This is a genomic window from Klebsiella sp. w6 (assembly GCF_033100215.1).
Taxonomy (GTDB): Bacteria; Pseudomonadota; Gammaproteobacteria; order Enterobacterales; family Enterobacteriaceae; genus Klebsiella; species Klebsiella variicola.
Genome location: NZ_CP136907.1, coordinates 3,523,380 through 3,752,407, shown reverse-complemented (window position 1 = coordinate 3,752,407; position 229,028 = coordinate 3,523,380). Strand labels below are relative to the sequence as shown.

At 57.5% G+C, this 229,028-nt stretch carries 201 protein-coding genes, 3 tRNA genes, 3 other RNA genes and 2 pseudogenes (2 of these 209 cut by a window edge); 115 read left to right on the top strand and 94 right to left on the bottom strand.

What is annotated here, in order from left to right:
* Positions 1-1,910: the 3' portion of an ATP-dependent Clp protease ATP-binding subunit ClpA gene (clpA, locus tag R0140_RS18520; protein ID WP_012542332.1), read on the top strand. It extends 370 nt beyond the left edge of the window; only the last 1,910 of its 2,280 coding nucleotides appear in the window; the start codon falls outside the window, past its left edge; it ends in the stop codon at positions 1,908-1,910.
* Between the two features lie 118 nt (positions 1,911-2,028).
* On the opposite strand, the gene infA is transcribed toward clpA, so the two are convergent.
* From infA to trxB, 5 genes are all read right to left on the bottom strand, one after another.
* Entirely contained in the window at positions 2,029-2,247 is a 219-nt protein-coding gene (infA, locus tag R0140_RS18515) for a translation initiation factor IF-1 (RefSeq protein WP_001040187.1), read from the bottom strand.
* A 351-nt stretch (positions 2,248-2,598) separates the two neighbouring features.
* Positions 2,599-3,303, bottom strand: a complete 705-nt coding sequence (gene aat / locus R0140_RS18510; RefSeq protein ID WP_008805841.1) for a leucyl/phenylalanyl-tRNA--protein transferase — start codon at positions 3,301-3,303, stop codon at positions 2,599-2,601.
* Between the two features lie 39 nt (positions 3,304-3,342).
* Positions 3,343-5,064 carry a heme ABC transporter ATP-binding protein/permease CydC gene (gene cydC / locus R0140_RS18505; RefSeq protein ID WP_032739423.1) on the bottom strand — a complete coding sequence of 574 codons (1,722 nt, stop codon included), beginning with the start codon at positions 5,062-5,064 and terminating at the stop codon, positions 3,343-3,345.
* The gene (gene cydD, locus R0140_RS18500; RefSeq protein WP_032739424.1) at positions 5,065-6,831 is read right to left on the bottom strand and encodes a heme ABC transporter permease/ATP-binding protein CydD; all 1,767 of its coding nucleotides are present in this window, start codon (positions 6,829-6,831) and stop codon (positions 5,065-5,067) included.
* Between the two features lie 114 nt (positions 6,832-6,945).
* On the bottom strand, positions 6,946-7,914 hold the full coding sequence (trxB, locus tag R0140_RS18495; RefSeq protein ID WP_032739426.1) for a thioredoxin-disulfide reductase: 969 nt from the start codon (positions 7,912-7,914) through the stop codon (positions 6,946-6,948).
* 532 nt (positions 7,915-8,446) lie between these two features.
* Here trxB and lrp point away from each other — a divergent pair.
* From lrp to R0140_RS18450, 9 genes are all read left to right on the top strand, one after another.
* Positions 8,447-8,941, top strand: a complete 495-nt coding sequence (gene lrp / locus R0140_RS18490) for a leucine-responsive transcriptional regulator Lrp (protein WP_000228469.1) — start codon at positions 8,447-8,449, stop codon at positions 8,939-8,941.
* Between the two features lie 135 nt (positions 8,942-9,076).
* Positions 9,077-13,315 (top strand): DNA translocase FtsK, encoded by a 4,239-nt coding sequence (ftsK, locus tag R0140_RS18485; protein WP_046878717.1) that lies wholly within the window; start codon positions 9,077-9,079, stop codon positions 13,313-13,315.
* A gap of 122 nt (positions 13,316-13,437) precedes the next feature.
* Positions 13,438-14,049: an outer membrane lipoprotein periplasmic chaperone LolA gene (gene lolA / locus R0140_RS18480; RefSeq protein WP_004201368.1), complete on the top strand. Its 612-nt coding sequence runs from the start codon at positions 13,438-13,440 to the stop codon at positions 14,047-14,049.
* Between the two features lie 8 nt (positions 14,050-14,057).
* Entirely contained in the window at positions 14,058-15,401 is a 1,344-nt protein-coding gene (gene rarA, locus R0140_RS18475) for a replication-associated recombination protein RarA (protein ID WP_012542326.1), read from the top strand.
* A 91-nt stretch (positions 15,402-15,492) separates the two neighbouring features.
* Entirely contained in the window at positions 15,493-16,785 is a 1,293-nt protein-coding gene (gene serS / locus R0140_RS18470; protein WP_032739434.1) for a serine--tRNA ligase, read from the top strand.
* A gap of 200 nt (positions 16,786-16,985) precedes the next feature.
* Complete coding sequence (gene dmsA, locus R0140_RS18465) at positions 16,986-19,424, top strand: dimethylsulfoxide reductase subunit A (protein WP_032739436.1); 2,439 nt, start codon at positions 16,986-16,988, stop codon at positions 19,422-19,424.
* 10 nt (positions 19,425-19,434) lie between these two features.
* The gene (locus tag R0140_RS18460) at positions 19,435-20,052 is read left to right on the top strand and encodes a DMSO/selenate family reductase complex B subunit (protein ID WP_004201375.1); all 618 of its coding nucleotides are present in this window, start codon (positions 19,435-19,437) and stop codon (positions 20,050-20,052) included.
* A 1-nt stretch (position 20,053) separates the two neighbouring features.
* The gene (locus R0140_RS18455; protein WP_012968620.1) at positions 20,054-20,917 is read left to right on the top strand and encodes a dimethyl sulfoxide reductase anchor subunit family protein; all 864 of its coding nucleotides are present in this window, start codon (positions 20,054-20,056) and stop codon (positions 20,915-20,917) included.
* A gap of 275 nt (positions 20,918-21,192) precedes the next feature.
* Complete coding sequence (locus tag R0140_RS18450) at positions 21,193-22,341, top strand: MFS transporter (RefSeq protein ID WP_008805851.1); 1,149 nt, start codon at positions 21,193-21,195, stop codon at positions 22,339-22,341.
* Positions 22,342-22,404: 63 nt separating this feature from the next.
* Here the strand turns inward: R0140_RS18450 and R0140_RS18445 are convergent, their stop codons facing one another.
* The 6 genes from R0140_RS18445 to ycaO all read right to left on the bottom strand — a co-directional run bounded on the left by R0140_RS18445 (position 22,405) and on the right by ycaO (position 30,403).
* Complete coding sequence (locus R0140_RS18445; protein WP_046878719.1) at positions 22,405-23,202, bottom strand: PA3715 family protein; 798 nt, start codon at positions 23,200-23,202, stop codon at positions 22,405-22,407.
* A 67-nt stretch (positions 23,203-23,269) separates the two neighbouring features.
* On the bottom strand, positions 23,270-24,055 hold the full coding sequence (locus tag R0140_RS18440) for a PA3715 family protein (protein ID WP_032739437.1): 786 nt from the start codon (positions 24,053-24,055) through the stop codon (positions 23,270-23,272).
* 79 nt (positions 24,056-24,134) lie between these two features.
* On the bottom strand, positions 24,135-24,875 hold the full coding sequence (pflA, locus tag R0140_RS18435) for a pyruvate formate lyase 1-activating protein (RefSeq protein ID WP_002898145.1): 741 nt from the start codon (positions 24,873-24,875) through the stop codon (positions 24,135-24,137).
* A 191-nt stretch (positions 24,876-25,066) separates the two neighbouring features.
* A complete protein-coding gene (gene pflB / locus R0140_RS18430) occupies positions 25,067-27,349 on the bottom strand; it encodes a formate C-acetyltransferase (protein ID WP_008805852.1) in 2,283 nt (760 codons plus the stop codon).
* Between the two features lie 51 nt (positions 27,350-27,400).
* Entirely contained in the window at positions 27,401-28,258 is an 858-nt protein-coding gene (focA, locus tag R0140_RS18425) for a formate transporter FocA (RefSeq protein ID WP_008805853.1), read from the bottom strand.
* 384 nt (positions 28,259-28,642) lie between these two features.
* Entirely contained in the window at positions 28,643-30,403 is a 1,761-nt protein-coding gene (gene ycaO, locus R0140_RS18420; protein ID WP_022066090.1) for a 30S ribosomal protein S12 methylthiotransferase accessory factor YcaO, read from the bottom strand.
* A 116-nt stretch (positions 30,404-30,519) separates the two neighbouring features.
* On the opposite strand from ycaO, the gene R0140_RS18415 reads away from it, so the two are divergent.
* From R0140_RS18415 to R0140_RS18355, 13 genes are all read left to right on the top strand, one after another.
* Positions 30,520-31,212, top strand: coding sequence for a DUF421 domain-containing protein (locus tag R0140_RS18415; protein ID WP_032739438.1), 693 nt, complete (start codon positions 30,520-30,522; stop codon positions 31,210-31,212).
* Positions 31,213-31,400: 188 nt separating this feature from the next.
* Positions 31,401-32,489: a 3-phosphoserine/phosphohydroxythreonine transaminase gene (gene serC / locus R0140_RS18410; protein ID WP_012542320.1), complete on the top strand. Its 1,089-nt coding sequence runs from the start codon at positions 31,401-31,403 to the stop codon at positions 32,487-32,489.
* Positions 32,490-32,562: 73 nt separating this feature from the next.
* Entirely contained in the window at positions 32,563-33,846 is a 1,284-nt protein-coding gene (gene aroA / locus R0140_RS18405; RefSeq protein ID WP_008805857.1) for a 3-phosphoshikimate 1-carboxyvinyltransferase, read from the top strand.
* Positions 33,847-34,020: 174 nt separating this feature from the next.
* Positions 34,021-34,704 (top strand): (d)CMP kinase, encoded by a 684-nt coding sequence (cmk, locus tag R0140_RS18400; RefSeq protein ID WP_012542319.1) that lies wholly within the window; start codon positions 34,021-34,023, stop codon positions 34,702-34,704.
* A gap of 133 nt (positions 34,705-34,837) precedes the next feature.
* Positions 34,838-36,511 (top strand): 30S ribosomal protein S1, encoded by a 1,674-nt coding sequence (gene rpsA / locus R0140_RS18395; protein ID WP_002898162.1) that lies wholly within the window; start codon positions 34,838-34,840, stop codon positions 36,509-36,511.
* Positions 36,512-36,662: 151 nt separating this feature from the next.
* A complete protein-coding gene (gene ihfB / locus R0140_RS18390) occupies positions 36,663-36,950 on the top strand; it encodes an integration host factor subunit beta (protein ID WP_004100704.1) in 288 nt (95 codons plus the stop codon).
* Positions 36,951-37,155: 205 nt separating this feature from the next.
* Positions 37,156-39,420: a ComEC family protein gene (locus R0140_RS18385; protein ID WP_110184804.1), complete on the top strand. Its 2,265-nt coding sequence runs from the start codon at positions 37,156-37,158 to the stop codon at positions 39,418-39,420.
* 36 nt (positions 39,421-39,456) lie between these two features.
* Positions 39,457-41,205 (top strand): lipid A ABC transporter ATP-binding protein/permease MsbA, encoded by a 1,749-nt coding sequence (gene msbA / locus R0140_RS18380; RefSeq protein WP_004201387.1) that lies wholly within the window; start codon positions 39,457-39,459, stop codon positions 41,203-41,205.
* Entirely contained in the window at positions 41,202-42,182 is a 981-nt protein-coding gene (lpxK, locus tag R0140_RS18375) for a tetraacyldisaccharide 4'-kinase (protein WP_016160566.1), read from the top strand. Before msbA ends, lpxK begins: the two co-directional genes overlap by 4 nt.
* 54 nt (positions 42,183-42,236) lie before the next feature.
* On the top strand, positions 42,237-43,466 hold the full coding sequence (locus tag R0140_RS18370) for a winged helix-turn-helix domain-containing protein (protein ID WP_012542317.1): 1,230 nt from the start codon (positions 42,237-42,239) through the stop codon (positions 43,464-43,466).
* A 63-nt stretch (positions 43,467-43,529) separates the two neighbouring features.
* Complete coding sequence (gene ycaR / locus R0140_RS18365; protein ID WP_012542316.1) at positions 43,530-43,712, top strand: protein YcaR; 183 nt, start codon at positions 43,530-43,532, stop codon at positions 43,710-43,712.
* Positions 43,709-44,455 carry a 3-deoxy-manno-octulosonate cytidylyltransferase gene (kdsB, locus tag R0140_RS18360; RefSeq protein WP_012542315.1) on the top strand — a complete coding sequence of 249 codons (747 nt, stop codon included), beginning with the start codon at positions 43,709-43,711 and terminating at the stop codon, positions 44,453-44,455. The genes ycaR and kdsB overlap by 4 nt, the downstream gene beginning before the upstream one ends.
* Positions 44,456-44,592: 137 nt before the next feature.
* On the top strand, positions 44,593-45,486 hold the full coding sequence (locus R0140_RS18355) for a YcbJ family phosphotransferase (RefSeq protein ID WP_008805863.1): 894 nt from the start codon (positions 44,593-44,595) through the stop codon (positions 45,484-45,486).
* Here R0140_RS18355 and elyC read toward each other — a convergent pair.
* Positions 45,463-46,242, bottom strand: a complete 780-nt coding sequence (gene elyC, locus R0140_RS18350; protein WP_008805864.1) for an envelope biogenesis factor ElyC — start codon at positions 46,240-46,242, stop codon at positions 45,463-45,465. The two genes, R0140_RS18355 and elyC, sit on opposite strands and share 24 nt — an antisense overlap.
* Positions 46,243-46,363: 121 nt before the next feature.
* Between elyC and cmoM the strand changes: the two genes are divergently transcribed.
* The 7 genes from cmoM to R0140_RS18315 all read left to right on the top strand — a co-directional run bounded on the left by cmoM (position 46,364) and on the right by R0140_RS18315 (position 57,123).
* Positions 46,364-47,164: a tRNA uridine 5-oxyacetic acid(34) methyltransferase CmoM gene (gene cmoM, locus R0140_RS18345; protein ID WP_016160569.1), complete on the top strand. Its 801-nt coding sequence runs from the start codon at positions 46,364-46,366 to the stop codon at positions 47,162-47,164.
* A complete protein-coding gene (gene mukF / locus R0140_RS18340; protein WP_008805866.1) occupies positions 47,161-48,483 on the top strand; it encodes a chromosome partition protein MukF in 1,323 nt (440 codons plus the stop codon). Before cmoM ends, mukF begins: the two co-directional genes overlap by 4 nt.
* Positions 48,464-49,168 carry a chromosome partition protein MukE gene (gene mukE / locus R0140_RS18335; protein WP_004150840.1) on the top strand — a complete coding sequence of 235 codons (705 nt, stop codon included), beginning with the start codon at positions 48,464-48,466 and terminating at the stop codon, positions 49,166-49,168. Before mukF ends, mukE begins: the two co-directional genes overlap by 20 nt.
* On the top strand, positions 49,168-53,616 hold the full coding sequence (gene mukB / locus R0140_RS18330; protein WP_012968616.1) for a chromosome partition protein MukB: 4,449 nt from the start codon (positions 49,168-49,170) through the stop codon (positions 53,614-53,616). Before mukE ends, mukB begins: the two co-directional genes overlap by 1 nt.
* 200 nt (positions 53,617-53,816) lie before the next feature.
* Entirely contained in the window at positions 53,817-55,607 is a 1,791-nt protein-coding gene (gene ldtD / locus R0140_RS18325) for a L,D-transpeptidase (protein WP_012542312.1), read from the top strand.
* A gap of 303 nt (positions 55,608-55,910) precedes the next feature.
* Positions 55,911-56,462 carry a YcbK family protein gene (locus tag R0140_RS18320; protein ID WP_032739959.1) on the top strand — a complete coding sequence of 184 codons (552 nt, stop codon included), beginning with the start codon at positions 55,911-55,913 and terminating at the stop codon, positions 56,460-56,462.
* 13 nt (positions 56,463-56,475) lie between these two features.
* Positions 56,476-57,123: an MBL fold metallo-hydrolase gene (locus tag R0140_RS18315; protein WP_008805870.1), complete on the top strand. Its 648-nt coding sequence runs from the start codon at positions 56,476-56,478 to the stop codon at positions 57,121-57,123.
* Between the two features lie 76 nt (positions 57,124-57,199).
* Here the strand turns inward: R0140_RS18315 and R0140_RS18310 are convergent, their stop codons facing one another.
* The 4 genes from R0140_RS18310 to R0140_RS18295 all read right to left on the bottom strand — a co-directional run bounded on the left by R0140_RS18310 (position 57,200) and on the right by R0140_RS18295 (position 62,286).
* Positions 57,200-58,390: an amino acid aminotransferase gene (locus R0140_RS18310; protein ID WP_032739441.1), complete on the bottom strand. Its 1,191-nt coding sequence runs from the start codon at positions 58,388-58,390 to the stop codon at positions 57,200-57,202.
* A gap of 187 nt (positions 58,391-58,577) precedes the next feature.
* Entirely contained in the window at positions 58,578-59,657 is a 1,080-nt protein-coding gene (ompK35, locus tag R0140_RS18305) for a porin OmpK35 (protein ID WP_008805872.1), read from the bottom strand.
* 591 nt (positions 59,658-60,248) lie between these two features.
* A complete protein-coding gene (gene asnS / locus R0140_RS18300) occupies positions 60,249-61,649 on the bottom strand; it encodes an asparagine--tRNA ligase (protein WP_012542310.1) in 1,401 nt (466 codons plus the stop codon).
* A gap of 175 nt (positions 61,650-61,824) precedes the next feature.
* A complete protein-coding gene (locus tag R0140_RS18295; protein ID WP_002898209.1) occupies positions 61,825-62,286 on the bottom strand; it encodes an Lrp/AsnC family transcriptional regulator in 462 nt (153 codons plus the stop codon).
* 371 nt (positions 62,287-62,657) lie between these two features.
* Here R0140_RS18295 and dpaL point away from each other — a divergent pair, with 371 nt between their 5' ends.
* The 4 genes from dpaL (at position 62,658) to R0140_RS18275 (ending at position 67,669) form a co-directional block, all read left to right on the top strand.
* The gene (gene dpaL / locus R0140_RS18290; protein ID WP_032739448.1) at positions 62,658-63,809 is read left to right on the top strand and encodes a diaminopropionate ammonia-lyase; all 1,152 of its coding nucleotides are present in this window, start codon (positions 62,658-62,660) and stop codon (positions 63,807-63,809) included.
* Positions 63,810-63,931: 122 nt separating this feature from the next.
* Positions 63,932-65,221, top strand: coding sequence for an aromatic amino acid transport family protein (locus R0140_RS18285; RefSeq protein ID WP_032739450.1), 1,290 nt, complete (start codon positions 63,932-63,934; stop codon positions 65,219-65,221).
* Positions 65,222-65,245: 24 nt separating this feature from the next.
* Positions 65,246-66,484 (top strand): Zn-dependent hydrolase, encoded by a 1,239-nt coding sequence (locus tag R0140_RS18280; RefSeq protein WP_004191117.1) that lies wholly within the window; start codon positions 65,246-65,248, stop codon positions 66,482-66,484.
* Between the two features lie 18 nt (positions 66,485-66,502).
* Positions 66,503-67,669, top strand: coding sequence for a M20 aminoacylase family protein (locus tag R0140_RS18275; protein ID WP_004179190.1), 1,167 nt, complete (start codon positions 66,503-66,505; stop codon positions 67,667-67,669).
* Between the two features lie 42 nt (positions 67,670-67,711).
* On the opposite strand, the gene pncB is transcribed toward R0140_RS18275, so the two are convergent.
* Positions 67,712-68,914, bottom strand: coding sequence for a nicotinate phosphoribosyltransferase (gene pncB, locus R0140_RS18270; RefSeq protein WP_032739960.1), 1,203 nt, complete (start codon positions 68,912-68,914; stop codon positions 67,712-67,714).
* Between the two features lie 326 nt (positions 68,915-69,240).
* On the opposite strand from pncB, the gene pepN reads away from it, so the two are divergent.
* A complete protein-coding gene (gene pepN / locus R0140_RS18265) occupies positions 69,241-71,856 on the top strand; it encodes an aminopeptidase N (protein ID WP_032739452.1) in 2,616 nt (871 codons plus the stop codon).
* A 97-nt stretch (positions 71,857-71,953) separates the two neighbouring features.
* Here the strand turns inward: pepN and ssuB are convergent, their stop codons facing one another.
* From ssuB to ssuE, 5 genes are read right to left on the bottom strand one after another with little or no spacing between them, the layout of a single operon-like run.
* Complete coding sequence (ssuB, locus tag R0140_RS18260) at positions 71,954-72,727, bottom strand: aliphatic sulfonates ABC transporter ATP-binding protein (protein WP_012542307.1); 774 nt, start codon at positions 72,725-72,727, stop codon at positions 71,954-71,956.
* Positions 72,724-73,515, bottom strand: a complete 792-nt coding sequence (gene ssuC, locus R0140_RS18255; RefSeq protein WP_008805877.1) for an aliphatic sulfonate ABC transporter permease SsuC — start codon at positions 73,513-73,515, stop codon at positions 72,724-72,726. Before ssuC ends, ssuB begins: the two co-directional genes overlap by 4 nt.
* Positions 73,516-73,525: 10 nt before the next feature.
* Positions 73,526-74,671, bottom strand: a complete 1,146-nt coding sequence (gene ssuD / locus R0140_RS18250; protein WP_008805878.1) for an FMNH2-dependent alkanesulfonate monooxygenase — start codon at positions 74,669-74,671, stop codon at positions 73,526-73,528.
* Complete coding sequence (locus tag R0140_RS18245; RefSeq protein WP_023297328.1) at positions 74,668-75,630, bottom strand: sulfonate ABC transporter substrate-binding protein; 963 nt, start codon at positions 75,628-75,630, stop codon at positions 74,668-74,670. Before R0140_RS18245 ends, ssuD begins: the two co-directional genes overlap by 4 nt.
* Complete coding sequence (ssuE, locus tag R0140_RS18240) at positions 75,623-76,198, bottom strand: NADPH-dependent FMN reductase (RefSeq protein ID WP_008805880.1); 576 nt, start codon at positions 76,196-76,198, stop codon at positions 75,623-75,625. The genes R0140_RS18245 and ssuE overlap by 8 nt, the downstream gene beginning before the upstream one ends.
* Before the next feature lie 248 nt (positions 76,199-76,446).
* Between ssuE and pyrD the strand changes: the two genes are divergently transcribed.
* Entirely contained in the window at positions 76,447-77,457 is a 1,011-nt protein-coding gene (pyrD, locus tag R0140_RS18235) for a quinone-dependent dihydroorotate dehydrogenase (protein WP_002898303.1), read from the top strand.
* Between the two features lie 169 nt (positions 77,458-77,626).
* Positions 77,627-78,169, top strand: coding sequence for a cell division protein ZapC (gene zapC / locus R0140_RS18230; RefSeq protein ID WP_012542305.1), 543 nt, complete (start codon positions 77,627-77,629; stop codon positions 78,167-78,169).
* Here zapC and R0140_RS18225 read toward each other — a convergent pair.
* A complete protein-coding gene (locus tag R0140_RS18225; protein ID WP_023339854.1) occupies positions 78,166-79,275 on the bottom strand; it encodes a YcbX family protein in 1,110 nt (369 codons plus the stop codon). The two genes, zapC and R0140_RS18225, sit on opposite strands and share 4 nt — an antisense overlap.
* Positions 79,276-79,374: 99 nt before the next feature.
* Between R0140_RS18225 and rlmKL the strand changes: the two genes are divergently transcribed.
* The 6 genes from rlmKL to rmf all read left to right on the top strand — a co-directional run bounded on the left by rlmKL (position 79,375) and on the right by rmf (position 87,294).
* The gene (gene rlmKL, locus R0140_RS18220) at positions 79,375-81,480 is read left to right on the top strand and encodes a bifunctional 23S rRNA (guanine(2069)-N(7))-methyltransferase RlmK/23S rRNA (guanine(2445)-N(2))-methyltransferase RlmL (protein WP_032739454.1); all 2,106 of its coding nucleotides are present in this window, start codon (positions 79,375-79,377) and stop codon (positions 81,478-81,480) included.
* A gap of 12 nt (positions 81,481-81,492) precedes the next feature.
* Entirely contained in the window at positions 81,493-83,400 is a 1,908-nt protein-coding gene (locus R0140_RS18215) for an ABC transporter ATP-binding protein (protein ID WP_012542303.1), read from the top strand.
* Between the two features lie 14 nt (positions 83,401-83,414).
* Positions 83,415-84,683, top strand: a complete 1,269-nt coding sequence (gene pqiA / locus R0140_RS18210) for a membrane integrity-associated transporter subunit PqiA (protein ID WP_012542302.1) — start codon at positions 83,415-83,417, stop codon at positions 84,681-84,683.
* Positions 84,673-86,310: an intermembrane transport protein PqiB gene (gene pqiB, locus R0140_RS18205; RefSeq protein WP_008805887.1), complete on the top strand. Its 1,638-nt coding sequence runs from the start codon at positions 84,673-84,675 to the stop codon at positions 86,308-86,310. Before pqiA ends, pqiB begins: the two co-directional genes overlap by 11 nt.
* Positions 86,310-86,873 carry a membrane integrity-associated transporter subunit PqiC gene (gene pqiC, locus R0140_RS18200; RefSeq protein WP_008805888.1) on the top strand — a complete coding sequence of 188 codons (564 nt, stop codon included), beginning with the start codon at positions 86,310-86,312 and terminating at the stop codon, positions 86,871-86,873. The genes pqiB and pqiC overlap by 1 nt, the downstream gene beginning before the upstream one ends.
* Before the next feature lie 253 nt (positions 86,874-87,126).
* Positions 87,127-87,294, top strand: coding sequence for a ribosome modulation factor (rmf, locus tag R0140_RS18195; RefSeq protein ID WP_002898396.1), 168 nt, complete (start codon positions 87,127-87,129; stop codon positions 87,292-87,294).
* Positions 87,295-87,362: 68 nt separating this feature from the next.
* On the opposite strand, the gene fabA is transcribed toward rmf, so the two are convergent.
* Positions 87,363-87,881 carry a bifunctional 3-hydroxydecanoyl-ACP dehydratase/trans-2-decenoyl-ACP isomerase gene (fabA, locus tag R0140_RS18190; RefSeq protein ID WP_012542300.1) on the bottom strand — a complete coding sequence of 173 codons (519 nt, stop codon included), beginning with the start codon at positions 87,879-87,881 and terminating at the stop codon, positions 87,363-87,365.
* 69 nt (positions 87,882-87,950) lie between these two features.
* Positions 87,951-89,708: an AAA family ATPase gene (locus R0140_RS18185; protein ID WP_012968609.1), complete on the bottom strand. Its 1,758-nt coding sequence runs from the start codon at positions 89,706-89,708 to the stop codon at positions 87,951-87,953.
* A gap of 185 nt (positions 89,709-89,893) precedes the next feature.
* On the opposite strand from R0140_RS18185, the gene matP reads away from it, so the two are divergent.
* On the top strand, positions 89,894-90,346 hold the full coding sequence (gene matP, locus R0140_RS18180) for a macrodomain Ter protein MatP (protein ID WP_008805891.1): 453 nt from the start codon (positions 89,894-89,896) through the stop codon (positions 90,344-90,346).
* 110 nt (positions 90,347-90,456) lie between these two features.
* On the opposite strand, the gene ompA is transcribed toward matP, so the two are convergent.
* Together ompA and sulA are read right to left on the bottom strand one after the other, a co-directional pair.
* Positions 90,457-91,509 (bottom strand): porin OmpA, encoded by a 1,053-nt coding sequence (gene ompA, locus R0140_RS18175; protein WP_008805892.1) that lies wholly within the window; start codon positions 91,507-91,509, stop codon positions 90,457-90,459.
* A gap of 352 nt (positions 91,510-91,861) precedes the next feature.
* Positions 91,862-92,371: an SOS-induced cell division inhibitor SulA gene (sulA, locus tag R0140_RS18170; RefSeq protein ID WP_008805893.1), complete on the bottom strand. Its 510-nt coding sequence runs from the start codon at positions 92,369-92,371 to the stop codon at positions 91,862-91,864.
* Between the two features lie 350 nt (positions 92,372-92,721).
* Here sulA and R0140_RS18165 point away from each other — a divergent pair, with 350 nt between their 5' ends.
* On the top strand, positions 92,722-93,318 hold the full coding sequence (locus R0140_RS18165) for a TfoX/Sxy family DNA transformation protein (protein WP_012542296.1): 597 nt from the start codon (positions 92,722-92,724) through the stop codon (positions 93,316-93,318).
* Between the two features lie 13 nt (positions 93,319-93,331).
* Here R0140_RS18165 and yccS read toward each other — a convergent pair whose 3' ends face one another.
* Together yccS and R0140_RS18155 are read right to left on the bottom strand one after the other, a co-directional pair.
* A complete protein-coding gene (gene yccS, locus R0140_RS18160) occupies positions 93,332-95,467 on the bottom strand; it encodes a YccS family putative transporter (protein WP_008805895.1) in 2,136 nt (711 codons plus the stop codon).
* Between the two features lie 17 nt (positions 95,468-95,484).
* Positions 95,485-95,931, bottom strand: coding sequence for a YccF domain-containing protein (locus tag R0140_RS18155; RefSeq protein WP_008805896.1), 447 nt, complete (start codon positions 95,929-95,931; stop codon positions 95,485-95,487).
* A 124-nt stretch (positions 95,932-96,055) separates the two neighbouring features.
* On the opposite strand from R0140_RS18155, the gene helD reads away from it, so the two are divergent.
* Entirely contained in the window at positions 96,056-98,110 is a 2,055-nt protein-coding gene (helD, locus tag R0140_RS18150; RefSeq protein ID WP_016160584.1) for a DNA helicase IV, read from the top strand.
* An 11-nt stretch (positions 98,111-98,121) separates the two neighbouring features.
* Here the strand turns inward: helD and mgsA are convergent, their stop codons facing one another.
* Positions 98,122-98,580: a methylglyoxal synthase gene (gene mgsA / locus R0140_RS18145; protein ID WP_008805898.1), complete on the bottom strand. Its 459-nt coding sequence runs from the start codon at positions 98,578-98,580 to the stop codon at positions 98,122-98,124.
* 153 nt (positions 98,581-98,733) lie between these two features.
* On the opposite strand from mgsA, the gene R0140_RS18140 reads away from it, so the two are divergent.
* A complete protein-coding gene (locus R0140_RS18140; protein ID WP_002898434.1) occupies positions 98,734-99,147 on the top strand; it encodes a CoA-binding protein in 414 nt (137 codons plus the stop codon).
* 29 nt (positions 99,148-99,176) lie between these two features.
* On the opposite strand, the gene hspQ is transcribed toward R0140_RS18140, so the two are convergent.
* A complete protein-coding gene (gene hspQ / locus R0140_RS18135) occupies positions 99,177-99,494 on the bottom strand; it encodes a heat shock protein HspQ (protein ID WP_002898441.1) in 318 nt (105 codons plus the stop codon).
* A gap of 59 nt (positions 99,495-99,553) precedes the next feature.
* Positions 99,554-100,756 (bottom strand): 23S rRNA (cytosine(1962)-C(5))-methyltransferase RlmI, encoded by a 1,203-nt coding sequence (gene rlmI, locus R0140_RS18130; protein WP_317703874.1) that lies wholly within the window; start codon positions 100,754-100,756, stop codon positions 99,554-99,556.
* A gap of 190 nt (positions 100,757-100,946) precedes the next feature.
* On the opposite strand from rlmI, the gene R0140_RS18125 reads away from it, so the two are divergent.
* From R0140_RS18125 to yccX, 3 genes are read left to right on the top strand one after another with little or no spacing between them, the layout of a single operon-like run.
* Entirely contained in the window at positions 100,947-101,501 is a 555-nt protein-coding gene (locus tag R0140_RS18125; protein WP_008805901.1) for a YbhB/YbcL family Raf kinase inhibitor-like protein, read from the top strand.
* A gap of 17 nt (positions 101,502-101,518) precedes the next feature.
* The gene (locus R0140_RS18120; RefSeq protein ID WP_064144003.1) at positions 101,519-102,307 is read left to right on the top strand and encodes an AraC family transcriptional regulator; all 789 of its coding nucleotides are present in this window, start codon (positions 101,519-101,521) and stop codon (positions 102,305-102,307) included.
* A gap of 48 nt (positions 102,308-102,355) precedes the next feature.
* Positions 102,356-102,637 (top strand): acylphosphatase, encoded by a 282-nt coding sequence (gene yccX, locus R0140_RS18115; protein ID WP_012542291.1) that lies wholly within the window; start codon positions 102,356-102,358, stop codon positions 102,635-102,637.
* Here yccX and tusE read toward each other — a convergent pair.
* Positions 102,634-102,963, bottom strand: coding sequence for a sulfurtransferase TusE (gene tusE / locus R0140_RS18110; RefSeq protein WP_002898457.1), 330 nt, complete (start codon positions 102,961-102,963; stop codon positions 102,634-102,636). The two genes, yccX and tusE, sit on opposite strands and share 4 nt — an antisense overlap.
* Before the next feature lie 88 nt (positions 102,964-103,051).
* On the bottom strand, positions 103,052-103,711 hold the full coding sequence (yccA, locus tag R0140_RS18105; RefSeq protein ID WP_002898458.1) for an FtsH protease modulator YccA: 660 nt from the start codon (positions 103,709-103,711) through the stop codon (positions 103,052-103,054).
* 268 nt (positions 103,712-103,979) lie between these two features.
* On the opposite strand from yccA, the gene R0140_RS18100 reads away from it, so the two are divergent.
* From R0140_RS18100 to R0140_RS18085, 4 genes are all read left to right on the top strand, one after another.
* Positions 103,980-105,605, top strand: coding sequence for an ABC transporter substrate-binding protein (locus tag R0140_RS18100; protein ID WP_032753966.1), 1,626 nt, complete (start codon positions 103,980-103,982; stop codon positions 105,603-105,605).
* Positions 105,606-105,752: 147 nt separating this feature from the next.
* A tRNA-Ser gene (locus R0140_RS18095) sits at positions 105,753-105,840 on the top strand.
* Between the two features lie 303 nt (positions 105,841-106,143).
* Positions 106,144-108,570, top strand: coding sequence for a glycogen/starch/alpha-glucan phosphorylase (locus tag R0140_RS18090; RefSeq protein WP_099216978.1), 2,427 nt, complete (start codon positions 106,144-106,146; stop codon positions 108,568-108,570).
* Between the two features lie 64 nt (positions 108,571-108,634).
* Entirely contained in the window at positions 108,635-108,973 is a 339-nt protein-coding gene (locus R0140_RS18085) for an STAS domain-containing protein (protein ID WP_012968602.1), read from the top strand.
* 38 nt (positions 108,974-109,011) lie between these two features.
* On the opposite strand, the pseudogene R0140_RS18080 reads toward R0140_RS18085, so the two are convergent.
* A pseudogene (locus R0140_RS18080) lies at positions 109,012-109,725 on the bottom strand (EAL domain-containing protein); the annotation flags it as partial.
* Between the two features lie 216 nt (positions 109,726-109,941).
* Positions 109,942-110,547: pseudogene (locus R0140_RS18075) on the bottom strand (CSS-motif domain-containing protein); the annotation flags it as partial.
* Positions 110,548-110,949: 402 nt separating this feature from the next.
* On the opposite strand from R0140_RS18075, the gene R0140_RS18070 reads away from it, so the two are divergent.
* The 4 genes from R0140_RS18070 (at position 110,950) to R0140_RS18055 (ending at position 115,756) form a co-directional block, all read left to right on the top strand.
* A complete protein-coding gene (locus R0140_RS18070; protein ID WP_004179245.1) occupies positions 110,950-111,966 on the top strand; it encodes an iron ABC transporter substrate-binding protein in 1,017 nt (338 codons plus the stop codon).
* Positions 111,967-111,987: 21 nt separating this feature from the next.
* Positions 111,988-113,562 carry an ABC transporter permease gene (locus R0140_RS18065; RefSeq protein ID WP_008805909.1) on the top strand — a complete coding sequence of 525 codons (1,575 nt, stop codon included), beginning with the start codon at positions 111,988-111,990 and terminating at the stop codon, positions 113,560-113,562.
* 1 nt (position 113,563) lies between these two features.
* Entirely contained in the window at positions 113,564-114,592 is a 1,029-nt protein-coding gene (locus tag R0140_RS18060; protein WP_004179253.1) for an ABC transporter ATP-binding protein, read from the top strand.
* A 243-nt stretch (positions 114,593-114,835) separates the two neighbouring features.
* A complete protein-coding gene (locus R0140_RS18055) occupies positions 114,836-115,756 on the top strand; it encodes a GGDEF domain-containing protein (RefSeq protein WP_008805910.1) in 921 nt (306 codons plus the stop codon).
* On the opposite strand, the gene R0140_RS18050 is transcribed toward R0140_RS18055, so the two are convergent.
* Positions 115,753-116,586 (bottom strand): helix-turn-helix transcriptional regulator, encoded by an 834-nt coding sequence (locus tag R0140_RS18050; protein ID WP_023297344.1) that lies wholly within the window; start codon positions 116,584-116,586, stop codon positions 115,753-115,755. The genes R0140_RS18055 and R0140_RS18050 overlap by 4 nt on opposite strands.
* Positions 116,587-116,847: 261 nt before the next feature.
* On the opposite strand from R0140_RS18050, the gene R0140_RS18045 reads away from it, so the two are divergent.
* The gene (locus R0140_RS18045; protein ID WP_004183607.1) at positions 116,848-117,615 is read left to right on the top strand and encodes a phytanoyl-CoA dioxygenase family protein; all 768 of its coding nucleotides are present in this window, start codon (positions 116,848-116,850) and stop codon (positions 117,613-117,615) included.
* 13 nt (positions 117,616-117,628) lie between these two features.
* Here the strand turns inward: R0140_RS18045 and R0140_RS18040 are convergent, their stop codons facing one another.
* The 5 genes from R0140_RS18040 to R0140_RS18020 are packed head-to-tail and all read right to left on the bottom strand — an operon-like array spanning position 117,629 to position 122,591.
* Positions 117,629-117,970, bottom strand: a complete 342-nt coding sequence (locus tag R0140_RS18040; RefSeq protein WP_004179260.1) for a PTS fructose-like transporter subunit IIB — start codon at positions 117,968-117,970, stop codon at positions 117,629-117,631.
* Between the two features lie 15 nt (positions 117,971-117,985).
* The gene (locus R0140_RS18035; RefSeq protein ID WP_008805914.1) at positions 117,986-118,861 is read right to left on the bottom strand and encodes a [formate-C-acetyltransferase]-activating enzyme; all 876 of its coding nucleotides are present in this window, start codon (positions 118,859-118,861) and stop codon (positions 117,986-117,988) included.
* Complete coding sequence (locus tag R0140_RS18030; protein WP_022065193.1) at positions 118,827-121,124, bottom strand: formate C-acetyltransferase; 2,298 nt, start codon at positions 121,122-121,124, stop codon at positions 118,827-118,829. Before R0140_RS18030 ends, R0140_RS18035 begins: the two co-directional genes overlap by 35 nt.
* Positions 121,125-121,173: 49 nt before the next feature.
* Positions 121,174-121,494 (bottom strand): PTS fructose-like transporter subunit IIB, encoded by a 321-nt coding sequence (locus tag R0140_RS18025; protein ID WP_004179264.1) that lies wholly within the window; start codon positions 121,492-121,494, stop codon positions 121,174-121,176.
* 20 nt (positions 121,495-121,514) lie between these two features.
* Entirely contained in the window at positions 121,515-122,591 is a 1,077-nt protein-coding gene (locus tag R0140_RS18020; protein ID WP_317703873.1) for a PTS fructose transporter subunit EIIC, read from the bottom strand.
* Between the two features lie 310 nt (positions 122,592-122,901).
* Between R0140_RS18020 and ptsP the strand changes: the two genes are divergently transcribed.
* A complete protein-coding gene (gene ptsP, locus R0140_RS18015; protein WP_032753970.1) occupies positions 122,902-125,403 on the top strand; it encodes a phosphoenolpyruvate--protein phosphotransferase in 2,502 nt (833 codons plus the stop codon).
* A 37-nt stretch (positions 125,404-125,440) separates the two neighbouring features.
* On the opposite strand, the gene R0140_RS18010 is transcribed toward ptsP, so the two are convergent.
* From R0140_RS18010 to R0140_RS17990, 5 genes are all read right to left on the bottom strand, one after another.
* Positions 125,441-126,406, bottom strand: coding sequence for a PDR/VanB family oxidoreductase (locus R0140_RS18010; protein WP_032729906.1), 966 nt, complete (start codon positions 126,404-126,406; stop codon positions 125,441-125,443).
* A gap of 56 nt (positions 126,407-126,462) precedes the next feature.
* Positions 126,463-127,911: an NAD-dependent succinate-semialdehyde dehydrogenase gene (locus tag R0140_RS18005; protein ID WP_032753972.1), complete on the bottom strand. Its 1,449-nt coding sequence runs from the start codon at positions 127,909-127,911 to the stop codon at positions 126,463-126,465.
* A gap of 18 nt (positions 127,912-127,929) precedes the next feature.
* On the bottom strand, positions 127,930-129,054 hold the full coding sequence (gene yeaW, locus R0140_RS18000; protein WP_008805921.1) for a carnitine monooxygenase, oxygenase subunit YeaW: 1,125 nt from the start codon (positions 129,052-129,054) through the stop codon (positions 127,930-127,932).
* A gap of 36 nt (positions 129,055-129,090) precedes the next feature.
* Entirely contained in the window at positions 129,091-130,698 is a 1,608-nt protein-coding gene (locus tag R0140_RS17995) for a BCCT family transporter (protein WP_317703872.1), read from the bottom strand.
* A gap of 532 nt (positions 130,699-131,230) precedes the next feature.
* Complete coding sequence (locus R0140_RS17990; protein WP_012542279.1) at positions 131,231-132,316, bottom strand: tartrate dehydrogenase; 1,086 nt, start codon at positions 132,314-132,316, stop codon at positions 131,231-131,233.
* 82 nt (positions 132,317-132,398) lie between these two features.
* On the opposite strand from R0140_RS17990, the gene R0140_RS17985 reads away from it, so the two are divergent.
* Complete coding sequence (locus tag R0140_RS17985; protein WP_008805923.1) at positions 132,399-133,361, top strand: LysR substrate-binding domain-containing protein; 963 nt, start codon at positions 132,399-132,401, stop codon at positions 133,359-133,361.
* On the opposite strand, the gene R0140_RS17980 is transcribed toward R0140_RS17985, so the two are convergent.
* The 4 genes from R0140_RS17980 to puuD all read right to left on the bottom strand — a co-directional run bounded on the left by R0140_RS17980 (position 133,358) and on the right by puuD (position 137,784).
* The gene (locus R0140_RS17980) at positions 133,358-134,638 is read right to left on the bottom strand and encodes an NAD(P)/FAD-dependent oxidoreductase (protein WP_317703871.1); all 1,281 of its coding nucleotides are present in this window, start codon (positions 134,636-134,638) and stop codon (positions 133,358-133,360) included. The two genes, R0140_RS17985 and R0140_RS17980, sit on opposite strands and share 4 nt — an antisense overlap.
* A gap of 2 nt (positions 134,639-134,640) precedes the next feature.
* A complete protein-coding gene (puuC, locus tag R0140_RS17975) occupies positions 134,641-136,128 on the bottom strand; it encodes an aldehyde dehydrogenase PuuC (protein ID WP_110184801.1) in 1,488 nt (495 codons plus the stop codon).
* Between the two features lie 320 nt (positions 136,129-136,448).
* Entirely contained in the window at positions 136,449-137,006 is a 558-nt protein-coding gene (puuR, locus tag R0140_RS17970; protein ID WP_002898590.1) for an HTH-type transcriptional regulator PuuR, read from the bottom strand.
* A 25-nt stretch (positions 137,007-137,031) separates the two neighbouring features.
* The gene (gene puuD, locus R0140_RS17965; protein WP_162494428.1) at positions 137,032-137,784 is read right to left on the bottom strand and encodes a gamma-glutamyl-gamma-aminobutyrate hydrolase; all 753 of its coding nucleotides are present in this window, start codon (positions 137,782-137,784) and stop codon (positions 137,032-137,034) included.
* Between the two features lie 225 nt (positions 137,785-138,009).
* Here puuD and R0140_RS17960 point away from each other — a divergent pair, with 225 nt between their 5' ends.
* Together R0140_RS17960 and R0140_RS17955 are read left to right on the top strand one after the other, a co-directional pair.
* Positions 138,010-139,431 (top strand): glutamine synthetase family protein, encoded by a 1,422-nt coding sequence (locus R0140_RS17960; RefSeq protein WP_008805927.1) that lies wholly within the window; start codon positions 138,010-138,012, stop codon positions 139,429-139,431.
* Between the two features lie 353 nt (positions 139,432-139,784).
* On the top strand, positions 139,785-141,176 hold the full coding sequence (locus tag R0140_RS17955) for an APC family permease (protein WP_008805929.1): 1,392 nt from the start codon (positions 139,785-139,787) through the stop codon (positions 141,174-141,176).
* A gap of 119 nt (positions 141,177-141,295) precedes the next feature.
* Here R0140_RS17955 and R0140_RS17950 read toward each other — a convergent pair whose 3' ends face one another.
* Positions 141,296-141,418, bottom strand: a complete 123-nt coding sequence (locus R0140_RS17950) for a small membrane protein (RefSeq protein WP_002898600.1) — start codon at positions 141,416-141,418, stop codon at positions 141,296-141,298.
* A 256-nt stretch (positions 141,419-141,674) separates the two neighbouring features.
* Here R0140_RS17950 and R0140_RS17945 point away from each other — a divergent pair, with 256 nt between their 5' ends.
* The gene (locus tag R0140_RS17945) at positions 141,675-141,896 is read left to right on the top strand and encodes a hypothetical protein (RefSeq protein ID WP_023297351.1); all 222 of its coding nucleotides are present in this window, start codon (positions 141,675-141,677) and stop codon (positions 141,894-141,896) included.
* Positions 141,897-141,916: 20 nt separating this feature from the next.
* On the opposite strand, the gene R0140_RS17940 is transcribed toward R0140_RS17945, so the two are convergent.
* Both R0140_RS17940 and R0140_RS17935 read right to left on the bottom strand, forming a co-directional pair.
* A complete protein-coding gene (locus tag R0140_RS17940) occupies positions 141,917-142,705 on the bottom strand; it encodes an SDR family NAD(P)-dependent oxidoreductase (protein WP_008805931.1) in 789 nt (262 codons plus the stop codon).
* 115 nt (positions 142,706-142,820) lie between these two features.
* Complete coding sequence (locus tag R0140_RS17935) at positions 142,821-143,270, bottom strand: winged helix-turn-helix transcriptional regulator (protein WP_012542276.1); 450 nt, start codon at positions 143,268-143,270, stop codon at positions 142,821-142,823.
* Positions 143,271-143,422: 152 nt separating this feature from the next.
* Between R0140_RS17935 and agp the strand changes: the two genes are divergently transcribed.
* Positions 143,423-144,670 (top strand): bifunctional glucose-1-phosphatase/inositol phosphatase, encoded by a 1,248-nt coding sequence (agp, locus tag R0140_RS17930; protein ID WP_012968594.1) that lies wholly within the window; start codon positions 143,423-143,425, stop codon positions 144,668-144,670.
* A gap of 67 nt (positions 144,671-144,737) precedes the next feature.
* Here the strand turns inward: agp and R0140_RS17925 are convergent, their stop codons facing one another.
* The 3 genes from R0140_RS17925 to R0140_RS17915 form a co-directional block, all read right to left on the bottom strand.
* A complete protein-coding gene (locus tag R0140_RS17925) occupies positions 144,738-144,965 on the bottom strand; it encodes a YccJ family protein (protein ID WP_008805934.1) in 228 nt (75 codons plus the stop codon).
* Between the two features lie 20 nt (positions 144,966-144,985).
* The gene (gene wrbA, locus R0140_RS17920; protein ID WP_008805935.1) at positions 144,986-145,582 is read right to left on the bottom strand and encodes an NAD(P)H:quinone oxidoreductase; all 597 of its coding nucleotides are present in this window, start codon (positions 145,580-145,582) and stop codon (positions 144,986-144,988) included.
* 217 nt (positions 145,583-145,799) lie between these two features.
* A complete protein-coding gene (locus R0140_RS17915) occupies positions 145,800-145,901 on the bottom strand; it encodes a hypothetical protein (RefSeq protein ID WP_224224868.1) in 102 nt (33 codons plus the stop codon).
* Positions 145,902-146,018: 117 nt separating this feature from the next.
* On the opposite strand from R0140_RS17915, the gene R0140_RS17910 reads away from it, so the two are divergent.
* Positions 146,019-146,192 (top strand): con-10 family general stress protein, encoded by a 174-nt coding sequence (locus R0140_RS17910; RefSeq protein ID WP_002898708.1) that lies wholly within the window; start codon positions 146,019-146,021, stop codon positions 146,190-146,192.
* A gap of 162 nt (positions 146,193-146,354) precedes the next feature.
* Positions 146,355-147,293 carry a DMT family transporter gene (locus R0140_RS17905; protein ID WP_008805936.1) on the top strand — a complete coding sequence of 313 codons (939 nt, stop codon included), beginning with the start codon at positions 146,355-146,357 and terminating at the stop codon, positions 147,291-147,293.
* A gap of 685 nt (positions 147,294-147,978) precedes the next feature.
* Here R0140_RS17905 and rutG read toward each other — a convergent pair.
* Genes rutG through rutA form a run of 7 tightly spaced genes read right to left on the bottom strand, consistent with a single transcriptional unit; the run spans position 147,979 to position 153,401 of the window.
* The gene (rutG, locus tag R0140_RS17900) at positions 147,979-149,301 is read right to left on the bottom strand and encodes a pyrimidine utilization transport protein G (protein WP_008805937.1); all 1,323 of its coding nucleotides are present in this window, start codon (positions 149,299-149,301) and stop codon (positions 147,979-147,981) included.
* Positions 149,302-149,322: 21 nt separating this feature from the next.
* A complete protein-coding gene (gene rutF / locus R0140_RS17895; RefSeq protein ID WP_012968592.1) occupies positions 149,323-149,817 on the bottom strand; it encodes an NADH-dependent FMN reductase RutF in 495 nt (164 codons plus the stop codon).
* A gap of 10 nt (positions 149,818-149,827) precedes the next feature.
* The gene (locus tag R0140_RS17890) at positions 149,828-150,418 is read right to left on the bottom strand and encodes a malonic semialdehyde reductase (protein ID WP_008805939.1); all 591 of its coding nucleotides are present in this window, start codon (positions 150,416-150,418) and stop codon (positions 149,828-149,830) included.
* Positions 150,418-151,218 carry a pyrimidine utilization protein D gene (rutD, locus tag R0140_RS17885; protein ID WP_012968590.1) on the bottom strand — a complete coding sequence of 267 codons (801 nt, stop codon included), beginning with the start codon at positions 151,216-151,218 and terminating at the stop codon, positions 150,418-150,420. Before rutD ends, R0140_RS17890 begins: the two co-directional genes overlap by 1 nt.
* Positions 151,215-151,607 (bottom strand): pyrimidine utilization protein C, encoded by a 393-nt coding sequence (gene rutC / locus R0140_RS17880; protein WP_004204505.1) that lies wholly within the window; start codon positions 151,605-151,607, stop codon positions 151,215-151,217. Before rutC ends, rutD begins: the two co-directional genes overlap by 4 nt.
* Positions 151,600-152,310, bottom strand: a complete 711-nt coding sequence (rutB, locus tag R0140_RS17875) for a pyrimidine utilization protein B (RefSeq protein WP_008805941.1) — start codon at positions 152,308-152,310, stop codon at positions 151,600-151,602. The genes rutC and rutB overlap by 8 nt, the downstream gene beginning before the upstream one ends.
* Positions 152,310-153,401, bottom strand: coding sequence for a pyrimidine utilization protein A (gene rutA, locus R0140_RS17870; RefSeq protein ID WP_004204507.1), 1,092 nt, complete (start codon positions 153,399-153,401; stop codon positions 152,310-152,312). Before rutA ends, rutB begins: the two co-directional genes overlap by 1 nt.
* 285 nt (positions 153,402-153,686) lie before the next feature.
* Between rutA and rutR the strand changes: the two genes are divergently transcribed.
* Positions 153,687-154,325, top strand: a complete 639-nt coding sequence (gene rutR / locus R0140_RS17865) for an HTH-type transcriptional regulator RutR (protein WP_004204508.1) — start codon at positions 153,687-153,689, stop codon at positions 154,323-154,325.
* Here the strand turns inward: rutR and R0140_RS17860 are convergent.
* Positions 154,322-154,717: a lysozyme inhibitor LprI family protein gene (locus R0140_RS17860; protein WP_012968588.1), complete on the bottom strand. Its 396-nt coding sequence runs from the start codon at positions 154,715-154,717 to the stop codon at positions 154,322-154,324. The two genes, rutR and R0140_RS17860, sit on opposite strands and share 4 nt — an antisense overlap.
* A gap of 251 nt (positions 154,718-154,968) precedes the next feature.
* On the bottom strand, positions 154,969-158,931 hold the full coding sequence (putA, locus tag R0140_RS17855) for a trifunctional transcriptional regulator/proline dehydrogenase/L-glutamate gamma-semialdehyde dehydrogenase (protein WP_317703870.1): 3,963 nt from the start codon (positions 158,929-158,931) through the stop codon (positions 154,969-154,971).
* A 421-nt stretch (positions 158,932-159,352) separates the two neighbouring features.
* On the opposite strand from putA, the gene putP reads away from it, so the two are divergent.
* Positions 159,353-160,861 carry a sodium/proline symporter PutP gene (putP, locus tag R0140_RS17850; RefSeq protein ID WP_008805945.1) on the top strand — a complete coding sequence of 503 codons (1,509 nt, stop codon included), beginning with the start codon at positions 159,353-159,355 and terminating at the stop codon, positions 160,859-160,861.
* Between the two features lie 134 nt (positions 160,862-160,995).
* Positions 160,996-161,430 (top strand): DUF3574 domain-containing protein, encoded by a 435-nt coding sequence (locus tag R0140_RS17845; protein WP_008805946.1) that lies wholly within the window; start codon positions 160,996-160,998, stop codon positions 161,428-161,430.
* Positions 161,431-161,461: 31 nt separating this feature from the next.
* On the opposite strand, the gene R0140_RS17840 is transcribed toward R0140_RS17845, so the two are convergent.
* On the bottom strand, positions 161,462-162,646 hold the full coding sequence (locus R0140_RS17840; protein ID WP_012968585.1) for a NupC/NupG family nucleoside CNT transporter: 1,185 nt from the start codon (positions 162,644-162,646) through the stop codon (positions 161,462-161,464).
* A gap of 270 nt (positions 162,647-162,916) precedes the next feature.
* Between R0140_RS17840 and efeU the strand changes: the two genes are divergently transcribed.
* From efeU to phoH, 4 genes are all read left to right on the top strand, one after another.
* Positions 162,917-163,747, top strand: coding sequence for an iron uptake transporter permease EfeU (gene efeU, locus R0140_RS17835; protein ID WP_008805948.1), 831 nt, complete (start codon positions 162,917-162,919; stop codon positions 163,745-163,747).
* A gap of 51 nt (positions 163,748-163,798) precedes the next feature.
* Complete coding sequence (efeO, locus tag R0140_RS17830) at positions 163,799-164,926, top strand: iron uptake system protein EfeO (protein WP_008805949.1); 1,128 nt, start codon at positions 163,799-163,801, stop codon at positions 164,924-164,926.
* A 4-nt stretch (positions 164,927-164,930) separates the two neighbouring features.
* Entirely contained in the window at positions 164,931-166,214 is a 1,284-nt protein-coding gene (gene efeB / locus R0140_RS17825) for an iron uptake transporter deferrochelatase/peroxidase subunit (protein WP_046882482.1), read from the top strand.
* 504 nt (positions 166,215-166,718) lie between these two features.
* Complete coding sequence (gene phoH / locus R0140_RS17820) at positions 166,719-167,507, top strand: phosphate starvation-inducible protein PhoH (RefSeq protein ID WP_002898923.1); 789 nt, start codon at positions 166,719-166,721, stop codon at positions 167,505-167,507.
* A gap of 456 nt (positions 167,508-167,963) precedes the next feature.
* Here phoH and R0140_RS17815 read toward each other — a convergent pair.
* The 3 genes from R0140_RS17815 to R0140_RS17805 all read right to left on the bottom strand — a co-directional run bounded on the left by R0140_RS17815 (position 167,964) and on the right by R0140_RS17805 (position 169,752).
* Positions 167,964-168,051: transfer RNA gene (locus tag R0140_RS17815), tRNA-Ser, on the bottom strand.
* A 144-nt stretch (positions 168,052-168,195) separates the two neighbouring features.
* Complete coding sequence (locus R0140_RS17810) at positions 168,196-168,873, bottom strand: isochorismatase family protein (RefSeq protein WP_086070753.1); 678 nt, start codon at positions 168,871-168,873, stop codon at positions 168,196-168,198.
* 18 nt (positions 168,874-168,891) lie between these two features.
* Entirely contained in the window at positions 168,892-169,752 is an 861-nt protein-coding gene (locus R0140_RS17805; RefSeq protein ID WP_008805952.1) for a pirin family protein, read from the bottom strand.
* A gap of 114 nt (positions 169,753-169,866) precedes the next feature.
* Between R0140_RS17805 and R0140_RS17800 the strand changes: the two genes are divergently transcribed.
* Positions 169,867-170,772, top strand: a complete 906-nt coding sequence (locus R0140_RS17800) for a LysR family transcriptional regulator (protein WP_004141420.1) — start codon at positions 169,867-169,869, stop codon at positions 170,770-170,772.
* 189 nt (positions 170,773-170,961) lie between these two features.
* Here the strand turns inward: R0140_RS17800 and R0140_RS17795 are convergent, their stop codons facing one another.
* The 6 genes from R0140_RS17795 to R0140_RS17770 all read right to left on the bottom strand — a co-directional run bounded on the left by R0140_RS17795 (position 170,962) and on the right by R0140_RS17770 (position 173,833).
* On the bottom strand, positions 170,962-171,534 hold the full coding sequence (locus R0140_RS17795) for a TetR/AcrR family transcriptional regulator (protein ID WP_086070752.1): 573 nt from the start codon (positions 171,532-171,534) through the stop codon (positions 170,962-170,964).
* A 94-nt stretch (positions 171,535-171,628) separates the two neighbouring features.
* Positions 171,629-172,492 (bottom strand): arginase family protein, encoded by an 864-nt coding sequence (locus tag R0140_RS17790; protein ID WP_012542255.1) that lies wholly within the window; start codon positions 172,490-172,492, stop codon positions 171,629-171,631.
* A gap of 707 nt (positions 172,493-173,199) precedes the next feature.
* Positions 173,200-173,338: non-coding RNA, RtT sRNA (locus R0140_RS17785), on the bottom strand.
* Positions 173,339-173,381: 43 nt separating this feature from the next.
* A non-coding RNA gene (locus R0140_RS17780) (RtT sRNA) lies at positions 173,382-173,520 on the bottom strand.
* A gap of 43 nt (positions 173,521-173,563) precedes the next feature.
* Positions 173,564-173,702: non-coding RNA, RtT sRNA (locus R0140_RS17775), on the bottom strand.
* Positions 173,703-173,745: 43 nt separating this feature from the next.
* Positions 173,746-173,833, bottom strand: a tRNA-Ser gene (locus R0140_RS17770).
* Positions 173,834-174,101: 268 nt separating this feature from the next.
* Between R0140_RS17770 and ghrA the strand changes: the two genes are divergently transcribed.
* The 6 genes from ghrA (at position 174,102) to R0140_RS17740 (ending at position 178,369) form a co-directional block, all read left to right on the top strand.
* Positions 174,102-175,040: a glyoxylate/hydroxypyruvate reductase GhrA gene (gene ghrA / locus R0140_RS17765; protein ID WP_008805955.1), complete on the top strand. Its 939-nt coding sequence runs from the start codon at positions 174,102-174,104 to the stop codon at positions 175,038-175,040.
* Between the two features lie 88 nt (positions 175,041-175,128).
* On the top strand, positions 175,129-175,866 hold the full coding sequence (locus tag R0140_RS17760; RefSeq protein WP_008805956.1) for a phosphatase: 738 nt from the start codon (positions 175,129-175,131) through the stop codon (positions 175,864-175,866).
* Positions 175,867-175,888: 22 nt separating this feature from the next.
* Positions 175,889-176,443 carry a TorD/DmsD family molecular chaperone gene (locus tag R0140_RS17755; protein ID WP_008805957.1) on the top strand — a complete coding sequence of 185 codons (555 nt, stop codon included), beginning with the start codon at positions 175,889-175,891 and terminating at the stop codon, positions 176,441-176,443.
* 103 nt (positions 176,444-176,546) lie between these two features.
* Complete coding sequence (locus R0140_RS17750; RefSeq protein ID WP_008805958.1) at positions 176,547-177,029, top strand: DUF1097 domain-containing protein; 483 nt, start codon at positions 176,547-176,549, stop codon at positions 177,027-177,029.
* 152 nt (positions 177,030-177,181) lie between these two features.
* Positions 177,182-177,709: an O-acetyl-ADP-ribose deacetylase gene (gene ymdB, locus R0140_RS17745; RefSeq protein ID WP_008805959.1), complete on the top strand. Its 528-nt coding sequence runs from the start codon at positions 177,182-177,184 to the stop codon at positions 177,707-177,709.
* A gap of 66 nt (positions 177,710-177,775) precedes the next feature.
* Entirely contained in the window at positions 177,776-178,369 is a 594-nt protein-coding gene (locus R0140_RS17740; RefSeq protein WP_008805960.1) for a TetR/AcrR family transcriptional regulator, read from the top strand.
* A 34-nt stretch (positions 178,370-178,403) separates the two neighbouring features.
* On the opposite strand, the gene mdoC is transcribed toward R0140_RS17740, so the two are convergent.
* Positions 178,404-179,564, bottom strand: a complete 1,161-nt coding sequence (gene mdoC, locus R0140_RS17735) for a glucans biosynthesis protein MdoC (RefSeq protein ID WP_012968581.1) — start codon at positions 179,562-179,564, stop codon at positions 178,404-178,406.
* Between the two features lie 251 nt (positions 179,565-179,815).
* Between mdoC and mdoG the strand changes: the two genes are divergently transcribed.
* The 3 genes from mdoG (at position 179,816) to R0140_RS17720 (ending at position 184,184) form a co-directional block, all read left to right on the top strand.
* Positions 179,816-181,369 (top strand): glucans biosynthesis protein MdoG, encoded by a 1,554-nt coding sequence (gene mdoG / locus R0140_RS17730; protein WP_012968580.1) that lies wholly within the window; start codon positions 179,816-179,818, stop codon positions 181,367-181,369.
* On the top strand, positions 181,362-183,890 hold the full coding sequence (gene mdoH / locus R0140_RS17725; protein ID WP_008805963.1) for a glucans biosynthesis glucosyltransferase MdoH: 2,529 nt from the start codon (positions 181,362-181,364) through the stop codon (positions 183,888-183,890). The genes mdoG and mdoH overlap by 8 nt, the downstream gene beginning before the upstream one ends.
* 66 nt (positions 183,891-183,956) lie before the next feature.
* Positions 183,957-184,184 (top strand): YceK/YidQ family lipoprotein, encoded by a 228-nt coding sequence (locus R0140_RS17720; protein ID WP_008805964.1) that lies wholly within the window; start codon positions 183,957-183,959, stop codon positions 184,182-184,184.
* Here the strand turns inward: R0140_RS17720 and R0140_RS17715 are convergent, their stop codons facing one another.
* The 3 genes from R0140_RS17715 to R0140_RS17705 form a co-directional block, all read right to left on the bottom strand.
* Complete coding sequence (locus tag R0140_RS17715) at positions 184,185-184,571, bottom strand: MysB family protein (protein WP_012542251.1); 387 nt, start codon at positions 184,569-184,571, stop codon at positions 184,185-184,187.
* A 91-nt stretch (positions 184,572-184,662) separates the two neighbouring features.
* On the bottom strand, positions 184,663-185,901 hold the full coding sequence (gene mdtG, locus R0140_RS17710; protein ID WP_032753987.1) for a multidrug efflux MFS transporter MdtG: 1,239 nt from the start codon (positions 185,899-185,901) through the stop codon (positions 184,663-184,665).
* A 170-nt stretch (positions 185,902-186,071) separates the two neighbouring features.
* Positions 186,072-186,992 carry a Kdo(2)-lipid IV(A) acyltransferase gene (locus R0140_RS17705; protein WP_022065198.1) on the bottom strand — a complete coding sequence of 307 codons (921 nt, stop codon included), beginning with the start codon at positions 186,990-186,992 and terminating at the stop codon, positions 186,072-186,074.
* A 205-nt stretch (positions 186,993-187,197) separates the two neighbouring features.
* Here R0140_RS17705 and R0140_RS17700 point away from each other — a divergent pair, with 205 nt between their 5' ends.
* Positions 187,198-188,262, top strand: coding sequence for an oxygen-dependent tRNA uridine(34) hydroxylase TrhO (locus tag R0140_RS17700; protein ID WP_008805967.1), 1,065 nt, complete (start codon positions 187,198-187,200; stop codon positions 188,260-188,262).
* Here the strand turns inward: R0140_RS17700 and R0140_RS17695 are convergent.
* From R0140_RS17695 to mdtH, 7 genes are all read right to left on the bottom strand, one after another.
* On the bottom strand, positions 188,248-188,361 hold the full coding sequence (locus R0140_RS17695) for a DUF2770 family protein (protein ID WP_002898988.1): 114 nt from the start codon (positions 188,359-188,361) through the stop codon (positions 188,248-188,250). The two genes, R0140_RS17700 and R0140_RS17695, sit on opposite strands and share 15 nt — an antisense overlap.
* A gap of 72 nt (positions 188,362-188,433) precedes the next feature.
* Positions 188,434-189,552 carry an N-methyl-L-tryptophan oxidase gene (solA, locus tag R0140_RS17690; RefSeq protein WP_008805968.1) on the bottom strand — a complete coding sequence of 373 codons (1,119 nt, stop codon included), beginning with the start codon at positions 189,550-189,552 and terminating at the stop codon, positions 188,434-188,436.
* 126 nt (positions 189,553-189,678) lie between these two features.
* Positions 189,679-189,933 (bottom strand): biofilm formation regulator BssS, encoded by a 255-nt coding sequence (bssS, locus tag R0140_RS17685; protein WP_008805969.1) that lies wholly within the window; start codon positions 189,931-189,933, stop codon positions 189,679-189,681.
* A gap of 304 nt (positions 189,934-190,237) precedes the next feature.
* Positions 190,238-190,489 carry a DNA damage-inducible protein I gene (dinI, locus tag R0140_RS17680; protein ID WP_002898994.1) on the bottom strand — a complete coding sequence of 84 codons (252 nt, stop codon included), beginning with the start codon at positions 190,487-190,489 and terminating at the stop codon, positions 190,238-190,240.
* A 73-nt stretch (positions 190,490-190,562) separates the two neighbouring features.
* Positions 190,563-191,609: a dihydroorotase gene (gene pyrC / locus R0140_RS17675; RefSeq protein ID WP_032753989.1), complete on the bottom strand. Its 1,047-nt coding sequence runs from the start codon at positions 191,607-191,609 to the stop codon at positions 190,563-190,565.
* A gap of 125 nt (positions 191,610-191,734) precedes the next feature.
* Entirely contained in the window at positions 191,735-192,295 is a 561-nt protein-coding gene (locus R0140_RS17670; RefSeq protein ID WP_012542249.1) for a lipoprotein, read from the bottom strand.
* A 115-nt stretch (positions 192,296-192,410) separates the two neighbouring features.
* Positions 192,411-193,619 carry a multidrug efflux MFS transporter MdtH gene (gene mdtH, locus R0140_RS17665; protein WP_012542248.1) on the bottom strand — a complete coding sequence of 403 codons (1,209 nt, stop codon included), beginning with the start codon at positions 193,617-193,619 and terminating at the stop codon, positions 192,411-192,413.
* Between the two features lie 228 nt (positions 193,620-193,847).
* Here mdtH and rimJ point away from each other — a divergent pair, with 228 nt between their 5' ends.
* The 4 genes from rimJ (at position 193,848) to murJ (ending at position 197,668) form a co-directional block, all read left to right on the top strand.
* Entirely contained in the window at positions 193,848-194,432 is a 585-nt protein-coding gene (gene rimJ / locus R0140_RS17660) for a ribosomal protein S5-alanine N-acetyltransferase (RefSeq protein ID WP_008805973.1), read from the top strand.
* 9 nt (positions 194,433-194,441) lie between these two features.
* Positions 194,442-195,095, top strand: coding sequence for a YceH family protein (locus tag R0140_RS17655; RefSeq protein WP_110185296.1), 654 nt, complete (start codon positions 194,442-194,444; stop codon positions 195,093-195,095).
* A gap of 14 nt (positions 195,096-195,109) precedes the next feature.
* Positions 195,110-196,021: a Gfo/Idh/MocA family protein gene (locus R0140_RS17650; protein ID WP_155870612.1), complete on the top strand. Its 912-nt coding sequence runs from the start codon at positions 195,110-195,112 to the stop codon at positions 196,019-196,021.
* Between the two features lie 111 nt (positions 196,022-196,132).
* Positions 196,133-197,668 (top strand): murein biosynthesis integral membrane protein MurJ, encoded by a 1,536-nt coding sequence (gene murJ, locus R0140_RS17645; protein WP_012968575.1) that lies wholly within the window; start codon positions 196,133-196,135, stop codon positions 197,666-197,668.
* Positions 197,669-197,721: 53 nt separating this feature from the next.
* On the opposite strand, the gene R0140_RS17640 is transcribed toward murJ, so the two are convergent.
* Complete coding sequence (locus R0140_RS17640; RefSeq protein ID WP_110185295.1) at positions 197,722-198,936, bottom strand: MFS transporter; 1,215 nt, start codon at positions 198,934-198,936, stop codon at positions 197,722-197,724.
* A 16-nt stretch (positions 198,937-198,952) separates the two neighbouring features.
* Between R0140_RS17640 and R0140_RS17635 the strand changes: the two genes are divergently transcribed.
* Complete coding sequence (locus R0140_RS17635; RefSeq protein ID WP_162499987.1) at positions 198,953-199,981, top strand: LysR family transcriptional regulator; 1,029 nt, start codon at positions 198,953-198,955, stop codon at positions 199,979-199,981.
* Between the two features lie 38 nt (positions 199,982-200,019).
* On the opposite strand, the gene rne is transcribed toward R0140_RS17635, so the two are convergent.
* Positions 200,020-203,283 carry a ribonuclease E gene (rne, locus tag R0140_RS17630; protein ID WP_117122491.1) on the bottom strand — a complete coding sequence of 1,088 codons (3,264 nt, stop codon included), beginning with the start codon at positions 203,281-203,283 and terminating at the stop codon, positions 200,020-200,022.
* Positions 203,284-203,982: 699 nt separating this feature from the next.
* Here rne and rluC point away from each other — a divergent pair.
* A complete protein-coding gene (gene rluC / locus R0140_RS17625) occupies positions 203,983-204,936 on the top strand; it encodes a 23S rRNA pseudouridine(955/2504/2580) synthase RluC (protein ID WP_012542245.1) in 954 nt (317 codons plus the stop codon).
* A gap of 37 nt (positions 204,937-204,973) precedes the next feature.
* On the opposite strand, the gene R0140_RS17620 is transcribed toward rluC, so the two are convergent.
* The gene (locus tag R0140_RS17620; protein ID WP_008805982.1) at positions 204,974-205,558 is read right to left on the bottom strand and encodes a Maf family protein; all 585 of its coding nucleotides are present in this window, start codon (positions 205,556-205,558) and stop codon (positions 204,974-204,976) included.
* Positions 205,559-205,699: 141 nt separating this feature from the next.
* Between R0140_RS17620 and yceD the strand changes: the two genes are divergently transcribed.
* The 22 genes from yceD to R0140_RS17510 all read left to right on the top strand — a co-directional run bounded on the left by yceD (position 205,700) and on the right by R0140_RS17510 (position 224,674).
* Complete coding sequence (gene yceD, locus R0140_RS17615; RefSeq protein ID WP_008805983.1) at positions 205,700-206,221, top strand: 23S rRNA accumulation protein YceD; 522 nt, start codon at positions 205,700-205,702, stop codon at positions 206,219-206,221.
* 16 nt (positions 206,222-206,237) lie between these two features.
* The gene (rpmF, locus tag R0140_RS17610) at positions 206,238-206,411 is read left to right on the top strand and encodes a 50S ribosomal protein L32 (protein WP_000290724.1); all 174 of its coding nucleotides are present in this window, start codon (positions 206,238-206,240) and stop codon (positions 206,409-206,411) included.
* A gap of 203 nt (positions 206,412-206,614) precedes the next feature.
* Positions 206,615-207,712 carry a phosphate acyltransferase PlsX gene (plsX, locus tag R0140_RS17605; RefSeq protein ID WP_012542244.1) on the top strand — a complete coding sequence of 366 codons (1,098 nt, stop codon included), beginning with the start codon at positions 206,615-206,617 and terminating at the stop codon, positions 207,710-207,712.
* 54 nt (positions 207,713-207,766) lie between these two features.
* The gene (locus R0140_RS17600) at positions 207,767-208,720 is read left to right on the top strand and encodes a beta-ketoacyl-ACP synthase III (RefSeq protein ID WP_012968572.1); all 954 of its coding nucleotides are present in this window, start codon (positions 207,767-207,769) and stop codon (positions 208,718-208,720) included.
* 15 nt (positions 208,721-208,735) lie between these two features.
* Positions 208,736-209,665, top strand: a complete 930-nt coding sequence (gene fabD / locus R0140_RS17595; RefSeq protein WP_012542242.1) for an ACP S-malonyltransferase — start codon at positions 208,736-208,738, stop codon at positions 209,663-209,665.
* 12 nt (positions 209,666-209,677) lie between these two features.
* Entirely contained in the window at positions 209,678-210,412 is a 735-nt protein-coding gene (fabG, locus tag R0140_RS17590; RefSeq protein WP_002899294.1) for a 3-oxoacyl-ACP reductase FabG, read from the top strand.
* Positions 210,413-210,622: 210 nt separating this feature from the next.
* Positions 210,623-210,859 carry an acyl carrier protein gene (acpP, locus tag R0140_RS17585; RefSeq protein ID WP_000103754.1) on the top strand — a complete coding sequence of 79 codons (237 nt, stop codon included), beginning with the start codon at positions 210,623-210,625 and terminating at the stop codon, positions 210,857-210,859.
* Positions 210,860-210,948: 89 nt separating this feature from the next.
* Positions 210,949-212,190, top strand: coding sequence for a beta-ketoacyl-ACP synthase II (gene fabF / locus R0140_RS17580; protein WP_012542241.1), 1,242 nt, complete (start codon positions 210,949-210,951; stop codon positions 212,188-212,190).
* A 125-nt stretch (positions 212,191-212,315) separates the two neighbouring features.
* Positions 212,316-213,125 (top strand): aminodeoxychorismate lyase, encoded by an 810-nt coding sequence (pabC, locus tag R0140_RS17575; protein ID WP_096834697.1) that lies wholly within the window; start codon positions 212,316-212,318, stop codon positions 213,123-213,125.
* A 1-nt stretch (position 213,126) separates the two neighbouring features.
* On the top strand, positions 213,127-214,149 hold the full coding sequence (gene yceG / locus R0140_RS17570; protein WP_096834698.1) for a cell division protein YceG: 1,023 nt from the start codon (positions 213,127-213,129) through the stop codon (positions 214,147-214,149).
* On the top strand, positions 214,139-214,780 hold the full coding sequence (gene tmk, locus R0140_RS17565) for a dTMP kinase (protein WP_008805990.1): 642 nt from the start codon (positions 214,139-214,141) through the stop codon (positions 214,778-214,780). Before yceG ends, tmk begins: the two co-directional genes overlap by 11 nt.
* A complete protein-coding gene (holB, locus tag R0140_RS17560) occupies positions 214,777-215,781 on the top strand; it encodes a DNA polymerase III subunit delta' (protein WP_096834699.1) in 1,005 nt (334 codons plus the stop codon). Before tmk ends, holB begins: the two co-directional genes overlap by 4 nt.
* 10 nt (positions 215,782-215,791) lie before the next feature.
* Complete coding sequence (locus R0140_RS17555) at positions 215,792-216,586, top strand: metal-dependent hydrolase (RefSeq protein WP_008805992.1); 795 nt, start codon at positions 215,792-215,794, stop codon at positions 216,584-216,586.
* 296 nt (positions 216,587-216,882) lie between these two features.
* Positions 216,883-218,316, top strand: coding sequence for a PTS glucose transporter subunit IIBC (gene ptsG, locus R0140_RS17550; protein WP_008805993.1), 1,434 nt, complete (start codon positions 216,883-216,885; stop codon positions 218,314-218,316).
* Positions 218,317-218,577: 261 nt separating this feature from the next.
* Positions 218,578-218,934, top strand: coding sequence for a purine nucleoside phosphoramidase (gene hinT, locus R0140_RS17545; protein ID WP_004204571.1), 357 nt, complete (start codon positions 218,578-218,580; stop codon positions 218,932-218,934).
* A gap of 4 nt (positions 218,935-218,938) precedes the next feature.
* A complete protein-coding gene (locus R0140_RS17540) occupies positions 218,939-219,313 on the top strand; it encodes a YcfL family putative periplasmic lipoprotein (RefSeq protein WP_002900683.1) in 375 nt (124 codons plus the stop codon).
* Between the two features lie 21 nt (positions 219,314-219,334).
* Positions 219,335-219,973 carry a penicillin-binding protein activator LpoB gene (gene lpoB, locus R0140_RS17535; protein ID WP_162493324.1) on the top strand — a complete coding sequence of 213 codons (639 nt, stop codon included), beginning with the start codon at positions 219,335-219,337 and terminating at the stop codon, positions 219,971-219,973.
* On the top strand, positions 219,954-220,781 hold the full coding sequence (gene thiK, locus R0140_RS17530; protein WP_022065356.1) for a thiamine kinase: 828 nt from the start codon (positions 219,954-219,956) through the stop codon (positions 220,779-220,781). Before lpoB ends, thiK begins: the two co-directional genes overlap by 20 nt.
* Before the next feature lie 23 nt (positions 220,782-220,804).
* The gene (gene nagZ / locus R0140_RS17525) at positions 220,805-221,815 is read left to right on the top strand and encodes a beta-N-acetylhexosaminidase (RefSeq protein ID WP_162494430.1); all 1,011 of its coding nucleotides are present in this window, start codon (positions 220,805-220,807) and stop codon (positions 221,813-221,815) included.
* Positions 221,816-221,850: 35 nt separating this feature from the next.
* Complete coding sequence (ycfP, locus tag R0140_RS17520) at positions 221,851-222,393, top strand: alpha/beta hydrolase YcfP (RefSeq protein ID WP_002900775.1); 543 nt, start codon at positions 221,851-221,853, stop codon at positions 222,391-222,393.
* Between the two features lie 244 nt (positions 222,394-222,637).
* Positions 222,638-223,942: an NAD(P)/FAD-dependent oxidoreductase gene (locus R0140_RS17515; RefSeq protein ID WP_008805997.1), complete on the top strand. Its 1,305-nt coding sequence runs from the start codon at positions 222,638-222,640 to the stop codon at positions 223,940-223,942.
* A 192-nt stretch (positions 223,943-224,134) separates the two neighbouring features.
* Positions 224,135-224,674, top strand: coding sequence for a glycine zipper 2TM domain-containing protein (locus R0140_RS17510; protein WP_008805999.1), 540 nt, complete (start codon positions 224,135-224,137; stop codon positions 224,672-224,674).
* 57 nt (positions 224,675-224,731) lie between these two features.
* On the opposite strand, the gene R0140_RS17505 is transcribed toward R0140_RS17510, so the two are convergent.
* Positions 224,732-226,921 (bottom strand): TonB-dependent siderophore receptor, encoded by a 2,190-nt coding sequence (locus R0140_RS17505; RefSeq protein ID WP_023297364.1) that lies wholly within the window; start codon positions 226,919-226,921, stop codon positions 224,732-224,734.
* Positions 226,922-226,990: 69 nt separating this feature from the next.
* Between R0140_RS17505 and R0140_RS17500 the strand changes: the two genes are divergently transcribed.
* A complete protein-coding gene (locus tag R0140_RS17500) occupies positions 226,991-227,113 on the top strand; it encodes a hypothetical protein (protein ID WP_004140642.1) in 123 nt (40 codons plus the stop codon).
* Positions 227,114-227,165: 52 nt separating this feature from the next.
* On the opposite strand, the gene R0140_RS17495 is transcribed toward R0140_RS17500, so the two are convergent.
* Positions 227,166-227,801: a TetR/AcrR family transcriptional regulator gene (locus R0140_RS17495; protein ID WP_008806001.1), complete on the bottom strand. Its 636-nt coding sequence runs from the start codon at positions 227,799-227,801 to the stop codon at positions 227,166-227,168.
* On the bottom strand, positions 227,798-227,917 hold the full coding sequence (locus tag R0140_RS17490) for a hypothetical protein (RefSeq protein ID WP_163613555.1): 120 nt from the start codon (positions 227,915-227,917) through the stop codon (positions 227,798-227,800). Before R0140_RS17490 ends, R0140_RS17495 begins: the two co-directional genes overlap by 4 nt.
* A gap of 133 nt (positions 227,918-228,050) precedes the next feature.
* On the opposite strand from R0140_RS17490, the gene bhsA reads away from it, so the two are divergent.
* Positions 228,051-228,308: a multiple stress resistance protein BhsA gene (gene bhsA, locus R0140_RS17485; RefSeq protein WP_002900788.1), complete on the top strand. Its 258-nt coding sequence runs from the start codon at positions 228,051-228,053 to the stop codon at positions 228,306-228,308.
* 128 nt (positions 228,309-228,436) lie between these two features.
* On the opposite strand, the gene R0140_RS17480 is transcribed toward bhsA, so the two are convergent.
* Positions 228,437-229,028: the 3' portion of a L,D-transpeptidase LdtC gene (locus tag R0140_RS17480; protein WP_012542231.1), read on the bottom strand. 368 nt of this gene lie beyond the right edge of the window; the window shows 592 of its 960 coding nt (coding positions 369-960); its start codon lies beyond the right edge, outside the window — the gene reads right to left on this strand; the stop codon is at positions 228,437-228,439.

Genomic DNA, 229,028 nt, shown 5'->3' with positions numbered 1-229,028 from the left:
TGCGTAAACATGAAGTCAGCCGACTCGATGTGGTGAACTTCATTTCTCATGGTACACGCAAAGACGAGCCGAGCCAGTCTTCCGATAACAGCGGAAGCCAGCCTGGCAATGAAGAGCAAGCCGGCGGGGAGGAACGTATGGAAAACTTCACCACCAACCTCAATCAGCTTGCTCGCGTCGGCGGCATTGATCCCCTGATCGGCCGTGAAAAAGAGCTGGAGCGTGCGATTCAGGTCCTGTGCCGTCGCCGTAAAAATAACCCATTGCTGGTGGGTGAATCCGGCGTCGGTAAAACTGCGATCGCCGAAGGCCTTGCCTGGCGCATTGTGCAGGGCGATGTGCCGGAAGTGATGGCCGACTGCACCATCTACTCGCTCGACATTGGCTCTTTGCTGGCAGGGACCAAATATCGTGGCGATTTTGAAAAACGCTTCAAAGCGTTGCTCAAACAGCTGGAGCAGGATACCAACAGCATCCTGTTTATTGATGAAATCCACACCATTATCGGTGCGGGGGCGGCTTCTGGCGGCCAGGTCGATGCGGCTAACCTGATTAAACCGCTGCTTTCCAGCGGCAAGATCCGGGTGATCGGCTCCACCACCTACCAGGAGTTCAGCAACATCTTTGAGAAAGATCGTGCGCTGGCCCGTCGTTTCCAGAAGATCGATATCACCGAACCGTCGGTGGAAGAGACGGTGCAGATTATCAACGGCCTGAAGCCGAAGTACGAAGCGCACCATGACGTGCGTTATACCGCTAAGGCGGTGCGTGCGGCGGTTGAGCTGGCGGTAAAATACATTAACGATCGTCATCTGCCGGATAAGGCAATTGACGTCATTGACGAAGCGGGCGCGCGGGCGCGCTTAATGCCGGTCAGCAAGCGTAAGAAAACGGTCAATGTGGCGGATATCGAGTCAGTGGTGGCGCGGATTGCGCGGATCCCTGAGAAGAGCGTCTCCCAGAGCGATCGCGATACGCTGAAAAACCTTGGCGACCGTCTGAAAATGCTGGTCTTCGGTCAGGATAAAGCCATTGAGGCGCTGACCGAAGCCATCAAAATGGCGCGCGCCGGGCTGGGCCATGAGCACAAGCCGGTTGGGTCATTCCTGTTCGCCGGGCCTACCGGGGTCGGGAAAACCGAAGTGACCGTGCAGCTGGCGAAGGCGCTGGGTATTGAGCTGCTGCGTTTTGACATGTCCGAATATATGGAACGTCATACCGTCAGCCGTTTAATCGGGGCGCCTCCGGGCTACGTTGGCTTCGATCAGGGCGGGCTGCTGACCGATGCGGTGATTAAACATCCGCACGCGGTGCTGCTGCTTGATGAGATCGAAAAAGCGCATCCGGATGTGTTCAACCTGCTGCTGCAGGTGATGGATAACGGTACGCTGACCGATAACAACGGGCGTAAAGCGGACTTCCGCAACGTGGTGCTGGTGATGACCACTAACGCCGGGGTGCGGGAAACTGAGCGTAAATCGATTGGCCTTATTCAGCAGGACAACAGTCCGGATGCAATGGATGAGATCAAGAAGATCTTTACGCCGGAGTTCCGTAACCGCCTCGACAACATTATCTGGTTCGATCATCTCTCTACCACGGTGATCCATCAGGTTGTCGACAAGTTTATCGTCGAGCTGCAGGTCCAGCTGGACCAGAAAGGCGTCTCCCTGGAAGTCAGTCAGGAAGCGCGCGACTGGCTGGCGGAGAAAGGTTACGACCGGGCGATGGGTGCACGTCCAATGGGACGCGTCATTCAGGACAACCTGAAAAAGCCGCTGGCGAACGAGCTGCTGTTCGGCTCGCTGGTCGATGGTGGCCAGGTGACAGTGTCTCTGGACAGCGCGAAGAATGCGCTGACCTACGATTTCCAGAGCGCGCAGAAGCACAAACCGGAAGCCGCCCACTAAAGCGATGTCTTCAACGTAAAAACCGGCCCTGGGCCGGTTTTTTTTTGCCGGCGGCAGATATGAAAAGACCGGGAATTATCCCGGCCTTCAGCATCTGACGCCTTAAGGGCGAAAACAATCAGCGACTACGGAAGACAATGCGGCCTTTGCTCAGGTCGTACGGGGTCAGCTCAACAGTCACTTTGTCGCCCGTCAGAATGCGGATGTAGTTTTTACGCATTTTACCGGAAATATGCGCAGTTACCACGTGACCGTTTTCCAGTTCTACGCGGAACATAGTGTTAGGCAACGTTTCAAGTACGGTGCCCTGCATTTCAATATTGTCTTCTTTGGCCATCTAGTCCTCTGGGGTATCACTACCGTAGTTTTGAACCGGCAAGATAATGCCGAAGTTCATCATGTAAGTAAAGTTTTACGTATCTACCCTGAATCATTCGCCTTGCCGCAAGGTGCGCAGTCAGCACACCGGCAACGGATATATGACGGGTATGAATCGCCGAAGTAGTTTTGGCGCATTGCCCGGAACACACACGGCTATGCCGCGTGACAGGCGCAAACGTAAAGGGGAGTGACAGAACGATGGGCGTTATCTGACTCTTATTATTCCCAAACGGCGGCGGGGCAACAGGCAGAAGCTACTCTACCGCGCAATTATACCATCCTGACGCAAAATGTGCTGAAAACATTTTTATTGCGCGCCCGGAAATAGCACCCGCGGCACCCAAAATAGCTCGGGCAGGCGGTAGCCGCGTAATACTGACAGGTAGTCAAGATAATCGCGGCGGGGAATATCCACCGCGCCTAATGAGGCGGTATGGTTGTTCAGTACCTGGCAGTCGATTAATTTACCACCACTCTGCGTAAAAGCCTGACAGAATACCAGCAGCGCGGTTTTGGAGGCATTTTCTGCCCGGCTGAACATCGATTCGCCGCAAAACAGCGCCCCCTGCGCCACGCCGTACATTCCACCTACCAGCGTATTCTCTTGCCAGACTTCAATGGAATGGGCATGGCCCAGCTCATGGAGTTGGTGATAGGCGCGAACGATACTGCTGGTTATCCAGGTGCCTTCGTCACGATCGCTGGCGCAGCCTTCAATGACCTCACCAAAGGCATGATTCAGCGTGACGCGATAAGGCGAACGCTGATGAAAACGCTTCATGCTGCGGCTGAGATGAAACTGTTCCGGCCAGAGCACCGCCCGGGGATCGGGCGACCACCAGAGGATCGGGTCGCCCGGAGAAAACCATGGAAAGATACCGCGCTGATAGGCCATCAGCAGACGTGCCGGGCTCAGATCGCCGCCGAGCGCCAGCAGGCCGTTAGGTTCACGCAGGGCGCCTTCCGGGGAAGGGAAGGCGATAGAATGCCGGGAGAGCTGAACCAGACGCATTTTAACCTCAATACGCATCAGCAAAAATTAGATAATAGCCTACAGACGCTGTTTAAACTGGAAGTACCGGCCCTGTTTAGCGAGCAGATCCGCGTGACTACCTTGCTCAATTATCTGGCCGTTGTCCATGACTATTATCTGATTAAAACGCGCCAGGCCCCGCAGGCGGTGAGTCACCATCAGCACGGTTTTCTCGCGCATCACTTCCGCCAGAAGATGCAGGATCTGGCTTTCGGTGGCCGCATCCAGGCCTTCTGTCGGCTCATCGAGCAGCATCAGCGGCGCATCGTGGAGCAGTGCGCGGGCAATCGCCAGCCGGCGCAGTTCGCCGCCGGATAGCTGGCGCCCGCCTTCCCCCAGCCAGCTGTTCAGTCCGCCATCTTCCAGCAGTTTTTCCAGCCCCACTTTCTCGAGGGTCGCGCAGAGCGCGGTATCGTCAGCGTCTGGCGCCGCCAGCAGCAGGTTGTCGCGCAGCGTAGCGCTGAACAGGTGCACGCGCTGCGGCACCACGCTCATCGCCTGACGCAGGGTGGCTTCGCTGAGCTGGGACAGCGGCTGGTCGTTGAGCAAAATCTCTCCCTGCGTTGGATCCCAGGCCCGGGTGAGGAGTTGCAACAGCGTCGACTTTCCGCAGCCGGTCCGGCCAAGAATGGCGATGTGCTCTCCGGCGGCAATCTGCAGGGAGATATTCTCCAGGGCGGGGGAGGGTTGGTGCGGGTAGCGGAAGGTAACCTGCCTGAAGGTTAAGGCCACCTGCGCAGGCACGCTGGCTTCACCCTCGACGAAAGTGACCTCCGGCTGCTGGTCGGTGATCTGCGAGATCCGCCGTGCGGAGGCGATCACCTGACCTAAATGCTGGAAAGCGCCAGTGACTGGCGCCAGGGCTTCGAAGGCCGCCAGGGCGCAGAAAACAAACAGCGCGATCAGCGCCCCTGGCTGGCTGTTACCCCCGATGCCGGCGGACGCCAGCCAGAGCATGGCCACCACGGCGATGCCGCCGATTAATAGCATTACTGCCTGCGAAAGCGCGGTCAGCTCGGCCTGACGGCGCTGTGCGTCCTGCCAGCTGAGCTCGGTCTTTTCCATTTGCGCGCGGTAGCGGTCGCTGGCGTTAAACACCATCAGCTCTGCCTGGCCCTGCAGCCAGGCAGTGAGCTGTTGGCGATACTGGCCGCGCAACTGCGTCATACTTTCGCCGGCTGGTTTACCTGCGCGATAGAACAGCGGCGGCATAACCAGCAGGGTGACCAGCATGATGCCGCCGAGCGTCAGCGCAAGGGTAACGTCGAGCAGGCTTAATCCGCAGGTGACCACTACAATCACCACCAGCGCGCCGACCAGCGGTGAAATCACCCGCAGGTAGAGATGATCCAGGGTATCGACATCGGCCACCACCCGGTTGAGCAGTTCACCCTGGCGAAAGCGCGCCAGCCCCGCGGGAGAGAGGGGGAGTAGTTTGCTGAAGGTGAAGACGCGCAGGTGCTGCAGCACGCGGAAGGTCGCGTCATGACTGACCAGACGCTCGAAGTAGCGCCCGGCGGTACGGATAATCGCCGCGCCGCGGACGCCCGCGGCAGGCAGCATATAGTTAAAACTGTAGATCCCGGCGACACCCACCACCGCTGAGGCGGAGAGGAACCAGCCGGAGAGCGTCAGCAGGCCGATGCTGGCCAGCAGAGTCACGATGGCCAGCACGACGCCGAGCAGCAGCATCCATTTATGGCGTTTATAGAGCGCCAGATAGGGTAAAAGTGCGCGCATTTAAATCTCCTCCTGACGATGGGCCAGCAGCGCCGAGAAGACCCCACCGGCACGGGCCAGCGTGGCGTAGTCGCCTTGTTCGATAATCTGTCCGTCCTGCATGACCCAGACGGCATCCCAGTCAGCCAGTCCCTCGAGCTGGTGGGTGACCAGCAGCGTGGTTTGCTCGGTGGAGGCATGGGTCAGGGCCTGCATCACCCGCTGTTCGCTATGGGCGTCGAGGCTGGCGGCGGGTTCATCCAGCAACAGCAGGCGGCAGGGCACCAACAGCGCGCGAGCAACCGCGATACGCTGCGCCTGACCTACCGACAGACGACCCGCCTGATCGCCCACGGCGGTATGGATCCCGTCCGGCAACAGGGCGATAAACTCACTGACCCAGGCCTTGTCCAGCGCCAGTCGAAGCTGGGCATCGCTGGCTTCGGGCCATGCCAGCAGCACATTTTCCCGCAGCGTGGCGGCAGGTAGTTGAGGATTCTGTCCCACCCAGCTTAACAGGCGGCGCCAGCGATCGGCGTCCAGTTCGCGCAGCTCCGCGCCGTTCACCTTCAGCGAGCCCTCGTAGGGCAAGAAGCCAAGCAGTGTGTTCAGCAGTGAACTTTTCCCGGAGCCGCTCTGACCGACCAGCACAACGCGTGCGCCAGCAGGCAGTGAAAAGTTAAGCGGCCCGGCCAGGACTTTACCTTCCGGAGAGGTGATCACCAGATCGCGCGCTTCCACGCCAATCAGATCGTTATCATTTAAGGTTTTTTCGCCGCGCTTCAGCTGGGTCAATGGGGTTTCCATAAACGTTTTCAGGCTGTCTGCGGCGCCCACGGCCTGGGCTTTGGCATGGTAGAAAGTGCCCAGGTCACGTAACGGCTGGAAAAATTCCGGCGCGAGGATCAGCGTCAGGAAGCCTGCCATCAGCGTGACGCCCGCGCCATAGTGGCCGAAGTTCAGCTCACCAAGGTAAGAGAAGCCAAAATAGACCGCCACCAGCGCAATGGAGAGGGAGGTGAAAAACTCCAGCACCCCGGAGGAGAGGAAGGCCAGACGCAGGACTTCCATGGTGCGTTGGCGAAAATCCTGCGAGGCGTCGCGAATATTATCGATTTCTGCCTGACCGCGGTGAAAAATACGCAGGGTTTCCATGCCGCGCAGGCGGTCAAGGAAATGGCCGCTCAGGCGGGCCAGCGCCTGGAAGTTACGCCGGTTGGCATCGGCGGCGCCCATCCCGACCAGCGCCATGAAAAGCGGGATCAGCGGGGCGGTGCCGAGGAGGATCAATGCGGCGGCCCAGTTAATCGGGAAAATAGTGATAACGATCAGCAGCGGCACGCAGGTCGCCAGCGTCATCTGGGGCAGGTAGCGCGCATAATAATCGTGCATATCATCGATCTGCTCAAGGATAAGCGTTGCCCAACTGCCGGCCGGTTTGCCCTGGATCCAGGCGGGGCCCGCCTGCTGGAGGCGGTCGAGAACCTGACGGCGAATTTCATAGCGGATATGCTGTCCGGCCTGAAAACCGACCCGCTCACGCAGCCAGACCACCCAGGCGCGCAGCACAAAGACCAGTACCAGCAGCGTCAGCGGCAGCAGCAGGGCGGTTGCCGGAATATTTTCCATCACCATCCGGTGCAGGATCCGCGCCAGGAACCAGGCCTGCGCGACGATCAGCAGACCGCTTGCCACGCCAAGCAGGCGGGAAATCATCAACCAGCGACGGGAGATAATACTTTGCTGTTTTAACCAGCGGGTTAACTCTTGTTGACGGGTTTTATTCATTGCGCGCTTTGCAGGTATCGTTATGGGAATATTGGGCACGGCAATGTTACATCGCGGCAAAAATAAAGGCGACTTTTCGTCGCCTTCTTTACCTTTGTTACTGACTTGTAAAGATTATTTGCAAGCGTCGGCCAAACCGTCCAGGTAACGCTCGGCGTCCAGCGCCGCCATGCAGCCGGTGCCAGCGGAGGTGATCGCCTGACGATAGATATGGTCCATGACATCGCCAGCGGCAAATACGCCCGGGATACTGGTTTGCGTGGCGTTGCCGTGGATCCCGGACTGCACTTTGATATAGCCGTTTTCCAGTTCCAGCTGACCTTCAAAGATGGCGGTGTTCGGGCTGTGGCCAATGGCAACGAACAAGCCTGCCACTTCCAGAGACTCGACGTTGTCGCTGTTTTTGGTATCGCGCAGGCGCAGGCCGCTGACGCCCATCTGGTCGCCGGTCACCTCTTCGAGGGTGCGGTCGGTATGCAGCACGATGTTGCCGCTCGCCACTTTATCCATCAGACGTTTGATGAGGATTTTTTCCGCGCGGAAGGCGTCGCGACGGTGGATCAGATGCACCTCAGAGGCAATATTGGACAGATACAGAGCCTCTTCAACCGCGGTGTTACCGCCGCCGATCACCGCCACTTTCTGATTGCGATAGAAGAATCCGTCACAGGTGGCGCAAGCTGAAACGCCACGGCCTTTAAACGCCTCTTCCGATGGCAGACCGAGGTAGCGCGCCGATGCGCCGGTGGCAATGATCAGCGCATCACAGGTGTACTCACCGCTATCGCCTGTCAGACGGAACGGACGGTTTTGCAGATCGACGCGGCTGATGTGGTCGAAAATAATTTCCGTTTCAAATTTCGTGGCATGTTCGTGCATGCGCTCCATCAGCAGCGGGCCGGTGAGATCGTTAGGATCGCCCGGCCAGTTTTCCACTTCCGTCGTGGTGGTCAGCTGACCGCCTTTTTCCATCCCGGTGATCAGCACCGGCTGCAGGTTGGCGCGTGCGGCATAGACCGCCGCGGTGTATCCCGCAGGTCCAGAACCAAGGATAAGCAGTTTACTGTGTTTGGCTGTGCCCATGAGATCCCCATAATAATTGGCATACATTGGGCAGAGATTGTAGGGAATTTGTTGTCGTAAAAAAAGAGCGCAGCGATTTTGTTAACGATGTGTGCAATAGAAGCGACCGATGAATTGGCGATTTTACCGGCAAAGAATATAACTATTTCTACTGTCAGCGGGACAATTATAAGACGAAAAAATGAGAATCAACCAGGGGGGATGATGAATATCTGGCATCTTGTACTAAAAATCGATGTTTTGCTTTGACAATCCCCTGTGCTTTTGCGAAAACATTCATGGAAGAAGAAAAGCAGTATTTAGCGTGCGGCGAATTTTCATGCACGCAAATGCCATTTTTATCCGGGTTAACGAAATCTACGCATGGTGTGGACAGACGCCATGCGTGATGTCGGTGACTGCCGTCAGGCAACGGGCTTCTCACGTACCCCTGGGTTACCCATTGTCGTACGGGTAATAACAGGATGGGCTCTGGCAGTGAAGGCACAGAGCCGGAACAGGAGTAGGGAAGGAATACAGAGAGACAATAATAATGGTAGATAGCAAGAAGCGCCCTGGCAAAGATCTCGACCGCATTGATCGTAACATCCTGAATGAATTGCAAAAAGATGGGCGAATTTCTAACGTCGAGCTTTCTAAACGGGTGGGACTTTCTCCGACGCCTTGCCTTGAGCGCGTGCGTCGTCTTGAAAGACAGGGTTTTATTCAGGGCTATACGGCGCTGCTCAACCCGCATTATCTGGATGCATCACTTCTGGTATTTGTTGAGATTACTCTGAATCGTGGCGCACCGGATGTGTTTGAGCAATTTAACGCCGCAGTGCAAAAACTTGAAGAAATTCAAGAGTGTCATCTGGTTTCCGGTGATTTCGACTACCTGTTGAAAACCCGCGTACCGGATATGTCAGCGTATCGTAAATTACTGGGCGAGACCTTGCTGCGCCTGCCGGGCGTAAACGACACCCGTACCTACGTGGTGATGGAAGAAGTCAAGCAAAGTAATCGTCTGGTTATTAAGACGCGCTAACACGGAACAGGTGCAAAATCGACGTAGTTTGATTACACTCCTGTTAATCCATACAGCAACAGTGCCGGGGAGACCCGGCGCTGTTGTCCGTTTTAGCAGCAGGCAGGAAACAGCCTGATACCTGGAGAGCCTTTCTTGAGCCAGGAATACACCGAAGACAAAGAAGTCAAACTAACCAAACTCAGCAGCGGGCGCCGACTCCTTGAGGCGATGCTCATCCTTTGCTCCCTCTTCGCCATCTGGCTGATGGCGGCACTACTGAGCTTTAACCCCTCGGATCCAAGCTGGTCGCAGACGGCGTGGCATGAGCCTATTCATAATTTAGGCGGCGCCCCCGGTGCGTGGCTTGCCGATACCCTCTTTTTCATTTTTGGCGTCATGGCCTACACCATCCCGGTCATCATTATTGGCGGATGCTGGTTTGCCTGGCGGCATCAGGAAAACGACGAATACATTGATTATTTCGCCGTTTCCCTGCGTCTCATTGGCGCGTTAGCCCTGATCCTGACCTCCTGCGGTCTGGCAGCCATTAACGCCGATGATATCTGGTACTTTGCCTCGGGCGGAGTGATCGGCAGCCTGCTGAGCACCACGCTGCAACCGCTGCTGCACAGCAGCGGCGGCACCATCGCCCTGTTATGCATCTGGGCGGCTGGCCTGACGCTGTTCACCGGTTGGTCGTGGGTCAGCATTGCGGAAAAACTGGGCGGCGGGATCCTGTCGGTACTCACCTTTGCCAGCAACCGTACCCGTCGCGATGATACCTGGGTCGATGAAGGCGAATACGAAGACGACGATGAAGAGTACGACGACGAAGAGGCGGCAACCCCTCAGGAGTCGCGTCGTGCCCGTATTTTACGCAGCGCGCTGGCGCGACGTAAGCGTCTGGCCGAGAAGTTTACCAACCCCATGGGGCGTAAAACCGACGCGGCGCTTTTCTCCGGCAAACGGATGGATGACGGTGAAGAGGCGGTGCAATACAGCGCCAGCGGTGCGCCTGTCGCCGCCGACGATGTCCTGTTTTCCGGCGCCAGCGCGGCACGTCCCACAGAGGATGATGTGCTGTTCTCCGGCGCCAGCGCCGCGCGCCCTGGAGATTTCGACCCTTACGATCCGTTGCTGAATGGTCATAGTATCGCTGAGCCCGTGGGCGCAGCGGCGGCGGCCACTGCCGCGCCACAGGCGTGGGCTGAATCCGCGGCTGGCCATCAGGGCGCTGCGCCTGCTTATCAGCCGGAAGCGGGTTACCCGCCGCAGGCGTACCAGCCAGAGCCGGCGCCGTATCAGCAGCCGGTTTACGATCCGCATGCTGGTCAGCCGGCGCCGTATCAGCAGCCGGCTTATGCTTCGCATGCTGCTCAGCCTGCGCCGCAGGCGTATCAGCCAGAGCCGGCGCCGTATCAGCAGCCGACTTACGATCCGTATGCCGCTCAGCCTGCGCCGCAGGCGTACCAGCCAGAGTCGGCGCCGTATCAGCAGCCGGCTTATGCTCCGCATGCCGGTCAGCCGGCGCCGCAGGCGTATCAGCCAGAGCCGGCGCCGTATCAGCAGCCGACTTACGATCCGTATGCCGCTCAGCCTGTGCCGCAAGGGTATCAGCCAGAGCCGGCGCCGTATCAGCAGCCGACTTACGATCCGTATGCCGCTCAGCCTGCGCCGCAAGGGTATCAGCCAGAGCCGGCGCCGTATCAGCAGCCGACTTACGATCCGTATGCCGCTCAGCCTGCGCCGCAAGCGTATCAGCCAGAGCCGGCGCCGTATCAGCAGCCGACTTACGATCCGCATGCCGCTCAGCCTGCGCCGCAGGCGTATCAGCCGCAAAGCGCGCCAGTGCCGTCACCGGAGCCAGAACCAGAGGTTGCGCCGGAAGAGGTGAAACGTCCACCGCTCTATTACTTCGAAGAAGTCGAAGAGAAGCGGGCACGTGAACGCGAGCTGCTGGCCTCCTGGTATCAGCCAATTCCGGAGCCGGAAAGTCCGATTGCCACTAAACCGCTGACGCCGCCAGCCTCCTCGTCCAAACCGCCAGTGGAGACAACCGTGGTCTCTGCGGTCGCGGCAGGGGTGCATCAGGCAACGGCCGCCAGCGGCGGCGCGGCGGCGGCAACCTCGGCGACGGCCGCATCCGCTGCGGCTGCGCCATTGTTCAGCCCGGCATCCAGCGGACCGCGGGTCCAGGTGAAAGAAGGTATTGGTCCAAAACTACCGCGACCAAACCGCGTTCGTGTCCCGACGCGTCGGGAGCTGGCCTCTTACGGCATCAAGCTACCGTCGCAACGGGAGGCGGAACAGCGTGCGCGGCAGGCGGAGCGCGACCCCCATTATGACGATGAGCTGCTCTCGGATGAGGAAGCGGATGCTATGGAGCAGGATGAACTGGCTCGCCAGTTCGCCGCCACCCAGCAGCAGCGCTATGGCCATCGCTGGGAAGACGATAACGCGACTGATGACGATGACGCCGACACCGCGGCGGAAGCGGAGCTGGCGCGCCAGTTTGCCGCCACCCAGCAGCAGCGCTACGCCGCTGAGCAGCCGCCGGGCGCTAATCCGTTCTCGCCGGCGGATTATGAATTCTCGCCGATGAAAACGCTGGTCAATGAGGGTCCGAGCGAGCCGCTGTTTACGCCGACGCCGGAAGTCCAGCCGCAACAACCGGCCCCGCACTATCAACAACCGGCCGCCGCTCCGCAACAGGGTTATCAACCTGCGCAGCACCAGCCGGTACACCCTCAGCCAGTGCCGCCGCAGCCTTACCAGACTGCACCGCAGCCCGTGCAGCAGCAACAGCCGGTTGTCCCGCAGGGGCATCAGCCTGCCGCGCCCGCGCCGCAGGAGAGCCTGATCCACCCGCTGCTGATGCGCAATGGCGATAGCCGTCCGCTGCAAAGACCGACCACGCCGTTGCCGTCGCTGGATCTGTTAACCCCACCACCCAGTGAAGTCGAGCCGGTGGATACCTTTGCTCTCGAGCAGATGGCGCGACTGGTGGAAGCACGTCTGGCCGATTTCCGCATTAAAGCGGATGTGGTGAACTACTCGCCGGGGCCGGTGATCACCCGCTTCGAACTGAATCTGGCGCCTGGCGTCAAAGCGGCTCGAATCTCTAACCTGTCACGCGATCTGGCGCGTTCGCTGTCGACGGTTGCCGTGCGCGTGGTGGAAGTGATCCCGGGTAAACCGTATGTCGGTCTTGAGCTGCCGAATAAAAAGCGTCAGACCGTCTATCTGCGTGAAGTGCTCGACAACGCCAAGTTCCGCGATAACCCATCGCCGCTGACCGTGGTGCTGGGTAAAGATATCGCTGGCGACCCGGTGGTAGCTGACCTGGCGAAAATGCCGCACCTGCTGGTTGCCGGTACTACCGGTTCCGGTAAGTCAGTCGGTGTGAACGCCATGATCCTCAGCATGCTCTACAAAGCGCAGCCGGAAGATGTGCGTTTCATCATGATCGACCCGAAAATGCTCGAGCTGTCGGTCTACGAAGGTATTCCGCATCTGCTGACGGAAGTGGTCACCGACATGAAAGACGCCGCCAATGCGCTGCGCTGGAGCGTCAACGAGATGGAGCGCCGCTACAAGCTGATGTCAGCGCTGGGCGTGCGTAACCTGGCGGGCTATAACGAGAAGATCGCCGAGGCCGCGCGCATGGGGCGTCCGATTCCGGATCCGTACTGGAAGCCGGGCGACAGCATGGATGCCGTACATCCGGTGCTGGAAAAACTGCCGTATATCGTGGTGCTGGTGGACGAGTTCGCCGACCTGATGATGACCGTCGGCAAGAAGGTGGAAGAGCTGATTGCCCGTCTGGCGCAAAAAGCGCGTGCGGCGGGGATCCACCTGGTGCTGGCGACGCAGCGTCCGTCGGTAGATGTTATTACCGGCCTGATTAAGGCCAACATTCCGACGCGCATCGCCTTTACCGTGTCGAGTAAAATTGACTCGCGTACCATTCTCGATCAGGGCGGCGCGGAATCGCTGCTGGGTATGGGGGATATGCTTTACTCCGGACCGAACTCTACCACGCCGGTGCGCGTCCACGGGGCATTTGTACGCGACCAGGAAGTCCACGCTGTGGTTCAGGACTGGAAAGCCCGCGGCCGTCCGCAGTACGTCGATGGCATTACCTCCGACAGCGAAAGCGAAGGCGGCGGCGGTGGTTTCGACGGTGGTGAAGAGCTGGACCCGCTGTTCGATCAAGCGGTCAGTTTTGTGACTGAGAAGCGCAAAGCGTCGATTTCCGGGGTCCAGCGTCAGTTCCGCATTGGCTATAACCGTGCAGCACGCATTATCGAACAGATGGAAGCGCAGGGGATCGTCAGCGAACAGGGCCATAACGGTAACCGCGAAGTGCTGGCGCCGCCGCCCTTTGAATGAGTGCAAAGTTGGGTAAATAAGCGCAAAATCAGCCAATTCTTCTGTTCAGCCGCCGTCGGCGGTCCTACATTAGGGACAGAAGAGGCTCCCGCGTCGGGAGTGACGCACATTAAGGAATAACAATGAAAAAACTCGCAATCACCTGTGCATTACTGTCTGGTATGGTCGTCAGCCAGGTCTGGGCAGATGCGGCCAGTGACTTAAAAAGCCGTCTTGATAAAGTGAGCAGCTTCCATGCCAGCTTCACGCAGAAAGTCACCGACGGCAGCGGTAACGCCGTCCAGGACGGACAGGGCGACCTGTGGGTAAAACGTCCGAACCTGTTTAACTGGCATATGACCCAGCCAGATGAAAGCGTTCTTGTCTCGGATGGCAAAACGCTGTGGTTCTACAACCCGTTCGTTGAGCAGGCTACGGCGACCTGGCTGAAAGATGCTACCAGCAACACGCCGTTTATGCTGATTGCCCGCAACCAGTCCAGTGACTGGCAGCAGTACAATATCAAACAAAACGGCGATGATTTTGTGCTGACGCCGAAAAGCGGCAGCGGTAACCTGAAGCAGTTCACGATCAACGTCGGTCGGGACGGCACCATCCATCAGTTCAGCGCCGTCGAGCAGGATGACCAGCGCAGCAGCTATCAGCTGAAGTCGCAGCAGAACGGCGCCGTCGACGCATCTAAGTTCACCTTTACGCCGCCGAAAGGGGTGACGGTGGACGATCAACGTAAGTAGAGGCGAAAGTGAGCAATCTGTCGCTCGATTTTTCCGACAACGCGTTTCAACCTCTGGCCGCTCGCATGCGGCCAGAAAATTTAGCGCAGTATATTGGCCAGCAGCATCTGCTGGCGCCGGGTAAACCCCTGCCGCGGGCGATTGAAGCCGGGCATCTGCATTCAATGATCCTCTGGGGGCCGCCGGGCACCGGCAAGACCACCCTCGCGGAAGTGATTGCCCGCTACGCCAGCGCCGATGTCGAACGGATCTCGGCGGTGACCTCAGGGGTGAAAGAGATTCGCGAGGCTATTGAGCGCGCGAGGCAAAATCGCAACGCCGGCCGGCGGACCATCCTGTTTGTTGACGAAGTGCATCGCTTTAATAAAAGCCAGCAGGATGCCTTTCTGCCCCATATTGAAGACGGCACCATCACTTTTATTGGCGCGACCACCGAAAACCCCTCCTTTGAGCTTAATTCAGCGCTGCTCTCCCGCGCCCGCGTCTACTTACTGAAATCGCTGACCACCGACGATATCGAGCGGGTGCTTGACCAGGCGATGAACGATAAGTCCCGCGGCTACGGGGGGCAGGATATTATTCTGCCGGAAGAGACCCGCAAGGCCATCGCCGAACTGGTGAACGGCGACGCGAGGCGGGCGCTGAATACCCTGGAAATGATGGCTGATATGGCCGAGAGCGATGACTCGGGCAAGCGGGTGCTGAAGGCGGAACTGCTGACCGAGATCGCTGGCGAGCGCAGCGCGCGCTTTGATAACAAAGGCGACCGGTTCTACGATTTGATTTCTGCTCTGCATAAGTCGGTGCGCGGTAGCGCGCCGGATGCGGCACTTTACTGGTATGCGCGGATCATCACCGCCGGCGGCGATCCGCTGTACGTTGCCCGCCGCTGTCTGGCGATAGCCTCGGAAGATGTCGGCAACGCCGACCCACGGGCGATGCAGGTCGCCATTTCGGCGTGGGATTGCTTTACCCGCGTCGGGCCGGCGGAAGGCGAACGGGCGATTGCCCAGGCCATTGTCTATCTGGCCTGCGCGCCGAAAAGTAACGCCGTCTACACCGCCTTTAAAGCGGCGCTGTCCGACGCGCGGGATCGTCCTGACTACGACGTTCCGGTGCATCTGCGCAATGCGCCGACGAAGCTGATGAAAGAGATGGGTTACGGACAGGAGTATCGTTACGCTCATGACGAACCCAACGCCTACGCCGCCGGCGAGCAGTACTTCCCGCAGGAAATGGCGCAAACGCGCTATTATCACCCGACAAACCGGGGGCTTGAGGGCAAAATTGGCGAAAAGCTCGCCTGGCTCGCTGAACAGGATCAAAATAGCCCGATAAAACGCTACCGCTAATTGAGGCGTTGCGGTAAGGTTATTACTCTATTTCCGTGGTCGTAGTCTGCGGCCACTTTTCTTTATTTAATTCGATAAGCACAGGATAAGCATGCTCGATCCCAATCTGCTGCGTACCGAGCCAGACGCAGTCGCAGAAAAACTGGCACGCCGGGGCTTTAAGCTGGATGTAGATAAACTTCGCGCGCTTGAAGAGCGTCGTAAAGTTCTGCAGGTGCAAACGGAAAACCTGCAGGCGGAGCGTAACTCCCGATCGAAATCCATTGGCCAGGCGAAAGCGCGCGGGGAAGACATCGAGCCATTACGCCTGGAAGTGAACAAACTCGGCGAACAGTTGGATGCTGCAAAGTCCGAGCTGGAAACGCTGCTGGCGGAAATTCGCGATATCGCGCTGGCGATCCCGAATATTCCTCATGATGATGTGCCGGTTGGCCGTGACGAAAACGACAACGTTGAAGTCAGCCGCTGGGGCACGCCGCGCCAGTTCGATTTTGAAGTGCGCGATCACGTGACGCTGGGGGAAATGCACGGGGGGCTGGATTTTGCCGCCGCCGTTAAGCTGACTGGTTCGCGTTTTGTGGTGATGAAAGGCCAGCTGGCCCGTCTGCACCGCGCCCTGGCGCAGTTCATGCTGGATCTGCACACCGAACAGCATGGCTATAGCGAAAACTATGTCCCGTACCTGGTGAACCAGGACACGCTGTATGGCACCGGCCAGTTGCCGAAATTCGCTGGCGACCTGTTCCATACTCGTCCGCTGGAAGAAGAAGCCGACAGCAGCAACTACGCGCTGATCCCGACGGCGGAAGTGCCGCTGACCAACCTGGTACGCGATGAAATCATCGACGAAGACGACCTGCCGATCAAAATGACCGCCCATACGCCGTGCTTCCGCTCTGAAGCCGGTTCCTATGGTCGCGACACCCGCGGTCTGATCCGCATGCACCAGTTCGACAAAGTTGAAATGGTGCAGATCGTGCGTCCGGAAGACTCCATGGCCGCGCTGGAAGAGATGACCGGTCACGCCGAGAAAGTGCTGCAGCTGCTGGCTCTGCCGTACCGTAAGGTCGCGCTGTGCACCGGCGATATGGGCTTCAGCGCCTGCAAAACCTACGACCTGGAAGTGTGGGTTCCGGCGCAGAACACCTACCGTGAAATCTCTTCCTGCTCTAACGTCTGGGATTTCCAGGCGCGTCGTATGCAGGCCCGCTGCCGCAGCAAGTCCGACAAGAAGACTCGCCTCGTTCATACTCTGAATGGTTCTGGTCTGGCGGTAGGTCGTACCCTGGTGGCGCTGATGGAAAACTATCAGCAGGCCGATGGCCGTATTGAGATCCCGGAAATTCTGCGCCCGTATATGCGTGGCCTCGAATATATCGGGTAATTTTTTCTTCCTCTCTTTTAAAAGCGCCTGCGGGCGCTTTTTTTACGCCCTTATTGATACCGGGCAATAATCCATTCTACGAATGCAGTGATACTCCCTTTGGATTAAATCAGCATAAAAAACCAATAATATTTCAAAGCAATATATATATGACTATATAGCGCTTTTCAGTTTATTGTGAGCAACCAAAGCGAGTATCCATGAAAATTAAAGCCCCCGATGCTTTACTGGCTGCTGAGGTAAGCCGCCGTGGTCTGATGAAAACCACGGCAATAGGCGGCCTGGCGCTGGCCAGCAACGCACTAACATTACCCTTTACCCGACTGGCGCATGCCGCCGATACGCCGGCACCCGCCAACGAGAAGGTGGTCTGGAGTGCCTGTACCGTCAACTGCGGCAGCCGCTGCCCGCTGCGCATGCACGTGGTGGACGGCGCGATTAAATACGTCGAAACCGATAATACCGGTGACGATAACTATGACGGTTTGCACCAGGTCCGCGCCTGCCTGCGCGGGCGTTCGATGCGCCGCCGCGTCTATAACCCGGATCGCCTGAAGTACCCGATGAAGCGCGTTGGCAAACGCGGGGAAGGGAAATTCGAGCAAATCAGCTGGGAAGAGGCGTTCGATACTATCGCCAGCAATATGCAGCGGCTGATTAAAGAATACGGCAACGAATCCATCTATCTGAACTACGGCACCGGTACGCTCGGCGGCACGCTGACTCGTTCCTGGCCGCCAGGAAAAACGCTGATTGCCCGTCTGATGAACTGCTGCGGCGGTTATCTGAACCACTATGGCGATTACTCTTCGGCGCAGATTGCCGAGGGCCTCAATTATACCTACGGCGGCTGGGCCGACGGCAATAGTCCATCGGATATTGAAAACAGCCAGCTGGTGGTGCTGTTCGGCAATAACCCCGGCGAAACGCGGATGAGCGGCGGCGGGGTGACGTACTACCTTGAGCAGGCGCGGCAGAAATCCAATGCCCGGATGATCATTATCGATCCACGTTATACCGACACCGGCGCCGGACGCGAAGATGAATGGATCCCGATTCGCCCCGGCACCGATGCGGCGCTGGTATCGGGTCTGGCGTGGGTGATGATCACCGAGAATCTGGTCGATCAGCCGTTCCTCGATAAATACTGCGTGGGATACGACGAGAAAACGCTGCCCGCCGATGCGCCAGCCAATGGTCACTACAAAGCTTACATTCTTGGCCAGGGCACGGACGGTATCGCCAAAACGCCGGAGTGGGCCTCGACGGTTACCGGTATTCCGCGCGAACGCATTGTTAAACTGGCGCGCGAAATTGCCACCGCCAAACCGGCCTATATCAGCCAGGGTTGGGGGCCGCAGCGTCACGCCAACGGCGAAATCGCCACCCGGGCTATCTCGATGCTCGCTATCCTGACGGGTAACGTCGGGATCAACGGCGGCAACAGCGGCGCGCGCGAGGGCTCTTACAGCCTGCCCTTTGAGCGCATGCCGACGCTGGAGAATCCGGTTCAGACCAGTATCTCGATGTTTATGTGGACCGACGCTATCGAGCGTGGTCCGGAAATGACCGCGCTGCGCGACGGCGTTCGTGGCAAAGATAAGCTCGACGTGCCGATCAAAATGATCTGGAACTATGCGGGCAATTGCCTGATTAACCAGCACTCAGAGATCAACCGTACCCACGAGATCCTGCAGGACGACAAGAAGTGCGAGATGATCGTAGTCATCGATTGCCATATGACCTCGTCCGCGAAATACGCCGATATTCTGCTGCCGGACTGCACCGCCTCCGAGCAGATGGATTTCGCGCTGGATGCCTCCTGCGGCAACATGTCCTACGTCATCTTTGCCGATCAGGCCATCAAGCCGCGTTTCGAATGCAAAACTATCTATGAGATGACCACCGAGCTGGCAAAACGCCTCGGTGTGGAGCAGCAGTTTACCGAAGGCCGTACCCAGGAAGGCTGGATGCGCCATCTGTATGAGCAGTCGCAGAAAGCGATTCCCGATCTGCCAGATTTCGACACCTTCCGCCAGCAGGGCATTTATAAGCAGCGCGATCCGCAAGGACACCATGTGGCCTACAAAGCCTTCCGCGAGGATCCGCAGGCCAATCCGCTGACCACGCCGTCGGGCAAGATCGAAATCTACTCGCAGGCGCTGGCGAAAATCGCGGCTACCTGGGAACTCCCGGAAGGGGATGTTATCGATCCACTGCCGATCTACACCCCGGGCTTCGAAAACTACAACGATCCATTGACGGCGAAATACCCGCTACAGCTGACCGGCTTCCACTATAAATCGCGCGTTCACTCAACTTACGGCAACGTCGATGTACTGAAGGCCGCCTGTCGGCAGGAGATGTGGATTAACCCGATCGACGCGAAGCAACGCGGCATTGCCAACGGCGATCGCATTCGCATCTTCAACGACCGCGGAGAAGTGCATATTGAAGCGAAGGTGACGCCGCGCATGATGCCGGGCGTTGTCGCGCTGGGGGAAGGGGCCTGGTATAACCCGGACGCTTCACGGGTGGATCAGGCGGGCAGCATTAACGTGCTGACCACCCAGCGTCCGTCGCCGCTGGCGAAGGGGAACCCGTCGCATACCAACCTCGTCCAGGTTGAGAAGCTGTAAGGAGTAACCGATGACAACTCAGTATGGATTTTTTATTGATTCCGCCCGTTGCACCGGTTGCAAGACCTGCGAACTGGCCTGTAAGGATTACAAGAACCTGACCCCGGAGGTCAGCTTCCGCCGCATCTATGAGTATGCCGGTGGCGACTGGCAGGAGGATAACGGTGTCTGGAATCAGAACGTTTTTGCTTATTACCTCTCCATCGCCTGTAACCACTGCGAAGATCCGGCCTGCACCAAGGTCTGTCCGAGCGGGGCAATGCACAAGCGTGAAGATGGTTTTGTCGTGGTCAACGAAGAGGTGTGCATTGGCTGCCGTTACTGCCATATGGCCTGCCCGTACGGCGCCCCGCAGTACAACGCCGACAAGGGCCACATGACCAAGTGCGACGGTTGCCATGAGCGCGTCGCCGAGGGGAAAAAGCCGATCTGCGTCGAGTCCTGCCCGCTGCGGGCGCTTGATTTCGGGCCGATTGCCGAGCTGCGCGCTAAGCATGGCCAGCTGGCCGCGGTAGCCCCGCTGCCGTCGGCGCACTTTACCAGGCCGAGTATCGTTATTAAACCTAACGCCAATGCCCGGCCGTGTGGCGATACCACCGGTTACCTGGCGAATCCGAAGGAGGTGTGAGATGGGAAACGGATGGCATGAATGGCCGCTGATGATCTTTACTGTCTTCGGCCAGTGCGTCGCGGGCGGGTTTATCGTCATGGCCCTGGCGCTGATGACGGGCAATCTTTCTCGCGAGCAGGAGCAGCGCGTGGTTGGGAGTATGTTTGGCCTGTGGGTATTGATGGGGATCGGGTTTATCGCCTCGACAATGCACCTCGGTTCGCCGCTACGGGCCTTTAACTCGCTGAATCGCGTGGGAGCCTCGTCGCTGAGTAATGAGATAGCCAGCGGGGCGATCTTCTTCGCCGTCGGCGGGATTGGCTGGCTACTGGCCGTGTGTAAAAAACTGCCTGCCGGCCTGCGTAGCCTGTGGCTGATAGTCACCATGGTGCTGGGCGTGATCTTCGTCTGGATGATGGTGCGGGTATACAACACCATCGACACGGTGCCGACCTGGTACACCGTCTGGACGCCGCTGAGCTTCTTCCTGACGCTGTTTATCGGCGGTCCGCTGCTGGGCTACCTGCTGCTGCGCGTGGCAGGCGTTGACGGCTGGGCGCTGCGCTTGCTGCCGGTGGTCACTTTGTTGGCGCTGCTGGCGAGTATTGTCGTGGTCCTGATGCAGGGGAGTGAACTCGCTACTATTCACAGTTCAATCCAGCAGGCCTCCGCTCTGGTGCCGGATTACGGGTTGCTTATGGCCTGGCGTATGGTGCTGCTGGCGCTGGCCCTGGCCTGCTGGTGCGTGCCGCAGATCCGCGGCCGCAAGCCGGCGGTCTCGCTGCTTAGCCTGGCGTTTGTTCTGGTGCTGGCGGGAGAGATGATTGGCCGCGGCGTATTCTATGGTCTGCATATGACCGTGGGGATGGCTATCGCCAGTTAATCGGCGTCATCATGCCGGCGGTCATACGCCGGCATGATGAAAACGTGCTGTCGATAGATGAAATTTTTCAACTGAAATCAACGTCGACATTTATTAATAAATTAAGAAAAACAACAGTGTATTATCTGTTGCCTCACCTTTACCCATTCTGTGGATAAAAAACTTCTATCGTAGCCTTCAAAACCGCATCACGCCTGATTTCAGGTGGATTGACAATGTTTTTAGCGGTGGCATGATGCGCTCGCGATCTGAACATTCCTCACGGTTTTTTACCCATGACCATCTACACCCGGCCAGTGCAAATGCTGCTCTGTGGCCTGCTTTTATTGACCCTGGCGATAGCGGTGCTGAATACGCTCGTCCCGCTCTGGCTCGCCCATGAAAATATGCCAACCTGGCAGGTCGGCATGGTGGGGTCATCCTATTTTACCGGCAACCTGGCCGGTACGTTGCTGGCTGGTTGGGTGATTAAGCGCCTTGGGTTTAACCGCAGCTATTATCTCGCGTCGTTAATTTTCGCCGTCGGCTGCGTAGGGCTGGGGATCACCGTTGGCTTCTGGACGTGGCTGAGCTGGCGGTTTATCGCCGGCGTAGGCTGCGCGATGATTTGGGTGGTGGTGGAAAGCGCGCTGGTCTGCAGCGGGACTTCCCGCAGCCGCGGCCGTCTGCTGGCGGCGTACATGATGGTCTATTATGTCGGTACCGTACTGGGCCAGCTGATGGTCAGTAAGTTACCTACCGATTTAATGAGCGTCCTGCCGTGGGTGACTGGCCTGGCGCTGGCGGCGATCCTGCCGCTGCTGTTCACCCGTATTATGGGACAGGCTGAAGAGCCGCACGAAACGGTACGTATCTGGCCGATGCTGAAGCTGCGCCAGGCGCGCCACGGGGTCAATGGCTGTATTATCTCGGGGATTGTCCTCGGTTCGCTGTATGGCCTGATGCCGCTGTGGCTGAACCATCAGGGTGTGAGCGACGCCGGCATTGGCTTCTGGATGGCGGTGATGGTGAGTGCGGGGATCCTCGGCCAGTGGCCGGTAGGGCGCCTGGCTGACCGCTATGGCCGTCTGCTGGTGCTGCGGGTGCAGGTCTTTGTGGTCATTCTGGGCTGTATGGCGATGCTGAGTCAGGCGGCAATGGCCCCGGCGCTGTTTGTGCTTGGGGCATCCGGTTTCACGCTGTATCCGGTGGCGATGGCCTGGGCCTGCGAAAAAGTCGAACATCACCAACTGGTGGCGATGAATCAGGCGCTGCTGATGAGTTATACCATTGGCAGCCTGCTGGGACCGACCCTGACGGCAATGCTGATGCAGAACTTTTCTGATAACCTGCTGTTTATCATGATCGCCAGCGTATCGTTTATCTACCTGCTGACGCTGCTGCGCAAAGCCGGACATCACCCGACGCCGGTGGCACACGCCTGATACCCTCAGGGCATCGATGGGAGGACCCCATCGATGCGTGCAATCGTGAATATAACAATATGGCTACTGCATTGGGTGTAACTTAGCCGGAACGCGATATTGCTTACCATCGTATTGCAGCGTCCATGTTTTTTGCGTCGGAATATCTTTCGACCTGCACTCGTTATTTTCGTCCAGCCAGGCCGTTGAGGCGACATTCTTTTCGCTGACTTTTATATCGCTAAAGCCGTGATGTTTTGTGGTGCCCATTGCCAGCGTGCGTATGATATTCGTAAATTCCTCGGCGCAGTTGCCATCCAATTCCCCGACGCTATATTTTAGCACCATGCCATCCAGCACTACGCGAAGCTGGCCGCGATCGAGTGTATAAAGCCATAGCGCCTCTTCACTAATGGGATTAACGCGAGAACTTCCGGTTTTCTGTATGCGCAATCCAAACGCAGTTTGCTCTGGCGCTATCTTCCAGCGCGCGGTATCAATAGCAAGATTACTAATATAGATCGCGTCATCGTTCATACGTTCGGGAAGATGTAAACGTTGCTTAACTTCAAGAGTTGCAGTATCAAGTACCAGCAGCTCGAGATCGGCATTATGGTCATGGTCGCGTTGTTCTGGCTCCATTAGCGGAACGGCGGCCAGCGTGAGCTCGGGATGAGCAGGCCAGATGCGACAAATAGCGCTAAAAGGCGAGTCATTTTGTGTTTTGATAAATTGCTCTGCCGGTGTGATGACCCCCTGCTCAGTCGGCTGAGCATCAGGCCAGGCCTTTTTAATGATGGCGCTGATATCACAGCTGCTGGCGGCAAAAATGCACTGCGATGCCAGTAATAATGTTGTTGAAACTAACAGACGTATAGTCATCTTCCGGATGTCCATTTTCAATGCTTCCATGACGAACTAAGAAAAACGTCAGCTCATTTGGGCGACGTTAATCAAGTAGAGGGGCGAGCTTTTTCGGAATAGGGTAGTGTTTGCCATCAAAGTGCAATAACCATGTCTCTTTGCCGATTTTTTCCATATCTTCGCAATCGTTCTCTTTAGAAATGGTTCTGGTGGTATGTACGTTTTTTTCACTCACCCGGATATTGGCATAGCCGCCATTGCCGGATGAGGGAACCATGACCAGAGTTCGCTCAATATGATCGAATTCACCTGCGCACATGCCATCCCATTCACCATGTGTTCTGTTAACCACAAGACCATTAAGTACTGTATGAATCTGATTGTTATCATATGAGTACAGCCACAAAACCTCTTCTCTAAAAGGAGCAACTCTGGAGGGATTCCTCTGAGTGATGCGTAAACCAAAAGCGGTTTGCGTAGGCGTGATTTTCCAACGGGCGGTATCAAGAGCAATATTATCAATACTGATAGAATCATCATTCATACGGTCGACGAGGCGTAACCGCTGTTTCACTTCGAGAGTGGCAGAGTTGAGGATCAGAAGTTCAAGATCGCCAGTATGTTCGTAGTCAGTTTGTTCGTGAGACATCAGCGGAATGGCCGCCAGCGTGAGCTCAGGATGAGCCGGCCAGACGCGGCAAATTGCGCTCTGTGGTGAATAACTATCGCTTTCACCGCGAATAATTATTGATTTACCTTGCGGCACGCCTTCTGGCCAGGCCTTTTTGACGATGGCATTGAGATCACACCCACTAGCAGCAAAGACGCATTGGGCTGATAGCAGGGAAAGAGCGAAGATAAGTAAGCGCATAGATTCCTTTCTAATGCATGGTTACTTGAGTAAATAATAACGGCTGCTTAACGGCAACCGTTATTATGATATAGAGCCGTTAGTACATCACTTTATGACCATATTGCTCAAGGATGCCTTTTACCCGCTCCATGGTCTCTTTCTTCGGCGGATGAACGCCGTCCAGCTTGTACTCTTCGCCCATCGCTACCCATTTGTGTTTGCCCAGCTCATGGTAGGGCAGCAGTTCAATTTTCTCGACGTTGCCCATATCGCGGGTAAATTCGCCCAGGCGGTGCGCGGAGTCATCATCGTCTGACCAGCCCGGAACCACGACGTAGCGGATCCAGACATTGATATTCTTTTTCGCCAGATACTGGGCAAACTCGAGGGTGCGGTGGTTGGAAACGCCGACCAGGTTCTGGTGGATCTCATCGTTCATCTGCTTAAGATCCAGCATGACCAGGTCAGTCACCTCCAGCAGTTCGTCGATAACCGGATCGTAGCGACGGACAAAGCCGTTGGTATCGAGACAGGTATGAATACCTTCCTTTTTACAGGCGCGGAACCAGTCGCGAACAAACTCCGCCTGCAGGATCGCTTCGCCGCCTGATGCCGTGACGCCGCCGCCGGAGGCATTCATAAAGTGACGATAGGTCACTACCTCTTTCATTAACTCTTCAACGGTGATTTCTTTGCCGCCGTGGGTATCCCAGGTGTCACGGTTATGGCAGTACAGGCAGCGCATCAGGCAGCCCTGGAAAAAGGTAATAAAGCGGATGCCCGGGCCATCGACGGTGCCACAGGATTCAAAGGAGTGAATGCGACCAATAACTGACATTGCGGTGTTTTCTCCAGATGTGGCCCATCCGGGGCCGTGTTGGTGCACAGCTCAGCGGCTGCGTCGAGTCTGTTTTGACAGGTACCCAAAGTATAGATAACTGGCAAAGCAGGCTGGGGCGGGGATCACTTGTTAAAAAGGCCCCACTGATGTGGGGCCTTTATTGTACGCTTTTTCAGTCAGACTGGGAATTACATGGTCTGAGTGAAGGTACGGGTAATAACGTCCTGCTGCTGTTCTTTGGTCAGGGAGTTAAAACGTACGGCGTAGCCAGATACGCGGATGGTCAGCTGCGGATATTTTTCCGGGTTTTCCATCGCGTCGAGCAGCATTTCGCGGTTCATGACGTTCACGTTCAGGTGCTGGCCACCTTCGATGGACGCTTCGTGGTGGAAGTAACCATCCATCAGACCGGCCAGGTTGGTCTTACGAACTTCGTCATCTTTACCCAGCGCGTTCGGCACGATAGAGAAGGTGTAAGAGATACCATCTTTCGCGTAAGCAAACGGCAGTTTAGCAACGGAAGTCAGTGAGGCAACAGCACCTTTCTGGTCACGACCGTGCATCGGGTTAGCACCTGGTCCGAACGGCGCGCCAGCGCGACGACCGTCTGGGGTGTTACCGGTTTTCTTACCATATACCACGTTAGAGGTGATGGTCAGAACAGACTGAGTCGGGATAGCGTTGCGGTAGGTGTGCAGTTTCTGAATTTTCTTCATGAAACGTTCAACCAGGTCAACGGCCATGTCATCGACGCGAGCATCGTTGTTACCAAACTGCGGGTATTCGCCTTCGATTTCGAAGTCGATAGCCAGACCGTCTTCGTCACGAATCGGTTTAACTTTCGCATATTTGATAGCAGACAGGGAGTCAGCAGCAACGGACAGACCAGCGATACCACACGCCATGGTGCGGATAACGTCACGGTCGTGCAGCGCCATCAGAGAGGCTTCGTAGCTGTACTTGTCGTGCATGTAGTGGATGATGTTCAGCGCGGTGACATACTGTTTCGCCAGCCAGTCCATGAAGTGATCCATGCGATCCATGACTTCGTCGAAGTTCAGGACGTCGCCTTTGATCGGTTCAGATTTCGGACCTACCTGCATTTTCAGTTTTTCATCCACGCCGCCGTTGATAGCGTACAGCATGGTTTTCGCGAGGTTAGCACGAGCACCGAAGAACTGCATTTGCTTACCAACAACCATCGGGCTTACGCAGCATGCGATAGCGTAGTCGTCGTTGTTGAAGTCCGGACGCATCAGGTCATCGTTCTCATACTGCAGAGAAGAGGTATCGATGGACACTTTAGCCGCGAATTTCTTGAAGCTCAGTGGCAGTTTTTCAGACCACAGGATAGTAATGTTCGGCTCCGGAGACGGCCCCATGGTGTACAGGGTGTTCAGGAAGCGGAAGCTGTTTTTGGTGACCAGAGTACGGCCGTCAACACCCATACCGCCGATGGATTCTGTTGCCCAAATCGGGTCGCCGGAGAACAGTTCATCATATTCCGGGGTACGCAGGAAGCGAACCATACGCAGTTTCATGACCAGGTGGTCAACCATTTCCTGCGCGTCTTGCTCGGTGATTTTACCGGCCTGCAGGTCACGTTCGATGTAGATATCCAGGAAGCTGGAGGTACGACCGAAGGACATTGCTGCGCCGTTCTGAGATTTCACGGCAGCCAGGTAACCGAAGTAGGTCCACTGGATAGCTTCCTGAGCAGTCGTTGCCGGACCGGAGATGTCGTAGCCATATTTAGCCGCCATCTCTTTGATCTGACCCAGTGCACGGTGTTGTTCAGAGATCTCTTCACGCAGACGGATGGTCGCTTCCAGATCTTCGCCGCTTTCCAGTTTTTCTTGCAGAGACTGGAACTGAGCGTATTTGTCTTTCATCAGGAAGTCGATACCGTACAGCGCAACGCGACGGTAGTCACCGATGATACGACCGCGGCCGTAAGCATCCGGCAGACCGGTCAGCACGCCGGATTTACGGCAGTTCAGGATGTCTTTGGTGTAAACATCAAATACGCCCTGGTTGTGGGTTTTACGGTACTCGGTAAAGATTTTTTTCAGCATCGGATCCAGCTCGCGATTGTACGCTTTGCAGGAACCTTCAACCATTTTAATACCACCGAACGGGATGATCGCACGTTTCAGCGGCGCTTCGGTCTGCAGACCAACGATTTTTTCCAGACCTTTCTCGATATAGCCAGCGTCGTGAGAGGTGATGGTGGAAGCCAGGGCAGTGTCAAAATCAACAGGCGCGTGAGTGCGGTTTTCCTGTTTTACACCTTCCATTACGGTGTCCCACAGCTTGGTGGTCGCTTCAGTTGCGCCAGCCAGGAAGGATTCGTCGCCTTCATATGGGGTGTAGTTTTTCTGAATAAAGTCACGGACGTTGACTTCATTCTGCCAGTCACCTTTCGCAAAACCTTCCCAGGCTGTGGCTAACTTTTCATTAAGCTCGGACATGTAACACCTACCTTCTTAAGTGGATTTTTTATTTACTGCCTGAAACAACCCTTAGTGATGGTCGTTGCCACGCAGGTAAATGACCCAGTATGTCAACCCGACCAGCAAACCTCCGCCGATAATGTTCCCGATAGTCACCGGAATCAGGTTATCAGTGATGAAGTTCATAACGGTCAAGTGTGAGAAACTTTCCGGAGTTGAACCGATAGCGGTCCAGAATTCCGGGCTCGCAAAATTGCGGATTACGATACCCATCGGGATCATAAACATGTTGGCGATGCTGTGCTCAAAGCCGCTGGCAACAAACATCGCTACCGGCAGGACCATGATCATCGCTTTATCCATCAGGCTACGACCGGAATAGCTCATCCATACGGCGAGACAAACCATCAGGTTAGCGAGGATACCCAGGCTCACGGCCTCCACAAAAGTATGGTGCAATTTGTGGTCAGCGGTCTGCAGGACGTTTAGCCCCCAACCGCCGTTGGCAGTCATATATTCGCCTGATAACCACATCAGCAGCACAAACAGCAGTGCGCCCACCAGGTTACCAAAATAGACGTTGAGCCAGTTTTTTGCCAGTTGCCCCCAGGTGATTCGACCGCTGGCTTTCGCCACCACGATCAGCACAGTAGAGGTAAAGAGGTCAGCGCCGCAGATAACGCACAGAATCAGACCCAGGGAAAAACAGACCCCACCGATAAGCTTGGCAATCCCAAAAGGCATCGCGGCAGTGCCGGTGGTCGCGGTGATATAGAATACGAAAGCGATGGAGATGAAAACGCCAGCGGTGATCGCCAGATAAAAGGTCTTCATCGGATGCTTCGTTGCTTTATAGACACCTGCTTCTTCGGCGACTTTCGCCATCGCGGCAGGGAGCAAAAGATCAAAAGGGTTGTCAGCTTTCACACTAACTCTCTCTTTATATAAGTTGGCGGTGAGATACTAACAAAGCATTATAGAAGGGAAATTGATATAGATCATATCTCACCGGAACTATATGCCTTTTTAGTGTGTGGTTTTTGCTTGTTTGATGCTTAACTATTTGAATTTTTTATGGAAAATAAATTTTAAAATTTATAAGTTATGTTGAATTTTTTCGTTTTTGCCCCAGTATTTGAGTTAATTAAAATGGAGTATTTTATTTTAAATTAACAATTGGTAAATGATATAAGTGCGATATTTACTATTAATTAACTTTACAACTACAAACTATAGTGGCTCCCTCGCCAGGTTAAAATAACGGAGCCGCATCGGGCTCCGTTGTTGGCAAGCATGTTGGCGTATGGGGGCTTATTTTGCCCAGAACGCCGCTTTCGCCCGCTGCAGCTTTTCATACGCTTTCAGCAGCGACTGATGAGCCGGGAAGGCTTGCAGATCGCTGTCGACAGCCTGAAGGCCATAGAACGGGGCTTCGCCGCTCAGCGCAGCGCTGGCGGCTTCGACCGCATCGGCGCCATACATACGGATGAAGGCGTTCAGATACTGCAGCGGCTGACGCTCCTCTTCCTGGCTCAGCAGCAGCAGGGTCTGCAGGCAGCGATAGTAGTTTGCGCGCTCAGGGCTGAAGACAGAGGCATTGAATTCCATGGTCCATTCGGTCCAGATCAGCGCCTGTTCCAGATCGCCGCCAGCCAGGGCCAGCATCGCTTTCAGCTCGCCGATGCGCAGGGTATACCAGCCGTTGTCTTTCCCGGTGGCAAGGCCCAGCAGTTCGCGAACGCGGGTGAAATCATCCAGGCCTTCGTCATCCATTTGTTCGATGAGCGCCAGATAATCTTCTTTTTCCCACTCGCTGCCCGGCAGCGACAGAATGGTGTCCCGCAGATGGGCGCCCATGCTGTTGTTTGCCAGCCACAGGTCTTCTGCCGGATAAATATCCGACATGCCCGGAACGATGATACGGCAGGCGTAGACGCCCAGATGCTCGTAATCGGCAATGTAAACTTCTTTATCTTCGGCCTTGAAGATGGCCATCAGGGTGGCGAACTCTTCTTCGGTGGTGCCGGAGAAACTCCAGTCAACGAACGGATAGTCGGCATCCTGCTTGAACATATCCCAGGAGATCAGGCCGCTGGAATCGATGAAGTGGGTTTCGAGGTTCGCGTGCTCGGCGACTTCTTCGTCATCAAAGGTCGGCGGCGTAAAGACATCGAGGTCTTTCAGGCTGCGACCCTGCAGCAGTTCTGTGACCGTACGCTCCAGCGCCACGCCGAAGTCCGGGTGGGCGCCAAAGGAAGCGAAGCAGGTGCCGTTAGTCGGGTTAAACAGCACGACGCAGATAACCGGGTATTTGCCGCCCAGCGAACCATCGTAGGCGAAAATCGGGAAGCCTTCGGCTTCAAGTTTTGCGATCGACTCCACGACGCCAGGATAGCGCGCCATGACTTCCGCCGGGATCTCCGGCAGGCTGATGCTCTCTGCGATGATGCGGTTTTTTATGTGACGTTCAAAGACCTCTGACAGGCCCTGCACACGTGCTTCATTCGGGGTATTCCCTGCAGACATACCGTTGGATACGTACAAGTTGCCAACGATATTCATCGGAATATAGACGGTTTCGCCGTCGGACTGGCGGGTAAAGGGCAGGCCGCATACGCCGCGCTCATCGTTCCCCGACTGCAGATCCACCAGCATGCTGGCGGTCAGCTGATCGTCCGGATCGTAGAACGCGAGCAGACGGGCATCCAGCAGACCTTCCGGGACATCGTCGTTTTCGGTCAGCGGGAACCACTTTTCGTTCGGGTAGTGAACAAACGGGCCATTAGCGATAGTGTCGCCTAACCAGAAGTCGGCGAAGAAATAGTTGGTGGACAGGCGCTCGAAATATTCGCCCAGCGCGGAGGCCAGGGCTGCCTTTTTGGTGGCGCCTTTACCATTGGTAAAGCACAGCGCGCATTCTTTATCGCGAATGTGAACGGACCACACGTGCGGCACCGGGTTCAGCCACGAGGCCTCTTCGATATCAAATCCGAGGTCGAGCAATTTTTGCTGGAAGCGAGCGATGGAATCTTCCAGGGCGGCATCTTTGCCGGGAATAAACGTTTGGGTCATGGCGATCACTTTTGTCGTACGGAAAGCGCGCAATGATACGGCTTTTATCTGACAGGTGCTATCTCCATCATCTGGCTATGCTTAGAGGCAACTTATGACCCACAGGGAGATGATAGATGAAAGCCTTTGACTGGCAGCGGATGGCGCTCGATAAAGTGCCGGTGGAGTTTCTTGCCGAGGTGGCGTTGCGCAGCCTCTATACCTTCGTTCTGGTCTTTATTTTCCTCAAGATTACCGGACGGCGCGGCGTGCGGCAGATGTCGCTGTTCGAGGTGTTGATTATTCTGACCCTCGGTTCGGCGGCAGGGGACGTGGCGTTTTATGACGATGTACCGCTACTGCCGGTGCTGGTGGTCTTCATCACGCTGGCGCTGCTGTATCGCGGCATCATGTGGCTGATGGGGCACAGCGAAAAGCTGGAGGATCTCCTGGAAGGTAAACCTATCGTGGTGGTCGAGGAGGGGCAGTTGGCGTGGGAGAAGCTGCATGCGGAAAACATGACCGAATTCGAATTCTTTATGGAGCTGCGGGTCAACAGCGTCGAGCAGCTTGGCCAGGTCCGGCTGGCGATCCTTGAAACCAACGGGCAGATCAGCGTGTTTTATTATCCGGATGAAGAGGTCAGGGCGGGGTTGTCTATCCTGCCTACCCACTGTGCCGCGCGTTACACCACGATTCCGCAGGAGGGGATCTATGCCTGCGTACGCTGCAGCATCGTGATGGCGATGCAGGCGGGAGAAAAGCGAATATGTTCCCGCTGCGCAAATGCAGAATGGTCGAAGGCCAGCCGGGCGAAACGACTCACCTGACAGCAAATATGTCGGTTTTATTACGTCAAGCCGATAGATTCTGTTGTGTGACGGTGGCCGCGTTTTACCGTCGGCGAGTTTTAGCCATTGCGGACCGTGTCACTGAATGATAAAACCGATAGCCACAGGAATAACTTATGCCCGCGGCGGTTCGCGGGCAAAACAACATAGCAACGTGGTGAGGGGAAATGGCTCAGGTCTATAACTTCAGTTCGGGCCCGGCAATGCTGCCGGCGGAAGTACTCAAACTGGCTCAGCAAGAACTGTGCGACTGGCACGGTCTGGGTACGTCGGTCATGGAGATCAGTCACCGTGGTAAGGAGTTTATCCAGGTGGCAGAAGAGGCAGAACAGGACTTCCGCTCTCTGCTGAATATCCCTTCCAACTATAAAGTTTTGTTCTGCCACGGCGGCGGCCGCGGCCAGTTCGCGGGGATCCCGCTGAACATCCTCGGCGATAAAAACGTCGCTGACTATGTGGACGCCGGCTACTGGGCCGCCAGCGCGGTCAAAGAGGCGAAGAAATACTGCGCGCCTAACGTCATCGACGCGAAAATCACTGTCGATGGCAAGCGAGCTGTTACGCCGATGAGCGAGTGGCAGCTGACGCCGGGCGCGGCCTATCTGCATTACTGCCCGAACGAAACCATTGACGGTATCGCGATTGATGATACGCCGAATTTCGGCGACGACGTCATCGTCGCTGCTGATTTCTCCTCCACCATTCTGTCCCGCGAAATTGACGTCAACCGCTTCGGTGTAATCTACGCCGGCGCGCAGAAAAATATTGGCCCGGCAGGGCTGACGCTGGTCATCGTGCGTGAAGATCTGCTGGGCAAAGCCAGCGTGGCCTGTCCGTCGATCCTCGACTATACCGTGTTAAGCGAGAACGACTCGATGTTTAACACGCCGCCGACATTCGCCTGGTATCTGGCTGGTCTGGTGTTTAAGTGGCTGAAACAGCAGGGCGGCGTCGCTGCGATGGATAAAATCAACCAGCAGAAAGCCGAACTGCTTTATGGCGTTATCGATAACAGCGGGTTCTACCGTAACGATGTGGCGCAAGCCAACCGCTCACGCATGAACGTGCCGTTCCAGCTGGCGGACAGCGCACTGGACAAACTGTTCCTCGAAGAGTCGTTTGCCGCCGGGCTGCACGCGCTGAAGGGCCACCGCGTGGTGGGCGGCATGCGCGCCTCCATCTACAATGCGATGCCGCTGGACGGCGTGAAGGCGTTAACCGACTTTATGCTGGACTTCGAACGCCGCCACGGTTAATCGCCTGTTTCTTTCTTCCTCCCCGCGGCCTGTCTGCGGGGTTTTTATTCTGTTTGTTTGAGAGTGAAGTTTGATGGAATCCCTGACGTTACAACCCATCGCACGCGTAGAGGGCACCGTGAACCTGCCAGGTTCGAAAAGCGTCTCCAACCGCGCGCTGCTGCTGGCCGCTCTGGCCCGCGGCACGACGGTGCTGACCAACCTGCTGGACAGCGACGATGTGCGCCATATGCTGAATGCCCTGAGTGCGCTGGGGGTTCAATATACCCTATCTGCCGACCGCACCCGCTGCGAAGTGACCGGCAACGGCGGCCCGCTGCGCGCTGCTGCGGCGCTGGAGCTGTTCCTCGGCAACGCCGGAACCGCGATGCGTCCGCTGGCGGCGGCCCTGTGCCTTGGCAGCAACGATATTGTGCTGACCGGCGAACCGCGGATGAAAGAGCGCCCGATCGGCCATCTGGTGGATGCCCTGCGTCAGGGCGGCGCTCAGATCGACTATCTTGAGCAGGAAAATTATCCACCGCTGCGCCTGCGCGGCGGTTTTCAGGGCGGGAACGTCGAGGTTGACGGCAGCGTCTCCAGTCAGTTCCTGACCGCGCTGCTGATGACCGCGCCGCTGGCGCCGCAGGATACCGTGATCGCCATTAAGGGCGATCTGGTGTCGAAACCCTATATCGACATTACGCTGCACCTGATGAAAACCTTCGGCGTTGAGGTGGACAATCAGTCTTATCAGCGTTTTGTGGTGCGCGGCAAGCAGCAGTATCAGTCGCCAGGGGATTACCTGGTGGAAGGCGATGCTTCCTCGGCCTCGTATTTCCTCGCCGCTGGCGCCATTAAGGGCGGCACGGTAAAAGTCACCGGTATCGGCCGCGGCAGTGTGCAGGGCGATATCCGTTTCGCCGACGTCCTGGAGAAAATGGGCGCTACCGTGACCTGGGGCGACGATTTTATCGCCTGCACCCGCGGCGAGCTCAAGGCTATCGATATGGATATGAACCATATCCCGGACGCGGCGATGACCATCGCCACCGCCGCGCTGTTCGCGCAAGGGACCACTACGCTGCGCAATATCTACAACTGGCGGGTCAAAGAGACGGACCGTCTGTTCGCCATGGCGACCGAGTTGCGTAAAGTAGGCGCCGAGGTGGAAGAGGGTGAAGATTATATTCGCATCACCCCGCCGGCAAAGTTGAAATATGCTGAAATTGGCACCTATAACGACCACCGGATGGCGATGTGCTTCTCGCTGGTGGCGCTGTCTGATACGCCGGTGACCATCCTTGATCCCAAATGTACGGCCAAAACGTTCCCGGACTATTTTGAGCAACTGGCGCGGATCAGTACCCTCGCCTGAGTAAAACTTTGTCATCCCGCGGGCTGATGTCCTGTCAGCCCGCTATAATTGCGCAAAACTTCTGCTTTTCATTTCCTGTAGTCCGTAATTTACAAGCAATGCTCACTTTCCGGCGTATTGATGCGTATAATGCGCGGCGTTTATATTCCATGCGCCTTGCTGAAGGAGAAAAAGATGACGGCGAATATTCCGGTAATCACCATTGATGGGCCTGGCGGTGCGGGTAAAGGTACGTTGTGCAAGGCAATGGCGGAAGCGCTGGGCTGGCATCTGTTAGATTCAGGCGCGATCTACCGCGTTCTGGCGCTGGCGGCGCTGCATCATCATGTTGACGTAGAGTCCGAAGAGGCGCTGGTGCCCCTGGCGGCCCATCTTGACGTGCGCTTTATTTCTACTGACGGCACCCTGGAAGTGGTGCTGGAAGGGGAAGATGTCAGCGGCGAAATTCGCACTCAGGAGGTCGCCAATGCCGCCTCGAAAGTGGCCGCTTTCCCCCGCGTTCGCGAAGCGCTGCTGCGCCGCCAGCGTGCTTTCCGTGAACTGCCGGGGCTCATCGCCGACGGGCGCGATATGGGCACGGTGGTTTTCCCGGACGCGCCGGTGAAAATTTTCCTTGATGCCTCGGCCGATGAGCGGGCGCATCGCCGCATGCGGCAGTTGCAGGAAAAGGGCTTTGATGTTAACTTTGAACGTCTTTTGTCCGAGATAAAAGAGCGTGACGATCGCGACCGAAATCGCGCCGTGGCGCCGCTTGTCCCGGCTGCCGATGCATTAGTTCTCGATTCAACAGAACTAAACATTGAGCAAGTGATTGAAAAAGCGCTACAATATGCGCGCGAAAAATTGGCCGTTGCGTGAGCCTTAACCGGTAGCGCGCCGAAGCCTCCGAATTATAGCAGTACCCCGCGGCAATGGATGGTCAGCGGGTATGTGAAACAACCCCATCCGGCACGGAGCCAGGTGGACGTTAATATTAACCTGAAGATTAAACATGACTGAATCTTTTGCTCAACTGTTTGAAGAATCCTTAAAAGAAATCGAAACCCGCCCGGGTTCCATCGTTCGTGGTGTTGTTGTTGCTATCGACAAAGACGTAGTACTGGTTGACGCCGGTCTGAAATCTGAGTCCGCCATCCCGGCTGAGCAGTTCAAAAACGCCCAGGGCGAGCTGGAAATCCAGGTTGGTGACGAAGTTGACGTTGCTCTGGATGCAGTAGAAGACGGCTTCGGTGAAACTCTGCTGTCCCGTGAGAAAGCTAAACGTCACGAAGCTTGGATCACGCTGGAAAAAGCTTACGAAGACGCTGAAACTGTTACCGGTGTTATCAACGGCAAAGTTAAAGGTGGCTTCACTGTTGAGCTGAACGGTATTCGTGCGTTCCTGCCGGGTTCCCTGGTAGACGTTCGTCCGGTGCGCGACACGCTGCACCTGGAAGGCAAAGAGCTTGAGTTCAAAGTCATCAAGCTGGACCAGAAGCGTAACAACGTTGTTGTTTCTCGTCGTGCCGTTATCGAATCCGAAAACAGCGCAGAGCGCGATCAGCTGCTGGAAAACCTGCAGGAAGGCATGGAAGTCAAAGGTATCGTTAAGAACCTCACTGACTACGGTGCATTCGTTGATCTGGGCGGCGTTGACGGCCTGCTGCACATCACCGATATGGCCTGGAAACGCGTTAAGCATCCGAGCGAAATCGTAAACGTTGGCGACGAAATCACTGTTAAAGTGCTGAAGTTCGACCGCGAGCGTACCCGTGTATCCCTGGGCCTGAAACAGCTGGGCGAAGATCCGTGGGTAGCTATCGCTAAACGTTATCCGGAAGGTACCAAACTGACCGGTCGCGTGACCAACCTGACCGACTACGGCTGCTTCGTTGAAATCGAAGAAGGCGTTGAAGGCCTGGTTCACGTTTCCGAAATGGATTGGACCAACAAAAACATCCACCCGTCCAAAGTTGTTAACGTTGGCGACGTTGTGGAAGTGATGGTTCTGGATATCGACGAAGAGCGTCGTCGTATCTCCCTGGGTCTGAAGCAGTGCAAATCTAACCCATGGCAGCAGTTCGCGGAAACCCACAACAAGGGCGACCGTGTTGAAGGTAAAATCAAGTCTATCACTGACTTCGGTATCTTCATCGGCCTGGACGGCGGCATCGACGGCCTGGTTCACCTGTCTGACATCTCCTGGAACGTTGCAGGCGAAGAAGCAGTTCGTGAATACAAAAAAGGCGACGAAATCGCAGCAGTTGTTCTGCAGGTTGACGCAGAGCGTGAGCGTATCTCCCTGGGCGTTAAACAGCTCGCGGAAGATCCGTTCAACAACTACGTTGCTCTGAACAAGAAAGGCGCTATCGTTGTTGGTAAAGTCACTGCAGTTGACGCTAAAGGCGCAACCGTAGAACTGGCTGACGGCGTAGAAGGTTACCTGCGTGCTTCTGAAGCATCCCGTGACCGCGTTGAAGACGCAACTCTGGTTCTGAGCGTTGGCGACGAAGTTGAAGCGAAATTCACCGGCGTGGATCGTAAGAACCGCGTAGTGAGCCTGTCTGTACGTGCGAAAGACGAAGCGGAAGAAAAAGACGCTATCGCTACCGTGAACAAGCAGGAAGACGCGAACTTCTCCAACAACGCTATGGCTGAAGCGTTCAAAGCAGCGAAAGGCGAGTAATCTTTGTCATTCAGGTAATAACAACCTGAATAGTGACGAGTTTACTTGACAGATTGCAGGATTCGTCCTGTAATCAAGCACAAAGGGCGGCTACGGCCGCCCTTGTTTAAGCTGTTAGCTAATTTTTGCCTTGAAGGAAACCGGAGGAATAATGACCAAGTCAGAATTGATTGAAAGACTTGCCAGCCAGCAATCTCACATTCCGGCGAAAGCGGTAGAAGATGCTGTTAAAGAAATGCTGGAACATATGGCCTCAACGCTTGCTCAAGGTGAGCGCATTGAAATCCGCGGTTTCGGCAGCTTCTCTCTGCACTATCGAGCACCTCGCACCGGACGTAACCCGAAAACTGGTGATAAAGTCGAACTGGAAGGTAAGTACGTTCCGCACTTTAAGCCCGGGAAAGAATTACGTGACCGCGCCAATATTTATGAAGAGTAAGTTGCACGACGTGCAACCTGCCTGATGATAAAAAAAGCACCTGCGGGTGCTTTTTTTGTGTCCGCGATTTACCTCCAGCTTCGCAAAAAAACCGTGCCTGACTGCAACAGATACGATTGTCTGGAAGGCGCTACGCACGCCTGAATTCAGCGGCGGGACGCCACCGTCGCTTTGCGTAACACTGCCTGCTCACAGGGAGGTGTTTATGCGTCTACCATGGCTTGCCGGATGCGGCAGCATCGCGATGCTGCCGCTACTCTGGCTACCCGTCTTGCCGGGCCCGCACGTTCTGGCGAGCGCGTGCCTTGCGGCGCTGTTGCTGACCCGCCTGCGCGGAACGGCCATGGCTTGTGTGACGATGACGCTTCTGCTGATGATCTGGGGAGTATTGAGCGCGCATCAGGCGCTGTGGCCGACGCGGCACCTTACCGGCGCCATCCGGCAGGCGGAAGTGATCCTCAGCGAGACGGATGGCCAGGCCCTGCACCGTGGTCAGATTGTGCGCCTGGCGGGCCGCTACCTGTTTCCCCCGGTGGGCGTGACGCTGTACGGGGAACTTACACCTGCGCCCGCCTGTGCGGGTCAGCACTGGTTGATGACGCTGCGCCTGCGCCCGGTGCACGGGCAGCTCAACCACGGGGGCTTCGACAGCCAGCGTTATGCGCTGGCGCAGCACCGGCCGCTGAGCGGGGGGATTGTTGCAGCTTCCGCGCTGGATCCCCGCTGCAGCCTGCGCGCCCGCTACCTGGCGTCGTTGACCCGGCGTCTGGAGCCTTATCCCTGGCGTGCGGTGATGCTGGGATTAGGGATGGGGGAGCGACTGACCCTGCCGACGGCGATTAAGGTCCTGATGCAGAACACGGGCACCTCCCATCTGATGGCCATCTCTGGTCTCCATATCGCCCTCGCGGCTTCCCTTATCGTGCTCCTGCTGCGCGGCGTGCAGTATATTCTCCCGGGCCGCTGGATCGGCTGGCGGTTGCCGCTGCTGGCCGGGCTGGCCGGCGCCGTCGGCTATGCCTGGCTGACCGGCATGCAGCCGCCGGCGCTGCGCACCTGCGTAGGGTTGGGCGTGTGCTGCGCCTTACGCTTGTCGGGCCAACGCTGGACGGCGTGGCAGGTGTGGCTCTGCTGTCTGGGGGCGATACTCGTTACCGACCCGCTGGCGGTGCTGTCGCAAAGCCTGTGGCTATCCGCTTTCGCCGTGGCGGGGCTGATCTTCTGGTTTCAGTGGGTACCGCTGCCTGCCGGTCGCTGGCGCTGGCCATGGAAGGCACTGTTCGCCCTCGTTCATTTGCAGGCTGGCGTGACGCTGTTGCTGATGCCGCTCCAGCTCCTGCTCTTCCATGGAGTCAGCCTGACGTCCATGGCCGCCAATTTGCTGGCGGTACCCTTAGTGACCCTGCTGGCGGTGCCGCTTATTCTCGGCGCGATGCTGCTGCATCTCACGGGACCGGGGATGGTGGAGTCGCTGCTCTGGCTGGCGGCCGATCGCGTGCTGGCGCTACTGTTCTGGGGATTACGACATTTACCAGACGGCTGGCTGCCTCTTGACGCCCGCTGGCTCTGGATCAGTAGCCTGCCGTGGCTGCTGGTGATGGGCTGGCGTTTTCAGAGCTGGCGGCATTGCCCGGCCCTGTGTCTGAGTGTACTGCTTTTGCTGATGCGGCCCTTCTGGAGGCAAATTCCCGCAGACGAATGGCGGGTGACGATGCTGGATGTCGGGCAGGGGCTGGCGATGGTTATCGAACGTCACGGCAAGGCGCTCCTCTATGATACCGGGCCAGCATGGCCGCAGGGCGACAGCGGTCAGCAGGTGATTATCCCGTGGCTGCGCTGGCATCATCTGCAGCTGCAGGGCATTGTGCTAAGCCACGAGCATCTGGATCATCGCGGCGGCCTTAATTCAGTGCTACAGGCATGGCCGCAGGCGTGGGTGCGCAGCCCTTTAGGCTGGGCGCGTCATCTGCCGTGTCATCGCGGCGAGCGCTGGCAATGGCAGGGACTCAACTTCCAGGCCCTGTGGCCGCTGCCGGGCAGCACGGCAAAGGGTAATAATCACTCCTGCGTGGTGCGCATCGATGATGGTCGCTCCAGCATCCTGCTCACCGGCGATATAGAACGTCAGGCGGAGCAGGCGATGATCAGCCGTTACTGGCAGCATCTGACGTCTACACTTATCCAGGTTCCCCACCACGGTAGCAACACCTCCTCCAGCGAATTGCTGGTCCACCGGGTAGAGGGTGAGGCCGCGCTGGCATCCGCTTCGCGCTACAATGCGTGGCGGATGCCCTCGTACAAGGTGGTTCAGCGCTATCGCCAGCGGGGGTATCGCTGGTTCGCCACGCCGCAGCAGGGACAGATAACGGTGGTTTTTTCCGCAGAAGGGTGGCAAATCCATAGCTTACGGGATCAAGTTTTACCACGTTGGTATCATCAGTGGTTTGGCGCGCCCGCCGATAACGGGTAGAATATGCGGCTATTTCAACACAAGCTGGTTTATTGAATGCAGAACGATAAAGATCTCTCCACGTGGCAGACCTTCCGCCGACTTTGGCCGATTATTGCACCGTTTAAAGCCGGGCTAATCGTCGCGGCGGTGGCGTTAGTGCTTAACGCGGGTAGTGACACCTTCATGTTATCGCTTCTTAAACCGTTATTGGATGATGGTTTTGGTAAAACGGATCGCTCAGTGCTGCTATGGATGCCGCTGGTGGTTATCGGGCTGATGGTGCTGCGTGGGATCACCAGCTACATCTCGAGCTATTGTATCTCCTGGGTTTCCGGCAAAGTCGTGATGACCATGCGTCGTCGCCTGTTCGGCCACATGATGGGCATGCCGGTGGCCTTCTTTGACAAGCAGTCTACCGGGACGCTGCTGTCACGCATTACCTATGATTCTGAGCAGGTCGCCTCATCTTCCTCCAGCGCGCTGATCACCGTGGTCCGCGAAGGGGCATCGATTATCGGCCTGTTCGTGATGATGTTCTATTACAGCTGGCAGCTGTCGCTGATCCTGATCGTACTGGCGCCGATCGTGTCGGTAGCAATCCGCGTGGTCTCCAAGCGTTTTCGTAATATCAGTAAGAATATGCAGAACACGATGGGGCAGGTCACCACCAGCGCTGAGCAGATGCTGAAAGGGCACAAAGAGGTGCTGATGTTTGGTGGCCAGGAGGTGGAAACCAAACGTTTTGATAAGGTCAGCAATAAAATGCGTCTGCAGGGGATGAAGATGGTTTCTGCCTCGTCTATCTCCGACCCGATCATTCAGCTTATCGCGTCGCTGGCGCTGGCCTTTGTCCTGTATGCCGCCAGCTTCCCGAGCGTAATGGACACCCTGACCGCCGGGACCATTACCGTGGTCTTCTCCTCAATGATTGCGCTGATGCGCCCGCTGAAGTCGCTGACCAACGTCAATGCCCAGTTCCAGCGTGGGATGGCGGCGTGCCAGACGCTGTTTGCGATCCTCGATTCCGAGCAGGAAAAAGACGAAGGTACGCGGGTCATTGAGCGGGCCAAAGGCAATCTCAAGTTTGAGAACGTCACGTTCACCTATCCGGGGCGCGAAGTGGCCGCGCTGCGCAATATCAATCTCGATATCCCGGAAGGGAAAACCGTCGCGCTGGTGGGGCGCTCAGGGTCGGGTAAATCGACCATTGCCAGCCTGATCACCCGCTTCTACGATGTTGACGACGGGCAGATCCTGCTGGATGGTCACGACCTGCGCGAGTACAAGCTGAGCTCGCTGCGCGACCAGGTGGCACTCGTTTCACAGAACGTGCATCTGTTCAACGATACTGTCGCCAACAACATCGCCTATGCCCGTACCGAAGAGTACAGCCGCGAGCAGATTGAAGAGGCCGCGCGGATGGCCTATGCCATGGACTTCATCAACAAGATGGACAATGGTCTGGATACGATCATCGGCGAAAATGGCGTGATGCTGTCCGGTGGCCAGCGCCAGCGTATTGCTATCGCCCGTGCGCTGCTGCGTAACAGCCCGATCCTGATCCTTGATGAAGCCACCTCGGCGCTGGATACCGAGTCCGAGCGAGCCATTCAGGCAGCGCTGGATGAGCTGCAGAAAAACCGCACCTCGCTGGTTATCGCCCACCGTCTGTCGACCATTGAGCAGGCTGATGAAATTGTGGTGGTTGAAGATGGGCGGATCGTGGAACGCGGAACGCACCACGATCTGCTGGAGCATAAGGGCGTGTACGCCCAGCTGCATAAGATGCAATTCGGCGAATGATCGCGCGCATTTGGTCCGGGGAATCGCCGCTGTGGCGCCTGCTGCTGCCGCTCTCCTGGCTGTATGGCCTGGTGAGCGCGGTGATTCGCCTCAGCTATCAGCTGGGGTGGCAAAAAGCCTGGCGCGCGCCGGTGCCGGTGGTGGTGGTCGGTAACCTGACCGCCGGCGGCAATGGTAAAACGCCGGTGGTGATCTGGCTGGTGGAGCAGCTGCAGCAGCGCGGTATTCGCGTGGGGGTGGTCTCTCGCGGCTACGGCGGTAAAGCCGACCGCTACCCACTGGTATTAACTGACCGGACCAGTACGGCGCAGGCGGGTGATGAGCCGGTGTTAATTCATCAGCGTACCGGCGCGCCGGTGGCGGTTTCTCCGCTGCGCAGCGACGCGGTGAAAGCGCTGCTCAGCGCGCACGATCTGCAGATTATCGTGACCGACGACGGGTTGCAGCACTATAAGCTGGCGCGGGACAGAGAAATTGTCGTTATCGACGGCGTGCGCCGCTTTGGCAACGGCTGGTGGCTGCCTGCCGGGCCGATGCGCGAGCGGGCGTCGCGCTTGCAAAGCGTTGATGCGGTTATCGTTAACGGCGGCGTGGCGCGTCCGGGGGAGATCCCGATGCAACTGCGTCCAGGGATGGCGGTTAACCTGCTTACCGGCGAACGTCGCGATGTCTCGACTTTCACGAACGTAGTGGCGATGGCCGGCATCGGCCATCCGCCGCGCTTTTTCGCCACCCTTGAAAGCTGTGGCGTCCAGCCGGTCAAAACCGTGGCGCTGGCAGACCATCAGGCGCTGAGCCAGGCCGATGTCGCCGCCCTGGTAACCACCGGGCAGACGCTGCTAATGACCGAGAAAGACGCGGTGAAATGTCGCGATTTCGCCGCCGCAAACTGGTGGTATTTACCGGTCGACGCCATAATGGCCGATGAACGCGCACAGCGGTTGCTTGCGGACTTAGCGACGTTGGCGCAACGTTAACTGACGCGCCGGCTTTGCTCGCCGCTGTGCTGGAATTCCTGACGGAGAACCTGCATGTCGGTATTGCAATTATCGCTTAACGAGGCGCGCCACCTCCATCTCGCGGCGCAGGGGTTGTTAAAGAAGCCCCGACGTCGCGCTCGCCCGAAAGACATTCTTTCCACCATCCAGCAGATGTCGCTGCTGCAAATCGATACCATCAACGTGGTGGCCCGCAGCCCCTATCTGGTGCTGTTCAGCCGCCTCGGCAGCTATCCGCAGCACTGGCTGGATGAGTCGTTGCGCAGCGGCGAGCTAATGGAATACTGGGCGCATGAAGCCTGCTTTCTACCGCGCAGCGATTTCGCCCTGGTGCGCCATCGCATGTTGAATCCCGACAATATGGGCTGGAAATACCATCGCGCGTGGATGGAGGAGCATGCCGGGAGTATTGCAGAGCTGCTGGCGCATATCGGGCAAAACGGCCCGGTTCGCTCGGCGGATTTTATCCACCCGCGCAAAGGCGCCAGCGGCTGGTGGGAGTGGAAACCGCATAAGCGCCATCTGGAAGGGCTGTTTACCGCCGGCGAAGTGATGGTGGTGGAACGACGCAATTTTCACCGCGTGTATGATTTAACCCAGCGGGTGATGCCGGACTGGGATGACGAACGCGACGCGCTGTCCCGCGAAGACGCAGAGGCCATCATGCTGCGCAACAGCGCCCGCAGCCTCGGTATCTTTCGTCCCCAGTGGCTGGCCGATTACTATCGCTTGCGCCAGCCGTCGCTACCGGGTCTGCTGGCTGCCTGGCAGGAAGAGGGCCTGGTGGTGCCGGTTAACGTGGAAGCACTCGGCGAGATGTGGTTGCATCGCGACGCGCTGGCGCAGCTTGAGTCAGCGCCTGGCGGTAAGCTGATCGCCAGCCATAGCGCCGTGCTCTCTCCTTTTGACCCGGTGGTCTGGGATCGGAAACGCGCGGAGCAACTCTTCAACTTCAGCTATCGCCTGGAGTGCTATACCCCAGCGCCGAAGCGGCAGTATGGCTACTTCGTACTGCCCCTGCTGCACCAGGGAAAACTGGTTGGGCGGATGGACAGTAAAATACATCGCAAAAGCCAGGAGCTGGAGATCTTCTCCCTGTGGCTGGAGGAGGGTGTGAAGATCACCCGTGGCCTTGAGCAGGGGCTGCGCCGGGCGATTAACGACTTCGCGCGATGGCAATCGGCGGAGCGGATCCTGTGCCGACGCTTGCCGGAAGGGCTGTTTGTCGGCCAGGAGCAGGGGTGGGAAATCAACGCCGATTGATCCCGGCGCCGACCTTCCTGTGATATGCTGCTGTGAAATCTATCCGGTCCATCAGGAGGAAACATGGATCACCGTTTACTTGAAATCATCGCCTGCCCGGTCTGTAACGGTAAGCTGTATTACAGTCAGGATAAGCAAGAACTTATTTGCAAACTTGATAGTCTGGCGTTTCCGCTGCGCGATGGTATTCCTGTGCTGCTGGAGACAGAGGCCCGAGCGCTGACGGTTGAAGAGAGTCACTCATGAGTTTCGTGGTTATTATTCCTGCGCGTTTCGCCTCTACGCGCCTGCCGGGAAAACCACTGCAGGACATTAACGGCAAACCGATGATTGTCCACGTGCTGGAGCGCGCGCGCGAATCCGGCGCGGATCGCATTATTGTCGCCACCGATCATCCGGACGTGGCCAGCGCCGTTGAAGCGGCGGGTGGTGAAGTGTGCATGACCCGCGCCGATCACCAGTCCGGCACCGAACGGCTGGCGGAAGTGGTGGAGAAGTGCGCGTTCAGCGATGACACTATTATCGTTAATATTCAGGGCGATGAGCCGATGATCCCCCCGGCGATCGTCCGCCAGGTGGCGGAGAATCTGGCGTCCAGCAGCAGTGGAATGGCGACGCTGGCGGTACCGATCCACGATGCGGAAGAGGCGTTTAATCCAAATGCGGTGAAAGTGGTGATGGATGCGCAAGGTTATGCGCTTTATTTCTCCCGTGCCACCATACCCTGGGATCGCGATCGCTTTGCTCACTCCCGCGAGACCATCGGTGATTCCCTGCTGCGTCACATCGGCATTTATGGCTACCGCGCTGGCTTTATTCGCCGCTATGTTAGCTGGGCGCCGAGCCCGCTGGAGCAGATTGAAATGCTCGAGCAGCTGCGGGTGCTGTGGTATGGCGAGAAAATCCATGTTGCCGTGGCGGCAGAAGTGCCCGGCACCGGTGTGGATACCCCGGAAGATCTGGAGCGCGTCCGCGCTGAACTGCGTTAATCCCCTGTCCCCTCCTTGCAGGGGGGGATATCCCCGCCGGTTTTTCGCTTTTTTTGTCCCTTTTTGATCTTATTCGATGACAACCCAGGTGCGGGCGCTCATTATGAAACCAGTAGTGTTCATAGGGGTAATCGACAATGGAACAGTTGCGAACCGAACTCAGTCACCTGCTTGGCGAAAAGCTGAGCCGGGTGGAGTGTGTCAGTGAAAAACCCGCTACGGCGCTGTGGTCCCTGTACGACGCGCAGGGAAACCCGATGCCGCTGCTGGCGCGCAGTTTCACCACGCCCGGTGTGGCGCGGCAACTGGCATGGAAGATCTCCACCCTCGCGCGCAGTGGTACAGTGCGCATGCCGGTGGTTTACGGCGTGATGACGCATGAAGAGCATCCCGGGCCGGATGTGCTGCTGCTTGAGCGCTTGCGCGGCGTTCCGGTGGAGGCCCCCACGCGCACACCAGCGCGTTGGGAGCAACTGCAGGAGCAAATCGTCGAGGCGCTGCTCGCCTGGCATCGTCAGGACAGCGGCGGCTGCGTAGGAATGGTCGATAATACCCAGGACAATCTGTGGTCGAACTGGTACCGCCAGCGGGTAGAGATGCTGTGGAGCACCCTGAACCTGTATCAGGATACCGGCCTGACGATGCAGGATAAGCGTATTTTGTTCCGCTCCCGCGAGTGCCTTCCGGAGCTGTTTCGCGATTTTAATGACAATGCCGTGCTGGTACACGGTAATTTCACCTTGCGCAGTATGCTGAAAGACCCACGCAGCGATCAGCTGCTGGCGATGGTGGGCCCGGGGATGATGCTGTGGGCGCCACGCGAGTATGAACTGTTCCGCCTTGCAGAAGGCGGCCAGGCGGAACAGTTGCTGTGGCGCTACCTGCAGCAGGCGCCAGTTTCCGAGGCCTTTGTCTGGCGGCGCTGGCTCTATCTGCTGTGGGATGAGGTGGATAATCTGGTCAATACCGGGCGCTTTGACCGCGCCCGTTTCGACCTCGCGACAAAATCACTCCTGCCCTGGCTCGCCTGAGCCACCTTTCAGCCATTGCCAGACACGACCGAGGGTTTCATAGCCGACCCGGTCGCTGTGCATCAGCCATACCGGGGAGGGGATGGCTCGTTCCCACGGATTAAGCGGCGAGGTCACCGCTAACTGATTTGCCGGCGCGGGCAGGGGATCCAGACCGGCATGACGAAAGAAAATCATCGCCCGTGGCAGGTGGGACGCCGAAGTGACCAGCAGGAAGGGCGCATCGCCGATGGCGCGCTTCACCGCCTGCGCTTCCTCTTCTGTATCTTTCGGCCGATCGAGCACGATGATATCGCTGCGTGGTACGCCGAGGCTCTCCGCGACTCTCGCCCCGGCCTCCGCCGTGCTGACGGGGTTGGTTTTTGCCGCCGCGCCGGTAAAGATCATTTTCGATCCGGGGTTCGCCTGCCACAGGCGAATGCCCTCCGTCAGGCGCGGCAGGCTGTTATTGATAAGATTAGAGCTTGGCGCCCACTCCGGATTCCAGGTATAGCCGCCGCCCAACACCACCACGTAGCTCACCGGCTGCTCGCCGCGCCAGGTGGGGTAGCTATCTTCAATCGGTTTCAACAGGCTGTCGGCCACCGGTTGCAGGCTCAGCAGCGCCAGCAGCAGCCAGCCGAGGCTCACGCATAGCTTGCCGGTACGTTGAAAGCGGCTGAACCATAACAGCGCGATCCCGATCCCGATCAGCAACAGCAGGGCGGGAAGCGGCAACAGCAGACCGCCGACGATCTTTTTTAGCGTGAAAAGCATGCCAGATGGTTCCTTTTTTAACCATATAACCAAAGTTATGTTCGGATCTTATAACAGATCGCTTCATTCTCGGCGTGGGTATGACAAAATAGCGGTTTTGTGTTGGCTTGTGGAGTCGCCCGTGCAGGATCGCAATTTCGATGACATTGCTGAAAAGTTTTCGCGCAATATTTACGGCACCACAAAAGGTCAGCTGCGCCAGGCGATCCTCTGGCAGGATCTGGAACCGCTGCTGGCGCAGCTGGGGCCGGGACCGCTGAGGGTGCTGGATGCCGGCGGCGGCGAAGGGCAAACAGCCATTAAAGTGGCGCAACTGGGCCATCACGTGACGCTGTGCGATCTCTCCGCTGAAATGGTGGCGCGCGCCCGCCAGGCGGCCGTCGATAAAGGTGTGATCGACAACATGCATTTTGTACAATGCGCGGCTCAGGATATTGCGCAGCATTTGGAAAGCCCGGTTGATCTGGTACTGTTTCATGCGGTGCTGGAGTGGGTGGCGGAGCCCCAGGAGGTGCTGCGTACGCTGTGGTCGACACTGCGTCCTGGCGGTGGGCTGTCGTTGATGTTCTACAATGCTAACGGCCTGCTGATGCACAATATGGTGGCCGGTAATTTCGATTACGTACAATTGGGCATGCCAAAAAAGAAAAAACGCACGCTGTCGCCGGATTATCCGCGTGAGCCGCAGCAGGTTTATCACTGGCTGGAAGAGATTGGCTGGCAGATTGTCAGCAAAACCGGCGTGCGGGTGTTTCATGATTATCTGCGTGAAAAACGCCAACAGCATGACAGCTATGCGGCGCTGCTGGAGCTGGAAACGCGCTACTGTCGTCAGGAGCCGTATCTCAGCCTGGGCCGTTATATTCATGTCACCGCGCTTAAGAGCCAGGCTCATAGCCGCAGATGCAAGGATAAAGTATGAGTGAATTTTCCCAGACAGTCCCCGAACTGGTTGCCTGGGCCAGGAAAAATGATTTTTCTATCTCGCTGCCGGTCGACAGACTCTCTTTTCTGCTGGCGGTCGCCACGCTGAACGGCGAACGGCTGGAAGGGGAAATGAGCGAGGGAGAACTGGTGGATGCGTTCCGCCACGTCAGTGATGCGTTTGAGCAGACCAGCGAAACCATCAGCCAGCGCGCCAATAATGCGATCAACGATTTGGTGCGCCAGCGTCTGCTGAACCGCTTTACCAGCGAAATTACCGAAGGCAATGCGATCTATCGCCTGACGCCGTTGGGGATCGGGATCACCGATTACTATATCCGTCAGCGTGAATTCTCGACGCTGCGTCTCTCGATGCAGCTGTCGATCGTCGCCGGCGAGCTGAAGCGTGCGGCGGATGCGGCAGAAGAGGGCGGGGATGAGTTCCACTGGCATCGCAATGTTTTCGCTCCGCTGAAATATTCCGTGGCGGAAATTTTCGACAGCATCGACCTGACGCAGCGCATTATGGATGAGCAGCAGCAGCTGGTGAAAGACGATATCGCACAGTTGTTAAATAAAGACTGGCGCGCGGCGATTTCCAGCTGTGAACTGTTGCTGTCGGAAACTTCCGGCACCCTGCGCGAACTGCAGGATACGCTGGATGCGGCGGGGGATAAACTGCAGGCGAATCTGCTGCGCATTCAGGATTCGACCATGGCGCGCGACGATTTGCATTTTGTCGACCGGTTGGTATTCGACCTGCAAAGCAAACTCGACCGCATCGTCAGCTGGGGTCAGCAGGCGATTGACCTGTGGATCGGCTACGACCGCCATGTGCACAAGTTTATCCGTACCGCTATCGATATGGATAAGAACCGCGTCTTCGCCCAGCGTCTGCGCCAGTCGGTACAGACCTATTTTGATGAACCGTGGGCGCTGACTTACGCCAACGCCGACCGTCTGCTGGATATGCGCGATGAAGAGATGGCGCTGCGCGATGAAGAGGTCACCGGCGAACTGCCGGCGGATCTCGAATTTGAAGAGTTTAACGAAATTCGCGAGCAGCTGGCGGCGCTGATCGAAGCGCAGCTGGCGGTCTATAAAGAGAAGGGAATACCGCTGGACCTCGGCCTGGTGGCGCGGGAGTTCCTGGCGCAGTATCCGCGCGGACGTCACTTCGACGTGGCGCGGATCGTCGTGGATCAGGCGGTACAGCTGGGCGTCGCCCAGGCAGATTTCACCGGACTGCCGGCAAAATGGCAGCCGATTAATGATTACGGAGCCAAGGTACAGGCGCATGTCATTGACAAATATTGAACAAGTGATGCCGGTTAAGCTGGCGCAGGCGTTGGCCAATCCGTTATTTCCGGCGCTGGACAGCGCCCTGCGCGCGGGCCGTCATATCGGTCTCGACGAGCTGGATAATCACGCATTTTTGATGGATTTCCAGGATTACCTGGAAGAATTTTACGCTCGCTATAACGTCGAGTTGATCCGCGCACCGGAAGGGTTCTTCTATCTGCGCCCGCGCTCCACCACGCTGATTTCGCGCTCGGTGCTGTCGGAGCTGGATATGATGGTGGGCAAAATTCTTTGCTATCTCTATCTCAGCCCGGAGCGCCTGGCAAACGAAGGGATTTTCACCCAGCAGGAGCTCTATGACGAACTGCTGACCCTGGCGGATGAATCCAGGCTGCTGAAGCTGGTGAACAATCGTTCCACCGGTTCGGATCTGGACCGCCAGAAGCTGCAGGAAAAAATGCGCGCGTCGCTAAACCGCCTGCGCCGTCTGGGGATGGTGTGGTTTATGGGCCATGACAGCAGCAAGTTTCGCATTACCGAATCGGTATTCCGCTTTGGCGCCGATGTGCGCGCCGGCGACGACCCGCGCGAGGCGCAGCGCCGCCTGATCCGCGACGGGGAAGCAATGGCTCTGGAAAATCACCTGCAGCTCAATGATGAGAATGAAGAAAACCAGCCGGATAGCGGGGAGGAAGAGTAATGATTGAACGCGGTAAGTTTCGCTCGCTAACGCTGGTTAACTGGAACGGTTTCTTTGCCCGGACCTTTGATCTTGATGAACTGGTGACCACCCTCTCCGGGGGGAACGGCGCGGGTAAGTCCACGACCATGGCGGCTTTCGTCACGGCGCTGATCCCGGATTTAACCCTGCTGCACTTCCGTAACACCACTGAAGCGGGGGCCACCAGCGGCTCACGCGATAAAGGCCTGCATGGTAAGCTGCGCGCCGGGGTGTGTTACTCGGTACTCGATGTGATCAACTCCCGCCACCAGCGCGTGGTGGTCGGCGTGCGCCTACAACAGGTCGCCGGACGCGATCGTAAAGTCGATATTAAGCCGTTCGCCATTCAGGGACTGCCGACCTCTATCCTGCCGACCCAGCTGTTGACCGAAACGCTGAACGATCGTCAGGCGCGCGTGGTCAGTCTCAATGAGCTGAAAGACAAACTCGAGGCGATGGAAGGCGTCCAGTTTAAACAGTTCAACTCGATCACCGAATATCACTCGCTAATGTTCGATCTGGGCGTGGTGGCGCGTCGTCTGCGTTCCGCCTCCGATCGTAGCAAATACTACCGCCTGATTGAGGCCTCGCTGTACGGCGGGATCTCCAGCACCATTACCCGCTCGCTGCGCGACTACCTGCTGCCGGAAAACAGCGGCGTGCGTAAAGCGTTCCAGGATATGGAAGCGGCGCTGCGGGAAAACCGCATGACGCTGGAAGCCATTCGCGTAACCCAGTCTGACCGCGATCTGTTTAAACACCTGATCAGCGAAGCCACCAACTACGTGGCGGCGGACTATATGCGTCACGCCAACGAGCGGCGCATTCACCTGGATAAGGCGCTGGAGTATCGTCGCGATCTCTTTACCTCGCGTTCGCAGTTGGCGGCCGAGCAGTATAAGCACGTCGAGATGGCGCGCGAGCTGCAGGAGCACAACGGCGCGGAGGGCGATCTGGAAGCCGATTACCAGGCCGCCAGCGATCACCTGAACCTGGTGCAGACCGCCCTGCGTCAGCAGGAAAAAATTGAGCGCTACGAAGCGGATCTCGATGAGCTGCAGATCCGTCTGGAAGAGCAGAATGAAGTGGTGGCGGAAGCCACCGACCAGCAGGAAGAGAACGAAGCCCGCGCCGAAGCCGCCGAACTGGAAGTGGATGAGCTGAAAAACCAGCTCGCCGACTATCAGCAGGCGCTCGACGTCCAGCAGACCCGCGCCATTCAGTATAACCAGGCGCTGCAGGCGCTGGAGCGCGCGAAGGCGCTGTGCCATCTGCCGGATCTGACGCCAGAGAGCGCCGACGAGTGGCTGGAAACCTTCCAGGCGAAAGAGCAGGAAGCGACGGAGAAAATGCTGTCGCTGGAACAGAAAATGAGCGTGGCGCAAACCGCGCACAGCCAGTTCGAACAGGCGTACCAGCTGGTGGCGGCGATTAACGGCCCGCTGGCGCGTAATGAAGCCTGGGACGTGGCGCGCGAATTGCTGCGCGACGGCGTTAACCAACGCCATCAGGCCGAGCAGGCGCAGGGGCTGCGCAGCCGTCTCAACGAGCTGGAACAGCGTCTGCGCGAGCAGCAGGACGCCGAGCGTCAGCTGGCTGAGTTCTGCAAACGCCAGGGCAAACGCTACGATATCGACGATCTGGAAACGCTGCATCAGGAGCTGGAAGCGCGCATCGCGTCGCTGGCCGACAGCGTCTCTAACGCTCAGGAACAGCGCATGACCCTGCGTCAGGAGCTGGAGCAACTGCAGTCGCGCACCCAGACGCTGATGCGCCGGGCGCCGATCTGGCTGGCGGCGCAGAACAGTCTCAACCAGCTGTGCGAGCAGAGCGGCGAACAGTTTGAGTCCGGCCAGGAGGTCACCGAATACCTGCAGCAGCTGCTGGAGCGTGAGCGTGAGGCTATCGTTGAACGTGACGAGGTCGGCGCCCGCAAGCGTGCCATCGACGAAGAGATCGAGCGACTCAGTCAGCCGGGCGGCTCTGAAGACCCGCGTCTGAACGCGCTGGCGGAGCGCTTTGGCGGCGTCCTGTTGTCGGAAATTTATGACGACGTTAGCCTCGAAGATGCGCCGTACTTCTCCGCGCTGTATGGCCCATCGCGCCATGCGATCGTGGTGCCGGATCTGTCGCAGGTGGCGGAGCAGCTCGAAGGGCTGGAAGATTGTCCGGAAGACCTGTATCTGATCGAAGGCGATCCGCAGTCCTTCGACGACAGCGTGTTCAGCGTTGACGAGCTGGAAAAAGCGGTGGTGGTGAAGATTGCCGACCGCCAGTGGCGTTATTCACGTTTCCCAACGCTGCCGCTGTTTGGTCGCGCGGCGCGCGAAAATCGCATCGAAACACTGCATGCTGAGCGTGAGAGTCTCTCCGAGCGTTTCGCGACCCTGTCGTTCGACGTGCAGAAAACCCAGCGTCTTCACCAGGCTTTCAGCCGCTTCATTGGCAGCCATCTGGCGGTGGCTTTCGAGGACGATCCGGAAGAAGAGATCCGCAAGCTTAACAGCCGCCGCGGCGAGCTGGAGCGTGCGCTGAACGCCCATGAGAGCGATAACCAACAGAACCGCGTGCAGTATGAGCAGGCGAAAGAGGGCGTGTCGGCGCTCAACCGCCTGCTGCCGCGCCTGAACCTGCTGGCGGATGATACGCTGGCTGACCGCGTGGACGAGATCCAGGAACGTCTGGACGAAGCGCAGGAGGCAGTGCGCTTTATTCAGCAGCATGGCAATCAGCTGGCGAAGCTGGAGCCGATCGTCTCGGTATTGCAGAGCGATCCGGAGCAGTTTGAGCAGCTGAAAGAAGATTACGCCTATGCGCAGCAAACCCAGCGCGATGCGCGTCAGCAGGCCTTTGCGCTGGCGGAAGTCGTGCAGCGCCGGGCCCACTTCAGCTACTCCGATTCGGCGGAGATGCTCAGTGGCAACAGCGATCTCAACGAGAAGCTGCGCCAGCGTCTGCAACAAGCGGAATCTGAGCGTAGCCGCGCGCGCGAAGCGATGCGTAGCCACGTTGCGCAGTTGAACCAGTACAACCAGGTGCTGGCGTCGCTGAAGAGCTCGTATGACACCAAAAAAGAGCTGCTCAACGATCTGTATAAAGAGCTGCAGGATATCGGCGTGCGTGCCGATGCCGGGGCGGAAGAGCGCGCGCGTCAGCGTCGTGACGAGCTGCACACGCAGCTGAGCAACAACCGCTCCCGTCGCAATCAGCTGGAAAAAGCGTTGACCTTCTGCGAAGCGGAAATGGACAACCTGACCCGTAAACTGCGCAAGCTGGAACGCGATTACTGCGAAATGCGTGAGCAGGTTGTCAGCGCCAAGGCGGGCTGGTGCGCGGTGATGCGTCTGGTGAAAGACAATGGCGTCGAACGTCGTCTGCATCGCCGCGAACTGGCCTATCTCTCTGCCGACGAACTGCGTTCGATGTCGGATAAGGCGCTCGGTGCGCTGCGTCTGGCGGTCGCCGATAACGAACATCTGCGCGACGTGCTGCGTATTTCGGAAGATCCGAAACGTCCGGAGCGCAAAATCCAGTTCTTCGTCGCCGTCTATCAGCATCTGCGCGAGCGTATCCGTCAGGATATTATTCGTACCGATGACCCGGTGGAAGCGATCGAGCAGATGGAGATCGAGCTCAGTCGTCTGACCGAAGAGCTGACCAACCGCGAACAGAAGCTGGCGATCAGTTCCCGCAGCGTGGCGAACATTATTCGCAAAACCATTCAGCGTGAGCAGAACCGTATCCGGATGCTCAACCAGGGGCTGCAGAGCGTGTCGTTCGGCCAGGTCAACAGCGTGCGTCTGAACGTCAACGTGCGCGAGACCCACTCGACGCTGCTGGATGTCCTGTCTGAACAGCATGAGCAACATCAGGATCTGTTTAACAGCAATCGCCTGACCTTCTCGGAAGCGCTGGCCAAGCTGTATCAGCGCCTCAACCCGCAGATCGACATGGGGCAGCGCACGCCGCAAACCATCGGCGAAGAGCTACTCGACTACCGCAACTATCTGGAGATGGAAGTGGAAGTTAACCGCGGCTCCGACGGCTGGCTGCGCGCGGAGTCCGGCGCGCTGTCGACCGGGGAAGCGATCGGTACCGGGATGTCGATTCTGGTAATGGTGGTGCAGAGCTGGGAAGATGAGTCTCGTCGCCTGCGCGGCAAGGATATCTCGCCTTGCCGTCTGCTGTTCCTCGATGAAGCGGCGCGTCTCGACGCCCGCTCCATCGCCACGTTGTTCGAGCTGTGCGAACGTCTGGAGATGCAGCTGATTATCGCGGCGCCGGAAAATATCAGCCCGGAAAAAGGCACGACCTATAAACTGGTGCGTAAAGTGTTTAATAATCACGAACACGTACACGTTGTCGGCCTGCGCGGTTTTGCCGCACCGGTACCGGAAGCACTGCCGGGAACGGCCGACGCCTCCTGAGGCTGCGGCTAAATTCTGGCGGCTAAGCGCTGAAAAGGGCAACGTTAAGTTGCCCTTTTTGCTATCCAGCCTGGTATGTCTGGGTGGTATAATCTTTAAGCTTCTTTACATTAGGTAAGGCAAAAGCCTTTTCGTCTTTATATACTGTGATAAAGCCCACTAATTTGTGGGCGGCAATGTGTGACAACAGGGGGCAAGGGATGTTGCTAAAGAAACGGTATGGTCGTCCATTGTCAGCGCTCAGCCTGAGCCTGGCACTGGCATTTGCTCCGCTGTTCAATGTCCAGGCCGCAGAGCCTGAAGTCGTACCCGGTGATAGCTCCGCTACGCCTGGAGAGCTTTCCGTCGCGCTGACGCAAAGCGATGGGCAATCGCCGGCGGTCGCGAAGCTGGCCGGTGAGCAGCCGCTGTCGATGGAGGCGGCCGCAAACAGTCGCGCCCAGATCGAGGCGCTGTTGCCGGCAGGGTACAAACCTGTCTTTATCAATCCGCTGGTGTCGCTGTACGCCGCCAGGGATATGAAACCGATGTGGGAGAACCGCGAGGCGGTGCAGGCGTTCCAGCAGCAGCTGGCGGAGATCGCCATCGCCGGTTTTCAGCCGCAGTTTACCACCTGGGTCAGCCTGCTGACCGATCCCGCCGTCAGCGGCATGGCGCGCGATGTGGTGTTGTCGGATGCCATGATGGGCTATTTGCACTTTATCAGCGGCATCCCCACCCAGGGGACCCGCTGGCTATATAGCTCGACGCCGTACAAGATGGCGACCCCGCCGCTATCGGTGATTAACCAGTGGCAGCTGGCGCTGGACAATGGCTCCCTGCCAGCGTTTATCGCTGGCCTGGCGCCGCATCATCCGCAGTATGAGGCCATGCACCAGTCGTTGTTGGCGCTGGTGGCTGATTCTCGCCCGTGGCCGCAGATGACCGGTAGCGGCTCGCTGCGCCCCGGCGAATGGAGCAATGATATCGGTGCCCTGCGCGAGATCCTCCAGCGTACCGGGATGCTGGACAATACCGCCAATATCGTTCTGCCCGGCGATGTGGTGAGCCCGTCGGCGAAGAAAAAGAGCAAACCCGCGGCGCGCGGCGTGTACGATCGCCAGCTGGTGGAGGGGGTTAAGCGCTTTCAGGCCATGCAGGGGCTGGGTGCGGATGGCGTCATTGGCCAGTCCACCCGCGACTGGCTCAACGTCTCTTCCGCGCAGCGTGCGGGGGTGCTGGCCTTGAATATTCAGCGTTTACGCCTGCTACCGGGCAAACTGTCGACCGGCATTATGGTGAATATTCCCGCTTTCTCGCTGGTCTATTACCAGGATGGCAGCCAGGTGCTGGCCTCGCGGGTGATCGTCGGGCGTCCGGACCGCAAAACGCCAATGATGAGCAGCGCGCTGAACAACGTGGTGGTCAATCCACCGTGGAACGTGCCGCCGACGCTGGCGCGCAAAGATATCCTGCCGAAGGTGCGTAACAATCCAGGCTATCTGGAGCAGCATGGCTACACCGTGATGCGCGGCTGGAACAGTAAAGAGACTATCGATCCTTATCGGGTCGACTGGTCGACCATCACCGAGAATAATTTACCGTTCCGTTTTCAGCAGGCGCCTGGAGCGCGTAACTCACTGGGCCGCTACAAGTTTAATATGCCGAGTTCAGATGCTATTTATCTGCACGATACGCCGAACCATAATCTGTTCCAGAAAGATGTTCGCGCGCTCAGCTCCGGCTGCGTACGCGTCAATAAGGCCTCGGAGCTGGCCAATATGTTGCTGCAGGACGCGGGCTGGAACGACACGCGTATTTCCGATGCCCTGAAGCAAGGGGACACGCGCTATGTCAATATTCGGCAAAATATACCGGTGAATTTATATTACTTAACGGCTTTTGTGGACGCTGATGGACGTACACAATATCGAACAGATATTTACAATTACGATCTCACCGCGCGATCCAGTGCACAAATTCTGACGAAAGCTGAACAATTAATCAGGTAAATGAAGTAGTTCAATGAATTTTGTTGTCCTAGCACTGGGTAAAAAAGGGCGCTGCTCCTCTGCAGCGCCCGATTTTCCTGGGGTGAGGCTGCCTTGACGTTGGCAATAATGCCCGGTAAGGTGCCTTTCGTGCGCCAGAAGTGCATATACATATCATTCCGCTCAATGCGTAGCGCGGTCAGCGCGAACGCTCTCCTTTGCCGGACAGCATCACGGCTGTGGCGAGCGATGGCGAGCTGGCGGTTAGCCTCGCGCGATGCGGAAAAAGTATATAACGATTCATTGACTGTAGACCTGATTATCATGGACAAATTTGACGCTAATCGCCGCAGATTGCTGGCGTTGGGTGGTGTTGCGCTGGGTGCTGCCGCCATTCTCCCTGCGCCGGCATTTGCCACCCTCTCGACCCCCCGTCCGCGTATTTTGACGCTGAATAACCTGCATACCGGTGAATCGCTCAAGGCGGAGTTTTTCGATGGCAGAGGCTATATTCAGGATGAATTAGCAAGACTTAATCATTTTTTCCGTGATTACCGCGCGAATAAAATTAAGTCCATCGATCCAAATCTGTTCGATCATCTTTATCGGTTGCAGGGATTGCTTGGCACCAACAAACCTGTCCAGCTTATTTCTGGTTATCGTTCCCTCGATACCAATGATGAGCTTCGCGCACGAAGCCGTGGTGTGGCAAAACACAGCTATCACACCAAGGGGCAGGCAATGGATTTCCATATTGAAGGTATTTCGTTAAGCAATATTCGCAAAGCGGCGTTATCTATGCGCGCAGGTGGTGTAGGATATTACCCACGTAGTAACTTTGTGCATATTGATACCGGTCCCGTAAGGCACTGGTAACGAAAGGAGCGTCATGAACTATCGTATTATTCCGGTTACCGCGTTCGCGCAGAACTGTTCTCTCATCTGGTGCGAACAAACCCGCCTGGCGGCGCTGGTCGATCCTGGCGGCGATGCTGAACGTATCAAAGCGGTGGTGGCGGAGGCGGGCGTCACGCTGATGCAGATCCTGCTGACGCATGGCCATCTCGATCACGTCGGCGCCGCTGCGGAACTGGCGCAGCATTATGGCGTACCGGTTATTGGTCCGGAAAAAGAAGATGAGTTCTGGCTGGAAGGATTGCCGGCGCAAAGCCGGATGTTCGGCCTGGAGGATTGCCAGCCGCTGCGTCCGGATCGCTGGCTCAATGAAGGCGATGTGGTCAATGTAGGGAATGTGGCGCTGCAGGTACTGCACTGTCCGGGCCATACGCCGGGTCACGTGGTCTTCTTTGATGACGCTTCCCGATTGCTCATTTCCGGAGACGTGATTTTTAAAGGCGGGGTGGGGCGCAGCGATTTTCCACGCGGCGACCATGGACAGTTGATTGCGGCCATTAAGGATAAGCTGTTGCCGCTGGGCGATGACGTGACCTTTATTCCCGGCCATGGTCCGCTGTCGACGCTGGGTGAGGAACGTCGTAACAACCCGTTCCTGCAGGATGAGATGCCGGTCTGGTAACAGACATGACGCGAACACATAAAAAAGGCCGCATTCGCGGCCTTTTTCTTTTATCTCGCTTAGAGCACGCTGTCGCTTACAGTACTGCGACGATGGCTTCGCACAGCGGCGCCATATTGTCAGGCGTCATCCCGGCCACGTTGATACGTCCGGAAGCAACCGCATAGATGGCGAACTCTTCACGCAGGCGCAGCACCTGCTCTTTAGTCAGGCCGCTGAATGAGAACATGCCGTTCTGCTGGCTGATAAAGCTGAAGTCGCGGCTCGCGCCTTTCTCCTGCAGGGTGTTGACGAACAGCAGGCGCATACGCTGGATGCGCTGGCGCATATCGGTCAGCTCCTGCTCCCAGATCGCACGCAGCGCATCGTTGCTCAGAATGGTGGCGACCACGGAGGCGCCATGCGCAGGCGGGTTGGAGTAGTTGGCGCGGATCACCGATTTCATCTGACTGAATGCGCGGTCCACGGCCTCCTGATCGGCGGCGACCAGCGTGCAGGCGCCGACGCGCTCATTGTACAGGCCAAAGTTTTTCGAGTAGGAGCTGGCGACCAGCAGCTCTTTGTGCAGCGCAGCAAAGGCGCGCAGACCTTCAGCATCTTCTTCCAGACCGCGGGCGAAGCCCTGGTAGGCGAAATCAAACAGCGGGAGCCAGCCTTTTTCCACTGACAGCTGAGCCAGCTGCTGCCACTGGTCGAGCGTCGGATCGATACCGGTCGGGTTGTGGCAGCAGCCGTGGAACAGCACCACGTCGCCGGGCTGGGCTTCGTTCAGGCTGGCCAGCAGACCATCAAAGTCCAGCGCATGGTTAGCGGCGTCGTAGTAGGTATATTCGCGCACTTCCAGCCCGGCAGAGGTAAACACGCTCTTGTGGTTCGGCCAGCTTGGGTTGCTCACCCACACGCGTTTCACGTCGGTGTTTTTGGCGAGGAAGTCAGCTGCGACACGCAGAGCGCCAGTACCGCCAGGGGTCTGCGCAGTGCGGGCGCGTTTATCAGCGATAATCGCATTGCCTTTACCGAACAGCAGCTCCTGAGTGCAGCGACCAAATTCAGGAATACCATCGATGCCCAGATAGTTTTTAGTCGTTTCATTTTCCAGCAGGTACTGCTCTGCTTTCTTGACGCTGGTCAGAACGGGTGTTTTACCGGTTTCATCCTTGTAAACACCAATTCCGAGGTTAATTTTTTCAGGGCGGTCATCGGCACGAAACAGATCGGCCAGACCTAAAATCGGGTCGGCTGGGGCGGCGGTAATGTTCTCAAACATGACGAGGTTCCATTGTGATTACTGAAGGGAAATCCGCTATCAGGTTAACGGGAGAATAACGAATTGCCAACCGTTTGCGACAAAAAGCGAGAAGGTTTTCGAAAGATACGATCTTTGCCTCACGAATACAGAAAAGCAGGACCGAAGTCCTGCTTTGAAGGCATATCACGAAGGGGTGTACTGCAGATTAGAACTGGTAAACGATACCCACGGCCGCCTGGTCGTCGGTGGCTACGCCAGCCGCTTTGGTGTAATCGTTGTCGTCCAGCTGGTTGAATTTATACGCAGCGTAGACGTTCATGTTCTTGTTGAAGTAGTACCAGGTACCCACTTCGATGTATTTAACCAGATCCGCATCGCCGCCGGAGAAGCCAGCACGTGACTGCAGGTCTTTACCTTTGGTCTGCACGTAACCGATGGACGGACGCAGGCCGAAGTCGAACTGATACTGTACGACAGCTTCAAAGTTCTGGGTTTTGCCCGCGAAGTGGTTATCTTCTTCCGGAGTCATGTTGTAGGTCTGAGAGTACATGACCGCTGCATAGACGTTGTTGGCGTCATATTTTGCAGAGGTTGCCCAGGCTTCGGCTTTGTCGCCATTGCCGTCAGCTTTCTGATCGACGCTACGGTTGGAGCCGGAGTAGCCTGCAGACAGTGCGATACCGTTGTCGAACGCGTAAGTGGCTGCGGTGCTGAAGCCGTCGCCATTCTGCTTGCGAACCGCACGGTCGTGGTCGTTTTTACCCTGGTACTGCAGCGCGAAGCTCAGGCCGTCAACCAGACCAAAGAAGTCAGAGTTACGGTAGGTTGCCACGCCGTTGGTACGGCCGGTCATGTAGTTGTCGGTGTAGTTCCAGCCGTCGCCGCCCCATTCAACCAGCATATCGGTTGCTGCTTCGACGTCGTAGATCGCGCCGTAGTTACGGCCGTAGTCGAATGAACCGTATTCGCCCGCTTTCAGACCCGCGAACGCCAGACGGGTTTTCGTCGGCTGGGAACCTTCAACATTGGACGCATCCATGTTGTATTCCCACTGGCCGTAACCGGTCAGCTGATCGTTGATCTGAGTTTCGCCTTTCAGGCCGATACGGGCATAGGTGGTATCGTCGCTGCTGGTGTCGCCATTGGTGGTCCAGACGTGCTCGCCGACCATTTTCCCATAGAAGTCCAGTTTGTTGCCGTTTTTGTTATAGATTTCTGCAGCGTTGGCTGCACCGGCTACCAGCAGGGCAGGGATCACCACTGCCAGAATATTGCGCTTCATCATTATTTATTACCCTCATTAATATTTTTTATATGAACACGTGCCACTGCCGTCAATAAGTTCTGTCAATAAAAACTTACAGAACCATTGATGAGAGTTTGGTGTCTGAAGGCATCTTTCCATCCGCGACAACGTTTCGCTAGCCGGAAAATGCTACGAATATCTCATGTGAGTAACAAAACGAAAAATCATGTAACTAAATGTGTATTTTTGGGAACTTTGTGAACTTAATCAAAATTCCGTTCCACCTGATGAGGTAAAACGTCATCGCTTATCTATCTATATGAATTATTTATGATTAATTTGGATAAGCGGCAATTCGTTCATTTTATGTGTTGAATTCGTCTTCTTTTTATTCAGCCTCTGTCTTGGCAAGACGTGCGGCGTGTGGTTAAAAAATGAGCAAATTTATCAGGGGTTTTGCTCTGATATGAACATAAAGTGCGATCTTCATCACCGGTGTGCACCGAAACAGTGCGTAACATAAATGTGATTTCCAGGCCTTGATGTTTAAGTTTGTTGAATTTTGCTAACAGTAATTGACATAAAAAAAGGCCAGCTTGCGCTGGCCTTTCAGGTTTATGTCAGAAAAATTTAGAATGTCGCGTTGCGCGGGGTACGCGGGAACGGAATGACATCGCGGACGTTCTGCACGCCGGTGACGTAAGCGATCAGACGTTCGAAGCCCAGACCGAAGCCGGAGTGCGGTACGGTGCCGTAGCGGCGCAGGTCGCGATACCACCAGTAGTCTTCTTTGTTGAGCCCCATCTCTGCCATACGCGCGTCCAGCACGTCGAGACGCTCCTCACGCTGGGAACCACCGATGATCTCGCCGATGCCCGGCGCCAGCACGTCCATTGCCGCGACGGTTTTACCGTCTTCGTTAAGGCGCATGTAGAAGGCCTTAATGTCTTTCGGATAGTTTTTCACCACGACCGGCGCTTTGAAGTGTTCTTCAGCCAGATAACGCTCGTGCTCGGAGGAGAGATCCACGCCCCAGTAAACCGGGTTCTCAAACTGCTTGCCGCAGTTTTCCAGGATAGTGACGGCATCGGTGTAATCCACCTGAGCAAAATCAGCGGAGACGAAACGCTGCAGACGGTCGATAGCGTCTTTGTCTACGCGCTCGGCGAAGAACTGCATGTCATCCGCACGCTCTTCCAGTACCGCCTTAAAGACGTACTTGAGCATCGCTTCCGCCAGACCAGCAACATCGTTCAGGCTCGCGAAGGCGACTTCCGGCTCCAGCATCCAGAACTCCGCCAGGTGGCGGCTGGTGTTGGAGTTTTCGGCGCGGAAGGTTGGGCCGAAGGTGTAGATTTTCGACAGTGCGCAGGCATAGGTCTCGCCGTTCAGCTGGCCGGATACGGTCAGGAACGACTCTTTACCAAAGAAGTCTTTATCGAAGTCGACTTTGCCCTGATCGTTACGCGGCAGGTTTTCCAGATCCAGCGTCGACACGCGGAACATTTCGCCGGCGCCTTCGGTATCGGAAGCGGTGATCAGCGGGGTGGAAACCCAGAAGAAGCCCTGTTCGTCGAAGAATCGGTGCAGCGCCTGCGCCAGGGTATGACGCACGCGAGCTACCGCGCCAATCAGGTTGGTGCGCGGACGCAGGTGCGCTACTTCACGCAGATACTCGATGCTGTGGCGCTTGGCCGCCATCGGGTAGGTGTCCGGGTCTTCCACCCAGCCGGTGACTTCCACGCTGGTCGCCTGGATCTCAAAGCTTTGACCCTGGCCCTGGGAAGCCACGACTTTACCGGTGACAATCACCGAGCAACCGGTGGTCAGACGCAGCACTTCCTGATTGTAATTGGGCAGAGAATTATTAATAACGGCCTGTACAGGATCAAAGCAGGAACCGTCATAGACGGCGAGGAATGAAAAGCCAGCTTTAGAATCTCGGCGGGTACGCACCCATCCGCGGACCGTGACTTCGCTGTCAACGGCAACGCGGCCCTGGAGTACGTCGGCTACAGGCACAACGCTCATAATAATCTCTCTATGTAGTCCAATAAAAAAGTCTCTTCCCCCTACAGCGGGGGGATATCTATGTTACCTGTCATCTTCCATCAGACAAGTAGATTTCGCACAGGGAAGGGTGGATTTCGGAAATAAATACACCTCCGGGGCGTTCTTTGGCTCCCCATGTCGACTTTTACACGACTTACTCGATAATGACCGTCATTTCCTGCTTCGCATTTTGCATCGACACGATGGTCCGGAAAGACTTGATATTTCCCGAGGCAAAAAAGAGTTCACGGGTTAGCGCTTCGTATTCCGCCATATCACGGACGTTGATCACGAGCAGAAAATCGAAGTCGCCAGTGACATAGTATACCTGCTGCACTTGCGGACAGGTTACGAAACGCTGTTTATCCTCCTCAAGCAGATCGAGACGTTCATTCTCAATGGTCACCTGCACCATAATGGTAATCGGTCTTCCCACTTTACTGGCGTCCACTAAGCTAACACTGCCTTTAATCACTCCTGCATCCTCCAGTGCAGCGATACGCCGATTGACTGCCGAAGGAGACAGGCTGATCCGATCGGCGATCTCCCGTTGCGACAAGCGATTATTACGCTGCAAGAGCGTAAGAATTTTTTTATCCCATGCGTCAAGTTTCATCATATATCTCGTCCTGCAAGCCTGTGATCAACCTCACTAATGCAACGTTGTTGCGTGAGAATGATAAAACAGAGTGAAAATTGCGGCGCGATGGGCAACTTTGCGCCAATTAACCGCCGGGCGCAGTGTACCATCACAGGCAGTGGGAAAGCGGTATATCGCGACAAAAAGCCTCTCACATTCTGACTTAACCAATTTAAAGCGACCGTCCTGTCTCAGGCCGCACGGATCCGTGCACCCGTCGTTTAGGCGGAATGGTCGCAAATAACGTTATCGTCGCAGGACGATATGAAAATAGAGGTGCCTGAATAGTGGACACAATTAAATATCAACTTAACGCCCGGCGGCAGCCCTATGGCCATGGAGCAGACTTGAGTCTGCTGAATGAAAGCGTGGGGAACGAAGTGCTGGCATTCCATCAAAAATTTCCTGATTACCGGGTCACGCCGCTGCGTAAGCTGGAATTTTTAAGCCAGCGGCTAGGGCTGGGATCGATCCATATAAAAGATGAAGCGCAGCGATTCGGTTTGAATGCGTTTAAAGGACTAGGCGGGTCCTATGCGATGGGGAAATATCTCGCCGCTCTGCTTGAGCGAGATATTAATACGTTGAGCTTTGCCGAGCTTAATTCACCAGTGATTAAGGCGCGTATCAAGGACATCGTATTTGTGACTGCTACCGACGGTAACCACGGACGTGGCGTGGCGTGGGCGGCTGAGCAGCTTGGGCTGCGTGCGGTGGTGTATATGCCAAAGGGCTCGTCGCCGGTACGCGCGCAGAATATTCGCCGGCATGGCGCCGAATGCACGATTACTGAACTGAACTACGACGACACAGTTCGGCTGGCGGCCAAAACCGCGCGCGAGCAGGGATGGGTTCTACTCCAGGATACCGCCTGGCAGGGCTACGAGCAGATCCCCACATGGATCATGCAAGGCTATACGACCCTCGCTGTTGAAATCTGGCAGCAACTGGCAGAAAGCGGAGCGCCGATGCCGACGCATCTGTTTTTACAAGCCGGGGTCGGGTCGTTTGCCGGTAGCATCATGGGATATTTCATCGAAAAGATGCAGCAGCAGGCTCCCACCATCATCATCGTTGAGCCGCACAAGGCGAACTGCCTGTATCGCTCGGCAACCATTAATGACGGACTGCCGCACAGCGTCGGCGGGGATATGTCAACTCTGATGGCCGGGCTTGCCTGTGGTGAACCTAACATCACCAGCTGGCCAATGCTCCGCGACCATGCCACCTGTTTTATTTCCGCCGACGATTGTCTGGCCGCCAATGGCATGCGCCTGTTGGCCGCTCCGCGACCAGGTACTGACGAACCTTTTGTCTCCGGGGAATCCGGCGCTATTGGCACAGGAGTGCTTTATGCGCTGATGACTCAACCGGCGTATCGCGAGCTTGCCGAATCGCTGCGCCTGAATGCCGATGCACAGGTTCTGTTAATCAGCACGGAAGGAGATACATCACCCGATGTCTATGAAGACATCGTCTGGTTTGGCCGTAATGGTTGAGCGCTATCGACAATAACAAGGGGGCCATCTTACCTACCCTACAAGCCCTCGGTATGACAAGCGTTCTGACTCATAACGAAAACATACGCGCTTTCGCGTCATGCATAGAGAGAACCTGACCGATGAATACTGAAAATATAATTATCAATAAAGGATATTCCGATCCCGCAAAGTGGCATAGCGAAGATACCGTTTGGGTCCTTGGCCTGTTCGGTACCGCCATTGGCGCCGGGGTGCTGTTTCTGCCGATTAATGCCGGAATTGGCGGCTTCTGGCCGCTGCTGATTGTTTTTGTCCTCGCTTTTCCTATTACTTATCTGGCTCACCGCGGTCTGGCGAGATTCATTTACTCTTCCAATACGCCGGAAAGCAGTATTACCGATGTTATTGGCGAGCATTTTGGCGCGCTGGCGGGAAAAGTATTTACCGTCATCTATTTCTTCGCCGTCTATACCATTCTGATTATGTATGCGGTGGCTATCACCAACACCGCGCAGAGCTTTATCACCCACCAGTTGGCAATGGCCGAGCCTCCCCGGTCGCTGGTGGCCATCGTTCTGATCCTCGGGCTGATGTTTATCGTCCGTTTCGGACAGCGTTTGATAATGCGGGTGATGAGCACCCTGGTTTATCCCTTCATCATCTCGCTTATTTTTATGGCACTTTTTCTCATTCCGCACTGGAACGGCGCAATTTTGCAAACCGTAAACTTCAGCGCCACGGGCGATGGGCAGGGGATCATGTTATCCCTCTGGATGACCTTCCCGGTACTGGTGATGTCGTTTAACCACTATCCCATCATTTCGCCGATGGTGGTGCGCCAGAAGCAGCGTTACGGTCTGGCGCTCGCTGAGGGTAAATGTGCGCAGATCCAGCGCTACGGTATCCTGCTCATGACGGTGGTGGTGCTGTTTTTTGTTCTCAGCTGCGTGTTAAGCCTGTCGCCGCAGCAACTGGCGGAAGCCAAAGCCCAGAATCTGTCGATTTTGTCCTATCTGGCCAATCAGTACGATACACCGATTATTGCCTGGCTATCGCCGATTATCGCCTTTGTCGCTATTACTAAATCATTTCTTGGCCACTACATCGGCGCCTATGAATCGCTGCGCGACCTGATTCTGGAGGCCGCCGCGGCACGCGGTAAAAAACCTGGTATTCGCCTCGTCGACGCGGTCATCCTGGTGTTTATGGTGCTTACCTGCTGGTTCGCCGCGTACAAGAACCCCAGTATCCTCGGTATTATCGAATGCATCAGCGGTCCCACCGGGGCGGCAATTCTGCTGCTGTTGCCTATGTACGCCATTCATAAATTACCGGTGCTTGCCCCCTGGCGCGGTAAAGCGAGCAACGTTTTCGTCACCCTGATTGGGCTTATCACCGTATCTGCCATTTTTTACGGCATGTTCCAATAACCACCATTATTAGCGAGATGTTTTATGAGTCATTATCTGCAGATTAACGGCCAACGGCTTATCGATTCCCTGTATGCACTTGGCGAACATGGTGCGCTGCCAGGCGGCGGCGTATGCCGCCTGGCAGCGACTGCCGAAGATAAAGCCGGCAGGGACTTTGTTGTAGCCCGCATGAAGGCGCTGGGCCTGAGCGTGTCAATTGATGCTATCGGTAATGTCACCGGCGTTTATCACGGCGAGGAGACGTTGCCGATGGTGATGATGGGGTCACATATCGATACCGTCGCCACCGGTGGGTTATACGATGGCAACTACGGCGTTATGGCCGGCCTTGAGGTGATTGCCACCCTCCAGGATGCCGGGATCCGCACCCGACGACCGTTGGCGGTAACCTTCTTTACTAACGAGGAGGGGGTGCGATTTCAGCCCGATATGATGGGCAGCGTGGTGTTTGCCGGCGAGTATCCGTTGGCGCAGGCGCTCGCGGCAAAAGATCTCGACGGTATCACGCTCGATGAAGCGCTGCGTAACATTGGTTATAAAGGCGAACGTCAGCCGGGAGATATGGCGGTAGATAGCTACGTTGAGCTGCATATCGAACAGGGACCAATTCTTGATAAAGAGCAGATTGATATTGGCGTGGTTACCGGCGTGCAGGGTATTTCGTGGCAGGAATTTACCCTGAGAGGCGTATCGAATCATGCGGGTACTACCCCAATGTCCATGAGACGTGATGCCGGGCTGGCGGCTGCGAAAATCGCTGTTTTTGCCCGTGAGCTGGCGCTAAGCCTTGGTGGTGATCAGGTAGCTACCGTTGGACATTTCAGCGTGAAGCCTAATCTAATCAACGTCATTCCCAACCATGTCGTCATGTCAGTGGATCTCCGCAATACCGATAATGCGATCTTATGTCTGGCGGAGCAGCAATTGGCCGAATTTGTCGCGAAAACGTCGCAGGAAGAGGGCGTGGAGATAACCAGCCGCTCACTGGTGCGCTTTAATCCGGTCATTTTTGCCGATGAGATCGTCAATGCGGTGGAAGCCGAGGCGGAGCGTCAGGCGCTCAGTTACCGACGTTTGCCAAGCGGCGCCGGACACGATGCACAATTTATGGCGTCGGTATGTCCCGCCGGGATGATTTTTGTCCCCTGCGTCGATGGCATTAGCCATAACGTCAAAGAACATAGCGCAGCCAAAGATCTGATTGCTGGCGCCAATGTGCTGCTGCAGGTGGTTTTACAGCGCGCCCAGCGTATGGACTAATGTTTACAGGAGCAGAGAATGAATCAGCAACAGCTAAAGCAGCAGCTTATCGCCTGGCGTCACTATTTGCATGCCCATCCGGAAAGCGCCTTCGAGGAGCAGAATACTTCACGGTTTATTGCCGAAAAGCTCGAGGCTATGGGCATTGAGGTGCACCGCGATATTGGCAAAACCGGGGTGGTGGGGAGATTGAAATGCGGCGACGGGAAGGGCGTTATTGCTATTCGTGCCGATATCGATGCCATTCAATTGACCGAACAGGGAGACTGGTCTTACCGCTCCATGACCGCCGAGCGGATGCACGGCTGCGGACATGATGGTCATACCTGCATTGCGCTGGGCGCGGCGCAGTTGCTATTGCAGCGGCAGAATTTTAACGGCACGGTCTGCTTTGTTTTTCAGCCTGCTGAGGAACCTGGCTATGGCGCCAGAGCGATGATGGACGATGGCGTTATTGAACGCTTTGGCATAGAGGAAATCTACGGTCTGCATAATATGCCGGGTATGAAAGCCGGGACTATCGCCACGCGAGTCGGTGGCATTATGGCCAGTGAAGATAACTTTATTATTCGTATTAAAGGGCAGGGAGCGCATGCGGCGCGGCCGCATATGGCGAAAGATCCGCTGGTCATTGCGGCGGAAATCATCCTGGCTTTGCAGACAATTGTTTCGCGAAATGTTGATCCGAACGTGCCAGCGGTGATTTCCTGTACTGAACTGCACACCGATGGCATCCGCAATGCGATTCCGACGCACGTCGAAATCAAAGGGGATACGCGCAGCTTTGCACCGGAGGTGCAGATGCTGCTCGAAGAACGAATGCGTACCATTAGCGAAGCGATTTGCGCGATGCACGGTGCGACGTGCCAGTTCAGCTATACCCATGAATTTGCGCCAACGGTGAACTGGCAGCAATGCGTTGATGTGGCGGTCACCGCTGCGATTAACGTGGTAGGGGCTGAGAAGGTGGACGGCAACGTCGCACAGATGATGATTTCGGAGGATTTTGGCGCTTTTCTGCAAAAAATCCCCGGCTGTTTCATCTTTTTAGGCAACGGCGATAGTTCAGATGCTCAGGGCAATACACCGTTGCATAATGCCTGCTACGACTTTAATGATGAGATATTGCTAACTGGCGCGGAGTATTTTGCCGAGGTCGTCAGAACCCGTCTGCCGCAGGAGTGATATTGATTGGCCCGATAGCAGAATGCCGTCGGGCCATGTTTTTTAGCTCGCCTTTTTAATCGGCGGCAGGTCGAACGCCTCGCGCAGGGCGCGGACGAAGGCCTTATCGTGGCAGATGGTTTTCCCCGGGCTGTCGGAGAGTTTCGCCACCGGTTTGCCGTTACATTCCACCAGCTTAATCACGATATTGAGCGGTTTAACCTGCGGCAGATCGCAGGTTAAACGGGTGCCGATACCAAAGCTCAATTTCACCCGCGAGGCGAAGTGGCGATACAAATCGACCGCTTTGGCGAGATCGAGATTATCGGAGAAGACCAGCACTTTGCTCAGCGGATCGATGCCCAGCTTCTGATAATGGGCGATGGCTTTTTCACCCCATTCCACCGGGTCGCCGGAGTCATGGCGCAAACCCTGATAGCGGGTAGCGAATTCCGGACCAAAATCGCGCAGGAACGCATCCATGGTGATGCAGTCGGTCAGCGCGATGCCCAGCTGGTCGGGATACTCTTCCAGCCAGGCGGCAAGGGCCGCCCGCTGGCTGCTGGCAAGGCTGGGGCTGATCTGCTGGTGGGCCTGGAACCACTCATGGGCCTGGGTACCCATCGGGGTTAAATTCAGACGGCGCGCCAGATCGTAATTGCTGGTGCCGACAAACCATGGTTCCTGCTGCAGACGCCGCACAATACCTTCCTGCACCTCGCGTGAAAAACGACGGCGGGTGCCGAAGTCCATCAGACGGAAGGCGCTCATGTCGAGGTCAGCGGTCATGGTGGCGAAGTCGCCTAGCTTATGTTCCAGCGTGTTGAGCGCCTGATCGACGCCCATCTCTGGTGAACGATAGCGATGGACCAACTCGCTTATCACCGCCAGCAGCGGGACTTCCCACATGATGGCTTCCCGCCATGGGCCGGTAAGGCGAATGTTCAGCTTACCATTGTCATTGCTGACCGTGACCTGGCGCGGGTCATAGCGAAAATCGCGCAGCCAGTCGAGATAATCCTGGCGGAAAAAGGGAAGGGTGGACAACCAGTGATATTCATCATCCCGCAGTCTCAGGTCGCGCATGGACTCCACCTGCTCGCGGATCGCGTCGGCATAAATGCCGAGCAGGTCGTCTCCGCGGCAGCGAAACTCCGCCGCCACATGCACATCGCCGTAGCGGTGGAAGACAGCCTGCTGCATGTGCAGCTTGTAGGCATCCGTATCAAGCAGCGAGTGCAGTACAGGAGAAGTGAATTGTGTCATGGTGCGCAGTAGCATCCTCTCACTGGAGCGTTCCATCCAAACCAACGCGAAAAAAGGAGGCGGAGTATACCTTTATTACCCGGCTCTGTCCCGCGATGGCGAGCGATGGCGACGCTGACGGTCATTTGCGAGGCCTAGTTTAATATATTGAACATGGATCACACCACAAGCTTTGCGTCGGGTCGAGGGCATTTCGTGCCGCGCGTGTTAACAAAATGTAGCGGTTTTCGTGTTTCACATTGAAAAGATGAAGATTCTGCATAGCGCGATTGACACAACGGGAATAGACTGGGACGACACTTTACCCAAGATGCGAAAGGTTTTTTATGACACAACAGCCCCAAGCCAAATACCGCCACGACTATCGTGCGCCGGAGTATCTGATTAGCGATATCGATTTGACCTTTGACCTGGATGCCGCAAAAACCGTCGTTACGGCCGAGAGCAAGGTCTCCCGCCACGCGGCTGCGTCTGATGTGCCATTGCGCCTCGACGGCGAAGATCTGACCCTGATCGCGCTGCAAGTGAACGGCCAGCCGTGGAGTGACTATAAAGAAGAAAACAATCAGCTGGTGATCGGCAGCCTGCCGGAGCATTTCACCCTGACCATCGTCAATGAGATCAGCCCGGCGGCGAACACCGCGCTGGAAGGCCTGTATCAGTCAGGCGAAGCGCTGTGTACTCAGTGCGAAGCGGAAGGTTTCCGCCATATTACCTGGTACCTGGACCGCCCGGACGTGCTGGCGCGGTTTACCACCAAAATCATCGCCGACAAAGCGAAATACCCGTTCCTGCTCTCCAACGGCAACCGCATGGCGCAGGGAGAGCTGGAGAATGGCCGTCACTGGGTACAGTGGCAGGATCCGTTCCCGAAACCGTGCTACCTGTTTGCGCTGGTGGCCGGTGATTTTGACGTCCTGCGTGACACCTTTACCACTCGCTCCGGTCGTGAAGTGGCGCTGGAGCTGTACGTCGATCGCGGCAATCTCGACCGCGCGCCGTGGGCAATGACCTCGCTGAAAAATTCCATGAAATGGGATGAGGAGCGCTTTGGGCTCGAGTACGACCTCGACATCTATATGATTGTCGCCGTCGACTTCTTTAATATGGGCGCGATGGAGAACAAAGGACTCAACGTCTTTAACTCCAAATATGTCCTGGCCCGTACCGATACCGCCACCGATAAAGACTATCTTGATATCGAGCGGGTGATTGGTCATGAGTATTTCCATAACTGGACCGGCAACCGCGTCACCTGCCGCGACTGGTTCCAGCTCAGCCTGAAAGAAGGGCTGACCGTGTTCCGCGATCAGGAGTTCAGCTCCGACCTCGGCTCACGGGCGGTTAACCGCATCAACAATGTGCGCACCATGCGCGGGTTGCAGTTTGCCGAAGACGCCAGCCCGATGGCGCACCCGATCCGCCCGGATATGGTTATCGAAATGAACAACTTCTACACCCTGACGGTTTATGAAAAGGGTGCCGAAGTGATCCGCATGCTGCACACCCTGCTGGGTGAAGAAAACTTCCAGAAAGGGATGCAGCTGTACTTTGAACGCCATGACGGCAGCGCCGCGACCTGCGATGATTTCGTCCAGGCGATGGAGGATGCCTCTAACGTCGATCTGTCACACTTCCGCCGCTGGTACAGCCAGTCCGGTACGCCAATCGTCACCGTGCATGACGACTACAACCCGGAAACCGAGCAGTACACGCTGACCATCAGCCAGCGTACGCCGCCGACCGCTGAGCAGGCCGAGAAACAGCCGTTGCATATCCCGTTTGCCATTGAGCTGTACGATAACGAAGGCAAGGTGATCCCCCTGCAGAAGGGCGGCCATCCGCTGCACCCCGTGCTCAATGTAACTCAGGCCGAGCAGACTTTCGTCTTCGATAACGTCTATTTCCAGCCGGTGCCGGCGCTGCTGTGCGAATTTTCAGCACCAGTGAAACTGGAATATAAGTGGAGCGATCAGCAGCTCACCTTCCTGATGCGCCATGCGCGGAATGATTTCTCGCGCTGGGATGCGGCGCAGAGCCTGCTCGCGACCTACATCAAGCTGAACGTCAACCGTCATCAGCAGGGACAGCCGCTGTCGCTGCCGGTGCATGTGGCGGACGCCTTCCGCGCCATCCTGCTGGACGAGAAGATTGACCCGGCGCTGGCCGCCGAGATCTTAACCCTGCCGTCGGCCAACGAAATCGCCGAGATGTTCGCCATTATCGATCCGATCGCCATCGCCACCGTGCGCGAAGCGCTCACCCGCACTCTGGCGAACGAACTGGCGGACGAATTCCTCGCGGTTTATCACGCCAATAAACTCGACAGCTACCGTGTGGAGCACGCCGATATTGGTAAGCGTGCCCTGCGCAATACCAGCCTGCGCTATCTGGCGTTTGCGGAGCCAACGCTGGGCGATAAGCTGGTGTCGGCGCAGTATCACCAGGCGGATAACATGACCGACGCGCTGGCCGCCCTGTCGGCAGCGGTTGCCGCCGAGCTGCCGAGCCGCGATGCGCTGATGCAGGAGTATGACGATAAATGGCATCAGGACGGTCTGGTGATGGATAAGTGGTTTATCCTGCAGTCCACCAGCCCGGCGGCCAATGTGGTGGAAACAGTGCGTGGTCTGCTGAATCACCGTTCATTCAGCATGAGCAACCCGAACCGTGTGCGGTCGTTAATCGGTGCTTTCGCCAGCAGCAACCCGGCGGCGTTCCATGCTGAAGACGGCAGCGGCTACCAGTTCCTGGTGGAGATGCTGACCGAACTTAACCAGCGCAACCCGCAGGTGGCGTCGCGACTGATTGAGCCGTTGATTCGTCTGAAGCGTTATGATGAGAAGCGACAGGCGCTGATGCGCGCTGCGCTGGAGCAGTTGAAGGGGCTGGAGAATCTCTCCGGCGATCTGTTCGAGAAAATCAGTAAGGCGCTGGCGTAACGGTGGCAAAACCCCCGGTTGCGCTCTCGCTTACCGGGGCTACAGCGCTGTGCGATTTGGTAGCCCGGCCGAGCGAAGCGCGGGCCGGGGACGTTAGTTAGCCATGACTAAACAAACGCGGCGCACGCTCGCTGTCGCCGCGTTTCATCACCCGATCCAGCACCTCTGCCTCCAGCTCGGCCAGCTTCGCCGACCCGGTGCGCCGCGGTCGCGGAATATCCACGTTCAAATCGAGGCCAATTTTCTTCTCTTCAATTAACAGCACCCGGTCGGCCATGGCCACCGCTTCACTGACGTCGTGCGTCACCAGCAGGACCGTAAAACCATGCTCCTGCCACAGAGAGACGATCAGCTCCTGCATCTCCAGACGGGTGAGGGCGTCCAGCGCTCCCAGCGGCTCGTCCAGCAGCAGCAGGCGCGGGCGATGGATCAGCGCGCGGGCCAGCGCAACGCGCTGCTTTTGCCCACCTGACAGCGCCGCCGGCCACTCCTGCGCACGGCTCTCGAGTCCGACGCTGGCCAATGCCTGTAGGGCGGCGTCGCGCCAGGCGCCTTTTAACCCCAGCCCGACGTTATCAATCACCGTTTTCCACGGCAGCAGGCGCGCATCCTGAAACATCATCCGGGTGTCGTCCTGGATCGCCGCCAGGGGTGTCGCGCCCGCCAGCAGCTCGCCAGCGTTCGGTTTTTCCAGACCCGCTAGCAGGCGCAGCAGGGTACTCTTGCCGCCGCCGCTGCGGCCCACCACCGCCACAAACTGGCCGCTGGGAATATGCAGATCCAGCTCGTTAAGAATAGTGTTATCGCCATAGCGTTTCGTCACCCCGTTCAGCAGCAGCGGGATACCTGGGGTCAGACGGGCAGTGTTCATGCGTTAGCCTCCTGAAGATGATACGCCGGGTTCCAGCGCAGCCAGAGCCGTTCCAGCAGCTGGGCGCAGACATCGGCCAGTTTGCCAAGGATGGCGTAAAGAATGATGGCGACCACCACCACGTCGGTTTGTAGAAATTCACGCGCATTCATCGCCAGATAACCGATACCGGCATTCGCCGAGATGGTTTCAGCGACAATAAGCGTCAGCCACATCAGGCCAAGAGCGAAACGCACGCCGACCATAATTGAGGGCAGGGCGCCGGGTAAAATCACGTGACGGAACAGCGCGAAGCCGGATAAACCATAGCTGCGCGCCATCTCTACCAGCCCACGGTCGATATTACGGATCCCATGCCAGGTGTTGATATAGATCGGGAACAGGGTGCCCAGCGACACAAGGAAGATCTTGGCGGTCTCGTCGATGCCGAACCACAGAATTACCAGCGGGATCAGCGCCAGATGCGGGACATTGCGCAGCATCTGGATCGAGGTGTCCAGCAGACGCTCGCCCCAGCGTGACAGGCCGCTGATCAGGCCGAGCACCAGCCCGATGGAGCCGCCGATGGCGAAGCCGACCAGCGCCCGCCACGAGCTGATGGCCAGATGCTGCCACAGCTCACCGCTGGCCGAGAGCGTCCAGAACGCTTTCAATACCCCCTCCGGCGAGGGAAGCACCCGCGTCGAGAGCCAGCCGACGGACGAGGCCAGCTGCCAGACAATGACCGTCCCCACCGGCAGCAGCCAGGGGGCGAGGCGTAACAACAGGGGATGGGTTGATTTTGCCATCAGTGTCTCCTCAGCTTTGCGCCACTTTACGCGGGATAAACTCGTTGGCGACCGCTTCCCCCTGCAGGCGCAGGTTTTGCGGCTGCGGGATAGACGGCACGGCGACGTCGAGCAGGGGGAACAACAGCTCGCCGACCCGATACGCCTCTTCCAGATGCGGATAGCCGGAGAAGATAAAGCTATCAATACCCAGCGCAGCGTATTCATTGATTCGTTCGGCAACGGTGGCGGCATCGCCCACCAGCGCAGTACCGGCGCCGCCGCGCGCTAAGCCGACGCCGGCCCACAGGTTGGGGCTGATCTCGAGCTGATCGCGTCGACCGTTGTGCAGCGCCGCCATTCGCTTTTGACCGACGGAGTCGGTTCTGGCGAAGGCCGCCTGGGCGCGGGCGATCGTTTCATCATCAAGGTGGGAGATAAGGCTGTCCGCCGCCTGCCAGGCTTCCTCGTTGGTTTCCCGCACGATCACGTGCAGACGGATGCCAAAACGCACCCGGCGCCCATGCCGGGCCGCTTTCTCCCGGACCTGAGCAATCTTCTCTGCCACCTGCTTCGGCGGTTCACCCCAGGTGAGATAGAGATCGACCTGCTCGGCGGCCAGATCCTGCGCGACGTCAGACGATCCGCCGAAATAGAGCGGTGGACGGGGCTGCTGGAGCGGCGGGAACAGCAGCTTAGCGTCGCGAACGCGCTGATGCTTGCCGTTAAAGGTGACGGTTTCTCCCTCCATCAGCTTGCGCCAGATGTGGGTAAATTCAGCTGAGGCCTCATAGCGCTCGGTGTGGTCGAGGAAGACGCCGTCGCCGGCCAGCTCGGCGGGATCGCTGCCGGTGACCAGATTGAACAGCGCCCGGCCGTTTGACAGTCGGTCCAGTGTCGCCGCCTGGCGGGCGGCTACCGTCGGCGACACCACGCTAGGCCTGAGGGCGACAAGAAATTTCAGCCGCTGCGTCACCGGGATCATCGAGGCCGCAACCAGCCAGGCATCTTCACATGAGCGTCCGGTCGGGATCAGCACGCCGGTGAACCCCAGCCGATCCGCCGTCTGCGCGATTTGCTGCAGATAGCCGTAATCGACCGGACGGGCGCCCTCTTCGGTGCCCAGATAACGACCATCACCATGGGTCGGTAAAAACCAGAACATATTCAGACTCATGATTTCGCTCCTTGTGCGGCAACGGGCTGCCAGATACGGGCCCGGATATCAACTTTTTTCGGCACCAGCTTGTTCTCATAGAACAGGTCGGCCGTCTGCTGCTGGCGAGCGGCGGTTTCGGCACTCACCGGGGTTACTGAGGTGGGGGGACGATGGTCCAGATAGCTGGCGATCACCGCTTCCGGTAATCCCATCGTTTTCGCCAGCAGCGTAATGCTTTGCGCGCGCTGGCTATGGGTCAGGGCATCGGCCTGAGTAAAGGTATCGAGTACGCCTTCAATGAAAGCGCCATTGCGTTCAGCGTAGGGGCGGGAAGCAAGATAGAACGATCCCGTCTGTTTCAGATCGGTTCCGTCAGTGAGTACCCGGGCGCCGCCCTGCAGCAGCGCGGCGGAGTAGTACGGATCCCAGATGGCCCAGGCGTCGACATTACCCTGCTGGAAGGCGGCGCGCGCATCGGCGGGGGCAAGGTAAACCGGCTGAATATCGCTAAATTTCAGGCCCGCCAGCTGCAGGGCGCGCAGCAGCAGATTGTGGGAGCTGGAACCTTTCTGGAAAGCGACCTTTTTCCCTTTTAATTCGGCAACGTTGTGAATAGGACTGCCTTGCGCCACCAGGATGACTTCCGCTTTCGGCTTGGGCGGCTCCGAACCGATATAGACCAGATCGGCGCCCGCCGCCTGAGCAAAGATAGGCGGAATGTCGCCAGTACTGCCGATGTCAATGCTGCCGACGTTCAGCGCCTCCAGCATCTGCGGACCGGCCGGGAATTCAATCCACGAGATATGGGTGCCCGGATAGCGCTGCTCCAGCAGCTGATGGCTCTTCGCCAGCACCATGCTGACGCTGCCTTTCTGATAACCAATGCGCAGGGCATCGGGCGCCGCCGGGGCGGCGTGGCCCAGCGCGGAGAACAACAGCAGTCCGCCGAGGGTCAGCGCGCGGAGAGGATTAAACATGTTCCACCCCACGCAGAGACGTTAACGACGGGGCGCGGCTGCTGGGACGATGCAGCGCCTGCCAGAAGGTCTCCAGGGACTCATCCAGGCGCCGCTGCAGGTTAGGGGTGAACTGCGGCTTATGCTGGTAATCCGTGACCTGGCTGTCATCGGCGAAGACGCCATGGAGGATCTCCTGGGCCTTCAGGGCATTCAGGACGGGTTTCAGAGCGTAGTCCACCGCCAGCATGTGGGCGATGGTGCCGCCAGTGGCCAGCGGTAGCACGATTTTGCCCTCCAGCGCGCGCTCAGGAAGCAGATCGAGCAGGGTTTTCAGGGCGCCGGAAAACGAGGCTTTATACACCGGCGTGGCGATAATCAGACCGTCGGCCCCGGCCAGTTGCTCATTGAGCGTTTGTAGCGCCGGGTTGTCAAAGCGAGCGTACAGGAGGTCTTCCGGGGCAAAGTTCTGCAGATGCCAGTGGCAGACTTCGATATCGGCGGCGGTGAGCGTCTCTCTGGCATATTCCAGCAGGGCGCTGGAACGGGAAGGGTAACGCGGGCTGCCCGCAAGCGTAATGACGCGCATCTCTCTCTCCTTATAACTAAATGTTTGCATTTATCTATAATTGATAACATTTGCAGTGAGTGTGACAGAGCACCATTATTTCCCTAAATGATTTATCCACCGTTAGATAGCCGAAAAGCGCATAACGGCGCGGGGAGAGGTAATCGTTTGCGCTGATGGGTGATTTTTTGTCGCAGGTCAATTCCCTTTCAGCTGCGGATCGCACATAATACGCCCCCGGTTTGCACACCGGGAATCCAGGAGAGTTCATGTACTACCCCTTCGTTCGTAAAGCCCTTTTTCAGCTCGATCCTGAGCGCGCTCATGAAGTTACCTTTCAACAATTACGCCGTGTCACCGGGACGCCGCTGGAAATGCTGGTTCGCCAGAAGGTACCGGCCAGGCCCGTTACCTGCATGGGGCTGACCTTTAAAAATCCGCTGGGTCTGGCGGCCGGGCTGGATAAAAATGGGGAATGCATTGACGCGCTGGGCGCGATGGGTTTTGGTTCGATTGAGATCGGCACCGTCACCCCGCGTCCGCAGCCGGGCAACGATAAACCGAGGATCTTCCGTCTGGTGGATGCCGAGGGGTTGATCAACCGCATGGGCTTTAATAACCATGGCGTTGATAACCTGGTTGAGAACGTGAAAAAGGCGCATTTTGACGGCGTGCTGGGCATCAATATCGGCAAAAATAAAGATACGCCGGTGGAGCACGGTAAAGATGATTACCTGATTTGTATGGAAAAAGTCTATCCTTACGCCGGGTATATCGCCATTAATATCTCCTCACCGAATACCCCGGGGCTGCGTACGCTGCAATACGGTGAAGCGCTCGATGATTTACTCTCCGGTATTAAAAATAAGCAGCTTGAGCTGCAGCAAAAGCATCAGAAATATGTTCCGGTCGCCGTGAAGATCGCGCCGGATCTTTTACCAGAGGAATTGATCCAGGTTGCCGATAGCCTCGTGCGTCATAATATTGATGGGGTAATTGCAACCAATACCACCCTCGATCGTTCTCTGGTTCAGGGAATGAAACATTGTGATGAGACCGGTGGGCTTAGCGGTCGTCCATTACAATTAAAGAGCACTGAAATTATCCGTATGCTCTCCGCTGAGCTGAATGGTCGTTTGCCTATCATCGGCGTGGGCGGTATTGATTCGGTGATTGCTGCGCGAGAAAAGATAGCCGCCGGAGCATCGTTGGTGCAGATCTATTCCGGATTTATTTTTAAAGGTCCGCCGCTGATTAAAGAAATTGTTACCCACATCTAATCTTTTCCTCCGCTGAAACCCACCCAGGGCTTTATTTCCGGCCCTGGTTGTTTTATATTCCCTCACTGTTGCTTATTTAAACATTTTAGACTTTTCTTAATTTTAGAAAATATTCTGCGGCAAGTCGCAACAACTTTGCAGAGGCGTATGAAAGGGGACAGGGGGAAAAATGCGCATTAAACCTGACGATAACTGGCGTTGGTATTACGATGAAGAGCATGACCGCATGATGCTCGATTTGGCCAATGGCATGTTATTTCGCTCGCGCTTCGCCCGGCGAATGCTGACCCCGGATGCCTTTGCGCCGTCGGGATTCTGCGTCGATGACGCCGCGCTCTATTTCTCCTTTGAAGAAAAATGTCGCGATCTCGAACTGTCGAAAGAACAGCGAGCGGAATTAGTCCTCAATGCGTTAACCGCGATCCGTTTTCTCAAACCGCAGATGCCGAAAAGCTGGCACTTTATCGCTCATCCCCACCAGTGGCAGCCGAGCGGCGGCGACGCCGCCTGCGTCTGGCTGAGCGATACCGGGGAGCAGGTGAATTTGCTGGTGGTGGAGCCGGGAGATAACGCCGCGCTTTGTCTGCTGGCCCAGCCGGGTCTCACCCTTGCCGGGCGCGTGATGCAGTTAGGCGACGTTATTAAAATCATGAACGACAGGCTGCAGCCGGCGCAGAGCGCGGTCAGCTACAGCCTGGGACAGGCGGTTTAAGGCGCCAGGCGCAGCGCCGTTTTCGGTACGCAGCTGCAGGCGAGAATGGTGCCGTCCCCGGCGACCGCATTTTTCTTTAACGCGCTGACTTCGCCCTCTTCCAGCCGAATGCGGCAGCTGCCGCAGATCCCTGCCCGACACGAATAGGGTACGCGAATGCCCTGTTGCTCCAGTTGCTCCAGCAGCACCTGCTGGTTATTCCCGCTAAACTGTTGACCCTGCCATTCGATGGCAACCGTAGCTTGCTGCTGCGCTTCCGGGGCCGGAGTATCGTCGCTCTCGCCGGCGCCGTAGGCTTTCGCCGGGCCGCGGGCGAGGATTTCGACTTCATCACCCACCCGGATCACCCCGCTGTTGCGGGCAATCAGGTTCTGGCCAAAATCGACATCGCCATTGTCCAGCGCAGTACGAAAACGCTTTAAGGTTTCCAGCGGCTCCCCGGTGGGATGCTTCTGCCCGCGCTCTGGACTGACGGTGGTAAAAATGCAGCGGCTGCATGGCTTAGCGACGTCAAACACCACTTCGCCGACGCGGATCACTTTCCAGCTATCTTCATCCCAGGCGGCCGCGCCGGTGACCACGAGGTTAGGACGAAACTGTTCTATGCTTACGCTGGCCGGGCAGCGTTGCTGCAGATCGCGCAGCGAGGCCTCGTTAGCCAGCAGGTACGGGTAGCCGTCGGCGAAGGAGAGCGGTACCGCATCGTGGCGCTTCACCCGGCGGGTTGACTGCGGCCCCAGCCAGCGCAGCTGGACATCGCGCTTGAAAAAGCCGCTGAGCCACTGGTTAACGGCGGCGGGCGCGATAAGGGCGGTGAAATGGTTGCCCCAGACTTCGGTGGGCTCGGCCTGCAGGGCGAAATCGCTAAAACGCACCACGGCGCTGCTGCCGTCCGGCGCGGTCAGGTGAAGGCCATCATGCAGCGGCGCCGGAATAAATTTTACCATTTGCGGAAACTGGCGGGCGGTAATAAAGGTCCCGTCGGTTTCGGTGACCATAAACAGGCGATCGAAGGCCAGGCCGCTGATATCAGCAAAGGCGTGGGTCAGGCCCATGCCGCGCATGGATTTAACGGGATGAATAAAAAGTCGCGAGAGCGTTACCATACGCTGCCTCCGGGTTCCAAAAATAAGCCTATAACTTTATGACATAGGGCACATATTGGCTATAATGCGCACCAATTTTCTTTAAGTAAAAGTGACGATATGAATTCTCTGTTTGCCAGTACGGCTCGTGGGCTGGAAGAGCTGTTAAAAACTGAACTGGAAGGACTTGGCGCGACGGACTGCCAGGTCGTCCAGGGCGGGGTCCATTTTCAGGGGGATACGCGCCTGCTGTATCAAAGCCTGATGTGGAGCCGGCTGGCTTCGCGCATCATGCTGCCGCTGGGCGAGTGTCGCGTATACAGCGATCTGGATCTGTACCTCGGCGTACAGGCCATTCCGTGGACGGAGATGTTTAACCCTGGCGCCACCTTCGCGGTACATTTTAGCGGCCTCAATGACGAGATCCGCAACAGCCAGTATGGCGCATTAAAAGTTAAAGACGCCATCGTCGACAGCTTCACGCGTAAAAACCTGCCGCGCCCGAATGTCGATCGTGAGTCGCCCGATCTGCGGATCAACGTCTGGCTGAACAAAGAGACGGCGCATATCTCCCTGGATCTGAGCGGGGAAGGGTTGCATCTGCGCGGCTACCGCGATGGTACCGGTATGGCGCCGATCAAAGAAAACCTCGCGGCGGCGATCGTCATGCGCTCTGGTTGGGTACCGGGTACGCCACTGCTCGATCCGATGTGCGGCTCCGGTACCCTGCTGATTGAAGCGGCGATGCTGGCGACCGATCGTGCGCCGGGTCTGCACCGCGGCCACTGGGGCTTTGGCGGTTGGGCGCAGCACGATGACACTATCTGGAAAGAGGTGAAGGCGGAAGCGCAAACCCGCGCCCGCCAGGGGCTGGCGGCCTATGGGTCGCGCTTCTATGGCTCTGACGTCGACGAGCGCGTCATTGAGCGCGCGCGCCGCAACGCCCGTCGCGCCGGCATCGGCGAGCTGATCGATTTTGCAGTCAAAGACGTCGCCCAGCTGAATAACCCGCTGCCGAAAGGCCCGTACGGCACCGTGATCAGCAACCCGCCGTACGGCGAGCGCCTGGAAAGCGAACCGGCGCTGATTGCCCTGCACAGCCTGCTGGGCCGGATCATGAAAAGTCAGTTTGGCGGCTGGAACCTGTCGGTGTTCAGCGCCTCGCCGGAACTGCTGAGCTGCCTGCAGCTGCGTGCCGATAAACAGTTCAAAGCGAAGAACGGCCCGCTGGACTGCATACAGAAAAACTATCACCTGGCGGAAAGCGAAGGCGGCAAGCCGGCGATGCTGGCGGAAGATTTTGCCAACCGTCTGCGTAAGAATCTGAAGAAATTTGAAAAGTGGGCCCGTCAGGAAGGCATTGAATGCTATCGCCTGTACGATGCCGATCTGCCGGAATATAACGTGGCGATCGATCGCTACGGTGACTGGGTGGTGGTCCAGGAGTATGCGCCGCCGAAAACCGTCGATGCGCACAAAGCGCGCCAGCGTCTGTTTGATATTATCGCGGCGACCATCGCCGTGCTGGAAATCGCCCCCAACAAGCTGGTGCTGAAGACCCGCGAGCGGCAAAAGGGCAAAAACCAGTATCAGAAGATGGCGGAGAAGGGCGACTTTATCGAGGTGCAGGAGTACAACGCGCGCCTGTGGGTTAACCTCACCGACTACCTCGATACCGGTCTGTTCCTCGACCACCGTATCGCCCGTCGCATGCTGGGCCAGATGAGCAAAGGTAAGGACTTCCTTAACCTGTTCTCCTATACCGGCAGCGCCAGCGTCCACGCCGGTCTGGGTGGCGCGCGCTCTACGACCACGGTGGATATGTCGCGTACCTATCTGGAGTGGGCGGAGCGCAACCTGCGTCTCAATGGCCTGACCGGTCGTGCGCATCGCCTGATGCAGGCTGACGTGCTGGGCTGGCTGCGGGAAAGCACCGAGCAGTTCGATCTGATCTTTATCGATCCGCCGACTTTCTCTAACTCCAAACGGATGGAAGATGCTTTCGACGTGCAGCGCGATCATATTCGCCTGATGACCGATCTAAAACGTCTGCTGCGTAAAGGCGGCACCATTATGTTCTCGAACAACAAACGCGGTTTCCGTATGGATCATGACGGGCTGGCGGCGCTTGGCCTGAAGGCGCAAGAGATTTCGCAAAAAACGCTGTCGCAGGATTTTGCCCGCAACCGTCAGATCCACAACTGCTGGCTGATTACTGCAGCCTGAAAGGAATAAAGAATGTCACTGATTAGTATGCACGGCGCCTGGCTTTCATTCAGCGATGCGCCGCTGCTGGATAATGCTGAACTGCATATCGAAGATAACGAACGCGTCTGTCTGGTTGGGCGCAACGGCGCCGGTAAATCGACCCTGATGAAGATCCTTAACCGTGAACAGGGGCTGGATGACGGGCGTATTATTTATGAACAGGATCTGATCGTCGCGCGTCTGCAGCAGGATCCGCCGCGCAACGTTGCCGGTACGGTGTACGATTTCGTCGCCGAAGGGATCGCCGAACAGGCCGCTTACCTGAAGGCCTACCATGATGTTTCGCATCAGGTGATGACCGACCCGAGCGACAAAAATTTAAATGAACTGGCCCGTCTGCAGGAACAGCTGGATAACCTGGGCCTGTGGCAGCTGGATAGCCGCATCAATGAAGTGATCGAGCAGCTTGGTCTTAACGCCGACGCGCAGCTGGCTTCGCTTTCCGGCGGCTGGTTGCGTAAAGCGGCGCTGGGCCGTGCCCTGGTCAGCGGGCCGCGCGTGCTGTTGCTGGATGAACCGACGAACCACCTCGATATCGAAACTATCGACTGGCTGGAAGGGTTCCTGAAAAGCTTTAAAGGCACCATTATCTTTATTTCGCACGACCGCTCCTTCATCCGCAACATGGCGACGCGCATCGTCGATCTCGATCGCGGCAAGCTGGTGACTTATCCGGGCAATTACGATCAGTATCTGTTGGATAAAGAAGAAGCGCTGCGGGTTGAAGAGCTGCAGAATGCTGAATTCGACCGCAAGCTGGCCCAGGAAGAGGTGTGGATCCGCCAGGGGATTAAAGCGCGTCGTACTCGCAACGAAGGCCGCGTTCGCGCCCTGAAAGCGATGCGTCGCGAGCGCGGCGAGCGCCGGGAAGTGATGGGCAGTGCGAAGATGCAGGTGGAAGAGGCTTCGCGCTCCGGCAAAATCGTTTTCGAAATGGAGAACGTCAACTATCAGGTTGACGGCAAAGTGCTGGTGAAAGATTTCTCCGCGCAAATCCAGCGCGGCGATAAGATTGCCCTGATCGGCCCCAATGGCTGCGGGAAAACCACGCTGCTGAAGCTGATGCTTGGCCAGTTGCAGGCCGACAGCGGGCGGATCCACGTTGGCACCAAGCTGGAAGTCGCCTACTTCGACCAGCACCGTGCAGAGCTGGATCCGGACCGGACGGTGATGGATAACCTCGCCGAAGGTAAGCAAGAGGTGATGGTTAACGGTAAGCCGCGGCACGTGCTGGGCTATCTGCAGGACTTCCTGTTCCATCCGAAACGGGCGATGACGCCAGTACGCGCGCTGTCCGGCGGGGAGCGTAACCGTCTGCTGCTGGCGCGACTGTTCCTGAAACCCAGTAACTTATTGATTCTCGATGAACCGACAAACGACCTTGATGTCGAAACGCTGGAGCTGCTGGAAGAGCTGATCGATGGCTATCAGGGCACCGTGATGCTGGTTAGCCACGATCGTCAGTTTGTCGACAATACCGTGACCGAGTGCTGGATCTTCGAAGGCGGCGGCCATATTGGTCAGTACGTCGGCGGTTATCACGACGCCCGCGGTCAGCAGGCCCAGTCTTTGGCGCAAAAGCAGACGATCGTTAAAAAAACGACGGAAGTCGCTCAGCCAAAAGCAGAAACTGTCAAACGCGGCGGGAACAAACTAAGCTATAACCTGCAGCGCGAGCTGGAGCAACTGCCGCAGAAGCTGGAAACGCTTGAGGCCGAACTGCAAACGCTGCAGGAGCAGGTAGCCGATCCTGACTTCTTTGGCCAATCGCACGATCGTACGCAGCAAGTGCTGGCGCAGCTGGCCGAAGCGGAGCAGGCGCTGGAAGCCGCCTTTGAACGCTGGGAATATCTCGAAGGATTAAAGAACGGCGCCTGAGCCGAGGAGTTGTCATGTGCGATCACCATCATGCTGCGCGACATATTTTATGTCCCCAATGTGATTTGCTGGTGGCTTTGCCGCAGCTTGAGCATCGCCAGAAAGCCGCCTGCCCGCGCTGCGGTACAACGTTAACCACCACGTGGGACGCGCCTCGCCAGCGTCCCACGGCTTACGCGCTGGTCGCGCTGTTTATGCTGCTGCTGGCCAACCTCTTTCCTTTTATCTATATGAAAGTGGGTGGCATCAGCAGCGAAATAGCGCTGCTGGAAATTCCCAACGTGCTGTTTACCGAGGATTACGCCAGCCTCGGCACCTTCTTTTTACTCTTTGTGCAACTGGTACCGGCCTTTTGTCTGGTCACCATTTTGCTGCTGGTCAATCGGGTCAGGATGCCCGCTGGGCTTAAGGCGTTTCTGGCGCGCATTTTGTTTCACCTCAAGACCTGGGGCATGGCGGAGATCTTTCTTGCCGGCGTGCTGGTGAGCTTCGTCAAACTGATGGCCTACGGCGATATCGGCATCGGCCTGAGCTTTATTCCCTGGTGCATGTTTTGCCTGCTGCAGTTACGCACCTTCCAGTGCGTCGACCGCCGCTGGCTATGGGATGATATTGCCCCTATGCCGGCGATTACCCAGCCGCTGAAGGTCGGGGTAGCCGGGATCCGCCAGGGGCTGCGCTCCTGCGGCTGCTGCACGGCGGTGTTACCGGCCGACCAGACCGTCTGCCCGCGCTGTCACAGCAAAGGGACGGCGCGGCGTAAAAATAGCCTGCAGTGGACGCTGGCGCTGCTGGTGACCTCATTTATTCTCTATCTTCCCGCCAATATTATGCCGATCATGATCACCGATCTGCTGGGCGATAAAATGCCGTCGACCATTATGGCCGGGGTGGTGTTACTGTGGAGCGAGGGCTCCTATCCGGTGGCGCTGGTGATCTTTATCGCCAGTATTATGGTGCCGACGCTGAAGATGATCGCTATCGCCTGGCTGTGCTGGAATGCTAACGGCAACGGCGCGCGCGATTCGGAACGCATGCATCTGATTTATGAAGTGGTGGAATTTGTTGGCCGCTGGTCAATGATTGACGTTTTTGTCATCGCCGTGCTCTCTGCGCTGGTGCGCATGGGAGGGTTGATGAATATCTATCCCGCCATCGGCGCGGTCATGTTTGCGCTGGTGGTGGTGATGACCATGTTTTCAGCGATGACGTTTGATCCCCGTTTACTGTGGGATCGTGAGCCAGATTCAAGCCATGAGGAAATACAACAACATGGAAAATAAGAGCGGAGAAGCGAAAGTGCAGAAGGTGAAGAACTGGTCACCGGTGTGGATCTTCCCTATCGTCACTGCGCTGATCGGAGCGTGGATCCTGTTTTATCATTACAGCCATCAGGGACCAGAGGTCACGCTGATCACCACTAACGCGGAAGGCATTGAAGGGGGAAAAACCCGGATCAAGAGCCGCAGCGTGGATGTTGGGGTGGTAGAGAGCGCGACGCTGACCGACGATTTAACCCACGTGGAAATCAAAGCTCGCCTCAATTCCGGCATGCAGAAATTACTGCATAACGATTCCGTCTTCTGGGTGGTGAAACCGCAGGTAGGGCGCGAGGGGATCAGTGGTCTCGGGACATTATTGTCCGGGGCCTATATTGAACTGCAGCCGGGGTCGAAAGGTTCGGTGCCGGCGCAGTATCCGCTGCTGGATTCTCCGCCGCTGGCCTCGCCGGATGCCAAGGGGATCCGGATTTTGCTGGAAAGCAGCAAGGCAGGCCAGCTGTCGCCAGGCGACCCGGTGCTGTTCCGCGGTTATCGCGTGGGGTCGGTGGAAACCAGCACCTTTGATGCGCAGAAACGTCATATCACTTATCAGCTGTTCATCAACGCGCCTAATGACCGCCTGGTGACCACTAACGTTCGCTTCTGGAAGGACAGCGGGATCGCCGTTGATTTGACCGCGGCGGGGATGCGCGTCGAGATGGGCTCGTTGTCGACGCTGTTTGGCGGCGGGGTGAGCTTCGATATTCCGGAAGGACTGGACCTCGGCGAGCCGGTGGCGAACAAAACGGAATATCACCTGTTTGACGATCAGAAGAGCATCCAGGATTCGGTCTTTACCGAGCATATCGATTACGTGATGTTCTTCAAAGACTCGGTTCGTGGCCTGCAGCCCGGCGCGCCGGTGGAGTTCCGCGGCATCCGTCTGGGAACCGTCGGCAAAGTGCCGTTCTTTATTCCTGGGCTGAAGCAGCGTTTGAACGATGACTATCGCATTCCGGTGGAAGTGCGGGTTGAACCGCAGCGTCTGGTCAACCAGCTCGGCGGCGATCCGAATATTCGCGCTCACATTGACGATCTGATCAACCGCGGACTGCGCGGCTCGCTGAAAACCGGTAACCTGGTGACCGGCGCGCTGTATATCGATCTCGACTTCTATCCGAAAGCGCCGCCGCGTGGGAAAATTCAGGAGTTTAACGGCTATCCGATTATCCCGACCATTAGCGGTGGACTGGCGCAGATCCAGCAGCGTCTGATGGATGCGCTGGATAAAATCAATAACCTGCCGCTCAATCCGCTACTGGAACAGGCAACCAGTACGCTGGCGCAAAGCGAGAAGACCATGCAGCATGTACAGACCACGCTGGATAGTCTGAATAAGATCACCTCCAGTCAGTCGATGCAGCAGCTACCTGCCGATATGCAGACGACGCTGCGCGAGCTGAACCGCAGCATGCAGGGCTTCCAGCCGGGCTCCGCGGCCTACAATAAGATGGTGGCCGATATGCAGCGTCTGGATCAGGTGCTGCGTGAGCTGCAGCCGGTCCTGAAAACGCTCAATGATAAGAGCAATGCGCTGGTATTTGAGGCGAAGGATAAAAAAGACCCACAGCCGAAGGGAGCGAAATAATGAAAAAATGGTTACTGGTGGCAGCCGTTTGCGTGATGACGGCGTGCAGTAGCGGCGGTGAGAGCAAAACATATTACCAGTTGCCGGTGGTGCAGGGCGGCGCGCAGAGCGCCGCCAGCCAGGGGGCACGTCTGCTGTGGGTTGAGCAGGTCAGCATCCCGGATTATCTGGCGGGCAATGGAGTGGTCTATCAAACCACCGATGTGCAGTATGTAATCGCCAATAATAATCTGTGGGCCAGCCCGCTGGACCAGCAGCTGCGTACTACGCTGGTGGCAAACCTCAGCCAGCAGTTGCCGGGCTGGGTAGTGTCGTCCCAACCCTTGGGCAGCGAGCAGGATACGCTCAATGTGGCGGTAAATGGCTTTCACGGGCGCTACGACGGGCGGGTTATCGTCAGCGGCGAGTGGCTATTGAAGCATCAGGGACAGTTGATTAAGCGCCCGTTTAACATCGTGCTCAAGCAGCAGCAGGATGGCTATGACGCGATGGTGAAGACCCTGGCCCAGGCGTGGAGCCAGGAGGCGGTGGCCATTGCCGGCGAGCTTAACCGTCTGCCATAAGTAAATTTCATAAAAGTGATATGCCGCGCGGTTCATCTGAGCCGCGCGGCATTTTTTTTGCCAGGTCAGTTCGTTACCGAGCGTTGCGCCGAATGAACAAAAAATGAACTCTTATATAGGTCACAAATATGACACTGGCGTGAATTTTGCGCATTGACGTTGTCTTCATTTCGCGGTATTCGTAACCCGTGGCTGCACAATTTGCGACCACTGTTTTCTTTTCCACCAGATCAAAGAATGAGGGAAACGAGGCATGAAGAGACAAAAACGAGATCGCCTGGAACGGGCACATCAACGTGGATATCAAGCGGGTATCGCGGGGAGATCGAAAGAAATGTGTCCATACCAGAGCTTGAATCAACGCTCATGGTGGCTGGGAGGCTGGCGAGAAGCCATGGAGGACAGGGTACTAACGGCCTGACACTGTCTCTTTAAAAAAGAAGCCTCCGCATAGCGGGGGCTTCGCCTTTTAATCGCTGCCGATAATTATCAGAAAGCGGAAGTATCCTGGAACAGGCCGACTTTCAGATCGTTCGCGGTATAGATCAGACGATCGTCAACCAGCACTTCGCCATCCGCCAGGCCCATAATCAGACGACGGTTAACAATGCGCTTGAAGTGGATGCGGTAGGTGACTTTTTTCGCGGTCGGCAGAACCTGACCGGTGAATTTCACTTCGCCAACGCCCAGCGCACGGCCTTTGCCTTCGCCGCCGAGCCAGCCAAGATAGAACCCGACCAGCTGCCACATCGCATCCAGGCCCAGGCAGCCCGGCATCACCGGATCGCCGATGAAGTGGCAACCGAAGAACCACAGGTCCGGGTTGATGTCGAGTTCCGCCTCAACATAACCTTTGTCATAGTTACCACCGGTTTCGCTCATTTTGATGACGCGGTCCATCATCAGCATGTTTGGCGCTGGCAACTGCGGGCCTTTCGCGCCGAACAGTTCACCACGACCAGAGGCAAGAAGATCTTCTTTTGTATAGGATTCGCGTTTATCTACCATGTTTTCAGTAAGCCTTATTTTAAGTTCGGGACGCAGGATAGCTAACACGTGTAAGCTGAACAAGTCCGATCAGTTAGAACTTGTCCCACCTAACCAGCGTAGCGGCCACGGAAAACGATGGCGAGTCTCTTGCTGGGTCGCCTGCGCTATCCGCTCCTGAATGGTTTGTCGCAGCGTCTGCCCTTCACCGTCCCACATCAGTTGGGTCAGCATCGGCAGCGCTTCGGTAATATCGTCAATGGCCCAGATGGCAAACTGGTTTTCGGCAACGGCCTGACGGAGCTCATGGCTAAGACTGAGATGACGAACGTTGGCCGCAGGGATAATGACGCCCTGTTTACCGGTTAGCCCGCGCTGTTGACAGATAGTGAAGAAACCTTCAATTTTTTCGTTCAGACCGCCGACCGGCTGCACGCGACCAAACTGGTCAACAGAACCGGTAATCGCAATGCTCTGATTAATCGGCACATTGGCCAGCGCGCTGATTAAGGCGCAGAGTTCAGCCATGGAGGCGCTGTCGCCGTCCACTTCACTGTAGGACTGTTCGAAGGTCAGCGAAGCGGAGAACGGAAGCTGCTGCTCCAGCTCCAGCTCGGACATCAGAAAAGCCTGCATGATCATCATGCCTTTCGCATGAATATTGCCGCCGAGCTCGGCTTTGCGTTCGACATCAATAAACTCGCCATCACCAATGTGCACGACGCAGCTGATGCGCGAAGGTTCACCGAATGCGCGCGGATGGCCGGGGAATTCAATCACCGACAGGGCGTTGATCTGCCCGACGCATTCGCCTTCGGTTTCAATCAGGATCTGTTCCTGCAGGATTTCATCCTGCATTCGTTCTGCGAGGTAGCCTTCACGCCACTCCCGGCGTGCCAGCATCGTCTGCATTTCTTCGCCAGTAATCTCCTCGCCTTCGCAGAACGCGGCGGCCTCTCGCAGCTGGCGGGCTATCCATAGCGGACTGAGTGGCAGGGTCTCCTGATCGCCGGTGTAGCGCGTCCCCTCATCGATCAGCAGTGGCCAGGCGTCGGCCGCCGGACCTGGCAGCGTCAGCTGCTGGGCATTTTGCCATACCCACTGGCACCAGGCTTTCAGCGTCTCGGCGTCAGCAAACTGCAAAGTGTCTTCATACTCACTGTAGATCGCCTGAGCGCAAAGCTCTGGTTCCATTTCCTGGAAATCCGCCAGCGATTCGCGTTCGCCGACCAGCATGACTTTCAGGCTCAGCGGCATGGAGGGAATGCTGACCGGCAGCGGGCGCGACTCATCGATGGAGAGCCAGTCAAACCGCTGACGGGTCACCATATTTTTCAGGCGCACCCACAGAAGCGGCTGCGCCAGCAGTGTGCGAAGCGAGATTACCAGCACGCCACCATTGGCCTGATGAACCAGGCCTGGCTGGAGGGTGATGTCGCCGTTAAACTGGCGTACGCAGCCAAACAGCTGTTCCGCCTCTACCCAATCGGCCGCGACGACCGGGGCGGTGCTGGCAAAATTATCCTCAGCCCGTTGCGCCGGGGAGAGCGTCACGCGAGCGCCGTCAACGTCATAGCGGACCCCGTAGAGCGGGGCGGTAGGTTCATGCAGCGTACGGGTTTCTGCCGTCAGCCATTGCAGATACTCCGGTTCTTCGGGGGCTTTCACCAGCATGAAGGAGGAGACTGCCGGCGTGCACAGCAATTGCTCAAGCGCGTAGAACAGACGCGGCTGCAGATCGCCCGAGAGGGAGGGGGCCGGTTGAGAGAGATCAGCTTGGGCAAACAGCGCCTGATAAGGTTCCATATCGGGCGCAAGGTCGGTTCGGGTCAGTTTCGTAATGGTCAAAGTCGCTGTTTTTTAGTTAGATGTAAAGCGCGCAATTATACCTGATGCCGCGACTGAGCACACGGAGGATTATGATTACCCCGATGATTCCCCGGCCATACACATCACGAATAATGATTTATATTCAGCACATCAGGAAAAAACTGATATCCTGAAATGAGTTACACGGTCACATTGAGATCGCAATGAAATATCAACAACTGGAAAATCTTGAAAGCGGCTGGAAATGGAAATATCTGGTAAAGAAGCACCGGGAAGGTGAGCTGATTACCCGCTACATTGAGGCCAGCGCTGCGCAAGCTGCGGTAGATGACTTGCTGACGCTCGAGAATGAACCTGTGCTGGTGCATGCCTGGATTGAGCAGCATATGAATCCGGCGCTGATGAACCGCATGAAGCAGACCATCCGCGCGCGACGGAAACGGCATTTTAACGCGGAGCATCAGCACACGCGCAAGAAGTCTATCGATCTAGAGTTTGTCGTCTGGCAGCGTCTTGCCGGCCTGGCGCAGCGGCGGGGTAAAACCTTGTCCGAAACCATCGTGCAGCTGATTGAGGATGCTGAGCATAAAGAGAAGTACGCCAGCAAAATGTCGAGCCTGAAACACGATCTGCAGGAACTGTTAGGCAAAGAGTAGTCTTTACGGCGGCCTGTCAGAGGCTACTCTGATATGGGGCCCACCACCGCAAAAGCGGGAGAGAAGGCATAAAAAAACCCGCCGAGGCGGGTTTTTTCATCAGTTATAACTTAAGCCGCTGGCTGAGTTACAACTTCTTTGTAGCCTTTAACTTCGATCTCTACACGACGATCCGGGGCCAGGCAGTCGATCAGTGCAGCGCGAGCTTTCACGTTGTCACAGGTGTTGCCAGTAACCGGGTTGGATTTACCCATACCGCGTGCGGAGATTTTGCCAGCCGGGATGCCTTTAGCAACCAGGTAGTCAACAACGGACTGAGCACGTTTCTCAGACAGCTGCTGGTTGTAAGCTTCGGAACCGATACGGTCGGTGAAGCCCATAACAACTGCAGAACCGTCTTTCGGATCCATGTTGCTCAGCTGGGTGTACAGCTGATCCAGAGCCTGCTGACCTTCCGGTTTCAGGGTTGCTTTGTTGAAGTTGAACAGAACGTCAGACTTCAGGGTGAAGTGCTTGGTAGTCACTTCCGGAGCCGGAGCCGGAGCCGGAGCTACAACCGGCGCAGCATCTTCCTGACCGAAACGGTAGGAAACACCCACGCTCAGCATGCCGTTGTCCGGACGAACGCCAACGGTGCCCGCGTCGCCGATGTTGTTAACCCACTGGTATTCCAGACGGGTAGCGATGTCACGAGTCACAGCCCACTCTACGCCGCCAGCAAATACCGGAGATACGCCAGTGTCGTGGTTGTCGCCAGCGATGCTGTTGCTGGAGTCTGCGCGCCATACCATGCCGCCCAGACGGGTGTAGATGTCCAGATCGTCAGTGATCGGGTAACCCAGTTTAGCGGTCAGCTGAACGCCCTGAGCTTTGAATGCGCCATTAACCTGGTCGCCTTTGTACGGCATACGGCCCAGCCAGTCGTAACCCATTTCGAAACCGAGGTACGGGTTAACCTGGTAACCACCGAACGCACCAGCGCCCAGCTGGCTTTCGTGGGTTGGACCATTGTTGTTCAGAGAGCTGTTGTACCAGCCAGTGTCATGGAACTGGGACCAACCCAGTTTACCACCTGCATACCAGGTGTTATCTTTCGGAGCGGCCTGCGCTACGGTAGCGAAGCCAGCCAGTGCCACTGCAATCGCGATAGCTGTCTTTTTCATTTTTTGCGCCTCATTATCATCCAAAATTCGCCATGAAGTTACAAAAGACCTCACGGTTAAATCCTTCACCCGGGGCGTGACTTGTTGTTAACTATGCTGATACATGCAGCGTAAGCCGATCACCCCTGGCGATGTAAAGTCTACAACTTAGTTCGAAACTTACAAGTGTGAACTCTGTCAGGCATATGAAAAAAAAGGGTTGTGTACACAATATTTAACAAATATGGTTGATTTTCGTACGCAGAAAAAAGGCAGAAATCCCCGTGTGACAGGCATTGCGCGAAAAAGTCCCTGAAAAACGCTGTGTCTTTACCATCGGTAAAAAAAATTCCAGGAATAATCCTAATTTCACTCAATGATACAAATTTGAGTGAATTTTTAGCCCGCTGAGTTGTCTGCCGAGCGTGCCTTGATTTCTCACCGGGCGCATGATGAATCCCATCGCGCAACCTTCCTGGGCGGCATTGACCAGACGCTCATGCTCTTCCGCGGTTAGCTCCTCCGTTAGCCAGCAGATAACCACACTATAATTACCGGTGCGCAGCGCGCGGATCATTGAGTCTACGGTATGGCAGGGTGACAGCTGGCTAATTTGCATGACTTTAGACAGCGGTAGACCGGCAGACTGGACCCACTCGCGGCTAAGCTTTTGTTGCGGCGTGAGCCACAGCTGCCAGCGAGACTGTTGACCCAGCTGCTGTAATAAAGGTAGCAGCAGTAACTGTGTCATCATGGGTTGATCTTCACGATAGACAATTTCACTGATCAGCCCATTGGCGGTCTGTTCGCCAGAACGATGAGCGTAGTGGCCTGCAGAAGCAGAAGCCTGTGCTGAACGATTTGCGTGAGCTGAAGTAAACATAGTCTATCCCGCCTGTAGTTACTGTATGCATATACAGTATATCTACCTGGGGAAAAGATCAACCGCAATTTGCCATTTTGCTGGCTGAAATTTAATCATTTCCCGCCGCGTCTGATTTATAGCGATGCGCACCTCTCCTCAACGATATCCTTAATGCCGGCTAATGATTTCTTTCCACCCTGTTGATTGCAGCAACGTCAGTGATTTTCTGAAAGCGTCTCGCAAAACCGCATTCTGGTGGAAAAGTCGGCGAAAATCATCTTGCTGCTGTTCGGGAAGTCCCTTATGTTTTCTCTTAGCGGATCCGTTAACAACTTAAGTTTAATTACATGATTAACAAAGGAATGATCATGAGAAAACTAGTATGTCCGCGGTTCCCGCAATTTCAGGCCTGCGTCTCGCCGCTGGGTCAGTTACATTCTCGTCCGCTTTTTGGCGGCTATAGCCTGGCCATTGATGATACGGTGTTTGCGATGGTGGCAGAGGGCGATATTTACCTGAGGGCCTGCGAGCAGAGCGCCGCGTATCGGGTTGAACATCGCAATCCTTTATTAACGCTGCGCCGACATGGGCGCATCGTGCCGATGAAGTATTATCAAATTGACGACGCATTGTGGCGCGATGAGACTCAGCTTTTTCGGCTGTCGTTGTTGTCGTGGCAGAGTGCGCAGCGTGAAAAGAACCACCGACGGGCGTCGGGCCGTCTGAAGGATTTACCCAATATCAGCTTTCATATGGAATTGCAGCTGATCCACGCGGGCATACCGGATGTCAGGACGCTTCGGGAGGTAGGCGCTCAGCAGGCCTGGCAACGGCTACGAGAAAACAACGCCTCTCTGTCGCTCAACGTCTTGCTGGCGCTGGAGGGGGCGATTGTCGGCGTTCACGCCGCCGCGCTCCCGACGCTGCGGCGTCAGGAGCTGCTCGAATGGGCTGGAGCCCGCTAGCGGACAGCCGCCGTTATTCTGTCTGAGCGTGAACGCGTTGTTGCAGGCGGCAAATTTCAGGCAGCAGCGCGAGCAACAAGCCAATCTGCTGTAATACCAGCGGCTCTTTACTGTCCGCGCGCGGTTCCAGATGCTGGATCCGGCTTTGCAGGCTGGTCAAAGACTTCTGCACCCGATGTTCATCGGCGGGGGTATGGTGCAGGGCGTCATCAACATAACAAACAGCATCATCCAGCAGGGCAAGAATATCGGGGGTGGACAGTTTTTCCCGATGCGCACCGAGAGCGGAGATGTAGCTGGTGAAGGTATGGTTGAGACACAGCAAGCGAAAAGCGGTCTCGCGCTGGGCGCCATCCGCGCGCGGTTCAGTCGACAAATTCGAGACCACGGAGGCCAGTTCGGCATCACGGTTGTAGGCATCACGGCGGGCGACACGATAGGCCAGACGGTTGTCGCGGCCCTGGTGATACTGCTCCAGAATGGCATCCAGATAACGGCAGTTTGCGTTCATCGCCCGGTCCAGGACGCGCGGCAGATTGCGAAATTTCCAGTCCGGCCAGATGAAGCTGACCGCCGCCCAGGCGATGGCGCAGCCGATCAGGGTATCAATAATGCGCGGTAGCGCGACCTCAAAACCTTCGCCAAGCAGGTTAAAGCACAGCAGCACCAGCAGCGTAATAAACATGGTGGCATGGGCGTACTGCACGTTACGAAAGGCAAAGAACAGCACGCCGGTGAGCACGATCAACACCAGTTGCCCTTCAATCGAAGGCACCAGCAGCAGGACGGGCAGGCCGATCGCCACCCCCACCAGCGTGCCGATGATCCTCAGCGCCAGTCGGTGGCGGGTGGCGTTATAGTTCGGCTGACAGACAAACAGGCTGGTCAGCAGGATCCAGTAGCCATGCTGGAGCCCGGTAAACTGGATAAAGGCATAGCCGGCGCAGAGCACCAGCGACATACGTACCGCGTGGCGAAAGAGAGCGGACTCCGGCGACATGTTGCGCCGCAGACGCAGCCAGATGTCGTTCAGCCCGCCGAGTCTGTCGTCGGCCAACAGCGTCTCGGTGTTGCTCCCGGCAGGCGCGGTCGTTTGCACCGATTCAATCGTGGCCAGCTGCGCATCGATAGCGCGCAGGTTATTGAGTAAAAACCCAAGGGCATTGATCTGCTCGTCGGACGCGCCGCTGGCGCGCACACGGTCAAGCGCCGCGTCGAGATGCATAAACGCGCGTTCAAAATGGGCGTCATGTTGGTAGGGTTCGCGCAGTAAAATCGCCCGCGAGAGCTTCTGGCAGGCCTGGGCCTGCATCGAGAGCATGCGCTGGAAACGGAACATCACGTCGCTGTAGCGGAATTGATCGCGCAGAGTCTGATACTGAATATGCGATGAGCTGGCGCGTTCATGAATATCCTGGGCCACAAAGTAGTACTGCAGGGTGCGGCGGGTGCCGCGCTGACCCCGGTCGCCTCGCAGCCGGGTCAACAGTGAGACTTTGGTTTGATTGAGCGTGGCCACCAGCTGGCCGTTGGCGAGGGCCAGATCGTACAGCGGCGCCTGGCTCTCATCCTCCAGGTCAGGATCAAACAGCCGGGATTTGAGCTCCAGATAGCGAGCCAGTTGCTCATAGCTACGCGCCAGGTTGTCCTGCAATGGCCGAATCGGAAAAATCAGGTGCCCGGACAGCGTCAGCAGGTTGTACCACACAGCCCCCGCCAGCAGGAACAACGGCTGTAGATACCAGTGATCGTACAGTGTGACGCCGAGCATGGTGTAGATGGCGATGAGCAGGGCGCCGAAGGCGATGGTGGCATAGCGCTGGCCGAGGCCGCCGAGCAAAATAAAGCCGATGGTAGACACGGTCAGGCCGAGGGCAAACAGCGGCGGCCACGGAAACAGCAGTTCCACGGAGGCGGAGGCGATAAAAAAACAGACCAGGGTAATGGCGAGGTTGCGCAGACGACCGGTCAGCCGGTCGTCGAGGTCGGTCAGGGCCGCGGCAACAACGCCAAGGGTGAGAGGGATGGTCAGTTTGACTTCGCCGATCCACCAGGGAAACAGCGTTGTGCCGCAGAGCGCGATAAAGATCCGTACGTTATAAAGCCAGGCACTGTTCCAGGTATAGCGGCGTAGCAGGGGGCTAATCATGTCCGTGTTCCGTTCGGTTACTGAAAGCGACGACGCGCATTGGCTTCACGTGCGGCACGCGCGGTTTCCACAGAGACGACCCGACGTCCTACCGGCCAAAGGGCAATGGCAGCAATTTTAAAGTTCGCGATCCCCACCGGGATGCCAATAATGGTCAGACATTGAGCTATGCCGCTGAAAATATGCATCAGGCACAACCACCAGCCGAAAAAAATGAACCACAGAATATTCAGCACGGTGCCGCCGGCGTTGAGGAGGCCATTTTTACGGCCCGGCTCCAGCTCATCCACATGAATCGCCTCGTTACCGTATGGAAATAAGGAGAGTCGGGTGATTTCCCAGCAGGAGCGGGTCAGCGGCAGCGTGACGACCAGAACGATGCTAACCAGCGTGGCGAGCAGCCAGCCTAGAGTGGTGGCGAAACCGCCAAGGATAAAGTTCAAAATATTCAGAATGGTACGCATAAAGCCTCGGTTTTGCCCTGTGGATAATAAGACCTGACAATTGTAACGTTTTTTTGCGCTGGAGCACCTGGTCCCGGGCGGTTAAACTGAAAAACAATCCACCCTGATTGAAAATCGACATTATATGGAACTTAAAGCGACAACATTGGGCAAACGCATGGCTCAGCACCCTTATGATCGGGTGCAGTTACTGAACGCCGGCGTAAAGGTTTCCGGCGACCGTCACGAGTATCTTATCCCTTTCAATCAGTTATTGTCAGTGCATTGTAAGCGCGGTCTGGTCTGGGGCGAACTGGAGTTTGTGTTGCCTGACAGCAAAGTCGTGCGTTTGCACGGTACCGAGTGGAGCGAAACGCAGCGCTTCTATCACCATTTACAAACGCTCTGGGAGCAGTGGAGCGCGGAAATGAGCGACATCGCCGCTGGCGTACTGAAGCGGCAGCTGGCGACGATCGAGCGCACCCGTGCGGAAGGCAAATGGTTGACGCGTCAGCAGGTGGCGGATGTGCAGGATAACATTCGCCAGGCGTTGACTGGTTTGCCGATGCCCTCCAGCCGGCTTGAGGCCTTTGACAACTGTCGGGAGCTGTGGCGGGAGTGTCAGCGCTGGTTAGGGGATATTGAAGCGACACGCCTGGCCCATAACCAGGCCTTCACCGAGGCGATGCTTGAGCAGTATCGCGGCTTTTTTGACGGCGTTGAGTCGTCCCCTCTTAATGCCTCACAGGCACGGGCGGTGGTGAACGGCGAGCGTTCCCTGCTGGTGCTGGCGGGCGCGGGCAGCGGCAAAACCTCGGTGCTGGTGGCGCGGGCAGGCTGGCTGCTGGCGCGGGGAGAAGCGGCAGCAGAGCAAATTTTGTTACTGGCATTCGGCCGCCAGGCGGCGCAAGAGATGGATGCGCGGATCCGCGAGCGTCTTGCATCCGACGATATCACCGCGCGTACCTTCCACTCGCTGGCGCTACATATTATTCAGCAGGGCAGCAAAAAAGTCCCCACCATCAGTAAACTGGAAAGCGATAGCGCAGCTCGTCAGGCGCTGCTCGTGAAAAGCTGGCAGCAGCAGTGTCAGGAGAAAAAAGCGCAGGCGAAAGGCTGGCGCCTGTGGCTGGAAGAGGAGATGGGCTGGCAACTGCCGGAAGGCGATTTCTGGCAGGACAAGAAGGTGCAGCGGCGTATGGCCAGCCGGCTCGACCGCTGGGTCAGCCTGATGCGTATGCACGGCGGCTCCCAGGCAGAGATGATTGCCGGGGCGCCGGAGGCGGTACGCGATCAGTTCAGTAAACGGGTGAAACTGATGTCGCCTCTGATGAAAGAGTGGAAGGCGGCGCTGAAGGCCGAGAATGCGGTCGATTTTTCCGGCCTGATCCATCAGGCGGTCAATATTCTCGATAAAGGCCGCTTCGTCAGCCCCTGGAAACACATTCTGGTGGATGAATTTCAGGATATCTCGCCGCAGCGGGCCTCGCTGTTGGCTGCATTACGCCGGCAGAACAGCCAAACCACGCTCTTTGCCGTCGGGGATGACTGGCAGGCGATTTACCGGTTCAGCGGGGCCCAGCTTTCCCTGACCACCGCGTTTAATCATTACTTTGGCGAAGGGGATAGCTGCGCGCTGGATACCACCTATCGCTTTAACGGCCGCATTGGCGAAATCGCCAATGGCTTTATCCAGCAGAATCCGCATCAGTTAAGTAAGCCGCTGAACAGCCTGACGGCGGGCGATAAAAAGGCCGTCACGCTGTTAGCCGACGATAAGCTGGATGATTTACTGGATAAACTGAGCGGCTACGTTAAGCCCGAGCAGCGGATCCTACTGCTTGCCCGTTACCATCATCTGAAGCCCGACGCGCTCAACAAGGCGGCGACGCGCTGGCCGCATCTGCAGCTTGATTTTATGACTATTCATGCCAGCAAGGGCCAGCAGGCGGACTATGTGATTGTGCTGGGACTGCAGGAGGGAGAGGATGCGTTTCCCGCGCCGGCGCGCGAGTCGATCATGGAGCAGGCGCTCCTGCCGCAGCCGGAAGATTTTCCTGATGCGGAGGAGCGTCGACTACTGTACGTGGCGATAACCCGCGCACGTCATCGGGTGTGGTTGTTGTTTAACAAAGCGCAACCTTCGCCGTTTGTCGACATCCTGCAGGCCCTGGATGTGCCGGTGGCCAGGAAACCCTAATCACGTGTGGGTTATTTCAGGCGCTCGGCAAGATAACGCGGATAATCCGGGATCAGAATATCGAGCGGCTGATTAAAGTGCGGTGACTGGATGATAAAGTCAGCGGTGGAGACGTTAGTGGCGACCGGAATGTTCCAGACGGTGGCCAGGCGCAGCAACGCTTTGACGTCCGGGTCGTGAGGCACGGCGTTCAGCGGATCCCAGAAGAAGATCAGCACGTCGATTTTGCCTTCTGAAATAAGCGCGCCAACCTGCTGGTCACCGCCCATCGGGCCGCTCAGCATGGCATTGACCTCCAGTCCGGTAGCCCGCGAGACCAGGTTACCGGTGGTGCCGGTGGCATACAAGACGTGTTGCGCCAGCAACGCCTGATGGCGAGCGACCCATTTCATCAGCATATCTTTACAGTGATCGTGAGCCACCAGCGCGATATGTTTTTGCGCGGACAGGGTACGAGTTGTCAGTTCCATATTTTCATTCCACATTTTGACCTGCAGACAGATTACTGAATGTGGCTGCCGCTGCAAGCATCGGGGTGAAAATTTTGTCGAATCTGTGGGTTAGCCTGGATGGCCGCCTGCTGCGGATTAGCATACACTTAGGTGAAATAGCAGGAGGAACCCATGAAAGAGAACGATATTGCCGGCATCCTGACGTCGACACGGACGATTGCGCTGGTTGGCGCCAGCGATAAACCTGACCGCCCGAGCTACCGGGTCATGAAGTATCTGTTGGATCAGGGGTATCACGTTATCCCGGTTTCGCCGAAGGTGGCGGGCAAGACGCTGCTGGGACAGCAAGGGTATGCGACGCTCGCCGACGTTCCGGAAAAGGTCGACATGGTTGATGTCTTCCGTAATTCAGAAGCGGCGTGGGGCGTGGCGCAGGAGGCGATAGCCATCGGCGCGAAAACGCTGTGGCTGCAGCTGGGGGTGATCAATGAGCAGGCCGCAGTGCTGGCCAGAGAAGCCGGGTTAAACGTGGTGATGGATCGTTGCCCGGCCATTGAGCTACCGCGACTGGGATTAGCAAAATAACAAAAAACCCCGCCTGGCGGGGTTTTGTTTTAGTTGCGAAGGCGCGGAGCCTGCAGCTGCTGACGAATCGTTTTGGCCAGTTCATCGAGGGACGGCTGTTCCGGGTGTTCGTCGCGGGTTTCGCTGCTCAGCTGCGCTTCTGCCAGATAGGTGTGGATCGGCTGACCATCATCATCTTCCATCACCACATGGTACCAGGGCGCCGCACGCAGTTCGTCATTGGCGGCAATCTCATCCTCTTCCGGTTCCGCGAGTGAATACTCGGGATCGACATCGACGATGACACCCAGGTAGCCCAAGAGCGTATGGCGGACCTGTTGGCCGATACCGAATTTGCTGGCTATCATAGGCACCTCCTGGGAAACATGAATACTCCCTATATGAGGCTCATGTTTCGTTTTTCAAGTTACATGACGCGACAGGCAAACCCCTTCAGATACAGCCCTTCCGGGTAGGTTGCGATCAGCGGGTGGTCGGCAGCCTGACGGAACTGTTCTATAAATTGTACATCACGCCCGGCATCAATTGCGGCATCGGCGATGATTTTCTGAAATAAATCGGTGGTCATCAGGCCGGAGCAGGAGAAAGTCAGCAGCACGCCGCCGGGGTTCAGCAGCTGGATCGCCAGCATATTGATATCTTTATAACCGCGGCAGGCGCCCATCAGCTGGCTTTTGTTTTCCACGAATTTCGGCGGATCCATCACGATCACGTCGAATTTCTCTCCCAGATCGCGGTATTTACGCAGCAGTTTGAACACGTCGTCGCGCACAAATTCCGCTTTGGACAGATCCAGTCTGTTGAGCTCGACGTTCTGTCGGGCGACGTCCAGCGCTTCCTGAGAGGTATCCACGCTGGTGACCTGGCGGCAGCCGCCCATCAGCGCTGACACCGCAAAGCCGCCAGTATAAGAGAAGCAGTTCAGCACCCGCTTATCCGCGACATAGCGGCGAGTGGCCAGGCGACTGTCGCGCTGGTCGAGGTAGTAGCCGGTTTTGTGCCCGCCCTGGATATCAACCAATAGTTTCATGCCGTGCTCGGTGATCGGCAGCAGCGCCGGGGGCAGCTCGCCCACCACCGGCCCCTGGGCCAGCTCCAGTCCCTCTTTTTTACGCACGGCGACATCGCTGCGATCGTAAATGGCGCAGTCCGGGAACAGGTTCTGCAGGGCGCTGATGATGGCGGCCCGCTGGTATTCGGCGCCTGCGCTGAGCAACTGCAGCACGAAAAAGTTGCCAAAGCGGTCGATAGTGACGCCCGGCAGCCCATCGGACTCGCCGGCGATCAGACGGTAGCTGTCGAGACCATCGCGCTCGGCCAGCCATGCCCGCCAGGTTTGCGCTTGCTGCAGGCGGCGTTCAAAGAAGGTGCTATCGATGGCTTCATTGCGGTCGAAGGTCCACACGCGGGCGCGGATCTGCGACGACGGCGAGTAAGCGCCGCGGGCCAGCCATTTTCCCTGATGGTCAACAATATCGATGGTTTCACCGCTGCGGGCTTTACCCTCCATGCGGGCGACGCCGCCGGAGAAAATCCACGGATGGCGACGCAGCAGGGATTTCTCGCGTCCTTTGGCTAACACTAAGCGGGGGAATAGGGAATCTGTCATGGAGCTACCTTTAAGCAACGGGAATGTCGGCACCGAAAAATGGCGCGTAGAGTAGCACACCTGGCGCACGCAAGCATCTTTCGCCCGGCAGGCACAGGTGAGCGTTTCGGCACAAAATGCAGGCGCTTCGGCACATTCAGTTTGTGCGGACTCTCATACCCTGTTTTCTCACCCCAACGAGGAGCAGACGATGAAAACAGGTATCCGCATGGCCGTGGCGATGGTCGCGGCAGTGAGTAGTGGCGCGATGGCTGCGCCGTTTAGCGTGAGCAGCGATGATATGCATGACGGGCAGGCGCTGGCCCGGAAGCACTGGTTTGCCGGTTTCGGCTGTACCGGAGGCAATGTCTCTCCGCAGCTGGCATGGAAAAATGCCCCGGCGGGGACGCGAAGCTTCGCGGTCACTGTCAGAGATCCCGATGCGCCTACCGGCAGCGGCTGGTGGCACTGGACGGTGGTCAATATCGCCAGCAGCGTCTTTTCGCTGCCCGCTGGCGCGGGAGATAAAAACAGCGCTACACTGCCGGGCGGAGCGGTACAGGGCCGCAACGATTTTGGCTATGCCGGTTTCGGCGGCGCCTGTCCGCCGGCGGGAGATAAACCGCATCGCTACCGCTTTACGGTATGGGCGCTGGATGTCCCTACGCTGCCGGTGGATGCCGGGGCCAGCGGGGCGCTGGTCGGCTATCTGTTACACAGCCATGCTCTCGCCAGCGTACAGTTGACGGCGATGGCCGGGCGCTAAAATAAAGGGTCGATCCGATGGAGAGTATCCACTTTCAGCATAACGCCTTAACCGCGGCAGAGGTCACCACCCGACGGCTGTGCAGACTGCATCGGGTGCGGCTATTCTCCCCGGCGCTCTGTCGGGTGAAACGCGGCAGCAAAGTGATTGTGCAAGGGGAGAGCCGGGTGCTGGCGACGCCGCAACAGCTGATTGTGTTGCCGGCTGACGTTGAGCTGGAGGTGATTAACCAGCCGGAGAACGGCCTGTTTTGCTCCGATCTGCTGTCGCTGACCCCCGAGCTGCTGACGACGTTTAAGACCCGTTATCTCAGCGAACCACCCCCAGGGCGTCTGACCTCGCTCTGCGCCCCGGTGACGACAGCGCTGGCGTTTATGTGGCAAAGCGTTCTGCAGGCGGTGCGGGAGGGATTATCCACCTCTCTACAGCTCCACCAGACTATGGGCCTGCTGCTGGCCCTGCACGAGGCGGGCTATGCGGGCCCGCTGCTCGTCGAGCGGCAGCAGGATCTGTCGGCGCAGGTTCGACAACTGGTCATGCTGTCGCCGGCGCAGGCATGGAGCGTGTCGCGGGTGGCGAAAATGCTCTTTCTCGGCGAGTCCACGCTGCGCCGTCGGCTGCAGCAGGAATCGCAGAGTTTTCGCCAGATCGTCGAGGAGGTGCGGATGGCTCACGCCCTGGGGCAGCTGCAGACCACCTCGCGGCCAATAGGCGAAATCGCGCAGAACAGCGGATATCAGTCGGGATCGCGCTTTACCGCGCGCTTCCGTCAGCATTATGGTTTACTGCCGAAGCACGTACGCTGAGCGAATTTGCTATCCTCAGCGTAAAGTGTGAGCGAAAAGGAGATGATAATGGCCAGTATCTGCACGATGGCATGGGTTTACGGTTCGGTTCAGGGCGTGGGATTTCGCTATTCAACACAGCGGGAAGCGCTGCAACTGGGGTTGACCGGCTATGCCCGTAATCTGGACGACGGCGGGGTGGAAGTGCTTGCCTGCGGCGAGGCAGAGCAGGTGGAGAAACTCATCGCCTGGCTGAAAGCCGGGGGGCCGCGCAGCGCGCGGGTTGACCGGGTGTTAACCGAACCCCATCAACCCACCCGCAGCTGGGAAAAATTCGCGATTCTCTATTAGATGCACTTCACCGGCTTCGGCAGCCCGGCGATTTTGGTCGCCTGTTTGGCGGGGCCTTTCGGGAACAGGCGATAGAGATAGCGGCTGTTGCCTTTCTCTTCGCCAAACTTGTTGGCCATCGCCTTCACCAGCATGCGGATCGCCGGAGAGGTGTTGAACTCAAGGTAAAACTCGCGCACAAAGCGCACCACTTCCCAGTGTTCAACGGCGAGCGTTATCCCTTCCTGCGCGGCAATGACTTCCGCCATCGCCTCGCTCCACTGGGTGGTATCTTTCAGATAGCCTTCGCTATCCGTTTCAATTTCGTTGCCTTCAAAAATAAACATGATTTTTCACATACCGCCTGAAACTGGCCGCAGTGTAGCAAAAAAAAAGGCCCCGCATAAGCGAGGCCTCGGTGAAGCAGGGGAGCGGTTAGTCCCGGCTGGCGAAGCCCAGGATGCTCAGCAGGCTGACAAAGATGTTGTACAGCGAGACATACAGGCTGACCGTGGCGCGGATGTAGTTGGTTTCACCGCCGCGGATGATGTTGCTGGTCTCGAACAGGATGGCACCCGAAGAGATCAGGATGAACACCGCGCTAATCGCCAGATGAAGCGCCGGCAGCTGCAGGAACAGGTTAGCGACCATACCAATCAGGACGACCACCACGCCCGCCATCAGCATTCCGCCGAGGAAGGACATATCTTTGCGCGTCGTCAGCACGTAGGCCGAGCAGCAGAAGAAGACCAGTGCGGTGCCGCCCAGCGCCAGGCCGATCAAATCGCCCATGCCGGCAGAAAGGTACGCGTTCAGCATCGGCCCAAGGATATAGCCGAGGAACCCAGTGAAAGCGAAGGCGGAAATAATCCCGGTGGGTTTATTCGCCGTTTTGTAGGTCAGGAACATCAGACCGTACATCCCCACGAGGGTTAAAATCAGCCCCGGGGAAGGGAGCATCAGCACCGTGCTGGCGGTGGCGGTGATAGCGGAAAACGCCAGCGTCAGGCTGAGCAGGAAGTAGGTGTTACGCAGAACCTTGTGCGTGCTGAGCAGCGAGGAACGGTCACGCGATGATGTAATTATGCGATCCATGAGTCACTCTCTTATGACAGATGTAATTAGGGATAAAGAATAAGAAAAACAAGCGTGAAGCCCTAATGCTTTTACCCATCTTTACTTAGCTTTTGCCGCTTTTGTCCAGCATAAAATTCTACATGGATTGGGAAAAGCGATATGTTTTCGCGTTTCGCTTCGGTGAGCCGATCGAAATCTTATAGGTTGCTGAAATATATTGCTTTATTGAAATTCTGCGACTAAGTGTGGAAGGGGGAATAACTCCGTACGTTAAAGGCAAAGGGAAATGACATTACACAAAAACAATCACATCACGCGAACGTTCCTGGCAATGAGTCTGATGGTCATAACCGGCGGGGCGCTGGCGGCACAGGTGCCGCCGGGCACCCAGCTGGCGGAAAAGCAGGAGCTGGTCAGAAATAACGGCAGTGAACCTGCCTCACTCGATCCGCATAAAGTCGAGAGCGACATTGAATTCAACATCATTAGCGATCTCTTTGAAGGGCTGGTCAGCGTGACGCCTGCGGGGGCGATCCAGCCCCGGCTGGCGGAGCGCTGGGAAAACAAGGACAACCTGTTATGGACCTTCCATTTACGCCCCGGTCTGACCTGGTCCGACGGCACGGCCATCACGGCGCAGGATATCGTCTGGAGCTGGCAACGGCTGGTCTCGCCGGCCACCGCTTCCCCCTATGCGAGCTATCCCGGCAATATGCATATCGCCAACGCCCGCGAAATTGCCCTGGGGCAACAGGGACCCGAGACGCTGGGGGTGAAAGCGCTGAACGACTCCACGCTGCAGGTCACTCTGAACCAGCCGAATGCCGCTTTCCTGGCGATGCTGGCGCACCCTTCGCTGGTACCGATCGACAAAGTGCTGGTGGAGCGTTTTGCCGATAAATGGACCCGACCAGAGCATATCGTCACCAGCGGCCCGTATAAGCTGACCCAATGGGTGGTGAATGAGCGGCTGGTGGCTGAACGTAATGCGAAGTACTGGGATAATGCGCACACCGTTATTAATAAAGTGACTTACCTGCCCATCTCTTCGGAGGCTGCCGATGTCAACCGCTACAAAGCGGGGGAGATCGATATTGTTTATACGGTGCCGATCAATCAGTTTGCGCAGTTGCAGAAAACCATGGGCGATCAGCTGGACGTTTCGCCGCAGCTGGCTACCTATTACTACGAATTCAATACTACCCGGCCGCCGTTTAACGACGCTCGCGTGCGGCGCGCGCTGAATATGGCGCTTGATAAAGATATCATTGCCGGAAAAGTGCTTGGCCAGGGGCAGCGACCGGCCTGGGTGATCAGCCAGCCGGATATCGGTGGCGTGACGCTGCGCAACCCGGACTACGCCAGCTGGCCGCGCGAGAAGCGGATTGCTGAGGCGAAAAAACTGCTGGTGCAGGCGGGGTATGATGACAGTCACCCATTGGTCTTTACCCTGCTGTATAACACCTATGAGTCGCACCAGCGTATCGCCATCGCCGCCAGCTCTATGTGGAAGAAAAACCTCGGTGTCGAGGTGAAGCTGCAGAACCAGGAGTGGAAGACGATGCTGGATACCATGCATACGCATAACTTTGACGCCGTCCGCTATGCCTGGATCGCCGATTACGACGATGCCGCCACTTTCCTCAATACGTTCCGTACCGGTGATAGCGAGAACACCAGTCAGTACAGCAACCCGGCTTACGATGAGGCCCTGCGCAATGCGGCGAAAGCCTCCGACGTAGCGACCCGGGGCAAATACTATCAGCAGGCGGAAGATCTGCTGGCGCAGGATGTTCCCGCCATTCCGGTCTATCACTATGTGCGTACCCATTTAGTGAAACCCAGGGTGGGCGGTTTCACGCCGGATAAGCTGGGGTATTACTACACCAAAGACATGTACATTAAAAAATAGCCCTCTGGATAGCGGTCATGGGCGCTGATTTTCTGTGCGAACTGCCTGAAATTCAGACGAATAACACAAAATTGTTTGTTTTTAAGGCAGTTGAACAAAATGGTGCTTTACAGCATCCGCCGAGGTGTTTATAGTGCGCCTCACACCGGAAGTGTGGCCGAGCGGTTGAAGGCACCGGTCTTGAAAACCGGCGACCCGAAAGGGTTCCAGAGTTCGAATCTCTGCGCTTCCGCCATATAAAAGAAGGGGTTACCGAAAGGTAACCCCTTCTTGCTTTTACCTGTAGCCGTCCTGACTGCACTTCACCTTCACCTCCCGACTCCGCAAACCCGCCATGTCTGTAGCGTTATCGCTGGCGAAAAGGTGACGATCAATCCATTGCAAATGGTTGTTATTTTAATTATTCAGCCTCTCGTTATAAACGGCAATGGTGCTGAGGAATAAAAACCATTCGGCAAAATATCTTCGTCTATACTTGGAAAAATGATGATTTACCTGCCATGGTTTTTACGCAGATACAGAGACCAGAGAGGTCAGCATGCCTGACATTAACCCGCAAAATATCAAAGAATTACGGGCGTTGGTTGAACAGCAATTACAGTACACATTGTGTGTTAGCTTAAATAAAGCTACGCATGGCGATATTTTTAACGCGGTGGCGCTGGCCATTCGTCATTTTCAACAGGATCATTTTTTGTTGAGCCAGACGCGGCAACGTGAAGAGCGTAAAAAGCGTGTTTACTATCTGTCGATGGAATTTTTACTGGGACAGTCGCTGCGTAATAACCTTTTGAATATGAATTTACTGGCGGAGATGCACCATGTGGTGAATGACCTGGGGTTTGATCTTGACCACCTTCTTGACGAAGAGCCCGACGCCGCGCTGGGTAACGGAGGGTTAGGGCGCTTAGCCGCCTGTTTTATCGATTCGATGGCTACCCTTGATATTGCCGCATCCGGGCATGGCATCAAATACGAATATGGCCTTTTTCGCCAATCCTTTCAAAATGACCAGCAGATCGAGCATCCGGATGACTGGCATTCCATGCACTCCCCGTGGCTGGTCGAACACCATGCTCAGCAAATCCTGATCCCGCTGGGGGGCTATATTGAACACAGCGAAGATATTGATGGCAATTACAATCCAATGTGGCTGGGTTGGAAAACCATCGTCGGTATACCCCATGACTATTTCGTTTCCGGTTACCGGGATACGACGACCAACAAGCTGCGGCTTTATAGCGCGGTGGCCTCTGACTCCTTTAATATCCATATTTTCAATCGCGGTGATTATATCAAGGCGGTGAGTGATAAAATCGCGTCGGAGAATATTTCAAAAATACTCTATCCATCCGATGAGGTGCTGACCGGAAAAGAGCTGCGGCTGACGCAAGAGTATTTTCTGGTGGCCTGTACGCTGCGGGATATATTTCGCGACTATGCCGAGGTTAATGACGATATTACTTTCCTGCCGCAGCATGTGGCGATTCAGCTGAATGACACCCATCCGGCATTAGCGGTGGTGGAGCTGATGCGTATCCTCGTCGATGAATACCGGCTGCCCTGGGAGCAGGCGTGGGAGATAACGCAAAACACCTGTGCCTACACGAATCATACGTTGATGCCGGAAGCGCTGGAGACCTGGCCGGTGACGCTGTTTGAAAAACTGCTGCCGCGTCATTTGCAAATTATATTTGAGATCAACCATCGCTTCCTTGAAGAGGTAGCCCGGCGCTGGCCGGATAAAAATCATCTGTTATCTTCGCTGTCTTTAATCGACGAACATCACGATAAGCAAATCCGTATGGCCAATCTGGCGATTGTCGGTAGCCATCGCGTGAACGGGGTAGCATGGCTGCATTCGGAACTGGTCAAGAAACAACTGGTGCCTGACTTCTATTTTATGACCCCGGAGAAATTTATAAATCAAACCAACGGCGTCACGCCGCGACGCTGGGTGCAGCAGGCTAACCCCGGCCTGGCCGCTTTTTTGCACCAACAGCTGGGGGAAGGGTGGCCAACCGATTTACCCTTGCTGTCCAGTCTGGAAAGACTGGCCGATGATACTGCTGTTATTGATAATATCCGGGCCATTAAATTTGCCAACAAAACCGCGCTCAGCCAGCTGGTCGCTCAACGCTATGGCATCGTCCTCGATCCGCTGGCGATGTATGATTGTCAGGTCAAACGTATTCATGAATATAAGCGTCAGTTACTCAATATTCTTCACGTGATCGCGCTTTATCTGGATATCAAAGAGACAGGGAAAACTATCGCGCCTAAGGTGCATTTGTTTGCGGGTAAAGCGGCGCCGGGCTATCGGATGGCGAAGCTGATTATTCAGTTGATTAATACCGTCGCCCGAAAAATTAACCGCGACCCGCAGGTTGCCGGGCAGCTTAAAGTAGTTTTCCTCGAAGATTATAAAGTTTCGCTGGCGGAAAAAATCATTCCGGCCACAGATCTCTCCGAGCAAATTTCCACCGCCGGGACCGAGGCGTCCGGCACCAGCAATATGAAGTTTGCCATGAACGGCGCGTTAACCATCGGCACCTATGATGGGGCGAATATCGAAATCCGCGAGGCCGTGGGGATCGATAATTTTTATCTGTTTGGCGCCGTGGCGGAAGAGATTGAAGAGAGCCGGCGCCTTGGGCATCACCATGATTTCTATCATCAGAACCCGGCTATGGCGCGTGTTGTCGATACCCTCGTGTCTGGGTTGTTCACCAGCGATCGTGAGCTGTTTGCACCACTTCACCACATGTTGACTGAGGGCGATCATTACTGTCATTTACTGGATTTCGACAGTTATTGTCAGGTCCAGCGGCAGGCGATGGCCGATTTTGAACTGCCGGAACAATGGCACCGTCGGGCCTTACTCAATATTTGTCGGATGGGAGAATTTTCCAGCGACAGAACCATACGTGGCTACGCCCGGGATATTTGGGGTATCACCTGCTAAAGAGAGAAAACGCCGGCCGAAAAAGGGACTCGTCGACGGATATCAGTCACTATTGAGGATGAGCATGAACGTTGAATTACATACCGAGCAGGGCGTAAAAATTATTGTACCTCTTGTGCGCCGACTGGATGCTTCCGTCGTGCAGGCGTTTAAGCAGCAGGTTCTGGAGGCTATCGACCCGGATACCAAAAACGTGCTGCTGGATCTGAGCCACGTCGATTTCATCGACAGTAGCTGTCTTGGCGCGCTGGTATCCATTCTGAAAAGCGTCAACGGTCAGGGCGAGCTGGTGCTGTGTTCGCTCAATGACACGATTAAAAACCTGTTTAAGCTCACCCGTATGGATCGCATCTTTTCTATTAAGGAGACTCGACAGGATGCGCTGAACACGTTCACTCAGTGATGACGTTGGTGCAGACCCGCGGGTGATGGGTCGCTCGCTTATTCTTCGACAATCCGCGCCTTCGGTTTGCTCAGCAGGAGCATCACCAGCGCGACGTAGGGCATCGGCTTCCAGAAATAGTAGCCCTGCAGCAGATGAATATTCTGGCGATTGAGATACTCCAGCTGGACCTGGGTTTCGACACCCTCGGCAATGATGCGCAGTGACAGCGTCCGGGCCATCTCTATCACGCAGTCCAGCAGCTTGCTTGACGGCGCCTCCCCGGTTACCCGGCCGACAAAACTCTGATCGATTTTGATATAGTCGAAAACCAGCTCGTGGAGACAGGAAAGCCCGGAATAGCCGGTGCCAAAGTCGTCCAGCGCGATGGAAAACCCGCGGGAGTGTAACGTATTGAGCTTGTCCACGACCGCGTCGTTGAGCAACAGCGGCTCCTGCTCCGTGATCTCCAGCATCAGCTTCACCGCTTTCCCCTCAAAGCCGCGCTGATAGTGCAGGCAGTCATCGATAAACGACGGGGCGTTAATGTGTGACACGCTGATATTCAGGCCAATATGAAACCCATCCGGCAGCTTACTGAAGATGGGATTCATCTGGGCGGCGACCTGCGCCATCAGGCTGCGGGTCAGCGGGATAATTAAGCCGGTACGTTCGGCCAGTGGAATAAATTCCGCGGGCGAACGCCGCTGTGTGGTAGCATTTTTCCAGCGGGCGAGAATTTCCACACCGTATATCTCCCCCGTTTTCCCATTCACGACGGGCTGGTAGAAGGGAACGATATACCCCTGGGCGATGGCGTAGCGCAGGTTTTCTTCTTCAGAGGTATAGACATTCAGGTATTTGCGCAGCAGGAAATAAAATAATAGCGAGACAGAGAAAATGAAAATCAGCAGACCGAAGCCATTTTGAAATAAGCGACTGGGGCTAAAAAAAGGCGACTCGGGATAGATAATGCGAAACGGGTAGTCCGGTGAGCTAAATATATCCTGATGCGGGCTGGCTTTCAGCGGCCCCACATCGCCATATCTGGCGATCATCTGATGGTTGACCGAGAGCGCCAGTCCGGCGTTATCCTCATCGCTATACAAGGCATCGCGCAAATGGATGTCGCTGATACTGACAATGACTCTCACCTGCGCTGAACGCGTATGATAGATCAGCACCGGCCGCTTGTTAACCATCATCCTGGCGGGCAGCAGCTGCAGCTTCTCATCAGGCAAGGATTCCGGATGGAGCGTCAGGACTCGGTTGCCGGGGAGTGATGAGCACCACACCTGGCCATCTTTTATCAGCAGAATAGTGCGCAGATGAGGCTGCAGGGCGGCCTCCGTTCCGAGCTGAAATTGACCCTGACCAGAGCAACCGCTGCGGCTAACGTTCAGCGCCGTGGCCGTCGCCGCATGGGCCTCATCCAGAATGGCTGCGATCTTTTTCGCCGCCTGACGGGCGGCCGCGACATGAGTCGCCTGGTCCGAATGCCACAGTTGCCAGTTAATGACGAACACGCCAGCAAGAAACACCACCAGCGCCAGGGAAAAGGCAATCCATGCGTTTCGCCGCTTTATCTCTTTCATTTATCGTGCGTGCCAGGGTGAGTGTGCATAAAGTTAATCATCCCTCTGACGGTAAAGGCTTTTTAATGATCGTAGAAGGGGGATATCTTTCGTGATGACGGCGCATATTAAAAACATGATCAGTATCACAATACCCGCCAGCAAAGACCGCAGATAACGTGCAGAGGCGGCTGTTCTGTCACGAAGGTAATAAAAAAATCGCAGCTTAATGTTTTCTTAATCTAAATTTCGGGAGTGGATGGTTTTAAGCATTTTCTAATCCCTAATAACCGACCGGCGCTATTTTTTGCTTTTTTAAGTTTATGATAATTGTTTTCATTATCATTCTTTTTTTGCTGTGATTTAATCCTCTCCGCTCAGGCTATTTACCGTTTATTGCCCTATTTCATTAAGGATGCGTTCATGAAATTTCGCTTATCGCCCCTCCGTACGGCAGCGCTGGTTGCCGCTTCTCTGTTTCTGGCGCCGCAGGGGATGGCGGCTGACGCTCAGAACGGGATTGTGGTTTACAACGCCCAGCACGAAAATCTGGTGAAGTCGTGGGTGGATGGATTCACCAAAGAGACCGGTATTAAGGTCACGCTGCGCAATGGCGATGACAGTGAACTGGGTAATCAGCTGGTTCAGGAAGGCTCCGCGTCGCCGGCCGATGTGTTTCTGACCGAGAACTCGCCGTCGATGGTGCTGGTCGATAATGCCAAACTTTTCGCCCCGCTGGATGCCGCCACCCTGCAGCAGGTTCCGGCGCAGTACCGTCCGCAGCATGGGCGCTGGATCGGCATTGCCGCGCGCAGCACCGTTTTTGTCTACAACCCGGCGAAAATCAGCGAGGCGCAGCTGCCGCATTCCCTGATGGATCTGGCAAAACCGGAGTGGAAAGGGCGCTGGGCGGCTTCGCCATCGGGGGCTGATTTCCAGGCTATCGTCAGCGCGATGCTGGCGCTGAAGGGTGAGCAGGCGACTCTCGACTGGCTGAAGGCGATGAAAACCAACTTTGTCGCCTATAAAGGCAACAGCACGGTGATGAAAGCGGTCAACGCCGGACAGATCGACGGCGGGGTGATCTACCACTACTACCGCTTCGTCGATCAGTCAAAAACCGGCGAAAACAGTAAAAACACCCAACTGTATTACTTCAAACACCAGGATCCGGGCGCCTTCGTCAGCATTTCCGGAGGCGGTGTGCTGGCTTCCAGCAAACATAAGGCGCAGGCGCAGGCCTTTATTAAATGGATCACCGGCAAGCAGGGGCAGGATGCACTGCGCACCAATAACGCCTTCGAATATGCCGTGGGGGTAGATGCGGCCTCTAACCCGAAACTGACCCCGCTGAAAGACCTGGATGCACCGAAGGTAGAACCTTCCTCGCTGAACAGTAAAAAGGTCATTGAGCTGATGACGCAGGCTGGCCTGCTCTGATCCTGAGGAAGTGATGTTGCTATGTCTGTTCTGAGTTTGTCGCTCGGAAAGAAAACAGGACGCCTGCCCGAGCGCAGGCGTCCTGCATTTCCGATGGTGGCGTTAGCGCTGCTGTTTTCATTGCTGGCGCTGTTGCCGTTAGGGTTTGTGGTGGCGGTTGGGTTCGACACCGGCTGGCCGACCATTAAAGCGCTGGTCTTTCGTCCGCGGGTAGGGGAGCTGCTCAGCAATACCCTGTGGCTGACGGTGCTGGCGGTCCCCATCAGCATTGTGCTCGGCGTGACGCTGGCCTGGCTGACGGAACGTACTGCCCTTGCCGGTCGGCAGCTGTGGTCGGCGCTGGCGGTAGCCCCGCTGGCGATCCCGGCCTTTGTCCAGAGCTACGCCTGGGTCAGTGCCGTGCCTTCGCTGCATGGCCTCTCCGCCGGGGTGTTTCTCTCGGTGCTCGCCTACTATCCGTTTATTTATATGCCGGTGGCGGCCGTGCTGCGCCGCCTCGATCCCACCCTTGAAGATGTCGCCGCGTCGCTGGGCACGCCGCCGTGGAAAGTGTTCTTCCGGGTGGTGCTCCCGCAGCTGCGTCTGGCAATCTGCGGCGGTGCGCTGCTGGTGGCCCTGCATCTGCTGGCGGAATATGGCCTGTATGTGATGATCCGCTTCGATACCTTCACGACCGCTATTTACGATCAGTTCCAGTCGACCTTCAGCGGTCCGGCCGCCAATATGCTGGCAGGCGTGCTGGCCTTGTGCTGCCTGGCGATCCTGCTGCTTGAGAGCGCCTCACGCGGTAAAGCGCGTTACGCGCGTATCGGCGCCGGGGCGGCCCGCGAGCAGAAGCGGCTTGTGCTGGGTAAAGGGGCCGCTTTTGGCGCGCAGCTACTGCTTCTGCTGCTGGTGATGCTGGCGATGGGGGTTCCCTTACTGGTCCTGTGCCGCTGGCTATGGCTGGGCGGCATCGACAACTGGCTGCATGCCGATCTCTGGCATTCTCTGCGCCAGACCCTGCTCCTGGGGGCGGGCGGGGCGCTGCTGACAACGGTTTGCGCGATCCCCATTGCGTGGCTCGGCGTGCGCTATCCGCGCCCGCTGTTCCGCCTGCTGGAGGGGTGTAATTACATCACCAGCTCGCTGCCCGGCATCGTCACCGCGCTGGCGCTGGTGACGGTCACCATCCACTACGCCCGTCCGGTGTACCAGACCGAAGTGACGCTGTTTCTGGCCTATCTGTTGATGTTTATGCCGCGTGCGCTGATTAACCTGCGCGCCGGTATCGCGCAGGCGCCGGTGGAGCTGGAAAACGTTGCCCGTAGTCTCGGACGCAGTCCGGCCCGCGCCCTGTGGAGTATCACTATGCGGCTTGCCGCGCCGGGCGCGGCCGCAGGTGCCGCGCTGGTGTTCCTTGGCGTCAGCAATGAGCTCACCGCCACACTACTGCTTTCGCCGTTAGGCACCCGCACCTTGTCGACCGGTTTCTGGGCGTTAACCAGTGAGATCGACTACGTAGCGGCGGCACCGTACGCGCTATTGATGATCGTCATTTCGCTGCCGCTGACCGCGGTTCTTTATATGCAGTCGAAAAAAATGGCAGGGTTGTAACATGCTGGAATTGTCTTCTATTTCGAAATCCTTCGCTGATGCGCTGGTCCTCGATAATCTCAATCTGACCGTAGCGCCGGGGAGCCGGACGGCCATTGTTGGTCCGTCCGGCTCGGGGAAGACCACGTTGCTGCGCATTCTCGCCGGTTTTGAAACGCCCGATCGCGGGCGGATCGTCATGCACGGTAAGTCTCTGTTTGCCGACGGTGTGTTTGTCCCCGCCCACCAGCGACGGATCGGCTATGTTCCGCAGGAAGGGGCGCTGTTTCCTCATCTTAATGTTGCGGACAATATCGCCTGGGGACTCGACGCCAGCCGTGAGGAGAAGCGTCGCCGCGTGGGGGCGCTAATGGAGATGGTCGCCCTCGACGCTGGTCTGGCGAGTCACTGGCCACACGAAATTTCCGGTGGCCAGCAGCAGCGTGTTGCCCTGGCCCGCGCGCTGGCTCAGCAGCCGGCGCTGATGCTGCTGGATGAGCCGTTTTCTGCACTGGATACCGGGCTGCGCGCCAGCACACGCAAAGCGACGGCGGACCTGCTGGCCGAGACGGGGATCGCCTCGATTCTGGTGACTCATGACCAGAACGAGGCGCTGTCGTTCGCTACGCAGGTGGCGGTAATGCGTCAGGGGCGCTTCGCCCAGGTTGGAACCCCGCTGACGGTTTACTCGCAGCCGGTGGATGAAGAGACGGCGTTATTTCTTGGCGATGCCCTGATCCTCCCCGCACGCCTTAGCCCCGGCCGGGCAAGCTGCGCGCTGGGGGACCTGGCGACGGACGCACTGCATCCTGCTGGCGAAGGTAGGGTGATGCTGCGTCCGGAACAGCTGAGCGTCAGTGTGAGCGGGCCGCAGGAAAGTACCGCCATTATCCGCGATGTCGATTTCTCAGGCCAGCTTTCCACGTTGACGCTGTCGATGGCTGGGCACGAGCGGCCGATTGTCCTGCGAACCGTGAGCCAGCCGGCGTGGCAGCCCGGCGCGATGGTGAGACTGACGGTCAGCGGCAAGGCGCGAGTGTTTAGCGGCTAATCCCTGAGCAGGCGGCGCCGGCTATCGACGGCGCCGCACGGAAAGCTAATTAGATGGCGGATGAAGCCGCTAGTATCCGCGCCACTGACCTCGTCGCCATGGAGTGGTAGTACGTTGGAACAATTCCGCGGGGTCAGTCCAGTTCCCGCCATTTTACCGAACCGTCGCTTTTTCATTCGTCCCGCTACGCTTAACTGTTATCCTGTCTCGCGATCGGCCCTGTTGTTACCATGAGACACCGCTATGCCTGAACTCCATACTCCTGCGAATCGCCCCGGCCCGGCCGCTGTGGCCCGGGTGACGCTCCTGCCTGCGCTGCTGGTTATCGTCGCTGTTGCTGTCGGCTGCGCCCTGGTGTCGCCTCCGGTCGGTACACGACACGAGATCCTGACTAACCCCGGCCTCTATATCGATCTGCTGGCGTTGTTGTTTCTGGTGTTTATGCTGTGGAGCTCGGCGAAGGTGCGGATGAGCCACATTGCCGTCAACTGGGTACGCTATGGGCTGCTGTTGTGGATTGCCGGCGGCACCTTTGATGTGATGGATGAGATCGTGGTTCAGCCGCGCTGGATGGGCTACTACTGCGAAGATCTGCTGCGCCTCTCCGGGATGCTGCTGACCGTGGTGGGGGTCTACAAAATTATTGAGCGAATCAATTTGCTGTACGTCGATGCGCGCTCGCAATCCCTGAAGGATGAACTGACCCAGTTACCCAACCGGCGTTTTTTCATTGATACCATTCGCGAGAAGTCCGGGCATGCGCTGGGACTCATGATTCTGGATATCGATTTTTTTAAGAAAATCAACGATAGCTGGGGCCACCTGGTGGGGGATGAAGTGTTATTTTCGCTGGGGAAACAGCTGGCGAAACTAACCAGCGAGCAGGTCCAGCCGGCGCGGATCGGTGGGGAAGAGTTCGCCATTATCGTCGATGGCCTGTCGGAGCCCGAGCTGCACGCTCTGGCGCAGTCGATCCTTGCTAACGCTCGCACCATCCTGATCAATCATCAGACGCCGCTGTCGATCAGCATTGGCGTCGGAACCTGGCGGCCAGGCGAAGCGCAGGAGACGTTTATCCGTAAAGTCGACGAGGCGCTGTACAAGGCCAAGCATAACGGCCGCGGCCGCGTGGAGTGGGCGCCATCTGCCGGTGCGGCAGGTTAGGCCTGCTGCGCGCTACGGCAGTGTCGCCGATACTCCGATGGCGAGCGTTCTGTGTAGCGTTTAAAAACCCGGCAAAAATAGTTGCTGTCGACAAAGCCGCAATTGTGCGCAATCTCTTTCACCTTCAGGTCATAGCCGCGCAATAGCTGCTTCGCCTTTTCCAGACGGACACGGGTCAGATATTCATTAAATCCCACCGAGCCTGATTTCTGAAAAATATGCGAAAGATAGTTGGGCGTGATGTGAAAACGTTTGGCTACCGATTCCCGCGTCAGCGGTAGACTGAGATTTTCCTCGAGGTAGTCCTGGACGGCGAGAAACAGATCCCGGCTGCGGCTGACGCGCATCTCCAGCCCGACCAGCTGTTCACGACAATGACTCAGCAGCGCGGCGATCACCAGTCGCGCGGTCAGCGGATCGGGCTGCAGGCTGACTTCATTCAGGCTCAGCAACAGGTAGGAACCCACGCGCGGCCCAAGCCGGGAAACGCTCTGTTTTTCCGTGTACAGGCTTTTTCCGTCCCAGCGCTGAATACTGAATCCCAGTTTCTGCCGACCAAACAGAATGCTCAGGGTAGTGGCCGGACCGGTCCACTGCGGCAGCGTCCACTTCCCCGCCTGCACGTACAGTACCTGCAGCGTGGTTAACGTCGAGGCCGCCAGCGGCAGTCCCTGTTCATTCAGTTGGCCCTCCAGCACAATTTCCAGACGCGGAAACGGCACGTTGAAGGCGAGGGCAGGCACGGAGATATCCGGCTCAGGAAATCTCACCTGTAAGTGATCTTTTTGACCGATTAACCGATGCAGTATATCCGGCAGATCTTCAATCATTCTTTGCCCTCAGCATGCGCATTATCCTGTTGATGGTAATCTATTTTTTCCTTCCCGGCAGCGTTAGTTTAGCCATTTTGCGCAGCGGATTGCCGGCCAGCTGTAGCGCATGCATCGCCGGAAAAGAGATTATTGATGTCCATCACACTTTGTGGGCTCGCGTACGTATGTCCAGTTTTTTGTAGCGCTCGCCTCGTGTCATGCCGCGGAGGGACCAGTAGAGTTTGTTTGTGTTATCGGAACGTTAAAAAGGAACGTAAAATGAACTCATCATCGGCTAACTTTCTCGATGCGTTAGGCGCCAGCCAGACGCTCAGCGCGCAAATGAAACACGAGCTCGACACCCTCGGCTACACCGTCGTGCATAACGTCGTTGACGCCCAGTGGCTGAGCGAAATGCGCCTGCTCATTGACACCCTGGTTGAACGCGAAGGCGATAATCTGGCGATGGAGCACCATCAGGAGGCGACGGCGACGCGGATCGCTAACCTGATTAATAAGGGGGTTATCTGGGAGAAAGTCTGGTCACACCCGCTGATCCTCTCCGCTTGTCGCTATATCTTCAACGGGGATTTTAAAGTCTCCAGCCTGAACGCCCGCGAGGCGCTGTATAACGGCGGCCACCAGCCGCTGCACGCCGACTGGAAAAAGCCGCGCCCGGATTTTCCCAAAGTCCACCTGGTGAATACCATCTGGGCGATAGACGATTTGAGCGCCGCCAACGGCGCGCCGCGGATCATTCCTGGTACCCACCTCCGCCCCGAGTTACCAGAGGAGGTGCTGGCCGACCCGGAACAGGCCCATCCCGATGAGATTGTGTTTGCCGCGCCGGCTGGCAGCGTGATGATCTACAACGCCCACGCCTGGCACGGCGGCACCCGTAATCGTGAAGGCAGCAGACGACGCGTACTGCATGGGTTATATATCGATCGTGCGGATACGCCGCAGCAGGACCAGCGGCGTTGGCTCACGCCGGAGACGGCAAGCCGCCTGACGCCGGCGCAAAAGTGGCTGCTGGATGTAGAATAAGGTCTGTCGCCGGTCAGGGAAGTTCTACATAGACGACCGGCTTTTTCATGATGCTTTTCACGGCCTCGACGATCTGCTGCGGCTGCAGCAGGAAGCTCTTGATGCTGGTTTTAATCGTCCGCAGGCCGCGAAAGCGATGAGGGTCGTCGATTTCGATATCCGTCACCAGCAGCACCACTTCGGCGCGGGCGATATCTTCCGCGGTGATCCGATTTTCTACGCCGAGCGCCCCCTGGGTTTCCACCTTCAGGTGCCATTTTTCATGATGACCGACCTTTTCCAGTCGTTCGGCGGCCATGTAGGTATGCGCCACCCCGCTGACGCAGGCGGTGACGGCGACAATATTGAAGTCCATAACATCCTCCTGGCGTTAACCGCCGATAGTGACGTGGAAACCGGCCGCTTCGGCCATCACCCGATATGGTTGAATTTCCGCTTCGTCAGGCGCTTTCACGCTGGCCAGCGTCCAGGGTTTGCCCAGCAGACGGTATTTGGGCTCGCCATATTGATGAAACGGCAACAGGTGCATTTCTTTTAGCGCGAAAGGGGCGAGGAACGCCAGAATCTGGCGAAAATTATCGGTATTCAGTGTGTAGCCCGGGATCAGCGGCACCCGCGGGATCAGGTTGATTTTTCTCGCCGCCAGCTGGCGAAAATTGTCCAGCACCCGTGGCTGATTCATTCGCAGCAGCGACCGCGCCCGCTCAGGTTCCATGATTTTAAAATCAAACAGCACTTCATTGCAGGCTTCGGCCACCGGCAGGAAGCGGTCAAAAGCGCCGTCGCCCGCGGTTTCGATGGCGGTGCGGATCCCCCACTGGCGCAGGCGCTGGAGAAAGCGGGCGGCAAACCCGGCCTGCATGAGCACTTCGCCCCCGGAGAGGGTGACGCCGCCGCCGGAGGCGCGAAAGAAGACCTCATCCTTCAGCACCTCCTGCAACAGGTTATCCAGCGTCACATCGCGGCCAATCTGTTCCCACGCACCGGACGGACATTCGGCGACGTCCTGCTGGCAGCGGGTGCAGCGCAGGCATTTGCTCTCCCGGCGCAGGGTCTGAATCCTGGGTGAAATTGATTCGGGATTGGCGCACCACGGGCAGGTATGAGGGCAGCCTTTAAAAAAGACCACCGTGCGGATCCCCTGGCCATCGTTGAGCGAGTAGCGCTGGAGGTTAAAAATACGCGCCCGGTCGGCGCGCGTGTCGATGACCTCACAGCTGATGCGCGGTGCGGCGGATAATGTCATCCTGAATCTCCTTCGACAGCTCAACAAAGAAGGCGCTGTAGCCCGCGACCCGTACCACCAGACCGGCAAAGTCCTGCGGCCGCTGCTGCGCTTCACGCAGGGTGTCGGCATTGACCACGTTGAACTGAATATGCTGCAGCTTGAGCTTGCAGAAGGCCTGTAAAAAATCGGCCAGTTTGTTCAGGCCGCCGTCGCCGGCCAGCGTTGCCGGAGTGAATTTGACGTTCAGCAGCGTACCGTTCGACAGCAGATAGTTATCCAGCTTGCTGACCGATTTCAGCACTGCCGTCGGCCCCTGGGAATCCTGACCGACCATCGGCGACAGGCCGCCGTCCGCCAGCTGTTCGCCGGCCAGTCGCCCGTCCGGGGTGGCGCCCACCACCGAACCCAGCGGCACGTGCGCGGAGACGGTGTAGGAGCCGGGGGTAAAATGGCCGCCGCGCGGGTTCAGATACTGCTCGACTTCTTTGCAGTAAAAACGCAGCAGATCGGCGCTAATATTGTCGACATCGTCGATATCGTTGCCGTATTTGTCAAAATGGTTAATCAGCCGGGCGCGGATTTTTTCCCCTTCTGGCGTCTGGAAATTGGCTTTCAGCACGGCCATCAGTTGGTCAAAGCTGAGACGCTGCTGGTCGAAGACCATACCCTTCAGGGCGTACAGCGAATCGCTCAGGTTAGCGATTCCGATACCCTGAACGCCGGAGAAGTTATAGCGCGCGCCGCCAGCGGTGATATCTTTGCCGTGCTGCACGCAATCTTCAATGAACGAGGAGAGCAGCGGGACCGGCGCCCAGTCGCGGTGGCCGATATCGCAAATGTTGCTGCCCTCGACCATCAGCTTGATGTAATGGCGAATTTTGTCGCGGATCTGGCAGATAAGGCCGTCCCAGCTGACGTCAGGCTGATGTTCATTTTCCTGCAGCACAATTTCCATCACCTTCAGCAGATTAAACATGGCGATATCATGCAGGCCGTAGGTGCGCCCTGGAATAGAGAGCTCCACGCAGCCGACCACCGCGTAATCGCGGGCATCTTCCAGCGACACGCCGCGGTTAAGGAAGGCCGGCACGACCACCTCATCGTTGAAAATCTGCGGGATCCCGGTACCCAGGCGAATGGTCTCAGCGGTTTTACGCAGGAACGGGCGATCAATCAGCTCGTTGACCCGCACGCCCAGATTCGGCTGCGGCAGCTGAACGTTTTGATAGGCGTCGAGGCATAAAAATGACAGCACGTTGACCGCGCTGCGCCCGGTGTCCGTCAGCCCGCCGAGCAGGGCGGTATAGCCGGTGGGAAAACCCGCGAAATAGCGCGCGCTGCTGGAGGAGCGTAGCAGGACGATATCGTTGCATTTCACCCACAGCGACTCCAGCAACTCCTTGAGATACGCGGGATCCTGACCCTGATTCAGCGATGCCTGATAAAACGGCAGCATATACTGGTCAAAACGCCCCAGCGAAATCGAGCTGGCATTGGATTCGTACTGCAGAATGATATTCATATACCAGAACAGCTGGCAGGCCTGGGGGAAGTCCGTTGGCCGGTGCTGCGCGTTGTGGCGCGAAATAGCGGCGATAGTTAACAGCTCCTGCTGACGCTGCGGGTCCTGACAGTGCCCAGCCATCTCCTCGGCCAGCGCGGCGTAGCGCAGAATATGGCGCTGGGAAGCTTCCAGCAGGATCAGTACCGCCTGATAAAAGGGGTTCTCCGGTTGCCGGGCGCAGTGCGTTTTGAGTTCGGCGACCAGGGCGCCAAGGCCATGATTCAGCAGCCGTGGATAGTCGATGATGATATGGCCCTGGCCTTTATCGGTCTGGTTCACGCTGAATATCTGGGTGTTGACGGCGGCCTTGACCTCTTCGGTCATCTGGCCGTTGATGAAATCTTTCATTGAACGCTTTTCCCAGTAGGGGTACAGCGTTTCGCGGTAGATTTGCTTATCTTCTTCGCTTATTGCGAAGCGGTCCTGTGGGCGGGTCGGAAAGGCGTCGAGCTCGTTGAGCAGCCAGTAGGGGTCCATCTCGGGCGACATAATCCCTGCCCGCGGTTTGACGGTGCGGTTGCCGGCGATCAGTTCATCCTCACGAATCGAAATCATCACCTTATCGAGGATCCACGCGGTGGCTTTCGCCCGGCGGATAATCACCGGCTCGCCCTCCGTCTGCCGATGGCTGGCAGTGTAGAGTAATGCGCGCTCAAGGGAGATTTCGCGCGGCTGGGCGAACAGGCTGGCTTTCAGGCGTTGGGTACGATTCGTCATGATAAACTCCATGTTGTGGCGAAGGGCGCGAAGGCGCCCTTTTAAGGCTTCAGGCGCTCTGGGAAAGGTGGCTGTCTATCTTGTTCATGATGGCGTCGGCGCGCTTGACCGCATCGCTGATATTGACGCGCACGATAGTTTTCCCGGCAAAACGCTCTTCGAATTTGATGCCGATATCTTTGGTCAGAATGACCATATCGGCGGCGGCAATCTCCTCCGCCGTCAGTTCGTTTTCAATGCCAATGGAACCCTGCGTTTCAACCTTGACCTGCCAGCCTTTGGCTTTGGCGGCGCTTTCCAGCGATTCAGCGGCCATGTAGGTGTGAGCCACGCCCGACGGGCATGCGGTGACAGCGATAATGTGGGTCATAATCTGTTCCTTCCAGTCTGTTAGTTAATTTCGAAATCAAGGTCTAGTTCATCGTCAGCGGCGACGTCAGTGGGTTTCTTTTTGGCGAAGGCTTTCAGCAGGATGACGCAGGCAGCGCTGACGCAGGCGCCGACCAGCAGCGCGGCAACAAAGCCGAGCTTGCCCTGGACCACCGGCAGCACGATGAGCCCGCCCCAGCCGGCGTAACACTGGGCGCCCATCAGCGCGGCGGTGACGCAGCCGCTGGCGGCGCCAATCATATTGGCCGGAATGACGCGCAGCGGATCCGCGGCGGCAAAGGGAATCGCCCCTTCGGTCACGCCGACACAGCCCATCACCAGCGCGGCTTTGCCGGTTTCCCGCTCTTCGGCGGTGAAATATTTGCGGCCAATCAGCGTCGCCAGCCCCATGCCCAGCGGCGGTACGGCGATACCGACGGCAGCGATAGCCACCACGCTGTAGACGCCCTGCGAAACGCAAATCAGCATGAAGGCGTAGGCTACTTTGTTCACCGGGCCGCCCATATCAAAGGCCAGCATCAGACCCATAATGATGGCCAGCACCACGATGCTGCCCTCGCGTATCCCCTGCAGCCAGCCGGTCAGGTTAGCGGTCAGCGCGCCAACCGGCTCGCCAAGCCCCCACATCATGATCCCGGCGGTGATAAAGGTGCCGACGATGGGAATGATGAAAATCGGCATCACCGAGCGCAGAACTTTATGTACGGGGATTTTTTTCAGGTAATAGACCACCAGGCCGCCAATCATGCCGGCGATCAGCGCGCCGAAGAAACCGGCGCCAAAGCTGTTGCCCACCCAGGCGCCGATGGCGCAGGGGGCCAGCGCGGCGCGGTCAGAAATGGAGTAGCCGATGTAGGCGGCGAGAAAGGGCACCATCAGCGTCAGCCCGGCGACGCCGATATCAAAAAGTTTCTTCAGATTAGGGTCGGTGGCGGCATCGGGTACCGCGCCTTTGCCATACAACATGAAGGAGACCGCCAGCAGGATCCCGCCGGAGACCACGAAGGGGATCATATGTGACACGCCGGTCATCAGATGCTGGCGGGTATTTTTTAGTATTTGCACCAGTTCGTTCATTGCTTGCTCCTGAGCGCTGTAGGGCCCGTGACAGTTATGGATGGCTCAACATTAGAAAAAGGGCGTCGCATAAAACAGTAGAGAAAAAGTGCATTTACTGGATATTTGTAAGGTGAGAAAAGAATTGCGATCCACCTCAAATCTTAGTGATGACAGGAGAGATGAGCGCTAACAGGGTGGAATTGTGATGGCGGGCATAAAAAAATATTGTGTGTACAATAGTCCAGTAATTGCCAGTTTTATCACCTAGTCCCTGGGGCCGTCTTTTATTACTTTTTGAGGAAATAATGGATTGCTCTGGAGGAAGGCGATGGCTCTGGTCATTGAATTTACATGTGATTTGCCCAACGGCGTGCATGCGCGTCCGGCCAGTCTGGTCGAAACGCTGTGTAACCGTTTTTCATCAGCGGTTGAGTGGCGGAACTTGCGCCGCGAGACCGGCGGAAATGCCAAGAGCGCGCTGGCGATTATCGGCAGCAATACCCTGAAGGGCGACGCCTGCCAGCTGCTTATCAGCGGCGAAGATGAAGCTGAAGCATTCGCCGCGTTAACGGCTTTTATGCGCGATGAATTTCCCCACTGTGACGCGCCGCTGCCCGCAGCGCCAACGCTGGATGTCCAGCCGGTGCCAGAGTCGCTTTCGCGGCTGAACCCGACGCTGTTTCATGCCCACCCGGTGTGCGCCGGCAGCGCGGGAGGGACGCTGGTTCATCTCAAATCACGCGATCTGCACGAGCTGGGTGAACTGCCCGTCGCCGCCAGTCCCGAACAGGAGCAGGCGGCGCTGGATAATGGCCTGCGCCTGCTGGTGAAAGATATCGAGCTGCGGCTGCTGGACAATGACGGCACCGCCAGCGCGATCCTGGAAGCTCACCGTTCGCTGGCGACGGATGCCTCGCTGCGCCAGCACCTGCTTGGCGGTATTCTCACCGGGTTGAGCTGCGCCCAGGCGATTGTCGCCACCGGCGACCACTTCTGCGCCCAGTTCCGCGACTCCGGCAACAGCTATCTGCAGGAGCGGGTACTGGATGTACGCGACGTTTGCTTCCAGCTGTTACAGCATATCTACGGCGAAGCCCGTTTCCCGGCGCCGGGCCAGTTGCGGGAAGCGGCCATTTGTCTTGCCGACGAGCTGACCCCCAGCCAGTTTCTGGAACTGGATAAAACGCATCTCAAAGGGCTGCTGCTGCGCAGCGGCGGCACCACCTCGCATACCGTGATTCTGGCACGCTCATTCAATATCCCTACTCTGGTAGGCGTGGATTTAGCCGCGCTGCTGCCGTGGGTGGATACGCAGGTGCAGATTGACGGCAACGCCGGGCTGCTGGTGGTGGATCCGAGTCCGGCGGTAGCGCGCTACTATCAGCAGGAGGCCTGGCTACAGGCGCAAATCCGGCAACAGCAGCAGGTATGGCTGGATAAAGCCGGGCAGACGCAAGACGGTATCCGCGTGGAGATCGCCGCCAATATCGCCCATTCGGTGGAAGCGGTGGCGGCATTCAACCAGGGCGCGCAGTCGGTAGGGTTGTTCCGCACTGAAATGCTGTATATGGATCGCCCGAGCGCGCCGTCGGAAGATGAGCTCTACAACATCTTCTGCCAGGCGCTGGAACCCGCTGCCGGGCGCAGCATTATCGTGCGGACTATGGATATCGGCGGTGATAAGCCGGTGGCCTATCTCAACATCCCTGCGGAAAACAATCCGTTCCTCGGCTACCGCGCGGTGCGCATCTATGAAGAGTATCAGGCGCTGTTTCACACTCAGCTACGGGCGATTTTACGCGCCTCGGCGCACGGCTCGCTGAAGATTATGATCCCGATGATTTCATCAATGGAAGAGATCCTGTGGGTGAAAGAGCGACTGGCGGAGGCCAAACAGTCGCTGCGCGCCGAGCAGATCCCGTTTGATGAAAAGATCCCGCTCGGCATCATGCTGGAAGTGCCGTCGGTGATGTTTATCATCGATCAGTGTTGTGAAGAGGTGGATTTCTTTAGCATCGGCAGCAACGACTTAACGCAGTATCTGCTGGCGGTCGATCGTGATAATGCGAAAGTGACACGCCATTATAACAGCCTGAATCCCGCCTTCCTGCGCGCGCTGGACTATGCGGTACAGGCGGTGCATCGGCAGGGGAAATGGATTGGTCTGTGCGGCGAACTGGGGGCCAAAGGATCGGTGCTTCCGCTGCTGGTAGGCCTCGGTTTAGATGAATTGAGCATGAGCGCGCCGGCGATCCCGGCGACCAAATCGCGCCTGGCCCAGCTGGACAGCCGCGCCTGCCGCCAGCTGCTGAATCAGGCCATGCAGTGCCGTACCTCACTGGAAGTGGAGCATCTGCTGGCCCAGTTCCGCATGCGTCAGCAGGATGTGCCGCTGGTGAGCGCCGAGTGCATTACGCTCAATAGCGACTGGCGCAGCAAGGAGGAGGTGCTGAAAGGGATGACGGATAACCTGCTGCTGGCCGGACGCTGCCGCTATCCGCGAAAGCTGGAGGCTGACCTGTGGGCCCGCGAGGCGGTGTTCTCCACCGGTCTGGGCTTTAGCTTCGCCATTCCGCACAGTAAATCCGAGCATATCGAGCAGTCGACCATCAGCGTCGCGCGGCTGGCGCAGCCGGTGATATGGGGCGATGAAGAGGCGCAGTTTGTGATTATGCTGACGCTGAACAAGCACTCGGCGGGCGATCAGCATATGCGAATCTTCTCGCGGCTGGCGCGGCGCATTATGCACGCGGAGTTCCGTCAATCTCTGGTCTCCGCGGAGAGCAGCGAGGATATTGCCGACCTGCTGCGCCGCGAGCTGGAACTGTGATCTGCACACCGGCCAGCACCGCTGGCCGGTGTGCGCTTTACAAATCCAGCACCAGGCGGCCGCCTTTGGCGCGCGAGCAGCAGATCAGCATACTCTGCTGGCTGGCTTTCTCTTCCTCGCTGTAATACTGATCGCGGTGGTCCGCTTCCCCTTCCAGAATCATCGTTTCGCAGGTGCCGCACACCCCTTCGCGGCACAGGCATTCCACCTTCGCCGCTTTGTTATTCTCAATAACCTGCAAAATGGTCATGTCCTGCGGTACGGTAAATTCGCGTCCGGAACGCGCCAGCACCAGGGTAAACGCCTCTCCGCCTTTATCCTCAACGATAAACTGCTCAAAGTGCAGCTGACTGGCGGGCACCTGATGGCGTTCGGCGGCGGCTTTCACCGCCTCGTTAAGCGCCGCCGGGCCGCAGGTATACACGTGGGTTCCGGGCTCGAGGTCGGCGAACAGGCGCGGCAGGTCGAGACGGCTGCCGAGCGCTGATACATGAACATTGACCCGATCTCGCCACGGCGCGGCGCTGAGCGCATCGACGAAAGCATTATTGTCGGCGTCGTGGAAACAGTAGTGCAGCTGCCAGTCGGCCTGCTGTTGTTCCAGTTCCGGAATATGCGACAAGAATGGCGTAATGCCGATACCGCCGGCGATCAGCAGATGTTTTCGCGCCTGTGGTTCGATGGCGAACAGGTTGTTGGGCGTTGACACCGTCAGGGTATCGCCCGGGCGCACCTGCTGGTGCATAAAGCGCGAGCCGCCTTTGGAAGGCGACTCAAGACGCACCGCAATCTGCCAGCTGGTGGTATCCAGCGGCGAGCTCATCAGCGAATAGGCGTTACTGTAGCGCTGCTCGCCATCCTGCATCTGGACGATAATATGGCTGCCGCCGCTGAATCCCGGCAGCGGGGCGCCGGTCGGCGACACTAGCGTAAAACGCTTCACCTGGGCGGTGATCTGTTCAACATCGCGAACGATCGCCTCAAACATTTGATAATCAGACATCGCTGAACTCCATCAAAAATCCCGGCGTGGCCAGCGCCGCCGCCGGGAGAGGACATTTACAACCCCTGGCAGAGATACTTCATCTCCAGGTAATCTTCGATTCCGTGTTCCGACCCTTCGCGGCCAAGGCCGGACTGCTTCACTCCGCCAAATGGCGCGACTTCGTTGGAAATCAGCCCGGTATTGATGCCGACCATCCCGTATTCCAGCTGCTCGGAGACGCGCCAGATACGGGCGGCATCGTTGCTGTAAAAATAGGAGGCGAGGCCGTAGATAGTGTCATTTGCCTGTTCGATGACCTGCTGCTCATCGTCAAATTTCACCAGTGCGGCCACCGGGCCGAAAATCTCTTCCTGCAGCAGCAGTGACCCCGGCTGTACGTCGCCGATCACCGTAGGGGTGAAGAAATTACCGCCCAGTGGGTGCGCTTTACCGCCGGTTAACAACGTTGCGCCGCGGGTCAGGGCGTCGTCGAGCAGGGACTGGACTTTGCGCCCGGCGTCGGCGTTGATCAGCGGGCCAATCTGTACATCGGACTCGCTGCCATCGCCAACTTTCAGGGCGGCGACGCGGGCCACGAACTTATCGCAGAATTGGTCGTAGATGGCGCGATGAACATAGAAGCGGTTGACGCAGACGCAGGTTTGCCCGGCGTTGCGGAACTTGGCGATCAGCGCTCCCTCGACCGCTTTATCGATATCGGCATCGTCAAAGACGATAAACGGCGCGTTACCGCCGAGCTCTAAAGAGAGCTTTTTGATGGATTCCGCGCACTGGCGCATCAGTACGCGGCCAACTTCGGTCGAGCCGGTAAAGGAGAGTTTACGCACCCGCTCATCGCCGGTGAACACCGCGCCAATTTCGCGCGACTGGCCGGTAACGACGTTAATGACGCCCTGCGGGATCCCGGCCTGATTCGCCAGTTCCGCCATCGCCAGCGCGGTAAACGGCGTTTCGTTAGCCGGCTTAATCACCATCGTGCAGCCAGCGGCCAGCGCCGGGCCGGCCTTACGGGTGATCATCGCCGCCGGGAAGTTCCACGGGGTGATCGCCGCGCAGACGCCCACGCCCTGGCGGATCACCATCAGGCGTTTATCGGCGCCAGGGGAGGGGATTATTTCGCCGTTGGTGCGTTTGCCCTGTTCGGCAAACCACTCGATAAACGAGGCGGCATAGGCGATTTCGCCTTCGGCCTCCGCCAGCGGCTTGCCCTGCTCGGCGGTCATGATCTGCGCCAGCGCGGTTTTGTTTTCGAGGATCAGGCGGTGCCAGTTTTTCAATAGCGTGGCGCGCTGAGCGGCGGTTAATGCGCGCCAGGCCGGCAGCGCGGCCGCGGCGGCATCCACGGCCTGCTGCGCTTCCGCCCGACCCATATTAGGGATCTGGCCGAGCGCCGCGCCGGTGGAAGGATTGCTGACGGCAAGCGTCGTGCCGTCGGCGGCGTCGCGCCAGCTTCCGGCAATCAGCGCCTGCTGGCGAAACAGATCTGAGTGAAACACGGACATAGCAAACTCCTTCAACGATTACGGCTGGAACACCTGGGCCACCAGATTGTGGAAATGGGCGATACCGTGCTCGGAGATACCGCTGCCGCTGTTATCCGCCATAATGCGCCCCTGGCCGCGATAGCCGCGGGACTTCAGCCCCTTCTGCACGCTTTCCACCAGGCGTAAATCTTCCGGGCGGAACACGTCGCGATACCACTCAATCAGCGCTTTCTGATCGTCAGTCAGCTCTTCGTTGGTGAAATAGATGTCGTAATTCTGCAGAGTGGTCTCTTCATCCACCGGGAATTCATAGATCACGGTCATCATGCCCTTGATCGGCGTCACGTTGAACATGGTGCACGGCCACAGCCAGAAACCGTGGAACGCGGCGTCGGTACCTTCTTCGAATTTAAACGACTGCTCGGACGGCTTGGCGAAGCCATACTGCAGCGTCCATTTGCCGTGCATGGTGTGCCAGTAACGGTCAACCTGTACGGAATCCGAGAAGCCCGGGTGCGCCGGGCCGCAGTGGTAACATTCCAGATAGTTATCGACGATATTTTTCCAGTTCGCCGGGGTGAGAGTGGTAAAGCGCGCCGCCAGTTTCAGATCATGCACGTCCGGGCAGGCTTCCAGCACTTTGTCCTGCAGGCCCGGCAGCTGCGTTTCCACGCTCTCCGCTTGCGGGTTCATATTGATAAACACAAAGCCGGCATACTCTTCCAGGCGAACCGGCACCAGCGTTGCCTTTTCGCTATCGAAATTCGCCACGTTTTCGCAGTTGCGGGCGTGGGCGAGATTGCCGTCAAGCTTGAAGGCCCAGGCGTGATAGGGGCAGGTAATCACGTTTTTGGCTTTACCTTCACCGCTCAGCAGCTGGTGGCCGCGGTGCGGGCAGACGTTATAGAAAGCGCGCAGAATGTTGTCGCGGCCGCGGACGATAACGATATTTTCGCCAATGATCTCCCGGGTGATGTAGTCGTTCGGCCGGGCGACCTCGCTGCCGTGGGCGACGCAAATCCAGCTATTGGCGAAGATGCGCTCTTTCTCGTGCTCAAACGCCTGGCTGTCGGTATAAAAACGGGCCGGAATGGTCCAGGCATCCTGCGGATTGGCGCAAAAGTTAATCGGCAGAGTAAAGTCAGGGCTCAAATTGCTCATGTAAGGTCACCTTGTGATTATTGTCAGTAAGAGGTTTTACAGCGACTGGCCGTCGCCTTTGAGTACCGTGCCAACCGGTAGCGTCTCGGCTTTAATCATTGGCTCGGGCGTATGGGTTTCTATCTGATTGACCGGCACGTGGGCGTAGTCCTGTTTTAGCCAGCGCACGAAGCCGCCGGTTTTAATCAGTAAAATGGCCAGGAATGGTAGGGCGGTCAGCACCACGGTGGTTTTCATGGTCTCAAGCGAAGCGCCGGTAAACAGAATCGATAGCGGGATGAGGGTGATCACCACGCACCAGAACAGGCGCATGCCGCGATCCGGATCGTCGCCTTCGCGCAGGTTGCGGGTGCTGGTCGCTGCCATGGTGTAGGCCACCGCATCCATGTGCGAGGCGAGGAAAACAATCATCACAAACAGATAGGCGGCGAGGAACAGCTTACCTGCCGGCAGCGACATCAGGACCTGCTGGACGGCGGTTTCGCCGCCGAGAGTCTGCATCACCTGCGGTACGTTAATCACGCCGTTAACGAACTGGTGCATGGCGTAGCTTTCCATCACCCCAAAGAAGAACCAGCAGCCGGCGGTGCTACCAAGGAGCAGTCCCCATATCACCTCTTTGATTTTGCGCCCGCGGGAGACGCGGGTGACGAACATCGCCACGCCCGGAGTATAGGAGATCCACCACAGCCAGTAGAAGACGGTCCAGTTGCGGGTAAAGGCGCCGTCGCCGAGGGGATCGGTAAACAGACTCATCTGCAGGAAGTTCTGAGTCGTCAGGCCGACGGCGTTAATGATGTTATTGGTGATGAATTCGGTCGGACCAACCAGTAATACCACCAACGGCAGCAGAAACGCCCCCCAGCCGACCATTTTGCTCAGGCGCTGCAGGCCGTTGTTGATGCCAATCCACGAACTCATGCAGAAAATACCGCCGGAGAGCAGGATCACAAACGCCTGCACGGTGAAGTTATCCGGCAGCCCGGTCAGCGCTGACAGGCCGCGGGTGAAGGTGGCGGCAGTGACCACCAGCGAAATGGTTAACGCGCCGACGGTAGCGATCAGGAACATCAGGTCGACCAGACGGCCCCAGAAGCCCTGCGGACTCACTCCGGTGATCGCTGAAATGATCCCGGAGAGGCTGAGGCCTTTATTTTTCCGCACGTGGAAGTGATAGGCCATGATCAGCGAAGCGAGAGTGTAGGTCGCCCAGGCGCTAACCCCCCAGTGGAAGAAAGAATAAGGGATGCTGTATTCCAGCGCTTTCGGCGAGTGCGGAGCAATGTTCAGGCCCGGGGTCTGGTAATAATAAGCCCATTCGGCAACGCCCCAGTACAGCGTGGAGGAGCCGAGCCCGGCGCAGATAAACATAAACAGCCATGAGAGGGTACTGTATTCGACTTTGCCTTCGCCGAGACGGATATTGCCGTATTTGCTGGTGGCCAGATAGAGCACCAGTCCCAGCGCCAGCAGCACCAGTACCTGTACCGTGGAACCCAGCAGCCGGGTCACGCCGTTAAAAATCGAATCAGCCGCCTGCACGGTTTGGTGGGGGAAGAGACTTAATGTAGCGGCGATGAAAACAATGGCCGCCAGGCTGATGGCAATCAGCGGCACATCTTTTTTCTTTACGTTGCTCAACATGGGTGATCTCCTGGGCATGATTGCCCGTCGGTGGCTTTAGCCTGTCGTTGTTATCACGCTGTAGGGTCAAGGTTCGTAGCAAAAGCTATTAACAATCGGATTATTTCTTCGTTACATGAATTAAACAATTGGCCGTTTCGTGAAGCAATAAAACACGGAACGGAAATAATAAAAGGTGAATTGGCGCAGGTTCTGTCCTTTCAGGAATTAATAAAGTTCACCGCTGTGATGCGGTCCACTTGTCAATCGTGGGGGATTCTGCATAGCGAAAAGAGAGGGAAGTTGGAGGACCAGGCGCGCGGGTTTTCCCGGGTAGCGGCTGCGCCTTACCCGGGCTACGGTCCGTGCGGCCTGCCTTTAATGTATTCAGCATTGTTGCTGAAACTGCCAGTGTTGGCGGCCTCAACATCGCTGAGACGTTCCCGGCAGGTCGGGGCAGCCCGCAGGGATGCGGGCTGAGGGCCGTGTTTTTACATTATCGTGCCTTTTGTAGCCCCGGTAAGCGCAGCGCCACCGGGGAGCGGCGGGGTAATTACGCCAAAATGGCTTTGCAGATAGCGTCGCTGACCTGTTGCGTTGACGCGCTGCCTTTCATATCCGGGGTTTTCGGCCCGCTGGCAATCACCTGCTCAATCGCCGCCAGGATGCCGTTGTGCGCGGCGTGATAGCGCTCATCGCCGTTGCCGAGGAAATCGAGCATCATCGCCCCGGCCCATATGGTGGCGATCGGGTTGGCGATATTTTTACCGTAGATATCCGGCGCGGAGCCGTGAACCGGCTCGAACAGCGACGGGAAGGTGCGCTCCGGATTGAGATTGGCCGACGGTGCAATACCGATAGTGCCGGTACAGGCCGGGCCGAGATCGGAGAGAATATCGCCGAACAGGTTGGAGCCGACCACCACGTCAAAACGCTCCGGCTGCAGCACGAAGCGGGCGCACAGGATATCGATATGCTGCTTGTCCCAGCGAATATCCGGATAGTTTTTGGCCATCTCTTCCACCCGCTCATCCCAGTAGGGCATGCTGATCGCCAGACCGTTGGATTTGGTTGCGGAGGTTAGCGTTTTGCGTGGGCGGCTTTGCGCCAGTTCGAAGGCGTAGCGCAGGATCCGGTCCACGCCGCGGCGGGTAAAGACCGACTCCTGAATCACCACTTCATGCTCGGTGCCTTCATTGGCGCGCCCGCCGAGGGCGGAATATTCGCCTTCGGTATTTTCGCGCACCACGTAAAAATCGATATCGCCGGCCTTTTTACCCGCCAGCGGGCAGGGGACGCCGGGGAACAGACGCACCGGACGCAGGTTGACGTATTGGTCAAACTCACGGCGGAACTTCAGCAGCGACCCCCACAGCGAAATGTGGTCGGGAACGGTATCCGGCCAGCCGACGGCGCCGAAGTAGATGGCATCGAAGCCCTGCAGCTGCTCGCGCCAGTCGTCCGGCATCATCTTGCCGTGATGGGCATAATATTCGCAGCTTGCCCACTCCATCTGCTCGAAGCTCAATGACAGATCCCAACGCTGTGCGGCGGCTTGCAGCACACGAATCCCTTCAGGCAGAACTTCTTTGCCAATTCCGTCACCCGGGATGGCGGCAATACGATAGGTTTTTTTCATTCCGGTTCTCACTTTTTAGCGATGATGTTTGACCACCTGCCTATCCTATAATTGACTGGTTCATAATTAATCACGCTAACTGGTGAAACATAAAACACAGATCATGAATAATCTGCCGCTGCTAAATGATTTACGCGTCTTTATGCTGGTCGCTCGCCGGGCCGGGTTCGCCGCCGCCGCCGAAGAGCTTGGCGTATCACCGGCGTTCGTCAGCAAGCGGGTTTCGCTGCTGGAGCAAACCCTGAATGTGGTGTTGCTGCACCGGACCACCCGCCGGGTCACCATTACCGAGGAGGGGGAGCGGATCTACGAATGGGCGCAGCGCATTTTGCAGGATGTCGATGAGATGATGGACGAGCTTTCCGACGTACGCCAGGTGCCGCAGGGAACGCTGCGTATTATCAGTAGCTTCGGCTTTGGTCGCCGGGTGGTGGCCCCGGCGCTGTCGGCGCTGGCCCTTCAGTACCCGCAGCTGGAACTGCGTTTCGATGTCCAGGACCGGCTGGTGGATTTAGTCAATGAAGGGGTGGATCTCGATATTCGCGTGGGCGATGATATCGCGCCGAATCTGATTGCCCGCCAGCTGGCGGCCAACCACCGCGTGCTCTGCGCCTCGCCGCAATTCCTTGCCCGCCATCCACCGCCGAAACAGCTGAGCGATCTGGCCGCCTTACCCTGCCTGGTGATTAAAGAACGCGATCATCCGTTTGGCATCTGGCAGTTGCACAGCAAAGAGGGCCAGCATGCGATCAAGGTGACCGGGCCGCTGTCGTCCAACCATGGTGAAATTGTGCATCAGTGGTGTCTGGACGGGCAGGGGATTGCGTTACGTTCATGGTGGGACGTCCGGGAGAATATCGCCAGCGGCCATCTGGTGCATGTGCTGCCGGAATTCTTTCAGCCTGCCAACGTCTGGGCAGTCTATGTCTCCCGGCTGGCGACGTCGGCTAAAATTCGCACCACCGTGGAGTTTCTGCGCCACTACTTTCAGCAGCACTATCCGCAGCATGAGCCGACGGCCAGCGCCGTCGGCAGAGGCGATTAAACCCCAAGGCGGTCGCGCAGGCTGTAGTAGGCGGCGCCCATGGCGGTAAAAGGAATGCGCAGGCTGCGGCCGCCCGGGAACGGGTAGTGCGGCAGTCTGGCGAAGGCGTCGAAACGCTCGGCGTCGCCGCGCAGCAGCTCTGAAATCAAGCGTCCGGCAAGGTGGGTACAGGTCACGCCGTGGCCGCTGTAGCCCTGCATGTAGTAAATATTGTTATCGAGACGCCCGAACTGCGGCATCCGCGACAGGGTCAGCAGGAAGTTGCCGGTCCAGCGGTAGTCAATTTTCACCCCCTGCAGCTGCGGGAAGGTTTTCAGCAGCTTCGGCATAATCAGCCGCTCCACGTCGTCCGGATCGCGCGCGCCGTAGACCACGCCGCCGCCGTACAGCAGACGGTTGTCGCCGGTCAGACGGTAGTAGTCCAGCAGGTAGTTACAATCTTCCACACAGTAGTTTTTCGGGATCAGCGAGCGGGCGACCTCTTCCGACAGCGGAGCGGTAGTGACCACCTGGGTGCCACACGGCATGCTGCGTTTCGCCAGCTCCGGCTCAAGCTTGTCGCCGAGATAGGCGTTACCGGCGACGATCACGTAGCGCGCGGTGACCTGGCCGCGCGCGGTGCTGACCACCGCCGGGCTGCTGTGCTGGATGCGGGTGACCGGCGACTGCTCATACACCCGGCCGCCGTTCAGGCGAATGGCGTCCGCTTCACCGATGGCGAGGTTCAGCGGGTGAATATGGCCGCCGCTGTGGTCAAGCAGGGCGCCGACGTAGCGGTCGCTGTCCACTTCGCGACGAATGGCCTCTCTGTCCAGCAGCTCCAGTTGGGTGTTGCCGTAGCGCTCCCAGTTGGCTTTCTGCTCTTCCAGGGTTTCCAGCTGTTTATGGTTCATCGCCACGAACAGGCCGCCCGGGCGGTAATCGCACTGGATCTGGTAGCGCTGGATGCGCTCGCGAATAATATCGCCGCCTTCGAACATCATGCTGCCGAGCATTTTGGCCGCATCCGGGCCGTAGTTCTTTTCAATGACGTCGATATCGCGGCTATAGGAGTTGACCAGCTGACCGCCGTTACGGCCGCTGGCGCCGAAGCCGATGCGCGCCCCTTCCAGCACCACCACGTCGTAGCCCATTTCGGCCAGATGCAGAGCTGAGGAGAGGCCGGTGTAGCCGCCGCCGACGACGCAGACGTCACAGTTGATGGATCCCTCCAGCGTCGGGAACGGTTCATACTTATTGGCGCTGGCGGCGTAGTAGCTAGTGGTATGTTCAGTCATGATCAAGACTCCAGGGCAATCCAGATGGTTTTCAGTTCGGTGAATTTTTCCAGCGCGTGCAGCGATTTATCGCGCCCGTTGCCGCTCTGCTTGTAGCCGCCGAACGGAACGGTCATATCACCATCGTTATAGTTGTTGACGAAGACCGAGCCAGCCTTCAGGCGACGGCTCATGCGGTGGGCGCGTGACAGATCGCGGGTCCACACGGCGGCGCCGAGACCGTAGTCACTGTCATTGGCAAGCTGCAGCGCCTCTTCTTCGCTTTTGAAGCGCGTGACCACCAGTACCGGGCCGAAGATCTCTTCCCGGCTGAGGGTCGATGCCGGGTCGACGTCAACGAAAATGGTCGGGCCGACGGCGGCAGGCCACGGATTTTTCCGTCCGTCGAGGAACAGCGTGCTTTTGGCTTCGCCACCGCGGATAAAACTGTGCACGTTGTCGGCATGGGCGTTATCAATCAACATGCCCATGGTGGTGTCCGGATCGAGCGGGTTACCCGGCTGCCAGTGTTGCGCCTGCGCTTTCAGCAATGTCAGAAATTCGTCGGCGATGCTCTCCTCCAGCAGCAGGCGGGTGCCTGCGATACACACCTGGCCCTGGTTATAGAAGATGCCGCCGGCGGTGGCGTTGACCGCTTTTTGCAGATCCGGGCAGTCGGCGAAAACGATGTTGGCGCTCTTGCCGCCCGCTTCCAGCCATACGCGCTTCATATTGCTGTCGCCGGCGTCTTTCAGCAGCTGCTTGCCGGTGCGGGTGGAGCCGGTAAAGGTAATGACTTCAACATCAGGATGCAGGGCCAGCGCCTGCCCGGCCTCGTGACCAAAGCCGCTGACCACGTTCAACACGCCGTCCGGCAGGCCGGCCTCTTTCGCCAGCCCGGCCAGACGCAGGGCGGTGAGCGGCGATTTTTCTGAGGGTTTGAGGATCACGCTGTTGCCCGCCGCCAGCGCTGGACCGAGTTTCCAGCAGGCCAGCAGTAGCGGGAAGTTCCACGGCACCACCGCGGCAATCACGCCAATTGGTTCACGAACGATCATCGCCAGCTCGTTGCCGCCAGTGGGCGCGACTTCGCCATAGACTTTATCCAGCGCCTCGGCGTACCAGCGAATGGCGCGGGCGGCGCCGGGAATATCATCGCGCAGGCTGTGGCGGATCGGTTTGCCGGTATCCAGCGTTTCCAACAGCGCCAGCTCTTCACAATGGGTTTCCATCAGGTCAGCAAAGCGAGTGAGAACCGCTTTACGCCGGGCCGGAGAGGCCTGCGACCAGTCGCCGTTATCAAAAGCCTGGCGCGCGGCCTTCACCGCCCGTTCGACGTCGGCTTTTTTACCGCGGGCGACCTGCGCTAATGTCTGCTGCGCGGCAGGGTCGATAGTTTCAAAGGTGGTATTATCGGCCGCGGCGCAATATTCGCCGTTAATAAATAAGCGCGTTTCAATGGCCAGGTTTTTCGCTTTTTCCTGCCAGTAAGCCAGGTGCTGAAAATTCATCATGACTCCTTAAAAACATTATCGGCACATTAATCAGTTCGGCGTTTTCAGGCTGCACGGGGGCACTGCGCCGGGCGCAGGGCATAATGTATCCCCGGAGTTGAATACCGTTTTATTCCCCTGAATGGCGACAGGTTGTTTACAACCCGAATTATTCAGGAGCGAGTCGCCATTCACTGGCGTTAATTATTTCGGGGCCAACAGGAAATAATATTCCGTACGGCGCAGGCGTAATTACTACGATTTCTTCGCCGCGACGAAAATAGATTTTCCGCCGCGACAGGCCTGAAGAAAGCCTGAACCTCGTTCAGGCTAAATAATCAGAATGTGGTGGGGGTGTGGGCACTGATGATGCGGCAGATGCCTGCCGAGGTGTTGCTGAAGCTGTGCGGGATGCCGGTATTAATGGCATAGCTCTGTCCAGCCACCAGGTGATACGACTGACCGTTAATGGTCAGCACGATCTCACCTTCCAGTATGGTGCCTATCTCCTCACCCTGATGCTTAATTCTCTCCCCGGTCGTGGTTCCAGGCTGGTAAGTTTCAAAAATCATCGCCAGCGTACGGTTCGGATTTCCGTTATGAACCAGCTTCATGGAAACGCCCTGACTTCCCATCTCAATCAGGTCATCCTGATTAATGACCACCTGGGGTTCGTCCGGCTTTTCGGGTTCAGAAAAGAATTCCGAGAGCGACAGCCCATAGACTTTCAGCAGCTTTTGCAGCGTACTGATGGCAGGACTGACTTTGTCCTGCTCTATGGTGCTGATGGCACTATGTGTCAACCCAGACAGTTCGGCGGCACGACGCTGTGAGAGACCCAGCTGTTGGCGGATCTCTGACAGACGTTTCCCTGGCGCCAGTCCGTCATCGCTCATATTTGCATTTCCTTAACGGTAGTGGTCAGCGCCGCCGCTTTTCAGCATGATGGCCCTGACAGGCGGTGATAAAACCATCAAACAACATACGCGACAGGGCGTATTCGCTACTGTTCCATTCAGGATGCCACTGTACGCCCAACGCGAAAGGATGATCGTTCACGCTGACCGCTTCCACCAGTCCATCCGGCGCTCGCGCCTCCACGCGCAGCTGCGGACTCAGGGTTTTTGCCCCTTGCCCATGTAGCGAGTTTACCCAAAACGTGTTGCAGCCCGGTATCAATTGCGACAGCAATCCTCCTTCCTGAACCTCAACCTGATGGGACGGCGCATACTGCTGCTCGACGGGCAGTTCAGGATCTTCACGATGTTCAAGGAGCTCAGGCTGCTCGAACAGACGACGATACAGAGTCCCGCCGGTGGCGACAACCAGTTCCTGCAGTCCACGACAGATGGCGAAAATGGGGATGCGCCTTTCGAGCGCGGCGTTAATCAGCGCCATGCTCAGAAGATCACGCCCGGGGTCGGCGTCAGGCTCATCGCCGTTTTCACCATAAAGGTGCGGCTGCACATTACTGGGGCTGCCTGGCAGGTAAATCCCGTCCAGTTTATCGACTAACGCGTTCAGCAGCTCCGGCTCCGCCAGCGCATGCGGCAGGGCGATCGGCAGTCCGCCGTGGTTAACAATGGCATTCAGGTACTTTTCTTGCAGAGTCTGGGTCTGGTGACCCTTAAGCCTGTTTCTACACATCACGACGCCAATAACTGGCTTGTACATTATATTTTCCATGATCGCCCTCACAAAGTGGACTAAATTATGACCGCTATAGCGGGTTTAACGGCCATATCGTTCAATATTTTCTCAATCTAGCAGTGGAAATAGCCCTTTGCAAACTTAATTTAACATTTGACAAACAATTTATTTGCATACACAGTCGATGGGGTGGACATTATATTTAACGGTCTGAGCACAGGACCGAAACCCAACCAACGGCGGTGAATCATGGAAACCAATATCGTAGAAGTTGAGAACTTTGTTCAGCAGACGGAAGAGAGACGGGTCAGCGCGTTCGCGAAAGAAGTGAAGCGCTACCTCGAAACCTACCCCGATACCCAGTATGTCGATGTCCTCCTTACCGACCTGAACGGCTGCTTCCGCGGCAAGCGCATTCCGGTTGCCGGCCTGAGCAAACTGGAGAAAGGCTGTTATTTCCCGGCCTCGGTGTTTGCAATGGATATTCTTGGCAATGTGGTGGAAGAGGCCGGCCTGGGTCAGGATATGGGCGAACCGGATCGCAGCTGCATTCCGGTACCCGGCACCTTAACGCCTTCGGCGGCTGACCCACAATCGATAGCCCAGGTACAGCTGACCATGGTTGATGAAGATGGCGCTCCCTTTGACGTTGAGCCGCGGAACGTACTCAACCGCCTCTGGCAGCAGTTGCGCCAGCGCGGGCTGTTCCCCGTGGTAGCGGTAGAGCTGGAGTTCTATTTACTGGACCGCAAACGCGACGCCGAAGGCTACCTCCAGCCGCCGTGCGCGCCGGGCACCGACGATCGCAACACCCAAAGCCAGGTCTACTCCGTCGATAACCTGAACCACTTTGCCGACGTGCTTTATGACATCGACGAGCTGGCCAAACTGCAGCTGATCCCCGCCGACGGCGCGGTGGCGGAAGCCTCGCCGGGCCAGTTTGAAATCAACCTTCACCATACCGATAACGTGCTGGATGCCTGCGATGATGCGCTGGCGTTAAAACGTCTCGTGCGTTTAATGGCGGAGAAGCATAAGATGCACGCCACTTTTATGGCGAAGCCTTATGAAGAGCATGCGGGCAGCGGGATGCACATCCACATCAGCATGCTGAACAATAAAGGGGAAAACGTGCTGGTGGACGGCGACGGGGAAGACTCTGTGCTGCTCAAACGCGCGCTGGCCGGGATGATCGATCTGATGCCGGCCTCGATGGCGCTGCTGGCGCCGAACGTGAACTCGTATCGCCGCTTCCAGCCGGGGATGTACGTCCCGACGCAGGCTTCGTGGGGGCATAACAACCGCACCGTGGCCTTGCGTATTCCGTGCGGCGAGCGGCAGAACCACCGCGTGGAGTATCGCGTGGCGGGGGCGGACGCCAACCCGTATCTGGTGATGGCGGCGATTTTTGCCGGCATTCTGCACGGGCTGGATAACCCCCAGCTGCCTTTGCAGGAAGAGGTGGAAGGTAACGGTCTGGAACAAGAGGGCCTGCCGTTCCCGATCCGCCAGAGCGATGCGCTGTGGGAGTTTATGCAGAACGATCATCTGCGCGAGCGCCTCGGTGAGCGTTTCTGCCACGTTTTCCATGCCTGTAAGCATGATGAATTACTGCAGTTTGAGCGTCTTATCACAGAAACCGAAATTGAGTGGATGTTGAAAAACGCCTGATGGTCGCCCCGCGAGGGGCCCATGAGTTTGGTAATCAGTAGCATCATACGGCCTGAGCGGAGCCTGGTCGTCCTTTTTGCTGGGAGCCCAGCCATTTCCCGGATGTCGCGTTAAGGAGCGCAGGCGGCAACGGGGCTTCAGTTAACGACACAGTGTGTGACGAGGAAATGAGATGATGCAGATGTTCAAATATCCGCAGGGAGAGGGAGGCCGCTCAGGCCGCATGGAATGCCAGCCAGCTACCGCTTACCGGTCCGTCTTACCCTTTTATCTATGCCTTACCCCTTTGCTAAGCAGGTTTGTCACGCGGACGTTGGGCCCGCAAACTGTTAACAGCAAGGGGGGAATGGGCGATGGCTATTAATCTTCCTGCGCATAACGCCGCTCAGGCGGGCAGACCACGCCTGCGTAAATCCCTCAAACTCTGGCAAGTGGTGATGATGGGGCTGGCCTATCTGACGCCGATGACGGTGTTTGATACCTTCGGCATCGTCTCCGGCATCAGCAATGGCCACGTACCGGCGTCTTATCTGTTGGCGCTGGCCGGGGTGCTGTTCACCGCCATCAGCTACGGCAAACTGGTGCGTCAGTTCCCGGAAGCCGGTTCCGCCTATACCTACGCGCAAAAATCCATCAGTCCGCACGTCGGTTTTATGGTCGGCTGGTCGTCGCTGCTCGATTATCTGTTTCTGCCGATGATCAACGTCCTGCTGGCGAAGATCTATCTCTCGGCGCTGTTCCCGGAGGTGCCGCCATGGGTGTGGGTGGTCACCTTTGTCGCCATTCTGACCGCCGCGAACCTGAAAAGCGTTAACCTGGTGGCCAACTTCAACACCCTGTTCGTGCTCGTGCAGATTTCGATCATGGTGGTGTTTGTCATTCTGGTGGTGCAGGGGCTGCACAAAGGCGAGGGGGTGGGGACCGTCTGGTCGCTGCAGCCGTTTATCAGCCAGAATGCGCATCTGATCCCGATTATTACCGGCGCGACGATTGTCTGCTTCTCGTTTCTCGGCTTCGACGCGGTGACCACGCTGTCGGAAGAGACCCCTGACGCCGCACGGGTGATCCCGAAAGCGATTTTTCTTACTGCGATGTACGGCGGCATTATTTTCATCGTCGCGTCGTTCTTTATGCAGCTGTTCTTCCCGGATATTCATCGCTTTAAAGACCCCGATGCCGCGCTGCCGGAGATTGCGCTGTACGTGGGCGGCAAGCTGTTCCAGTCGATTTTCCTCTGCACCACCTTTGTTAACACCCTGGCATCGGGCCTGGCCTCGCATGCCAGCGTCTCCCGTCTGCTGTACGTGATGGGCCGCGACAACGTCTTCCCGGAGCGCATTTTTGGCTATGTGCATCCGAAATGGCGTACCCCGGCGCTGAACGTGATTATGGTGGGTATTGTCGCGCTGTCGGCGCTGTTCTTCGACCTGGTGACCGCCACGGCGTTGATCAACTTCGGCGCGCTGGTGGCGTTCACCTTCGTAAATCTGTCGGTGTTCAACCACTTCTGGCGGCGCAAGGGGTATAACAAAACCTGGAAGGATCGGCTGCACTATCTGCTGTTGCCGATGGTCGGCGCGTTGACGGTGGGCGTGCTGTGGATCAACCTCGAGGCCACCTCGCTAACGCTCGGCCTGGTGTGGGCGGCGCTTGGCCTGCTGTACCTGGCTTACCTGACCCGACGCTTCCGTAAACCGCCGCCGCAGTTCGATGCCACCAAAGCGGAGCAGGCCTGGGAGTCATAAACGTTTGATGCTGCGATTGAACCAAGGCAGGCCCACAGGCCTGCCTTGGTTTTTGGTTCGGTAAGGGACAGTACAGGACGGTAAAGAAATCAGCAGAAAACGGCGGGGAACGGAAGGTATTATTTCTTCTTTTTATGGACAGGTAACTGACTGGCGCGCCGCTCTTTGAGGTACGACACCAGGCTGTAGATGGCGACGCCCAGCAGCGCCACCGCGACGATAAAGAGAATAAGACCCGACATAGACCAACCTAATATTCTGTTTAGAAAGGGAAAAAGATACAGGGCTCTGTTTGAAGATAACATCGGGATATGTCTGAAAGATGACGCCTCATCGCGAGAATATCCGGCGGCGGGGTTGTGATAAAATATTTCCCGCAGGAATGTGACCGCCCGGGTTTCACCTGAAAGGATGTAACACTCCGTTAAGTGATTTTACAGAAGTGCGGCGTACAGCGGGTTACGCTGACCGCGAATAAGAACGATCTGAGAGTCAGTCATGTATAAGAAATCCCTCAGCCTGCTGGGCGTGGTGCTGGCGCTGTCTGCCTTTGCCAGCCAGGCTGAAAGTGAACGTCAGGCGAGCCGCGAGCAGATCGTGGAGCAGGTCCTCAAGCCGTGTGAAGGCAAAAAAGCGGGCGATAAGGTGGTGATCATCGATCGCCGCGGCGGCGAGCACGAGGCCATTTGTACCCTGACGGCGGTTCCGCTACCGGAGTAATGCCCGCCGCAAGGTGCCGCTTAGCGATACCGCGGCGCAGGCTGTCCGGTTCGTGCGCTGGTAAACAGCGCCAGTCTGGACTGCTCAAAAGCCTCCCATAGTCCCAGGTCATGAACCGGTGGTAAGGTGACCTGTTCCCCCATCTCCAGCCCCCTGAGAGCGGCGTCCACCAGATCCTCTGTGGTCATCACCGTGCCGGTGGGCAGGGCGTTCAACGCCACGCCGGAGGTCGGCCAGAGATCGGTGGCGGTCGCCGCCGGCAATACCGCCTGAATACGCACGCCGCTGTCGGCAAACTCATCCTGCAGACCGCGGGTGAAGCTCAACACCCAGGCTTTACTGGCGCTGTAGACCGCGCTACCTGGCAGCGTATGTAGCGCGAGGATGGAGGCAATATTAATGAGCGTTCCCCGGCGTCGTGGGATGAAAGCGGCCAGCGCGGCATAGCTCAGGCGCAGCAGCGCCGTGGTATTGAGCGTATGAATCGCCTGGTGCTCCCGCGGCGTACTGGCGAGAAAACCCGCCATTTTCGCGGTGCCGGCGTTGTTAATGAACAGGTCGATGGCGGGATCCTGCTGCAGACGCTGCTCTACGGCGGCAATCCCGTGCTCTTCGCTAAGATCGGCTTTGAGGATGCTGGCCTGGATGGCGTAGCGCGCCTGCAGCTGGTCGGCGAGCGCCAGCAGCCGGTCTTCACGACGGGCGGCGAGGATCAGGTTGTAGCCGCGGGCGGCGAGTCGTTCGGCATAGATCGCGCCGATACCTGAGGACGCGCCAGTGATAAAAGCAGTGTGCGATGGTTGGGTCATGAGAATTGCCTCGTAAAAGGTTGCATTATTAAACCAAATTCAGCATGAGATATTAGGTTTAATAATGCAACCATTTTGTCCGGACTTTTTCATTTTTGCCTGCCGCGGGCAGCGTTTAGTCGTTCAGCGGAATAGCGATGGTGATGTCTGCCGGGGCCAGCTCACGGCCATCCGCCGCCTGCAGGACCAGCTTACGCAGGGGCTGGCGCTGCTGACGGTCAATGAGCCGGGTCGCCGGTTCGTCGGGCTCGAACAGATAGTCGTCTGCCCACTGGGAGAGGGCGACCAGCACCGTCTGCAGGGCACGGCCCTTGTCGGTCAGGACATACTCCTGCCAGGCGCTGCCATCGGAGGCCGGCTGCAGGCGCAGGATGCCTTCATCCACCAGCATTTTCAGCCGCCCGGCGAGCATGTTTTTGGCAATACCGAGGTTTTTCTGGAATTCGCTAAACCGGCGCACCCCGCGTAGAGCATCGCGGACGATCAGCAGCGACCACCAGTCGCCGATAACATCGAGGGAGCGGGCGATAGGGCAACAGCTGTTTTCCAGACGGGTACGTTTCACGAAAGCCTCCAGGTTAATTGTTTCATTATAAAACTCTTTGCCCGGCAGGGGAAATTTTCGGCTACGGTCTAAGTTTGCGAGCGATTACCAGGAAAAATGTCATAAATCCGTCACAATTAACGCGATGATAATAAACGACTAAGGATGAAGGGATGAAAAAACGTCTACTTGCCGCCGCCGTTGCCGGCGCGGTGATGTTATCCGCTGGCGCTCAGGCGCAGGACTCGGCCGCCCCGGAGGGGTATCAGCTGCAGCAGGTGCTGATCATGAGCCGTCACAACCTGCGTGCGCCGCTGGCCAATAACGGCAGCGTGCTCGAGCAGTCCACCGCCAAGGCCTGGCCGCAGTGGGATGTGCCGGGCGGCCAGCTGACCACCAAAGGCGGCGTGCTGGAGGTGTATATGGGCCACTATATGCGCGAATGGCTGGCGCAGCAGAAGCTGGTGACCGGCGGTGAGTGCCCGCCGGAAAACGCGGTTTACGCCTATGCCAACAGCCTGCAGCGCACCGTCGCCACCGCGCAGTTCTTTATCACCGGCGCGTTCCCGGGCTGCGGTATCACGGTGCACCATCAGCCGCAGATGGGCACCATGGACCCGACCTTCAACCCGGTTATTACCGACGACTCCCCCGCGTTTCGCGAGAAAGCGCTGCAGGCGATGGAAAAAGAGCGTCAGGGGATGCAACTGACCGAGAGCTATAAGCTGCTGGAGACGATGATCGATTACCGCAACTCGCCCTCCTGCAAAGAGAAGCAGGTCTGCTCGCTGAGCGAGGGTAAAGATACCTTTAGCGCCGGTTATCAACAGGAGCCGGGGGTTTCCGGTCCGCTGAAGGTGGGCAACTCGCTGGTGGACGCCTTCACCCTGCAATATTATGAAGGTTTCCCGAAAGACCAGGTGGCGTGGGGGGAAATCACCAGCGATAAGCAATGGCAGGTGCTGTCGAAGCTGAAGAACGGCTACCAGGATAGTCTGTTTACCTCGGTAGCGGTGGCACAAAACGTCGCCAAACCGCTGGTTAAATATATCGATAACGCGCTGGTGGGCGAGGAGGCCAACAAGGCGAAAGTCACGCTGCTGGTGGGGCACGACTCGAATATCGCCTCGCTGCTGACGGCCCTGGACTTTAAGCCTTATCAACTACCTGGCCAGTACGAGCGCACGCCCATTGGCGGCAAACTGCTGTTTCAGCGCTGGCATGACAGCGCCGGTAATCGCGATCTGATGAAGATTGAGTATGTCTATCAAAGTACTGAACAGCTGCGTAACGCCGACGCGTTAACCCTGCAGGCCCCGCCGCAGCGGGTCACCCTGGCGCTTAACGGCTGCCCGGTTGACGATCAGGGATTCTGTCCGCTGGAGACCTTTAAAAAGGTGATCAACGAGGCGGCGAAATAATGTAAAAAACCCGGAGCAATCCGGGTTTTTTAGCAGGTTAGGGCGAGACCTGGCGGAAATAAACGTCCTAGACGTTTTTACGCTCAATGGTCTGTTCACCCCAGAACAGCGCATCTTTATCGGTTTTGGCAAAGGCCAGCGCCAGCACTTCGTCGCTGCCTTCCTCCCAGATTTGCTCCGCCAGTTTTTCATCGTAGTGGGCGACTTCGAAAATCGCCTCGGCGATCTCCGGCGAGGTGTTACGTAAACTTGCCCATTCGCCGACGCGATGTGCTTTTGCTTCTTGAGTTGGCATGTTACTCCTCCTGCAGAAGATTAGCCGTGGACTTTAACGGCCAGTTTGGCGACATGTTCGCCCTGATAGCGGGCGATGGCTAACTCTTCCTCGCTCGGCTGACGCGAGCCGTCTCCGCCGGCGATGGTGGTCGCGCCATAAGGGGTACCGCCGCGGACCTGGGAAATATCAAACAGCTCCTGGGCGCCGTAGCCGATCGGGACGATGATCATGCCGTGGTGGGCCAGCGTCGTCCAGGTCGAGGTAATGGTTTGTTCCTGTCCGCCGCCGGTGCCGGTTGAGCTGAATACGCTGGCGATCTTGCCGTACAGGGCGCCGGACGCCCACAGACCGCCGGTTTGATCGAGGAAGGTGCGCATCTGACCGGACATGTTGCCGAAACGAGTTGGGGTACCAAAGATGATGGCGTCATACTCTGCCAGCTCCTGCGGCGTGGCGACGGGCGCGTTTTGCGTTTTCCCGCCTGCTTTGGCAAATGCTTCAGCCTGCATGGTTTCCGGCACGCGCTTCACAACCACCTCAACGCCATCCACCCGGTTTGCCCCATCGGCGACGGCGTGAGCCATGGTTTCAATGTGTCCATACATGGAATAATAAAGCACCAGAATTTTAGCCATTTCCATCACTCCTCGGTTGCGTTATAAGCCAGCCAAATGGCTGGTTACCTTTAAAGATAAAGCCTCCGCCGGAGAGTGCAAATCCAACGGGCATTTATTTGATTTATAACAAAATGACAAAGCATTATTTACTTTTCCTTGCACCGCGCGGCCTGAAAGGGAGAGAAGGAGGAAGCGTTGTGCCTGCTATTTTGGCCGGTGTGGCAAGGGTGTAGCATCAGGATACATTTTTGCCGACTATTTTTTCTCCGCCAGCAGAGCAGGTTAGAACCCGTACGCGCCGCGAGGGGGCTTTTTTCGCCCGGGTTTGTTTCTGGATATTTCATTTGCCGCCGTCAGCGGCAGTCATTCACTAACCTTATAGATACGCGGTAAGACAGCGGCGTCGCCGCTCCCGCGTAATGCACTATGATGTCTAACCTAATGGAGGTCAGTAATGGCAAACCATCGTGGCGGTTCTGGCAACTTTGCTGAAGACCGTGAAAGAGCATCAGAAGCAGGACGTAAAGGTGGCCAGCATAGCGGGGGGAATTTTAAAAATGACCCTCAGCGCGCCTCAGAGGCTGGCAAAAAAGGGGGTAAAAACAGTCACGGTAGTCGTGAAAGTTAACGCGCGACTCGCACTGTTCTCTTTGATGCGGTGTTAATCTCCCCGACCCAACCGCATCGCCCTCGCCGCCGGCATCTGCCGGCGGTTTTTTTATCTGTCGGTGGTTGCGCTCCCGCCGGGCGGATTGCACACTGGTCGCCCGTTAATCGTCATGGCTGTCTTATGTCTTCGTTAAAATTCTCCATTACCCGCCAGGAAGCGCTCCTCATCATGATCACCATGTTCTGGGGAGGGACGTTCCTTGCCGTGCAGTATGCGGTGAGCCTCAGCGGGCCGCTGTTTTTTGTCGGTCTGCGTTTCGCGACCGCCGCGCTGGCGGTGGGCCTGCTCTCGCTGCGCACCCTGCGGGGGCTGACGTGGCTGGAGGTGAAGGCGGGGGTGGCGATTGGCGTGGCGATTGCGCTGGGGTATGGCCTGCAGACCTGGGGACTGCAGTCGATCTCCAGCAGTAAGTCTGCGTTTATCACGGCGATGTATGTGCCGCTGGTACCGCTGCTGCAGTGGCTGTGCCTGGGCCGTATGCCGGGGGTGATGTCCTGCGTGGGGATTGTGCTGGCGTTTATCGGTTTGATCCTGCTGGCCGGGCCGGAAAATAATCTGCTGGCGCTTGGCGTGGGGGAGATGATTACTCTGGCGAGCGCGCTGGCGATCGCGGCGGAGATTATCCTTATCAGCGCCTGGGCCGGGAAAGTCGATGTCCGCCGGGTGACGGTCGTGCAGCTGGCGACCGCGTCGCTGGTGGCTTTCGCCGCCATGAAGCCGGCCGGTGAGGCGGTTCCGCCGTTGACGCCGGCCCTGCTCGGCGTCGCGCTGGGGCTGGGGATTTTCAGCGCGATCATTCAGGTTACCATGAACTGGGCGCAGCGCAGCGTCTCGCCGACGCGGGCCACCCTTATCTATACTGGTGAACCGGTATGGGCCGGTATTTTTGGCCGGCTGGCCGGTGAGCGTCTGCCGCTGCTGGCTCTGCTCGGCTGCGTCTTGATCCTCGCAGGGGTGCTGGTGAGCGAGCTGAAGTGGAAGCGCAAGTCGCCGCCGCAGGTTTCCACAAACGACGATGCGCAGCCGCTCACGGACCTGGCCGATCGCCGCGAGCCATAATTTTACGCTTCTGATCCTACAGCGGCGCTTATCCTGGCTGGCCTACTCGTCCGGCTCTGATTGTCTCCAGGCCCGCGCCAGCGTAGCGCCGCCGGGCGATGGCATCAGGCACGGCGTCGCTTTTATGCCGGGTGGCGGCTGCGCCTTACCCGGCCTACAACCCCAACTCACCGCTGGCGTAGGGGCTGCTGAAACTGCCGTTGTTGGCGGCCTCAAAATCGCTGAGACGTTCCCGGAAGGCCGGGGCAGCCCGCATGGATGCGGGCTGAGGGCCGTGTTTTGCACGGACGCTGCCTCGGCCCGACCCGAAGCCTGCAGGGATAAGTCGAAGGCACCACGCAGTGGCGATTTTGCTGGCCGGAGCCCGGGGGTACAGGGGGCGGCGGCGACTGGCCGCCCCCTGTGCGCTCCCTGCGCCATAAGAGACATAACGCAGAAGACCTATCGGGAGCGCCATCTGCCCGGAAATAACACAGAACAACCGTTTCTCCGGGGCGAAACCGTTGCAAACCGATAACCGTATCAAATTATCCAGCCCTGACGGTCAGTCGGCCCACGCCAGCGCAGCGCCGCCGGGCGGTCAGGCTCCGTACCTGCGGCGGTGCCGGATGGCGGCATAAATGCCTTATCCGGCCTACAGGCTCACACCACCCAGGCCCACGCGCCAACACCGCGCTAATGTGGCTTACACCGGCGTTACCCTGGCCTCCTTCGCCTCGCGCGTCCCGCGATGAAGCAGCGCGTGCAGCAGGATCGCCCCGAAGGTGGCCGTACCAATTCCGCCCAGCGTAAAGCCGCCCAGCGACAGCGCGAAATCGCCGGCGCCCAGCACCAGGGTCACCGACACCATGATCAAATTGCTGTTCTGGCTGAGGTCGACGCGGTTTTGCACCCAGATCCGCGCCCCGGCGACCGCGATCAGGCCAAAGACCACGATCGAGGCGCCGCCGATCACCGGCCCGGGAATGGTGTGGATTAATGCGCCAAACTTCGGCGAGAAGCCGAGCAGCATCGCGATCAGCGCCGCGGCGACAAAGACCAGCGTCGAATAAACCTTGGTCACCGCCATGACGCCAATGTTCTCCGCATAGGTCGTGACCCCGCTGCCGCCCACCGAGCCGGAGAGCATGGTCGCCAGCCCGTCGCCGACGAAGGCGCGCCCCATGTACGGGTCCATATTGCGCCCGGTCATCCCGGCGACGGCCTTCAGGTGCCCGAGGTTCTCGGCCACCAGGATCACCGCGACCGGCGCAATCAACATCATCGCCTGACCGTTAAAGGATGGGGTGGTAAAGTGCGGCAGCCCGAACCACGCCGCCTGGGCGAGGGGGGAGAAGTCCAGCGGTTTGCCAAGGCCAAAGCCGTTAGCCAGCAGGGCGTACAGTGCGCAGGCAACGATCAGGCCGACCAGGATCAGCAGACGCTGCAGCATCCCGCGGGTAAATACCGCGACTATGCCGATGCAGAGCACGGTCAACACCGCCATCCAGCTGTCGAAGGCGCTGGCGGAGACGCTGCGCACGGCAATCGGCGCCAGGTTCAGGCCGATTGCCATCACCACCGCGCCGGTCACCACCGGCGGCATCAGGCGCTCGATCCAGCGGGTGCCGATCTTCATCACCACCAGACCAATCAGGGTGTAAACCAGCCCGCAGGCGATGATCCCGCCAAGGGCGACGCTCAGATGAGGGTTCAGCCCCTGGCCGTTAAAGCCGGTAATGGCGATCACCACCCCGACAAAAGCGGCGCTGGAGCCGAGATAGCTCGGCACCCGTCCGCCGGTGACGACAAAGAACAGCAGAGTGCCGACGCCCGACATCAGAATCGACAGGTTGGGGTCGAGCCCCATCAACAACGGCATCAGCACCGTCGCACCGAACATCGCAACGGCGTGCTGCACGCCCATCACCAGCGTTTGTCCGGCCGATAAGCGTTCATCGGGGGCGACAACGCCGGACTCAGCGGCGGGGGAGGTCAACTTCCAGCGAGGAAAATCGAAGAGTGCCATGATGATATCCCGGGTTAAAGGTTAACAAGCGGGTCGCATAAGCGTGTGATAACCGCGGTCAAACCACATCAGTCCCCGGGGCTCCGGGTGACGGGTAATGGCCACGACGTGACAAAACAGAATGTCGTGCGTCCCGACGCTGACGCGCTGGTCGATGCGGCAGTCAAAGCTGACCAGCGCCGCCTCCAGCCGCGGACAGCCGGTGGCGCCGGTCTGCCAGTCGGCGGCGGCAAAGCGCTCGTCCATTGCCGTTTTACCGCCAAACAGCGTCGACAGGGCCTCCTGTCCGGCCGCCAGGGTATTGACGCACAGCGTGTGGTGTTCGCTGAACACCGGCCACACCGAGGCCGAGCGGTTCAGGCAGACCAGCAGGGTTGGCGGCGTGTCGGTAACGCTGCAGACCGCGCTGGCGGTGAACCCCGCCCGGCCCGCCGGGCCATCGGTGGTAATAATGTTAACCGCGGCGCCGACGTGGGCCATGGCGTCACGAAAACTCGCTTTGTCCGCTAACTCCATCGCCAACTCCTTATGCCAGCAGGCAGGCTTCATCAAAGGACAGACGCGGCAGGCGACCATACAGCTTGCCGGGGTCGCCATAGCCGATGTTCACCAGCAGGTTGCTTTTCCAGCCGTTGTCGGCAAAAAACGCCGCGTCGACTTTTTCCCGGTCAAAACCGGACATCGGCCCGGTGTCGAGGCCCAGCGCGCGGCAGGCGAAAATCAGGTACGCCGCCTGCAGCGAGCTGTTGCGAAACGCGGTCTCTTCCGCCAGCTGCGGGCTGGAGGTAAACCAGCTGCGGGCGTCACCGTGGGGAAACAGGGTCGGCAGCCGGTCGTAGAAGGCGCTATCCCATGCCACGATGGCGGTCACCGGCGCCTGCATGGTTTTCTGCAGATTGCCGCTGGAGAGCGTTGGGCGGAGCTTCTCTTTGCCTTCCGCGCTGCGGACGAACACGATGCGCGCTGGCGAACAGTTGGCGGAGGTGGGCCCCATTTTCATCAGGTCCCAGATGGCCTGCAGTTGCGCGTCGCTCACCGGTTTATCGAGCCAGCCGTTGTGGGTCCGGGCCTGGGTAAACAGCGTCTCGCAGGCCGTGTGGTTTATCGCATCGTTCATTAGATCTCCCTGGCGACCGGCAGCATAGCGGCCAGCCCGTCGCATAAAATGGTATTAAAGGTATCGGCGTCGGTGACGTTACAGGCATGGCCGCCCCACGGCATCTCCACACGCTGGCTGCCGGGGATCGCCGCCTGCAGCACGCGGGAGCAGGAGGCCGGGACCAGCAGGTCGTCAGCGGCGCTGACAATCAGCGTCGGGCAGGCGATGGCCGCCGCACGGCGTGAAAAATCAGCCTGCTTCAGAGCCTGCAGCCGCTTCAGCAGATTCTCTTTGCCCTGAAAATGGCTGATGGCAAGCGCATCTTCCGCTTCGAGGCGCGGCAGGCGCGCGGCCATCCATTCCGCCGGGTAGAGAAACAGCGGTTGCGCTTCAACCCACGCCTGCGCGCCGCCGGCATGCAGTAGACGCTCGCGCACCAGGAAGCAGCGGCGGGTGTGTGGCGACAGCGTCAGCCAGCCGTTGACCAGCACCAGGGCGCTCACCGCCTCGGGGCGATCGAGCGCCAGCTGCAGGCCAATCAGCGCCCCCAGGGCGTGGCCCACCAGCGCAAAGCGGGTGATCCCCGCCGCCTGCAGGGCGCTGAGCAGCTCCTGGGCCATCGTCGCCATGCTGTAGTCGGCGGGCAGCGGGCCGGCGTTTTCCCCGGTCCCGTTATGGTCATAACTCACCAGCTGATACTGTGCCTCCAGCGCCGCGCGCTGCGCCAGCCAGTAGCCGCCGCCGCCGCCCAGACCGGCGCTGAGGACCACCACCGGCGCGCCGGGCCATGGGGCTGGAGCAATATTGAGCCTCATCATGTCGGGGTGCCGATATGGGCGACGCTGGCGATTTCCACCAGCGCATCAGGCTTCACCAGTCCGCACTGAATGCAGAAGCGGGCCGGTTTATCGCCGGGGAAGAACTCGGCGTAGACCTCGTTAATCGCGGCGTAATTTGTCCAGTCGGTGATAAAGATGCTGTTGAAAGTCACATCCGCCATACTCCCGCCCGCCGTTTCGATAACGCTCTTGATGGTCTCCAGCACGTGGCGGGTTTGCGCCTTTGGGTCGCCGATGTGCACCACATTGTTTTGCTTATCAAACGGCAGGGTGCCCGAGACGTAGACCACCCCGTCGGCGAGCGTTCCCGGAACAAAGGGGGCAATCGGCGTGGTGGTGCCTGGCGGAATAATCACCTGTTTAGGCATAACGTTTCTCCTTGGCTAAAGACAGCGGGGTGGCGGGGGACAGCGCGTGGCAGAAGCTCTCGACGTCGCTGACCCAGCCGAAAAAGGTTTCAATATTGAACAGCGCCGCCTGCTGGGCGAAGGCCGGGCCGGCCTGATGGGTGGCATCCTCCAGCACGATGCCGAAGTATTCGAGAAAGAAGCCATCGCGCAGCGTCGATTCGACGCAGACGTTGGTAGCGATCCCGGTGAACACCAGGTGGCGTATGCCGCGGCTGCGTAAAATGCTGTCGAGCGGGGTGTTAAAGAAGCCGCTGTAACGCGGTTTCGGCAACACGATATCGCCTTCCTGCGGCGTCAGCTCATCCACCAGCTGATAATCCCAGCCGCCTTTCGCCAGCAGCTTGCCCTGCAGCTCCGGACGCTGACGCATCGTTTTCAGCGCGTTGGATTTGTGATAGTTCGGCGAGCCCGGGCCGCCAGCTTCAACATACTGGTCATCCCAGCCATTCTGGAACCAGATAATCAGCATGCCCGCGGCGCGGGCGGCGGCGACGGCGGTATTAATATTGTCGATAACCGGCCGGGTGGCGGAGACGTCAAAGCCGGCGAGATCCAGATAACCGCCCTGACTGGCGTAGGCATTCTGCATATCGACCACAATCAGCGCGCTCTGCTGCGGCGCGAAGGTCAGGGATTCCGGGCGAGCGGGAAGGGTAATCATCAGGCCACCTCACGGGTAACAGGAGCAATGTGGTCCCGGCAGCGCATCAGCGGCTGAATGCGTTCGCCAAAGGCGTCGATGCCGGCAAGAAAATCATCAAAGGTCAGCAGCACGCCGTCGGTGCCGGGCACGCTCGCCACTTCATCGAGCATCCGCGCGACGCTGGCATACGATCCGACAAGGGTGCCCATGTTAATGTTGACCGCCGAGGTGGGGTCGGCCATCTGGCGCACGTTGGTATCGCTGCCGGAGCGGGTGTCTTTCTGACTCTGCTCGGTGAGCCACGCCAGCGCCTCTTCATCGGCGCCCGCTTTGTAATGTTCCCATTTGGCGCGCGCCGCCTCGTCGGTTTCGTCGGCGATCACCATAAACAGCACATAGGACCCCACGTCGCGGCCGGTTTTTTCCGCCGCCTGCATCATGCGTGCGGCGGTTGGGGCAAAGGCCGTTGGCGTGTTGACTCCTTTGCCAAAGCAGAAGTTGTAGTCCGCGTGCTGGGCGGAGAAGGCCATACCGGCATCGCTCTGCCCGGCGCAGATCACCTTCATCGGCTGCGAAGGGCGCGGGCTGACCCGGCAGTCGTTCATGGTGAAGTAATCACCTTTGAAATCGCTGCGCCCGGTGCCCCACAGGTCACGGAGCACCTGAACGTATTCGGTGAGATAGTCATAGCGGCTGGCGAAATAGTCATCTCCCGGCCACATGCCCATCTGGTCATATTCCGGTTTTTGCCAGCCGGTCACCAGATTGACGCCAAACCGGCCGCCGGAGATGGAGTCGATAGTGGAGGCCATTCGGGCGACAATCGCCGGCGGCAGCGTCAGGGTGGCGGCGGTGGCGTAGATCTGGATCTTCGAGGTCACCGCGGCCAGGCCGGCCATCAGGGTGAAGGACTCCAGGTTGTGATCCCAGAATTCAGTTTTCCCGCCGAAGCCGCGCAGCTTGATCATGGAGAGCGCGAAGTCGAAATGGTAGTGCTCGGCCTTCTGCACGATAGCCTTATTCAGTTCGAAGGTCGGCATATACTGCGGGGCATGAGTAGAGATCAGCCAGCCGTTGTTGCCAATGGGAACGAAAACACCAATTTTCATACCTACCTCTCTGCAGTCATGGAAGATGGAGTTGCGGTGGTGCGGCATCCTGCCTCTCCCTGGACCACCTCGCAGAAGAGCTAAAGCAAACGCGATGCCAGTTTTATAAATGCTAATGTTATTAATGTGTTACTTTTGAGTTGCTAAAAAGGACGATAAAAAAGTGGACTGGATGGTCAAAATCAGTGCACGAAAAAACGGCAGTCATGCGCAATCAGGGTGCACGGGGTCGTGTCGGCGCGGGGCTTTTGCTATGCTGGTGGCGTCAACTGAAGGAGAGGATGTATGGCACAGGGCGCGGTGAAGAAAAACGGCAAACGTTCACAAGCGGTCAGCGCCAAAAAGGAGGCCATCCTGGCCGCCGCGCTGGAGGCATTTTCGCAATTTGGTATTCACGGTACGCGACTGGAGCAGGTGGCTGAGCGCGCCGGGGTATCGAAAACCAATCTGCTCTATTACTACCCTTCGAAAGAGGCGCTGTATGTGGCTGTCCTGCAGCAGATCCTCGCCATCTGGCTGGCGCCGCTGAAGGCGTTTCGCGAGGATATCAGCCCGCTGGTGGCGATCCGCGAATATATTCGCCTGAAGCTGGAGGTGTCCCGCGATCACCCCCAGGCCTCGAAGCTTTTCTGCCTCGAGATGCTGCAGGGGGCGCCGCTGCTGATGGGCGAACTGACCGGGGACCTGAAAGCGCTGGTTGATGAGAAATCGGCGATTGTCTCCGGCTGGATCGACCGCGGCAAGCTGGCGCCGGTCGATCCGCAGCATTTAATCTTTATGATCTGGGCCACCACCCAGCATTACGCCGACTTCGCCACCCAGGTGGAGGCGGTCACCGGCGCCACGCTGCAGGATGCGGCCTTTTTTGAACAAACGGTCGATAATGTCCAGCGGATGATTATCGAAGGCATTCGCGTCCGTTAATTGGCCGGCGGCAGCGGGCAGCTTTGATCGCCATCCTCGCACTGCAGCAGCGAGGCGAGGAAAGACTCCCGCTCCACGCTCTTATCGGTCATGCACTGGCTTATCAGCATCGGCTGCATGCTGCCGCCTTCGGCGCCGGACGCGAGAAAGGCGCAATCGGCGTCGCGCAGGGCGATCCATGCCTGCTGCGCCTGCTTCAGTAATGTTTGTTGTTTACCCACCGCCCGCTGCAGGGCCTGCTGCCAGGTGTCATTCAGTTTTTTGTCGGCCGCCTGATACTGCGCGGCCGCGCACTGATTCATTTCGGTTTGGGTATTGGCGTTGCTGCACTCGTCCGCCAGCGCCGCGCCGCTGGCCAGCAGGGCCATCACGGCAAATAACGTGCGTTTCATTGTTCTGCTCCCATAAAAAAGGCTCCCGTCCGGGAGCCTTAATTAAACACAGCTGACGTCGGCTGTCATTAGCTGATCACAGCGCCGATTTTCCGGATGGAGGCGCACAGCGCCTTATCCGGGCTACCTCGTTGTATTGTTATGTTGTCGGGTGGCGCTACGCTTACCCGACCTACAATACAGGCCGTCCCCCGTGCCTTTGGCGGTGTTATGTAGCCCCGGTAAGCGCAGCGCCACCGGGGGCGCCTGTTTTAGCCGATGGTCATCAGGCTGGCGTTACCGCCTGCCGCCGCGGTGTTAACGCTCAGCGAGCGCTCAATATACAGCCGCTCCAGCAGCAGGTTGGTTTCGCCGCGGGCGAAGCCCTGCACCGAGACAATCGCCCCGTCGCGCGCCGCCACCTGCTCGCACAGCTCGCGCAGCTGGTCGGAATCGCCGTGGTAGATAACCGCGTCGAAGGCCTGGCCAGGTAACTGCTCCGCTTTGGCAAAGCGAATGCGCTCGCTGACCTCCCGAGGCAGCTTCTTCGCCAGATCGCGCTGCAGGGCGCTGTCCGGCCACAATACTTCACAACCCACCGCCAGCACAGCCGCCAGCTGGATCAGCGCATCCTGTTCGTTATCCGCGACGCACAGCACGCGCTCGCGCGGCATCAGCGTCAGGGTATTGCGCTCGCCGGTTGGCCCCGGCAGCAGGCGTTGGGTGCCGCTTTGCGCCTGCTCGCTGTACTGCTGGCACAGCGCCTGCAGCTCAGGACGGCCCGCCGCCCACTGCTGCAGCGCCTGCAGCGGTTTTTCCAGCAGCGTTTTCAGCTGGGCGTCCAGCGGGCGCTCCGCATCCTGGCGGGCGAAGGTCACGCCAACCGCGTCCTGCGGACGGCTGGAGAGTAGACGGTACAGATACAACGGACCGCCGGCTTTCGGACCGGTACCGGACAACCCTTCGCCGCCGAACGGCTGCACGCCGACCACCGCGCCAACCATATTGCGGTTGACGTACAGGTTGCCCACCTTCGCGCTGCCGGTGACCTGGGCGATGGTCTCGTCGATGCGGGTATGCACGCCGAGCGTCAGGCCGTAGCCAGAGGCGTTAATCTGCTCCACCAGTTTGTCCAGCTCGTTACGGTTATAGCGCACCACGTGCAGCACCGGGCCGAAGACCTCTTTTTTCAGCTCGTCGAAGCTATCGAGTTCGATAAGCGTCGGCGGCACGAAGGTTCCGTGGCGCCATTCGCGGGCGTCTTCGCTATTCTCGCGCACAGCCTGGTAGACGGTGCGGCCTTTGGCGCGCATCGCCTGAATATGGCGTTCAATATTCTCTTTCGCTTCCGTGTCGATAACCGGGCCGATATCGGTGGTCAGCCGGCCCGGATTGCCCATCCGGCACTCGCTCATGGCGCCGCGCAGCATGGTTAACGTATGGTCGGCGACCTCTTCCTGCAGGCAGAGGACGCGCAGGGCGGAGCAGCGCTGGCCGGCGCTGTCGAACGCGGAAGCCAGGACGTCGATCACCACCTGCTCGGTCAGCGCCGACGAGTCGACGATCATCGCGTTCATCCCACCGGTTTCAGCGATCAGCGGCGTCGGGCGACCCTGGGGGTCGAGGCGGCTGGCAATATTGCGCTGCAGCAGCGTCGCCACTTCGGTGGAGCCGGTGAACATCACGCCGCGTACGCGCTCATCGGAGGTTAGCGCGGCGCCCACGGTTTCCCCGCGGCCCGGCAACAGTTGAATAACGCCCGGCGGCACGCCGGCCTCCAGCAGAATCGCCACGCCCTGGGCGGCGATCAGCGGCGTCTGCTCGGCTGGTTTCGACAGCACGCTATTGCCGGCGGCCAGCGCGGCGGCAATCTGGCCGGTGAAGATCGCCAGCGGGAAGTTCCACGGGCTGATACAGACCACCGGGCCCAGCGGGCGGTGGGTTTCATTATCGAAATCGTCGCGCACCTGGCCGGCATAATAGTGCAGGAAGTCGACGGCTTCGCGTACTTCGGCGATGGCGTTGCTGAAGGTTTTACCCGCCTCGCGCACCAGGATCCCCATCAGGGTCGGCATCTGGCTTTCCATCAGCACCGCGGCGCGCTCAAGAATGGCGGCGCGCTCCTGCGGCGGGGTGGCGAACCAGATCGGCGCATTGTTGATAGCGCTGGTCAGCGCCTGCTGCACTTCGGCGTCGCTGGCTTCGCGGACGTAGCCGACGATATCTTTCGGCTCTGCCGGGTTAACCACCGGCTGCATTTCGCCTTCGGCCACTGGCTGCTCCAGTATCGGCAATGCCTGCCATTTATGCAGGGCGCTGTTGAGCAGGGAAGAGGAGAGGGAGGCCAGACGGTGCTCGTTCGCCAGATCGAGACCGGCGGAATTGCTGCGGCCGCTGCCGTAGAGATCGCGCGGCAGCGGGATTTTCGGATGCGGCAGGCCGGCCTGGCCTTCCTGCTGCGCCAGTTTTTCTACTGCGCTGACCGGGTCGGCCACCAGCTCGTCCAGCGGCAGGGTATTGTCCGCGATACGGTTGACGAAAGAGGTATTGGCGCCGTTTTCCAGCAGACGGCGCACCAGATACGCCAGCAGCGTTTCGTGGGTGCCCACCGGGGCGTAGATCCGGCACGGCCGGTTCAGTTTGCCGTCGGCGACTTTGCCCACCACCTGCTCGTACAGCGGTTCGCCCATGCCGTGCAGGCACTGGAACTCATACTGGCCCGGGTAGTAGTTCTGGCCCGCCAGCTGGTAGATAGCCGCCAGGGTATGGGCGTTGTGGGTAGCGAACTGCGGGTAAATCAGGTTCGGCACCGCCAGTAGCTTCTTCGCGCAGGCGAGGTAGGAGACGTCGGTGTAAACCTTGCGGGTATAGACCGGATAGCCTTCGAGGCCTTCCATCTGCGCGCGTTTGATTTCGCTATCCCAGTAGGCGCCTTTCACCAGACGGATCATCAGGCGACGGCGGCTGCGGGTGGCGAGGTCAATCAGGTAATCAATAACAAACGGACAGCGCTTCTGGTAGGCCTGAATAACAAAACCGATGCCGTTCCAGCCGGCCAGCTCTGGCTCGAAGCACAGTTTTTCCAGCAGATCGAGGGAGATCTCCAGGCGATCGGCCTCTTCGGCGTCGATGTTGATGCCGATATCGTACTGGCGCGCCAGCAGGGTCAGCGATTTCAGACGCGGGTAAAGCTCTTCCATCACCCGGTCATACTGCGCGCGACTGTAGCGCGGGTGCAGAGCGGAGAGCTTAATGGAGATGCCCGGCCCTTCATAAATGCCGCGGCCGTTGGAGGCTTTGCCGATGGCGTGGATCGCCTGCTGATAAGAGACCATATAGGCCTGAGCGTCGGCGGCGGTCAGCGCCGCTTCGCCGAGCATATCGTAGGAGTAGCGGAACCCTTTTTCTTCCAGCTTGCGGGCGTTAGCCAGCGCTTCGGCGATGGTTTCGCCGGTGACGAACTGCTCGCCCATCAGGCGCATCGCCATATCCACGCCCTTGCGGATCAGCGGTTCGCCGCTCTTACCGATGATGCGGTTCAGGGAGCGGGAGAGGCTGGTCTCGTTATGGGTCGACACCAGTTTCCCGGTAAACAGCAGCCCCCAGGTGGCGGCGTTGACGAACAACGACGGGCTGCGGCCGATGTGCGACTGCCAGTTGCCGTTGCTGATTTTGTCGCGGATCAGCGCATCGCGGGTGGCTTTATCCGGAATACGCAGCAGGGCTTCCGCCAGGCACATCAGCGCCACCCCTTCCTGTGAGGAGAGGGAGAACTCCTGCAGCAGACTCTGCACCATGCCGGCGCGGCCGCTGGCGGTCTTCTGGTTGCGCAGTTTTTCCGCCAGCTGATACGCCAGCTTGTGCGCCTGTTCGCCCAGCGACTGCGGCAGTCGGGCCTGCTCCAGCAGCATCGGTACCGCGTCGGTTTCCGGGCGACGCCAGGCGGCGGTGATCGCTGCGCGGCTCACCGACTGCGGCAGGATCTGCTCGGCAAATTCGAGGAACGGTTGATACGGCTCTTCCGCCGGTGAACCCGCTTCATCGCTTTCATTGGCGGCGCCGTTCAGAAGCGCCGGCAGCTCAGGCAGCGTCTCATCGTTTTCCAGCTTTTCCAGATAATTGAAGATGGCCTGTTTAATCAGCCAGTGCGGCGTGCGGTCAATACGGCTCGCGGCGGACTTAATGCGCTCGCGAGTTGCGTCGTCAAGCTTAACACCCATGGTGGTGGTGCCCATGCTCAAAACTCCTGTCATTTATCGTTAGGCTTATGCGGTTGCATGGAAATATCCACTATGTTGCAACTTTGTGCAACCTTGTTAATTATGGCTTGTGACGCAAGCCGTGAAATGGCGGATTTGTTAAAAATAATGCCTAAAATAGCAGAATTTTAACCCCGTGCTCATAGGGTATTTGTATGCGTGAGTTAACACTTTTGTTTGGTGCAACCTTTAAAAACGTGAGAGAGTGCAACCTCTAAAAAAATGACGTTTTGCGCTGTCGGGTTTTCGTGTAAATGCTGTGTTAAATCATTTGTGAAAAACCGAAGCTTCCGTCAGGATACGGTCGCCCAATTAAACAACGCACCATTACCCCGTTCCGGTAGTGGAAAAAAACGACGAAGCGGGATGCTGTCGATAAAAATTCTGGAGACTTTGCATGGCTATTAGCACACCGATGCTGGTGACATTTATTGTTTATATTTTTGGTATGGTTTTAATAGGGTTTATAGCCTGGCGTTCGACCAAAAACTTTGATGATTATATTCTCGGGGGGCGGAGTCTGGGGCCATTTGTGACCGCGCTTTCCGCCGGCGCCTCGGATATGAGCGGCTGGCTGCTGATGGGCCTGCCGGGCGCCATTTTTCTCTCCGGGATTTCCGAAAGCTGGATTGCCATTGGCTTAACGCTGGGGGCGTGGATTAACTGGAAGCTGGTAGCCGGGCGCCTGCGCGTGCATACCGAGGTGAATAATAACGCCCTGACGCTGCCCGATTATTTTACCGGCCGTTTTGAAGATAAAAGCCGGGTGCTGAGAATTATTTCAGCGCTGGTTATTCTGCTGTTCTTTACCATCTATTGTGCATCGGGAATTGTGGCGGGGGCGCGTCTGTTTGAAAGCACCTTCGGCATGAGTTATGAAACCGCACTGTGGGCCGGGGCGGCGGCGACGATTATCTATACCTTCGTCGGCGGTTTCCTCGCCGTCAGCTGGACCGACACCGTGCAGGCCAGCCTGATGATTTTTGCCCTGATCCTCACCCCGGTGATCGTGATTATTTCCGTCGGCGGCTTTGGGGATTCGCTGGAAGTCATTAAGCAAAAGAGCATCGAAAATATCGACATGCTCAAGGGGCTGAACTTCGTGGCAATTATTTCGCTGATGGGCTGGGGGCTGGGCTATTTCGGTCAGCCGCATATTCTGGCGCGCTTTATGGCGGCGGATTCGCACCACAGCATCGTCCACGCGCGTCGCATCAGTATGACCTGGATGATCTTGTGCCTGGCGGGCGCGGTGGCGGTCGGCTTCTTTGGTATCGCCTACTTCAATAACAACCCGAGCCTGGCGGGCGCGGTTAATCAGAATGCCGAGCGCGTGTTTATCGAACTGGCGCAAATCCTGTTTAACCCGTGGATTGCCGGGATCCTGTTGTCGGCGATTCTGGCGGCGGTGATGTCCACCCTGAGCTGTCAGTTGCTGGTCTGCTCCAGCGCAATCACCGAAGATTTGTATAAAGCCTTCCTGCGTAAAAACGCCGGCCAGAAAGAGCTGGTGTGGGTGGGCCGTATGATGGTGCTGGTGGTTGCCCTGGTGGCGATTGCCCTGGCGGCCAATCCGGAAAACCGCGTGCTGGGACTGGTGAGCTACGCCTGGGCTGGCTTCGGCGCCGCCTTTGGTCCGGTGGTGCTGTTCTCGGTGATGTGGTCGCGCATGACCCGTAACGGCGCGCTGGCCGGGATGGTGATTGGCGCCCTGACCGTGATCGTCTGGAAGCAGTTTGGCTGGCTGGGCCTGTATGAAATTATTCCGGGCTTTATCTTCGGTAGCCTGGGGATTGTGGTCTTTAGCCTGCTGGATAAAGCGCCGTCGGCCAGCATGCAGCAGCGCTTCGCCGAAGCGGATGCCCATTATCATACGCCGCCGCCGGTACGCGCCACGGCTGAGTAAGGTCATCTGACGCTCACGAGCCCGCCGTTGGCGGGCTTTTTTTTGCCTGTTGCCGGGCCGGAATATTATAACCCTTGCTAATTATTTGAAAATCCGCTGATATTTCCTGACTAATAACAATGAGGATAGCAAAGATGACGTTCAGACAGGGTGCAATGGCGCTGGTGCTGGCAGGGTTACTCAGCGGCTGCGTGGCGGGTGGAAGTTCGTCGACCCGCGCGCCGAAGCCCGGCGCCTGCCCGGCGGATCGGTCCATGGTGCAAACCACGCTTTATTTCGGCCTGAGCCGCCCGGCGGGGAAAGACATCACTGCTGAAGAGTGGCAACAGTTTGTCGACCGCGACGTCACGCCGCGCTTTCGCGATGGGCTGACGGTGTTTGATGCCCGCGGCCAGTGGCTTGGCCAGAATGGTCAGGTGGTGCGGGAGCAGAGTAAGGCGCTGATGGTGATCCATGGCAACGATGCGCAGAGCGAGGCCGGTATTGAAGCCCTGCGCCAGGGCTATAAATCACGCTTCGCGCAGGAGTCGGTGATGCGTGTCGACCAGCCGGTCTGCGTGCAGTTCTGAGTAAACGGCGGGGGCAGCCCCGCCGTTTGTCTTACAGCACCAGCCCGGCGAAGCTGGCGGAAAGCAGGCTCACCAGCGTGGCGCTATACACCAGCCGCAGGCCGAAGCGGGAGACAATATTGCCCTGCGGTTCATTCAGGCCTTTAATCGCCCCGGCGATAATGCCGATCGAGGCAAAGTTGGCAAACGACACCAGGAAGACCGAGAGAATGCCGAGCCCGCGCGGCGTCATGCTGGCGGCAATCTTTTGCAGCTCAATCATCGCCACAAATTCGTTAGCGACCAGTTTGGTGGCCATGATGCTGCCGGCGTTCAGCGCATCGCTCAGCGGGATACCGATAAGCCAGGCCAGCGGATAGAAGACGTAGCCGAGGATCTGCTGGAAGCTGAGACCAAACAGGGTAGCGAACAGCGCGTTAATGGCGCTGATCAGGGCGATAAAGCCGATCAGCATCGCCAGAATAATCATCGCCACTTTAAAGCCGGCCAGAATATATTCCCCGAGCATTTCAAAGAAACTCTGCGATTCGTGCAGCTTCTCGAGTTTTATTTCCTGCTCGCTGTCCGGCCGCGTCGGGTTAATCACCGACAGCACGATAAAGGTGCTGAACATATTCAGGATCAGCGCCGCGACGACATATTTGGCATCCAGCATGGTCATATAGGCGCCGACAATCGACAGCGATACGGTCGACATGGCCGTCGCCGCCATGGTGAACAGACGCCGTGAGGAGAGGTCGCCCAGCACGCCTTTGTAGGCGATGAAGTTTTCCGACTGGCCGAGGATCAGCGAACTGACGGCGTTGAAAGATTCCAGCTTACCCATGCCGTTTACCTTCGACAGCAGGGTACCGATGACACGAATGAAAATCGGCAGGATCCGCCAGTGCTGAAGAATACCAATCAGCGCGGAAATAAACACAATCGGACACAGGACGCCCAGGAAAATAAAGGCTAACCCTTTTTCGCTCATGCCGCCAAAGACGAAATTGGTCCCTTCGGCGGCAAAGCCTAACAGTGAAGCAAAAAAGCCGGAGATATTTTTCACCAGCCACAGGCCGCTTTCTGCGTGCAGGAAAAAGAAGGCGAGCGCTATTTCGATAATAATCAACTGGAGAATGTAACGAATACGAATATTTTGTCTGTCGTAGCTGACAAGCCAGGCCAGGGCGAGGATCACCACCAGCGCCAGCAGGAAATGAAAAAATGCAGTCATGTTGTTCTTTTCGCAGGTCAATAAGGCCGCCATTTAGCCATAGCCGCCGCCACGGGTAAATATCTGGCGTAAAAAATCCTTTGCTTATTCTTTTCCCTCATAACAGGCGAATATTTTCGTAAGTCATTATTTGCCAGCGATTTATTTACAGATAGTCATCATTCTCTAAATATTTCGCTTGTGTTTCTGAGTATTGTAATGATAATCACTATCATAAATATTACCTGTTTTTGCATTCGTTGACGGTGCTTTACATTTAAGGGTATTGGCATGTTTGTCCCATTTCTCATTATGTTACGCGAAGGCCTTGAGGCGGCGCTGATTGTCAGCCTGATCGCCAGCTATCTGAAACGCACCCAGCGCGGCAACTGGATTGGCGTGATGTGGATTGGCGTGATCCTCGCGGCGGCGCTGTGTCTTGGCTTAGGCATTTTTATCAACGAAACCACCGGGGAATTTCCTCAGCGCGAACAGGAGTTGTTCGAGGGGATCGTCGCGGTCATCGCGGTAGTGATCCTGACGTGGATGGTCTTCTGGATGCGCAATGTCTCGCGCAACGTTAAACAGCAACTGGAGCAGGCCGTGGACAAGGCGCTGCAGCGCGGTAATCACCATGGCTGGGCGCTGGTGATGATGGTCTTTTTCGCCGTTGCTCGTGAGGGGCTGGAGTCGGTCTTCTTTCTGCTGGCGGCATTCCAGCAGGATGTCGGCATCTGGCCGCCGCTGGGGGCGCTGCTGGGCCTGGCCACGGCAATCGTGCTGGGCTTCCTGCTCTACTGGGGCGGTATCCGCCTTAACCTCGGCGTGTTCTTCAAATGGACCAGCCTGTTTATTCTGCTGGTGGCCGCTGGCCTGGCCGCGGGGGCGATCCGCGCCTTCCACGAGGCTGGCCTGTGGAACCTGTTCCAGGATACGGCCTTCGATCTGAGCAACGTGCTGTCGACGCATACGCTGTTCGGCACACTGCTTGAAGGGATCTTCGGCTACCAGGAGACCCCGAGCGTTAGCGAAGTGGCGGTCTATCTGCTTTATCTGATCCCGGCGCTGGTGCTGTTTGCCCTGCCGCCGCGGAATAATACCACTGCCTCGCGGGCTGCCTGACCGGGCGCTGCGAGCTTATAAGCGACACTCTACTTACCGAAAGGGATGATCATGATGATTCATTTTCGCCGTAATGCGCTGCGGGCGACCGTGGCCGCGCTGCTCAGCTCTGCATTGGGTGCTCAGGCTGCGGATATCCCGCAGGTCAAAGTCACCGTCAACGACAAGCAGTGCGAGCCGATGCAGGTGACCGTTAAAGCGGGTAAAACCCAGTTTATTATTCAGAACCATAGCCAGAAAGCGCTGGAGTGGGAAATTCTGAAAGGGGTCATGGTGGTGGAAGAGCGTGAGAACATCGCGCCGGGCTTTACCCAAAAGCTCACCGCTAACCTGCAGCCAGGCGAATATGATATGACCTGCGGCCTGCTCACCAACCCGAAAGGGAAACTGATTGTCACCGGCGAAGCAACCAAAGACGCGGCGAAAGCGGATGCGGTGTTGAGCCTCGGCGACGCGATCACCGCTTATAAGGCCTATGTGACGGCGGAAACCGCGCAGCTGGTCAGCGGCACCAAAGCCTTTACCGACGCGGTGAAAGCGGGCGATATCGAAAAAGCGAAAGCGCTGTACGCCCCGACGCGCCAGCATTACGAGCGCATTGAGCCGATTGCCGAGCTGTTCTCTGACCTTGACGGCAGCATCGACGCCCGCGAAGACGACTTCGAGAAAAAAGCGGAAGATCCGAAATTCACCGGTTTCCACCGTCTGGAAAAAGCGCTGTTTGGTGATAACAGCGTCAAGGGCATGGAAAAATATGCCGATCAGCTGAACAGCGATGTGCTGGAGCTGCAAAAACGCATCAGCGAGCTGGCGTTCCCGCCGTCAAAAGTGGTGGGCGGGGCGGCAGGATTAATTGAGGAAGTCGCAGCCAGCAAGATCAGCGGCGAAGAAGATCGTTACAGCCACACCGACCTGTGGGACTTCCAGGCCAACATTGACGGCGCACAGAAAATCGTCGACCTGCTGCGTCCGCAGCTACAAAAAGAGAACAGCGCGCTGCTGGCGAAAGTGGACGCCAACTTTAAGAAAGTGGACAGCATCCTCAGCAAATATCGCACCAAAGACGGTTTCGAGACCTACGATAAGCTGACCACCGCTGACCGTAATGCGCTGAAAGGGCCGATCACCACCCTGGCGGAAGATCTGGCTCAGCTGCGCGGGATCCTGGGTCTGGACTAAGTCGATGGCACAACAGAAACCACACGACGTGAACGAGCCGTCACGTCGTCGCTTACTGAAAGGGATCGGCGCGCTTGGCGGCGCGCTGGCCATCACCGGCGGCTGTCCGGTGGCGCATGCGGCAAAAGCAGAAAGTTCCCCGGGGACGCTCACACCCGACGCCCGTCAGGAAAAACAGCCCTTCTACGGCCCGCATCAGGCGGGCATCCTGACGCCGCAGCAGGCCTCGATGATGCTGGTGGCGTTCGATGTGCTGGCGGCCGATAAAGCCGACCTCGAGCGGCTGTTTCGGCTGCTGACCCAGCGTATCGCCTTTTTAACCCAGGGCGGCCCGGCGCCGGATACGCCGAATCCCCGGCTGCCGCCGATGGATTCCGGCATCTTAGGGGCGTGGATTGCACCGGATAACCTGACCATGACCGTCTCGGTTGGCCATTCACTGTTTGATGAGCGTTTTGGCCTGGCGGATAAAGCGCCGAAAAAACTGCAGCCGATGACCCGCTTCCCCAACGATTCACTGGATGCCGCCCTGTGCCATGGCGACCTGCTGCTGCAGATCTGCGCCAATACTCAGGATACGGTGATCCACGCCCTGCGCGATGTCATCAAACATACGCCGGATCTGCTGAGCGTGCGCTGGAAGCGGGAAGGGTTTATCTCCGACAGCGCGGCGCGCAGTAAAGGCAAAGAGACCCCGATCAACCTGCTGGGATTCAAGGACGGCACCGCTAACCCGCCGAGCCACGACAGCGCGCTGATGGATAAAGTCGTGTGGGTGACAGCCGATCAGGACGAGCCGGCCTGGACCGTGGGCGGCAGCTATCAGGCGGCGCGAATTATCCAGTTTCACGTGGAGTTCTGGGATCGGACGCCGCTCAAGGAGCAGCAGACGATCTTTGGCCGCGACAAGCACAGCGGTGCGCCGCTGGGGATGAAAAACGAACACGATACCCCGGATTACAGTAAAGATCCTGGCGGCGAAGTCATTGCGCTGGATAGCCATATTCGTCTGGCCAATCCTCGCACGCCGGAAACCCAGTCCAGCCTGATGATGCGCCGCGGCTACAGCTATTCGCTGGGCGTCACTAACGCCGGACAACTGGATATGGGGCTGTTATTCGTTTGCTATCAGCACGATCTGGAAAAGGGTTTTCTGACGGTGCAGAAACGGCTTAACGGCGAGGCGCTGGAGGAGTACGTCAAACCCATCGGCGGGGGCTACTTCTTTGTTTTACCCGGCGTAGTGGATGAAAAACACTATCTGGGAGAGTCGCTGCTGCAGGCCTGATACCGACCCTGTCCGTGAGGGCAGGGCGTTTTCTGCTGTTTTTCTCTTTTTTATTATATTTCCTGCCATGTGTTATATTTCTGTAATACAAATGACCGATAGTCTCCTACACTTGCTTAAGAACTATTTGTTGCGTCATTGTGAAAAATAAGTTGCATTAAGAATCTTTTTTGATGTACTTATTACATACGCGGTAGTTCCCGGCAGTGTGACGTTTCACTATGGAGATCGCGAATGGTAAGGTCCCGTACCGGACAACGTAAAACCACAGACCGTACTCTTCAGCACGGAAGCCCCGCTTCCGGCAGCGATTTTCTTACTCTTTCTCCCTCCGCTTCGAATTATTACCACCTTGGCAGGGTACGCGGTGCGCGTAGCCGCGACTCGTTGTCAGTTCTACCGGCAAGCAATGGCTTACAAGGAAGCCAAACCTCAATCGTTCGTGCGCATAGTCGCGTCGATGTTGACGCGTGTGATGTAAACCTACAACGCAAGGTGCTATCCATGGGAAGACAAAAAGCAGTGATCAAAGCTCGTCGTGAAGCAAAACGTGTGCTGAGACGGGATTCACGTAGCCATAAACAGCGTGAAGAAGAATCGGTCACATCGCTTGTGCAAATGAGTGGCGTAGAAGCAATTGGCATGGCGCGGGACAGCCGTGATACTTCCCCAATTGAGGCGCGCAATGAAGCTCAGGCGCATTATCTGAATGCCATCGACAATAAACAGCTGATTTTCGCCACCGGCGAAGCCGGATGCGGCAAGACCTGGATCAGTGCGGCGAAGGCAGCTGAAGCGCTGATCCATAAGGATGTGGACAGAATTATTGTTACCCGTCCCGTTCTGCAGGCCGATGAAGATCTTGGCTTCTTACCGGGAGATATCGCCGAGAAGTTCGCGCCCTATTTCCGACCGGTTTACGATGTGCTGGTGAAAAGGTTGGGGGCTTCCTTTATGCAGTACTGCCTGCGTCCGGAAATCGGCAAGGTGGAAATCGCGCCGTTCGCCTATATGCGCGGACGTACCTTTGAAAATGCGGTGGTGATTCTGGACGAGGCCCAGAACGTGACCGCAGCGCAAATGAAGATGTTTTTAACCCGCCTCGGGGAGAACGTGACGGTCATCGTCAATGGCGATATCACCCAGTGCGATTTGCCCTCTGGTGTGAGATCTGGCCTGAGTGATGCGCTGGCGCGTTTTGAGGAAGACGAGATGATCGGCATCGTGCGTTTCACCACCGATGACTGCGTGCGCTCGGCTCTCTGCCAGCGGACGCTGAAAGCCTATTATTAATCGTCATACTGTGAGCAAGGCCCGGGCTAGCCCGGGCCTTGTTGTTTTTGGGCATCCTCCCGGCGGCGCTGCGCTTAGCCGGGCTACCTGGCGGGTAGGGTCTGGTAGCCCGGGAGAGGCATTGCTGCCGACCCCGGGGATGTCTGCGGTGCCACAAGCGAAAAAAAGCCCGTACTTTCGTACGAGCTCTTCTTAAAATATGGCGGTGAGGGGGGGATTGACTCGCTTCGCTCGCCGTTACTCGGCCCATCCATGGGCCTCGCCCCTGCGGGGCCAACGCAGGCGTTGTTCAAAAACGCTCCCGGCGTTTTTGTCGGGGCAGCCCGCTCGCAGGCTCGCGGTCTGTCCAACTGGCGTTGCCAGTTGTCGAACCCCGGTCGGGGGTTCTCATCCCCCCCGGCAGGTGCTACATGCGAAAAAAAAGCCCGTACTTGCGTACGAGCTCTTCTTAAAATATGGCGGTGAGGGGGGGATTCGAACCCCCGATACGTTGCCGTATACACACTTTCCAGGCGTGCTCCTTCAGCCACTCGGACACCTCACCATATTGTCTTGCTGCTCACCTTGGGTGGGCAACGGGGCGCTACTATAGGGAGTTGCGTTAAAACGGTCAAGCATATTTTCTTCTTTCTCTACCGTTCGCTCACGCAATGAACAACACCCCGCTGCGGTACAGCGGGGCGGGGTTTTAGCGCTGAGAATCCAGCTGTTCGTTATTCTTCACCACGTCCTGCGCTTTGCTGTAGCTTTCGATCAGCAGCTGGTAGGCCGGGAAGACTTTGGTGTACACCTCCGCCCATTCTGCGGCGTCCGGGCGATTCCAGGTGCGCTGCAGCTCAGAGGCGACGGCGGCGGTATCCATCGGCACTACGCCAGCCTGTACCACGCGAGCCAGGGTAATTTCCTGCGCCATTTTGCTGTAGGTGCCGGAAGCGTCAATCACGGCAAACACTTTATACCCATCGGCGACAGCGGCAATCGCCGGGAAGGCCATGCAGACACTGGTGATAGTCCCGGCGATAATCAGCGTCTTACGACCGGTCGCTTTCACCGCGGCGACGAATTCCGGGTTATCCCAGGCGTTAATCTCGCCTTTACGGGCGATGTATTTCGCATGCGGCGCGTTTTCATGAATCTCCGAGATCAGCGGACCGTTCGGCCCCTGTGGCACGGAGGCGGTGGTGATCACCGGGATCCCGGCAAGCGACGCCATCTTGGCCAGCGCGGCGGCGCGAGCGCGCAGCTCTGGCATCGGCATATCGCCGACGGTCTGGAACAGGCCGCTCTGGTGGTCAATCAACAGCATGGCGGTATCGTTAACATCAATCACCGGACGAGCACCGTTAAAGTTAGCGGGAGTAGACATAGTATTCACCTCAATCAGTTAGATTTGGCCAAAACGGCCGCTGTTAAAATCGCGAACGGCTTCTGCGATCTGCGTTTTGTTATTCATGACAAAGGGGCCATAGCCCACAATCGGCTCCTGCAGCGGTTCGCCGGCCATCAGCAGAACTTTTGCCTGGGCGGTCGCCTCCAGATGCAGGGCGTCTCCTGTCTGGCTCAGGACGGCGAGCTGACCTTCGCGGGCGGACTCGGAACCGTTGATGATCACTTCCCCTTCCAGCACCACCAGCGCGGTACTCCAGCCTTCCGGCTGGCGCAGCGTGAGGTCGCGCCCCTGATTCAGCTGCAGATCCCACACGTTAAGCGGTGAGAAGGTATGGGCCGGGCCGCTGACGTCGTCATACTGGCCGGCAATAACCCGAACCTGTCCGGCGCCATTCGCCAGCGCGACGGTGGGGATCGTCCCGGCGGTAATGCTCTGATAGCCGGGGGCCGTCATTTTGTCTTTGGCGGGCAGGTTGACCCACAGCTGGATCATCTTCAGCTCGCCGCCGCTGCGGGTGAAGGCCTCCGAGTGGAACTCTTCGTGCAGGATCCCGGCGCCCGCCGTCATCCACTGCACGTCGCCCGGGCCAATCACCCCGCCGCGTCCGGTGGAGTCACGATGCTCTACTTCACCGGCGTAGACGATGGTGACGGTTTCGAATCCGCGATGCGGATGCTCACCGACGCCGCGTTTATCGCTGCCCGCCGGGAAGGTGTACGGCCCGGCATAGTCGAGCAGTAAGAAGGGGCTCAGCTGCTGGCCGTGCGTCTGATAAGAAAACATCGAACGAACCGGGAAGCCGTCGCCTACCCAATGCTGCGCAGGCGCGGTGTAGACTCCTGTAATCTGTTTCATGGCTTTCTCCTGTGTATCGGTATCTGATGTGAATAAGCTTATATCCGGGACGACGTATGCGGTAGTGAGCAAAAATGACCTATACTGTTCCAAAAATGGAACAATGGAGGAAGGATGCAGGATCTCAATGACTTCGCCTGGTTTGTCCAGGTGGTAGACCATGGCGGTTTCGCCGCGGCGGGGCGAGCGCTTGACCAGCCGAAATCCAAGCTCAGCCGCCGCATTGCGCAACTCGAGGAGCGGCTGGGCGTGCGTTTGATCCAGCGAACCACCCGTCAGTTCGCGGTCACCGAGGTCGGGCAGACCTTTTATCAGCATTGCAAAGCGATGCTGATAGAGGCCGAGGCGGCGCAGCAGGCGGTCGAGACGCTGCGCGCCGAGCCGCGCGGTAGCGTCAGGATCACCTGTCCGGTCACCTTGCTGCATGTCCATATTGGACCGATGCTGGCGCGATTTATGGCGCGCTATCCCGGGGTAACGCTGCACCTTGAGGCGACCAACCGCCGGGTGGATGTGGTCGGGGAGGGGATTGATGTGGCGATCCGCGTCCGTCCCCGGCCCATCGAGGATAGCGATCTGGTGATGCGCGTGCTGGCGGACCGCGGGCACCGGCTGGTGGCCAGTCCTGATCTCATTTCCCGGCTCGGACGCCCGCAGGCGCCGTCCGAGCTGAGCGCCTGGCCGGGACTCAGCCTGGGAGCGAACAAGCATCAGCATAAATGGCAGCTTACCGGGCCCGGGGGGGCAAGGGCGGAGGTGTATTTCACGCCGCGAATGGTGACCACCGATATGCTGGCGCTGCGCGAGGCGGCGATGGCCGGCGTCGGCGTGGTGCAGCTTCCTTTATTAATGGTGCGCGATCAGCTGGCGTCAGGGGAATTAGAGGTGGTACTGGATGAGTGGCAGCCGCGGCGGGAAGTGATCCATGCAGTGTTTGCTTCACGGCGCGGGCTGCTGCCCTCCGTCAGGGCGCTGGTGGACTACCTCAGCGAAGAGTATCAGCGGATGGAGGAAGATTGATGGGTAGGCAGAGGTTTTTTGCCGGAACTCATATGTGAAAAGCGTCCGTACTTTTTCACGCACTCTTCGCAATCGCGTAGGCTCGTGAAAGATTGCTCACTGTGTGAGTCGTTTGCCGCTTGAGAGCGTTGGCTGTTATAAGCAACCTCTGGTTTTTTCGATACATCGTTTTACTATGACCGTCTGGTATTATTTAAGCAATTTTGCCATAACGTCAAAAAACATTGGCAGATCATCCTTGAATGAGAAGGTCGTGTTTATTGCCTGACGAGTGATTAAACCGTCAATAAGGGCAAAAATAATGATCGTGATTTCTTCAAGGTTAATATCACGGCGAAACTCTCCGGCAGCGATACCCTCCTGGATGAGCCGCGCGAAGCTTTTCCGCATGATGTCATCACTGGAGATATACGTTTTTCGCAGTTCTGGATTACGCGCAGACTCAGCCATGATTTCAACCCAAAGTTGATGCGTGATAGGGTAACCGATCTCGCTAATACAGGACGTGACTTGTGCACAAAGGCGATCAAAATAAGAGCCTGCATAGGTCGCATTATGGGCAGTCAGCGCGGAGTTCTGTTCTTCCAGTACAATAGCCTTAACAAGCTCATCCTTACTTTTGAAATACGTATACATTGCTCCTTGACTAATTCCTGCCCGGGTAGAGATTTCACGTACGCTTGTCGCACTAAAGCCTTTTTCCGCAAAGCAGGCAGCAGCAGCCGTAATCAACTTATGGTAGGTTTCGGTTTTTTTTAACATATCGGCATCTTGGTAAATTCGGTGTCCAGACTTTAACGCGCTTTTATGCAAGGAGCCAGAGCTAAACTCTGTCGTCTGGCTCCTGGATTTCGTCTTACTTTAGAAGGGGTAATTCACTGAGCATGTTCTTGAGATTCAGCATGTCCCAGGGCAAATGTTCAGCGATTGTCAGGCCAACGGGGACTGCTTTTGTCGTCGCTGCCGCTATCAGATTGAGTACATCCTCAATCGTCAGTTTGCCTTCAGCAACGTCGCCAAAATCGTGTTTTCCGCGCCCCGGTTTTGCAAAAAGAATGGAGCGGAACAGAGATGGGTCGAGTACGTCCAGATCGATATGGATCGCCAGATACGCAATCTTTTCTTTCGCTATCCACTCCAGGACTTCATCTGCACCGCTTTTAACCTGTTCAGGTGCTAGCGTCGTAATGTTATGGCGAGTGAGGTATTCAGCTTCATAAGGAAGTGGCGCGTGGATACCGGCAATCATTATTTTTGACGGATTAAGTTTGGTTTTTACATGGGCAACTAAATCGTTATCACCCGTACCCATTAGCGCACCAAGCACATGGGCATGCGCGTTTGGATATTGTTCAGCCGTCTGCACGTCAGGATGCGAGTCAATCCAGAGCACACCGAGTTTGTCTCCGAACTTATCGAGCAGGTGGGCGAAAGGCGCCAGCGAAACCAGGCAGTCTCCGCCTAAAATGACAATGCTATTGGGATCATGTTTTTCAATCAGTGCGGCAGCATTATTGAGTTGCCTGATGAGGGATGGCTTAGCCGTGATGCCATTAATCCCTGGCAATGGCTCTGTTGTTGGTAACTCAACAGGAACGATCTCAACGGGCCCTTTTGCTTCAGGAGAGAGAAACGAGAGGAGCTGCGAGCCAAGATAGTAGGGAGGATTGTTACCGCCTTGCCATTGAGGAAATATAAGTCGCAGTGTTTTGCTAGTCATTGGTACCTTCTGTGTTGTCATGCGCTAAAGTGAATGAACGTTCATTCACTTTTACATTGTATTACGGTCGATACGCAAGTAACAAAGCACTTTTCGTTAATGCATAACGTACACCATCCGGAGCGATATGATTTTCGTTATGCCGGGTGGCTCAAAGCGGAAGAGGGGATAGTGTTGGCGAACATCTTCGCTGCGCTGTTAATCGTGTGAAGCAGAGTCTGGCTTTGACAATACTGCGTAATGTCTGTTGCCAGTTGTCGAACCCCGGTCGGGGGTTCTCATCCCCCCCCAGCGGAGAATATAAAAGAAAAAAGCCCGTACTTGCGTACAGGCTCTCATCTCGAATATGGCGGTGAGGGGGGGATTGACTCGCTTCGCTCGCCCCTGCGGGGCAGCCCGCTCGCAGGCTCGCGGTCTGTCCAACTGGCTGCGCCAGTTGTCGAACCCGGTCGGGGGTTCTCATCCCCCCAGCGGAGAATATAAAAGAAAAAAGCCCGTACTTGCGTACAGGCTCTCATCTCGAATATGGCGGTGAGGGGGGGATTGACTCGCTTTGCTCGCCCCTGCGGGGCAGCCCGCTCGCGGGCTCGCGGTCTGTCCAACTGGCTGCGCCAGTTGTCGAACCCCGGTCGGGGGTTCTCATCCCCCTGGTGAGTGCCACATGCGAAAAAAAAGCCCGTACTTGCGTACGAGCTCTTCTTAAAATATGGCGGTGAGGGGGGGATTGACTCGCTTCGCTCGCCCCTGCGGGGCAGCCCGCTTACTGTGTGCGCGGTCTGTCCAACTGGCGTTGCCAGTTGTCGAACCCCGGTCGGGGGTTCTCATCCCCCCCGGCGGAGAATATAAAAGAAAAGAGCCCGTACTTGCGTACAGGCTCTCATCTCGAATATGGCGGTGAGGGGGGGATTGACTCGCTTCGCTCGCCCCTGCGGGGCAGCCCGCTTACTGTGTGCGCGGTCTGTCCAACTGGCGTTGCCAGTTGTCGAACCCCGGTCGGGGGTTCTCATCCCCCCCGGCGGAGAATATAAAAGAAAAGAGCCCGTACTTGCGTACAGGCTCTCATCTCGAATATGGCGGTGAGGGGGGGATTGACTCGCTTCGCTCGCCCCTGCGGGGCAGCCCGCTTACTGCGTGCGCGGTCTGTCCAACTGGCGTTGCCAGTTGTCGAACCCCGGTCGGGGGTTCTCATCCCCCCCAGCGGAGAATATAAAAGAAAAAAGCCCGTACTTGCGTACAGGCTCTCATCTCGAATATGGCGGTGAGGGGGGGATTCGAACCCCCGATACGTTGCCGTATACACACTTTCCAGGCGTGCTCCTTCAGCCACTCGGACACCTCACCATATTGTCTTTCCCGTTGTTGTCGGGAACGGGCGCTAATGTAGGGAAATACGTATCGCCCGTCAATCAACTTTTTGCAAAAAAAGCGCGTTTAGACAAACTTCGAGCAACTTGCTCCTTAAACGTGCGAAATCCGTTTTTTTTGTCGCCAGTGCCTTTTCCCTTTTCGCTCGGGGGAAATTTGTTATGCTGGCAAACCAATAGAAAACAATGAGTAAAATAAGACGCCAGCGTCAATCGGCCAAAGGCGTCTGCTATCAGGAGCCCCTATGGAGATTATTTTTTACCATCAGACCTTTGATACCCCATTCTGGATCCGTGAGCTGGAAAAACAGTTACCCGGGGCGCGGGTGCGCGAGTGGAAAGCGGGTGACAACCAGCCGGCGGACTATGCCCTGGTCTGGCATCCGCCGGTAGAGATGCTGCAGGGCCGGGCGCTGAAGGCCGTGTTTGCCCTCGGGGCGGGGGTAGATTCTATTCTCAGCAAGCTGCGTGACCATCCGGATATGCTGCCGCTGTCGATCCCGCTGTTTCGCCTCGAAGATACCGGTATGGGACGACAGATGCAGGAGTATGCCGTGAGCCAGGTGCTGCACTGGTTCCGCCGCTTTGATGACTATCAGGCGCTGAAGCTGGCTTCCCGCTGGCAGCCGCTGCCCGAGTATCGCGCCGACGAATTCACTGTCGGGATTATGGGAGCCGGCGTGTTGGGGGCGAAGGTTGCGGAAAGTCTGCAACCCTGGGGGTTCCCGCTTCGCGTCTGGAGCCGTAGCCGCAAATCCTGGCCACAGGTACAGAGCTTCGCCGGTCAGGCCGAACTGGGCGAATTCCTGCAGGGCACTCGCGTGCTGATCAACCTGCTGCCGAATACCGCCGAAACCGCCGGTATTATTAACCAAACGCTGCTGGCGCAGTTGCCGGATGAGAGCTATGTCCTCAACCTTGCTCGCGGCGTGCATGTCGTTGAAGAGGATCTGCTGGCGGCGCTGAACAGCGGTAAGCTCAAAGGGGCGATGCTCGATGTCTTCAGTCGCGAACCTCTGCCGCAGGAGAGCCCGCTATGGGCACATCCGCGGGTGGCCATGACCCCCCATGTGGCGGCAGTGACCCGTCCAATGGAAGCTATCACCTACATTGCGGAGACCATTAGCCGGCTTGAGCGAGGGGAACCGGTAAGCGGTCAGGTTGACCGCCAGCGCGGTTATTAAGACGAGAGAACCCCGCCACGGCGGGGTTTTTGCTAATCAATAGCCCGGTTTCCTGCTATTCTTGCGGCAAACAGAAGAGGAGAATGTGATGTATCCCGTTGACCTGCACATGCATACCGTCGCCAGCACCCACGCCTACAGCACCCTGCACGATTATATTGCGGAAGCAAAGCGTAAAGGGATCAAACTCTTCGCCATCACCGACCATGGCCCGGATATGGCGGATGCCCCGCACTACTGGCACTTCGTTAATATGCGCATCTGGCCCCGTCTGGTAGACGGGGTGGGGATCCTGCGCGGTATTGAGTCGAATATTAAAAATATCGAAGGTGAGATCGACTGCTCCGGGCCGATGTTAACCTCGCTTGATCTGATCATTGCCGGATTCCATGAGCCGGTGTTCCCGCCGCAGGATCGAGACACCCATACGCAGGCGATGATTGCCGCGATGGCCAGCGGTAAGGTGCATATGATTAGCCATCCGGGTAATCCGAAATTCCCGGTGGATATCCCGGCTATTGCCGAAGCGGCGGCCCGCTATCAGGTGGCGCTGGAGATTAATAACTCCTCTTTTATTTCATCGCGCGTGGGCAGTGAAGATAACTGTCGAGCTATCGCTGCGGCGGTGCGTGATGCCGGGGGATGGGTGGCGCTGGGCTCGGACTCTCACACTGCCTTTACCCTCGGGGAATTTACCGAATGCCGCAAGATCCTTGATGCGGTCGATTTCCCGGAGGAGAGGATCCTCAACGTTTCTCCGCGTCGCCTGCTCAACTTCCTCGAGTCGCGGGGCATGCCGGCGATCCCGGAATTTGCTGACCTTTAATTTGTATAACTGGAATAACTGAATGAACGAGTTTTCAATCCTCTGCCGCGTGCTGGGTTCGCTGTATTACCGTCAACCGCAGGACCCGCTGCTGGTGCCGCTGTTTACCCTGATCCGTGAGGGCAAACTGGCTGCCAGCTGGCCGCTTGAGCAGGATGAACTGCTGGCGCGTCTGCAGAAAAGCTGTGAGATGCAGTCCCTGGCGACGGACTATAATGCGCTGTTCGTCGGTGAAGCCTGCAGCGTGCCGCCGTACCGTAGCGCGTGGGTGGAGGGTTCCTCGGAAGCAGAAGTACGGGCTTTTATGAGCGAACACGGTATCCCGACAGGGGAAGGTCCGGCGGATCATCTCGGATCGCTGCTGCTGGCCGCCTCCTGGCTTGAGGATCATGCCACAGAAGACCAGAGCGAGACGCTGGAGCTCCTCTTTGCTGACTATATCCTGCCATGGTGCGGGACGATGCTGGGCAAAGTCGAAGCCCATGCGCACACGCCGTTCTGGCGCACCATGGCGCCATTGACCCGCGACGCCATCGCCGCGATGTGGGACGAGCTTCAGGAAGAAGATGAGCAATAATATGTGATGTGAATCACTATTTGAATGCAACTGAAATTAGGCTCATTCATATACTGTGTTTTAGATCTCATTCTTCCGGCGCGTATCTGCTAGGATACGCGCCATGAACATACTCTTCGCAATCGCATTAACGACGGGCATTCTCTCCGGAATTTGGGGATGGGTGGCGGTCGCTCTCGGCCTGCTGAGCTGGGCCGGTTTCCTCGGCTGTACGGCCTATTTCGCCTGCCCGCAGGGCGGTCTGAAAGGTCTGGCCATCTCCTCGTGCACGGTAATGAGCGGCGTGGTCTGGGCATTAGTGATTATCCACGGTAGCGCACTGGCCCCGCAGCTGCAGATCCTCAGCTATATGATGACCGGTATCGTCGCCTTCCTGATGTGCATTCAGGCGCGACAGACATTGCTGTCGTTTGTACCGGGCACCTTTATCGGCGCCTGCGCGACTTTTGCGGCAGACGGCGACTGGCGCCTGGTGGTGCCCTCCCTGGCGTTGGGTCTGGTTTTTGGCTATGCCATGAAGAATAGTGGCCTGTGGCTGGCGGCCCGCGCGGGCAAACATAAATCGTTCGCTAATGACAACGCCTGACTGGCGAAACAGCAGACTCAACAGGACCCTTAGGGTCCTGTTTTTTTTAGCTTCCCGTCGCCAGGGCTGAGGGATAATCTTGCTCCCGGGGGCGGGAATGCCCTAGTATCGGCAGAAAGCCGTATCCACGCGCTATGCCGACAGGAGGAGAAATGGCTGTTCAACCTGAGGTAATTCTCGGCGATATTACGACGCTTGAAGTCGATGTGATTGTTAATGCGGCAAACCCCTCGCTGCTGGGCGGCGGCGGGGTAGATGGCGCGATCCACCGGGCGGCCGGCCCGGCGCTGCTGGCGGCTTGCAAACAGGTATTGCAGCAGCAGGGCGAATGTCCTCCCGGTCACGCAGTGATCACTATTGCGGGCGATCTTCCCGCCAGCGCGGTGATCCACACCGTGGGCCCGGTCTGGCACGGCGGCGACCGCATGGAAGCGCAAACCCTGGCGGATGCTTACAAAAACAGTCTGCAGCTGGCCGCGGCAAACAACTATCGCTCCATTGCGTTTCCGGCGATCAGCACCGGCGTGTATGGCTATCCAAAAGAGGAAGCGGCGGAGATCGCCGTGCGCACCGTCACCGCGTTTCTCACTCGCTATAACCCCCTTGAGCGCGTCCTGTTCGTCTGTTTTGATGAGGAAACGGCGGCTATCTATCGCCGCCTGCTGGCGTCATACCCCTGATCCAGCAGAATAGGCTATGATAACCGCCGGTATTGACGGGAAAGATGGATAGCAGGAGGGAGCAGGGTGTCAGAAGGAAAAGTACAGCAGAAGCAGCAGGCGCGCCGCGCAGAGATCGTTGCCGCTGCGCAAAGGTGTTTTGCTGAAAAGGGGCTGCATGGCGCTTCCGTTGCCGATATTGCCCGCGAGGCGGGCCTGAGCGTTGGTCAGCTGTATCGTATTTTTGCCAGCAAAGAGGCGATCATCGAAGCGATTGTCAGCGAAATCGTCCACGCCAGGGTCGGGGAGATGATCGATGAGAACCACAATCTGGCGCGCAAAGCGGCGGTGCTGGCCGGCAGGATCCCGACGTCGGCAGCCACCAAAAGCGACAATTATCTGCTGATGGAGATCAACGCCGAAGCCTCGCGTAACCCACGCTTGCGCGAGATCCTGGTGCAGGCCGATCGGCGTTTGAAAGAGGAAGGAGGGCGTCTGTCGCAGCGCTACCATCCCGGGCTCAGCGATGCGCGACGCAATGCCGCATCAGAGCTCATCGCCGTTCTGACCGAGGGGGCCGCCTATCGCTGTGAGCTCTGCGCCTCGACCCCGGTCGATAAGGCAGATTTAGAAGCTCTGTATAATATGATTTTCGACCGGCTTTTTGACGAGCAGGCGTAATGCGACACGCCTGGCGTGCCGCACCCGCGGCAAATTAGCTGGCCGAAGCCGGGGTTTTGGCCGGTTTGTTCATCGGTTTACCGGAGAACAGGAAACGCAGCAGCGGAATGCGCAGATGAATTTCATACAGGATCAGCGCGATACCCACCACAAAAACCAGCCCGACAATAAAGCCTAAGGTATTGGACTTGATGGCCGGGGTGATCCACGCCCCGTACAGTAGCGTCAGCGGGTGGTGCACCAGGTAAATAAACAGCGAGGCATTGACGAAATAGGTCACGCGCGCTGACTGGAAGTTCAGCAGTCGATGGCCGAGCGAAAAGACCACATTGACCATCCACAGCCCCAACACCATAGTAATCACCGATTCGGTTTCATACATCCAGCCGTCGCCGGACCCATACTGCTGATTCAGTCGATAGGCGATAAACCCGAGCAGCGCTGCGGCGCAGCACCACGGCGATGGAGTGGTGAACATGGTCTTTAAGCGTGGGTTAATAAAGGTCTGCGCGCCCAGCACAAAGAAGGGCAGATAGAACAGCGTCTGCATCACCACAAAGTTAAACAGACCATTGCTCAGCAGGGGCGGATAGAGCAGGAACAAGGACCGGCGGATCAGCGCATAAAAGACCCCCAGCGCGAGGAAAATCATCGTCAGCTGGCCCATGGTGACAGTGTCACTGAAGGCGAGGCCGTGGCCAGCCGGACGGCGCGTCAGCCATTTAAACAGCACCACCCCCAGCGAGGTCAGCACCACCAGAACCAGTAAAAACCACAGGTGGGAAATGAGCTCCCAGGCCAGGGTATTAAATTTGTCGTACATCGAAAGGGTATGCCAGTTTTCCGCCTTGCCGTTGACGTATTGCAGCATAATAAATTGCGGCAGCGTCAGCAGTGGGATGGCGGTCAGCATCGGAATACCGACCCGTTCAACGCGCACTTTCCACCATTTTTTCAGCGGGTAGCGCAGGAACAGCATGTAGGAGAAATAGCCGGAGATGACGAAAAAGACCTGCATGCGAAAGGCATGGATGAAGTCATTAAACAGCGTCAACCACCACGAGGGTTCGGCGCTGTTGACATGCCAGCTGTGGCTGGAATAAATCAGCGAAATGTGGAAAGGGATCCCCAGCAGCATCAACCAGGCGCGGATGCTGTCGAAGAAATATTCACGCTGTACCGGAGTATTATTCATACGATTCACGACAATCTCAGATAATTCGTCTTATCACTCAAGGTGATAACGCTTACATTATCAGCAACCCTACATGAACTCGGGGTATCTGTCTCCAGGATAAGCACTCAAAGTGCAAACGGGACAGCGAACTGTTTATTCCCTGTGCCGCCAGGCTGAACAAAGCAGGGATTATGTTGTCGGATTGCCTGAGTTTCCATTAAAATAGATCGGATCGATTTAAGCACACAAAGGGGGAAGTGCTTACTTATATGAAACATAAACCACAGATGATGAAAATGCGTTGGTTAAGCGCAGCCGTAATGTTGTCCCTGTGTACTTCATCTGCATGGGCGTTTAGCATTGATGACGTTGCAAAAGAGGCCAAAACGTTAGCCGGGAAAGGCTATGAAGCGCCGAAGAGTAACCTGCCCTCCGCTTTCCGCGACATGAAATACGCGGACTACCAGCAAATTCAGTTTAATCACGATAAAGCTTACTGGAATAACCAGAAAACCCCATTCAAGCTTGAATTTTACCATCAGGGGATGTACTTCGACACGCCGGTCACCATCAATGAAGTGACGGCGACCAGCGTGCGCAAAATTAAATATAGTCCGGACTATTTCAACTTTGGTAACGTCCAGCACGATAAAGACACGGTGAAAGACCTCGGTTTCGCCGGCTTCAAAGTACTGTATCCGATCAACAGCAAAGATAAGAACGATGAAATCGTCAGCATGCTCGGTGCCAGCTACTTCCGCGTGCTGGGTCAGGGTCAGGTTTACGGTCTGTCCGCGCGTGGTCTGGCTATCGATACCGCGCTGCCGTCCGGCGAAGAGTTCCCGCGTTTTCGTGAGTTCTGGATCGAACGTCCAAAAGCCACTGACAAGCGTCTGACTATCTATGCGCTGCTGGATTCCCCACGGGCAACCGGCGCCTATCGCTTTGTCATCATGCCGGGACGCGACACCGTCGTGGACGTCCAGTCCAAAGTTTACCTGCGTGACAAAGTCGGCAAACTGGGTGTGGCGCCGCTGACCAGCATGTTCCTGTTCGGTTCCAACCAGCCTTCTCCGACGCTCAACTATCGTCCGGCGCTGCACGACTCCAATGGTCTGTCTATCCTGGCCGGTAACGGCGAGTGGATCTGGCGTCCGCTGAACAATCCGAAACACCTGGCTGTCAGCAGCTATGCGATGGAAAACCCGCAAGGGTTCGGCCTGCTGCAGCGCGGCCGTCAGTTCTCGCGCTTCGAGGATCTCGACGATCGTTATGACCTGCGTCCAAGCGCCTGGATCACCCCGAAAGGGGACTGGGGCAAAGGGAAAATCGAGCTGGTTGAAATTCCGACCAACGATGAAACGAACGATAACATCGTGACTTACTGGACGCCGGATCAGCTGCCGGAGCCGGGCAAGGAGATGAACTTCAAATACACCATCACCTTCAGCCGCGATGAAGACAAGCTGCATGCGCCAGATAACGCTTACGTTATGCAGACCCGCCGCTCTACCGGCGACGTGAAGCAGTCGAACCTGATCCGTCAGCCGGACGGTACGGTTGCCTTCATTGTCGACTTCACCGGCGCCGATATGAAGAAACTGCCAGCGGATACCCCGGTCGCTGCTCAGGCGAGCACCGGCGATAACGCGGAAATCGTTGAAAATACCGTGCGTTACAATCCAGTGACCAAAGGCTGGCGGATGATCCTGCGTTTGAAGGTCAAAGATCCGAAGAAAACGACGGAAATGCGTGCCGCACTGGTTAACGGTGATGACACGTTGAGCGAAACCTGGAGCTATCAGCTGCCTGCCAATGAATAAGATAACGAAGTACATTGACGCATTGCCGCTGTCGGACGCCGAAAAATCGGCGCTGCCGGACACCAGCCTGCAGGCCGTTCATCAGGCCCTGGATGACGAACATCAGACCTTCGCTCGCGAAGACGACTCTCCGCTGGGGTCGGTGAAGGCGCGTCTGGCGCACAGCTGGCCGGATTCGCTTTCTGGCGATCAACTGGTGAAGGATGACGAAGGTCGTACCCAGCTGCATGCTATGCCGAAAGCCAGGCGTTCCTCGATGATCCCGGACCCGTGGCGGACTAACCCGGTCGGCCGCTTCTGGGATCGTCTGCGCGGCCGCGATGTCACGCCGCGCTATCTCTCCCGCCTGACGCAAGAAGAGCGCGAGAGTGAGCAAAAATGGCGTACCGTCGGCACCATTCGTCGCTACATCCTGCTGCTGCTGACGCTGTCGCAGACCGTGGTGGCCACCTGGTATATGAAAACCATTCTGCCTTATCAGGGCTGGGCGCTGATCAACCCGGCCGACATGGTGGGGCAGAACCTGTGGATCTCGTTCATGCAGCTGCTGCCGTACGTGTTGCAGAGCGGCATTCTGATCCTCTTCGCGGTGCTGTTCTGCTGGGTTTCCGCCGGCTTCTGGACTGCGTTAATGGGCTTTCTGCAGCTGTTGATTGGCCGCGACAAGTACAGTATTTCCGCCTCGACGGTTGGTGACGAACCGTTGAACCCGGCGCACCGTACGGCGCTTATTATGCCGATCTGTAACGAAGACGTTGACCGCGTTTTCGCCGGGTTGCGGGCGACCTGGGAGTCGGTGAAAGCGACCGGTAACGCCGCTCATTTCGACGTCTATATTCTCAGCGACAGCTATAACCCCGATATCTGTGTGGCTGAGCAAAAGGCGTGGATGGAGCTGATTGCCGAAGTGCAGGGCGAAGGGCAGATTTTCTATCGTCGTCGCCGTCGTCGCGTGAAGCGTAAGAGCGGCAACATCGATGATTTCTGCCGCCGCTGGGGCAGCCAGTACAGCTATATGGTGGTGCTGGACGCAGACTCGGTGATGACCGGCGAGTGTCTGAGCAGCCTGGTGCGCCTGATGGAAGCGAACCCGAACGCCGGGATCATCCAGTCATCCCCGCGCGCCTCGGGCATGGACACGCTGTATGCGCGTTGCCAGCAGTTTGCCACCCGGGTGTACGGTCCGCTGTTTACGGCCGGTCTGCACTTCTGGCAGCTGGGGGAGTCCCACTACTGGGGACACAACGCCATTATCCGCGTGAAGCCGTTCATTGAGCACTGCGCGCTGGCGCCGCTGCCGGGCGAGGGTAACTTTGCCGGGTCGATTCTGTCGCACGACTTCGTCGAAGCCGCGCTAATGCGCCGTGCCGGCTGGGGGGTGTGGATTGCCTACGATCTGCCGGGCTCCTATGAGGAGCTGCCGCCGAACCTGCTGGACGAGCTGAAACGCGACCGTCGCTGGTGTCAGGGCAACCTGATGAACTTCCGCCTGTTCCTCGTCAGAGGGATGCACCCGGTTCACCGGGCGGTGTTCCTCACCGGCGTGATGTCGTACCTGTCGGCGCCGCTGTGGTTTATGTTCCTTGCCCTGTCGACGGCGTTGCAGGTGGTGCATGCCCTGACCGAGCCGCAGTACTTCCTGCAGCCGCGTCAGCTGTTCCCGGTGTGGCCGCAGTGGCGTCCGGAGCTGGCCATCGCGCTGTTCGCTTCGACCATGGTGCTGCTGTTCCTGCCGAAGCTGCTGAGTATTATTCTGGTGTGGTGTAAAGGGCCGAAAGAGTATGGCGGATTTATCCGCGTCACGCTTTCTCTGCTGCTGGAGGTCCTGTTCTCGGTCCTGCTGGCGCCGGTTCGCATGCTGTTCCACACTGTCTTCGTGGTCAGCGCCTTCCTCGGCTGGGAAGTGGTGTGGAATTCGCCGCAGCGTGATGATGACTCCACGCCGTGGGGAGAAGCCTTTATGCGTCACGGCTCGCAGCTGCTGCTGGGGTTGGTATGGGCAGTCGGAATGGCATGGCTGGATCTGCGCTTCCTGTTCTGGCTGGCGCCGATCGTCGTCTCGCTGATCCTGTCGCCGTTCGTGTCGGCGATCTCCAGCCGGGCGACCGTGGGCCTGCGCACCAAGCGCTGGAAGCTGTTCCTGATCCCGGAAGAGTATTCGCCGCCGCAGGTGCTCAAGGATACCGACGCGTACCTGACGCTGAACCGTCAGCGTTCACTGGACGATGGCTTTATGCACGCGGTATTCAATCCCTCGTTTAACGCCCTCGCCACGGCGATGGCCACCGCGCGCCACCGTCATGGTCATATCCTTGAGATCGCTCGCGAGCGCCACGTTGAGCAAGCGCTGAACGAAACGCCGGATAAGCTGAACCGCGATCGTCGACTGGTGCTGTTGAGCGACCCGGTGACCATGTCGCGTCTGCACTATCGCGTCTGGGCCGCGCCGGAGAAATATTCATCGTGGGTCAACGCCTATCAGCAGTTAGCGCTTAACCCGCTGGCGCTGAAAACGAAATAAGCCGTACGTAAAGGAAAATACCGGCAGCGATGCCGGTATTTTTTTATCTGAAACACGAGGTTGTGAATGCGAATATTATCGATCATTGCCATGGCGCTGCTGCTGAGCGGCTGCGGCAGCATTATCAGCCGGACGGTGCCCGGGCAGGGGCATGGCAATCAATATTACCCGGGCGTGCAGTGGGACGTTCGCGACTCGGCATGGCGCTATCTCACCGTTCTGGACCTTCCGTTCTCGCTGGTGTTCGATACGCTGCTGCTGCCGCTGGATGCCAGCCACGGGCCCTATAACTGATTAGCGCTCGTCCCACTCGTCGGCCGCCGTCTGTCCCTCTTCGGTGTCCAGCGAGGGCTCGAGCTGGAATTCGCCTTCATCCCACTCATGGAGGGTATTTTCCTCCAGCCACTCCTGGCGCAGCTCTATCTCATCATAATCCCCGTCGAAAACGCTCTGCGCAGCTTCGCCGCTGAGCATCGGTAAACATTCGCCTTGTTCGTCTTCGTCAGCAAAAAATTCGGCCTGCCAGGCGATATCGCCATCCTGCAGCACATACTTTTGAATATTAAGCTGCTCAACGTTAGCGCTCTCTTCATCGCTGTCAGGATTATTGGCGAGAAATTCTTCGCGTGCTGCATCAATAGCTTCTTCGAGCGTGGCATAGAACATCGAATCCTTTGGCATAGCGAATCTCCTGAGAAGAATATGAATTGAACACGATTCAATCTATAGAAGGCGGTAGCCAAAGCGTCAAGGGGCTGGGCCCCTCTGGACATTAATTTACTGAATGGCGGTCAGGCTGCGAGGCTTCCGCGGCAGGTCGGCGCAGGCTGAGGGTAGAATAAATGGTGTTAAAGAGCACCACGCCCGCGGTGACCAGGAATACCGCGCGGAAACCGTAGTTGGCGGACACCGAGGCGCCTATCAGGGGGCCGGTGACGTTGCCAATATCGCGGAACGACTGGTTATAGCTAAAGATACGCCCGGAGATCTGGCTGGTGGAATTATACACCAGCAGGGTTTGCACTGCCGGCAGCAGTGCCCCGTCTGCCGCGCCGAGCAGGAAACGCAGGATACCCAGCTGCAGTGGGGTCTGAACGAACGACATCGGGATCAGCAATAGCACAGAGATAATTAGCGCGACGATGAGGATCTTTTCCGGCCCGATACGATCCCCGAGCCTGCCCAGCCGCGGGGCGCTCATCAGCGCGGCTATTCCCGGCACCGAGGCGATCATCCCGCTAATAAAGGCGATGTTACTGACGTTGCCCGCGAGATCGCGCACGTAAAGCGTCAGAATCGGCGCAATGGAGCCGGTGGCCACCTGGATGATCAGCGAGGTCACAAACAGGCTGAGCACCAGCTTGGGATTCTGTAGCGAGGAGAAAACCTCTCTGGCGCTGAGCATCTCTTTTTTGGCGATCGGCACAAAATTTTCACGGATTAAAAACAGGGTAAACAGGAAGCAGATAAACAGCACCGCCGCGGTCATAAAGAAGACGGTGCGCAGGCCCCAGTGGTCGGCCAGGAAGCCACCCGCCAGCGGGCCGAGCAGGGCGCCGCTCACCGCGCCGGTTGACAGCGTGCCCAGCGCCCAGCCGCTTTTGTGGCGCGGGATCTGGGTGGCAATCAGGGCGTTGGCGTTGGGAATAAAGCCGCCCAGCAGGCCGAGCAGTGCGCGTAGCAGCAGAAACTGCCAGATATTCTGTGCCATCCCCATCAGCATCATCACTACGGACATTCCGAGGGCGGAACGCAGCAGCATAATTTTTCGTCCTTTGCGGTCAGCAAGACCGCCCCAGAACGGTGAGGCAATGGCGGAGAAGAGGAAGGTGATACTAAAGACCAGCCCGGACCACATGTTCAGCGCGCTATGCCCGGTGACCCCGAGCTGTTCGACATAGAGTGGCAGAAAGGGCATAACCAGACTGAAGGCGGCGCCCGTTAAAAAGCAGCCGAGCCAGGTCACGGTCAGATTTTGTTTCCAGTTAATAGGGGTATCAGCAGAGGACATAGGGTTCCACTGGCCTGCGCGGCAGGTCAAATTAAGAGAAAATATGAGCCTGCTAATTATGCGCCTGGGAAATAAATGCCGCAATGGAGGAGAGCTTTTAAAGCTAAAGCAGAGCCTAAAGCATGAGCGAGAAGCGCATTCCCGGCCACATGCGCGGCCGGGAAAAGGGATCAGTAGCGGGAGGGCATGCCCTCGGGGCGGGTTTTGAAGCGGCGGTGGAGCCACATATATTGTTCCGGGGCCATCATGATGCACTGCTCAACAATCTTGTTCATCCAGGCGGCCGTGGTTTCCGCGTCGTCCAGCGGCGGGGAACACTCTGGCGGCAGGATAATCAGTTCATAACCTTTACCATCCGGTTTGCGACGCGGGACGAAGGGGACGATACAGGCTTTGGACATTTTCGCCAGCATCCAGGTGCCGGAGGTGGTCGCCGCCTGGTCGACAGCGAACAGTGGGGCGAAGACGCTGGCGGTCGGACCGTAATCGTGATCGGGGGCATACCAGACCACGTCGCCTTTTTTCAGCGCCCGGATCATCCCTTTCAGATCCTTACGGTCAATCATGTCCTTATTGGATCGTAGCCGACCCCAGGTCTGCAGCCAGTCGATCACCGGGTTGTCGTTGGGGCGATAGACGCCAATCCCCGGCTCGTTCATGCCGAACATCCGCGCGCCCATCTCGAGAGTCAGGAAGTGAATACCGATTAGCAGAATGCCGCGCTGCTGCGCCTGCACATCGCGGATATGCTCAAAGCCGATGGTGTCGGTCCAGCGGGCGATACGACGAACCGGCCAGAACCAGGCCATCCCCGTCTCCATCAGTCCCATACCCACCGATTCAAAGTTCATCACCACCATTCGGTGACGTTCCTGCTCGCTTTTGTCGGGGAAGCAGAGCTCAAGGTTGCGATAGGCGATCTTCGCCCGACGCTTCATAAAGCGCATGGCCAGCCGGCCGATGGCATTTCCCAGGCGGTAAATCAGCGGATAGGGCAGTTGGACAACCAGCCACAGCAGGCCGATACCCAGCCACAGCAGCCAATAGCGCGGATGCAACAGCGCCGGAGAAAATTTAGGCAAATGAGTCATTTCATACCCGTATCAGTGAGCAACGTCTTATATTATCGCATTTTTTTACCGGCCAGCCAAAGGCGGCGACAGTCAGCTCGTTTTGTTAAGCGGGGCGCGACCGGGTGAGAGAAATGTAGCGTAAAATGTAGGGATGTAAATTAATTAGCTTTGCTATATCATGCCCGCCGTTTATTTCCTCATTTCTATGTCGAGCAGGTACACCATGCCAGTGTTACACAACCGCATTTCAAATGAGACGTTAAAGGCGCAAATGCTGGCTGAGACCGAGCCGCGCACGACGATCTCATTCTATAAATATTTCACCATTGTCGACCCACAAGCCACTCGCGATGCGTTATGGGTTGCCTTAACCCAGCTGAAGGTCTTTGGCCGTATTTATCTGGCCCGGGAAGGGATCAACGCGCAAATCAGCGTGCCGGAAAGCAACGTTGAAGCCCTGCGTGAGTTTCTCTATGGCTTCGATCCGGCGCTGGCGGGGCTGCGTTTCAATATCGCCCTCGAGGACGATGGGAAATCTTTCTGGGTGCTGCGCCTGAAAGTGCGTGACCGTATTGTCGCCGATGGCATCGACGATCCCTCTTTCGATGCCTCCAATGTTGGGGATTATCTCAAGGCGGCGGACGTCAATGCCATGCTTGACGATCCGGATGCGGTATTTATCGATATGCGTAACCACTATGAATATGAGGTGGGTCATTTCGAAAACGCACTGGAGATCCCGGCGGATACCTTCCGCGACCAGCTGCCGAAAGCCGTGGAAATGATGCAGGACCACAAAGACAAGAAAATTGTTATGTATTGCACCGGCGGTATTCGCTGTGAAAAAGCCAGCGCCTGGATGAAGCATAACGGTTTCAATAAGGTCTGGCATATCGAGGGCGGGATTATTGAGTACGCCCGCCGCGCACGTGAGCAGGGGCTGCCGGTCCGTTTTATTGGCAAAAACTTTGTCTTTGATGAGCGGATGGGCGAGCGTATCTCCGATGACGTCATCGCGCACTGTCATCAGTGTGGCGCGCCGTGCGATACCCATACCAATTGCCTGAATGATGGCTGTCATCTGCTGTTTATACAGTGCCCGAGCTGCGCTGAGAAGTTTGCCGGTTGCTGTAGCGAAGCGTGCATGGAAGAGCATAAGCTGCCGGAAGAGGAGCAGCGCAAACTGCGCGCCGGACGCGAAAACGGCAATAAAATCTTTAACAAATCGCGTGGCCGACTGAACACCAAACTCGGGATCCCCGAGCCGGAGTCGTCAGAAAAACCATAACCAGACGAGATCGATGATCGCCAGCAGCAACCACAGCGCAAGGTAGATCATAAAGTGCTCGCGCACGTTGTTAACCAGCATATTAAACAGGCGACGCATAACCGTTCTCAATGACTAACGGCCTCGACACAGAGGCCGTTTTTTTTCCGGCGGCAAGCGTGCCGCATTCCGTTATGAGCTAAAGCGCGCCAGCGAGAAAGGCGTCAGGTTAAAGGTCGACGTCTGTCCCTGGGCAAACTGACTGGCAATTTCTCCCAGCACCGGCGCAAACTTAAAGCCATGGCCGCTCAGACCGGTGATCAGCAGCGTGTCTGGTCTGCCAGGGAGCGTATCAATAATAAAATCTTCATCGACCGTGTTGTCATAGGTGCAGGAGGCGCCGTGCAGACAGCCGCCGATCCCGGGCAGGACGTTACGTAAAAACGGAAAGGATTCGGAACCATCGCTGGCGACAGCGCCAAACGCCGATCGCTCCTGCGGCGTGGAGACAGGCTGACCGCCGTTATGCTTGCCGATCTTCAGCTCGTTATCTTCCGCCGGGAAACCGTAGTATTGATCGCCGTTGGGTAGCTCGCCGGTGAACGCCGGGAAATGATTCTTGCTGCTGTAACGGCCATCGGCCTGGAACCAGGCGAAAACCTTACGTACCGGCTGGATGGGGAGGTCCGGAAGCAGGCGGGTGACCCAGGTACCGGCGCTGATCAGCAATTTCTTGCCGTGATATTCACCGTCAAGGGTATCAATGGTGACCCCGTCTGCATGGTGATGAATGGCTGAGACCGGGCAGTTGAATAGCTGCGCGCAGCCAGCTTCCCGTGCCAGACGTATCCAGGTCTCGACAGCCAGCTCACTACGCAGTACGCCGGAAGCCGGTTCGAAAATCGCCCGATAGTCGTCGGGAAGGCGTATCTCCGGCCAGCGCTGCATGACGGCCTGAGCATCTAACTCTTCAACCTCAAGATCGAACGCCCTGGCGCTGGCGGCGACGTTGGCCAGGAAAGGAGAGCTGGCGGGGCCGAGGTTAATGACGCCGGTGCGTTCAAAAACGGCTTCGCCGCTGATTTCAGCCAGTTCATCCCACAGCTGCTGGGCGCGCAGCACCAGCGGAACATACTTTTCACCTTCGCCATAAGCGTGACGGATAAGACGGCTACTGCCATGATGGCTGCCCTCCTGATGGGGAGGTTGGTGGGCATCGGTCATCAGAACATTGAGTCCGGCACGACGCGCATAATAGCCAGCGGCAGCGCCGACCGATCCGCTGCCGATAATGATAAGATCGTATTGCATGGTGAGTTCCGGGTAATTGCCTTATTAGCAGGGTAATTAACTCCCTGCGCTTATACAAGCCCGAAAATAATTCAGGCACCCGCAGGTGCCTGTTAAGACTATTGTTTAGTCATTCCCCGTATCGCGTTAATGTCGGCGGTACTCGTTTTCCTGGTATTCGCCAGATTCAATCTTCGCAATGCCTGCTTCCAGGATTGAAATAAATTGACGTGCGACGTCCGTCGTTAGCCATAGCGTCTGGCCAATTTCAGCATCATGACTGTTTTCTTGAGTGGGGTTCTGGTAGTGCAGGCGCAACATCAGCGCATCGTAGCTATCAACGGTGCTGATGTCCCATCCAACGAGGGGATGGGTCTGAATGACTTCATTATTTTTTTCCATCATAACCCCTTATTCATATGTTAAAAGACAACAATTCTCGAGGTTTAATGCATGTTTTTTGAAGCAAGTTAATTATATCAGGGATCAAGAATAAACTCGAGAAATTAAATGAAAGGCAGCATGATTTTCTTGTTTTCGCCGCTTTTTTACGCAAGATAAGCGCGGGAAATGGCCATTTTAGCCGATATTAAGCAGAATAATCAGGAATATTCTGAACAAGAGGCGGGGAGAAAAAAGCCGGGGCGACCCGGCAAAGAAAAGCACAATGAGGGAGCAAACCAGAGTAACTGGATCCCGCCATGCTTCAGGAGAGATCGTGGACAAACCAGTCGTCCGCGCTTTCCCAGGTTTCCTGCAGGATTTCGCTTATCCGGTCTTTGTCTTCTTTCAGGGCGCCGAACACCGAGAGCTGGTTGCCGGTGGCGTAGCGCACGCTCACCTGACTGTCGATGGCCGGGAATTGCTCGGCGATACGCCGGGAGAGTTCGTTATTCAGCGCTTCCAGCGCGCCGTTGGGTAAGGCGGTCGTTTTGGCGATAGACACTTCGATGCGCATAATTGCCCCCTGTGTTTGATACTGGTTATTTATACAGTATCCGGTGGGCGTTGACAACAGGGGGCTACGTTTTTTATCGCTTCATCGTCCAGCGAACGGTTTCACCCGCCAGGAACGGGACCAGGCTATCATTGGGCAGCGCAATGCTGTCAACGACCGTGGTCTCTTCACGCACCAGCTCAACATAGCTTTCATTGACCGGCAGACCGTAGAAGCGCGGGCCGTTCAGCGAGCAGAAGGCTTCAAAGTGCTGCAGAGCGTTCATTTCTTCAAACACGGTGGCGTAGCTGCCGAGGGCGGTCGGGGCGTTGAAGCAGCCGGCGCAGCCGCAGCTGGCTTCCTTACGATGGCGGGCGTGCGGCGCGGAGTCGGTGCCAAGGAAGGCGCGGCTAAAGCCGCTGGCGACCAGTTCGCGCAGCGCCTGCTGATGAATATTGCGTTTGAGTACCGGCAGGCAGTACAGGTGAGGACGAATACCGCCGACCAGCATATGGTTGCGGTTGAACATCAGGTGCTGCGGGGTAATAGTGGCCGCCAGCAGTTCATTACCGTCACGCACATATTCGGCGGCATCTTTGGTAGTAATATGCTCAAAGACCACCTTCAGACCGGGCAGGCGCTGGCGCAGGGGCTCCATCACCGTGTCAATAAAGCGCGCTTCACGATCGAAAATATCAATCTCGGCGTGGGTGACTTCCCCATGTACCAGCAGCGGCATGCCCAGTTTTTCCATCCGCTCCAGCACCGGCATAATGGCGTCGGTGCTGGTGACACCGTGGCTGGAGTTGGTCGTGGCGTTGGCCGGGTAGAGCTTGGCGGCGGTGAACACACCTTCGTTAAAGCCGCGCTCCAGCTCCGCCGGGTCGAGGGAATCTGTCAGATAGCAGGTCATCAACGGGGTAAAATCGTGCCCGGCCGGGACGGCGTCCATAATGCGCTGGCGATAGGCGATAGCCGCCGCGACGGTGGTGACAGGCGGCACCAGATTCGGCATCACGATCGCCCGGCCATAAAACTCACTGGTGTAAGGCACGACGGTTTTCAGCATATCGTCATCACGCAGATGGATATGCCAGTCGTCTGGGCGGCGGATTTTCAATACCTGGTGTTGTGCTGTCATGGAAGGCTCCGGCTAATAGGTTCAGTCATCAGGGCTGTTTTTTGCCGGGCACTAAGGATAAGCGTAAACGTTTTCCTTTGCACTCATTTCCGTAAAAAATTCAGGGCGCCGTAGCGCCCTGGAGATTAATTGGTAAAGGGGATGACAATTTCGCCCGGTTTCACCTCTATGCCCTTGGCATATTTCTTCGCCAGCGCTTCGCCGGTGCTGGCGTCTTCACGCAGGACATAGGCCGGTTGCTGGCTGAAGTAGCTGCGCAGCGACTGATTCAGATAGGGGAGCAGGGCCTGAATCACCGACTGCAGCTTCTCGGGCGCCACTTTAGCATCGACCACCTCCATTTCCTGCAGGAAGATAGCGCCTTTCTCTCTGTCAAAGGTTGGCAGCGCTTTGAGCTTCAGATCGATCGTCGCTTTCTGGGTGCCGAACAGGGAGTTCAGATCGACGTTGGCGACCCCGGTCAGCGTGACTTTACCCGGCTCTTCACGGCCAATAGCGCTGGTCAGGTTCTGCAGCTCAATATGGGCATCGGCAACGCCTTTCAGACCGATATCTTTGGCGAAATGGTTACGCTTCTGCAGCGCCTGGTTTATCTCCTGCTCGCTTACCGTGTATTGGGTCAACTGGTTACAGCCGCTCAGCAGACCGCTGACAATCAGCGCCGCGGCGATCAATATTTTTTTCATGGGGTTCCTCAAGCTCGTACCATCATTCATCCTGACACAAAGCATCATGACCTGTCAGCATTCTTCATGCCAGCAGAATAGGCTGAAAGGCAGGAGAAACCGCGGACCTACGCTCTTAGGTGCGCGGCTCCAGCATACCGGAGGCGGAGCGTTTTGGACTGAATTGCCACCACAGGGCAAGGAAAGTGATAAACCCAATGGCGCCGAGCATCAGCCACGGCAGTTCGGGCTGGCCCACGGCTTTGCCGGCATCAAACAGCCAGCCGCCGCCCGCGTAACCCAGCGCGCCGCCGAAGGCGAGACCCAGGCGGCTGAACCCCATATAGCTGCCGCGCGCCCGGGCATCCGCCAGCGAGGCGCCCAGCGTCTCCCTGGCGGGTTCCGCGATGATCGAACCGATGTAAAACAGGCAGATCAGGGTAAATAACTGCTGCAAACTGCTGGTCATGCCAATCGGCAGCATCGCCAGCGTCATCACCAGCAGACCGGCCATCAGCCGGTGCTCAAGGCGGTAGCGTTTCTCGCTCCAGCGGGCAATGGGATAGAGCAGGGTCAGTGAAATGGTGGCTTCGATGGCGTACATCCACTTCACGGCGGCCGGCGAACCGGCGATGTCGTTCACCATGATCGGCAGCATCAGCATCACCTGCACCGCCAGCATGTAATAGCCTGTTAACGTCAGGACATAGGTGACGAAGCGCTTATCCCGCAGCACCCGTCCCAGCCCCTCGCGGACTGGCGTTTTCACCGTGGACAGTTTCCATGCTGGCAGATACCAGGCGTTAAACGCGGCGCAAGCGATAAACAGCGCGGCGCCGGCGCTGCACACCAGACGGAAGTCATACTGTAGCAGCCAACTGCCCAGCAGGGCGCCAATCACCGCGCCGGCGCTGTCTTGCATCATCAGGAGGGAGAAAAAGCGGCCGCGCTGATGCGGGCGCACCAGTTTGACCACCAGCGCGGCTCGTGGCGGATCGAACAACGTGCCGCCCAACCCGGACAAGATACAGGAGAGCCAGAGCACCCAGGGCTCATGGGCGACGGCCATCGCCGCGAAGCCGCCGGCGCGCATCAGCATGCCGGTGACAATCATGGGTTTCGCGCCGAAGCGGTCGGCAATGGCGCCGCCAAAAATGCCTAATCCCTGCTGCACCAGCTGGCGCAGGCCGAGCGCAATGCCGACCATCAGCGCTGCCCAACCCATCTGATCGACAAAGCGGATGGAAATCAGCGGAAAAACGACAAAAAAGCCCAGCACGACCAGCATGTTATCGACTAACAGGAAATATTTACCCAGGCTCCTTGCCTGCGAGACGCGGGACATTTCCCCTCCAGGGAAAAATAGAGATAAGCGAGGATATTCTGCGGGCAATCTGCTGCTTTTCCCAGCACCCTTGCGACAATATTTTTTTATCAAAAAGCAAGTTCGATTGAGCCTATTCATCGAAAAGAGGAGATGGCGCAGAAAATGGCATGTTGCTGTTTTCACACTATCGTGCAGGACAGGTATAGTGATGAGAGCAAGATTGAAGTCAGGGGGACTGAAAAGGAAATGTTTGGCTATCGCAGTAACGTGCCGAAGGTGCGTTTGACGACGGACCGGCTGGTGGTGCGCCTGGTCCACGATCGTGACGCCTGGCGTCTGGCCGATTATTACGCCGAGAATAAAGTGTTCTTAAAACCCTGGGAGCCGGTACGTGACGACAGCCACTGCTATCCCTCCGGGTGGCAGGCGCGTCTGTCAATGATCGGCGAGTTTCATAAGCAGGGGTCTGCATTTTATTTCGCGCTGCTCGATGCGGAGGAAAAAGAGATCGTTGGCGTGGCGAATTTCTCCAACGTAGTTCGCGGATCATTCCATGCCTGTTATCTCGGCTACTCCATTGGCGAGAAGTGGCAAGGGCAGGGGCTGATGTTTGAAGCGTTGACCGCCGCGATTCGCTATATGCAGCGCACGCAGCATATCCATCGCATTATGGCCAACTATATGCCGCATAATCAGCGCAGCGGCGCGCTGCTGGCGCGGTTGGGGTTCGAAAAAGAGGGTTACGCCAAAGATTATCTGCTGATTGACGGGCAGTGGCGTGACCATGTACTGACGGCGCTAACGACGCCGGACTGGTCAGCAGGGCGCTAAGGAGAGAGGATGAAATATCAGTTAACCGCGCACGAAGCGCGCGTCATTGGCTGTGTGCTGGAAAAGCAGGTTACCACGCCCGAGCAGTACCCGCTGTCGGTGAACGCCGTGGTGACCGCCTGCAATCAGAAAACCAACCGCGAACCGGTGATGTCGCTGAGCGAAGGCGAGGTCCAGACGCTGCTGGATACCCTGGTGAAGCGCCACTATTTACGCACGGTCAGCGGATTCGGCAATCGAGTGACCAAGTATGAGCAGCGCTTTTGCAACTCTGAATTTGGCGATCTGAAACTCAGCGCCGGCGAAGTAGCGGTGGTGACGACGCTGCTGCTGCGCGGCGCCCAGACGTCGGGTGAACTCCGTAGCCGCGCGCAGCGGATGCATGAGTTCAGCGATATGGCGGAAGTGGAAAGCGTGCTGGAAGGGTTAGCGACGCGCGAGGATGGTCCTTTTGTTGCCCGCCTGCCACGGGAACCGGGGAAACGGGAAAGCCGCTATATGCATCTGTTTTGCGATGACATGGACACGCTGATCACCACGGTGGAAGCACTCTCGCCGCTGGAAGACGATGACGATCTGCGTGCCCGGGTTGAAGCACTGGAAGGCGAGGTGGCGGAATTGAAAGCGCGCCTTGACTCGCTGTTACACCATCTGGGGGACTAAACGTGGGGACAAGACTGCGCATTGGGGTGGTTGGCTTAGGGGGCATCGCGCAGAAAGCGTGGCTGCCGGTGTTAGGCGCTGCGGAAAGCTGGACGCTGCAGGCAGCCTGGTCGCCGGGAAAAGAGAAGGCGTTGCGCATCTGCGAAACCTGGCGGATCCCGTATGCTGATTCGCTGGATGCCCTGGCGGCGCAGTGCGATGCGGTCTTTGTCCATACGTCGACGGCTTCACATTATGAAGTCGTGAATCACTTGTTGAATGCCGGGGTTCATGTTTGTGTGGATAAACCGCTGGCGGACAAGCTGAGCGAGGCGGAAGCGCTGGTCGAGCTGGCTGCCCGGCGTCATCTGACGCTGATGGTCGGTTTCAATCGCCGCTTTGCGCCACTCTATCGTGAACTGAAGGGGCGGCTGGGCGAGGCGGCCTCGCTGCGGATGGATAAGCATCGTAGCGACAGCGTAGGCAACGATCTGCGCTTTACCCTTCTCGATGACTATCTGCACGTGGTGGATACTGCGTTGTGGCTGGCTGATGGTCAGGCGCGCCTGCGCGGCGGCACGTTGCAGATCACTCCTCAGGGTGAAATGCTCTATGCCGAACACCAGTTCAGTTCGCCCCGGCTGCAGGTTACCACCAGCATGCACCGCCGTGCCGGAAGCCAGCGTGAGTGGGTGCAGGCGGTCACCGATGGCGGGTTATATGCGGTGAGTGAGATGCGCGAATGGCAGGAGGAGTGTGGTCTTGGCGTGGTCCAGCGCCCGGTGGCGGGCTGGCAAACCACCCTCGAGCAGCGCGGTTTTGTCGGCTGCGCGCGACATTTCATCGAATGCGTGCAAAATCAGACGGTTCCGGAAACCGCTGGCGAACAGGCGCTGCTGGCTCAGCGGGTGGTTGACAAACTCTGGCGTGACGCCATCAGCGAATAATCCGTTGTAACAACTGACAGTAGTAATTCATATTGAACCCGGTAGACTATCGCCACTTTCCAGCGCCCGCATTTGCGGGCGTTTTACTCCAGGGTTTGGAATAACAGCGTAATGAATCTTTTAAAATCACTGGCGGCCGTCAGTTCGATGACCATGTTTTCGCGCGTGCTGGGCTTTGCCCGCGATGCGATTGTGGCGCGCATTTTTGGTGCCGGGATGGCGACCGATGCCTTTTTTGTCGCCTTCAAACTGCCTAATCTGCTGCGGCGTATTTTTGCCGAAGGCGCCTTCTCGCAGGCGTTTGTGCCGATCCTTGCCGAATATAAAAGCAAGCAGGGCGAAGATGCCACCCGGGTGTTTGTCTCGTATGTCTCCGGATTACTGACCCTGGCCCTGGCGATCGTCACCGTTATCGGGATGCTGGCGGCGCCGTGGGTGATCACCATCACCGCCCCCGGGTTTGCTGATACCGCCGATAAATTTGCGCTGACCACCCAATTGCTGCGCATTACCTTCCCCTATATTTTGCTGATCTCCCTGGCCTCGCTGGTGGGGGCGATCCTCAATACCTGGAACCGTTTCTCGGTGCCGGCCTTTGCCCCGACGTTCCTCAACGTCAGCATGATTAGCTTTGCGCTGTTTGCCGCGCCGTACTTCCATCCGCCGGTGCTGGCGCTGGCCTGGGCGGTGACGGTCGGCGGCGTGCTGCAGCTGGCCTACCAGTTGCCGCACCTGAAGAAGATTGGCATGCTGGTTCTGCCCAGAATTAATCTGAAAGATGCTGGCGCGATGCGGGTAGTGAAGCAGATGGGGCCGGCGATCCTTGGCGTGTCGGTAAGCCAGATCTCCCTCATCATCAATACCATCTTCGCCTCGTTTCTCGTGTCGGGATCGGTGTCATGGATGTACTATGCCGACCGTCTGATGGAGTTTCCGTCAGGTGTCCTGGGCGTGGCCCTTGGCACCATCCTGCTGCCGTCGTTGTCGAAAAGCTTCGCCAGTGGTAACCATGACGAGTATTGCCGCCTGATGGACTGGGGCCTGCGACTCTGCTTCCTGCTGGCGCTGCCGAGCGCGGTGGCGCTGGGGATCCTCGCTAAACCGCTGACCGTGGCCCTGTTCCAGTACGGTAAATTCAGCGCCTTTGACGCGGCGATGACCCAGCGCGCGCTGGTGGCCTATTCCGTGGGGCTGATGGGGCTTATCGTGGTGAAAGTGCTGGCGCCGGGCTTCTATTCCCGTCAGGACATCAAAACGCCGGTGAAGATTGCCATTGTCACCCTGATTATGACCCAGGTGATGAACCTGGCGTTTATCGGCCCGCTCAAGCACGCGGGCCTGTCACTGTCCATAGGGCTGGCGGCCTGCCTGAACGCCGCGCTGCTCTACTGGCAACTGCGTAAACAGAAAATTTTCACCCCACAGCCCGGCTGGCTGACTTTCCTGCTGCGTCTGGTCGCGGCGGTGGTGGTGATGGCCGCGGCGCTGCTGGGCGTCATGCATCTCATGCCGGAGTGGTCTCAGGGGACGATGCCGTTCCGCCTGATGCGCCTGCTGGTGGTGGTGGTCGCCGGAGTAGTGGCTTATTTCGCTACGCTGCTGGTGTTGGGCTTCCGCGTAAAAGAGTTTGCCCGTCGCACAGCGTAAGCCATTGCGACGGAAAGAGGAAACCCGCTTCGCTCAGGCGAAGCGGGTTTTTTTTATGATGTGCGGCGTTCGGCTGCGATGAGGCGCGCACTCTCCAGCAGGCGGATCGCCAGGGCAATTGCCCCGCTGACGACGGCGAGGGTGACCACTCCGTTCCAGCCGGCCAGCACGTACAGCTTGCTGCCCAGCACCGACCCCAGCGACATCCCGATAAAGACCACGGTGAACAGCAGAGCGTTCAGGCGGCCACGGGCCTGCGGCTCCAGGCTGTAAACCAGGTTCTGATGTGCCACCAGGCTTGACTGCAGGCCGAGATCGAAGCCAATAGCCGAGAGAGCAATCAGCGCCAGTTGGCCATGCAGAGGGAGCAGCGGCAGCATAAACATCAGGGCGAAGGAGAGGGTGACCAGCGCCGCGCCCATCTGAGTCACTTTACCGGTGCCAAACTTATCGGCCAGTCCGCCGGCCAGCGGTGCCGCCAGCGCCCCGGCGGCACCGGCGATACCAAAGCCACCCGCTACTGCGCTCCCCATGTGATAGTGTTCTGAGAGCATCACCGCCAGCGTCGACCAGAAAGCGCTAAAGGCGACAGAGAGCGCCCCTTGAGCCAGCGCAGCGCGGCGTAACGCCGGATAACGCAGCCACAGATGCGCCATTGAGGCCATCAGCTGCGGATAGCTCAGCGTCGAGTGAATGGCGAAGCGCGGCAGGACCCGCCACATCACCAGGCCAATCAGCGCCACGCTGACTGCAGCCGCCTGATACATCACCCGCCAGCCGAATACGGCGCCCACTACGCCGCTGACCGTCCTGGAAAGCAGGATCCCCAGCAGCAGCCCGGTCATCACCGTGCCCACCATTTTTCCCTGCTTGCCTGCCGGAGCGAGGATCGCCGCCGCCGGGACGATATCCTGCGCCATGGTGGCCGCCATACCGATCAGCAGACTGACCACCAGCAGTGAGGTGAGCTGGCCGGTAAGGCTGCACAGGAACAGCAGGATCGCCAGCATTGCGCTCTTCAGCAGGATCAGCCGGCGGCGATCGTGACGGTCGCCGAGCGGGAGCAGGAAGAGAATGCCGAGCGCGTAGCCAGCCTGCGTCAGGGTAGGAACCAGCCCCATCCCTTCTACCGACAGATGGAGATTGGCGCCCATCAGCGGCAGTAGCGGCTGCGCATAATAGATAGAGGCGACGCTAAAGCCGGCGCCGAGTGCGAGAATGAAGATAATCCAGCCTGCGTCGCGGGTGGAAAGGGAAGTCGGTGTCATGATCAGTACCTCATAGATGCGATGGCGCTATTTTTCCCTGAATGCAGCTGGCGCGGTAGCCGGGCTGGTGGTAAAACGGTTATACGTAGTACGTATAGGCAAAAGAAAAATGAAAAGACAGGAGCGTATAGACCGCATTGAGCTGATGCGCACCTATATTCGTATTATAGAGGCCGGCTCACTCTCCGCCGCCGCGGGGCAGATGGATACCACCCAGGCAACCGTCAGCCGCCGCCTGCAGTCCCTGGAAGGACTGCTGGGGGTGAAGTTGATCCTGCGCACCACTCATGCGATGAAGCTCACTGACGATGGCGAACGCTGTTATCGCCATGCCCGTCAGGTCGTGGACGCCTGGCTGGCGCTGGAGGATGATCTGCGTATTGCCGACGATCAGCCCGTGGGGGTGCTGCGGGTACGGGCTCCCCATGCTTTTGGCCAGCAACAGCTGCTGGCGCCGCTGGTCGCATTTCTGCAGCGTCATCCGCAACTGTCGGTCGAGTGGATGCTGAATGATAATACCGTCGACTTTCTCAGCGATAATATCGACTGCGCCATCCGCGTTGGCGCGGAGGTGGATCCGGCCACGGTATCCGTGCTGCTGGCGGAAGTGCCGCGCTGCGTGGTGGCTTCCCCTGAACTCCTGGCGAAGTACCCGCCGTTAACCTCGCTGGAGGCGCTATCCGGCCTGCCGTGGATCGCCATTAATACCTTTTATCAGCATGAGGTACGGCTCCGGCATCTGGAAAGTGGGCAAATCGTCTCGACGGCCATCACCCCCTGCCTGAGCACTGACAGCCTGTACGTCGCGCGAAATACCGCGCTGGCGGGGCTGGGGGTGGCGATGGTGTCCAGCTGGACAGTCGTGGAGGATATTGCCGCCGGACGGCTGATTGAGCTGTTCCCGCAGTGGCGTCCCGCCTCGCTACCGGTTCATCTGGTTTATCCCTGGGCGCGCTATTATCCGACACGCCTGCGTAAGTTCCTTGACCTGATGCGGGAGATCATGCCGGATCTGGCCGGGATGCAGCGTCCGCAAAGCGCATAAAAAAACCGGCCAGAGGCCGGTTTTTTTATTAAGCACGCTTATTCGACGGGCTGTGGGCGGGTCGGTTCTGCGGTGGCTTTACGCGTCGCACTATGACCACCGGCGGCGCCTTTACCTTCAAAAGCGAACGGCGGGCGCACCCAGGTGCTGTGGCGCGGCGCTTCCGGGACATAGTCCGGAGCAGGCGCCCGGGTCATCGGCGCGGTAGCATGGCGATCGCCAGCCACAACCACGGGTTTGCTTACCGGCGTTTCAGCTTTGACCGGTTCGGCAGGGGCTGTTGGGGCGGCTTCGGTCACCGGTGCTTCCACCACGGTTTCCGTGGCCGGAACGATGGTTTCCACTGGCGCTTCAACGACAGGCGCCGTTTCCACCACTTCAGGTTCAACCGTGACCGGCTCGGCGTCGATCGTCACTGGCGCAATAGCCTGAGGCGCTTCGACAGCTGGCGCTTCGACCGGCGCTGGCTCGACAGCGGCTGGCTCGACAGCGGCTGGCTCGACAATTTCCGGAGTATCAACGATAACCGGCTCGGCGGCTACGACAGGTTCGACGACCACCGGCTCAGCGGTAACGGGCTCCATGGTCGCCGGCTCGACGGTAACTGGCGCGGCAGTGACGGTTTCAACCACGGCAACCGGTATCGCAACAGCCTCGATGGCTTCAATGGCGCTGGTGTCCTGAACCGGAACCTCTTCCGGCTGCTGGTCCTGCGGACGAACGACCGGGTAGCGGATCCAGACTTTACCGGAAGCCATCTCCGGCGAGGCGCAGGCGACGGTCAGCGGCATCGGCGACTGGGTCGGATAGCGTTCGTCACGATAGCGACGACGGCGCTGACCGCTCACGCGCAGATGACGCGGGGAACGACGAGAGCGGCGCGGCATACCGTTCGCTTCACGGGATTCGCCGTTTTCATCGTGTTCCACTACGTTTTCCACTACCGCCGGCAGCTCGGCTTTCACCGGCTCGCTGCGCGGGGTGGCGACTTCAGCCACAACGGTCTCAGGCGCGATCTCGGCAGTCTGCTCGGCAACGGCTGACTCAATGCGTACTTTCTGGGAGAGCTGACGCGGTTTACGACGCGGCAGAGTCTGCACACGCTCTTCCTGCTCAGTCTCCTGTACTTCCGGCTCTTCACGCGTCTGCACCTTGGCTTCCTGCTGCGCCTGACGTTTATCGTCATTGCGGCGGCGGGAGCGTTCGCGGCGCGGCTGCTGCTCGTCGCGGGATTTGGCTTTGTCCGCGTCATCGCCGACGGTCTGGCGAGCGTCACGCGCTTCTACGTTTTGCGGCTGCTTTTCGCGACGATTGCGACGGTTTTCTTCACGCGATTCGCGCGGCTCACGACCCTCGGCATTGTCCGCACGGGTGTCGCGATTGTCACGGTTATCGCGGTTGTCACGATTGTCGCGGTTATCACGGCGATCGTTGCGGTCGTTGCGGTCGTTGCGATCGCGGCGGTTGTTGCTCCGCGGTTTACGGCGCTCCTGCTGACGCTCCGGTTTTTCTTCCGCTTTCTTCTCGACCGGAACTTCAACCGGCTTGGCTTCTTCAGTGCCAGAGAAGATATTTTTCAGCGCGCTGAAGAAGCGTGAGAGCAGTCCCGGCCGGGCCGGCGCGGCGGCCGCGACCGGGGCAGCGGCGACCGCAGGGGCAGCCACAGGCTCTTCCAGCATCGGTGCCGGTGGGGCGTCAGGCATCACAAAGGCGGCCAGCGCAGGCTGCTCCGGACGTTTACGTTCTGCTGGCTCCTCGTCACCAGGCAGCGCCATCTCTTCTTCATGCAGCTTCGGCAGCAGATAGCTCAGCGTTGAGGTCTCTTCACCTTTGCGCACGCGCAGGACGGAGTAGTGCGGCGTCTGCATCTCGTCGTTTGGCACGATAATGACGCGGACATCGCCCTGACGGGATTCGATTGCGCTCACTGCGGCACGTTTTTCGTTCAGCAGATAAGAGGCGATCGGTACCGGAACGATGGCGTGGACTTCTTTGGTGTTCTCTTTCAGCGCCTCTTCTTCAATCAGACGCAGAATAGAGAGCGACAGCGATTCGTTATCACGCACGGTACCGGTGCCGGAGCAGCGCGGGCAGACGTGATGGCTGGATTCGCCCAGCGACGGGCTCAGGCGCTGGCGAGACATCTCCAGCAGGCCGAAGCGCGAAATATGACTAATCTGAATGCGCGCGCGGTCCTGACGAACGGCTTCACGCAGACGGTTTTCCACCGCACGCTGGTGGCGAACCGGGGTCATATCGATGAAGTCGATAACGATCAAGCCGCCGAGGTCGCGCAGACGCAGCTGGCGGGCAATCTCGTCAGCCGCTTCAAGGTTGGTATTGAAGGCTGTCTCTTCGATATCGCCGCCGCGGGTGGCGCGGGCGGAGTTGATATCGATCGCGGTCAGCGCTTCGGTGCTGTCGATAACGATAGACCCGCCGGAAGGCAGGCGCACTTCACGCTGGAAGGCGGACTCAATTTGCGATTCAATCTGATAATGGCTGAACAGCGGGATTTCACCGGTGTACAGTTTGATTTTGCTGCTGAAATCCGGACGACCCAGTGCGGCGATATGCTGGCGCGCCAGCTCGAGCACTTTCGGGTTATCGATCAGGATTTCGCCGATGTCCTGGCGCAGATAATCGCGGAATGCGCGGACAATCACGTTGCTTTCCTGGTGGATCAGGAACGGCGCCGGACGGCTTTCCGCGGCTTTCTGAATCGCTTCCCAGTGCTTCAGGCGGAAGCTCAGGTCCCACTGCAGGGCTTCGGCAGATTTGCCGACGCCAGCGGTGCGAACGATAAGACCCATGCCGTCCGGAAGCTCCAGGCTCGCCAGCGCTTCTTTCAGTTCAGTGCGGTCGTCGCCCTCGATACGGCGGGAAATTCCCCCCGCGCGCGGGTTGTTCGGCATCAGGACCAGATAGCTGCCTGCCAGGCTGATAAAGGTGGTGAGCGCAGCGCCTTTGTTGCCGCGTTCTTCTTTATCAATCTGCACGATAACTTCCTGACCTTCACGCAGCACGTCTTTGATATTAGGACGACCGTGCGCATTGTAGTTAGCGGGGAAGTATTCGCGGGCGATTTCTTTGAGGGGGAGGAAACCATGACGCTCGGCGCCGTAATCGACAAACGCGGCTTCAAGGCTAGGTTCAATGCGGGTGATTTTGCCTTTGTAGATGTTCGCTTTTTTCTGTTCGTGCCCGGGGCTTTCGATATCCAGGTCGTACAGGCGCTGCCCATCAACAAGGGCGACGCGCAACTCTTCCTGCTGAGTTGCGTTGATTAACATTCTTTTCATCGTAACTTACTCATTATTCTTACATTGACGACTAAGCTGCGGGCAGAGTAATGCCTTTCCGGGGGAAAACCGATGGCCTCGTGTCTGGTTCACGTCGCCAACCTCACGGTTGTCGCGCGCTTAAGAGGCGCAGAGTGTCGGTCGCCTGTGTTTCAAACGGAAACACAGCGCAATTATTCAGGGGAACAGCCTGGGATGTATCACCAGAGAATATTCCATTTATACTCGTCGTCTTTCGCGTTGCAGGCATGGTGGCTTAACCTGCTCACCTCGATCAAAGGATCCAGATGAGCTCCCGGGAGTCCCGGAGTTGACGCCTTCCTGCGACTTGAAATCCATAGAGCCTGTACCGGTAAGGACTGCAACCCGCAGCCCGCTAACTGTCTGAAAGATCACAACGTCTTACGCCATTGCTGCGTGGGCGATCGGTCAGACAAAATTGGTCATTCCGCTAATGTCTTGTTCTAACAAGATGCAATACGGAAAACGGTCTCATTATTCCATTGCTAACCTTGTTATAGCAAGTTGACTTTCACCTTTTATCACCCGGTTACTCACAGTTTTATCACCTGCCCATACAGATTGTTCTAATAACAAACAAAATGGCGGTCAGGTAAACCGTGAAAACAGGATAATGATAAATATAAGCATATAAAAATGAGTGGCGCTAATGCGTCCGGCTATTTAGAATCGCGCACCATGAAAACTGAGACCCCAACCGTAAAAATGGTTGCCATTGCTGCTGATGAAGCGGGGCAACGTATCGACAACTTTTTGCGTACCCAATTGAAAGGTGTACCGAAGAGCATGATTTATCGCATCCTGCGTAAAGGCGAGGTGCGGGTAAACAAAAAGCGCGTGAAGCCGGAGTATAAGCTGGAAGCGGGTGATGAAGTCCGTATCCCGCCGGTGCGCGTGGCGGAGCGTGAAGAAGAGGCGGTATCGCCGCATCTGCAGAAAGTGGCCGCGCTCTCTGAGGTGATCCTCTATGAAGACGATCATATTCTGGTACTCAACAAACCTTCCGGTACTGCGGTACACGGCGGCAGCGGACTGAGCTTTGGCGTGATTGAAGGGCTGCGCGCCCTGCGCCCGGAGGCACGTTTCCTTGAGCTGGTGCATCGTCTCGACCGCGATACCTCCGGCGTGCTGCTGGTGGCGAAAAAGCGCTCAGCGCTGCGTTCGCTGCACGAGCAGCTGCGCGATAAAGGCATGCAGAAAGACTACCTGGCGCTGGTGCGCGGCCAGTGGCAGTCGCATACCAAAGTGGTCCAGGCCCCGCTGTTGAAGAATATTCTGCAGAGTGGGGAGCGTATCGTTCGCGTGAGTCAGGAAGGCAAGCCGTCGGAGACGCGCTTTAAAGTGGAAGAGCGTTACGAATTCGCCACGCTGGTGCGCTGCAGCCCGGTCACCGGCCGCACGCATCAGATCCGCGTTCATACCCAGTATGCCGGGCATCCTATCGCTTTTGACGATCGCTATGGCGACCGCGAGTTCGACAAGCAGCTGTCCGGTACCGGCTTAAACCGCCTGTTCCTGCACGCGGCGGCGCTGAAGTTTACCCACCCGGGGAGCGGGGAGGTGATGCGCGTTGAGGCGCCGCTGGATAACCAGCTGAAGCACTGTTTACAGGTGCTACGTAAGAGCAAATAAGCGCAACGGCGGAATCAGTTCCGCCGTTTTTTTTGCTTTAACCTAACAGCGGATTGTTATTCTCGCGGCGCAGCATCTGACAGAGCGCGATTAAGGGTAAACCGACCAGAGTGTTCGGGTCGCGGCCTTCCAGTCGTTCAAATAGCGTAATCCCTAACCCCTCGCTCTTGAAACTCCCGGCGCATTGCAGCGGGTTCTCTTTGCGGACGTAGCCTTCAATCTCTTTATCGCTGAGATGGCGAAAGTGAACGTCAAAGGGCTCGCATTCGGTTTGCAGATGGCCGGTGGCGGAGTTGTATAGCGCCAGACCGGTATAAAAGGTGACGATGGTCCCGCTGGCCTTTCGCAACTGCCGGCGGGCATTTTCTTCGGTGTGCGGTTTGCCGGTGATTTCACCGTCTAATACGCAAACCTGATCGGAGCCTATAATAAGGTGGTGCGGATAGCGGGAGGCCAGGCTTTGCGCTTTGGCTTGCGCCAGTCGGGCGACAAGCTGACGCGCGGATTCTTCCGGCAGCGGCGTTTCGTCAACGTCAGGCGCGGCACATTCAAACGGTAACCCCAGTTTTTCCAGCAGCATGCGCCGCCAGGGAGAGGTTGACGCGAGGATAAGTTCAGACATATTTTTTCATCCACATATAGCGCTTCGCAGAGCATCATCTTAAACTATGCGCCGCAATGTGTGCGAATAAATGGCAAAAGGCAACCTGAGGCTGCCTTTTTCTTTGACTCTATGACATTACAAAGTTAATATGCGCGCCCTATGCAAAAGGTAAAATTACCCCTGACTCTTGATCCGGTCCGCACGGCTCAAAAACGCCTTGATTACGAAGGCATCTATGCCCGCGATCAGGTTGAACGTGTAGCCGATTCTGTAGTCAGCGTGGACAGCGATGTGGAATGCAGCATGTCGTTCGCTATCGATAACCAGCGTCTCGCCGTCATTACTGGCGATGCAAAGGTAACGGTAACCCTCGAATGCCAGCGTTGCGGGAAACCGTTCCCTCATCACGTCCACACCACGTATTGTTTTAGCCCCGTCAGAAATGACGAACAGGCCGAAGCACTACCGGAAGCGTATGAGCCGATTGAGGTTAACGAATTCGGTGAAATCGACCTGCAGGCAATGGTCGAGGATGAAATTATCCTCTCCCTGCCCGTAGTTCCGGTGCATGATTCTGAACACTGTGAAGTGTCCGACGCGGACATGGTCTTTGGCGAACTGCCTGAAGAGGCACAAAAACCAAACCCATTTGCCGTATTAGCCAGCTTAAAGCGTAAGTAATTGAGGAGTAAGGTCCATGGCCGTACAACAGAATAAACCAACCCGTTCCAAACGTGGCATGCGTCGTTCCCATGACGCGCTGACCGCAGTCACCAGCCTGTCTGTAGACAAAACTTCTGGTGAGAAACACCTGCGTCACCACATCACTGCCGACGGTTTCTACCGCGGTCGCAAGGTTATCGCTAAGTAATCACGCGATACTCGCAGGATTTCCCGTTGCAGGCCATGGCGGGCGTGTGCGTCCCTGGACATTCGGTTAACCCGATCACCAGGGGCATCAATGCCCGAATTGTTGCGTCTGCAGCGTGAACATTCGCGAGTGCCAGCGTGATGAAGCTTAGTGAGGACTCCCCGGGCAACTGGGGAATCACCGAACCGGGCAGCGACGATACCTTGACACGTCTAACCCTGGCGTTAGATGTCATGGGGGGCGATTTTGGCCCATCCGTGACGGTGCCTGCAGCACTGCAGGCACTGAACTCTAATTCGCAACTCACACTTCTTTTAGTCGGCGACCCCGACGCCATCACGCCATTACTTGCCAAAGCTGACTTCGAACAACGTTCGCGTCTGCAGATTATTCCTGCGCAGTCAGTTATTGCCAGTGATGCGCGACCCGCACAGGCTATCCGCAGCAGTCGCGGAAGCTCAATGCGCGTGGCGCTGGAGCTTGTGAAAGAAGGGCGGGCGGAAGCCTGCGTCAGCGCCGGCAACACCGGCGCGCTGATGGGACTGGCGAAACTGTTGCTCAAACCGATCGAAGGTATTGAGCGGCCGGCGCTGGTGACGGTTCTGCCGCACCAGCAGAAGGGCAAAACCGTGGTGCTGGATCTCGGCGCCAACGTCGATTGCGACAGCACGATGCTGGTGCAGTTCGCCGTCATGGGCGCGGTGCTGGCGGAGGAAGTGGTTGGCATGACCAACCCGCGCGTCGCCTTGCTGAATATCGGCGAAGAAGAGATGAAAGGCCTCAGCAGCATTCGCGATGCTGCCGCAGTGCTGAAAACGCTGCCTTCCCTCAACTACATCGGCTATCTTGAAGCCAATGAACTGTTGACCGGAAAAACCGATGTGCTGGTTTGTGATGGATTCACGGGCAACGTCACATTAAAAACCATGGAAGGTGTTGTCAGAATGTTCCTTTCACTGCTGAAATCTCAGGGAGAGGGCAAAAAACGGTCGTGGTGGCTGCTGTTATTAAAACGTTGGTTACAAAAAAGCCTGGCGAGGCGATTCAGTCACCTCAACCCCGACCAGTATAATGGCGCCTGTCTGTTAGGATTGCGCGGTTCTGTGATCAAGAGTCATGGTGCTGCCAATCAACGCGCCTTTAGCGTCGCGATAGAGCAGGCAGTGCAGGCGGTGCAGCGGCAAATTCCTCAACGGATCGCCGCGCGCCTGGAATCTTTATACCCAGCTGGTTTCGCGCTGCCGGAAAGCGACAGTGACGTGAACTCCCGACAGCAAAGCGGGACGAATGGCCACGATTGACGCCGCGGCAGGTTGAAAGAGGCGGGTATATTACCCAAGAGTGACTGAGCGTACATGTATACGAAGATTATTGGTACCGGCAGCTATCTGCCCGAGCAAGTGCGTACAAACGCCGACCTGGAAAAAATGGTAGAGACCTCTGACGAGTGGATTGTCACCCGCACAGGTATCCGTGAGCGTCGTATTGCCGCAGCGCATGAAACAGTTGCTACGATGGGCTTTGAAGCCGCAAAGCAGGCGCTGGCGATGGCGGGCGTGTCCGCGGAGCAGATTGGTCTGATTATCGTTGCGACCACCTCCGGCACGCACGCGTTTCCGAGTTCGGCATGCCAGATCCAGTCTATGCTGGGCGTTAAGGGTTGCCCGGCGTTTGATGTCGCCGCCGCCTGCGCCGGTTTCACCTATGCGCTGAGCGTCGCCGATCAGTACGTGAAGAACGGCGCGGTGGATTATGCGCTGGTGATTGGCGCCGATGTGCTGGCGCGTACCTGCGATCCGGCGGATCGCGGCACGATTATTATTTTCGGTGACGGCGCGGGCGCGGTAGTGCTTGGCGCGTCTGAAGAGCCAGGCATTATCTCGACGCATCTGCATGCTGACGGCAGCTATGGCGAACTGCTGACCCTGCCGAACGCCGATCGCGTCGATCCGGAAAACCCGATCTATCTGACGATGGCTGGCAATGAAGTCTTCAAAGTGGCGGTCACCGAGCTGGCGCACATCGTTGATGAGACGCTGGCAGCGAATAATCTTGAACGTTCAGCGCTGGACTGGCTGGTGCCGCACCAGGCAAACCTGCGTATTATCAGCGCGACGGCGAAGAAACTGGGCATGTCGATGGATAACGTCGTTGTGACCCTCGACCGCCATGGCAACACCTCCGCGGCGTCAGTCCCTTGCGCGCTGGATGAAGCCGTTCGCGATGGCCGTATCCAACGCGGTCAGTTGATTCTGCTGGAAGCCTTTGGTGGCGGTTTCACCTGGGGTTCCGCGCTGGTTCGTTTTTAGTATAAGGATTTAAACATGACGCAATTTGCTTTTGTGTTCCCGGGACAAGGTTCCCAGGCCGTAGGCATGCTGGCCGATATGGCTGCCACCTGGCCGGTGATTGAAGAGACCTTCGGTGAAGCGTCCGCAGCGTTGGGTTACGATCTGTGGGCGCTGGCTCAACAGGGCCCGGCAGAAGAACTGAATAAAACCTGGCAGACTCAGCCGGCGCTGCTGACCGCCTCCGTGGCGCTATACCGCGTCTGGCAGCAGCAGGGCGGCAAAGCGCCGACCCTGCTGGCGGGCCACAGCCTCGGCGAATACTCCGCGCTGGTTTGCGCAGGGGTTATCGGTTTCGCTGATGCCGTTCGTCTGGTTGAACTGCGCGGGAAATTCATGCAGGAAGCCGTACCGGAAGGTACCGGCGCCATGTCCGCGATTATCGGCCTGGATGACGCTTCTATCGCCAAAGCCTGTGAAGAATCGGCCGAAGGGCAGGTTGTCTCTCCGGTGAACTACAATTCCCCGGGCCAGGTGGTTATCGCCGGGCATAAAGAGGCCGTTGAACGCGCTGGCGCCGCTTGTAAAGCCGCTGGCGCCAAACGCGCGCTGCCGCTGCCGGTGAGCGTGCCGTCCCACTGCGCGCTGATGAAGCCAGCTGCAGAAAAACTGGCGCTGGAGTTGCAGAAAATCACCTTCAACGCGCCGACGATTCCGGTAGTGAATAACGTCGACGTGAAATGCGAAACCACGCCGGACGCCATTCGCGACGCGCTGGTACGCCAGCTGTACAGCCCGGTCCAGTGGACCAAAACCGTTGAGTTTATGGCGGCGCAGGGCGTAACGCATCTGTATGAAGTTGGCCCGGGTAAAGTCCTCACCGGCCTGACCAAACGTATTGTTGACACCCTGACCGCTTCCGCGCTTAACGAGCCGGCGGCGATGTCTGCGGCGCTTGAGCAATAAAAGAGGAAAACCATGAGTTTTGAAGGAAAAATCGCGCTGGTTACCGGTGCAAGCCGCGGTATTGGCCGTGCAATCGCTGAAACGCTCGTCGCTCGTGGCGCGAAAGTTATCGGTACTGCGACCAGCGAAAGCGGCGCGCAGGCCATCAGCGACTATTTAGGCGCCAACGGTAAAGGTCTGATGTTGAATGTGACCGACCCGGCATCTATTGAATCTGTTCTGGAAAATGTGCGCGCAGAGTTTGGCGAAGTGGATATCCTGGTGAATAATGCCGGGATCACTCGCGACAATCTGTTGATGCGCATGAAAGATGACGAGTGGAACGATATTATCGAAACCAACCTGTCATCGGTTTTCCGTCTGTCAAAAGCGGTAATGCGCGCTATGATGAAAAAGCGTCATGGACGTATTATCACTATCGGTTCTGTGGTTGGTACCATGGGAAATGCGGGTCAGGCCAACTACGCTGCGGCGAAAGCGGGTCTGATCGGCTTCAGTAAATCACTGGCGCGTGAAGTTGCGTCCCGCGGTATTACTGTAAACGTTGTTGCTCCGGGCTTTATTGAAACGGACATGACGCGTGCGCTGACCGATGAGCAGCGTGCGGGTACGCTGGCGGCAGTTCCTGCGGGGCGCCTTGGCACCCCAAATGAAATCGCCAGCGCGGTTGCATTTTTAGCCTCTGACGAAGCAAGTTACATCACTGGTGAAACGCTGCACGTCAACGGCGGAATGTACATGGTCTGACCGAGATTTGTGCAAAACGTTCAGGAACCGCGCACTTCGCACGGTTCCCTGTGCGGTTTTGTGCGAAAAGATTTGCGTTCTTAGGGCAAACGGCCTCAAAATAGCGCAAAATCGTGGTAAGACCTGCCGGGATTTAGTTGCAAATTTTTCAACATTTTATACACTACGAAAACCATCGCGAAAGCGAGTTTTGATAGGAAATTTAAGAGTATGAGCACTATCGAAGAACGCGTTAAGAAAATTATCGGCGAGCAGCTGGGCGTTAAGCAGGAAGAAGTTACCAACAATGCTTCCTTCGTTGAAGACCTGGGCGCTGATTCTCTTGACACCGTTGAGCTGGTAATGGCTCTGGAAGAAGAGTTTGATACTGAGATTCCGGACGAAGAAGCTGAGAAAATCACCACCGTTCAGGCTGCCATTGATTACATCAACGGCCACCAGGCGTAAGTGAACATCTCCAGGCGGTCATTCGACCGCCTGAGTTTTATCTTTTTATTGTCCCACAAGAATCTATTTTCCCTCCCTGGAGGACAAACGTGTCTAAGCGTCGTGTAGTTGTGACCGGACTGGGCATGTTGTCTCCTGTCGGCAATACCGTAGAGTCTACCTGGAAAGCTCTCCTTGCCGGTCAGAGTGGCATCAGCCTGATCGACCATTTCGATACTAGCGCCTATGCAACGAAATTTGCTGGCTTAGTAAAGGATTTTAACTGTGATGACATTATCTCGCGCAAAGAACAGCGCAAGATGGATGCCTTCATTCAATATGGAATTGTCGCTGGCGTTCAGGCCATGCAGGATTCTGGCCTTGAAGTGACGGAAGAGAATGCAACCCGTATTGGCGCCGCTATCGGCTCCGGTATTGGCGGTCTCGGCTTGATCGAAGAAAACCACAGTTCGCTGGTTAACGGCGGACCGCGTAAGATCAGCCCATTCTTCGTTCCTTCCACAATTGTTAACATGGTGGCCGGGCATCTGACCATCATGTTTGGTCTGCGTGGGCCAAGTATCTCTATCGCGACCGCGTGTACTTCAGGCGTGCACAACATCGGCCAGGCCGCGCGCATCATCGCCTATGGCGATGCCGATGCGATGGTGGCAGGCGGTGCGGAAAAAGCCAGTACCCCGCTTGGCGTGGGCGGCTTCGGCGCGGCGCGTGCGCTCTCCACGCGCAATGACAACCCGCAGGCGGCAAGCCGTCCGTGGGATAAAGATCGCGACGGCTTCGTGCTGGGCGACGGCGCGGGTATGGTGGTGCTGGAAGAGTACGAGCATGCTAAAAAACGCGGTGCCAAAATCTACGCCGAGATCGTTGGCTTCGGCATGAGCAGCGATGCTTACCACATGACGTCACCGCCGGAAGATGGTGCGGGCGCCGCGCTGGCGATGGTGAATGCCATTCGCGATGCGGGTATCGAACCGGGCCAGATTGGCTACGTCAACGCCCACGGCACCTCGACGCCGGCGGGCGATAAAGCAGAAGCGCAGGCCGTTAAGTCAGTCTTCGGTGATGCGGCGAGCCGCGTCATGGTGAGCTCCACCAAATCCATGACCGGGCACCTGCTGGGCGCGGCAGGGGCCGTAGAGTCGATCTACTCTATCCTGGCGCTGCGCGACCAGGCGGTTCCGCCGACGATCAACCTCGACAACCCGGATGAGGGCTGCGACCTCGATTTCGTGCCACACGAAGCGCGTCAGGTTTCCGGTATGGAGTACACCCTGTGCAACTCCTTCGGTTTTGGCGGCACTAACGGTTCGCTGATCTTCAAAAAAGTGTGACAGGGCTTGCCCCGGTACTGCTTTAACAAAAGGCCCGTTCGTCGGGCCTTTTTTATTCGGCTTTCTCCGCTTGTCCTCTGCTCCGTGTCCTGAGACACTCACCGACCAGTGAAAAGGAGTCCTTTATGTTCTTGATAAATGGCGTTGAACAGGACACGCTGGCGGCGAACGATCGCGCCGCCCAGTTTGGCGACGGCTGTTTTACCACCGCCCGCATCCAGCAGGGGCAGGTTGCGCTACTGGACGCCCATCTGCAGCGTTTGCAGACAACCTGTGAAAAATTACAAATACCATTTCACGACTGGCTGACGCTGAGCGAAGAGATGCAGCGTCTGGCGCGGCCGCACGCGCAGGGCGTGTTGAAGGTGATCCTCACCCGCGGCGTTGGGGGAAGGGGATACAGTACGGCGGGCTGCGTGTCGCCCACCCGCATTCTCAGTGTCTCTCCATTCCCGGCGCATTATGCGCGCTGGCGGGAGGAGGGCATTACCCTGACCCAGAGCCCGGTGCCCCTGGGGCGCAACCCGTGGCTTTCCGGACTGAAGCATCTTAATCGCCTTGAGCAGGTACTGATCCGCTCTCATCTTGAGCAGACGGACGCCGATGAGGCGCTGGTCCTTGACAGTGACGGGTGGCTTACGGAATGCTGTGCCGCGAATTTATTCTGGCGTCAGGGACGGGATGTATTTACTCCGCGGCTCGATTACGCCGGGGTCAACGGCATTATGCGGCAGCGCTGTATCGCACAGCTGGCACCATCGGCGTTTCGCGTTGTCGAAGTGACAGCGCGTCCTGAGGTATTGCGTGAAGCCGATGAAGTGCTGATCTGCAATGCGCTGATGCCGCTGGTGCCGGTTCGTCGCTGGGAGGAGACCGTCTGGTCCTCGCGCGAGCTTTACCATTTTTTAGCCCCTTTGTGTGAGCTGTCTGGTTAGTATGAAGAAAATGTTACGTTTTATTCTGCTGTTAGTGGTGGTGCTGGGCATCGCCGCGGCGGCAGGCATGTGGAAAGTACGCCAGCTGGCGGACAGCAAGCTGCTGATTAAAGAAGAGACCATCTTCACCCTGGAGCCCGGTACCGGCCGTCTGGCGCTGGGCCAGGATCTTTATCGCGAGAAGGTGATCAACCGCCCGCGCGTTTTCCAGTGGCTGCTGCGGGTGGAACCTGAGCTGTCTCACTTCAAAGCCGGGACCTATCGCTTCACGCCGCAGATGACGGTGCGCGAGATGCTGCAGCTGCTGGCCAGCGGTAAAGAGGCGCAGTTTCCGCTGCGCTTTGTCGAAGGTATGCGCGTCAGCGACTACCTGCGCCAGCTGCGCGATGCCCCGTACGTGAAGCACGCTCTCGAGGATGATAGCTACGCGACGGTGGCTAAGGCGTTAGGTCTTGAGCATGCCGACTGGGTGGAGGGCTGGTTCTGGCCGGATACCTGGATGTACACCGCCAATACCAGCGATATCGCCATCCTCAAGCGCGCGCATCAGAAAATGGTCGCCGAAGTGGCGAAGATCTGGGAAGGACGGATGGACAATCTGCCCTATGCCGACCAGAACCAGCTGTTGACCATGGCCTCGATTATTGAGAAAGAGACCGCGGTGGCGGAAGAGCGCGACCGCGTCGCGTCGGTATTTATCAATCGCCTGCGCATTGGTATGCGCTTACAGACCGATCCGACCGTGATCTACGGGATGGGCGAGGGGTATACTGGTAAGTTAACGCGTAAGGATCTCGAGACGCCGACCGCATACAACACTTATACCATCAGCGGCCTGCCGCCTGGTCCTATCGCAGTGCCGGGCGAGGCGTCGCTGAAGGCGGCCGCCCATCCGGCGAAAACGTCATACCTCTATTTTGTCGCCGACGGGAAAGGGGGCCATACGTTTACCACAAACCTGGTCAGTCATAACCGTGCGGTGCAGGACTATCTGAAAGTACTTAAGGAAAAAAATGCGCAGTAACTATATCGTCATCGAGGGGCTGGAGGGCGCCGGGAAGACCACCGCACGTCAGCTGGTGGTGGAGACGCTGCAGTCGGCAGGTATTCACGATATGGTGTTTACCCGCGAGCCGGGGGGCACTGTCCTTGCCGAAAAACTGCGTAGCCTGGTGCTGGATATCCAGTCCACGGGTGATGAGGTCATTAATGATAAAGCGGAAGTGCTGATGTTTTACGCGGCGCGCGTCCAGCTGGTGGAGACCGTGATTAAGCCCGCGCTGGCCCGCGGCCAGTGGGTGATCGGCGATCGTCACGATCTGTCGACTCAGGCTTATCAGGGCGGCGGCCGGGGAATCGACCGTACGATGCTGGCGACGCTGCGCGACGCGGTACTCGGCGATTTCCGCCCCAATCTGACGCTGTACCTCGACGTCACGCCGGAAGTGGGGCTGCAGCGCGCCCGGGCCCGCGGCGAACTGGATCGCATTGAGCAGGAGTCCATGAACTTCTTCAATCGCACCCGCGCGCGCTACCTTGAGCTGGCCGCTGCAGACCCGTCGATCCGTACGGTTGACGCGACCCAGCCGCTCGACGCCGTCGCTCGCGACATACGCGCCACAATCGCCCAGTGGATGGCGGAGCAACCGGCATGAAATGGTATCCGTGGCTGCGCCCGTCGTTCGAGCAACTGGTCGGAAGCTATCAGGCCGGACGAGGCCACCACGCCTTGCTGTTACAGTCTCTGAGCGGGATGGGCGGTGAGGCGTTGATTTACGCGCTGTGCCGCTTCCTGATGTGCCGCCAGCCCGAAGGACATAAAAGCTGCGGCCACTGCCACAGCTGCCAGCTAATGCAGGCCGGCACGCATCCTGATTACTATCCGCTGGCCCCTGAAAAGGGCAAGAGTGCGCTGGGCATTGATGCGGTGCGCGATGTCAACGAAAAGCTCTATGAGCGCGCGCGCCTTGGCGGGGCGAAAGTGGTATGGATTAGCGATGCCGCTTTGCTGACCGATGCCGCCGCCAACGCGTTGCTGAAAACGCTGGAGGAGCCGCCGGAGAATACCTGGTTCTTCCTCGCCTGCCAGGAGCCGGCGCGTCTGCTGACGACTCTGCGCAGCCGTTGTCGCCTGCACCACCTGGCGCCGCCGTCGGAGTCTTATGCCCTGGCCTGGCTGGAGCGAGAGGTGAACCTGCCGCAGGAGTCACTGTTGACCGCGTTGCGTCTGTGCGCCAGCGCGCCGGCCGCGGCGCTCGAACTATTACAGGAACCGCAGTGGACGGCGCGGCAGCAGCTGTGTCAGGCCCTGGCGGCCACTCTGGCGAGCGGTGACTGGCTGGCGTTGCTGCCGATACTCAATCATGAACAGGCGGCGGTTCGCCTGCACTGGCTGGCATCGCTGCTGGTCGATGCGCAAAAACGACAGCAGGGGATTGCCCTGGTGAGTAACCCGGACGTCTGGCCGCTGCTGGAGCAGCTGGCGCACAGCCTGCCCGCCGCCCGGCTGCAGGCGATCGCCCATGACGTCTGTACCTGCCGTGAGCAATTGCTGAACGTCGTCGGCGTCAACCGCGAACTGCTGCTCACCGAGCGCCTGCTGCGCTGGGAACATTACCTGCAACCCGGGACGGTTTTACCCGTATCCCACCTCTGAGTGAGACATTATGTTTTTAGTCGACTCCCACTGCCATCTTGATGGTCTGGATTATCAAACTCTGCACAAAAACGTCGACGACGTGCTGGCAAAAGCGGCCGCGCGCGATGTGAAATTCTGCCTGGCGGTCGCCACGACCTTGCCCGGCTACCGCAGTATGCGTGAGCTGGTGGGGACGCGTGACAACGTCGTCTTCTCCTGCGGCGTGCATCCGTTAAACCAGGACGAAGCCTACGAGGTGGAGACCCTGCGCACGCTGGCGGCGGAAGAGGGCGTTGTGGCGATGGGGGAGACCGGTCTGGATTATTTTTATACCCCGGAAACCAAAGCCCAGCAGCAAACCTCGTTTCGCGACCACATACGCATTGGCCGCGAGCTGAATAAGCCGGTGATCGTCCACACCCGCGACGCGCGCGCCGATACCCTGGCCATTTTACGCGAAGAAAAGGTGACGGATTGCGGTGGCGTACTACACTGTTTCACTGAGGACAGGGAGACAGCGGGTAAATTGCTCGACATGGGGTTCTATATCTCGTTTTCCGGTATCGTCACTTTTCGTAACGCCGAGCAGCTGCGCGATGCGGCGCGCTATGTTCCGCTGGATCGCCTGCTGGTGGAGACCGATTCGCCGTACCTGGCGCCAGTCCCCCATCGCGGCAAAGAGAACCAGCCGGCGCTGGTCCGTGACGTTGCGGAATACATGGCGGTACTGAAAGGCGTGTCGCTGGAGCAACTGGCCCAGCAGACCACCGATAATTTTGCCACTCTGTTCCATATTGACCCCGCCCGCTTGCAACCTGCTTGATCTGCTTATTATTTTAAGGCTCGTAATTAATAACCAAAGCGAGTAAAGTTCACCGCCACAAAAGTGGCGGTGAAGGTTTTTTGGCAACATCTGGATACAACTTATGTAAGCTGATGTAAATTTTTACCGGAAGGCTGATTGAAACGTGATAGCCGTCAAACAATCATCCCGTTAATTATTTTACTCTGTGTAATAAATAAAGGGCGCTTAGATGTCCTGTCCACGGCACGGTTCTCCCCCCGGGCCAATGCGTGAAAACGTAAAAAAGTACCAAATACTCAGGAGCACTCTCAATTATGTTTAAGAATGCATTTGCTAACCTGCAGAAGGTCGGTAAATCGCTGATGCTGCCGGTATCCGTACTGCCTATCGCAGGTATCCTGCTGGGCGTCGGTTCCGCAAACTTCAGCTGGCTGCCAGCCGTGGTCTCCCACGTTATGGCAGAAGCAGGCGGTTCAGTTTTCGCCAACATGCCGCTGATCTTCGCTATCGGTGTGGCCCTCGGCTTCACCAATAACGACGGTGTATCCGCACTGGCTGCAGTCGTGGCTTACGGCATCATGGTGAAAACCATGGCGGTGGTTGCGCCGCTGGTGCTGCATTTACCTGCTGAAGAGATTGCGGCAAAACACCTGGCTGATACCGGCGTGCTTGGCGGTATTATCTCCGGTGCTATCGCCGCGTACATGTTCAACCGCTTCTATCGCATCAAGCTGCCAGAATACCTGGGCTTCTTTGCGGGCAAGCGCTTTGTACCGATTATCTCTGGTCTGGCCGCTATCTTCACCGGCGTGATCCTCTCCTTCATTTGGCCGCCGATCGGTTCCGCGATCCAGACCTTCTCCCAGTGGGCTGCTTATCAGAACCCGGTGGTAGCGTTTGGTATCTACGGTTTCATCGAGCGTTGCCTGGTGCCGTTTGGTCTGCACCACATCTGGAACGTTCCTTTCCAGATGCAGATCGGCGAATACACCAACGCGGCTGGTCAGGTGTTCCACGGCGATATCCCGCGCTACATGGCAGGCGACCCGACCGCGGGCAAACTGTCTGGCGGCTTCCTGTTCAAAATGTACGGTCTGCCGGCAGCGGCAATCGCGATTTGGCACTCTGCTAAACCGGAAAACCGCGCCAAAGTGGGCGGTATCATGATCTCCGCCGCGCTGACCTCGTTCCTGACCGGTATCACCGAGCCGATCGAGTTCTCCTTCATGTTCGTGGCGCCGATCCTGTACGTTATCCATGCCATTCTGGCGGGTCTGGCGTTCCCGATCTGTATCCTGCTGGGTATGCGTGACGGTACCTCGTTCTCTCACGGCCTGATCGACTTTATCGTCCTGTCCGGTAACAGCAGCAAGCTGTGGCTGTTCCCGATTGTCGGTATCTGCTATGCGATCGTGTACTACGTCATTTTCCGCGTGCTGATTAAAGCCCTGGATCTGAAAACACCGGGTCGTGAAGATACCACCGAAGAGAGCAAAGCTGGCGCAACCAGCGAGATGGCTCCGGCTCTGATCGCCGCTTTCGGCGGTAAAGAGAACATCACCAACCTCGACGCATGTATTACTCGTCTGCGTGTTAGCGTGGCGGATGTAGCGAAAGTTGACCAGGCTGGCCTGAAAAAACTGGGCGCCGCTGGCGTGGTAGTGGCAGGTTCTGGCGTACAGGCCATCTTCGGTACCAAGTCCGATAACCTGAAAACTGAAATGGATGAGTACATCCGTAACAGTTAAGACGTAGTATCGGGGAGACTAAGGCAGCCTATTGGCTGCCTTTTTTACGTTACGAGGTGAGGTTTTCTGAGGCGATAACCCTGAAGAGTATCCGGCAAATGCTTAATCCCTCAGCAGCTAAGTCTATAGTTGAATAAGAAAAACTGCTTTCAGGTTGAAAGAGAGGGAGGATGTCGCTCATACTCTTATCTGAACCTGTGCGTCCGCGTTTATCTGCAGAAGCAGGCCAGCGTATGGGATAAAACTAATAAGGAATCAGTCATGGCAGAAGAAACGATTTTCAGCAAAATCATTCGCCGGGAGATCCCGTCGGATATTGTCTATCAGGATGAGCTTGTGACCGCTTTTCGCGACATCTCCCCGCAGGCACCCACCCACATTCTGATTGTCCCGAATGTTCTGATTCCTACCGTGAATGACGTCACCACCGAACATGAGCTGGCGCTGGGCCGGATGATGACCGTCGCGGCGAAGATCGCCCGCGATGAAGGTCTTGCCGACGATGGCTACCGTTTGATCGTTAATTGCAACCGCCACGGCGGCCAGGAAGTTTACCATATCCACATGCATCTGCTGGGCGGTCGTCCGCTGGGCCCGATGCTGGCGCATAAAGGCTAACGCCATGCTCAGGACCCTTTTGGGCGCTTGCCTGGCGGCGGGACTGCTGGCCGGGTGTAGTTCACATCCGGAGATCCCGGTTTCTGACCAGCAGGCGCTGGTGATGGAGTCGAGCGTGCTGGCGGCCGGGATCAGCGCCAGCGAGCCTGCCGTGGTGGCGACGGAGATTCAGGCTACCGCCTCCTCAACGCTGTATAACGAGCGCCAGCAGCCGGTCACCGTGCACTATCGTTTTTTCTGGTATGACGCCCGAGGGCTGGAGATGCATCCGCTGGACGCGCCGCGCACCATCGTGGTTCCGGCACGCTCTTCGGTGACATTGTATGGTAGCGCCAATATCCTGGGGGCGCATAAGGCCCGCCTTTATCTTTATCTGTAAGGGGTAATTATAATGATGAAAATGTGTCGCTATGCGTTAATCACAGCACTGGCGATATTCCTCGCAGGCTGTGCGGGGTTACGTGAGCAGCCTGCGCCGGTCGAAGAGGCCAAACCGCAGCCGCAGCAGCCTGCGCAGCCGCAGCCCACGGTGCCGACGGTACCGGCGGTTCCTGCCGTACCGTCGCAGCCGGGGCCCATTGAGCATCAGGATCAGCAGTCTGGTCAGCCGGCGCCGCGCGTGCGTCATTATGACTGGAACGGCGCGGTCCAGCCGCTGGTGGGGCAGATGCTGCAGGCCAGCGGCGTCAATGCGGGCAGTATTCTGCTGGTTGACAGCGTGAACAACCGCACCAATGGTACGCTGAATGCGGGAGAAGCCACTACCGCGCTGCGTAATGCGCTGGCCGGCAACGGCAAGTTTACGCTGGTCTCGGCGCAGCAGCTGGGGGTCGCCAAACAGCAGCTGGGCCTGTCGCCGCAGGACAGCCTCGGCAGCCGCAGCAAAGCCATGGGTATCGCCCGCAACGTGGGCGCGCAGTATGTGCTTTACTCCAATGCCACCGGCAACGTCAACGCGCCTGAACTGAAGATGCAGTTGATGCTGGTGCAAACCGGCGAGATTATCTGGTCAGGTAAAGGTGCTGTTCAGCAACAATAAGCTGACGCGCGATGAGCTCTTGTCGCGCTTCTTCCCCCGCTATCATCCTGTCGCCTCGCTGAGCCAGAATGGCCTCAGCGGCGGCAGTGTGATTATCAGCGACGGCGACCAGCGGCACGTGCTACGTCAGCCGCACGACCCATCAGCCGCTTCCTGTTATTTCCGCCGTCAGTATCGCGCGCTCCGCCAACTGCCTGCCAGGCTGGCGCCAGCCCCGCTGTTTTACTCACCCTGCTGGATGGTGGTGGAATATTGCGCAGGGGAGGTGAAAAGCGAGTTACCGGCCTGCCCTATGCTGTCAGACTTATTGTATGACGTGCATCAGCAACCGCGATTCGGCTGGCGTGTTACCCTCGCACCGCTGCTGGCCCAGTACTGGCAGACGTGCGATCCGGCACGGCGCACGCCGCGCTGGCTGCGCTGGCATCAGCGGCTGCGCCGCCGGGGCGAGCCCCGTCCTCTGCGGCTGGCGCCGCTGCATATGGACGTCCATGCCGGCAATATTATCCACAGCGAGTCCGGCCTGAGGCTGATCGACTGGGAATATGCCGGCGATGGCGATATCGCGCTGGAGCTGGCCGCGGTGTGGATTTCCCCTCACCAGCGCCGCCAGCTGGTGGCGGCGTATGCCCGGCGGGCGGCCATCGACGCGCAGCAGCTTTGGCGGCAGGTTGTACTTTGGCGCCCGTGGGTATTGCTGCTGATGGCGGGATGGTATGAAATGCGCTGGCAGCAGAGCGGCGATCGGCAATTTATCACGCTGGCAGATGAAATATGGTGTCAGTTAGACAACGAACGTAAAGGATAAGAGAGGTCAGTGTGGGCCCAGTCATGTTGGATGTCGAAGGGTATGAACTGGATGCGGAAGAGCGAGAGATTCTGGCGCATCCGCTGGTAGGAGGGTTGATCCTCTTTACCCGTAATTATCACGATCCGGCGCAGCTGCGGGAGCTGGTGCGCCAGATCCGCGATGCCTCCCGGAACCATCTGGTGGTGGCGGTCGATCAGGAAGGGGGACGCGTTCAGCGTTTCCGCGAAGGCTTTACCCGTTTACCGGCGGCCCAGTCTTTCGCCGCGCTGCTGGGGATGGAAGAGGGGGGTAAACTGGCCGCCGAGGCCGGCTGGCTGATGGCCAGCGAAATGATCGCCATGGACATCGATATTAGCTTTGCGCCGGTGCTGGACGTCGGCCACATCAGCGCCGCGATCGGCGAACGTTCTTATCATGAAGATCCGCAGAAAGCGCTGACGATGGCGCGTCACTTTATTGACGGGATGCACGCCGCGGGCATGAAAACCACCGGCAAACACTTTCCGGGACACGGGGCGGTGACCGCCGATTCGCACAAAGAGACTCCGTTCGATCCGCGGCCGGCATCGGTGATTCGCGACCACGATATGGCGGTGTTCAAAAGCCTCATCGCCGAACAGCGTCTGGATGCCATTATGCCCGCGCATGTGATTTACCCGGAGCTCGACCCGCGCCCGGCCAGCGGCTCAGCGTACTGGTTAAAAACGGTGCTGCGCGGTGAGCTGGGCTTCGACGGGGTGATTTTCTCCGACGATCTGTCGATGGAAGGGGCGGCGATCATGGGCAGCTATGCCGAACGCGGTCAGGCGTCGCTTGACGCCGGTTGCGATATGATACTGGTCTGCAATAATCGTAAAGGCGCGGTCAGTGTGCTGGATAACCTGTCGCCGATCAAAGCAGAGCGTGTTACGAAATTGTATCATAAAGGTTCCTTTTCCCGTCAGGAGTTAAGGGATTCAGCCCGTTGGAAAACGGTGAGTGCCCAGCTGGAGCAGCTTCATGCGCGCTGGCAAGAGGCGAAGTCCGCGTAACGCTCTGTGGGGCGTTGTTGTCTGGTGAGGATGCGATGATTATCTATTTACACGGTTTTGACTCGAACAGCCCCGGTAACCATGAGAAGGTGATGCAGCTGCAGTTTATCGACCCGGACGTGCGGTTGATTAGCTACAGCACGCGCCACCCCAAGCACGACATGCAGCATCTGCTGAAAGAGGTCGATAAAATGCTGCAGCTTACCGCTGATGACCGGCCGCTGATCTGTGGCGTCGGCCTTGGCGGCTACTGGGCGGAGCGGATTGGTTTTCTGTGCGATATCCGCCAGGCGGTGTTCAATCCAAACCTGTTTCCGCATGAAAACATGGAAGGCAAAATCGACCGCCCGGAAGAGTATGCTGACATCGCCACCAAGTGTGTGACCAACTTCCGTGAGAAGAATCGCGATCGCTGCCTGGTGGTGCTCTCCCGGCAGGACGAAGCGCTGGACAGCCAGCGTTCCGCCGATCTCCTGCACCACTATTATGAAATTATCTGGGATGAAGAGCAGACCCATAAATTTAAAAACATCTCGCCGCACCTGCAGCGACTGAAAGCGTTTAAAACCCTCGGTTAAGCCTTTTCCCCTGTCGCCAAACCCGCGCCGTGTTCACCGCGCGGGTTTTTTTATGCCTACACTTATTGGTTTCGCTGAAAAAATACGCGACAAAACTTGATGCATATCAATTTTGGTATGACCAATGCACCGTTCATGGTATTCTCGACGGTGCTGAATGGTTTCATTGACGTAACTTGTTGTTAAATAAAGGCTATTATCATAACTTTTATTTAACAATTGGTTAATAATTTTAGGGGTACACATGACTACGCCATTGAAAAAAATCGTAATTGTGGGTGGCGGCGCTGGCGGACTGGAACTGGCAACTCAGCTGGGGAAAAAGTTAGGGCGCCATAAAAAAGCGAAAATCACCCTGGTGGACCGTAACCACAGCCATCTGTGGAAGCCGCTGCTGCATGAAGTGGCCACCGGTTCTCTGGATGAAGGTGTCGATGCGCTGAGCTATCTGGCCCATGCCCGCAACCACGGTTTCCAGTTCCAGCTGGGTTCGGTGGTGGATATCAACCGCGAAGGGAAGACCATCACCCTCGGCGAGCTGCGTAATGAAAAAGGCGAGCTGCTGGTGGCTGAGCGTAAACTGCCGTACGACACGCTGGTGATGGCGTTGGGCAGTACCTCGAATGACTTCAACACCCCTGGCGTGAAAGAGAACTGCATTTTCCTCGACAACCCGCATCAGGCGCGTCGTTTCCATCAGGAAATGCTCAACCTGTTCCTCAAATACTCCGCCAACCTGGGTGCCAACGGTAAAGTGAACATCGCCATTGTCGGCGGCGGCGCCACCGGCGTGGAACTCTCCGCTGAACTGCATAATGCGGTGAAACAACTGCACAGCTACGGCTACAAAGGGCTGACTAACGAAGCGCTGAACGTCACGCTGGTCGAGGCGGGCGAGCGTATTCTGCCCGCACTGCCGCCGCGCATTTCCGGGGCGGCGCATAATGAGCTGACCAAGCTGGGCGTACGGGTGCTGACGCAGACCATGGTCACCAGCGCGGATGCAGGCGGTCTGCACACCAAAGATGGCGAATATATTGAAGCGGATCTGATGGTCTGGGCGGCCGGGATCAAAGCGCCAGATTTCATGAAAGAGATCGGCGGCCTCGAAACCAACCGTATCAATCAGCTGGTGGTCGAGCCGACGCTGCAGACCACCCGCGATGCGGATATTTTCGCCATCGGCGACTGCGCCTCCTGTGCGCGTCCGGAAGGCGGCTTTGTCCCTCCGCGGGCCCAGGCGGCGCACCAGATGGCTACCTGCGCGCTGAACAACATCCTGGCGCAGATGAAAGGCAAACCGCTGAAGGCGTATACCTATAAAGACCATGGCTCGCTGGTGTCGCTGTCCAATTACTCCACCGTCGGCAGCCTGATGGGTAACCTGATGCGCGGCTCGATGATGGTGGAAGGGCGTATTGCGCGCTTCGTGTACATCTCCCTGTACCGTATGCACCAGATCGCCCTGCACGGCTATTTCAAAACCGGCCTGATGATGCTGGTCGGGCGCATCAACCGCATCATTCGCCCGCGTCTTAAGCTGCACTAATACGCTGTCTTTACCCGGAGCCGCCCTGACGGCGCTCCGGGCTCTTCTGCTGAAACCGCGGCGATCCCGCTCGGAATCCTCTGAATCCCCTTGATTTGCTGCGAATTCTCGCACTTTTCATCCGCTATCTGATTTGCGCCCTCCCGGCTCCGGTTGCAAAATTGTATCAACAGCAACAAAGGAGGATCTCCCGTGAATAAATCTATGTTGGCGGGTATAGGGATAGGCGTGGCTGCCGCGCTGGGCGTTGCAGCTGTCGCTGGTCTCAACGTGTTAGATCGCGGCCCGCAGTATGCGCAAGTGGTCTCCAGTACACCGATTAAAGAAACCGTGAAAACGCCGCGTCAGGAATGCCGCAATGTCACGGTGACCCATCGTCGTCCGGTCCAGGATGAAAACCGTATCGCCGGTTCGGTACTCGGCGCGGTGGCCGGTGGGGTGATTGGCCACCAGTTTGGCGGCGGTCGCGGACGTAGTGTAGCGACAGTGGTAGGTGCGCTGGGCGGCGGCTATGCCGGCAACCAGCTGCAGGGGGCGATGCAGGACAACGATACCTACACTACCACCCAGCAGCGTTGTAAAACGGTATATGACAAATCCGATAAAATGCTGGGCTACGATGTGACCTATAAAATAGGCGATCAGCAGGGGAAAATCCGTATGGATCACAATCCTGGCAGCCAGATCCCGCTGGACAACAACGGCCAGCTGGTCCTGAACAACAAAATCTAAAAACAGATTTATGTATTGATTAGCCCCTCAATCGCTCAGGCTGAGGGGCTTTTTTTATCAGAAGGTTAACGCGTAATTCAGACCGAAGGTACGGCCACGGCCTTTGTATTCGTACAGCGATGAACTGCCGTAGGTCGGGCTGTAGAGCAGCGGCGCCCGCTGGCCCCAGATGGTGACATAGTCTTCGTTAAGCAGGTTTTCGATACTGAAGGTCAGTTTCCCCACCGGCAGCGCGTAACTGCCAATAAAATCAACGGTGTTATAGCCTTCCAGCTTGTTACCGGCGGCGTCGCTGAGGTCAAACACCTGCTGGCTCTGCACGCGCAGGCTCCACGGATCCGGCGCCCAACCCACCCAGGCGGTGGCTTTGGACGGTGAGGCGAGGGTGACATCCCATTTTTGCCAGCGGCCGTCGGTCTGCACCTGTGATTTCAGCACGTTGAAGTTACCGCCGACGCTCCAGTCGCTGTCCGGAATAAAGTAATCGACCGCTCCCTCAACGCCGTAAATACGCCGTTTGTCGGACTGAACGTCGATGGTCATGTCGGTGCGGTTGACGACGATGGTCTTATCCGAAGTCGAGTAATACGCCGCCAGCTGGGTGCGCAGGTTATCGCCGGTGTAGCGCCAGCCCAGCTCATACGAGTTAACTTTGATCCCCTGCAGCGGCGAGTCATCGACGTTGACGCTGGAGATCAGCGGCAGATGGCCATTGACCGCCGCGCCGTATTTACCGATGCCGTAGTATTTACCGGGGTCCGGCAGCTCGACGCCCTGCGAGAAGTTAAACCAGGTCTGCTGACGCTCGGTCAGATGCGCCACGATCCCGGCGTTAAACAGGAAGTTATCGTAATCGGTTTTGCCGCCTTTGATGGCGTCGGCGGAGCGCGCTTTGCCGTTGGCGATATCCTGTTGCTGGGCGTAGCCGACAAAGTCGTCAACCCGATTTTCGGTCCACTGGTAGCGAACCCCGCCGCTGAGGGTAAAGATCTCGTTCAGATCGTAGCTGGACTGCAGGAACGGCGCGACGTTGGAGATGCTGTATCCCGGATAGCGGCCGGTGGTGTAGATCGATTCGTTGTGCAGCCCGCCCGACGCCAGCGATTGCTGCAGATCGAAGAACATCTGGTTGGCATTGAAGGTCTCATGATCGGCGTCGAGACCCCAGGTGAGGTCCCATCCCGCCAGCGGCTGGCTGTTAAGGGTCAGCTTTGCCCCATACTGATCGGTATCCTGCTGCGACGAGGAGAAGCTACTGACCTGGCCTTTCGTGAGCGTCGGGAACGGATAGAAGGTGAGGGACTCATCGCGATAGTATACCTGGCTCACCAGATTCTGGCCGAAGAAGTCGGCATCGGAGTACTGGAGGCTGATTAAGTGCCGCTCTGTACCGGGGATGCGATCGGAATTGAGCCCGTCGGTGGTGTACGCTTTGCCGCCGCTGGTGACAGCGGACATGTTCTTCCCGAGCCACAGGCCGTAGTCATCATCGCCCTGGCTTTTATAATACTGGGTGACAAGCTGCAGCTGGCGGTTGTCATCGATCTCAATCGTCCCCGTCCCCATCACGTCGAGGCGGTCAGAGTGCTGGAGCCCCGTTTGCGTGTTATCGAGGATCAGCGCATCGTTATTGCCATCGTACCAGCCGCCGAAACGCTGATAGGCTACCGATAAGCGCCCGGATGCATGGTCTGTCCCGCCGCTGACGGCCGCCGCGATGCGCTCATCGTGATCGTTACTGTTCGCAAACCCGCTCTTGCTGCCCACCTCGAGATCGACCTGGCGATCCTGCTGCCCTTTCTTGGTGACGATGTTGATAAGCCCGCCGGTACTGCCTCCGCCGTACAGCGAGGTCGCCCCGGAGATCACTTCGATATGTTCGATGTTAAACGGGTCGATGGCGTCGAGCTGGCGACTGTCGGTGCGTGAGGAATTGAGCCGGACGCCGTCGATCAGCACGACGATGGCGCGCCCGCGCATGTTCATCCCGTAATTGGTGCGCCCCTGGCTGCTGACATCGATGCCCGGGATCAGCTGCGCCAGCACGTCTTTGAACTCTTTCCCGCCCTGGACCTGCTGCTCAATCTCCTGGCCCTCAATGACCCAGGTGGTTTGGGCCATTTCGGCCACGGTGCGATGGGTGCGGTTTGCACTAACGATGATGCTGTCTTCATCAGACTGAGCCGCCAGCGCAGGCAGCGAGCTGACCAGCAGCAGGGGGTGGAGCACCCAGAGGCGCTTTTTCATATCCATTCCTTTTATGAGCAAGTTGCTTTGTCGTTGTTATAGGCCGACGCCGGGTCGGCATTAGTTACAATGCGAAACATCTGGAAAAACTCAAAAAAGGATTTTGCACATAATGAATATCGCAATCAATATCATTTGCGTTTATCTTGCGCGAGAAAAGGTAATAAAAATCAATCTATTTTGTGGGGATAAAACCAACAGGAGAGTGGATCCGGCGGCAGAATACCGCCGGAGGCAGGGCTCATCAGGACTCGAGGATCTGCGGCCAGAGACGGAGAGTGGTGTCGGTGATTTGCATCAGCTTGTCGAAATCCGCGCCTTCCCGCGCGCTAATCGACATCCCCTGCAGGACACAGTTGAGAAACTGCGCCAGCGGCGCGACGTCGCGGCCCGCGGGGAGTTCGCCCTGCGCTTGCCGTTGCTGCAGAAACTGAGTGAGCGCCTGCTCCTGCATCGCATGGCGGGATTTGATGGTATTGGCGATATCCGTCGAGGAGGCGGCCAGCGCGGCGGAGGTATTGATAATAAAGCAGCCGGCCGGCGTCTCTTTGCTGGTAAAGCAGGTGGCGACCGCCGTGAAGTAGTCGCGCAACGCCTGATCGACGGATTTCCCTTCGGCCAACAGCACGGCTTCGTGCTTCGCGGCAAAGCGCGAAATGTAACGATCCAACACTGCGCGGAACAGGCCTTCTTTATTCACAAATTCCGCATACAGGGTGGGGGCTTTTGCTCCTGTCGCCTCGACCAGATCGGCGAGCGAGGTCGCCTCATAGCCGTGCTGCCAGAAGAGTGTCATGGCTTTGTCCAGCGCCGCATCCCTGTCGAACACCTTCGGTCGGCCACGGCTTTTTTTGGCGCAACTTTGAACGTCAGTTGTCATGGTGCCGTTGTACCTATGTTGGTTTGGTGAAAGGCCATTATAAAAATAAACGATCGCCGGGGCCAGTGCTGTTGGTTTAAAAATAAATAAATCATATGCGTATGAAATTTAAGCATTTTATAAATAGTTAAACGATCGTTATAAAAATGCGTTGACGTGTGATGTAGATCACATTACTATTTACCTATCGATCGTTAAGTTAATACTTACGACCCTACTAAAAAATTCATCTGCACAGGTATAATAATCATGAAAACCGTTAATACTCTGGCTATTGCCGCCGTTCTTAGCTCACTCTCTTTCGCCAGCTTTGCCGCTGTAGAGGTGCAATCCACCCCTGCAGGACAGCATAAAGTAGGCACCATCTCTGCTTCTGCCGGGACTAACCTGGGCTCGCTGGAAGACCAGCTGGCGCAGAAAGCGGATGAGATGGGCGCCACTTCATACCGTATTACTTCGGTAACCGGTCCGAATACCCTTCACGGCACCGCTGTTATCTACAAGTAAGCCCGATGCGTCGTTGCCCGGCCCCCTTCACCGGACAGCGATGAGTAAGACCCTGTTGTACCCCTGTTTGACCCTTGCCAACAAAAAACCCGCCATCAGGCGGGTTTTTTGTTTTGTGCAGCGTAAGACTACAACGACTGCGGTCCAGGGGCTGCATGACGCGTGACGTCAATGGGCATGCCCGAGCGGTAATTCATCGCGCGCTCCATCACCGTCCCGTCGGTTTGCGGTGCCTGTTTGAACTCCGTCATGGTCGCGTTAAGCGTAATGGGCAAGGTCTGCGGGTCGTCATCGATATGCTCAGACAGCGGCTGATGGACTTCAACCAGACGGCGGCCATCCGGCTCTACCGATACCTTGATCGGCGTGTTAATGATATTCACCTTAGTGCCTGGCGAAATGGCGTTGTACAGCGCCTTGATATCGTTGTCGCGCAGACGAATACAGCCGGAGCTGACGCGCATGCCGATGCCGAAATCGGCATTGGTGCCGTGCAGGAGATAGACTCCGCCATAGGCGGCAAGGCGGATGGCGTGATGGCCCATCGGGTTGTCAGGACCGGCTGGCACCACCGCCGGCAGCTCAATCCCCATTGCCTTGTAGCGGGCGCGAATGTTAGCGGTGGGCGTCCAGGTCGGATTGGCCCGCTTGTCAGACACGGTCGTGACCATCGTCGGCGTGATGGTGGTTCCGCCCAGCTGGCCGATGCCGATCGGGTAG

What these genes read in the sequence shown, in the direction of transcription:
- R0140_RS18165 (WP_012542296.1), top strand. Translation starts at nt 92,722, where the DNA reads ATGAGAAAACTAGTATGTCCGCGGTTCCCGCAATTTCAGGCCTGCGTC.
- putA (WP_317703870.1), bottom strand. Translation starts at nt 158,931, where the DNA reads ATGGGCACCACCACCATGGGTGTTAAGCTTGACGACGCAACTCGCGAG.
- ycfP (WP_002900775.1), top strand. Translation starts at nt 221,851, where the DNA reads ATGATTATCTATTTACACGGTTTTGACTCGAACAGCCCCGGTAACCAT.
- ihfB (WP_004100704.1), top strand. Translation starts at nt 36,663, where the DNA reads ATGACCAAGTCAGAATTGATTGAAAGACTTGCCAGCCAGCAATCTCAC.
- acpP (WP_000103754.1), top strand. Translation starts at nt 210,623, where the DNA reads ATGAGCACTATCGAAGAACGCGTTAAGAAAATTATCGGCGAGCAGCTG.
- trxB (WP_032739426.1), bottom strand. Translation starts at nt 7,914, where the DNA reads ATGGGCACAGCCAAACACAGTAAACTGCTTATCCTTGGTTCTGGACCT.
- R0140_RS18275 (WP_004179190.1), top strand. Translation starts at nt 66,503, where the DNA reads ATGAATCAGCAACAGCTAAAGCAGCAGCTTATCGCCTGGCGTCACTAT.
- yeaW (WP_008805921.1), bottom strand. Translation starts at nt 129,054, where the DNA reads ATGAGCAATTTGAGCCCTGACTTTACTCTGCCGATTAACTTTTGCGCC.
- hspQ (WP_002898441.1), bottom strand. Translation starts at nt 99,494, where the DNA reads ATGATAGCCAGCAAATTCGGTATCGGCCAACAGGTCCGCCATACGCTC.
- fabA (WP_012542300.1), bottom strand. Translation starts at nt 87,881, where the DNA reads ATGGTAGATAAACGCGAATCCTATACAAAAGAAGATCTTCTTGCCTCT.
- lolA (WP_004201368.1), top strand. Translation starts at nt 13,438, where the DNA reads ATGAAAAAACTCGCAATCACCTGTGCATTACTGTCTGGTATGGTCGTC.
- puuD (WP_162494428.1), bottom strand. Translation starts at nt 137,784, where the DNA reads ATGTACAAGCCAGTTATTGGCGTCGTGATGTGTAGAAACAGGCTTAAG.
- fabG (WP_002899294.1), top strand. Translation starts at nt 209,678, where the DNA reads ATGAGTTTTGAAGGAAAAATCGCGCTGGTTACCGGTGCAAGCCGCGGT.
- ssuC (WP_008805877.1), bottom strand. Translation starts at nt 73,515, where the DNA reads ATGGCAAAATCAACCCATCCCCTGTTGTTACGCCTCGCCCCCTGGCTG.
- phoH (WP_002898923.1), top strand. Translation starts at nt 166,719, where the DNA reads ATGGGAAGACAAAAAGCAGTGATCAAAGCTCGTCGTGAAGCAAAACGT.
- R0140_RS18085 (WP_012968602.1), top strand. Translation starts at nt 108,635, where the DNA reads ATGAACGTTGAATTACATACCGAGCAGGGCGTAAAAATTATTGTACCT.
- R0140_RS18020 (WP_317703873.1), bottom strand. Translation starts at nt 122,591, where the DNA reads ATGAACGAACTGGTGCAAATACTAAAAAATACCCGCCAGCATCTGATG.
- ghrA (WP_008805955.1), top strand. Translation starts at nt 174,102, where the DNA reads ATGGAGATTATTTTTTACCATCAGACCTTTGATACCCCATTCTGGATC.
- R0140_RS18315 (WP_008805870.1), top strand. Translation starts at nt 56,476, where the DNA reads ATGAACTATCGTATTATTCCGGTTACCGCGTTCGCGCAGAACTGTTCT.
- rutG (WP_008805937.1), bottom strand. Translation starts at nt 149,301, where the DNA reads ATGGCACTCTTCGATTTTCCTCGCTGGAAGTTGACCTCCCCCGCCGCT.
- lpoB (WP_162493324.1), top strand. Translation starts at nt 219,335, where the DNA reads ATGTGTCGCTATGCGTTAATCACAGCACTGGCGATATTCCTCGCAGGC.
- R0140_RS17925 (WP_008805934.1), bottom strand. Translation starts at nt 144,965, where the DNA reads ATGCCAACTCAAGAAGCAAAAGCACATCGCGTCGGCGAATGGGCAAGT.
- ptsP (WP_032753970.1), top strand. Translation starts at nt 122,902, where the DNA reads ATGGCTCTGGTCATTGAATTTACATGTGATTTGCCCAACGGCGTGCAT.
- R0140_RS18245 (WP_023297328.1), bottom strand. Translation starts at nt 75,630, where the DNA reads ATGTTTAATCCTCTCCGCGCGCTGACCCTCGGCGGACTGCTGTTGTTC.
- serS (WP_032739434.1), top strand. Translation starts at nt 15,493, where the DNA reads ATGCTCGATCCCAATCTGCTGCGTACCGAGCCAGACGCAGTCGCAGAA.
- R0140_RS18310 (WP_032739441.1), bottom strand. Translation starts at nt 58,390, where the DNA reads ATGTTTGAGAACATTACCGCCGCCCCAGCCGACCCGATTTTAGGTCTG.
- serC (WP_012542320.1), top strand. Translation starts at nt 31,401, where the DNA reads ATGGCTCAGGTCTATAACTTCAGTTCGGGCCCGGCAATGCTGCCGGCG.
- R0140_RS18030 (WP_022065193.1), bottom strand. Translation starts at nt 121,124, where the DNA reads ATGACGAATCGTACCCAACGCCTGAAAGCCAGCCTGTTCGCCCAGCCG.
- nagZ (WP_162494430.1), top strand. Translation starts at nt 220,805, where the DNA reads ATGTTGGATGTCGAAGGGTATGAACTGGATGCGGAAGAGCGAGAGATT.
- mukE (WP_004150840.1), top strand. Translation starts at nt 48,464, where the DNA reads ATGTCATTGACAAATATTGAACAAGTGATGCCGGTTAAGCTGGCGCAG.
- R0140_RS18040 (WP_004179260.1), bottom strand. Translation starts at nt 117,970, where the DNA reads ATGGACTTCAATATTGTCGCCGTCACCGCCTGCGTCAGCGGGGTGGCG.
- pflB (WP_008805852.1), bottom strand. Translation starts at nt 27,349, where the DNA reads ATGTCCGAGCTTAATGAAAAGTTAGCCACAGCCTGGGAAGGTTTTGCG.
- R0140_RS17795 (WP_086070752.1), bottom strand. Translation starts at nt 171,534, where the DNA reads ATGTTAAAAAAAACCGAAACCTACCATAAGTTGATTACGGCTGCTGCT.
- puuR (WP_002898590.1), bottom strand. Translation starts at nt 137,006, where the DNA reads ATGAGCGATGACGGACTGGCGCCAGGGAAACGTCTGTCAGAGATCCGC.
- solA (WP_008805968.1), bottom strand. Translation starts at nt 189,552, where the DNA reads ATGCAATACGATCTTATCATTATCGGCAGCGGATCGGTCGGCGCTGCC.
- lpxK (WP_016160566.1), top strand. Translation starts at nt 41,202, where the DNA reads ATGATCGCGCGCATTTGGTCCGGGGAATCGCCGCTGTGGCGCCTGCTG.
- R0140_RS17500 (WP_004140642.1), top strand. Translation starts at nt 226,991, where the DNA reads ATGCGAAACATCTGGAAAAACTCAAAAAAGGATTTTGCACATAATGAA.
- mdoH (WP_008805963.1), top strand. Translation starts at nt 181,362, where the DNA reads ATGAATAAGATAACGAAGTACATTGACGCATTGCCGCTGTCGGACGCC.
- R0140_RS17760 (WP_008805956.1), top strand. Translation starts at nt 175,129, where the DNA reads ATGTATCCCGTTGACCTGCACATGCATACCGTCGCCAGCACCCACGCC.
- ycaR (WP_012542316.1), top strand. Translation starts at nt 43,530, where the DNA reads ATGGATCACCGTTTACTTGAAATCATCGCCTGCCCGGTCTGTAACGGT.
- putP (WP_008805945.1), top strand. Translation starts at nt 159,353, where the DNA reads ATGGCTATTAGCACACCGATGCTGGTGACATTTATTGTTTATATTTTT.
- R0140_RS17620 (WP_008805982.1), bottom strand. Translation starts at nt 205,558, where the DNA reads ATGTCTGAACTTATCCTCGCGTCAACCTCTCCCTGGCGGCGCATGCTG.
- R0140_RS18280 (WP_004191117.1), top strand. Translation starts at nt 65,246, where the DNA reads ATGAGTCATTATCTGCAGATTAACGGCCAACGGCTTATCGATTCCCTG.
- mdoG (WP_012968580.1), top strand. Translation starts at nt 179,816, where the DNA reads ATGAAACATAAACCACAGATGATGAAAATGCGTTGGTTAAGCGCAGCC.
- R0140_RS17800 (WP_004141420.1), top strand. Translation starts at nt 169,867, where the DNA reads ATGCAGGATCTCAATGACTTCGCCTGGTTTGTCCAGGTGGTAGACCAT.
- R0140_RS17655 (WP_110185296.1), top strand. Translation starts at nt 194,442, where the DNA reads ATGAAATATCAGTTAACCGCGCACGAAGCGCGCGTCATTGGCTGTGTG.
- R0140_RS17955 (WP_008805929.1), top strand. Translation starts at nt 139,785, where the DNA reads ATGGCTATTAATCTTCCTGCGCATAACGCCGCTCAGGCGGGCAGACCA.
- R0140_RS18050 (WP_023297344.1), bottom strand. Translation starts at nt 116,586, where the DNA reads ATGATTGAAGATCTGCCGGATATACTGCATCGGTTAATCGGTCAAAAA.
- R0140_RS18450 (WP_008805851.1), top strand. Translation starts at nt 21,193, where the DNA reads ATGACCATCTACACCCGGCCAGTGCAAATGCTGCTCTGTGGCCTGCTT.
- R0140_RS17720 (WP_008805964.1), top strand. Translation starts at nt 183,957, where the DNA reads ATGCGAATATTATCGATCATTGCCATGGCGCTGCTGCTGAGCGGCTGC.
- tmk (WP_008805990.1), top strand. Translation starts at nt 214,139, where the DNA reads ATGCGCAGTAACTATATCGTCATCGAGGGGCTGGAGGGCGCCGGGAAG.
- R0140_RS17695 (WP_002898988.1), bottom strand. Translation starts at nt 188,361, where the DNA reads ATGCGTCGCCTGTTTAATATGCTGGTTAACAACGTGCGCGAGCACTTT.
- R0140_RS17980 (WP_317703871.1), bottom strand. Translation starts at nt 134,638, where the DNA reads ATGACTGAACATACCACTAGCTACTACGCCGCCAGCGCCAATAAGTAT.
- helD (WP_016160584.1), top strand. Translation starts at nt 96,056, where the DNA reads ATGGAACTTAAAGCGACAACATTGGGCAAACGCATGGCTCAGCACCCT.
- rutF (WP_012968592.1), bottom strand. Translation starts at nt 149,817, where the DNA reads ATGGAGTTAGCGGACAAAGCGAGTTTTCGTGACGCCATGGCCCACGTC.
- R0140_RS17890 (WP_008805939.1), bottom strand. Translation starts at nt 150,418, where the DNA reads ATGAACGATGCGATAAACCACACGGCCTGCGAGACGCTGTTTACCCAG.
- R0140_RS17845 (WP_008805946.1), top strand. Translation starts at nt 160,996, where the DNA reads ATGACGTTCAGACAGGGTGCAATGGCGCTGGTGCTGGCAGGGTTACTC.
- yceD (WP_008805983.1), top strand. Translation starts at nt 205,700, where the DNA reads ATGCAAAAGGTAAAATTACCCCTGACTCTTGATCCGGTCCGCACGGCT.
- ssuD (WP_008805878.1), bottom strand. Translation starts at nt 74,671, where the DNA reads ATGAGTCTGAATATGTTCTGGTTTTTACCGACCCATGGTGATGGTCGT.
- R0140_RS17505 (WP_023297364.1), bottom strand. Translation starts at nt 226,921, where the DNA reads ATGAAAAAGCGCCTCTGGGTGCTCCACCCCCTGCTGCTGGTCAGCTCG.
- R0140_RS18295 (WP_002898209.1), bottom strand. Translation starts at nt 62,286, where the DNA reads ATGAAACTTGACGCATGGGATAAAAAAATTCTTACGCTCTTGCAGCGT.
- rutC (WP_004204505.1), bottom strand. Translation starts at nt 151,607, where the DNA reads ATGCCTAAACAGGTGATTATTCCGCCAGGCACCACCACGCCGATTGCC.
- R0140_RS18070 (WP_004179245.1), top strand. Translation starts at nt 110,950, where the DNA reads ATGAAATTTCGCTTATCGCCCCTCCGTACGGCAGCGCTGGTTGCCGCT.
- murJ (WP_012968575.1), top strand. Translation starts at nt 196,133, where the DNA reads ATGAATCTTTTAAAATCACTGGCGGCCGTCAGTTCGATGACCATGTTT.
- aat (WP_008805841.1), bottom strand. Translation starts at nt 3,303, where the DNA reads ATGCGTCTGGTTCAGCTCTCCCGGCATTCTATCGCCTTCCCTTCCCCG.
- holB (WP_096834699.1), top strand. Translation starts at nt 214,777, where the DNA reads ATGAAATGGTATCCGTGGCTGCGCCCGTCGTTCGAGCAACTGGTCGGA.
- ssuE (WP_008805880.1), bottom strand. Translation starts at nt 76,198, where the DNA reads ATGCGCGTCATTACGCTTGCGGGCAGCCCGCGTTACCCTTCCCGTTCC.
- R0140_RS18045 (WP_004183607.1), top strand. Translation starts at nt 116,848, where the DNA reads ATGAACTCATCATCGGCTAACTTTCTCGATGCGTTAGGCGCCAGCCAG.
- R0140_RS17635 (WP_162499987.1), top strand. Translation starts at nt 198,953, where the DNA reads ATGCGATGGCGCTATTTTTCCCTGAATGCAGCTGGCGCGGTAGCCGGG.
- mgsA (WP_008805898.1), bottom strand. Translation starts at nt 98,580, where the DNA reads ATGGAACTGACAACTCGTACCCTGTCCGCGCAAAAACATATCGCGCTG.
- ycaO (WP_022066090.1), bottom strand. Translation starts at nt 30,403, where the DNA reads ATGACCCAAACGTTTATTCCCGGCAAAGATGCCGCCCTGGAAGATTCC.
- R0140_RS17555 (WP_008805992.1), top strand. Translation starts at nt 215,792, where the DNA reads ATGTTTTTAGTCGACTCCCACTGCCATCTTGATGGTCTGGATTATCAA.
- efeB (WP_046882482.1), top strand. Translation starts at nt 164,931, where the DNA reads ATGGCACAACAGAAACCACACGACGTGAACGAGCCGTCACGTCGTCGC.
- R0140_RS18120 (WP_064144003.1), top strand. Translation starts at nt 101,519, where the DNA reads ATGGAGAGTATCCACTTTCAGCATAACGCCTTAACCGCGGCAGAGGTC.
- pyrC (WP_032753989.1), bottom strand. Translation starts at nt 191,609, where the DNA reads ATGACAGCACAACACCAGGTATTGAAAATCCGCCGCCCAGACGACTGG.
- infA (WP_001040187.1), bottom strand. Translation starts at nt 2,247, where the DNA reads ATGGCCAAAGAAGACAATATTGAAATGCAGGGCACCGTACTTGAAACG.
- pepN (WP_032739452.1), top strand. Translation starts at nt 69,241, where the DNA reads ATGACACAACAGCCCCAAGCCAAATACCGCCACGACTATCGTGCGCCG.
- R0140_RS18355 (WP_008805863.1), top strand. Translation starts at nt 44,593, where the DNA reads ATGGAACAGTTGCGAACCGAACTCAGTCACCTGCTTGGCGAAAAGCTG.
- rutB (WP_008805941.1), bottom strand. Translation starts at nt 152,310, where the DNA reads ATGATTACCCTTCCCGCTCGCCCGGAATCCCTGACCTTCGCGCCGCAG.
- bssS (WP_008805969.1), bottom strand. Translation starts at nt 189,933, where the DNA reads ATGGAAAAAAATAATGAAGTCATTCAGACCCATCCCCTCGTTGGATGG.
- rutD (WP_012968590.1), bottom strand. Translation starts at nt 151,218, where the DNA reads ATGATGAGGCTCAATATTGCTCCAGCCCCATGGCCCGGCGCGCCGGTG.
- efeO (WP_008805949.1), top strand. Translation starts at nt 163,799, where the DNA reads ATGATGATTCATTTTCGCCGTAATGCGCTGCGGGCGACCGTGGCCGCG.
- R0140_RS17840 (WP_012968585.1), bottom strand. Translation starts at nt 162,646, where the DNA reads ATGACTGCATTTTTTCATTTCCTGCTGGCGCTGGTGGTGATCCTCGCC.
- pabC (WP_096834697.1), top strand. Translation starts at nt 212,316, where the DNA reads ATGTTCTTGATAAATGGCGTTGAACAGGACACGCTGGCGGCGAACGAT.
- R0140_RS17750 (WP_008805958.1), top strand. Translation starts at nt 176,547, where the DNA reads ATGAACATACTCTTCGCAATCGCATTAACGACGGGCATTCTCTCCGGA.
- R0140_RS17995 (WP_317703872.1), bottom strand. Translation starts at nt 130,698, where the DNA reads ATGTTGAGCAACGTAAAGAAAAAAGATGTGCCGCTGATTGCCATCAGC.
- yccA (WP_002898458.1), bottom strand. Translation starts at nt 103,711, where the DNA reads ATGGATCGCATAATTACATCATCGCGTGACCGTTCCTCGCTGCTCAGC.
- R0140_RS17705 (WP_022065198.1), bottom strand. Translation starts at nt 186,992, where the DNA reads ATGACTCATTTGCCTAAATTTTCTCCGGCGCTGTTGCATCCGCGCTAT.
- R0140_RS17860 (WP_012968588.1), bottom strand. Translation starts at nt 154,717, where the DNA reads ATGAAACGCACGTTATTTGCCGTGATGGCCCTGCTGGCCAGCGGCGCG.
- cydD (WP_032739424.1), bottom strand. Translation starts at nt 6,831, where the DNA reads ATGAATAAAACCCGTCAACAAGAGTTAACCCGCTGGTTAAAACAGCAA.
- pqiC (WP_008805888.1), top strand. Translation starts at nt 86,310, where the DNA reads ATGAAAAAATGGTTACTGGTGGCAGCCGTTTGCGTGATGACGGCGTGC.
- R0140_RS17910 (WP_002898708.1), top strand. Translation starts at nt 146,019, where the DNA reads ATGGCAAACCATCGTGGCGGTTCTGGCAACTTTGCTGAAGACCGTGAA.
- puuC (WP_110184801.1), bottom strand. Translation starts at nt 136,128, where the DNA reads ATGAATTTTCAGCACCTGGCTTACTGGCAGGAAAAAGCGAAAAACCTG.
- R0140_RS18010 (WP_032729906.1), bottom strand. Translation starts at nt 126,406, where the DNA reads ATGTCTGATTATCAAATGTTTGAGGCGATCGTTCGCGATGTTGAACAG.
- R0140_RS18445 (WP_046878719.1), bottom strand. Translation starts at nt 23,202, where the DNA reads ATGACTATACGTCTGTTAGTTTCAACAACATTATTACTGGCATCGCAG.
- R0140_RS17600 (WP_012968572.1), top strand. Translation starts at nt 207,767, where the DNA reads ATGTATACGAAGATTATTGGTACCGGCAGCTATCTGCCCGAGCAAGTG.
- R0140_RS18460 (WP_004201375.1), top strand. Translation starts at nt 19,435, where the DNA reads ATGACAACTCAGTATGGATTTTTTATTGATTCCGCCCGTTGCACCGGT.
- ssuB (WP_012542307.1), bottom strand. Translation starts at nt 72,727, where the DNA reads ATGAACACTGCCCGTCTGACCCCAGGTATCCCGCTGCTGCTGAACGGG.
- R0140_RS18060 (WP_004179253.1), top strand. Translation starts at nt 113,564, where the DNA reads ATGCTGGAATTGTCTTCTATTTCGAAATCCTTCGCTGATGCGCTGGTC.
- rlmI (WP_317703874.1), bottom strand. Translation starts at nt 100,756, where the DNA reads ATGACAGATTCCCTATTCCCCCGCTTAGTGTTAGCCAAAGGACGCGAG.
- ymdB (WP_008805959.1), top strand. Translation starts at nt 177,182, where the DNA reads ATGGCTGTTCAACCTGAGGTAATTCTCGGCGATATTACGACGCTTGAA.
- hinT (WP_004204571.1), top strand. Translation starts at nt 218,578, where the DNA reads ATGGCAGAAGAAACGATTTTCAGCAAAATCATTCGCCGGGAGATCCCG.
- aroA (WP_008805857.1), top strand. Translation starts at nt 32,563, where the DNA reads ATGGAATCCCTGACGTTACAACCCATCGCACGCGTAGAGGGCACCGTG.
- R0140_RS18100 (WP_032753966.1), top strand. Translation starts at nt 103,980, where the DNA reads ATGACATTACACAAAAACAATCACATCACGCGAACGTTCCTGGCAATG.
- R0140_RS17670 (WP_012542249.1), bottom strand. Translation starts at nt 192,295, where the DNA reads ATGAAAAAAATATTGATCGCCGCGGCGCTGATTGTCAGCGGTCTGCTG.
- kdsB (WP_012542315.1), top strand. Translation starts at nt 43,709, where the DNA reads ATGAGTTTCGTGGTTATTATTCCTGCGCGTTTCGCCTCTACGCGCCTG.
- cydC (WP_032739423.1), bottom strand. Translation starts at nt 5,064, where the DNA reads ATGCGCGCACTTTTACCCTATCTGGCGCTCTATAAACGCCATAAATGG.
- tusE (WP_002898457.1), bottom strand. Translation starts at nt 102,963, where the DNA reads ATGTTTATTTTTGAAGGCAACGAAATTGAAACGGATAGCGAAGGCTAT.
- ompK35 (WP_008805872.1), bottom strand. Translation starts at nt 59,657, where the DNA reads ATGATGAAGCGCAATATTCTGGCAGTGGTGATCCCTGCCCTGCTGGTA.
- R0140_RS17700 (WP_008805967.1), top strand. Translation starts at nt 187,198, where the DNA reads ATGCCAGTGTTACACAACCGCATTTCAAATGAGACGTTAAAGGCGCAA.
- mukF (WP_008805866.1), top strand. Translation starts at nt 47,161, where the DNA reads ATGAGTGAATTTTCCCAGACAGTCCCCGAACTGGTTGCCTGGGCCAGG.
- rpsA (WP_002898162.1), top strand. Translation starts at nt 34,838, where the DNA reads ATGACTGAATCTTTTGCTCAACTGTTTGAAGAATCCTTAAAAGAAATC.
- R0140_RS17495 (WP_008806001.1), bottom strand. Translation starts at nt 227,801, where the DNA reads ATGACAACTGACGTTCAAAGTTGCGCCAAAAAAAGCCGTGGCCGACCG.
- R0140_RS18225 (WP_023339854.1), bottom strand. Translation starts at nt 79,275, where the DNA reads ATGGTAACGCTCTCGCGACTTTTTATTCATCCCGTTAAATCCATGCGC.
- ptsG (WP_008805993.1), top strand. Translation starts at nt 216,883, where the DNA reads ATGTTTAAGAATGCATTTGCTAACCTGCAGAAGGTCGGTAAATCGCTG.
- elyC (WP_008805864.1), bottom strand. Translation starts at nt 46,242, where the DNA reads ATGCTTTTCACGCTAAAAAAGATCGTCGGCGGTCTGCTGTTGCCGCTT.
- dinI (WP_002898994.1), bottom strand. Translation starts at nt 190,489, where the DNA reads ATGCGCATCGAAGTGTCTATCGCCAAAACGACCGCCTTACCCAACGGC.
- R0140_RS18320 (WP_032739959.1), top strand. Translation starts at nt 55,911, where the DNA reads ATGGACAAATTTGACGCTAATCGCCGCAGATTGCTGGCGTTGGGTGGT.
- mukB (WP_012968616.1), top strand. Translation starts at nt 49,168, where the DNA reads ATGATTGAACGCGGTAAGTTTCGCTCGCTAACGCTGGTTAACTGGAAC.
- yceG (WP_096834698.1), top strand. Translation starts at nt 213,127, where the DNA reads ATGAAGAAAATGTTACGTTTTATTCTGCTGTTAGTGGTGGTGCTGGGC.
- R0140_RS18370 (WP_012542317.1), top strand. Translation starts at nt 42,237, where the DNA reads ATGTCGGTATTGCAATTATCGCTTAACGAGGCGCGCCACCTCCATCTC.
- sulA (WP_008805893.1), bottom strand. Translation starts at nt 92,371, where the DNA reads ATGTTTACTTCAGCTCACGCAAATCGTTCAGCACAGGCTTCTGCTTCT.
- R0140_RS18155 (WP_008805896.1), bottom strand. Translation starts at nt 95,931, where the DNA reads ATGCGTACCATTCTGAATATTTTGAACTTTATCCTTGGCGGTTTCGCC.
- R0140_RS17810 (WP_086070753.1), bottom strand. Translation starts at nt 168,873, where the DNA reads ATGTCTACTCCCGCTAACTTTAACGGTGCTCGTCCGGTGATTGATGTT.
- ldtD (WP_012542312.1), top strand. Translation starts at nt 53,817, where the DNA reads ATGTTGCTAAAGAAACGGTATGGTCGTCCATTGTCAGCGCTCAGCCTG.
- R0140_RS18055 (WP_008805910.1), top strand. Translation starts at nt 114,836, where the DNA reads ATGCCTGAACTCCATACTCCTGCGAATCGCCCCGGCCCGGCCGCTGTG.
- R0140_RS17790 (WP_012542255.1), bottom strand. Translation starts at nt 172,492, where the DNA reads ATGACTAGCAAAACACTGCGACTTATATTTCCTCAATGGCAAGGCGGT.
- R0140_RS17990 (WP_012542279.1), bottom strand. Translation starts at nt 132,316, where the DNA reads ATGAAAAAAACCTATCGTATTGCCGCCATCCCGGGTGACGGAATTGGC.
- fabD (WP_012542242.1), top strand. Translation starts at nt 208,736, where the DNA reads ATGACGCAATTTGCTTTTGTGTTCCCGGGACAAGGTTCCCAGGCCGTA.
- rlmKL (WP_032739454.1), top strand. Translation starts at nt 79,375, where the DNA reads ATGAATTCTCTGTTTGCCAGTACGGCTCGTGGGCTGGAAGAGCTGTTA.
- msbA (WP_004201387.1), top strand. Translation starts at nt 39,457, where the DNA reads ATGCAGAACGATAAAGATCTCTCCACGTGGCAGACCTTCCGCCGACTT.
- mdoC (WP_012968581.1), bottom strand. Translation starts at nt 179,564, where the DNA reads ATGAATAATACTCCGGTACAGCGTGAATATTTCTTCGACAGCATCCGC.
- R0140_RS18215 (WP_012542303.1), top strand. Translation starts at nt 81,493, where the DNA reads ATGTCACTGATTAGTATGCACGGCGCCTGGCTTTCATTCAGCGATGCG.
- R0140_RS18455 (WP_012968620.1), top strand. Translation starts at nt 20,054, where the DNA reads ATGGGAAACGGATGGCATGAATGGCCGCTGATGATCTTTACTGTCTTC.
- R0140_RS17715 (WP_012542251.1), bottom strand. Translation starts at nt 184,571, where the DNA reads ATGCCAAAGGATTCGATGTTCTATGCCACGCTCGAAGAAGCTATTGAT.
- ompA (WP_008805892.1), bottom strand. Translation starts at nt 91,509, where the DNA reads ATGAAAAAGACAGCTATCGCGATTGCAGTGGCACTGGCTGGCTTCGCT.
- R0140_RS17805 (WP_008805952.1), bottom strand. Translation starts at nt 169,752, where the DNA reads ATGAAACAGATTACAGGAGTCTACACCGCGCCTGCGCAGCATTGGGTA.
- asnS (WP_012542310.1), bottom strand. Translation starts at nt 61,649, where the DNA reads ATGAGCGTTGTGCCTGTAGCCGACGTACTCCAGGGCCGCGTTGCCGTT.
- R0140_RS17950 (WP_002898600.1), bottom strand. Translation starts at nt 141,418, where the DNA reads ATGTCGGGTCTTATTCTCTTTATCGTCGCGGTGGCGCTGCTGGGCGTC.
- wrbA (WP_008805935.1), bottom strand. Translation starts at nt 145,582, where the DNA reads ATGGCTAAAATTCTGGTGCTTTATTATTCCATGTATGGACACATTGAA.
- efeU (WP_008805948.1), top strand. Translation starts at nt 162,917, where the DNA reads ATGTTTGTCCCATTTCTCATTATGTTACGCGAAGGCCTTGAGGCGGCG.
- rmf (WP_002898396.1), top strand. Translation starts at nt 87,127, where the DNA reads ATGAAGAGACAAAAACGAGATCGCCTGGAACGGGCACATCAACGTGGA.
- rluC (WP_012542245.1), top strand. Translation starts at nt 203,983, where the DNA reads ATGAAAACTGAGACCCCAACCGTAAAAATGGTTGCCATTGCTGCTGAT.
- lrp (WP_000228469.1), top strand. Translation starts at nt 8,447, where the DNA reads ATGGTAGATAGCAAGAAGCGCCCTGGCAAAGATCTCGACCGCATTGAT.
- rutR (WP_004204508.1), top strand. Translation starts at nt 153,687, where the DNA reads ATGGCACAGGGCGCGGTGAAGAAAAACGGCAAACGTTCACAAGCGGTC.
- R0140_RS17945 (WP_023297351.1), top strand. Translation starts at nt 141,675, where the DNA reads ATGTATAAGAAATCCCTCAGCCTGCTGGGCGTGGTGCTGGCGCTGTCT.
- R0140_RS17490 (WP_163613555.1), bottom strand. Translation starts at nt 227,917, where the DNA reads ATGCTTAAATTTCATACGCATATGATTTATTTATTTTTAAACCAACAG.
- rne (WP_117122491.1), bottom strand. Translation starts at nt 203,283, where the DNA reads ATGAAAAGAATGTTAATCAACGCAACTCAGCAGGAAGAGTTGCGCGTC.
- agp (WP_012968594.1), top strand. Translation starts at nt 143,423, where the DNA reads ATGAAAAAACGTCTACTTGCCGCCGCCGTTGCCGGCGCGGTGATGTTA.
- R0140_RS18140 (WP_002898434.1), top strand. Translation starts at nt 98,734, where the DNA reads ATGAAAGAGAACGATATTGCCGGCATCCTGACGTCGACACGGACGATT.
- R0140_RS18005 (WP_032753972.1), bottom strand. Translation starts at nt 127,911, where the DNA reads ATGTCCGTGTTTCACTCAGATCTGTTTCGCCAGCAGGCGCTGATTGCC.
- pflA (WP_002898145.1), bottom strand. Translation starts at nt 24,875, where the DNA reads ATGTCAGTTATTGGTCGCATTCACTCCTTTGAATCCTGTGGCACCGTC.
- R0140_RS17940 (WP_008805931.1), bottom strand. Translation starts at nt 142,705, where the DNA reads ATGACCCAACCATCGCACACTGCTTTTATCACTGGCGCGTCCTCAGGT.
- zapC (WP_012542305.1), top strand. Translation starts at nt 77,627, where the DNA reads ATGCGCATTAAACCTGACGATAACTGGCGTTGGTATTACGATGAAGAG.
- R0140_RS17640 (WP_110185295.1), bottom strand. Translation starts at nt 198,936, where the DNA reads ATGACACCGACTTCCCTTTCCACCCGCGACGCAGGCTGGATTATCTTC.
- bhsA (WP_002900788.1), top strand. Translation starts at nt 228,051, where the DNA reads ATGAAAACCGTTAATACTCTGGCTATTGCCGCCGTTCTTAGCTCACTC.
- R0140_RS18125 (WP_008805901.1), top strand. Translation starts at nt 100,947, where the DNA reads ATGAAAACAGGTATCCGCATGGCCGTGGCGATGGTCGCGGCAGTGAGT.
- rpmF (WP_000290724.1), top strand. Translation starts at nt 206,238, where the DNA reads ATGGCCGTACAACAGAATAAACCAACCCGTTCCAAACGTGGCATGCGT.
- R0140_RS17540 (WP_002900683.1), top strand. Translation starts at nt 218,939, where the DNA reads ATGCTCAGGACCCTTTTGGGCGCTTGCCTGGCGGCGGGACTGCTGGCC.
- R0140_RS17515 (WP_008805997.1), top strand. Translation starts at nt 222,638, where the DNA reads ATGACTACGCCATTGAAAAAAATCGTAATTGTGGGTGGCGGCGCTGGC.
- matP (WP_008805891.1), top strand. Translation starts at nt 89,894, where the DNA reads ATGAAATATCAACAACTGGAAAATCTTGAAAGCGGCTGGAAATGGAAA.
- rutA (WP_004204507.1), bottom strand. Translation starts at nt 153,401, where the DNA reads ATGAAAATTGGTGTTTTCGTTCCCATTGGCAACAACGGCTGGCTGATC.
- R0140_RS18285 (WP_032739450.1), top strand. Translation starts at nt 63,932, where the DNA reads ATGAATACTGAAAATATAATTATCAATAAAGGATATTCCGATCCCGCA.
- pqiB (WP_008805887.1), top strand. Translation starts at nt 84,673, where the DNA reads ATGGAAAATAAGAGCGGAGAAGCGAAAGTGCAGAAGGTGAAGAACTGG.
- pqiA (WP_012542302.1), top strand. Translation starts at nt 83,415, where the DNA reads ATGTGCGATCACCATCATGCTGCGCGACATATTTTATGTCCCCAATGT.
- pyrD (WP_002898303.1), top strand. Translation starts at nt 76,447, where the DNA reads ATGTACTACCCCTTCGTTCGTAAAGCCCTTTTTCAGCTCGATCCTGAG.
- R0140_RS17960 (WP_008805927.1), top strand. Translation starts at nt 138,010, where the DNA reads ATGGAAACCAATATCGTAGAAGTTGAGAACTTTGTTCAGCAGACGGAA.
- mdtH (WP_012542248.1), bottom strand. Translation starts at nt 193,619, where the DNA reads ATGTCCCGCGTCTCGCAGGCAAGGAGCCTGGGTAAATATTTCCTGTTA.
- R0140_RS17905 (WP_008805936.1), top strand. Translation starts at nt 146,355, where the DNA reads ATGTCTTCGTTAAAATTCTCCATTACCCGCCAGGAAGCGCTCCTCATC.
- pncB (WP_032739960.1), bottom strand. Translation starts at nt 68,914, where the DNA reads ATGACACAATTCACTTCTCCTGTACTGCACTCGCTGCTTGATACGGAT.
- R0140_RS18440 (WP_032739437.1), bottom strand. Translation starts at nt 24,055, where the DNA reads ATGCGCTTACTTATCTTCGCTCTTTCCCTGCTATCAGCCCAATGCGTC.
- R0140_RS18025 (WP_004179264.1), bottom strand. Translation starts at nt 121,494, where the DNA reads ATGACCCACATTATCGCTGTCACCGCATGCCCGTCGGGCGTGGCTCAC.
- R0140_RS18415 (WP_032739438.1), top strand. Translation starts at nt 30,520, where the DNA reads ATGAAAGCCTTTGACTGGCAGCGGATGGCGCTCGATAAAGTGCCGGTG.
- R0140_RS17755 (WP_008805957.1), top strand. Translation starts at nt 175,889, where the DNA reads ATGAACGAGTTTTCAATCCTCTGCCGCGTGCTGGGTTCGCTGTATTAC.
- R0140_RS18035 (WP_008805914.1), bottom strand. Translation starts at nt 118,861, where the DNA reads ATGACATTATCCGCCGCACCGCGCATCAGCTGTGAGGTCATCGACACG.
- rimJ (WP_008805973.1), top strand. Translation starts at nt 193,848, where the DNA reads ATGTTTGGCTATCGCAGTAACGTGCCGAAGGTGCGTTTGACGACGGAC.
- dmsA (WP_032739436.1), top strand. Translation starts at nt 16,986, where the DNA reads ATGAAAATTAAAGCCCCCGATGCTTTACTGGCTGCTGAGGTAAGCCGC.
- mdtG (WP_032753987.1), bottom strand. Translation starts at nt 185,901, where the DNA reads ATGTCCTCTGCTGATACCCCTATTAACTGGAAACAAAATCTGACCGTG.
- yccX (WP_012542291.1), top strand. Translation starts at nt 102,356, where the DNA reads ATGGCCAGTATCTGCACGATGGCATGGGTTTACGGTTCGGTTCAGGGC.
- yccS (WP_008805895.1), bottom strand. Translation starts at nt 95,467, where the DNA reads ATGATTAGCCCCCTGCTACGCCGCTATACCTGGAACAGTGCCTGGCTT.
- R0140_RS18065 (WP_008805909.1), top strand. Translation starts at nt 111,988, where the DNA reads ATGTCTGTTCTGAGTTTGTCGCTCGGAAAGAAAACAGGACGCCTGCCC.
- cmk (WP_012542319.1), top strand. Translation starts at nt 34,021, where the DNA reads ATGACGGCGAATATTCCGGTAATCACCATTGATGGGCCTGGCGGTGCG.
- R0140_RS18385 (WP_110184804.1), top strand. Translation starts at nt 37,156, where the DNA reads ATGCGTCTACCATGGCTTGCCGGATGCGGCAGCATCGCGATGCTGCCG.
- R0140_RS18090 (WP_099216978.1), top strand. Translation starts at nt 106,144, where the DNA reads ATGCCTGACATTAACCCGCAAAATATCAAAGAATTACGGGCGTTGGTT.